Source organism: Schaalia odontolytica (assembly GCF_031191545.1).
Lineage (GTDB): Bacteria > Actinomycetota > Actinomycetes > Actinomycetales > Actinomycetaceae > Pauljensenia > Pauljensenia odontolytica.
The window spans coordinates 1,554,488-1,785,173 of record NZ_CP133472.1 but is presented as its reverse complement, the minus strand read 5'-3'; the positions used below and the strand labels follow the sequence as shown (position 1 = coordinate 1,785,173).

Annotated in this window: 215 protein-coding genes, 3 tRNA genes and 1 riboswitch (2 of these 219 cut by a window edge); of the genes, 73 read left to right on the top strand and 145 right to left on the bottom strand. The window is 64.4% G+C overall.

The features are described from left to right. Together RDV55_RS07655 and RDV55_RS07650 are read right to left on the bottom strand one after the other, a co-directional pair. A protein-coding gene (locus tag RDV55_RS07655) for a fibrinogen-like YCDxxxxGGGW domain-containing protein (RefSeq protein ID WP_111823651.1) crosses the window boundary here: on the bottom strand, positions 1–1,215 show its start. Its footprint begins 2,235 nt before the window's first position; only the first 1,215 of its 3,450 coding nucleotides appear in the window; the start codon lies at positions 1,213–1,215; its stop codon lies off the left edge, out of view. A gap of 114 nt (positions 1,216–1,329) precedes the next feature. Then, positions 1,330–2,817, bottom strand: a complete 1,488-nt coding sequence (locus tag RDV55_RS07650; RefSeq protein ID WP_111823650.1) for an oligosaccharide flippase family protein — start codon at positions 2,815–2,817, stop codon at positions 1,330–1,332. Between the two features lie 59 nt (positions 2,818–2,876). Between RDV55_RS07650 and RDV55_RS07645 the strand changes: the two genes are divergently transcribed. Then, positions 2,877–3,530, top strand: coding sequence for a hypothetical protein (locus RDV55_RS07645; RefSeq protein ID WP_111823649.1), 654 nt, complete (start codon positions 2,877–2,879; stop codon positions 3,528–3,530). Here RDV55_RS07645 and RDV55_RS07640 read toward each other — a convergent pair. The 7 genes from RDV55_RS07640 to purU form a co-directional block, all read right to left on the bottom strand. After that, positions 3,451–4,962 (bottom strand): ligase, encoded by a 1,512-nt coding sequence (locus RDV55_RS07640; protein ID WP_111823648.1) that lies wholly within the window; start codon positions 4,960–4,962, stop codon positions 3,451–3,453. The two genes, RDV55_RS07645 and RDV55_RS07640, sit on opposite strands and share 80 nt — an antisense overlap. Continuing rightward, complete coding sequence (locus tag RDV55_RS07635; RefSeq protein WP_111823647.1) at positions 4,959–6,290, bottom strand: glycosyltransferase family 2 protein; 1,332 nt, start codon at positions 6,288–6,290, stop codon at positions 4,959–4,961. The genes RDV55_RS07640 and RDV55_RS07635 overlap by 4 nt, the downstream gene beginning before the upstream one ends. Further along, positions 6,287–7,645, bottom strand: a complete 1,359-nt coding sequence (locus tag RDV55_RS07630) for a hypothetical protein (protein WP_111823646.1) — start codon at positions 7,643–7,645, stop codon at positions 6,287–6,289. Before RDV55_RS07630 ends, RDV55_RS07635 begins: the two co-directional genes overlap by 4 nt. After that, positions 7,642–8,550 carry a glycosyltransferase family 2 protein gene (locus RDV55_RS07625; RefSeq protein WP_111823645.1) on the bottom strand — a complete coding sequence of 303 codons (909 nt, stop codon included), beginning with the start codon at positions 8,548–8,550 and terminating at the stop codon, positions 7,642–7,644. Before RDV55_RS07625 ends, RDV55_RS07630 begins: the two co-directional genes overlap by 4 nt. Continuing rightward, positions 8,543–9,325, bottom strand: coding sequence for a CDP-alcohol phosphatidyltransferase family protein (locus RDV55_RS07620; protein WP_111823644.1), 783 nt, complete (start codon positions 9,323–9,325; stop codon positions 8,543–8,545). Before RDV55_RS07620 ends, RDV55_RS07625 begins: the two co-directional genes overlap by 8 nt. Next, entirely contained in the window at positions 9,322–9,819 is a 498-nt protein-coding gene (locus RDV55_RS07615) for an FAD synthase family protein (RefSeq protein WP_111823643.1), read from the bottom strand. The genes RDV55_RS07620 and RDV55_RS07615 overlap by 4 nt, the downstream gene beginning before the upstream one ends. 417 nt (positions 9,820–10,236) lie before the next feature. Further along, the gene (gene purU, locus RDV55_RS07610) at positions 10,237–11,091 is read right to left on the bottom strand and encodes a formyltetrahydrofolate deformylase (RefSeq protein WP_111823642.1); all 855 of its coding nucleotides are present in this window, start codon (positions 11,089–11,091) and stop codon (positions 10,237–10,239) included. A 560-nt stretch (positions 11,092–11,651) separates the two neighbouring features. Between purU and RDV55_RS07605 the strand changes: the two genes are divergently transcribed. Further along, positions 11,652–12,158 carry a GNAT family acetyltransferase gene (locus RDV55_RS07605; RefSeq protein ID WP_111823641.1) on the top strand — a complete coding sequence of 169 codons (507 nt, stop codon included), beginning with the start codon at positions 11,652–11,654 and terminating at the stop codon, positions 12,156–12,158. A gap of 1,538 nt (positions 12,159–13,696) precedes the next feature. On the opposite strand, the gene RDV55_RS07600 is transcribed toward RDV55_RS07605, so the two are convergent. Next, the gene (locus RDV55_RS07600) at positions 13,697–14,686 is read right to left on the bottom strand and encodes a malate dehydrogenase (RefSeq protein WP_111823640.1); all 990 of its coding nucleotides are present in this window, start codon (positions 14,684–14,686) and stop codon (positions 13,697–13,699) included. A 200-nt stretch (positions 14,687–14,886) separates the two neighbouring features. On the opposite strand from RDV55_RS07600, the gene RDV55_RS07595 reads away from it, so the two are divergent. The 6 genes from RDV55_RS07595 to RDV55_RS07570 all read left to right on the top strand — a co-directional run bounded on the left by RDV55_RS07595 (position 14,887) and on the right by RDV55_RS07570 (position 23,159). Further along, positions 14,887–15,918: a cation diffusion facilitator family transporter gene (locus RDV55_RS07595; RefSeq protein ID WP_111823639.1), complete on the top strand. Its 1,032-nt coding sequence runs from the start codon at positions 14,887–14,889 to the stop codon at positions 15,916–15,918. Between the two features lie 48 nt (positions 15,919–15,966). Further along, positions 15,967–16,344 carry a hypothetical protein gene (locus RDV55_RS07590; protein ID WP_111823638.1) on the top strand — a complete coding sequence of 126 codons (378 nt, stop codon included), beginning with the start codon at positions 15,967–15,969 and terminating at the stop codon, positions 16,342–16,344. 16 nt (positions 16,345–16,360) lie between these two features. Beyond that, complete coding sequence (locus RDV55_RS07585; protein ID WP_245907679.1) at positions 16,361–16,660, top strand: WXG100 family type VII secretion target; 300 nt, start codon at positions 16,361–16,363, stop codon at positions 16,658–16,660. A gap of 11 nt (positions 16,661–16,671) precedes the next feature. Further along, positions 16,672–17,010 (top strand): hypothetical protein, encoded by a 339-nt coding sequence (locus RDV55_RS07580; protein WP_111823637.1) that lies wholly within the window; start codon positions 16,672–16,674, stop codon positions 17,008–17,010. Positions 17,011–17,136: 126 nt separating this feature from the next. Further along, positions 17,137–22,659, top strand: coding sequence for a glycohydrolase toxin TNT-related protein (locus RDV55_RS07575; RefSeq protein WP_133256517.1), 5,523 nt, complete (start codon positions 17,137–17,139; stop codon positions 22,657–22,659). Then, positions 22,656–23,159 (top strand): Imm61 family immunity protein, encoded by a 504-nt coding sequence (locus RDV55_RS07570; protein ID WP_111823635.1) that lies wholly within the window; start codon positions 22,656–22,658, stop codon positions 23,157–23,159. The genes RDV55_RS07575 and RDV55_RS07570 overlap by 4 nt, the downstream gene beginning before the upstream one ends. A gap of 446 nt (positions 23,160–23,605) precedes the next feature. Here RDV55_RS07570 and RDV55_RS07565 read toward each other — a convergent pair whose 3' ends face one another. Continuing rightward, the gene (locus RDV55_RS07565) at positions 23,606–23,947 is read right to left on the bottom strand and encodes a transposase (protein WP_245907678.1); all 342 of its coding nucleotides are present in this window, start codon (positions 23,945–23,947) and stop codon (positions 23,606–23,608) included. A 328-nt stretch (positions 23,948–24,275) separates the two neighbouring features. On the opposite strand from RDV55_RS07565, the gene RDV55_RS07560 reads away from it, so the two are divergent. Together RDV55_RS07560 and RDV55_RS07555 are read left to right on the top strand one after the other, a co-directional pair. Beyond that, positions 24,276–24,902 (top strand): hypothetical protein, encoded by a 627-nt coding sequence (locus RDV55_RS07560; protein WP_111823634.1) that lies wholly within the window; start codon positions 24,276–24,278, stop codon positions 24,900–24,902. Next, positions 24,832–25,410 carry a hypothetical protein gene (locus RDV55_RS07555; RefSeq protein ID WP_111823633.1) on the top strand — a complete coding sequence of 193 codons (579 nt, stop codon included), beginning with the start codon at positions 24,832–24,834 and terminating at the stop codon, positions 25,408–25,410. Before RDV55_RS07560 ends, RDV55_RS07555 begins: the two co-directional genes overlap by 71 nt. A 77-nt stretch (positions 25,411–25,487) precedes the next feature. Here RDV55_RS07555 and RDV55_RS07550 read toward each other — a convergent pair whose 3' ends face one another. Both RDV55_RS07550 and RDV55_RS07545 read right to left on the bottom strand, forming a co-directional pair. Continuing rightward, on the bottom strand, positions 25,488–25,826 hold the full coding sequence (locus RDV55_RS07550; RefSeq protein ID WP_309187891.1) for an Imm61 family immunity protein: 339 nt from the start codon (positions 25,824–25,826) through the stop codon (positions 25,488–25,490). Between the two features lie 399 nt (positions 25,827–26,225). Next, entirely contained in the window at positions 26,226–26,468 is a 243-nt protein-coding gene (locus RDV55_RS07545) for a hypothetical protein (RefSeq protein ID WP_245907676.1), read from the bottom strand. A 544-nt stretch (positions 26,469–27,012) separates the two neighbouring features. Here RDV55_RS07545 and RDV55_RS07540 point away from each other — a divergent pair. The 13 genes from RDV55_RS07540 (at position 27,013) to RDV55_RS07480 (ending at position 34,856) form a co-directional block, all read left to right on the top strand. Continuing rightward, positions 27,013–27,576, top strand: a complete 564-nt coding sequence (locus tag RDV55_RS07540) for an Imm61 family immunity protein (RefSeq protein ID WP_111823632.1) — start codon at positions 27,013–27,015, stop codon at positions 27,574–27,576. A 23-nt stretch (positions 27,577–27,599) separates the two neighbouring features. After that, a complete protein-coding gene (locus tag RDV55_RS07535; RefSeq protein WP_111823631.1) occupies positions 27,600–28,064 on the top strand; it encodes a hypothetical protein in 465 nt (154 codons plus the stop codon). Between the two features lie 104 nt (positions 28,065–28,168). Beyond that, the gene (locus RDV55_RS07530; protein ID WP_111823630.1) at positions 28,169–28,708 is read left to right on the top strand and encodes a hypothetical protein; all 540 of its coding nucleotides are present in this window, start codon (positions 28,169–28,171) and stop codon (positions 28,706–28,708) included. Positions 28,709–28,711: 3 nt separating this feature from the next. Further along, positions 28,712–29,173, top strand: coding sequence for a hypothetical protein (locus RDV55_RS07525; protein WP_245907675.1), 462 nt, complete (start codon positions 28,712–28,714; stop codon positions 29,171–29,173). A gap of 45 nt (positions 29,174–29,218) precedes the next feature. After that, complete coding sequence (locus RDV55_RS07520) at positions 29,219–29,782, top strand: Imm61 family immunity protein (protein WP_111823629.1); 564 nt, start codon at positions 29,219–29,221, stop codon at positions 29,780–29,782. Positions 29,783–29,804: 22 nt separating this feature from the next. Further along, positions 29,805–30,269: a hypothetical protein gene (locus RDV55_RS07515; RefSeq protein ID WP_111823628.1), complete on the top strand. Its 465-nt coding sequence runs from the start codon at positions 29,805–29,807 to the stop codon at positions 30,267–30,269. 113 nt (positions 30,270–30,382) lie between these two features. Beyond that, positions 30,383–30,922: a hypothetical protein gene (locus tag RDV55_RS07510; RefSeq protein ID WP_165835849.1), complete on the top strand. Its 540-nt coding sequence runs from the start codon at positions 30,383–30,385 to the stop codon at positions 30,920–30,922. Between the two features lie 3 nt (positions 30,923–30,925). Beyond that, entirely contained in the window at positions 30,926–31,387 is a 462-nt protein-coding gene (locus RDV55_RS07505; RefSeq protein WP_245907674.1) for a hypothetical protein, read from the top strand. 44 nt (positions 31,388–31,431) lie between these two features. Next, positions 31,432–31,935, top strand: coding sequence for an Imm61 family immunity protein (locus RDV55_RS07500; RefSeq protein ID WP_111823627.1), 504 nt, complete (start codon positions 31,432–31,434; stop codon positions 31,933–31,935). Between the two features lie 155 nt (positions 31,936–32,090). Beyond that, a complete protein-coding gene (locus RDV55_RS07495) occupies positions 32,091–32,558 on the top strand; it encodes a hypothetical protein (RefSeq protein WP_111823626.1) in 468 nt (155 codons plus the stop codon). Between the two features lie 125 nt (positions 32,559–32,683). Further along, positions 32,684–33,184: an Imm61 family immunity protein gene (locus tag RDV55_RS07490; RefSeq protein WP_111823625.1), complete on the top strand. Its 501-nt coding sequence runs from the start codon at positions 32,684–32,686 to the stop codon at positions 33,182–33,184. Between the two features lie 655 nt (positions 33,185–33,839). Next, positions 33,840–34,325, top strand: a complete 486-nt coding sequence (locus RDV55_RS07485) for a hypothetical protein (protein WP_111823624.1) — start codon at positions 33,840–33,842, stop codon at positions 34,323–34,325. A 66-nt stretch (positions 34,326–34,391) separates the two neighbouring features. Then, positions 34,392–34,856 (top strand): hypothetical protein, encoded by a 465-nt coding sequence (locus tag RDV55_RS07480; RefSeq protein ID WP_111823623.1) that lies wholly within the window; start codon positions 34,392–34,394, stop codon positions 34,854–34,856. Between the two features lie 121 nt (positions 34,857–34,977). Here RDV55_RS07480 and RDV55_RS07475 read toward each other — a convergent pair whose 3' ends face one another. From RDV55_RS07475 to RDV55_RS07460, 4 genes are read right to left on the bottom strand one after another with little or no spacing between them, the layout of a single operon-like run. Further along, positions 34,978–35,274, bottom strand: a complete 297-nt coding sequence (locus RDV55_RS07475; RefSeq protein WP_111823622.1) for a ferredoxin family protein — start codon at positions 35,272–35,274, stop codon at positions 34,978–34,980. 26 nt (positions 35,275–35,300) lie between these two features. Continuing rightward, complete coding sequence (locus RDV55_RS07470) at positions 35,301–36,599, bottom strand: FAD-dependent oxidoreductase (protein WP_111823621.1); 1,299 nt, start codon at positions 36,597–36,599, stop codon at positions 35,301–35,303. Positions 36,600–36,614: 15 nt separating this feature from the next. Continuing rightward, positions 36,615–37,484 carry an electron transfer flavoprotein subunit alpha/FixB family protein gene (locus tag RDV55_RS07465; RefSeq protein ID WP_111823620.1) on the bottom strand — a complete coding sequence of 290 codons (870 nt, stop codon included), beginning with the start codon at positions 37,482–37,484 and terminating at the stop codon, positions 36,615–36,617. A 17-nt stretch (positions 37,485–37,501) separates the two neighbouring features. Next, entirely contained in the window at positions 37,502–38,263 is a 762-nt protein-coding gene (locus tag RDV55_RS07460) for an electron transfer flavoprotein subunit beta/FixA family protein (protein ID WP_111823804.1), read from the bottom strand. A gap of 121 nt (positions 38,264–38,384) precedes the next feature. Here RDV55_RS07460 and RDV55_RS07455 point away from each other — a divergent pair, with 121 nt between their 5' ends. After that, positions 38,385–39,017, top strand: coding sequence for a TetR/AcrR family transcriptional regulator (locus RDV55_RS07455; protein ID WP_111823619.1), 633 nt, complete (start codon positions 38,385–38,387; stop codon positions 39,015–39,017). On the opposite strand, the gene RDV55_RS07450 is transcribed toward RDV55_RS07455, so the two are convergent. The 9 genes from RDV55_RS07450 to RDV55_RS07410 form a co-directional block, all read right to left on the bottom strand. Beyond that, positions 38,981–39,652, bottom strand: coding sequence for an MBL fold metallo-hydrolase (locus RDV55_RS07450; RefSeq protein ID WP_111823618.1), 672 nt, complete (start codon positions 39,650–39,652; stop codon positions 38,981–38,983). The genes RDV55_RS07455 and RDV55_RS07450 overlap by 37 nt on opposite strands. A 1-nt stretch (position 39,653) precedes the next feature. Next, positions 39,654–40,949 carry an MFS transporter gene (locus tag RDV55_RS07445; RefSeq protein WP_373462912.1) on the bottom strand — a complete coding sequence of 432 codons (1,296 nt, stop codon included), beginning with the start codon at positions 40,947–40,949 and terminating at the stop codon, positions 39,654–39,656. Positions 40,950–41,109: 160 nt separating this feature from the next. After that, positions 41,110–41,985, bottom strand: a complete 876-nt coding sequence (locus tag RDV55_RS07440) for a MaoC/PaaZ C-terminal domain-containing protein (protein WP_111823616.1) — start codon at positions 41,983–41,985, stop codon at positions 41,110–41,112. A 28-nt stretch (positions 41,986–42,013) separates the two neighbouring features. Further along, on the bottom strand, positions 42,014–43,585 hold the full coding sequence (locus RDV55_RS07435; protein ID WP_111823615.1) for an AMP-binding protein: 1,572 nt from the start codon (positions 43,583–43,585) through the stop codon (positions 42,014–42,016). 4 nt (positions 43,586–43,589) lie between these two features. Beyond that, positions 43,590–44,810 carry an L-carnitine CoA-transferase gene (caiB, locus tag RDV55_RS07430; RefSeq protein ID WP_111823614.1) on the bottom strand — a complete coding sequence of 407 codons (1,221 nt, stop codon included), beginning with the start codon at positions 44,808–44,810 and terminating at the stop codon, positions 43,590–43,592. A gap of 33 nt (positions 44,811–44,843) precedes the next feature. Continuing rightward, positions 44,844–45,977, bottom strand: coding sequence for a crotonobetainyl-CoA dehydrogenase (gene caiA / locus RDV55_RS07425; RefSeq protein ID WP_111823613.1), 1,134 nt, complete (start codon positions 45,975–45,977; stop codon positions 44,844–44,846). Positions 45,978–46,009: 32 nt separating this feature from the next. Further along, on the bottom strand, positions 46,010–46,978 hold the full coding sequence (gene aes, locus RDV55_RS07420; RefSeq protein WP_111823612.1) for an acetyl esterase: 969 nt from the start codon (positions 46,976–46,978) through the stop codon (positions 46,010–46,012). Positions 46,979–47,008: 30 nt separating this feature from the next. Further along, positions 47,009–48,316 (bottom strand): MFS transporter, encoded by a 1,308-nt coding sequence (locus RDV55_RS07415; protein ID WP_111823803.1) that lies wholly within the window; start codon positions 48,314–48,316, stop codon positions 47,009–47,011. A gap of 753 nt (positions 48,317–49,069) precedes the next feature. Next, complete coding sequence (locus RDV55_RS07410) at positions 49,070–50,377, bottom strand: protoporphyrinogen/coproporphyrinogen oxidase (protein WP_111823611.1); 1,308 nt, start codon at positions 50,375–50,377, stop codon at positions 49,070–49,072. Between the two features lie 135 nt (positions 50,378–50,512). Between RDV55_RS07410 and RDV55_RS07405 the strand changes: the two genes are divergently transcribed. The 3 genes from RDV55_RS07405 to RDV55_RS07395 are packed head-to-tail and all read left to right on the top strand — an operon-like array spanning position 50,513 to position 53,893. After that, on the top strand, positions 50,513–51,388 hold the full coding sequence (locus RDV55_RS07405) for a MerR family transcriptional regulator (protein WP_111823609.1): 876 nt from the start codon (positions 50,513–50,515) through the stop codon (positions 51,386–51,388). After that, positions 51,381–52,295 (top strand): ABC transporter ATP-binding protein, encoded by a 915-nt coding sequence (locus RDV55_RS07400; protein WP_111823608.1) that lies wholly within the window; start codon positions 51,381–51,383, stop codon positions 52,293–52,295. Before RDV55_RS07405 ends, RDV55_RS07400 begins: the two co-directional genes overlap by 8 nt. Further along, positions 52,292–53,893: an ABC transporter permease gene (locus tag RDV55_RS07395; protein ID WP_111823607.1), complete on the top strand. Its 1,602-nt coding sequence runs from the start codon at positions 52,292–52,294 to the stop codon at positions 53,891–53,893. The genes RDV55_RS07400 and RDV55_RS07395 overlap by 4 nt, the downstream gene beginning before the upstream one ends. A gap of 27 nt (positions 53,894–53,920) precedes the next feature. On the opposite strand, the gene RDV55_RS07390 is transcribed toward RDV55_RS07395, so the two are convergent. Beyond that, entirely contained in the window at positions 53,921–54,739 is an 819-nt protein-coding gene (locus tag RDV55_RS07390; protein ID WP_245907672.1) for a YhfC family intramembrane metalloprotease, read from the bottom strand. Between the two features lie 163 nt (positions 54,740–54,902). On the opposite strand from RDV55_RS07390, the gene RDV55_RS07385 reads away from it, so the two are divergent. The 5 genes from RDV55_RS07385 to RDV55_RS07365 all read left to right on the top strand — a co-directional run bounded on the left by RDV55_RS07385 (position 54,903) and on the right by RDV55_RS07365 (position 59,085). Then, positions 54,903–56,303, top strand: a complete 1,401-nt coding sequence (locus tag RDV55_RS07385) for an endonuclease/exonuclease/phosphatase family protein (RefSeq protein WP_245907671.1) — start codon at positions 54,903–54,905, stop codon at positions 56,301–56,303. 193 nt (positions 56,304–56,496) lie between these two features. Beyond that, entirely contained in the window at positions 56,497–56,802 is a 306-nt protein-coding gene (locus RDV55_RS07380; protein WP_003795488.1) for an AbrB/MazE/SpoVT family DNA-binding domain-containing protein, read from the top strand. Positions 56,803–56,832: 30 nt separating this feature from the next. Then, positions 56,833–57,756, top strand: a complete 924-nt coding sequence (locus tag RDV55_RS07375) for an ABC transporter ATP-binding protein (protein ID WP_111823605.1) — start codon at positions 56,833–56,835, stop codon at positions 57,754–57,756. A gap of 3 nt (positions 57,757–57,759) precedes the next feature. Continuing rightward, on the top strand, positions 57,760–58,509 hold the full coding sequence (locus tag RDV55_RS07370) for an ABC transporter permease (protein WP_111823604.1): 750 nt from the start codon (positions 57,760–57,762) through the stop codon (positions 58,507–58,509). A gap of 3 nt (positions 58,510–58,512) precedes the next feature. Beyond that, positions 58,513–59,085, top strand: coding sequence for a hypothetical protein (locus RDV55_RS07365; protein ID WP_111823602.1), 573 nt, complete (start codon positions 58,513–58,515; stop codon positions 59,083–59,085). Between the two features lie 56 nt (positions 59,086–59,141). Here RDV55_RS07365 and pgi read toward each other — a convergent pair whose 3' ends face one another. The 4 genes from pgi to RDV55_RS07345 form a co-directional block, all read right to left on the bottom strand. Then, positions 59,142–60,821: a glucose-6-phosphate isomerase gene (pgi, locus tag RDV55_RS07360; RefSeq protein ID WP_111823600.1), complete on the bottom strand. Its 1,680-nt coding sequence runs from the start codon at positions 60,819–60,821 to the stop codon at positions 59,142–59,144. A 150-nt stretch (positions 60,822–60,971) separates the two neighbouring features. After that, a complete protein-coding gene (locus tag RDV55_RS07355) occupies positions 60,972–63,227 on the bottom strand; it encodes a 6-phosphofructokinase (protein ID WP_111823598.1) in 2,256 nt (751 codons plus the stop codon). Positions 63,228–63,397: 170 nt separating this feature from the next. Further along, positions 63,398–64,729 carry a dicarboxylate/amino acid:cation symporter gene (locus RDV55_RS07350; protein WP_111823597.1) on the bottom strand — a complete coding sequence of 444 codons (1,332 nt, stop codon included), beginning with the start codon at positions 64,727–64,729 and terminating at the stop codon, positions 63,398–63,400. 167 nt (positions 64,730–64,896) lie between these two features. Then, a complete protein-coding gene (locus RDV55_RS07345) occupies positions 64,897–65,166 on the bottom strand; it encodes a DUF3017 domain-containing protein (protein ID WP_111823595.1) in 270 nt (89 codons plus the stop codon). Between the two features lie 197 nt (positions 65,167–65,363). Between RDV55_RS07345 and pta the strand changes: the two genes are divergently transcribed. The 3 genes from pta (at position 65,364) to RDV55_RS07330 (ending at position 68,981) form a co-directional block, all read left to right on the top strand. Further along, positions 65,364–66,842 (top strand): phosphate acetyltransferase, encoded by a 1,479-nt coding sequence (pta, locus tag RDV55_RS07340; protein ID WP_111823594.1) that lies wholly within the window; start codon positions 65,364–65,366, stop codon positions 66,840–66,842. A gap of 95 nt (positions 66,843–66,937) precedes the next feature. Continuing rightward, on the top strand, positions 66,938–68,137 hold the full coding sequence (locus RDV55_RS07335) for an acetate/propionate family kinase (RefSeq protein ID WP_111823592.1): 1,200 nt from the start codon (positions 66,938–66,940) through the stop codon (positions 68,135–68,137). 88 nt (positions 68,138–68,225) lie between these two features. After that, complete coding sequence (locus RDV55_RS07330) at positions 68,226–68,981, top strand: NAD-dependent protein deacylase (protein WP_111823590.1); 756 nt, start codon at positions 68,226–68,228, stop codon at positions 68,979–68,981. A gap of 1,690 nt (positions 68,982–70,671) precedes the next feature. Here RDV55_RS07330 and RDV55_RS07325 read toward each other — a convergent pair. Both RDV55_RS07325 and RDV55_RS07320 read right to left on the bottom strand, forming a co-directional pair. Continuing rightward, positions 70,672–71,577 (bottom strand): NAD(+)/NADH kinase, encoded by a 906-nt coding sequence (locus RDV55_RS07325; protein ID WP_111823588.1) that lies wholly within the window; start codon positions 71,575–71,577, stop codon positions 70,672–70,674. A 2-nt stretch (positions 71,578–71,579) separates the two neighbouring features. Continuing rightward, positions 71,580–72,590 carry an SPFH domain-containing protein gene (locus RDV55_RS07320; protein ID WP_111823586.1) on the bottom strand — a complete coding sequence of 337 codons (1,011 nt, stop codon included), beginning with the start codon at positions 72,588–72,590 and terminating at the stop codon, positions 71,580–71,582. A gap of 104 nt (positions 72,591–72,694) precedes the next feature. Between RDV55_RS07320 and RDV55_RS07315 the strand changes: the two genes are divergently transcribed. From RDV55_RS07315 to RDV55_RS07285, 7 genes are all read left to right on the top strand, one after another. Further along, positions 72,695–73,450, top strand: a complete 756-nt coding sequence (locus RDV55_RS07315) for an NUDIX hydrolase (RefSeq protein WP_111823585.1) — start codon at positions 72,695–72,697, stop codon at positions 73,448–73,450. 20 nt (positions 73,451–73,470) lie between these two features. Beyond that, the gene (locus tag RDV55_RS07310) at positions 73,471–75,552 is read left to right on the top strand and encodes an NAD(+) synthase (RefSeq protein WP_111823584.1); all 2,082 of its coding nucleotides are present in this window, start codon (positions 73,471–73,473) and stop codon (positions 75,550–75,552) included. Between the two features lie 425 nt (positions 75,553–75,977). Next, positions 75,978–77,003: a siderophore ABC transporter substrate-binding protein gene (locus tag RDV55_RS07305; RefSeq protein ID WP_111823582.1), complete on the top strand. Its 1,026-nt coding sequence runs from the start codon at positions 75,978–75,980 to the stop codon at positions 77,001–77,003. 57 nt (positions 77,004–77,060) lie between these two features. After that, the gene (locus RDV55_RS07300; protein ID WP_111823581.1) at positions 77,061–78,083 is read left to right on the top strand and encodes an ABC transporter permease; all 1,023 of its coding nucleotides are present in this window, start codon (positions 77,061–77,063) and stop codon (positions 78,081–78,083) included. Next, positions 78,080–79,165 (top strand): iron chelate uptake ABC transporter family permease subunit, encoded by a 1,086-nt coding sequence (locus RDV55_RS07295; protein ID WP_111823580.1) that lies wholly within the window; start codon positions 78,080–78,082, stop codon positions 79,163–79,165. The genes RDV55_RS07300 and RDV55_RS07295 overlap by 4 nt, the downstream gene beginning before the upstream one ends. Beyond that, entirely contained in the window at positions 79,162–79,917 is a 756-nt protein-coding gene (locus RDV55_RS07290; protein WP_111823579.1) for an iron ABC transporter ATP-binding protein, read from the top strand. Before RDV55_RS07295 ends, RDV55_RS07290 begins: the two co-directional genes overlap by 4 nt. A gap of 128 nt (positions 79,918–80,045) precedes the next feature. After that, positions 80,046–80,402, top strand: a complete 357-nt coding sequence (locus RDV55_RS07285; RefSeq protein ID WP_111823577.1) for a permease — start codon at positions 80,046–80,048, stop codon at positions 80,400–80,402. 107 nt (positions 80,403–80,509) lie between these two features. Here RDV55_RS07285 and RDV55_RS07280 read toward each other — a convergent pair whose 3' ends face one another. From RDV55_RS07280 to RDV55_RS07210, 15 genes are all read right to left on the bottom strand, one after another. Continuing rightward, positions 80,510–80,881: a cupin domain-containing protein gene (locus tag RDV55_RS07280; protein ID WP_111823576.1), complete on the bottom strand. Its 372-nt coding sequence runs from the start codon at positions 80,879–80,881 to the stop codon at positions 80,510–80,512. Next, entirely contained in the window at positions 80,878–81,699 is an 822-nt protein-coding gene (locus RDV55_RS07275; RefSeq protein ID WP_111823575.1) for a class I SAM-dependent methyltransferase, read from the bottom strand. Before RDV55_RS07275 ends, RDV55_RS07280 begins: the two co-directional genes overlap by 4 nt. Before the next feature lie 81 nt (positions 81,700–81,780). Then, positions 81,781–83,454, bottom strand: coding sequence for a phospho-sugar mutase (locus RDV55_RS07270; RefSeq protein WP_111823574.1), 1,674 nt, complete (start codon positions 83,452–83,454; stop codon positions 81,781–81,783). A 4-nt stretch (positions 83,455–83,458) separates the two neighbouring features. Continuing rightward, complete coding sequence (gene deoC / locus RDV55_RS07265; RefSeq protein ID WP_111823572.1) at positions 83,459–84,112, bottom strand: deoxyribose-phosphate aldolase; 654 nt, start codon at positions 84,110–84,112, stop codon at positions 83,459–83,461. A 20-nt stretch (positions 84,113–84,132) separates the two neighbouring features. Next, positions 84,133–84,840 carry a purine-nucleoside phosphorylase gene (gene deoD, locus RDV55_RS07260; protein WP_111823570.1) on the bottom strand — a complete coding sequence of 236 codons (708 nt, stop codon included), beginning with the start codon at positions 84,838–84,840 and terminating at the stop codon, positions 84,133–84,135. 112 nt (positions 84,841–84,952) lie between these two features. Continuing rightward, on the bottom strand, positions 84,953–85,936 hold the full coding sequence (locus RDV55_RS07255) for a sugar-binding transcriptional regulator (RefSeq protein ID WP_111823568.1): 984 nt from the start codon (positions 85,934–85,936) through the stop codon (positions 84,953–84,955). 36 nt (positions 85,937–85,972) lie between these two features. Next, positions 85,973–87,259, bottom strand: coding sequence for a thymidine phosphorylase (locus RDV55_RS07250; RefSeq protein WP_111823567.1), 1,287 nt, complete (start codon positions 87,257–87,259; stop codon positions 85,973–85,975). Further along, positions 87,246–87,704: a cytidine deaminase gene (locus RDV55_RS07245; protein WP_111823565.1), complete on the bottom strand. Its 459-nt coding sequence runs from the start codon at positions 87,702–87,704 to the stop codon at positions 87,246–87,248. The genes RDV55_RS07250 and RDV55_RS07245 overlap by 14 nt, the downstream gene beginning before the upstream one ends. A gap of 8 nt (positions 87,705–87,712) precedes the next feature. Beyond that, positions 87,713–88,993 carry an ABC transporter permease gene (locus RDV55_RS07240; protein ID WP_111823564.1) on the bottom strand — a complete coding sequence of 427 codons (1,281 nt, stop codon included), beginning with the start codon at positions 88,991–88,993 and terminating at the stop codon, positions 87,713–87,715. Further along, positions 88,980–90,119, bottom strand: coding sequence for an ABC transporter permease (locus RDV55_RS07235; RefSeq protein WP_111823563.1), 1,140 nt, complete (start codon positions 90,117–90,119; stop codon positions 88,980–88,982). Before RDV55_RS07235 ends, RDV55_RS07240 begins: the two co-directional genes overlap by 14 nt. Beyond that, positions 90,116–91,681 (bottom strand): ABC transporter ATP-binding protein, encoded by a 1,566-nt coding sequence (locus RDV55_RS07230; protein ID WP_111823562.1) that lies wholly within the window; start codon positions 91,679–91,681, stop codon positions 90,116–90,118. Before RDV55_RS07230 ends, RDV55_RS07235 begins: the two co-directional genes overlap by 4 nt. 91 nt (positions 91,682–91,772) lie before the next feature. Continuing rightward, on the bottom strand, positions 91,773–92,864 hold the full coding sequence (locus RDV55_RS07225; RefSeq protein WP_111823560.1) for a BMP family lipoprotein: 1,092 nt from the start codon (positions 92,862–92,864) through the stop codon (positions 91,773–91,775). Between the two features lie 151 nt (positions 92,865–93,015). Continuing rightward, positions 93,016–95,301 (bottom strand): bifunctional metallophosphatase/5'-nucleotidase, encoded by a 2,286-nt coding sequence (locus RDV55_RS07220; RefSeq protein ID WP_111823558.1) that lies wholly within the window; start codon positions 95,299–95,301, stop codon positions 93,016–93,018. 68 nt (positions 95,302–95,369) lie between these two features. Then, positions 95,370–97,736 (bottom strand): ExeM/NucH family extracellular endonuclease, encoded by a 2,367-nt coding sequence (locus RDV55_RS07215; RefSeq protein ID WP_111823557.1) that lies wholly within the window; start codon positions 97,734–97,736, stop codon positions 95,370–95,372. A gap of 214 nt (positions 97,737–97,950) precedes the next feature. Next, entirely contained in the window at positions 97,951–99,075 is a 1,125-nt protein-coding gene (locus RDV55_RS07210) for a GuaB3 family IMP dehydrogenase-related protein (protein ID WP_111823556.1), read from the bottom strand. 80 nt (positions 99,076–99,155) lie between these two features. Between RDV55_RS07210 and RDV55_RS07205 the strand changes: the two genes are divergently transcribed. Next, complete coding sequence (locus RDV55_RS07205; protein WP_111823555.1) at positions 99,156–99,908, top strand: exonuclease domain-containing protein; 753 nt, start codon at positions 99,156–99,158, stop codon at positions 99,906–99,908. Between the two features lie 1,042 nt (positions 99,909–100,950). Here RDV55_RS07205 and RDV55_RS07200 read toward each other — a convergent pair. From RDV55_RS07200 to RDV55_RS07185, 4 genes are all read right to left on the bottom strand, one after another. Next, positions 100,951–101,640 carry a transaldolase family protein gene (locus RDV55_RS07200; protein WP_111823554.1) on the bottom strand — a complete coding sequence of 230 codons (690 nt, stop codon included), beginning with the start codon at positions 101,638–101,640 and terminating at the stop codon, positions 100,951–100,953. Between the two features lie 105 nt (positions 101,641–101,745). Further along, the gene (guaB, locus tag RDV55_RS07195) at positions 101,746–103,269 is read right to left on the bottom strand and encodes an IMP dehydrogenase (RefSeq protein ID WP_111823553.1); all 1,524 of its coding nucleotides are present in this window, start codon (positions 103,267–103,269) and stop codon (positions 101,746–101,748) included. Positions 103,270–103,365: 96 nt separating this feature from the next. Further along, entirely contained in the window at positions 103,366–104,643 is a 1,278-nt protein-coding gene (locus RDV55_RS07190) for an AGE family epimerase/isomerase (RefSeq protein ID WP_111823552.1), read from the bottom strand. A 117-nt stretch (positions 104,644–104,760) separates the two neighbouring features. After that, positions 104,761–105,684 carry a MerR family transcriptional regulator gene (locus RDV55_RS07185; protein WP_111823551.1) on the bottom strand — a complete coding sequence of 308 codons (924 nt, stop codon included), beginning with the start codon at positions 105,682–105,684 and terminating at the stop codon, positions 104,761–104,763. Positions 105,685–105,984: 300 nt separating this feature from the next. Here RDV55_RS07185 and RDV55_RS07180 point away from each other — a divergent pair, with 300 nt between their 5' ends. Next, complete coding sequence (locus RDV55_RS07180; RefSeq protein WP_003790481.1) at positions 105,985–106,281, top strand: WhiB family transcriptional regulator; 297 nt, start codon at positions 105,985–105,987, stop codon at positions 106,279–106,281. An 89-nt stretch (positions 106,282–106,370) separates the two neighbouring features. Next, complete coding sequence (locus tag RDV55_RS07175; protein WP_111823550.1) at positions 106,371–107,183, top strand: DsbA family protein; 813 nt, start codon at positions 106,371–106,373, stop codon at positions 107,181–107,183. A gap of 109 nt (positions 107,184–107,292) precedes the next feature. Here the strand turns inward: RDV55_RS07175 and groES are convergent, their stop codons facing one another. Continuing rightward, entirely contained in the window at positions 107,293–107,589 is a 297-nt protein-coding gene (gene groES, locus RDV55_RS07170) for a co-chaperone GroES (RefSeq protein WP_003790486.1), read from the bottom strand. 241 nt (positions 107,590–107,830) lie between these two features. Here groES and RDV55_RS07165 point away from each other — a divergent pair, with 241 nt between their 5' ends. The 4 genes from RDV55_RS07165 (at position 107,831) to RDV55_RS07150 (ending at position 114,685) form a co-directional block, all read left to right on the top strand. After that, positions 107,831–109,072 carry a THUMP-like domain-containing protein gene (locus RDV55_RS07165; RefSeq protein WP_111823549.1) on the top strand — a complete coding sequence of 414 codons (1,242 nt, stop codon included), beginning with the start codon at positions 107,831–107,833 and terminating at the stop codon, positions 109,070–109,072. 65 nt (positions 109,073–109,137) lie between these two features. After that, on the top strand, positions 109,138–110,307 hold the full coding sequence (locus RDV55_RS07160) for a glutamate--cysteine ligase (RefSeq protein WP_165835847.1): 1,170 nt from the start codon (positions 109,138–109,140) through the stop codon (positions 110,305–110,307). A gap of 146 nt (positions 110,308–110,453) precedes the next feature. Further along, positions 110,454–113,102: a bifunctional lysylphosphatidylglycerol flippase/synthetase MprF gene (locus tag RDV55_RS07155; RefSeq protein ID WP_111823547.1), complete on the top strand. Its 2,649-nt coding sequence runs from the start codon at positions 110,454–110,456 to the stop codon at positions 113,100–113,102. Positions 113,103–113,113: 11 nt separating this feature from the next. Further along, positions 113,114–114,685: an alpha/beta hydrolase gene (locus RDV55_RS07150; RefSeq protein WP_111823546.1), complete on the top strand. Its 1,572-nt coding sequence runs from the start codon at positions 113,114–113,116 to the stop codon at positions 114,683–114,685. 15 nt (positions 114,686–114,700) lie between these two features. Here the strand turns inward: RDV55_RS07150 and tsaD are convergent, their stop codons facing one another. From tsaD to glmS, 12 genes are all read right to left on the bottom strand, one after another. Then, complete coding sequence (gene tsaD / locus RDV55_RS07145; protein ID WP_309187883.1) at positions 114,701–115,756, bottom strand: tRNA (adenosine(37)-N6)-threonylcarbamoyltransferase complex transferase subunit TsaD; 1,056 nt, start codon at positions 115,754–115,756, stop codon at positions 114,701–114,703. A gap of 83 nt (positions 115,757–115,839) precedes the next feature. After that, entirely contained in the window at positions 115,840–116,076 is a 237-nt protein-coding gene (locus tag RDV55_RS07140; protein WP_111823817.1) for a hypothetical protein, read from the bottom strand. Positions 116,077–116,188: 112 nt separating this feature from the next. After that, positions 116,189–116,743 (bottom strand): zinc ribbon domain-containing protein, encoded by a 555-nt coding sequence (locus RDV55_RS07135; RefSeq protein WP_111823818.1) that lies wholly within the window; start codon positions 116,741–116,743, stop codon positions 116,189–116,191. Positions 116,744–116,897: 154 nt separating this feature from the next. After that, complete coding sequence (locus RDV55_RS07130; protein ID WP_111823819.1) at positions 116,898–117,641, bottom strand: succinate dehydrogenase/fumarate reductase iron-sulfur subunit; 744 nt, start codon at positions 117,639–117,641, stop codon at positions 116,898–116,900. Then, positions 117,638–119,617 carry a fumarate reductase/succinate dehydrogenase flavoprotein subunit gene (locus tag RDV55_RS07125; protein ID WP_111823820.1) on the bottom strand — a complete coding sequence of 660 codons (1,980 nt, stop codon included), beginning with the start codon at positions 119,615–119,617 and terminating at the stop codon, positions 117,638–117,640. Before RDV55_RS07125 ends, RDV55_RS07130 begins: the two co-directional genes overlap by 4 nt. 16 nt (positions 119,618–119,633) lie before the next feature. Further along, positions 119,634–120,347 (bottom strand): succinate dehydrogenase cytochrome b subunit, encoded by a 714-nt coding sequence (locus RDV55_RS07120; RefSeq protein ID WP_111823821.1) that lies wholly within the window; start codon positions 120,345–120,347, stop codon positions 119,634–119,636. A gap of 232 nt (positions 120,348–120,579) precedes the next feature. Next, on the bottom strand, positions 120,580–121,029 hold the full coding sequence (rimI, locus tag RDV55_RS07115; RefSeq protein ID WP_111823822.1) for a ribosomal protein S18-alanine N-acetyltransferase: 450 nt from the start codon (positions 121,027–121,029) through the stop codon (positions 120,580–120,582). Next, positions 121,026–121,721, bottom strand: coding sequence for a tRNA (adenosine(37)-N6)-threonylcarbamoyltransferase complex dimerization subunit type 1 TsaB (gene tsaB, locus RDV55_RS07110; protein WP_111823823.1), 696 nt, complete (start codon positions 121,719–121,721; stop codon positions 121,026–121,028). The genes rimI and tsaB overlap by 4 nt, the downstream gene beginning before the upstream one ends. A gap of 9 nt (positions 121,722–121,730) precedes the next feature. Beyond that, a complete protein-coding gene (gene tsaE, locus RDV55_RS07105) occupies positions 121,731–122,306 on the bottom strand; it encodes a tRNA (adenosine(37)-N6)-threonylcarbamoyltransferase complex ATPase subunit type 1 TsaE (protein ID WP_111823824.1) in 576 nt (191 codons plus the stop codon). Then, entirely contained in the window at positions 122,299–123,573 is a 1,275-nt protein-coding gene (gene alr / locus RDV55_RS07100) for an alanine racemase (RefSeq protein ID WP_111823825.1), read from the bottom strand. Before alr ends, tsaE begins: the two co-directional genes overlap by 8 nt. A gap of 61 nt (positions 123,574–123,634) precedes the next feature. After that, a complete protein-coding gene (locus RDV55_RS07095) occupies positions 123,635–125,425 on the bottom strand; it encodes a bifunctional ADP-dependent NAD(P)H-hydrate dehydratase/NAD(P)H-hydrate epimerase (protein ID WP_111823826.1) in 1,791 nt (596 codons plus the stop codon). Between the two features lie 55 nt (positions 125,426–125,480). Continuing rightward, positions 125,481–127,394 carry a glutamine--fructose-6-phosphate transaminase (isomerizing) gene (glmS, locus tag RDV55_RS07090; protein ID WP_111823827.1) on the bottom strand — a complete coding sequence of 638 codons (1,914 nt, stop codon included), beginning with the start codon at positions 127,392–127,394 and terminating at the stop codon, positions 125,481–125,483. Positions 127,395–127,493: 99 nt separating this feature from the next. On the opposite strand from glmS, the gene coaA reads away from it, so the two are divergent. After that, the gene (coaA, locus tag RDV55_RS07085) at positions 127,494–128,525 is read left to right on the top strand and encodes a type I pantothenate kinase (protein ID WP_245907719.1); all 1,032 of its coding nucleotides are present in this window, start codon (positions 127,494–127,496) and stop codon (positions 128,523–128,525) included. 68 nt (positions 128,526–128,593) lie between these two features. On the opposite strand, the gene RDV55_RS07080 is transcribed toward coaA, so the two are convergent. The 5 genes from RDV55_RS07080 to RDV55_RS07060 form a co-directional block, all read right to left on the bottom strand. Then, positions 128,594–132,280 carry a cadherin-like beta sandwich domain-containing protein gene (locus RDV55_RS07080; protein WP_111823828.1) on the bottom strand — a complete coding sequence of 1,229 codons (3,687 nt, stop codon included), beginning with the start codon at positions 132,278–132,280 and terminating at the stop codon, positions 128,594–128,596. Between the two features lie 158 nt (positions 132,281–132,438). After that, complete coding sequence (locus tag RDV55_RS07075; RefSeq protein ID WP_111823829.1) at positions 132,439–133,371, bottom strand: carbohydrate ABC transporter permease; 933 nt, start codon at positions 133,369–133,371, stop codon at positions 132,439–132,441. Beyond that, positions 133,368–134,279 carry a carbohydrate ABC transporter permease gene (locus tag RDV55_RS07070; protein ID WP_111823830.1) on the bottom strand — a complete coding sequence of 304 codons (912 nt, stop codon included), beginning with the start codon at positions 134,277–134,279 and terminating at the stop codon, positions 133,368–133,370. The genes RDV55_RS07075 and RDV55_RS07070 overlap by 4 nt, the downstream gene beginning before the upstream one ends. Positions 134,280–134,385: 106 nt before the next feature. Further along, entirely contained in the window at positions 134,386–135,801 is a 1,416-nt protein-coding gene (locus RDV55_RS07065; RefSeq protein WP_111823831.1) for an extracellular solute-binding protein, read from the bottom strand. 164 nt (positions 135,802–135,965) lie between these two features. Next, positions 135,966–138,788: a glycoside hydrolase family 2 TIM barrel-domain containing protein gene (locus tag RDV55_RS07060; RefSeq protein ID WP_111823832.1), complete on the bottom strand. Its 2,823-nt coding sequence runs from the start codon at positions 138,786–138,788 to the stop codon at positions 135,966–135,968. A 111-nt stretch (positions 138,789–138,899) separates the two neighbouring features. Between RDV55_RS07060 and RDV55_RS07055 the strand changes: the two genes are divergently transcribed. Further along, complete coding sequence (locus tag RDV55_RS07055) at positions 138,900–139,985, top strand: LacI family DNA-binding transcriptional regulator (RefSeq protein WP_111823833.1); 1,086 nt, start codon at positions 138,900–138,902, stop codon at positions 139,983–139,985. A 119-nt stretch (positions 139,986–140,104) separates the two neighbouring features. On the opposite strand, the gene RDV55_RS07050 is transcribed toward RDV55_RS07055, so the two are convergent. Both RDV55_RS07050 and RDV55_RS07045 read right to left on the bottom strand, forming a co-directional pair. Continuing rightward, positions 140,105–141,007, bottom strand: coding sequence for a DUF4862 family protein (locus RDV55_RS07050; protein ID WP_111823913.1), 903 nt, complete (start codon positions 141,005–141,007; stop codon positions 140,105–140,107). 5 nt (positions 141,008–141,012) lie between these two features. Next, a complete protein-coding gene (locus RDV55_RS07045; protein WP_111823834.1) occupies positions 141,013–142,488 on the bottom strand; it encodes an MFS transporter in 1,476 nt (491 codons plus the stop codon). 263 nt (positions 142,489–142,751) lie between these two features. On the opposite strand from RDV55_RS07045, the gene RDV55_RS07040 reads away from it, so the two are divergent. Continuing rightward, positions 142,752–144,989 carry a sialidase family protein gene (locus tag RDV55_RS07040; protein ID WP_111823835.1) on the top strand — a complete coding sequence of 746 codons (2,238 nt, stop codon included), beginning with the start codon at positions 142,752–142,754 and terminating at the stop codon, positions 144,987–144,989. 134 nt (positions 144,990–145,123) lie between these two features. On the opposite strand, the gene glmM is transcribed toward RDV55_RS07040, so the two are convergent. The 42 genes from glmM to RDV55_RS06830 all read right to left on the bottom strand — a co-directional run bounded on the left by glmM (position 145,124) and on the right by RDV55_RS06830 (position 174,283). Further along, positions 145,124–146,476 (bottom strand): phosphoglucosamine mutase, encoded by a 1,353-nt coding sequence (glmM, locus tag RDV55_RS07035; RefSeq protein ID WP_111823836.1) that lies wholly within the window; start codon positions 146,474–146,476, stop codon positions 145,124–145,126. 182 nt (positions 146,477–146,658) lie between these two features. Beyond that, a complete protein-coding gene (gene rpsI / locus RDV55_RS07030) occupies positions 146,659–147,150 on the bottom strand; it encodes a 30S ribosomal protein S9 (RefSeq protein ID WP_009054763.1) in 492 nt (163 codons plus the stop codon). A gap of 38 nt (positions 147,151–147,188) precedes the next feature. Further along, positions 147,189–147,632: a 50S ribosomal protein L13 gene (gene rplM, locus RDV55_RS07025; RefSeq protein WP_016460312.1), complete on the bottom strand. Its 444-nt coding sequence runs from the start codon at positions 147,630–147,632 to the stop codon at positions 147,189–147,191. Positions 147,633–147,835: 203 nt separating this feature from the next. Continuing rightward, a complete protein-coding gene (locus RDV55_RS07020; RefSeq protein WP_111823837.1) occupies positions 147,836–148,744 on the bottom strand; it encodes a tRNA pseudouridine synthase A in 909 nt (302 codons plus the stop codon). Then, positions 148,741–149,490: an ROK family protein gene (locus RDV55_RS07015; RefSeq protein WP_111823838.1), complete on the bottom strand. Its 750-nt coding sequence runs from the start codon at positions 149,488–149,490 to the stop codon at positions 148,741–148,743. Before RDV55_RS07015 ends, RDV55_RS07020 begins: the two co-directional genes overlap by 4 nt. A gap of 83 nt (positions 149,491–149,573) precedes the next feature. Then, positions 149,574–150,143 (bottom strand): 50S ribosomal protein L17, encoded by a 570-nt coding sequence (rplQ, locus tag RDV55_RS07010; RefSeq protein WP_111823839.1) that lies wholly within the window; start codon positions 150,141–150,143, stop codon positions 149,574–149,576. A gap of 43 nt (positions 150,144–150,186) precedes the next feature. Continuing rightward, the gene (locus tag RDV55_RS07005; protein ID WP_111823840.1) at positions 150,187–151,182 is read right to left on the bottom strand and encodes a DNA-directed RNA polymerase subunit alpha; all 996 of its coding nucleotides are present in this window, start codon (positions 151,180–151,182) and stop codon (positions 150,187–150,189) included. A gap of 124 nt (positions 151,183–151,306) precedes the next feature. Beyond that, entirely contained in the window at positions 151,307–151,717 is a 411-nt protein-coding gene (gene rpsK / locus RDV55_RS07000) for a 30S ribosomal protein S11 (protein WP_003790556.1), read from the bottom strand. A 61-nt stretch (positions 151,718–151,778) separates the two neighbouring features. Continuing rightward, complete coding sequence (gene rpsM / locus RDV55_RS06995; RefSeq protein WP_005872704.1) at positions 151,779–152,153, bottom strand: 30S ribosomal protein S13; 375 nt, start codon at positions 152,151–152,153, stop codon at positions 151,779–151,781. A gap of 148 nt (positions 152,154–152,301) precedes the next feature. Further along, positions 152,302–152,415, bottom strand: coding sequence for a 50S ribosomal protein L36 (gene rpmJ, locus RDV55_RS06990; RefSeq protein WP_003790577.1), 114 nt, complete (start codon positions 152,413–152,415; stop codon positions 152,302–152,304). 40 nt (positions 152,416–152,455) lie between these two features. After that, a complete protein-coding gene (gene infA / locus RDV55_RS06985) occupies positions 152,456–152,677 on the bottom strand; it encodes a translation initiation factor IF-1 (RefSeq protein WP_003790580.1) in 222 nt (73 codons plus the stop codon). A 502-nt stretch (positions 152,678–153,179) separates the two neighbouring features. Next, a complete protein-coding gene (locus tag RDV55_RS06980) occupies positions 153,180–154,088 on the bottom strand; it encodes a type I methionyl aminopeptidase (protein ID WP_111823841.1) in 909 nt (302 codons plus the stop codon). A gap of 3 nt (positions 154,089–154,091) precedes the next feature. Further along, entirely contained in the window at positions 154,092–154,670 is a 579-nt protein-coding gene (locus tag RDV55_RS06975) for an adenylate kinase (RefSeq protein ID WP_111823842.1), read from the bottom strand. Then, positions 154,667–155,959 (bottom strand): preprotein translocase subunit SecY, encoded by a 1,293-nt coding sequence (secY, locus tag RDV55_RS06970; protein WP_111823843.1) that lies wholly within the window; start codon positions 155,957–155,959, stop codon positions 154,667–154,669. Before secY ends, RDV55_RS06975 begins: the two co-directional genes overlap by 4 nt. A 256-nt stretch (positions 155,960–156,215) precedes the next feature. Continuing rightward, positions 156,216–156,680: a 50S ribosomal protein L15 gene (gene rplO / locus RDV55_RS06965; protein ID WP_111823844.1), complete on the bottom strand. Its 465-nt coding sequence runs from the start codon at positions 156,678–156,680 to the stop codon at positions 156,216–156,218. A 2-nt stretch (positions 156,681–156,682) separates the two neighbouring features. Then, positions 156,683–156,868, bottom strand: coding sequence for a 50S ribosomal protein L30 (rpmD, locus tag RDV55_RS06960; RefSeq protein WP_003790588.1), 186 nt, complete (start codon positions 156,866–156,868; stop codon positions 156,683–156,685). Next, positions 156,868–157,557, bottom strand: a complete 690-nt coding sequence (gene rpsE, locus RDV55_RS06955) for a 30S ribosomal protein S5 (RefSeq protein ID WP_009054680.1) — start codon at positions 157,555–157,557, stop codon at positions 156,868–156,870. Before rpsE ends, rpmD begins: the two co-directional genes overlap by 1 nt. Positions 157,558–157,585: 28 nt before the next feature. After that, a complete protein-coding gene (gene rplR / locus RDV55_RS06950) occupies positions 157,586–157,957 on the bottom strand; it encodes a 50S ribosomal protein L18 (protein ID WP_016460323.1) in 372 nt (123 codons plus the stop codon). Further along, positions 157,957–158,499, bottom strand: coding sequence for a 50S ribosomal protein L6 (gene rplF / locus RDV55_RS06945; RefSeq protein WP_111823845.1), 543 nt, complete (start codon positions 158,497–158,499; stop codon positions 157,957–157,959). Before rplF ends, rplR begins: the two co-directional genes overlap by 1 nt. 15 nt (positions 158,500–158,514) lie before the next feature. Next, positions 158,515–158,913: a 30S ribosomal protein S8 gene (gene rpsH, locus RDV55_RS06940; protein ID WP_009054660.1), complete on the bottom strand. Its 399-nt coding sequence runs from the start codon at positions 158,911–158,913 to the stop codon at positions 158,515–158,517. 62 nt (positions 158,914–158,975) lie between these two features. After that, on the bottom strand, positions 158,976–159,161 hold the full coding sequence (locus RDV55_RS06935; RefSeq protein ID WP_003790603.1) for a type Z 30S ribosomal protein S14: 186 nt from the start codon (positions 159,159–159,161) through the stop codon (positions 158,976–158,978). Positions 159,162–159,164: 3 nt separating this feature from the next. Next, positions 159,165–159,710, bottom strand: a complete 546-nt coding sequence (rplE, locus tag RDV55_RS06930) for a 50S ribosomal protein L5 (RefSeq protein WP_003790605.1) — start codon at positions 159,708–159,710, stop codon at positions 159,165–159,167. Between the two features lie 2 nt (positions 159,711–159,712). Next, on the bottom strand, positions 159,713–160,144 hold the full coding sequence (gene rplX, locus RDV55_RS06925) for a 50S ribosomal protein L24 (RefSeq protein ID WP_111823846.1): 432 nt from the start codon (positions 160,142–160,144) through the stop codon (positions 159,713–159,715). A 3-nt stretch (positions 160,145–160,147) separates the two neighbouring features. Beyond that, complete coding sequence (gene rplN / locus RDV55_RS06920) at positions 160,148–160,516, bottom strand: 50S ribosomal protein L14 (protein WP_003790609.1); 369 nt, start codon at positions 160,514–160,516, stop codon at positions 160,148–160,150. An 88-nt stretch (positions 160,517–160,604) separates the two neighbouring features. Further along, on the bottom strand, positions 160,605–160,871 hold the full coding sequence (rpsQ, locus tag RDV55_RS06915; protein ID WP_003790611.1) for a 30S ribosomal protein S17: 267 nt from the start codon (positions 160,869–160,871) through the stop codon (positions 160,605–160,607). 5 nt (positions 160,872–160,876) lie between these two features. Further along, positions 160,877–161,110 (bottom strand): 50S ribosomal protein L29, encoded by a 234-nt coding sequence (gene rpmC, locus RDV55_RS06910; protein ID WP_003790613.1) that lies wholly within the window; start codon positions 161,108–161,110, stop codon positions 160,877–160,879. Next, positions 161,110–161,529, bottom strand: a complete 420-nt coding sequence (gene rplP / locus RDV55_RS06905) for a 50S ribosomal protein L16 (protein WP_003790615.1) — start codon at positions 161,527–161,529, stop codon at positions 161,110–161,112. The genes rpmC and rplP overlap by 1 nt, the downstream gene beginning before the upstream one ends. Positions 161,530–161,534: 5 nt before the next feature. Next, complete coding sequence (rpsC, locus tag RDV55_RS06900; RefSeq protein WP_111823847.1) at positions 161,535–162,344, bottom strand: 30S ribosomal protein S3; 810 nt, start codon at positions 162,342–162,344, stop codon at positions 161,535–161,537. A 1-nt stretch (position 162,345) separates the two neighbouring features. Next, complete coding sequence (gene rplV / locus RDV55_RS06895; protein ID WP_111823848.1) at positions 162,346–162,717, bottom strand: 50S ribosomal protein L22; 372 nt, start codon at positions 162,715–162,717, stop codon at positions 162,346–162,348. Positions 162,718–162,746: 29 nt separating this feature from the next. Then, a complete protein-coding gene (rpsS, locus tag RDV55_RS06890; protein ID WP_003790621.1) occupies positions 162,747–163,028 on the bottom strand; it encodes a 30S ribosomal protein S19 in 282 nt (93 codons plus the stop codon). Between the two features lie 16 nt (positions 163,029–163,044). Further along, positions 163,045–163,881: a 50S ribosomal protein L2 gene (gene rplB, locus RDV55_RS06885; RefSeq protein ID WP_009058541.1), complete on the bottom strand. Its 837-nt coding sequence runs from the start codon at positions 163,879–163,881 to the stop codon at positions 163,045–163,047. A gap of 22 nt (positions 163,882–163,903) precedes the next feature. Further along, the gene (gene rplW, locus RDV55_RS06880; protein ID WP_003790626.1) at positions 163,904–164,209 is read right to left on the bottom strand and encodes a 50S ribosomal protein L23; all 306 of its coding nucleotides are present in this window, start codon (positions 164,207–164,209) and stop codon (positions 163,904–163,906) included. Beyond that, positions 164,206–164,850: a 50S ribosomal protein L4 gene (gene rplD / locus RDV55_RS06875; protein WP_009054699.1), complete on the bottom strand. Its 645-nt coding sequence runs from the start codon at positions 164,848–164,850 to the stop codon at positions 164,206–164,208. The genes rplW and rplD overlap by 4 nt, the downstream gene beginning before the upstream one ends. 2 nt (positions 164,851–164,852) lie before the next feature. After that, complete coding sequence (gene rplC / locus RDV55_RS06870) at positions 164,853–165,518, bottom strand: 50S ribosomal protein L3 (RefSeq protein WP_111823849.1); 666 nt, start codon at positions 165,516–165,518, stop codon at positions 164,853–164,855. 11 nt (positions 165,519–165,529) lie between these two features. Then, positions 165,530–165,838 carry a 30S ribosomal protein S10 gene (rpsJ, locus tag RDV55_RS06865; RefSeq protein ID WP_003790631.1) on the bottom strand — a complete coding sequence of 103 codons (309 nt, stop codon included), beginning with the start codon at positions 165,836–165,838 and terminating at the stop codon, positions 165,530–165,532. A 604-nt stretch (positions 165,839–166,442) separates the two neighbouring features. Next, positions 166,443–167,630, bottom strand: a complete 1,188-nt coding sequence (gene tuf / locus RDV55_RS06860) for an elongation factor Tu (RefSeq protein WP_111823850.1) — start codon at positions 167,628–167,630, stop codon at positions 166,443–166,445. Positions 167,631–167,777: 147 nt separating this feature from the next. Next, entirely contained in the window at positions 167,778–169,901 is a 2,124-nt protein-coding gene (gene fusA / locus RDV55_RS06855) for an elongation factor G (protein WP_111823851.1), read from the bottom strand. Between the two features lie 80 nt (positions 169,902–169,981). Further along, a complete protein-coding gene (gene rpsG / locus RDV55_RS06850) occupies positions 169,982–170,452 on the bottom strand; it encodes a 30S ribosomal protein S7 (RefSeq protein ID WP_003790637.1) in 471 nt (156 codons plus the stop codon). Beyond that, entirely contained in the window at positions 170,452–170,826 is a 375-nt protein-coding gene (rpsL, locus tag RDV55_RS06845; protein WP_111823852.1) for a 30S ribosomal protein S12, read from the bottom strand. The genes rpsG and rpsL overlap by 1 nt, the downstream gene beginning before the upstream one ends. Before the next feature lie 506 nt (positions 170,827–171,332). After that, positions 171,333–172,253 (bottom strand): glycoside hydrolase family 3 N-terminal domain-containing protein, encoded by a 921-nt coding sequence (locus RDV55_RS06840; protein ID WP_245907696.1) that lies wholly within the window; start codon positions 172,251–172,253, stop codon positions 171,333–171,335. Between the two features lie 11 nt (positions 172,254–172,264). After that, positions 172,265–173,020, bottom strand: coding sequence for a fibronectin type III-like domain-contianing protein (locus RDV55_RS06835; protein WP_245907697.1), 756 nt, complete (start codon positions 173,018–173,020; stop codon positions 172,265–172,267). Positions 173,021–173,164: 144 nt separating this feature from the next. Next, the gene (locus RDV55_RS06830; RefSeq protein WP_245907698.1) at positions 173,165–174,283 is read right to left on the bottom strand and encodes a glycoside hydrolase family 3 protein; all 1,119 of its coding nucleotides are present in this window, start codon (positions 174,281–174,283) and stop codon (positions 173,165–173,167) included. 845 nt (positions 174,284–175,128) lie between these two features. On the opposite strand from RDV55_RS06830, the gene RDV55_RS06825 reads away from it, so the two are divergent. After that, positions 175,129–176,178, top strand: coding sequence for a putative endonuclease domain-containing protein (locus RDV55_RS06825; protein ID WP_245907699.1), 1,050 nt, complete (start codon positions 175,129–175,131; stop codon positions 176,176–176,178). Between the two features lie 501 nt (positions 176,179–176,679). On the opposite strand, the gene RDV55_RS06820 is transcribed toward RDV55_RS06825, so the two are convergent. Further along, the gene (locus RDV55_RS06820; RefSeq protein ID WP_111823853.1) at positions 176,680–180,582 is read right to left on the bottom strand and encodes a DNA-directed RNA polymerase subunit beta'; all 3,903 of its coding nucleotides are present in this window, start codon (positions 180,580–180,582) and stop codon (positions 176,680–176,682) included. Between the two features lie 15 nt (positions 180,583–180,597). Continuing rightward, complete coding sequence (gene rpoB, locus RDV55_RS06815) at positions 180,598–184,074, bottom strand: DNA-directed RNA polymerase subunit beta (RefSeq protein WP_111823854.1); 3,477 nt, start codon at positions 184,072–184,074, stop codon at positions 180,598–180,600. 1,670 nt (positions 184,075–185,744) lie between these two features. Between rpoB and RDV55_RS10550 the strand changes: the two genes are divergently transcribed. The 9 genes from RDV55_RS10550 (at position 185,745) to RDV55_RS06775 (ending at position 192,788) form a co-directional block, all read left to right on the top strand. After that, positions 185,745–186,659, top strand: coding sequence for a tyrosine-type recombinase/integrase (locus tag RDV55_RS10550; protein ID WP_111823855.1), 915 nt, complete (start codon positions 185,745–185,747; stop codon positions 186,657–186,659). Positions 186,660–186,723: 64 nt separating this feature from the next. Continuing rightward, complete coding sequence (locus RDV55_RS06810) at positions 186,724–187,524, top strand: ParA family protein (RefSeq protein WP_111823856.1); 801 nt, start codon at positions 186,724–186,726, stop codon at positions 187,522–187,524. Positions 187,525–187,947: 423 nt separating this feature from the next. Continuing rightward, entirely contained in the window at positions 187,948–188,412 is a 465-nt protein-coding gene (locus tag RDV55_RS06805) for a hypothetical protein (protein ID WP_111823858.1), read from the top strand. Positions 188,413–188,890: 478 nt separating this feature from the next. Beyond that, on the top strand, positions 188,891–189,232 hold the full coding sequence (locus RDV55_RS06800) for a glutaredoxin family protein (protein ID WP_111823859.1): 342 nt from the start codon (positions 188,891–188,893) through the stop codon (positions 189,230–189,232). A 131-nt stretch (positions 189,233–189,363) separates the two neighbouring features. Further along, positions 189,364–190,233 carry a C40 family peptidase gene (locus RDV55_RS06795; RefSeq protein WP_245907700.1) on the top strand — a complete coding sequence of 290 codons (870 nt, stop codon included), beginning with the start codon at positions 189,364–189,366 and terminating at the stop codon, positions 190,231–190,233. A gap of 148 nt (positions 190,234–190,381) precedes the next feature. Further along, positions 190,382–190,891 (top strand): hypothetical protein, encoded by a 510-nt coding sequence (locus RDV55_RS06790; protein WP_111823860.1) that lies wholly within the window; start codon positions 190,382–190,384, stop codon positions 190,889–190,891. A gap of 175 nt (positions 190,892–191,066) precedes the next feature. Next, on the top strand, positions 191,067–191,276 hold the full coding sequence (locus RDV55_RS06785; protein ID WP_111823861.1) for a hypothetical protein: 210 nt from the start codon (positions 191,067–191,069) through the stop codon (positions 191,274–191,276). Continuing rightward, on the top strand, positions 191,269–192,174 hold the full coding sequence (locus tag RDV55_RS06780; protein WP_111823862.1) for a Fic/DOC family protein: 906 nt from the start codon (positions 191,269–191,271) through the stop codon (positions 192,172–192,174). Before RDV55_RS06785 ends, RDV55_RS06780 begins: the two co-directional genes overlap by 8 nt. A gap of 38 nt (positions 192,175–192,212) precedes the next feature. Beyond that, positions 192,213–192,788 carry a recombinase family protein gene (locus RDV55_RS06775; protein ID WP_111823863.1) on the top strand — a complete coding sequence of 192 codons (576 nt, stop codon included), beginning with the start codon at positions 192,213–192,215 and terminating at the stop codon, positions 192,786–192,788. Between the two features lie 59 nt (positions 192,789–192,847). Here RDV55_RS06775 and RDV55_RS06770 read toward each other — a convergent pair whose 3' ends face one another. Next, positions 192,848–193,240 carry a hypothetical protein gene (locus RDV55_RS06770; RefSeq protein ID WP_111823864.1) on the bottom strand — a complete coding sequence of 131 codons (393 nt, stop codon included), beginning with the start codon at positions 193,238–193,240 and terminating at the stop codon, positions 192,848–192,850. Between the two features lie 31 nt (positions 193,241–193,271). Next, the gene (locus RDV55_RS06765; protein ID WP_111823865.1) at positions 193,272–193,499 is read right to left on the bottom strand and encodes a hypothetical protein; all 228 of its coding nucleotides are present in this window, start codon (positions 193,497–193,499) and stop codon (positions 193,272–193,274) included. A 600-nt stretch (positions 193,500–194,099) separates the two neighbouring features. Between RDV55_RS06765 and RDV55_RS06760 the strand changes: the two genes are divergently transcribed. The 4 genes from RDV55_RS06760 to RDV55_RS06745 all read left to right on the top strand — a co-directional run bounded on the left by RDV55_RS06760 (position 194,100) and on the right by RDV55_RS06745 (position 197,808). Then, on the top strand, positions 194,100–194,507 hold the full coding sequence (locus tag RDV55_RS06760) for a plasmid mobilization protein (protein WP_309187878.1): 408 nt from the start codon (positions 194,100–194,102) through the stop codon (positions 194,505–194,507). After that, entirely contained in the window at positions 194,504–196,312 is a 1,809-nt protein-coding gene (locus tag RDV55_RS06755) for a relaxase/mobilization nuclease domain-containing protein (RefSeq protein WP_245907701.1), read from the top strand. The genes RDV55_RS06760 and RDV55_RS06755 overlap by 4 nt, the downstream gene beginning before the upstream one ends. A 90-nt stretch (positions 196,313–196,402) precedes the next feature. Beyond that, on the top strand, positions 196,403–197,335 hold the full coding sequence (locus RDV55_RS06750; protein ID WP_111823866.1) for a hypothetical protein: 933 nt from the start codon (positions 196,403–196,405) through the stop codon (positions 197,333–197,335). After that, a complete protein-coding gene (locus RDV55_RS06745; protein ID WP_245907703.1) occupies positions 197,332–197,808 on the top strand; it encodes a DUF4913 domain-containing protein in 477 nt (158 codons plus the stop codon). The genes RDV55_RS06750 and RDV55_RS06745 overlap by 4 nt, the downstream gene beginning before the upstream one ends. Positions 197,809–197,862: 54 nt before the next feature. Here RDV55_RS06745 and RDV55_RS06740 read toward each other — a convergent pair whose 3' ends face one another. The 8 genes from RDV55_RS06740 to RDV55_RS06705 are packed head-to-tail and all read right to left on the bottom strand — an operon-like array spanning position 197,863 to position 206,294. Further along, a complete protein-coding gene (locus RDV55_RS06740; RefSeq protein ID WP_111823868.1) occupies positions 197,863–198,792 on the bottom strand; it encodes a hypothetical protein in 930 nt (309 codons plus the stop codon). A 9-nt stretch (positions 198,793–198,801) separates the two neighbouring features. Further along, positions 198,802–200,448, bottom strand: coding sequence for a type IV secretory system conjugative DNA transfer family protein (locus RDV55_RS06735; RefSeq protein WP_245907705.1), 1,647 nt, complete (start codon positions 200,446–200,448; stop codon positions 198,802–198,804). Positions 200,449–200,464: 16 nt separating this feature from the next. Beyond that, positions 200,465–201,895, bottom strand: a complete 1,431-nt coding sequence (locus RDV55_RS06730; RefSeq protein ID WP_111823870.1) for a putative type IV secretion/conjugal transfer ATPase — start codon at positions 201,893–201,895, stop codon at positions 200,465–200,467. Then, a complete protein-coding gene (locus tag RDV55_RS06725) occupies positions 201,892–203,376 on the bottom strand; it encodes an SCO6880 family protein (RefSeq protein ID WP_111823871.1) in 1,485 nt (494 codons plus the stop codon). The genes RDV55_RS06730 and RDV55_RS06725 overlap by 4 nt, the downstream gene beginning before the upstream one ends. Then, positions 203,373–204,551, bottom strand: a complete 1,179-nt coding sequence (locus tag RDV55_RS06720) for a TrbL/VirB6 family protein (RefSeq protein ID WP_111823872.1) — start codon at positions 204,549–204,551, stop codon at positions 203,373–203,375. The genes RDV55_RS06725 and RDV55_RS06720 overlap by 4 nt, the downstream gene beginning before the upstream one ends. 1 nt (position 204,552) lies before the next feature. Then, a complete protein-coding gene (locus tag RDV55_RS06715) occupies positions 204,553–205,377 on the bottom strand; it encodes a DUF8175 domain-containg protein (protein WP_111823873.1) in 825 nt (274 codons plus the stop codon). Positions 205,378–205,389: 12 nt separating this feature from the next. Further along, a complete protein-coding gene (locus tag RDV55_RS06710) occupies positions 205,390–205,677 on the bottom strand; it encodes a hypothetical protein (RefSeq protein ID WP_245907707.1) in 288 nt (95 codons plus the stop codon). Then, the gene (locus tag RDV55_RS06705; protein WP_245907708.1) at positions 205,677–206,294 is read right to left on the bottom strand and encodes a DUF6668 family protein; all 618 of its coding nucleotides are present in this window, start codon (positions 206,292–206,294) and stop codon (positions 205,677–205,679) included. Before RDV55_RS06705 ends, RDV55_RS06710 begins: the two co-directional genes overlap by 1 nt. Before the next feature lie 121 nt (positions 206,295–206,415). Between RDV55_RS06705 and RDV55_RS06700 the strand changes: the two genes are divergently transcribed. Next, positions 206,416–206,733 carry a hypothetical protein gene (locus tag RDV55_RS06700; RefSeq protein WP_111823875.1) on the top strand — a complete coding sequence of 106 codons (318 nt, stop codon included), beginning with the start codon at positions 206,416–206,418 and terminating at the stop codon, positions 206,731–206,733. A 72-nt stretch (positions 206,734–206,805) separates the two neighbouring features. On the opposite strand, the gene RDV55_RS06695 is transcribed toward RDV55_RS06700, so the two are convergent. Together RDV55_RS06695 and RDV55_RS06690 are read right to left on the bottom strand one after the other, a co-directional pair. Then, the gene (locus RDV55_RS06695) at positions 206,806–207,672 is read right to left on the bottom strand and encodes a hypothetical protein (protein ID WP_245907709.1); all 867 of its coding nucleotides are present in this window, start codon (positions 207,670–207,672) and stop codon (positions 206,806–206,808) included. 211 nt (positions 207,673–207,883) lie between these two features. Next, positions 207,884–208,270 carry a hypothetical protein gene (locus tag RDV55_RS06690; RefSeq protein ID WP_133256520.1) on the bottom strand — a complete coding sequence of 129 codons (387 nt, stop codon included), beginning with the start codon at positions 208,268–208,270 and terminating at the stop codon, positions 207,884–207,886. A 1,232-nt stretch (positions 208,271–209,502) separates the two neighbouring features. Here RDV55_RS06690 and RDV55_RS06685 point away from each other — a divergent pair. Next, positions 209,503–209,835 (top strand): hypothetical protein, encoded by a 333-nt coding sequence (locus RDV55_RS06685; protein WP_133256521.1) that lies wholly within the window; start codon positions 209,503–209,505, stop codon positions 209,833–209,835. Between the two features lie 53 nt (positions 209,836–209,888). Here the strand turns inward: RDV55_RS06685 and RDV55_RS06680 are convergent, their stop codons facing one another. Together RDV55_RS06680 and RDV55_RS10545 are read right to left on the bottom strand one after the other, a co-directional pair. After that, a complete protein-coding gene (locus RDV55_RS06680) occupies positions 209,889–210,743 on the bottom strand; it encodes a hypothetical protein (RefSeq protein ID WP_111823879.1) in 855 nt (284 codons plus the stop codon). A gap of 2 nt (positions 210,744–210,745) precedes the next feature. Next, positions 210,746–211,009 carry a helix-turn-helix domain-containing protein gene (locus RDV55_RS10545; protein ID WP_082163113.1) on the bottom strand — a complete coding sequence of 88 codons (264 nt, stop codon included), beginning with the start codon at positions 211,007–211,009 and terminating at the stop codon, positions 210,746–210,748. Positions 211,010–211,090: 81 nt separating this feature from the next. On the opposite strand from RDV55_RS10545, the gene RDV55_RS10540 reads away from it, so the two are divergent. Further along, entirely contained in the window at positions 211,091–211,429 is a 339-nt protein-coding gene (locus RDV55_RS10540; protein ID WP_111823919.1) for a helix-turn-helix domain-containing protein, read from the top strand. On the opposite strand, the gene RDV55_RS06675 is transcribed toward RDV55_RS10540, so the two are convergent. Together RDV55_RS06675 and RDV55_RS06670 are read right to left on the bottom strand one after the other, a co-directional pair. After that, positions 211,386–211,462 (bottom strand) — tRNA-Ile (locus RDV55_RS06675). The two genes, RDV55_RS10540 and RDV55_RS06675, sit on opposite strands and share 44 nt — an antisense overlap. A 113-nt stretch (positions 211,463–211,575) precedes the next feature. Beyond that, on the bottom strand, positions 211,576–212,478 hold the full coding sequence (locus tag RDV55_RS06670) for a fructosamine kinase family protein (protein ID WP_111823920.1): 903 nt from the start codon (positions 212,476–212,478) through the stop codon (positions 211,576–211,578). A gap of 627 nt (positions 212,479–213,105) precedes the next feature. Here RDV55_RS06670 and RDV55_RS06665 point away from each other — a divergent pair. Then, the gene (locus RDV55_RS06665; RefSeq protein ID WP_111823880.1) at positions 213,106–213,378 is read left to right on the top strand and encodes a hypothetical protein; all 273 of its coding nucleotides are present in this window, start codon (positions 213,106–213,108) and stop codon (positions 213,376–213,378) included. 526 nt (positions 213,379–213,904) lie between these two features. On the opposite strand, the gene RDV55_RS06660 is transcribed toward RDV55_RS06665, so the two are convergent. The 5 genes from RDV55_RS06660 to RDV55_RS06640 all read right to left on the bottom strand — a co-directional run bounded on the left by RDV55_RS06660 (position 213,905) and on the right by RDV55_RS06640 (position 218,553). Beyond that, positions 213,905–213,980, bottom strand: a tRNA-Ala gene (locus RDV55_RS06660). A gap of 561 nt (positions 213,981–214,541) precedes the next feature. Continuing rightward, positions 214,542–215,510, bottom strand: a complete 969-nt coding sequence (locus RDV55_RS06655) for a hypothetical protein (RefSeq protein ID WP_111823881.1) — start codon at positions 215,508–215,510, stop codon at positions 214,542–214,544. 192 nt (positions 215,511–215,702) lie between these two features. Beyond that, positions 215,703–216,401 carry a GNAT family N-acetyltransferase gene (locus tag RDV55_RS06650; protein WP_111823882.1) on the bottom strand — a complete coding sequence of 233 codons (699 nt, stop codon included), beginning with the start codon at positions 216,399–216,401 and terminating at the stop codon, positions 215,703–215,705. Further along, positions 216,398–217,624 carry a molybdopterin molybdotransferase MoeA gene (locus RDV55_RS06645; RefSeq protein WP_111823883.1) on the bottom strand — a complete coding sequence of 409 codons (1,227 nt, stop codon included), beginning with the start codon at positions 217,622–217,624 and terminating at the stop codon, positions 216,398–216,400. Before RDV55_RS06645 ends, RDV55_RS06650 begins: the two co-directional genes overlap by 4 nt. A 5-nt stretch (positions 217,625–217,629) precedes the next feature. Next, positions 217,630–218,553, bottom strand: coding sequence for a UTP--glucose-1-phosphate uridylyltransferase (locus tag RDV55_RS06640; protein WP_174703817.1), 924 nt, complete (start codon positions 218,551–218,553; stop codon positions 217,630–217,632). Positions 218,554–218,689: 136 nt separating this feature from the next. Between RDV55_RS06640 and RDV55_RS06635 the strand changes: the two genes are divergently transcribed. Both RDV55_RS06635 and mscL read left to right on the top strand, forming a co-directional pair. After that, positions 218,690–219,238 carry a 5-formyltetrahydrofolate cyclo-ligase gene (locus tag RDV55_RS06635; RefSeq protein WP_245907710.1) on the top strand — a complete coding sequence of 183 codons (549 nt, stop codon included), beginning with the start codon at positions 218,690–218,692 and terminating at the stop codon, positions 219,236–219,238. A 284-nt stretch (positions 219,239–219,522) separates the two neighbouring features. Beyond that, on the top strand, positions 219,523–219,936 hold the full coding sequence (gene mscL / locus RDV55_RS06630) for a large conductance mechanosensitive channel protein MscL (RefSeq protein ID WP_111823886.1): 414 nt from the start codon (positions 219,523–219,525) through the stop codon (positions 219,934–219,936). A gap of 121 nt (positions 219,937–220,057) precedes the next feature. On the opposite strand, the gene RDV55_RS06625 is transcribed toward mscL, so the two are convergent. The 7 genes from RDV55_RS06625 to RDV55_RS06595 form a co-directional block, all read right to left on the bottom strand. Beyond that, positions 220,058–220,279, bottom strand: a complete 222-nt coding sequence (locus RDV55_RS06625; protein ID WP_111823887.1) for a toxin — start codon at positions 220,277–220,279, stop codon at positions 220,058–220,060. Further along, positions 220,272–224,471, bottom strand: a complete 4,200-nt coding sequence (locus RDV55_RS06620; RefSeq protein ID WP_245907711.1) for a PDDEXK-like endonuclease domain-containing protein — start codon at positions 224,469–224,471, stop codon at positions 220,272–220,274. Before RDV55_RS06620 ends, RDV55_RS06625 begins: the two co-directional genes overlap by 8 nt. Positions 224,472–224,499: 28 nt before the next feature. Beyond that, on the bottom strand, positions 224,500–225,414 hold the full coding sequence (locus RDV55_RS06615) for a DMT family transporter (RefSeq protein ID WP_111823888.1): 915 nt from the start codon (positions 225,412–225,414) through the stop codon (positions 224,500–224,502). Between the two features lie 15 nt (positions 225,415–225,429). Further along, a tRNA-Arg gene (locus RDV55_RS06610) sits at positions 225,430–225,502 on the bottom strand. Positions 225,503–225,657: 155 nt separating this feature from the next. Next, positions 225,658–226,590: a universal stress protein gene (locus tag RDV55_RS06605; RefSeq protein ID WP_111823889.1), complete on the bottom strand. Its 933-nt coding sequence runs from the start codon at positions 226,588–226,590 to the stop codon at positions 225,658–225,660. Between the two features lie 133 nt (positions 226,591–226,723). Then, on the bottom strand, positions 226,724–227,485 hold the full coding sequence (locus RDV55_RS06600; RefSeq protein ID WP_245907712.1) for a C40 family peptidase: 762 nt from the start codon (positions 227,483–227,485) through the stop codon (positions 226,724–226,726). A 2-nt stretch (positions 227,486–227,487) separates the two neighbouring features. Next, positions 227,488–227,614: riboswitch (cyclic di-AMP (ydaO/yuaA leader) on the bottom strand. 253 nt (positions 227,615–227,867) lie between these two features. Then, positions 227,868–228,545 (bottom strand): metal-dependent transcriptional regulator, encoded by a 678-nt coding sequence (locus RDV55_RS06595; RefSeq protein ID WP_111823922.1) that lies wholly within the window; start codon positions 228,543–228,545, stop codon positions 227,868–227,870. A gap of 173 nt (positions 228,546–228,718) precedes the next feature. Between RDV55_RS06595 and RDV55_RS06590 the strand changes: the two genes are divergently transcribed. Continuing rightward, positions 228,719–229,846: a phosphoserine transaminase gene (locus tag RDV55_RS06590; RefSeq protein ID WP_111823890.1), complete on the top strand. Its 1,128-nt coding sequence runs from the start codon at positions 228,719–228,721 to the stop codon at positions 229,844–229,846. Positions 229,847–229,855: 9 nt separating this feature from the next. On the opposite strand, the gene RDV55_RS06585 is transcribed toward RDV55_RS06590, so the two are convergent. After that, on the bottom strand, positions 229,856–230,686 hold the 3' portion of the coding sequence (locus RDV55_RS06585) for an MFS transporter (RefSeq protein ID WP_111823891.1). The gene runs 459 nt beyond the window's last position; the window shows 831 of its 1,290 coding nt (coding positions 460–1,290); the start codon falls outside the window, past its right edge — the gene reads right to left on this strand; the stop codon is at positions 229,856–229,858.

The following is a 230,686-nucleotide window of genomic DNA, read 5'->3' as shown; positions in this document are numbered from 1 at the left end:
GGCGGTTCCGACGTGAGTTTGTCCGTTGACCTGCGTGAAGTCACCACCGACGAGGAGTCGGCCGTCGGGCAAGGCGAGGAGCGTCTTGACCTGGCCGTTGAAGTTGAAGGTCTGGCCGGTGAAGTCGCCCGTCGCCACATCGAAGGCGGCGAGGCCGCGCGAGGAGATCTCGGCGCCCTTTTCTCCCTGCTTCACTCCGGTGAAGTTACCTCCGACGTACATGGTGGAGCCCACCTGAGCGAAGGCCTGAACCTGGATGTTCCCCTCGGCATAGGAGCCATTGATGTTTCCGGTCACGCCCCACGAGGTCTTGGCTGCGTACTGCGAGACGGCGCGAGTGACGGTGCTGGCCGGAAGCCCCTCATCGGAGATGCGGGAGAACGACGCGTCCTCGGAACTCAGGCGCGGACGCATGTAGGCCTCCGCGTAGGGGAACACTGTCTGACCAGACTTGCGCAAAAAGGAGCCAGGGGAGGTGACGTCACCGCCCCAACTGGCGGCCACGGGGCCATAGCCCCAGCCGATCTGCCAGCCGGTACGGGCCGACGGGTAGACCTGCAGGGCGTTCCATCCCTGATCGTAGCCGGAGGTGCTCCACATGATGTCGTTGATTGGGCCGCGCTTGTCCATCGAGATACTGAGGGGATGTGCCATCTTGAAAGGCCACACGAAGTCGGTCATCTTCTGGAAGCGGATATCCAACGACTGGTAGGATTGTCCGGAGGGGCTCGACGAACGCATGACGCGCATACCGTCGGCCTGATCCTTAACCGGCACGTTATTGAGCAGCTGATTCACGGTGTCATTGGAGAGCTGAACGACGTCGAAAGCGCTCGCGTCACGCCCACGGGTGGTCAGCTTCGCGGGATCTCCCTTGCCGCCACTCCAGGCCTCCCAGCCTTCACGGCCGCGGCCAATCATGACCCATCCGCCACCGTCTGTCGTCTGGTCACAGAAGAACTGTGCAGGGTGATCCATGGCGGGGGTCTGTAGCCAGTACGCTCCGTCGGAAGCGCTGGGATTGCGCTGCTTAATGTCCCAGCACGAGGCCGCAGCGGTCGCAGCGCTCAGACCATCGTGAACGACTGACTGACCGGACGTAGAGATCGCTTGACCAGCATCAGCAGCATGCGCCATCGGCGCAAGGGCGAGCGTCGCACATGCAACAATCGGCGCAGTTGCAAGGATTGTAAGGCGCGAAATCGCGGTAGCCATGACACGACCTTTCGATGGGAAGGAAACTTGTTACACAAATAATTACACAACAATCCCCCCTCCATCAACCGTTTGGTCACGCAGGCTTTCACACCCGCCTCACGCGCCCCATGACTACCCCTTCCGAGCTTTCGCGAGGGACCCAAGTCCCGCCAGGTGCAGACGTTCCCTGAACGCCCAGCATACACAAGCAAAAACGAGGATCGACAGGAGTGACCCAGCAACGGTTGCAACGAAAGAATCGCGCCCCAGCCACCACGCTATACACCCGCCGGGAATCGCGGCGGACACGGCGACAACCGCGATCGGCTTGACCACCTCGGAAAATTTCGGTGTCACACCGATAAAACGCGAGACCTGAACGGTCGCCATGGCCGCGTCAAGCACCATGCACAGTGCCCACACGATCGCCGCCGCAACCATTCCTCCACGAGGAATGAAGATGACGTTACCCACAACATTGAGGGTAAGGACCACGATCTTATTGACAGCAGCCCACCCGGAGCGGCCACTCATGATGAGCAGAGAGTGAATATTACCGGCCATGAAAGTAACGATGGAGCCGACGCACAGTACCACGAGGACGTTGGCACCCGGCGCGAATCCATCGCCAAGGATCCGCATGAGGGCCGGCGCGTAGATCGCCATGAGCGCGTAGATGGGAGCGGCGAAGAGCACGAGCCAGATCGAGGCCGTGCTGTACAGCTCACGCAACTCCTTGGTCTTGCCCTGATGCAGGAGCTTGGAGAACTGCGGTGAGACGACGACGCGCAGGGCGGTATCGACGACCATGCCAGCCTGAATGAAGCGGATTGCGCCACCGTAAATGCCCGAGGCCGCATCACCCGCGAGGAGGCCAACGAGCAGGACATCCAGCCACTGCAATGCCTGCTCAAGACCGGCGGTCAGGGTGCGAGGCAACGCGAAGGAGACGACCTGACGGCGGCGCTTGGCACTCGGCCAGCAACCCACGGAGTCGGCCGCCGAGGGCATGTGCCGCAGCAGCAGCCACCACGCGGCCACGAGGACCACGACGAAGGGCAGCGCCCAGGCCACTGATACGAAAGCCAGCGACCCGGTCAACGCTGCCGCGAGCGCGACGAGGAGCGGGCGCAGGCCGGGCAGCAGCAGGTTCTGGATGAGGACGTACTCGCGCATGTTTCCCAGCGCCCGCAGCGCAGCGGAGGCAACCAGAGTGAGGGCGCCGATGGGCACGAACCAGAGCACCGCACGGGTCGATGCGGCGACCTGCGCGTTCCAGATCGACGGAGCCAAGGCCTCGAGAATGAGGACACAGACGGTGGAGACGCCCACCGTCATGGAGGCCATGAAGGACAGGGTCGCGCGGATCTCCTCGGGCGCATCCAAGGACAGGCGGGGCATGAGGTAGATCGCGGTGGAGTCGAGGCCCACCTTAGCCAGGGCCATAACGATCGCGAAGACACCGGTCGCCTGGGTGACGATGCCCGCTCCCTGCGCCCCCAGCATGCGCGAGAGGATGATCGTGAAAGCAAAGCCCAGAACCGCCGAGGCGGCTGCTCCGACGAAGCCGACGATGCCTCCGCGCGCGAGGGAACGCCTGGCTTGATTTGCCTCACTCATGATTAACCTTCCCGCTACCGCGCGGTAGCCTTTCTCTATAACCTACCGATGGGATACACATGGACTTCATCAACTCGCTCTCCCCTGCCCGCAAAAAGAGCGTCGTGGCCGCTGCGATCGGCCTGATCATCGCGCTCGTCGTCGTTGGCTTCCTACGTCTGATGGGCTCATCCGACACCGACACGGCAGCCTCCGCAGCGACCGGCACGCAGAGCCTCGACGACAATGCGCAGTCCGACATCCCGCAGTCCGTTCCCAAGACCATCACCCCGCAGTCGGGCGGCCCCGCAAACGCGTCCGGCTCGCTGGCCACGGACGCTGAGGCCGCAGGCCAGACCACCTTCGTCATGAACACCCTGTGGGGCGCGTACGCTGATCCCGAGCAGGCCCGTGCGACCGACCTGTCCTCAGTACTCACCGACTCGGCACTCGAGGAGTTCGACGCGCAGGCACTCGAGTGGACGCGAGACGGTACCCACACCACGGGCTCACCCACCCTCGAGGACGTCCACATCCTCAGCGACGATGGGGCGGGGAACATCACGGTCTCTGCGTGCGTCGATTCTTCCAACGTCCGTGTCCTCAACGACGCGGGAACTGCGTTGACGGACGACACGACCATGATCCGCGCCCTCACATATTTTCAGTTTGTGAAGGACGGTCAGACGTGGAAGCTGTCCGGTTTCTCGTTCCCCGACGACCCGACTTGTTGAGTCGATCCAGCATCTGAGTGGCAAAAGCCCCGTCGTTCGCGGCGGGGCTTGCCCATTCCCCAAGGCGCACTGCTCGTTCCACGCGGGTCGTTCCCGCGACGCCGCGTGCGCTCTCGCCGTCCGCACGTTCGGAACCTCGAATCGGGTCGCTCTCTTCCTCGAGGTGACGCGACAGAAGTGCCACCGCGACGACGGAGAGCATGAGGCCTGTGTTCATGCCGTAGTAGAACTGCTCCACAAGGGTCGCCAAGATGATGCCGCCCAGGATCGAGCCGTACACGTCCTTGGCGAGCCAGATGCGCGGGAACATCCGCACGAAGAAGGCGATAAACAGGAAGGCTCCGACCAGTCCGTAGGAGAAAATCACCGTCCAGAACTGTCCCTGCGTCCCCAGGGAGGGCAGCCACGGGGACGCGGAGGGACGCGGGGCACCGAAACCTAAGAACGGAGACTGCTGGAGTTCGTACAGCGTTTCCAGGTAGTTCGAAGCGCGGTCTTCCGTGGACGTGGAAGCGGCCACACGCTCGAGCAGGGACTGCGAGGCGGGCGTGGCGAACCACGCGCCAATACCCACGACAACCGTCGCCACGATGCCCACGACCGTGCGCCACGCGCCGGCACGCAGGCGCTGAAGACCCACCCACAGGACGATGACGATCAAGCCGATGTACATACCGCGGTTGAGGGTGGCGGCGGCCGGGATGACCGACAGCGCGCACACGGCGGCCACGATGTAACGCCACTTGGAACGATCACGCCACAGGACGAAAGCGAAGATGAGTGCAAGCGGGAAGATCAGCGAATAGACGTTACCGTATGTGTTGGAGTAGATAAACGGAGCCGAGGGACGCGGATCGGAGAGGAACCACGACGACGGGCTCCACTGGGTCGTTCCCCGGTTCGTGAACTCCTTGACGAACTCGTTGGAGTGCAGCGCACGTGGCAACAGGTAGTACATGACAGTCTTGAAGCGCAGCGTCGGGGCTGCCATAGCGACGAAACCACCGATCGTCGTCGACAGCAGGAATCCCCACATCGTGCCCGTGATGGTGCGTACGCTTAACGACGTGCGTGCGTTGAACGCATAGACTGCGAAGACACCGGGCGAGAGCTCCAGGAGGAAACGATAGAACGCGCCGATGACCCGCCCGCCCGAGTCGAGCATCGTCATTGAGGCGAGCACCCACGCCAGGAAAAAGACCCACAGGATGGATCCCGGCGGGAAGCGCAGGCCGTGTCGACCGATCATGAACACGAGCATGATGGCAGCGAACAGCGGCCACATCAGGTCACCGGAGCCCAGAACCCACCATAGGAAGTACGCCGAATAGGCAACGATGAAGGGCCACGCGGGAAGATCCTGCGCGTCCTCTCGCAGCGGCCCAATTTGGGCGGGGGCGGGCTTGGCCCACAGTCCTCGGCGCGGGCTCACGCGTGTCCGTTCCCTTCGCCAGCGTTTTCCTGCACGGACGAGGCATGGGCCTGCGCAGCGCTGCTCGGCGCGGTCGCTCTGTGCTGCTCGGCTCGCCTCGGAACGCCAAGCTTGTTGCGCTTGCGCGAAGACAGGTACAGGAAGGGCCCCTCAAGGAAGCCCTTGATCTCGGACTTGGTCAGCGAGCCGGGCACGTCCTCGTCTGTGCCGGCCACGCGAGCGCCGCCGGGCTTGACGCGCTTGAGGACCCCAGGGATTCGGGTCGCAAGCGTGCCCAGTACGGAGGGCTTGGCGATGATCGCCTTCGTCAGGAGCGCAGCCATACCGGAGCCGTTGCCGCGGATCTGCCTGTCCAGGCCGGACTCATCAACGCGGTGACGGTGGTGCACGAGCGCGTCGGGCGTATGAACGATGATGTCACCCGTAGCCAGGATGCGGGCGAACATGTCGAGATCCTCGCCTCCGCGCGTCGAAGTGCCAGCACCCAGCGCCGGGTCGAAGGGGCCGACCTCCATGAGGACGTCCCGACGAATGGCCATGCACACACCGGCACCCACGCGGGCCGTTGTGATCGGAAAGAGGGGTCCGCCATCGCCCTTCTCACCCAAGACCTCCAGGCCCTCGGGAATGTCACCGGCGCACCACACGCGCGCAGACATGTCCTTGGGGAATCCTCCGCGCGACTCGAACCACCGCTGGGGCGCGTAACGCTGCTCCAAGGGCAAGGCGATACCCGTCGTGGCCGCCACGTACGGCGATGCCGTGAAGGGGTCGATCATCGCGGTCAGCCAGTGCGGGTCGACGATCGCGTCGTCATCAGTAAAGACGATCACCTCACCACGCGCCGCGAGCACACCTCGGTTACGGGCGCGAGACAGGCCGGAACGGGACGCAGAGACGATTCTTAGCCGCGTGTCGTCGATGCCCGCGAGCTTCTCGCGGGTCGCCCCGGTGTGCGGTGCGTTATCGACGACGACGAGCGTGAAACGCTGGTGGTCCTGGGCGAGGATCGCACGCACGGCCTCTTCAAGCATGTCGCAAGAGCCGACCGTGCAGATGACGACGGTGGCGTCAACGTCCGCGCCGCTGCCCTCTTCCCAACCGCGAGCCGGGGCAGCCTCGACCTCAAGCACTCGCGGATCGGTCTCCGGGTGGTCAGTGCCATCGATTTCGACGAACGCGCTGTTGCGTCCGTTATCGCGCACGAGCACGAGCGCTCGCGGATCCGACGGGTCACCCGAAATCAGCTGGGAAACGCGCGCGCTACGGTCAACGTGCCAGATGGATGCGGACCTGTGGTCGGTCACCATGGTCTCATCGGCACTCATCGATTGCCCTTCATCGACGGGGCCTTGCCCTTACCGTCCGTCTTCTTGGAGTCGGAGGTATTCTCCGTTTCCTTCGAAGGCACAGATTCCCAAACCTCTGAGGACGTCTCATCCTCGGGCTCGATAACCTCGGCGGCCGGAGCATGGAGTGAGGGAGAGGATGAGGGAGCGAGGACCTGGTCGCCCAGGTAGATCATGCCGTTCACCTCGCGGTTGATGATCGCCAGCTCGTCGAGGAGGGCGTGCAGCTCCTTCAGGTCGTGGCCCTTGCGCACGGCAACGAGCACGTGACGGGAGGGACGGACCTCGTCAAGGAGAGATGCGAGGGGCTGTTTGATGTCGATGAGGCGCGGCGCAGGCACGCGAGTCTCTGCCAGGGAGGCGGAGAGGACACGGTGCAGATCGCGGGCCTGCGGGTCGGCGGCGTCCACGATCAGGTCAACCCAGTGGTCGCGGTCGATCGCCATGGCGAGCATACGCGTGGGCGCCAGCCACGGTTCGGGCGCACCCTCCTCGGCACTCCACACGGGAAGCGCCGTCAGATCGGCCAGCTGCGTGGGCGAGGCGAGAGAACGCGAGCGGGTCTCTCGGATGAGCACCAGAACCAGTCCAGCGAAGATGCCGACGACCGTCGTGGTGAGCACCAGGCGAGCCTTCGAGGGCGTGATCTCGTCGCTCGAGGCGGCGGCCGAGGTGATCACGCGGCCGGCGGTGGCGTGATAGGGAGCGAGCTGCTCGGCGTCCTTCGTGAGCTTGGTGAGCTCGGTACGGATCTCAGCGGCGCGCGGGTTGGCCTTTGCGTTACCGTCCTCGTCGTACTGGGGTGCCAGGGAGGCAAGCTCCGACTCCAGGGCCTCGATCTGCGCGTTGATGCCGGAGGCGATCTCGTCGGCACGCTGCTCAACCAGGGCGGTTCGCTCCTTCAGGTAAGCGTTGGCGATCGCGTCAGCGGCGTCAATGGCCTCCTGGCGTGTAGGTGCCACGTACTCGATCTTGACGATCGTGCCGTTCGTGTCTCCGGAGACCTCCATGTTGGAACGCAGGTCGTCGGCGGTCACGCCGTTACCCAGACGCGCGGCCGCAACGTCGAGGACGGCGGCAGATTTCGCGATGCCCTGCTCGGTCACCATGTCCGTCGTGTTCGACAGGGAGGCGCGCACGGCGGGGGCCGGAGTCAGCGCCGGAGAGGTCACGGTCATTGACACGGTCGCCGAGTGCGACACCGGCACCGCGAACACGGTGCCGACGCCGACGACCAGGCCGGCCACGGTCCCCGCGACGATCGAGGACCAGCGGCGTGCCAGTGCGTGTCGAAGGATCTGCTGGCCGCCCGTGGGCGGAGGGGTCAGGATCATGACTTATCTCCTTGGAGGTGAGAGCGCACCCACGCGGCGCGCGCATTGAGCCGACGCTCGAGAGCTCGGCGGGGCGAGGCGGGTCGAGACGCGACCCCCTGAGTGTAGACCTGCACGAAGCGGTCGAGCTCACGCTCGGCCTCGTCGCGAGGAAGAGAAACGAGCGACACCAGGCGCGGCAGCTCCTGGCCGGTCAGAGACATCGAAAGATCAGCGAACGCCTGGGCCTGGTCTGGATTCTTCCACGAATCCGAGCGCCACGAGGCGTTTCCGGTGACCTGACCCGGATGAATCCGATACAGGAGGCCCCAGGGCGCTATGCGGCGGATGCGCCCACCCGCGGAGGCCACGCGCATCCACAGGTCGTAGTCTTCGGCGGGAACGCTCCGGTAGCCGCCCACGCGGTCAATGATCTCGCGGGTGGCAAGCATGGTCGGGTGGCACACGGGGTTGGTGAGCAGCAGGTGCCAGCCCATGTCCTCGGGCGTGATCTCGTAGGGCATGCGGGGCACCGGGCGGGCGCCGCGCAGCTCGATCATCTGCGTGAAGACCATGTCGTCGCCGCGTTCGATGGCGCGCATCGTGCGATTGAAACGGCCCTTAAGGGATACGTCGTCAGCGTCCATGCGTCCCACGAGGCGCGAGTCAGTGCGTTCCATCAGCTGGGTGAGGACGCGGGAGACGCCGCCCTCACCCGGGGTGATGTCCTCGATGCGCAGGCGCGGATCGACCACTCCCCCGCGCGACGCACCGCGAATGGCCTCGCCGACCGTCGAATCCGACGACGAGTCGTTGCCGACGACCAGCTCGGCGTCGCGCGGCATGGCCGCCAGTGTCGAGGCCACGGCGCGCGTGATCGTGCCCGCCGCGTTGCGCGCGGGCAGCAGGACGGACAGCTCAGGCACGGGAGTCCCCCTGCGTGGCGGCCTGCTGAGCGGCCGCATCGAGGGCGCGCAGGTCGCGGAAGCGGCGACGCAGCGAGATCGCGGAATGCGCGAGTGCGACGACGGCCAGGAACGTATAGAGGACCATGAATGGCACGCCGAAGCCCCACAGGACAAACGACCAGCACAGCACGCCTGGGTCGGTGGGCAGCAGCACGAAGGAACGCAGGTTGCCGCCGCGCGTCTGCTTGCGGCCCGCGGCACGCACGAACTGCTCGGCGAGGATCTGGCTCATGAACTGGCCGGACGTCACCCAGCCGTAGACGAGCGCAACGATGGCGAGCCACCACGAATCGGGGAGGTAGACCATGACGGCGACGGCGGTGCAGAAATGGATCGCCGGGGAGCGGAACGCGTCGGCGACGTGGTCGACCCACTCCCCCGTCTTCGAGGACGCGCCGGTCACGCGCGAGACCTGTCCGTCAGCTGAGTCGAACATGAAGCCGACCGCGAGGGCCGTACCCACGATGAGGCCCGTCCACCACGCGGGGACACCCGCAACGAGGGCGATGAGGCCAATCGTCGAGAAGCACACGGAGATGAAGCTGACGAAGTTCGGGGTCCAGCCGAAGGCCGCGCACGCGGCGGCCACGACGCGCGCAGCGCCGCGGTTGACCCAGCGCATGTAGGCGGGAACGCCCGCGCCCGGCTTCTGGGCTGCGGCGAGAGCACGACGGTAGGCGCTAAATCGGGTCCCCCACGAGGAGCCCGGCTCGAGCACGACGGGCAGACTCACTGTGCTTCCCCTTCCACCACCTGGTCCGTGTCCTGCGCCGGGGCCTCGTCGGAGAAGTCCTCGGGGGCGATGAAGCGACGCAGCTTCGTCGACGAGGTCGACGGCGTGTACGGCAGGTAGACAACGCTCGCACCAACCTCGGCCATCTCAGCCTCGAGCGCGGCGCCCTTGGGAGTGTCCTTCCAGTCGTCGCCCTTAAAGAGGACGTCGAAAGGCTGAAGGCGCCAGGCGAGGCGCTTGTCCTGGTCCAGGTCAACGACAACCGCGTCCACGAAGCGCAGCGAGGACACGAGGTCGCAGCGCTCCTTGAGCGGGATGACTGGGGCGCGGCCCTTCATACGGATGAGGGCCTCGTCCGAGGTCACGCCGACGACGAGGCGATCGCAGCGCTCACGCGCGGCGCGCAGGATGTTGAGGTGCCCCTGATGGAACATGTCAAAACCGCCGGGTACGTAGCCGGTGATGGGGGTGCGATGCTGAGTCGTTTCGTCCACGTAACCAGTGTGCCATTTATCAGGCGGTCAATGCGACACTTACCCACTAAATGACCGATAGATCACGTCTGAGTGTTCTCCACAAAGTGACAAGACTGCCCAAACGAGGCCGTCATGTCACGCAAAAATGACCAGATGGCCGTACTCAGCCCTGTTGCAGGTTGCGACACGCCATCGCGGTGTCACGAGGCCTTCGTGCCGCTCGCTCGGTCAGGCTCCGCGCGCCCGGACGCAGCGGCGATCACAATCCCACGCCCCTGCCTCGTTGTCGATCCTGCCGACTGCACCCCGGCCTCGTTGGTGATCCTGCCGACTGCACCCCGGCCTGGTTGTCGATCCTGCCGACTGCACCCCCCGTCTGGTTGGCCTTCCTGCCGACCGCACGCCGGCCTGGCCACCACTGCCCCGCGCGGGGCCTCAGCGAGAGAAGACGACCGTCCGGCTGCCGTTCATGAGGACGCGACGCTCCGCATGGAAGCGGACGGCCTGGGCGAGGACACGGCGCTCCACGTCCTGGCCGAGGGCAACCATGTCCGGCGTGGAGTCCGCGTGGGAGACGCGGGTGACGTCCTGTTCGATGATCGGGCCCTCGTCGAGGTCTGCGGTCACGTAGTGTGCGGTCGCGCCGATCAGCTTGACGCCGCGCTCGTGGGCCTGCGCGTAGGGGCGCGCACCCTTGAAGGAGGGCAGGAAGGAGTGGTGAATGTTGATGACGCGGCCTTCCATGGCGCGGCAGACCTCGTCGGAGAGGATCTGCATGTAGCGCGCCAGGACGACGAGCTCGACATCCTCGGAGGTGATGAGGTCGAGGAGCTGGCGCTCCGCCTGAGCCTTCGTGTCCCGCGTGACGGGGATGTTGAGGAAGGGGACGCCGTAGAACTGGGCGACGGGCGCCAGGTCCGGGTGGTTGCCGACGACCGCGATGACGTCGATGGGCAGGCCCTGCGTCTGCTGGCGGTACAGGAGGTCGGTCAGGCAGTGGCCCTCGCGCGAGACCATGATGATCGTGCGCAACTTGCGGCCCAGGTCATCGACGCGATAGGCGGCATTGAACTCTTCGGCGACGTGAGCCAAGCCCTCGTCGATGGGAGCCCGTCCCTTCGGGGAGTCGACCTCGACGCGCATGAAGAAGGTGCCCGTGTCGGAGTCGCCGAACTGCTGGGACTGGATGACGTTGCCGCCGGACTCGCCGATCACCCCGGTCACGGCGTGCACGATGCCGGGGCGGTCCGGGCAGGACAGGGTCACAACAAGCTGCGCGTTTTCAGTCATGGGTTTCAGTCTAACCAGGTTCATCCCCACGAACGAGGCAGGGGCACGGTTTGCGGGAGAGGCCACGGACGGGCGGGCGCAACGCTGCTGCTGCGAGCATTGCAGCCACAGTCGGAGAGCTGCGTCCCCATGACCTCGCGGCGCATCCGGCGATGCGGCGCTTAACGCTCACCATCTTCACTCGTCGATCACATCTGTTTCACGAGGGAGATAGGTGATGCCCCTTTAGGAATCACTGGGCGTCACACCCACCGACTGGCTCCACGCGTGCCACGCCACCAAAGACTCTGCGCGTGTCACCGCCCACACTCTGGATCACCCCGATGATTGAGGGCCTTATCCCCTCATTGCGCACGTTAACCCTTTAATGCGCGCGTTAACCCCTTGATACGCACGCTAACCCCTTGATACGCACGTTAACCCCTTAGTACGCACGTTAACCCCTTAGGTGACAGCCTGGGCGCGCTACCACCGCTACTACCAATCGGGTTACCACTCCGCCCATAGGGCCCAGGCCACCACCTATCGGAGGGGCCACGAACACCTCCTATCATTGGGGGATGCAGATTCGACTCGCTTCCCGCTCAGACCTCGCCTTCATCGAAGGCGCCTATGAGCACGCTCGCGCGTTCATGCGGGTGAATGGGAACGCAACCCAGTGGCCTGACTGCTACCCAGGGCGCATCGATGCGGAGGAAGACATTGCGAGCGAGCACTGTTTCCTCATCACCGACGAGGCTGGACCTCTCGCCGTCTTCACCTTCACGCCAGGTCCGGACGAAACGTACGCAGAGATCGCCGGCGCTTGGCACTCCAATGCCGACTACCACGTCATCCACCGCGTGGCTTCGGTACACGGTCATGGAGTCGCGAGGGCGATTTTCAGCTTCGCGGCCACCCGCGCCGCTTACTTGCGCTGCGACACCCACGAGAACAATGCTCCAATGCGTCGCGCATTGCGGTCCTTCGGATTCCGCGAGTGCGGCTCAATCACGGTTGCGAATGGCACGGAGCGCGTCGCATACGACTGGATCAAGGGCTGGACGAATACACCCGCCAGCAACTGAAAGGCATCTACGGAGGCGAGCCACGACGCATCTGAAACCGCTGACACCACGGCTAGTGCGAAGCAACCACCACTTGTAACCGCGGGCAGCATTGTTCTGCCCTTTCAGCATTTAATTGAAACCAACAGCACCTTTGCCGGCGAGCGTTCTTCTCCACGTGAAACCGAGGGCACCACTGATAGCACAAAACCCTCGAATAAGGGCCTTTTGCCCCCGACAGCGGTGCCACGGGTTACACGACAGCACCACAAGACCCCAACGGAGGTGCCACGGGTTACACGACAGCACCTCAAGCCCCCCCGACAGCGGTGCCACTGGTTTCACCACAGCACCTTCGCCGACAGGCATTTCTCTCGGCATGAAACCGACGACACCACCGATGGAGCAAGCCAGCTACAACATGAAACCCACGACACCACTGATGGCACAAAACCCTCGACTAACGGCCTTCTTCACCCGACAGAGGTGCCACGGGTTACACGACAGCGCCACAAGACCCCGACAGCGGTGCCACGGGTTACGCGGCAGCACCTTCGCCGACAGGCATTTCTCTCGGCCTGAAACCGACGACACCACTGATGGAGTGCGCCAGCTACAACATGAAACCCACGGCACCACTGATGGCACAAAACCCTCGACTAAGGGCCTCTTTCACCCAACGGAGGTGTCACGGGTTACACGGCAGCACCTCAAGCCTCCGACAGCGGTGCCACGGGTTACACGACAGCACCTCAAGACCCCAACGGAGGTGCCACGGGTTTCACCACAGCACCTTCGCCGACGCGCACTTCTCTCGGCATGAAACCGACGACACCACCGATGGAGCAAGCCAGCTACAACATGAAACCGACGGCACCACTGATGGCACGAAACCCTCGAATAAGGGCCTTTTGCCCCCCGACAGTGGTGCCACGGGTTTCACCACAGCGCCACAAGACCCCAACGGAGGTGCCACGGGTTTCACCACAGCGCCACAAGACCCCAACGGAGGTGCCACGGGTTTCACGACAGCACCTCAAGCCCCCGACAGTGGTGCCACGGGTTTCACGCGCGTTTCACGCATCCCGGAGGGATTGACGGCACGTACACGGGTAGGGCCCCAGTCATAGGACCAACGCGACGGATTCTAGACACGACTGAGCGACTCAATGTGCTGATAAGAAGCCGGCGGCGACAACGGTTTCGAGCCACACTCCCCCAACACGAAAGCCTCCAACCCGAGCGCACCAGACACAGTCCATGTTCGCCGCCCAGCGCCCCACACCAACAAACAGCAATCAGTGACCAGAGAACCCCAAACGGAAATCAACGCCCAGAAAACGCCCAACAGTTAACAATCAACAGCGACCAGCATTCAACCGACAACGACCAGCAATCAGCCAACCGCCAACGAGCAACACCCAACAGCCAACAGTAAGGAGCGACCAGCAATCAGCCAGCCACCCTCCAAAGCTCCCCGCACAAAAATACGGGTGCGCGCCCGGCCAATCAGCCGGGCGCACACCCTTCCCACCAACCGCCGCGAGGGCGGTCTCGCCTCACTTGATGAAGCCGAGCTCCTTGACGGCGTCGTACTCTTCCTGGAGGGCCTTGATGTTGTGGTCGATTCCGGCGCGGGTCGCGTCGGAGATCTCGAGACCATCGACGACCTGCCATTCGCCACCATCGGAGGTGACGGGGAAGCCGAAGTTCAGTCCGGCGGGGACGCCGTAGTGCGTGCCGTCGGACATGACACCGGCGGTGACCCACTCACCGGCGGGGGTGCCGTGGATCCAGGAGTACATGTGGTCGATCGCGGCGTTGGCAGCGGAGGCGGCCGAGGAGGCACCGCGCGCCTCGATGATGGCGGCGCCACGCTTGGCGACGGTGGGACGGTAGTAGCTGGACAGCCACTCTTCGTCCACGAGCTCGGTCGCGGGCTTGCCGGCAACGGTCGCGAAGGAGACGTCCGGGTACTGGTCGGCCGAGTGGTTACCCCACACAACGACGTCCTTGATGTCGGCGTTCGCGGCACCGGTCTTATGGGCGAGCTGCGCGACCGCACGGTTGTGGTCGAGGCGCATCATCGCGGTGAAGCGCGACGCGGGGACGTCCGGCGCAGCATTCTGGGCGATGGTGGCGTTGGTGTTCGCGGGGTTGCCCACGACGAGGACGCGCACGTCATCGGCGGCACCGTCGTTGATGGCCTTGCCCTGGGGGCCGAAGATGCCCGCGTTGGCCTCGAGCAGGTCGGCGCGCTCCATGCCGGCGCGACGGGGCATGGCACCCACCAGGTAAGCGACGTTGGTGCCCTGGAACGCGCGGTTCACGTCGTCGAAGATCTCAACGCCGGCCAGGGTCGGGAACGCGCAGTCGTCGAGTTCCATAGCGGTGCCCTCGGCAGCCTTCACGGCCTGGGGGATCTCCAGCAGGTGCAGCTTGACGGGCACGTCCGGGCCGAAGAGCTGGCCGGAAGCAATGCGGAACAGGAGGGCGTAGCCGATGTTGCCGGCTGCGCCAGTGACGGTGACGATACGAGGTTCTGCCATGAGTGGCGCTCCTTTACAGTCCTATGGGCGTGTGCCCTTCAGTCGCGGGGTTCCCCGCGCTCTGCCCTCTAGGATACGTCGTCCGTCACACTGTGACCCGGGCACCCAGTCCCAAGACCATCCACGCAGGCAGTGATCTATGACATACCAAGCGGTCGAGCCTCTCCTCACAGAGCCCATTCAGAACGTACAGTAGGGGCATGTCCGACAACCGTCCCCTCCCCTCCCCCGGCGCCGGATCCGCGCGAGAATCGGCCCCCGCCTCGCCCCACGTCGACGAGGCCGTGGCCCACGCCCACGATCACGTGCACTCCCCGGGAGGCGGGCACGGCGCGCACTCGCACGATCACTCCCATTCGTCGGCGTCCGCGGTGCGCCTGGGATGGGCGCTCGCGGTGACGGGTGCCGTCGTTGTCGCCGAGCTGGTTGGTGCTTTCTGGTCCGGTTCCCTATCGCTGGCGGCGGACGCGGGGCACATGGTCGTGGACGCCTCCGGCCTCGTTATCGCGCTCATCGCCGCGCACCTGACGCGCCGCCCGCGCGACGAGAAGCACACGTGGGGGTGGGCGCGCTCCGAGGTCTTGGCCGCCGCCCTACAGGCCGGCATGCTGCTGATCATTTGCGCGATCGTCGCGTGGGAGGGCGCGTGGCGACTACTCTCTCCACCCGAGGTCAAGGCCGGACCGATGCTCCTCGTCGGTGTCGTCGGCCTACTCGCGAACGTCGCAGCGCTGGCGATCCTGGCGGGCGGGCGCGAGGCGAACCTCAACATGAAGGCCGCATTCCTCGAAGTCGCGAACGATGCGCTCGGGTCTCTGGCGGTCATCGTCGCGGCCGGCGCCGAGTGGGCCCTCGGGTGGACGCGTGCCGACGCGATCGCCTCGCTCCTGATCGCAGTGCTGATGGCGCCGCGCGCGCTCGCGCTCCTGCGCCGCTCCGTCGCAATCCTCATGGAGCAGGCACCCACATCCGTCGACGTGCGACAGCTGCGCGCACACATGCTGGACGTCGACGGCGTCCTAGACGTGCACGACCTGCACGTGGCCGCCGTGTCCTCGCACCTCGTGACCGTCACCGCGCACGTGACCGTCTCCGCTGAATCCGACGGCCCCAGCCGCGACCGCATTGTCCACCAGTTGGGCGAATGCGCTTGCCACCACTTCCCCATCGCACACTCCACGTTCCAGCTCGAATGCCCACAACACCGCGAGCACGAGCACCTGGAACACTAAGCCACCGCGCCATTTGACACGCGGTCAGTCAATTTGTAGGTTGATAGCATGAGCGCAGATGTAGGTTTCACTCCGGGCAAGCTGGTTGAGGCGGCCCAGGGTATTGGGGCTGTTGTTGAGCCTTTTTCTCAGGCGGTGGGGACGATTGGTGATGATGTGACGTCCGCGTCGGAGGGGATTAACGGCCCGTTTATGGAGCCGTTGGGTAATGCGTTGACTGCGTGGGGTGATTCCCTGGGCGTGTTGTTTGATGATGTGGGTCGTTTGGCCGATGCCTTGGTGGGTGTGGAGCGGTCGTTTGGCGCGTGCGAAGAAGAGATTATGCAGTCGTTGGTTCAGGCGGCTTCCGGGTCTCAGTCGGGCGGGGATTCCTCGGGCGGTGGCTTGTACGAGGAACTGATGCAGCTGACCGAGTCGGGATCGTAATGCGGGTGGTGTGTCGGTGAGTAGTGATTCGATGCTGGTCTTTGAGGAGGCCAGTGCCACACAGATGGCTCAGGCCTTCCGTGAGAAGGTCTCGTTGGTCAAGGACTTCATTCCTGATCTCAGCGCTGACATTACGGGGGCTGTGGGTGATTGGACGGGTGAGTCTCGCAAAGCCTGCGATGCTGCGCTCAAGCGTATGGAGGAGCGCGGCGAGGAGTTGGCTGAGTTGTTGACGGCGGCGGCTGAGGCGATGGACAAGATCCTGGCGGAGGGTCAGCATGCCGAGTCTAAAGCGTTTGCGTGCATCGACAGTTAAGAGTGTGTGTTGTGAGTGATTTTAAGGTCGATGTGCAGGCCATGTCCTCGTTCGTGGAATCGTTGTCTTCCTTTGAGGAGAAGGCCAAGGAGTATGACGTGGAGGATTGGGTTCCCAACTCGGGGATGCTGGAGAATCCTGAGGTGTGGGATCGTACGAACGCGTTCCAGGATACGTGGGAAAAGGGTACGAACGACTTGCGTGAGGAGATTAAGGCTGCCTCCAGTGCGGTCAGTGGTGCTCTGGGCGCTTATAGCGAGTACATGGAGAAGGCTAAAGAGCACATGGCGGCGGTTGAGGCGGCTGCTGAGGCGCTGAGCCAGTCTCCCGTCGTTGGTTCGGGAGCGTGATCGGGCGTGGGTGTTGTTGCGCATGGTGCACCGGTTTTTAAGATCGGTGGGGATCCTGGTGGTATTTCGACGCGCGCCGCGGTGATGATGGACCGGGCCAATGAGTTCGGCAATATTCATTCCGGTTTGTCGTCCCTCAAAGCTGATGGGTGGGAAGGTCGCGCGGCGGATCATTTCCGCTCCAAGTTTGATGTGCAGATCAAGGGCTGGGTGGACGCCCAGGAGGCGTTCTCGTCGGCGTCTGAGGCCTATAACTCGTACGCGACGGCGCTGGCGTCGGCGCAGAGCCAGTGTGATGGGATTCGTTCGCGTTGGAAGGCTGGCCGCGACGCGGTCCAGCAGGCGCAGAATAATCAGGCTGATGCGCGCAGCCAGGCCGCAGCGGACGGTGGCTCGCCCGTGTTTGATGCCTCCTGTGATGAGGGTCCGGGCCGCTCGGCCATGGCGGCCGCGGTCGCTGATTTCCAGACGCTGGTCGATCAGGTCAATGAGGCCGGTGACCTGCTGATTACCGCATTGAATGCGGGTATTGCGAAGCTGCCCGAGCGCACGTGGTGGGATTCGGTCACCCGCACGGTCGGCTCGATCCTGGGCGGTGCTTTCGAGGCCGTTGTCGAACTGGTGAAGCTGGTGTGGAAGCTCAGCGGCGGCGAGGGCATGTGGGACTTCGGCCGCATGCTCATGGGTCAGATGACCTTGGATGAGTACGACATCAAGCATAGAGAGATCCCCGCCGAGACGTTGGCGGCCATGGCGAAGGCGCTGTGGAAGGATCCCGTGGGCTTTATGACGGCTGTCGGCAAGTCGCTGATCGACTGGGATACGTGGACCGACGATCCCGGGCGCGCCATTGGTCACCTCCTGCCCGACGTGATCCTCGCAGTTGCGACGATGGGTGGCAGCGCCGGCGTGTCCGCTGGCGAGAAGGCCCTGACCGGCACCGCTCGCGCTCTGCGCATCGGTAAAGAAGTCTTCAAGGCTATCCTGCCCATCAGCCCCGACGACGTCCGCTCCCTGGCCAAGCTCGGCAAGAACCTGGTCGGCAAGTTCACCGCCCGCGGTGTGAACACGGCCGCGGACCTCGCGGATCTGGCAGACACCGCACAGCGCGCGGCTAAAGCCGCCGACCACGCCCACGACGCCGCTCACGCCGCCAACGGCATGGCTGGCGCCCTGGACGGGGCCACTGACGCCGGCCGCGCCGCGAGGGCTGGCGCGGCTATCGGGGACACCAGCGGCGCCGCGCACGCAGCCGGAGGGGCAGCCGATGCTGCCGGCAACGCCAACCACGCCGCTTCCGGCGGTGGAGGTATCGCCAGCGGTGCGAGCCATGCCGCAAACGGTGCCGGAAGCGCCAGCCATGGTGTCAGCAACGCCGCCGATGCCGCAGGCAACGCCGCTCACGCTGGCGGCAACGCCGCAGATGCTGCTGGTAACGCCAGCCACGCCTCGCGCACCGCAGGCAACACAGCCGACGCTGCAGGCAACGCCAGCCACGCCTCGCACACCGCAGGCAACACAGCCGACGCTGCAGGTGACGCCAGCCACGCCTCGCACGGTGGTGCGGATGTCAAGGATTCGGCTCTTGCGCCCACGGATCCGGGCCACCGCTCCAACGGTGTGTCGAGTGCGGCTCAGCCCGCCGCGACGCCTCATGCGTCCGCAGCCGGCGATGCTGGCACCGGTACTCACACAGCGCCCCCACAGACGGCACCCAGCGCGTCTCACGGCGCTCACAACAACGCGTTCATGAATGCGGATACCGGCGGTGCCACCCACGGTGCGGGCAGCACTGCCAACGGCGCAACCGGAGCTCCTGCGACCGGCGCGGGCACACACGGCGCTCCCGGCGCAGGTACGCATAGCGCTGGCACAACCGGCGCACCTGCCACCGGTGCGCCCTCGACCGGCGCGGGCACGCATGGTGCTCCCGCGACTGGCGCTCCCGCTACCGGCACCCACGGAGCTGGCACCACCGGCGCCCCCGCGACTGGCGCTCCTGCCACCGGTGCACCCTCGACCGGCGCAGGTACGCATGGTTCTCCCGCGGCGGGCGCTCCCGCCACCGGCGCTCCCGCTACCGGGCCCCACGGAGCTGGCACCACCGGTGCCCCCGCGGCTGGCGCTCCTGCCGCCGGCGCACCCTCAACCGGTGCGGGCACGCATGGCGCTGGCACAACCGGTGCCCCCGCGGGTGGCGCTCCTGCCACCGGTGCACCCTCGACCGGCGCAGGTACGCATGGTTCTCCCGCGGCGGGCGCTCCCGCCACCGGCTCCCACGGAGCTGGCACCACTAGTGCCCCCGCGGCAGGCGCTCCCGCCACCGGCGCGCCCGCTACTGGCTCCCACGGCGGGGGCGCATCCGGTGCGCCTGCTGCCCCCGGCGCGCCCGCTACTGGCTCCCACGGCGGGGGCGCATCCGGTGCGCCTGCTGCCCCCGGCGCTCCCTCGGGTGGCTCGCATGGTGCTGCTTCTGGCGGGAAGCCTCCGCACAAGCCTGATGATTCTTACCGTGTTGGCCATGATCGTTCCATAGCACCTGACGAGGTCGGGTCGTATTCTGCCGCTGCAGCTGACGGGAAGCCTCCGCGCAAGCCCAACAATTCCTGGGACTCCGATGGCTTCTCAACGAACCGGGACGATTTCGATCGTGTCGGCACTGATCATTTCGGCACTGAGAACAGGAAGAGCTCTTCCTACCTGGATGACAGCTCGATCCACGCTAATGGTCAGACGCGCGGTGCCGATGAGCTTGTCGGCGCGGGCGTTGGCCGTCGCGAGGCCAGCGTGGGCGCTCAGGGATCCTACGAGCGCGCTGGCACCTTCGGTGGCAGCGATCCGAGCCGTGTCAGCCATGGAGCAGATGGCTTCGGCAGCACCGCCGATTTCGGAGCAAACGCAGGGCGCGGAGCTCATGGCGCGAACGGTGTCACCAATTCCTCTGATGTCGGTGGCGGCGTAGGCGACGCCTCGCGTGGTACGCACGCTACTGGCGCCCCCACGGGCCAGGGCGGCGGTCATGTTGGCGCTGATACTGGCACCCACGGTGGTTCGTCGGCCCCTGCGCAGGGGCCGCACCGTGCCGATCCGGGCATGTCCACCGGTGATACGCACGGCGTTTCGCGCGCTGATTCCACCCCCGGCCACGGCGACACCCCCCGGACAGGACAGGGTGCGGACGGCACCCCCGACGCGCCTACCACCCCCAAGAAGGACACTCCTGCCGGGGACACCCTGGGCGGCGACAAGCAGCCGCATAGCGGAAAGCATGCAGCCGACACGCCTGCCACCCACGCGGACGAGGCCGCCGACGCCAGCAAGGCTGGCCACGACTCCGGCGACGCAAATGGCTCCGGTAAGGCCGATGCCGACGCTCAGCATGGGCACGATTCCGTCGAGCGCGCGGACGCTGACCCCAAGGCGAAGGACCACTCCGCCAACGGCAAGGCCGACAACGCTGCTGATTCGGCGCGCCACGGCGACAAGACCGAGGCCGACAAGCCCACGTCGGACAAGTCCCACAAGGAAGACGACGCCGCACACCACGACGGCGACGAGCACCCCAAGGACACCAACGACAAGCACACCACCAAGAACGACGACGCTGCTGATTCGGCGCGCCACGGCGACAAGACCGAGGCCGACAAGCCCACGTCGGACAAGTCCCACAAGGAAGACGACGCCGCACACCACGACGGCGACGAGCACCCCAAGGACACCAACGACAAGCACACCACCAAGAACGACGACGCCAACTCCAAGTCCACCAAGGACGAGGCTGACGCGCACAAGTCCACCAAGGACGACGCCGCCGGCAAGTCCGACAAGGATTCCGCTGAGCGCGCGGACGCTGACCCCAAGGCGAAGGACCACTCCGCCAACGGTAAGACAGACGACGCTGCTGATTCGGCGCGCCACGGCGACAAGACCGAGGCCGACAAGCCCACGTCGGACAAGTCCCACAAGGAAGACGACGCCGCACACCACGACGGCGACGAGCACCCCAAGGACACCAACGACAAGCACACCACCAAGAACGACGACGCCAACTCCAAGTCCACCAAGGACGAGGCCGACACGCACAAGTCCGACAAGGACGACGCCGCCGGCAAGTCCGACAAGGATTCTGGCGAGCGCGCGGACGCTGACCCCAAGGCGAAGGACCACTCCGCCAACGGTAAGACAGACGATGCTGCTGATTCGGCGCGCCACGGTGACAAGACCGAGGCCGACAAGCCCACGTCGGACAAGTCCCACAAGGAAGACGACGCCGCACACCACGACGGCGACGAGCACCCCAAGGACACCGACGACAAGCACACCACCAAGAACGACGACGCCAACTCCAAGTCCACCAAGGACGAGGCCGACACGCACAAGTCCGACAAGGACAGCGACGCCAAGTCTGACAAGGACGAGGCCGACACGCACAAGTCCGACAAGGACAGCGACGCCAAGTCTGACAAGGACGAGGCCGACACGCATAAGTCCGATAAGGACGGTGACGGCAAGTCCGATAAGGACGGTGACGGCAAGTCCGACAAGGATGAGGCTGACACGCACAAGTCCGACAAGGATTCTGGCGAGCGCGCGGACGCTGACCCCAAGGCGAAGGACCACTCCGCCAACGGTAAGACAGACGATGCTGCTGATTCGGCGCGCCACGGCGACAAGACCGAGGCCGACAAGCCCACGTCGGACAAGTCCCACAAGGAAGACGACGCCGCACACCACGACGGCGACGAGCACCCCAAGGACACCGACGACAAGCACACCACCAAGGCCGACGACGCTGACACCAAGTCCACCAAGGACGAGGCCGACACGCACAAGTCCGACAAGGAGGACGCCGACGGCAAGTCCGATAAGGACGGTGACGGCAAGTCCGACAAGGACGACGCCGACGGCGAGGGTTCCGGAAGCCACGACGGAAACGAAAGCTCCGACGATGAACCAGCCTTTGCCGATGGGATCACAGCAGGCGGCCATCCTGGCCCTTACAAAGAGGCAAACGACGGTTTTATCACCGATTTTGCCGAGAAGAATGGCCACACACTCGATACGGATCACGGGCCGATCGGCGCAGACCTCGTCGACCATCGGAAGCCAATCAGTACGGACCCTGATACTGGCGAACAGATTTCTGCAGAACTGTACAAGGAACGCGCGACCGGACCTGATGGTAAAATAGACTACCCAGATGTAAAAAAGCATCCTGAGCTAGCCGACGACATGATAGATGGCGTTTACCTTCATGGAGATCCAGAAAAGGGAATTCCTCCCTTCCAAGATATGGCAGTCGACGAATTTATTAAGGAGTACCCCGGGAATCTTGATCGAATTGGAGGAGACTACGGCGAATACTTCGCTCTAGTTGGCAAAGACGGGCCGGACTCTTTCCAGAAACGATCAATTCACGCAGATTCACTCTACGCTCCATACAGCCAATTCGAGTTCCACCCGGACAGGCTACCTCCAGGAACGCGTGTAGAAACAGGAATTGTGTACCCATGGTTTGATTCACCCGGAGGATCAAGACAGGTCAGACTATGCACCGTTAACGAATTTTCCGGAGAGCGTTCTTACTTGAGCGTCCGGGAACTCCTTGAAGGCCCGAACCCTGTTCTAGTTAGAAAGACAATCAAATGAACGAAGAACTCGCCGCATACATCACTCGCCTGTGCGAACTATCCGGACACACAACCCAGATCGACGATGATTTGATCCTGGTCGAACCGGGTGAAGATTTTATCTACGACGCATTCACCAGGCGGAAGGGGTACTACGCCTACGGCCACGTTGATAGATACTTATACGGCGGGCCACGCTTCGGCTCCGCTTCCTTCGAGATCTTCAAGAAGTTCGCGATCATGCACTTCGCCGCCGACATTCGTGCAGCGCACCAGCTCCCACCCCTCAACCTCCCACCAGTGACCGACGCTCACCCCGGTTTTTCCATCGAATTCCACGAACCCACCTCGTACCTGCTGACAAGCAAAGCCTCCCCCATTCCCACGACATACACAATCTTCTCGCCCAATGCCTTGGTCTCTCTGTCGTACCTGATGGGCACGTCAAGCGAGGACCTGCTCTCCCTGGTCCTCGAACCGTCCGGGGCCGGATACGCCGCGCTGTACCAGCAGAGCTGACACCCCTCTCTCCCGCCTCGTGCTCACGGAGTATAGGACGAGAGCGTCGGTCACACCTCCTCCCCTCGTACGACGGGAGGAGGTGTGCCATTTCGCGCTCGCCCGTCACTTAGGATGTCCGCAGAGGCAACGACCCGAGGGAGTGAGTGCCCATGCTGGAAGAATTCGACGATCTCATATCCACGCTCTGCGCGAACTCTTCAATCGGGCGCAAGGAACGAGACGGCAGACTGTTCTTCACTGTCGCAGTCGCCGCTTCAGCACGCGGCACCTAGGTAGGATGGGGATAGCCTGCCTCGATGACGCAATCGGAGCAGGCCCCAACCTAGCGAAGAGAGCCAATCATGTGGGGAGAGTTTCGTAGCCTCGCACTAGTGCTCCTCGGCCAGCACTTTCCCCCGGAGCTCTTCAAAGACAACGGCGACAGCATCGTCTTTACTCGCTCTTCAGAGTTGAGTGGCGGTGGAGGTGTCTAGGCCTCCTGCGATGAGGAGCATTCGGAGTCGGTAGTTGGTGAGGTTTCGGAAGACTCTGGCGGTACGTCTGCCCATTTCGATGATGCCATTGATGGCTTCGGTGGGGCCATTGCTGGCTCCGGCCGTGTCGAAGTAGGCCATGAACGCGTCCTTCCACTTGCGCAGGGGTTCGGACCAGGCGAGCGATTTCGCGGGTGAGACACGCTGGTAGGCTCTCGACAAGACGAGCGGCCAGGAGTCGGCCTTGGGTGGGGGCGGCTTGATCGAAGAAGTCTCGCACTTGCTGGGCGCAGTGGTAGGCGACTTCGACACTGATAGCACCTCATCTGCCGTGAAGGCTGCGCGGAGTCGTTCTTGTTGACGTAGGGTGTGCCTGTGGAGGGAAGCCACTACATGCACGTCGCTTCCAAGGCCTAATCCCAGTTCAGTTGAACTGCGGAATCTCATGATTACTATCGTCTCCCTAAGACGATAGAGACAACGCGACTCACAGGTCACCAAGCATGCTAAGACTACACACTGACCCTTTGAAACGAGGCTTTAATTGGTAGACAATCCTCCTCTCCCCATTGTCGGTCGTCCGCTCGATCCCGAAACTCGTTTCTTCCCCGTACGGGCGCCAGGACCGGGCGATGCCCTCATGCATGTCTTCAGCGGGCTGGGGAGTCGCTTCCGGATCGGCAAAGATGTTGCTCTTGACCTCAAGGGCCAGTTCGCGCACGGCACGCACCCGGAGATGCGCTCGACGGCTGATTGGATGCGTTCGCAGTATTCCGTTCCGGGCAGCATTTCTCCGACATGGCGTGACGACATCGACCACGGGGCGCTTCCCCGGTCGGACCGCTACTACTCCGACAAAGAGAGCTTCATCGAGGACTTTCACATCACGGGGTTCGATCACATCGGGCACGTCGGAGCTTTTTCCCTCACCCCAATCATCGACAACGGCATCATTCCCGCAGATTGCAGGTCAGCTCCGCCCGCACAGTTGAACGAGCTGTACCACCAATATCAATTCACCGCTGCCCCGCTACCGGAGGGAGTCCTCATCGAGATTTGCCTCCTCGCCGAGGACCACGGCTCTCGTGGTTATGCGCCGCAGGTACGTTTCTTGGAGCGAGTCACGTTCAATAATCTTTCTCCGCTATCGATCGACGAGCTCGTCACGCAACACATCATTGAAGGAGTTTCTACCCATGTTGGAGACGTTAAAGCCCCTGATTGGGAAGCTCTGTTCGGGTACTTCCGTAACGCCCGAGAACTTTGAGAACGGCTACGCCTTCTCGAGTTACAACACCGACTTCTTTGCGGTCTGGACCATCGAAGACAGGTTTTGCTTCAGTTGGTCCGAACGCCACCCAAGCACCGCATTCTGCATCGACACCCAGAGCGCGACGATAGCCTCGTACATCGTTATCGCTGCGGTTGGAGCACTGCGCCGCGCGGAACTTTTCCAGGACGCCATCTCGCCTGTCATCCTCTCCGATGAGCTGCGTAGCCGGTGGGTTTCCTCCCCCACCCGCTGGCCTCGCATCGCGAACTATCAGTACATCGCGAATCCGGAGCTGTCCCTCAATTCGACGAACTGCGCCGCGCTTCGACAGCTGCAGTTTGCCGTACAGTTTTCGGTCGAGGGCTACCTCAATTCCTACCTCAACGCCGACGCGAGTCCAGCGCTCACCCCGTTCAGGACATCATTCGAGCCATATCTACGCCAGCTCAGCGACACGGGCGTCGACATCTCACGGATGATTCCCCCGACGCCCAGCCGATAGAAAGATCTCCGAGGCCGGGGCTGCGTACCGCTCAGAGCGATGCACTTTCTACACGACGCACCTGCGAAGCAATCAACTTACGCTTCTGGTAGCTGCACCCACTGCGCGACAGCCGCTCCTCCCGCAGGCTCTTTGTAAGACTCCAACAGCACATCAAAGCCAATTGGCATGACCTGAGAAAGAACATTAAGCTCGTAGTGATTTGGGAATATTGTCCGCATTTCCATAGGAACATACTCCCCCCTAATTGCAAGCCGTCCCGTAATGGGAGTTAACTGCTGAAATTCCCAGCCAGGATGAACATCCTCCAGGGCATACGGAACGTTAATACTAGGCCAACCCAATTCTCGTCTTGCGTGATCCCCGATCCGAACAATCGCCCAGCGCAGCATAATCTCACCATAGTCGGAGAGCATCGTAGGGACTCGCGGCTCTAGATACTCGGTCTCCCCATAGAGAGCCTGTGGATGCGTTCCTGCCTTATCCCAAATATGATACCAATTAGCGGCCACAATCCCACGTTATACCTACGCCGTTACCGCGCCAGATACGAATCTGCGCACCCGCATGCTCGGCGAAGTCGATCAAATCAGCCGTTACTGACATCAGCCCTGCCCCTTACCCGCAAGAATACCCAACTGCACACACTCACTGGCAGTAAGAACAAAGTCGCCCGCTAAAATCTGTACTTGCCGTGCGCCACCTGGAAGATCGAATTGGGGCACATTAATTCCTGTACGAATGAAGAAACCTTCAGGAAGATTTACGATCTCATATTGGAAGTACGGGTCATGTAAAGCGAAGATATCAAGAGCTCACGCTTCAAAAGAAAATGACTCACCGCTCACCGGAAGCTGCCACAAATACTTACCGGACGGCATTCCGATTCGATCCAGATACGGCCCATACGCCTCTCGATACTTCGACAACGAGGAAAATACCTCTATTGTCGATCGATCCATACGAGCAAGCACGGTCTCACTATCCTCAACAAAGCGCAGAATGCCCTTGTTGTCGAAGCGAGGTTTCCCCGCGCCAGCTGGCTCGGTCGCAGCCATTGAGTCCTCCTCATCCACCAGTCAACGATCGGCATGTTTCATCCACCATGATACGTAATCGTCCAGCCAGACTATCCCATCGATTCCTCGCCTTGTGAAGGCGTCTGGGTTTCGAAGCGTTTGCTGCGAGAGTTGGCGGAGCGAAACTTCTAAGCCCCGCGCGCAGGCACGAAGCTGTGAACCACCTGATTGGCCGGTGACTTTCTCTGCGTCTTGCGTGCCGCGTTGCCGGGCTATACCTGTCAGCGTATTGCCGCAGGCACGCGGCGGTGTCGCCGTAGACGCACCTAGGTCCGCACCCACAGCGACAGCATTTCCGCGTTCCCCGATTGGAACACTCCAATCTCCGAAGACCTCATCAGCACAATCGTGGGGAACGACGACCCCCTCTCCAAAGACTCCTCTTCCTGGTACCGAATCGTCCGATCTGCCGAACGCTCAACGTTTCCACTCGACGTGACGCGGCTTCGGCCCCTCCCCGGATTCACCGCGGCCGTAAAATCGAGACAGTCGATAGCGCACGCTGAGGAGGAGTAACTCTCGCATGAACGAAGAACTCGCCGCATACATCACCCGCCTGTGCGAACTATCCGGACACACAACCCAGATCGACGATGATTTGATCCTGGTCAAGCCGGGTGAAGATTTTATCTACGACGCATTCACCAGGCGGAAGGGGTACTACGCCTACGGCCACGTCGATAGATACTTATACGGCGGGCCACGCTTCGGCTCCGCTTCCTTCGAGATCTTCAAGAAGTTCGCCATCATGCACTTCGCCGCAGACATTCGCGCAGCGCACCAGCTCCCACCCCTCAACCTCCCACCAGTGACCGACGCTCACCCCGGTTTTTCCATCGAATTCCACGAACCCACCTCGTACCTGCTGACAAGCAAAGCCTCCCCCATTCCCACGACATACACATCCTTCTCGCCAGCTGCGCTGCTCTCGTTGTCATATCTGATGGGCATGTCAAGCGAAGACCTGCTCTCCCTCGTCCTCGAACCGTCCGACGCCGAATACGCCGCGCTCTTCGACCGCTCACCCATATCCACAACCACTGGCGCGAAACTCCAGAACAATAGCAACCATGTAAGCATCCTCTGATCGCTGCATAAAGGACCACCACCATGCTCGAACAGCACAACGACCTCATCGAACGCCTTTTGCGCGACTCATTGACCAGAACAAGTGAATTTAACGGGGGTTGGACTTTTACGAATGATGGCACCCTCTATTTCACTGTCTGGGATAAGGGCGGAACCACATTCTTCTCATGGTCAGAAAGACAACCATCGACGAGTCCCGGCCTTAAGACTGATTGTGATTCTGTCGCTGCCTACGTATTAACGACAGAGCTGGGATCGATGCGCGCCATGGCTCTGCCTTTCGACGTGCCGAGATTCCCCGAAAGGCTCGATCAGCTTCACCCCTCATGGGTAGCCGACAAGACCCCGTTGCCACCCGCCTTGTTCTACCACCGCATTGAGGATCCCAGTGTCTGCTTTTATTCAAGCAGCCCATTCGATGCCGTGCCCGTTACTTACGCGATGGAATACGACCTCGAAGACATCCTGAAGAAATACATGGCCTAAGCCAACGACTAACACCACGCACGCTGACGAGACCACCGGCCTCTGGGCCAGTCAGCCTCAAGCCCTCGACAAACGACTCAGGAAAGCATGAGACACTACAGACTATGACAACGATCAGCAACGACAAGTTCATTGAAGCAGTCGTTTCCGCCGCACACAGGAAAGTAATTGAACTGTCCGAAGAACACATTTTTTTCAATGGGCCAGATCCTCAAGTCATGATTCATATCTGGCGAAAGGACGGCTTTTATTTCAGCGGGACAAGCGAGCGAAGTTACAGGCCCGGAGGCGAAATTCGTGCTAACGATCTGACCACAGTCAAACAATGGCTCGTGATGGAATTGTTCGACCATCTTCGCCTTAGCCTGCACCTGGAGGATATTGGCATTGCATTCAGATGGCTCTCTCCTGCCCCACACTGGTCACAAGATCTCGAGACAGGGGAACTCCTCTACGAGGGGTCGTCCACGGGCATCATCGCGGACATATCTACACGTGCTGCCCTAAATCTGCCCTGGTTCATGAAGCACTCACCCGAGCGCCTCTTCGAGATCGCCCACATTGAAAGCACCAAGGAAGTCTGCCAGGCCCTGTTCGGCATGCCGCGCGTTCCCTTCGCTAAGCCCACGGACAGACAGGAGTAACACATGCTGTGGGAACAGTTTCGTAGCCTCGCACTCCCGCTCCTCGCCGAGCACTTTCCCCCTGAACTCATCGAAGACAACGGCGACAGCATCGTTTTCACTGATAGGCGTAGTCTGGCCAGCTTTTTCGTCACCGAGAACGCACGAGGACTTACCATCGGCCGCCACGAAGAACGCAATACCGTCGGTACGTTCTTCACGAGCCCTTCCATTGAGTTGGCGACCATAGCACTGACATTCCTCGCACGCGAGGGGCTCGGTAAGCTCGTCGATATGCACTATCCTACGGACGAACTTCTAGGCCCCGTATCAGGCACCGACTACAGCATCACGGAAGACAGATCCAGCGGATTTCACCTCACCCACAAAACCGACAGCACACTACGCGCAAAATGCGACTATTTTACATACGCCCGTGCCCTCGCCGAGGCCTCGACCCCCTCCCTGGAATCACTACAGCCGTAGAATCGAGACAGTCGATCCTGCGCCCCGAAGAGGAGCAACCATCACATGAACGAAGAACTCGCCGCCTACATCACTCGCCTGTGCGAACTCTCCGGGCACACAACGCGGATCGACGATGATGTGATCCTAGTCGAGCCGGGTGAAGACTTTATCTACGACGCATTCACCGTGCGGAAGAACTATTATGTCTACGGCCACTACAACAGATACGCTTTCAGTGGCACGCGGTTTGGGTCCGAGTCCTTCGAGATCTTCAAGAAGTTCGCGATCATGTATTTCGCTGTTGATATTCGCGCTGCGCACGACCTTCCCCCGATCACATTCCCTGTAATTTCCTTCCCTCACCCGAACTATTCCATCAAGACCGCATCAGGCAGCACGCACAAGCTGATAGATACACGCACGGTACTTCCTACAACTTTTACGACCATCACACCCGATGCCCTGGTGCCTCTGTCGTACCTGATGGGCACGCCAAGCAAAGACCTGCTCTCCCTCGTCCTCGAACCGTCCGGGGATGGATACGTTGCTCTCTTTGAGGGTCCACCCACTTCCACGCCCACTGGCGCGAAACTCCAGAACAATAGCAACCACGTAGGCATCCTCTGATCGCAGCGGAAGGACCACCACCATGCTCGAACAGCACAACGCCCTCATCGAACGCCTTTTGCGTGGCTCTTTGACCAGGACACGGGAGTTTAACCAGGCGCTGTCTTTCACGAATGACGGCACCCTCTATTTCACTGTCTGGGATAAGGACGGAACCACGTTCTTCGCACGGTCGGAACGACAGCCATCGACTAGTGCTGATCTTCAGACTGATTCTGATTCTGTCGCTGCCTACGTCTTAACGACGCAGCTGGGAGCAAAGCGCGCCATGGCACTGCATTTCGACGTCCCGAGATTCCCCAGAAAGATCGATCAACTCCCACCATCATGGGTAGCCGAGAAGACTCAGTGGCCACCCACCTTGCTCTACCACCGCATCGATGACCCGAGCGTCCGCTTTTATTCAAACACTCCATCCATTGCTGTGCCCACCACTCACGCAATGCAAGACGACCTCGAAGACCTCCTCAAGAAATACATGGCCTAAGCCAACAGTCGGAGCACTTCGGAGTTCTCTCCCTCTAGCGCACACGCATTGTCGGGCCAGTCAGCCTCAAGCCCTCGACAAACGACTCAGGAAAGCATGAGACACTACAGACTATGACAACAATCAGCGACGACGAGTTCATCAATACCTTAACTTCACTCATGAACAGGCCTGTGAAGGCACTAAGTGACGATCACGTCTACTTCCACGGTCCAGATCCTCAAATCATGATGCACGTCTGGCACGAGGACGGCTTTTATTTCGGCGGCACAAGCGAGCGCTCGTACAATCCGGGACCCGAAGTTCGCGCCAACGACCTCATCCCAGTTAAACAATGGCTCGTGATGGAATTGTTTGACTTTCTCCGAATGAGCCAGCACCTGGACGCTATCGGGATCGCATTCAGGCGCCTATCTCCCGCCCCAAGCTGGTCTCAAAATCTCGAGACAGGGGAACTATTTTACGAGGGGTCACCCACGGGGATCCTCACAGATGACTTATCACGTGCCGCCGCGAATCTTCCTTGGTTCCTCAACCACTCGCCCGAACGGCTCCTCGAGATCGCCCACATCGAAAGCACCCAGGAAGCCTGCCAAGCCCTCTTCGGCATACCACGCGTCCCCTTCGCTAAGCCCACGGACAGACAGGAGTAACACATGCTGTGGGAACAGTTTCGAAGCCACGCACTAGCGCTCCTCGGCGAGCACTTTCCCCCGAATCTCATCGAAGACAACGGTGACAGCATCGTCTTTACCGATAAGCGTAGTCTGGCAAGCTACCTCATCACAGAGAACGCACGAGGAATCACCATCGGATGGTACGGCGAGCGCGATACCATCAGCACGATCTTCACGAGTCCTTCCTTAGACCTGGCCACTGTGGGTCTTACCCTCCTCGTACGCGAGGGGCTCGACGAGCTCGTCGATATGCACTATGTTCCGGACGAGCTTCTAGGCCCTGTGCCGGGCACCGACTACAGCATCAGAAAAGACAGATCCAGAGGATTTCACCTCACCCACAAAACCGACAGCTCGCTCAGGGCAAAATGCGCATATTTTACATACGCCCGTGCTCTCGCCGAGGCCTCGACCCCCTCCCTGGATTCACTACGGCCGTAGAATCGAGACAGTCGATCCTGCGCCCGAGGAGGAGTAACTCTCGCATGAATGAAGAACTCGCTGCATACATCACTCGCCTGTGTGAGCTATCCGGGCACACAACCCGGATTGACGATGATTTGATCCTGGTCGAGCCGGGTGAAGACTTTATCTACGACGCTTTCACCATGGTTGAGGAGTACTACGCCTACGGCGAGGTCGATAAGTACTCATTCGGCGGGTCGCTCTTCGGGTCCGCGTCCTTCGAGATCTTCAAGAAGTTCGCGATTATGCATTTCGCCGCAGACATTCGTGCAGCACACCAGCTCCCGCCCCTCAACCTCCCACCAGTGACCGACGTTCACCCCAGTTTTTCCATCGAATTCCGCGAACCGATCGCGTACCTGCTGACAAGCAAAACCTCCCCCATCCCCACGACATACACATCCTTCTCGCCAGCTGCGCTGCTCTCGTTGTCATATCTGGTGGGCACGTCAAGCGAGGACCTGCTCTCCCTGGTCCTCGAACCGTCGGGAGCCGGATACGCCGCGCTGTACCAGCACGACTAAGGGTTCCCCGCTCCTGGTGCTAGCTCACGGAGCACGGGATGAGACCGTCGGTCACGCCTCCTTCCCTCGCACGAGGGGAGGTCAGGGATGCCGTTCCGCGCTCGCCCATCAGTTAGGATGTCCGCTGAGGCAACGACCCGAGGGAGTGAGCGCCCATGCTGGAAGAATTCGACGACCTGATTTCCAGGCTCTGCGCAAACTCTTCAATGACTCAAGAAGAGCACAGGGACAGGCTGTTTTTCACCGATGACGGCCTTATCTTTGACTCGTTGTGGGAATCGAACGGCTATTTTAAGTTTGCTCGTTCGGAACGCCCGTCGTTCGGTGGCGGCTATTTGTGGACGCGCAACCCAACCATCGCTCAGTATCAGCTGGTTGTCGTTCTTGGAAGTTGCATTCGTCGCCTCAACTCATGGGATCCGATAGCACTACCGTCGCAGCCAGACACTCTCGAGAACGCCTGGTCACTCACACCTGTACCGGGCACGACAGCGATTGACTGCGTTTACGTTGACGATCCGGAACATAGTTTCGGGACTTTCACCAACGACCAATGGCTTCGACTCGCGAGTCTTCTCACTATGCCCCTCGAGGACGCGATTCAGCTCTACACGACGGAATAACCCGCCGCGGAAAACGTTCGCTCGTCACCCTTCAAGGTGACGAGGCCTCGGCCCCCTTCCCGGGTTCACCGCGGCCGTAGAATCAACGTAGTCGATAGCGCACTCTGAGGAGGAGCAACCCTCACATGAACGAAGAACTCGCCGCATACATCACTCGCCTGTGCGAACTCTCCGGGCACACGACCTGGATCAAGAAAGACTTAATCCTGGTCGAGCCGGGTGAAGACTTTATCTACGACGCATTCACCATGGTCAAGGAGTACTACGCCTACGGCCACGTCGATAGATACTCATTCAGCGGGGAACGATTCGGCTCCGCGTCCTTCGAGATCTTCAAGAAGTTCGCGATCATGCACTTCGCCGCAGACATTCGCGCAGCACACCAGCTCCCACCCCTCAGTGTCCCAGCAGTGACCGACGTTCACCCCGGTTTTTCCATCGAGTTCCTCGAACCGATCGCGTATCTGCTGACAAGCAAAGCCTCCCCCATTCCCACGACGTACACATCCTTCTCGCCCAAGGCCTTGGTCTCTCTGTCGTACCTGATGGGCACATCAAGCGAAGACCTGCTCTCCCTGGTCCTCGAACCGTCCGGGGATGGATACGTTGCTCTCTTTCAGCGGTAACTCACATGCTGTCTCACCGTTACCAAACGCTTATGCCCGAAGAATGGATCTCCCAATGCTAGAACAGTTGCAATCCCTGAGGCAGAGGATCTCGCACGCAGACTTGAGCGTACAAAACATCGGAAATTGTGATTACTTACTTAATGCGCCTTACGCGCGGTACTACCGATTCCGATTCGCTGATGGATTCTACGAAGTAGGTTCATATGAGCGACACACTCCCGATAGCTTCAGTTTTCAGACGCGCAACGAAGCCATTGCCCTCTATCAATTCACACGAATCATTGGAGGATTGTACCGAAGCGCCCAGAGTTACAAACAGCTGGCCACACCGTCCGGATAGGCTGCCCTTCAGGTGGGGTGGGCTGTTGAGCGGCCAGAAGAATCATTGAGGTCTTTCGACGTCACTGCGGACAATGATCCGTCAATGCACTTTTCTACCTCTGAACCAGAATCCCACATTATTTTGACGTATTTCATGTCTTTTCCTCTCGATTCACTGATCGATATTTTCTTCGATCCATCTGGCGGCGAGCTGGGCACCGATCATAGACATATCCACGCTCTCTCCTTCTAGTGGCCACCTATCACAGACGAGCATCAGCTCAACCATCAGGGAACCGACTCCAACGACCACACGACGAAAGGACAAAGCATGGATCCCGCAGCGATTATCACAACGCTAACGAATTCTGCAGCACTCCATGCCGACATTACTTCAGGCACCTACCACATCACCTGCGAGACCGACACAACTACATCCATTCATATTGATCTGCACTCACAGAGCATCACCAGTACTTACGACGATAAACAAACCACCGTGAGCACACCAAATGTCACTGTCTTTTGTTTCGCGCTCACCTTCCGCTTAGCACCCCTGTGGCGCCAGGCACAAGGACTGAAGACGATCCGTGGAATGCACACCTTCAGTAATCTTGAAACTGAATGGACATTGCGCCGAGAAACACTGGAAGACCCCCGCTTCCTCTTCCGGAACGCCAACGATCCATCGCTCGTTTTCTCGACGACAAACCCAAACATGGACGCCGTCATCACGAAAGCAAGCTCACTAGATCTCAGCACTCTCCTCACCGCCTACACGCAGCCCGAACCATCACACGTCTACGCGCTGATGTGAGGATACCGCCGAGCACAGAGACTGGCCGACAAAAGTACCTCACAACGACCAGGAAGGACCACCACCATGCTGGAACAGCACAACGCCCTCATCGAACGCCTTTTGCGCGACTCTTTGACAAGAACAAGTGAATTTAACGGGGGTTGGACTTTTACGAATGACGGCACCCTCTATTTCTCCGTCTGGGAAGAGGATGAGAACATGTTCTTCTCATGGTCAGAGAGACAGCCATCGAAAGGTATCGTACTTGATACTGATTGCGATTCCGTCGCGGCCTACGTATTAACGACGCAGCTGGGAGCAAAGCGTGCCATGGCACTGCATTTCGACGTACCGAGATTCCCTAGAAAGATCGATCAACTCCACCCGTCATGGGTAGCCGACGAGACCCCATGGCCACTAACCTTGCTCTACCACCGCATCGACGATCCAAGTATCCGCTTTTATTCAAACACTCCGTCCCTTGCAGTATCCACCACTCACGCGATGCAATACGACCCCGAAGATCTCCTGAAGAAATACATGGCCTAAGCCATCATCCGACAGCCCGCACGCCCCGGCCTCGTCCCCACAAACAGTGAGGCGGCGGGAGCTTCACACTCCCACCACCTCACTGCAGGCGCAACCAGAGGCCGCGCCTTTAGGGTTTGAATCAGCCCTCGCGGAACATGATGCCGAAACTACCGCGCGGGTAGTGCCACTTGAGCACGCCCTTCGGCGCTACGGCCAGGCAGGTGCCGCACTCGAGGCACGCCGCGTACTCAACGCCGACGGTGCCGTCGGCCTCAACCGAGTACACCTTTGCCGGGCAGACGCGCTCGAGCAGAGCGCCAGCACCAGTGGCGCGAGCGAGTTCCTGATTGACCTCGATGTGGGATTCTTCCTCATCCAGGTAGTAGGTGTTCCCAGCCAAGCGGGCGGGGACACTCTCGATGACGAATTTAGCCATTGCTCGTCCTCCTTTCAGAAATCTCGTCATAGGGCGCGGATGCCCGCGAGGACATCGCCCATGATCTGCGTCAGCTTCAGGCCCGACGCCTTGAGGGCGTCGAGTCCGACCTTGCGGATGTGGCGCCTCGGCGTCAGGTCATGGTTGAAGATGCCGTAGAACACCTCGGCGCCAAGCTTGCCGTAGTCCTTGTACATGCGCGGGCGCTCCAGGAAGGCCGGGGCCTTCGCGTAGGTCGCCATGTCCTTGCCGACAAAGCTGCTGTCGAGCAGGGCGCGGTACTGGTCCATCGACTGCTGGCCAAAGTCCATGGTCTGGAAGGCCTTCTCGATGGCTTCGGCAGCCGCCAGCGCGGAGCCAGCCGCCAGGTCCATGCCACGGATGGTCAGGCCCGTGTTGAGGGTAAAGCCCGCGGCGTCGCCGATGATCATGAGACCCGGGCGGGTCAGATCGTGCGCCACCATGGCGGGACCGTCCTCAATCGTGAGGTGGCATCCGTACTCGAGGAGGGTTCCGTCCTCCAGGAGAGGGGCAATGGCCGGGTGGTTGAGCATGTGATCGTGGACGTCAGACGAGGCGAGCCCCGACTTCTCCAGATCGTCCAGGCGCATGACGACGCCGAGTGAGATGGACTCCTCGTTGGTGTAGAGGAAACCGCCGCCGGCGACGCCCTGCGTGCAATCGCCGACCATCGCATAGGCGACACCCTCGTTGCCGCGGACGTTGAAGCGATCCTCCAGGACCTTGCGCGGCAGTCCGATGACGGACTTGACGCCGACCGCGAGGTGCTTCTTCGGTTCCTTGGCGCGGATGCCAGCCTGCTGAGCGATGAAGGAGTTGACGCCGTCAGCGGCGACGACCACGTGTGCACGCAGTTCGTCCTCGCCGGCGGTGACGCCGACGATCTGCTGACCCTCGACGATCAGGGAATCGACCTTCACGCCAGGCATGACGGTCACTCCGGCTTCCTCGCACTGTTCCAGCAGCCACGCATCGAGCTTCGCGCGCAGAACAGTCACTGCGTTGGCGGGCTCGCTCAGACGCTTGTCCCAGTAGTCAATGTTGACAAAGGAACTCTCGTTGATGAGGCTCACGCAGTTGCGGGTGATCCGACGCTCAACGGGCGCGACGTTCACGAAGTCAGGGAACACCTGCTCCATGACGCGGCAGTAGAAGACTCCACCGGACAGGTTCTTCGAACCCGGCTCGGCGGCGCGATCGATCAGCAGGACTTCCCGGCCCTTGTTGGCGAGGGTGTAGGCGCACACCGCACCCGCCACGCCGCCACCAATGACGATGACGTCAAAGTCAACTTCCTCGGACATATTCCTCTTCTCGTTTCAGGAAAGCGCTGCGGTCAGCGCGGGAACAACCTCGTAGATGTCGCCCACTATGCCGTAGTCGGAGATCTGGAAGATCGGCGCGTTCTCGTCGTTGTTGACGGCCACGACGATCTTGGAGTCGGCCATACCGGAGGTGTGCTGCACCTGTCCGGAGATGCCCAGCGCAACGTAGATATCCGGCGAGACATGCATGCCGGAGACGCCCACGTAGCGGTCCTTGCTCAGCCAGGCGGTGCCCTCGGCGAGCGGACGCGAACAGGCAATCTCGGCGCCCAGGGCCTCGGCGAGGGCGTTGGCCATCGCGAGGTCCTCTTCGGCCTTGAAGCCGCGTCCGCAGGACACGATGCGGCGAGCCGCAGCGAGGTTGGCGGGGCCTGAGCCGGCAGCCTGGACGTTGGTGATGGTCGCGCCCATGGCACCACCCTCAGCGGTCTGGGCGGCGGGGCCGCCCTCGACGCCAGCGCCGCCCTCGAGGACGAGCACGGCACCCTGGAAGGCGACGGTCTCGTTGGTCAGACCACCGTAGCGGGCGACCTCAGCGCCGGAGCCCGACACGGAGGTGGCACCAACGACGACGGGCAGCGCCAGGGCGGCGGCTGCGGCGCCGGCGAAGGAGCGCTCGGCGGGACGGTTCGCGGCGAGGATGACGTCGCCCTTGGCGTCGGCCAGCAGTCCGGCGACGACGCCAGCGTAGGCCTCGGCGGGCACATTCTCGGCGGTGGGGACGTGGATGAGCTTGTCGACGTTGCCGACGGCGGGTGCCGTGGGGGCGACAGCGATGACGGTGGTGGTGCCACCGATAGCAGCGGCAGCCTCAACGAGGTTGGCGATGCGCTCGTCGGTCGTGAGAATCCAGGTGTTCGTCATTGTTCTGCAGTCCTTTCTCAGAGTGCGCCAGCGTTGCGCAGGGCAGCGACGAGCTGGGCGGCAGCGTCGTCACCGGTGAACGTCTCGTTGCGGCGCGCCTTCGCGACGGGCTTGGCGCGGCCGGTGACCTCGAGGGACACCTCGACGGGAGAAACCTCGGCGACGGCCACCTCGTCGAGAGGCTTCTTGCCGGCGGCAAGGATGTCCTTCATGCCGGGGACCTTGACGGCGGCGGCATCGGTGGCCACGGCGACGACGACGGGGCCGTCGACCGTGATGGTGCGGGTGCCACCGGCGGCGGACTGGGTCAGCGTCCAGCCGTTGCCCGCGGCCTCGACCGCGATAACTTCCTGGAAGCAGGGCCAGCCGAGGAAGCCGGCGATCAGGGTGGAGACCATCTTGGCGGACTCGTCGATGGAGGAGTCACCGGTCAGGACGATGTTGGCACCCTCAATCTTGCCCACGAGGCCCGCGAGGGCGGAGGCAACGGTGGTGGCGTTCCAGGTGGCGGTGGCGTCATCGGCGACGACGAGGGCGCGGTCCATACCGCGGGACAGGGCACCCTTCTTGGCCATCGACGAGGCCACGGCCTTGCCACCCACGGAGATGCCCACGACATCGGTGCCGAGGGAATCAGCAAGTGTGCGGCCCACCTGGACGGCAACGGGATCGTATTCGGAGATCGCGGCCTTGGCGCGCGACCAGTCGACGACACCGGAGGCGTCGACGGTGGTGTCTTGCGGGTTTGCTGCGTACTTGTACGCGACGATGATGCTCATCATCTGCCCTTTCTGCACGTGCGTGCTGTTGGTGGTTATGGGTGGAACAGGCTCTGCGGGATTCGAAGCGGTTCGCTTAGAATGACTCCATGTGACCCCTCTCTCGGAAGGAGTGCGCGCAGTGACGCGTCTTGCCGGTCAGAATCCCGTGAAAGCGGGCAGGCCTCGTGATCCTCAGCTGGAGGAACGCGTTTTTCGCGCCGCCCTTGATCTGTATGGGGAAGCCGGCTGGACAGGCTTCAATCTGACGAAGATTGCCGCCGAAGCCGGGGTCGGTAAGTCCAGCCTGTACTCGCGCTGGAACGACCGCAACACGCTGCTGCATGCCGCCTTCACCGCTCTCATTACGTGCCCCGGCCCCAGGGGAGATTCCCCACGGGAGATCCTCGTCAACGAGGCGGACTTCCGCCTGCGTGAGTACCTGGGCCCGAACCGATCCGCCGTGCGCCGCCTCTTTGTCGAGGCCGGCAACGCCGAAGATCCCGTCATCCGTCAGGTCTACGAGGACCTGTTCGTGACACCGCTCCTGGCCATCCATGAGCGACTCTGGGATTTCAAGCGCAACGGGGAGCTGCCCCGCAACACGTCGGTTGTTCGTCTGCTCGATGCCGTCGAAGGCAGCGTGCTGATGCGCACGTTCTGCCTGCCAGACGATTTCATCGACTGTTTCCTGATGAAGGTTCCCGCGTACGTCGCAGACCTTGTTGACGATCAGCTTCACCACCACGAGCCCTCCCGCCAGCTCGGGTTGTGAGGTGCGGCGCGCATGGCGCGCTGGACGATGAAGGCGAGCATCGGCAGCTCGGCCCGCATGGTCGTGGGTCCCCCGTGTCCGGGGTAGACGCGCAGCGCGGGGTCCAGCTCGGTCAGGCGCGCGCAAGAGCGCACCATGTCCGCGTCGTTGCCCAGCACGAAGGCCGTTGAGCCAATCGCGCCCTGGAAGAGCATGTCGCCGCTGAACATAACCTTGTGGTCCTCACAGAGCAGGCAGATACTGCCGGGGGTGTGTCCGGGAGTGTTCAGGACCGTCAGAGAGTCGCCGCCCCAGGTGACGACGTCGCCCTCTTCGAGCGCGCGATCCACGTGGTCGACCGTGTAGTCGATGCCCTCCTCGTCGAAGCCGGAGCGGTGCACGTCGGCCACGCCGTCGACGTCGCGGGCGCCGCAGGCAACCCAGCAGCCGTAGGCCTCGACAAGCTCGTTGACCGCACCGATGTGGTCGGAGTGGCAGTGCGTCAGGATGATACCGACAACCTTCTTGTCGCCGAACCAGCGCAGGATCCGCTGCGGCTCCGCCCCTGGGTCGAGGACGATGGTGCCGGCCTCGTTCGTGAGCGCGTAGCACTCGGCCTTCCACGCTCCGACGGTCATCTGTTCGATCGTAAACACGTCAACGCCCCTTGAAATCGACGGACCCGGTTTCGGCGAGGGTGTACCCGCGCGTCTCGGGGGCCCAGATGAGCGAGACGACCGTACCCAGGACGGAGATCGCCGCACCGGCGAGCATCGTCGCGCCAAAGCCGTGGGTCTCCATGAACGAGGGCAGGATGTACAGCGAGACGACGGTGCCGATGCGGCTCAGCGACATCGCGAAGCCCATGGCGGTGGCGCGCACCTCCGTCGGGAAGAGCTCGTTGGGGTAGAGCCACTCGAGGTTGCCCGGGCCGCCCGCGAGCAGGGCGTAGGCGATGAGGCACCCCATGATGAGGCCGATGCCCGCGCCCGGGAAGAAGCCGACGATGGCCAGGGCGACCGTCATGCCACCGAAGCAGCCGATGATGAGGGGCCGGCGGCCGATCCGCTCGCACAAGTACATGGCGGGGAAGGTACCGAGCATGAAGAACGTGCCGACGAGGAGCTCGACGAGGAGGGCGTCGCGCCCGTGCTCGAGGCCGATGGCGCTACCGATGATCTGCTCGCCGTAGGTGTAGAACGCGAACATGGGGATCGCCTGACACAACCAGATGACGCCGATGAAGATGATGCGCTGCAGGTAGACGCCGCGCAGGACCTTCGACACCGAGGTCTTGGCGGCCTCTTCTGCCTTGGGAAGGCGAACGTTGGCTCCCAGGGTCTTGTGGACGATCGCCTGCGCCTCCTCGGCGCGACCCTTGGAGACGAGCCAGCGCGGGGATTCGGGGATATCCCAGCGCCCCACGAGGATCAGGATGCAGGGGATCGCGGAGGAGGCCAACATGTAGCGCCAGCCATGCGCCGTGTTGTACAGGCAGAAGCCGACCAGGGCCGCGACGTTGGCACCCAGGTACCAGGCTGCGGCAATGACGCCCATGGCTCCCGCACGGTACTTGCGCGGCGAGAACTCGGCGATCATCGAGGTCGCGATCGGGTAATCCGCTCCCACGGCCACGCCCACGAGGAAGCGCAGGATGAGCAGCCAGATCGGGCTTTGGACAACCGCGCACAGGACCGACAGGACCGCGATGACGACCAGGTCGATGACGAACATCTTGCGTCGGCCGATCAGATCGGTGAGCCATCCGCCGAAGGAGGCGCCGAGGAACAGGCCGACGAGGGAGGCGACGCCGAGGAGCCCGCGCCAGTGGGCGTCCAGGACGAGGTCGTTGCCCATTGCTTGCATCGCCACGCCGATGATGGCCAGCACGTAGCCCTCCAGGAAGGGGCCGCCCGAGGAGAAGACGATAACGCGCTTGAGCAGCGGTGTCATCTCGAGGTCTTCGAGGTCGATCGCGGTGTCGTTGTGAGCCACGATGTTCTCCTTTCCGGTGAAAGCGTGTGTGCAGTCGTGTGGTGGGTGTGGCGCGGGAGAGGTGCTAGGGGCCTCTCCCGCGCCCCAGGCGCGGGGCGCCTTTACCCCACGAGGTGCATCAGCGGTATTCGATGATGCCCCAGTTCAGGTGCGGCTTGGCACCGGTCTCTTCGGCGTCAGCGTCGACCAGCATGAAGCGCAGCTCGCCCTCGGCGACCTTCCACAGCTTGGTCTTGAGTGTGGTGCCGGGGTGGACCGGCGAGGTGATGCGGGTCTTGAAGCGGGTGATGCGCTCCGGCTCGCCGGGAACGAACGCGTTGATGGCGTGACGCATGACGACGCCCGCGTAGGAGATCGCGTGCAGGATCGGGCGGGGCTCGCCGTTCTCTGCAGCGTACTCCCAGTCGATGTGCTGCGGGTGGTAGTCCCCCGACAGACGGTAGATGAGAGCCTGGTTCTCGGGGATCGTCTCGACAACCTCGACGTCGGCGTCACGCTCGGGCATCTCGACGATGTCCTTCGGAGGCTTGGGGCCGCCCCAGCCGCCGTCGTAGATCAGGCAGTCCCAGGACTCGTTGGTGAAGAGCAGGTTGCCCTCCGAGTCGTAGGTGTCGCCGATGTGCTGGGCGAGCAGGCCACGGCCCTCACCGCGGTCGTAGAGGCCCTCGAGGCGAACCTTGGTCTCGAGGTGGTCGGCCATCTTGGTGATGGGCTGGTGGAAGCGAATGTCGAAGCCCCAGTGCAGCGATCCGGCGTAGTTGTAGCCGTAGTCGATCGTGCGGGTGACCTCGGAGTCGACGATCAGCATGGCACCGAACATGGGCAGCACCTTGAGCCGGGGGGCGCGCTCGTCGTGCTCATTCAGGTACTCGAGGCCGTCCTTGCCGTCGATACCCGCGCCACAACCGAGGGCGAAGAGCTCCAGGTCGCGGAAGGTGTAGTCACGGACGAAGGGACCGAAGGTCTGTCCGACCATCTCGGTATTGATTGCCATTGTTCATTGTCCTTTCAATGGGATGGATTCAAGAGGTTGCGAGGAGTTGCTTGTTGACTTTGCCGTAGCTTCCCCGCGGGAGTTCCTCGACGAACTCCACGTAACTGGGCACTTTGAATGACGCCAGACGTTCCTCGCAGTGGTCGATGACGGCCTGGGGGTCGAGGCTGACGCCGGGTTCCGCGACGACGAAGGCCTTGACAGCCTGGCCGCGCACTCCGTCGGGCACCCCGATGACGGCGACCTCCTGCACGCCGTCGAGGCTCTCGATTGTGCATTCAACCTCGGCGGAGGACACCGATTCGCCCGAGCGCTTGATGAGGTCAACACGCCGATCCATGAAGTAGACCCAGCCATCCTCGACGTAGGCGAAGTCGTGGGTGCGGTACCAGCCGTCTTCGGAGAGAACCTCGGCGGTCGCCTCGGGGTTGTTCCAGTAGCCGGCCATGAGGCTGACTCCGGGGACGCCGTGGAGGACGAGCTCGCCGACCTCGCCCTCGGGCAGCTCGGTACCCTGGCAGTCAACGACGCGGACCTCGTAGCCGGGCCCCGCCTGGCCGATCGATGGCCAGCGACGCTCGCCTTGAGGCGGGTCCGTGACCGCTCCGATGAGACACTCGGTGGACCCATAGTTGTTGAGCAGAGTCACGCCGAAACGCTCCTCGAAGGCTTCCTTTTCCTTGGCGCTCAGGGGCAGGAAGTAGTGCATCTCGCGGACCTGGTGGTTGCGTTCCTCCGGGTCGACGGGCTGACGCAAGAGTGTCGCAACGATCATCGCCATGCCCTGCACGAGGGTCGCGCGGTGTTCGCGCGCCTCACGCCAGAAGCGCGTCGCGGAGTATCTCGACAGCATGATGAGCGTCGCGCCCATCGTCAGGACGGGTGCCAGCGCCGACAGCTGGAAGTTCACGCGGGCCGCAACCATGGAGGTCATGTAGCGGTCCTCGGGATTCATATCCAGTTCCCAGTTGACGAAGACGCCCGAAAAGACGAAGTTCGCCTGAGTGATGACGACGCCCTTGGGGGCCGAGGTCGTACCCGAGGTGAAGAGAATCGCCAACGTGTCCATGGGGTCCACGTGAGGATTCGACTCAAAGGAGTCGGAGGCGTCCGCCCGCAGGTCGGCCAGGAGCGCGACGTCCGCCCCGGCCTCGTCCCCGGGGGTGCCCTCCCCCACCGCCACGATGTCCGTCACGGACTCGGGCAGGTGGGAGAGGACCTCTGCGATGTTGTTCACGCAGGTGATCAGCATCTGAGCCCCGCACAGGCCCATGATGCGCCCCAGCTCGCAGGGTGCCGACGTGGCATCGACGGGGACCGCGATAGCCCCCATCTTGGCCAGCGCCAGCGTGCACTCCACAAACTCGACGCAATTGTCGAGGTAGAGAGCAACGCGGGTGCCGGCCCCAACGCCCCTCGCAACGAGGGCGTTGGCACACGTGTTGACGCGCGCGTCGAACTCACGGTAGGTGAAACGAGCAACCGACGAGGTATCAGCATCCTCGTACACGAGGAACTCATGGCCTCCGCGCTCCATCACCTGCCGCTGCCACAGTTGCGCAACTGTGGTGTTCTCCGGCACCCACGTCGAGCTGGTCATTCGATCAGTCCTCGTCAGCTGCCTTGACGGTGCCGGACGCGATCAGGGCCTCGATGGCCTCGTCGGCGTAACCGGCGCGCTTGAGGATGTCGCGCGTGTCCCCACCCAGAGCGGGCATCGGACGCCAGAAGGCTCCCGGGTTGCGGCGGAACTTCGGGAAGGTGTTGAGCCCCTTGATGGTCTTGCCTTCCGCGTTCTCCCACTCGATGAAGCACTCGCGCGCCTGCACGTGCTCGGCCTCGAGAATGTCACCAAACTCGTTGACAACCTGCGCGGCGATTCGGTGCGCAACAAAGTCACGCTGCACGTCGTACTTGGACTGGGTCTTCAGGTAGGCCTCCAGGGTCTCCTGGATGAGGTCCGCCTTGGGGCTGTCAAGCCACAGGGCCGAGGTGCCCTCGGGGTACTCGTCGGTGCCCCACAGCTCGCCCAGGCCGATGGTCTCGAGCAGGTACTTGTTCTGCGGTACGCCGTACAGGCACAGGCCGATGAAGCCGTCCTTGCACTCGTAGATGCCGATGCCGCACAGGTTCTGATGGCGCGCACCCGGACGCGGGTAGGAGATGCCCGCGTTCATGTAGTCCATCATGTAGTACGTGCCCACGCGCAGCAGGGTCTCGTACATCGCCATGTCGATACTCTCGCCCTCGCCGGTAACCTGCACACGGTGCAGAGCCGCCAGCGACGAGGAGATGATCATCAGGGAGTTGATGTAGTCGCCCAGGTAGGGGGAGATGTTCATCGGCTGATCGGCGGAGCCGTTCTGCGTGACGATGCCGGCGTAGGCGGCGACCGTCAGGTCGTAGGCGGCCGAGTTGATCTGCTCTTCATCGCCGTACTGGCCGAAGCCGGAGACGTGCACGATGACGAGCTTAGGGTTGATCTCCCACAGGAACTCATCCGTGATTCCCTTGCGAGCGTACATCGGTCCCTTGCCGGACTCGATGAAGATGTCAGCGTCCTTGACGATGGCGCGCAGAGCTTCCTTGCCTTCGTCGGTGAAGGGGTTCATGGAGATCGAGCGCATGTTGCGGCGCTCCATCTCCTTGACCCACGCGGTGTCGCGCATCGAGTCGCCGGTCCACACGTTCTCGATCCACGTGACGTCGGCGCCCCACTCGCCCATGATGGCCGCAGCCGTGGGGGCTGCGATCTCAACGGCGGAGTATACGACCTTGACGCCATCGAGGACGCCGAACGACGGCTTATCCGTAGGCAGTGCCATGGCTATTCGTCCTTTCGTTCTCTGGTGCGTGAATCAGCGGTAGGGGTACAGGGCGGAACGGCCGGTGGCGAGGATCATCATTTCGTCGGTGCCACCGGAGACGCGGTCCACGCGCAGGTCGCGGTAGAAACGTTGGATGCGGTGGTCGCCGGTGATGCCGACGCCGGCCAGGACCTGCAGGGCGCGATCCACAACCTCGAACGAGGCCTCGGAGCAGTAGTACTTCGCCATCGAGCAGTCGCCGCGCGAGAGCAGACAGTTGTCGTGCTTCCAGGCGATCTCGTAGAGCATGTTGCGCATGTTGGTCAGGCGCACCTTCATCTCGGCGAACTTCAGCTGGATGAGCTGGTGGCGGGCGATGGCCTGGCCGCCCTGAATACGCTGGTTGGCGTACTTGGCGGCGTCCTCGAACGCGCAGTAGGCGGTGCCATAGTTGGTCAGGGCGACGAGGAAACGCTCGAGGTCGAAGTCGACCACGCCGCGGCGGAAGCCATTGCCCTCGGTGCCGAAGAGGTCCTTCTCTTCGAGCTCAACGTTGTCGAAGTAGACGTCGCAGCAAGAATCCATGCGCAGACCGAGCTTGTCCAGCGGCTCCTTGGTGATGCCCGGCTTGGACATGTCGACGAACCACTCGGAGTAGGTCTCCATGTTGTCGGCGTCGCGGGCCATGACGACCAGGTAGGGGGCGTACAGCGAGGAGGTGATGAAGGTCTTGTGCCCGTTGAGGTAGACCTTGCCGTCCTTGCGGGTGTAGGTGGTGCGCATGTCATCCCACGAGGAACCGGCCGACGGCTCGGTCATCGCGTAGTTGAGCATCTGCTTGCCGGTGCCAACGAAGGAGAGGATCTTCTCCTTCTGTTCCTCGGTGCCCTCGCGCAGGACGGTGTCCCAGCAGGGCATCTGGTAGAGCACGTAGGTGGGGCCGCCCTCGCGGCCGAGCGCCTCGTAGGCGGCGGTCAGGGTCACCCAGTCGGCACCGAGGCCGTCGTGCTCCTCGGGTAGGAGGATGCGGTCGAAGCCGAGCTCACAGATGGCCTCGGTCCACTCGATCGGGTACTCGTGCTTCTCATCGCACTCGTGGAAGTATGCGTCCCAGTTACGCGAATGCATGACCTCGGTAAAGGCATCGACCATGAGCTGCTGATCTTCATTGAGCGAAAAATCCACGTCGGTTCACTTTCTGTTTGTGAGCGTCTAGCTCAGCGGTGGATAGGGTGTTCGGTGAAGAAGTGCGCGCCCTCAGAGAGCACATCCATGGTGTCGTCGAGCATCTTGGAGTGATGAAGGAAGCCGTGGATGACGCCCTCAACTTCGTTGTAGAGGTGAGGAACGCTGCACAGATTGAGGATGTCGGCCAGAGTACGCGAGTCATCACGCAGGGGATCCAAGCCGGCGGACACGACGTAGCAGGGCGGGATGCCCTGGCTAAAGTCGGATCCCAGGATGTTGAAGTAGCGGTCGCTCACGTCCGCCGGATCGGCAAAGTACTGGTCGAGGTAGTACTGGTAGTCGGCCTCGGTCAGGCCATCCCAGGCACCGCCCAGGAGGCGCATGGACGAGGAATCCTTGAGCCCGTAGACGCCGTAGTACAGGAGCATCGCGCGCACGGACGTGAGCGAGCCCTCGTCGCGCATCATGAGCATCGTCCCCATGGACATGTTTGCTCCGGCGGAGTCTCCGGCGAAGGACACGTCCTCGGGGTCGATCCCCCACTGGCTCGCATTCTCACGAATGTGCGCAACGACGTCGCAGCACTCGTGGATCTGGCGCGGGAAACGGGCCTCGGGGGCGAGCGTGTAGTCCACGCTCACGACCGCGGCACCGGTCAGGTGGCACAGGGTGCGGGTGATGCGGTCGTGCGTATCCACGTCGCCGATCACCCAGCCACCGCCGTGCACGTAGACGATGAGCGGACGCTGGCCTTCCCCGCTCGGGCGGTAGTGGCGCACGCGCACCTGCCCGTAGCGAGTGGGAACCATGACGTCCTCGCTCGAGAACACCTCGGGGCCACCCTCGTTCCAGAACGCGCGCTCCTTGCGGTAGGCGGCACGCATGTCGTCGAGGCTCTGTCCGGTCACGTACGCGCCCGCGGCAAGTTCATCCTGCTTGGCGACGACCTGACCCATCTGCTCGGTCCACAGGGCCGGAACGTTGTACTTGTGACCCACGAGGTGCTCCTTTGCGATGTCCGTTGCTTATCAGTTCTGCTCGGTCTTCTTCGCGCGGGCGCGAACGACCAGGAGGAGCGCGATTGCGCACAACGCTGCGAGGATCGCGGTGCCACCCAGGATCATGAAGATCTGTCGGAAGGCACCAGCCTTGTCGTCGCCGGCGGCGTCGCGGATCGAGCCGAACCAGGTGTAGGAGAAGGTGTCGGGCAGGAAGCCGATGACGGAGAGCAGGCCCGAGGCGGTGCCGAAGACCGCGGGGTTGATCTTGCCCTCGGTCAGCTGCGACGACACGATGCCGAAGACGCCGTTGGCCATGAAGGCCAGGACGATAACCAGGGCCGCTGTGACGAACGGGTTCGCACCGGAGGGCAGGAAGACAAAGACCCCGAAGAGCAAGCCAGCGATGATCGAACCGCAAGCAATGACGCGCGACGGCGAGCCGACCTTTTCAGCAACACCACCGAAGATGGGAGCGGACAGGAGGGACACGCCGTAGGTACGGACGGTCGCGACCATCGTGACGACGGCGGGAGCCAGGAACATGACGTCCTTCATGTAGCCGGTCGTCTGGTTGACGCCCGTGTAGAAGAAATACACGAAGAACAGCGTCGCGGCGGCGAGCCACACGACGGGGTTGATGAGCACCTGGCCGAGCTGCTTGACCTCGAAGCCCCCCTCGGAGGAGCCGATCTCGCCGGCGAACTTCGGGATGAAGAGGAAGGAGAGGACCGCGAGGAACATGATGATGCCGCCCAGTATGAACAGCAGGACGCGCATGGGGATGATGTCCCCCTGCGAGGCGAGGTGGGTGACAAGCCAGGAGTTGAAGAAGCCCAGGATCAGACCGGCGAGGCCGTAGAAGGCGTAGGACAGGCCGATGTTGCGCGAGTACCCGTCTTCCTCGGAGACGAGGCGGACGAGCTTGTAGCGGATGCCCCACCAGATGAGGATCGTGGAGATACCCATCGCCACGAACAGAAGGCGGATGGTGAACAGCGACGGGAACATCGCGTACCAGAAGGTCAGGAGCGCGGTGAGGCCGAAGCCAACCCAGGACAGGGTACGAACGCGAACGATGTCGGCGACAATGCCGGAGGGCAGGTAGCAAACAAGGGCCGTGATCGCGTAGGCGCTCAGGAGGGTGCCCATCACCGTCGTGACGTTGTCGGTGGTGGCACCGCCCGAGGCAATCAGCGCCTTACCCAACGGGTCCTCAAAGACGTACTGCAGGTAGACGGGGGTGTAGATGATGGAGCTGCCGATGGAGACCAGAACGAGCAGGAAGAAGCGGTGTCCACGCGACAGATCATTCGCGTGGCGCTCCTGGGTGAGCATGCTCAGCACTGCGACCACCTTTCATGAAATTGAGAGGCTGGGAAATCAGTTTGTTGACATCGCCCCGCGACTATGTCTCGTATCTTCATCATTGAATGAAAAACCAGGTATTTGTCAACGTCGAGCCACTATTCCGATCACCGTTAATCATCATGAAGCGTGGCTACCAGTAGCACTCGCGGAACTTTGTGCTGTCAATGGTATCGAGAGCGAACCAGGTCAATCCCGACCTTGGTCCCAGATTATTTCCCGCAATTCCGGACCTTACGCGTCCAAAAGTGACCTATGCCAGCAGTGACGCGGACGGTGCTAAGAGCGCGTTTATTGCGGACGATCTTGGTCCATTTGTCAGCTTGTACTGAGATGTTCATTACTCCATAAAGAGCTAGTCATCCGACACAAAAAGGTCTAACTAGTTACACGCCGATCCCACCTCGACACACTTACACTCTAATCACATAAATTGTCTGACATATTTTCATTTAGACCCAAAAGGGAAATTCAATCGACAAACATCGCAAATTATCCGACGCTTATCGTCGGTAATATCGTCACGCACGTTGAAGCCGGATTCTTCACACACGAGATGTGCGGCACTATGATCCTCCAGACGCCCCGAAAATAGCCGTCCTCATTCCACCACGGCACCTGCACCCGTTGCAGTCGACGGAAGCACCGACTGCGGTCAGCCGCCAGTTTCTGCTCAAATGCAAAGACCCATGCAGCCTCCGCACCGCGGCGACCGCGCGTCTCTCAGTCGCGCTCACCCGACGCTCGCACGCAGTTCGCCGCCCACAGGCCTGTCAAGGCCGCCGAGTCCGACCAGGGGAAGGCCAGGTAGTCGCCCGCCAGAATCACCGACCCCCTATGCTCGGCGCGATAGCGTCGAACCAAACTGGCTCGCCCAACCCTGCAGGTCGGCATTGCCGCCGGAATCCTCACAACGCTGCTTGCATGCCAGTCGACGGCGTCAGCGACAGACGGCGCGAGCTTGGATAGCGCCGCGACAGCGCTCGTGATCAGCTCAGTGTCGGACTCCCCCATGACCATCGAGCGCTGCGCAGCCTCTCCATCAAACATGACGGTGACGGCATCCACGCCCGGCGCCGCATGCCCCGCGCGGCTCGCCACACACAACGCGGCGATGGGGCCAGCCTGGCTCGGCGACGCAAGGAGACCGTACGCGCCCCCCAGCTCCCTTTCCTCAAGGCGCCGGCTACACGCGAGAACGATCAGAAGCCCGGAGCTATAGGGGGTCGACAGGAGCTGGGCTTCGAGCGGGGACGGATCCGCGAGGAGCGAAGCGGCTGCGGGTGCTGGAACAGCCAAGACGATCCGGTCCCCCTCCACCACGGTCCCGTTGTCGAGGACCAACGCAGCGCCGGCCTCATCGCGCTCGACGCGAGCAACGGGAGCCTCGTAATGGATCGACAGTCCCGAGGCCAGCGCCCGAGGAATCGCTTCGAGCCCAGGATCCGCGGTCAGCGTGACGAAGGGACGCGCGCCGTAGGAGACCATGGCGAGCGCCGCACAGGCCGAGGTGTCAGCAAGATCCTGGAAGTAGTAGCCCCGAAACGAGGATCCGATGACCGCGCGGGTGAAGGCCTCGCCAAAGCGAGCGGAACACCATTCGTCGGCGGGCACGTCGATGTCTGCCCAGTGGGTGGGATCAGCCGGGTTGGCTTTCGCGAGGCGCGGGAACTGACGGGCCAGCTGCCACCCCGCCTGTGCGGCGTCGCCCCAGCCGATCACTCCGGCGCGCACCATCGAGTACGCGGAGGGACCGTAGGTGAGCGCCGCCGAGTCAACGATGAGTCCGGCGCGTGAACGAATGGGGCGCAGCGGCACCCCGAGGCGCTTGGCTATACGGGGGATGACACGGTAGGTCGAGGACAGAAAGTTTGCACCGACCTCAACCCGACAATCGGCCACCGTAGCTGTTTCAATGCGACCGCCAGCTCGCTCGCTCGCCTCGTAAACCTCCACGTCCTGGCCGCTCCGAGCGAGCGCGTCAGCGCATGCAAGTCCCGAGATCCCTGCTCCGACCACCAAGGTTTTCATGACGCCATGCTAGCGTCACCCGGCAGCACTGCGTCGCTAATCAGATCGAATCATGGGGAACGCATCCTCAGACGACGACGTTCACGAGGCCGTTTCTCGCGTACCCTTGACAGTGACGTAGGGTCACAGTGTTCGATGGGTTCCATGAGAGTCAAAGTGATGGCCGACCTGGCGGGGACCACGACGCGGACGGTGCGCTACTACCACCGAGTGGGGCTGCTCCCCGTGCCCCCACTCGTCGCGGGGCACCGCGACTACGGAGTCGAGCACCTGGCACGCCTGCTGCGCATCCGGTGGCTGGCCGAGTCCGGGATCCCCCTGGCAAAGATCGCCCAGATGCTGCCCGACGAGCCCTCCCAGGGGCGCAGCGCCATCGAGGCGGACCTGCTCGCCACACGGGCGCAGATCGACGCGCGCATCGAGGTCCTGCACCACCAGCGGGCCCGCATCGACGGGCTCGTGGCCAGGGTGCGCTCCGGCGAGGCGCTCTCGCCCCTGCCCGTCGTCCTCGAGCGCTTCTACGACCGCATCGAGGGCCTCGTCGAGGACCCGGCCACGCTGCCCATCATCCACACGGACCGGCGCATGGTCCTGGCGCTGGCGATCTCGGGCCTCATTCCAGCCTCGCTGGGCCCGTTCATGGAGGGGCTCAGCGACGAGGACCACCGAGCGGTGGTCCGCATGTTCACCACGTTCGCCACACTCGACCGCAGCCGCTGCCCCGGTGCCTACGGCGACGAGGAGAGGGAGCGCGTCATCGAGGAGCTCGAGGAGGCCGAGTGGGCCGTTCTCGAGCGCAACAGGGCCACCGCTCTCGCGTTGCTGCGCGACCTGCCCAGTGGCGGGCCCGGGCACCTGCTGTGGAAGCGGGTGGCCCTGCTGTCCAAGATCGGCTACCCCGAGCCCGACCAGAGGCGCGTCATCGACGACCTGGTCCGCCGCTTGCAGGCGGACCCGGAGTTCGGGCCCGTGCTCGAGGAGAAAACAGGAAAGGACTGGAGCATTGTCTGATCTCATCGAGGCCGAGGGCCTCATCAAGAGTTTCGGGAGGGCCAAGGCCCTGGACGGCCTCAACCTGGGGGTCGGGAAGGGCCAGATCCACGGTTTCCTCGGCCCCAACGGCGCGGGGAAGTCCACGACGATCCGCGTTCTGCTGGGCATGTACCACACCGACGGCGGCCGTGCCCGGGTCATGGGGATGGACCCCGCCCGCGAAGCATCCGCCATCAACCGCCGCCTCGCCTACGTGCCCGGCTCGGTGAGCCTGTGGCCCAGCCTCACGGGCGGGCAGGTGCTCGACACCCTGGCGGGCCTGCGCGGCTCGCGCGACCGCGCCCGCGAGGAGGAGCTCACCGAGCGCTTCGAGCTGGACACCACCAAGAAAGTGCGGACCTACTCCAAGGGCAACGCGCAGAAGGTGGCGCTCGTGGCCGCCCTGTCCGCGCCCGTGGACCTGTTCATCCTCGACGAGCCGACATCGGGCCTGGACCCCCTCATGGAGCGGGTCTTCACGGACGTGGTCCGCGAGGCCGCGGACGGGGGCGCCACCGTTCTGCTGTCCAGCCACATCCTGGCGGAGGTGCAGGACCTGTGCTCGCACGTGACGATCATTAAGGACGGGCGCACCGTGGAGAGCGGTGACCTGTCGTATCTGCGCTCCCTGGCCGAGACCGCCATCCGCGTCGGCGTCGGGCAGTCGGACGTGCGGCGCCCCCGCCTCGTCGAGGCCCTGGCCGGGCTGGGTGCCCCCGTCCGCTCCACCGGCACCCACGTGGAGACCCGCGTCCCCTCATCCCTGGTGCCCGCAGTCCTGGGCGTGGTCGCGGAACTGGGCGCGGACGACGTCCAAGTGGAGCCCGCAAGCCTGGAGGACCTATTTATGAGCCACTACTCGGGGGACCAGGGGGCGGCGTCATGAGCGCGTTCACGGGACTGCGGCGGTGCCTGAGGCTGGCGACGCGACGCTACAGGTGGCAGGCGCTCGCGTGGATGGTGCCGCTGTGGCTGTTCCTCCTGGGCCACCCGATCGCCCTGCAGCGCACCTACCCCTCTTTCGAGGAGCGCACCTCGCTCCTGGCCCAGATGCGCGACGCGCCCAGCGTGCGCCTGCTGTTCGGCCCCCTGCCCGCCGCCGGCTCCGTGGGGGAGTTCGCCAGTTGGGAGGACGGCGGGTACCTGCTGTGGTTCGTGGCGATCATGGCGGTCATGCTCACGACCGCACTGGCCAGGCGCGACGAGCAGGACGGGCACGTCGAGGTCGTCCTCGGGGCGGGCGCAGGCGGCTGGACGCCCTTCGCCTCGGCGACCACGTGGGCGCTGGGTGCCATGGCGCTCACGGGCGTGGGCCTGGCGGCCTCGCTGATCGGCGTGAACGCCGTCGTGGGCGAGACGCCCCTGCGGGGGGCCTTGATATTCGGCGGCGTGGCCATCGCCCAGGGATGGGCTTTCACGGGCATCGCGCTGGTGGCCTCGCAGTTGGTGCGGGACACCTCGGCCGCGCGGGGACTGTGTTTCACAGTCTTCGGGGGGGCCTTCGCCATCCGCGTCCTGGCCGACGAGACGGGGGCCACGTGGCTGCGCTGGCTGAGCCCCCTGGCCTGGCGGGACGTGGCCGAGCCCTTCGGGGCGGAGCGCGTGTGGGCGTTCGCCGTTTTTGCGCTCGTCGCCACCGCGCTGGTGGCGCTGGCGGCGCTGCTCCACTCTCGCCGGGAACTACTGGGGGCGGTGCTGGCCGACCGCTCCGTGTCCGCCAGGCGGTGGCGCGTGCGCGGCCCGCTGGGCCTGACCGCGCGCCTGGGCGTTCGGCGCCTGGCTGCCTGGGCCTTCGCACTGGCGCTCACAGGGGCGCTCTTCGGCGTGATGTCGGGCGGGTTGTCCGATCTGATCGCCAACAACCCGTCGAGCGCGGCCTACATCGAGAAAATGGCTCCCGAGATGCGGCCCGTCGTCCAGTACACCACGTTACTCTCAGTCGTGATCGTGGCTCTTGTGTCCACTGCGGTCGTCCAGCGGGTGCTCGGCCTGGCGGCCTCGGAGGAGCACGGTTTGTCCGAGGCGGTCCTGGCCTGGGGTGTCCCACGCACACGCGCGTTCGTAGCTATCGTGGCCGATGCCATCGGCACCGGAGTGGTCCTGCTCGTCGTGTCGGGCACCGTGCTGTCGGCGGCCACGTCTACCCAGGTGAGCGAGGACCACGCCGCCGGCCGGGCTCTCATCTCGACACTCACCCAGCTGCCGGGAGTCGTGGCGGCGGCGGGCATTGCCGCGTTACTGGTGGGTGCAGCGCCCAGGTGTCGATCCCTCGCATGGACGGTCATTGGGTGGAGTACTTTCGTGCGCTTCTTCGGGGGCCTCATCGGCTTGCCGAAGTGGGCGCAGGATCTCAGCGTCCTCGGGCACGTGGTCGATCCTTGGGGAACGACCCACTGGCTGCCCCTTGCCGTCCAGCTCGGCGTCGGCGTGACATGTTGTGCGGGTGCCATGATCGCCTACCGAGTGCGTGACATCCCCGCGTGAGGGCACAGCCTGCCGCCCGGTGGGCGTTCACGAGGCCTGCGCGCCTCCGTGAGCAAGCGGCACCTTCGTGGAGACGTAGAGTTTCCTCACCGCGAGCACGAGGACGATGGTGACGATCAAGGCCCACCCCTGCGCCACGAACACGCTCGCCGCCCCGCTCTGGTACAGGGCCGCCCCTGCGTCTGCCAGAGCGTGGGCGAGGATCGCTCCGAGGATCCACCAGCGGCGAATCCTCCCAGTGAATGCCATCCAGACCAACACGGCGAGGGTGATGTGCAAGGCAATGGCGATGGCGCGCTCGCCGATGCTCAGCAGGTAGAACGGCGCGGGTGCGTTGATGAGCGAGTCGAACTGGCGGGCGACGGTATCTCGCTGGGCGTCGGGCAAGCCTGCGAGGAATGCCTCGCTCGCCCCCGCGTTGATGATGCTGACCGAGGTCACGAGGCTAGAGACCATCGATACTCCCACGAGAAGTATTGCCTCGATGCCTCCGTGTCCGATGCCCGACCCGAGGGCACGCCCAACGTCGTCGGGGCGCCGGTCGCTCGCTCGTAGCACGGCGAATCCGCAGACTCGACCCACCTCCTCGAACACCCCGGCTGCGAGCGCTCCATAGATCGTGTAGAGCACCGGTTTGCTGGCCAGGTTTGGGAAGGCAGAGAAGACCAGCGCGTGCACTCCACCCTCGAGGATAAGAGCGAAGACGACGAAGACCAGCGCGCCGACGGCGGCGGACCACAGGGAAAAACGCCACCTGCGCCGAGCGGCAACGAGGATGACGATCGGCAGGACGAGCGCGGCCAGAGCACTCACGCCCATGGATACCAGGGAAGCTGTTGAAACCATGGAAACCTCGATTCCTTACTCGCAGGGCTGCTTCGACTAGCAGTCGTGTCATTCAGGCTACCCGCCCTTCTCCTCCCGCTACTACCGCATCCTTGTTTGTTGCCCACCCGGGGATCTACCATCTGTCGTACACATCCCAACGGTGATGAAGGAGATTTTGGCAATGAAGCCCCTCTCGGCAGCCACCGCGGCGTGCCTTCCCCTATCCCTGTGCCTGCTGGCGGCAGCCCCCGCGCTCGCCGATCCCCCGCGGTCGTCGACGACAGATGTCCTCACGGTGGCCACCTTCAACGCTAGCCTTAACCGAGACGCCCCGGGTCAGCTTCTCGACGACCTGGCCACAGCAGACAACGCCCAGGCATCGAACGTCGCAGAGACCATCCAGCGGGTGAACCCAGACATCATTTTGATCAACGAGTTCGACTACGACGCCACCGAGGCTGCGGTTGACCTCTTTCGCACGAACTACCTCGAAGTCCCACACAACGGTGCCCAGCCCGTGTCCTACCCCTACTCGTGGTCGGGTTCGGTAAACACGGGCATCCCCAGCGGCTTCGACCTGGACGGGGACGGAAGCACCTCCGGCCCCTCCGACGCCTGGGGATTCGGCAAGTTCCCAGGCCAGTACGGATTCGTCGTCTACTCCAAGTACCCGATCAAGGACGAGCAGGTTCGCACCTTCCAGCACTTCCTATGGAAGGATATGCCGGGCGCTCTCCTGCCCACCAACAGCGACGGCACCGGCTGGTACTCCAACGAGGTACTCGACAGATTCCCCCTGTCTTCGAAGACTCACGCGGACCTGCCGGTCGATGTTGATGGCACGACAATCCACGTGCTGGCGGCGCACCCAACGCCACCGTCATTCGACGGTGCCGAGCAGCGTAACAAGAAGCGGAACTTCGACGAGATCCGGCTGTGGGCGGACTACGTCTCGAACCAAGCCGACTACCTGTACGACGACAACGGAGTGCGGGGAGGCCTGAGCGCAGATGCCAACTTCGTGATCCTCGGGGACTACAACTCGGACCCCCTTGACGGGGACTCCTACCCGGGTGCCATCGATCAGCTGCTAACAAACTCCCGAGTGGTGGACACGGTGCCGACCTCACTGGGAGGCCAGCTCGAAGCCGAGCTTCAGGGAGGCGCAAACCTGACGCACAGGACGGAGCCCAAGTACGATACCGGCGACTTTAACGACACTCCACGGCCAGGGAACCTGCGCATTGACTACGTCCTACCAAACACCGGGACCCAGGTCGAGGACGCGGGGGTGTTCTGGCCGACGCGCGAGGACGAGGCTTTCCGTTTGACCGGTCTGTATCCGTTTCCGACCTCGGACCACCGCTTGGTGTGGTCCAAGCTGCGTTTTCCGCGCTCTTTTGCACCGAGTGAGCCGAGCCCAAGGGCGAGCCACCCCGAGACGCCTCCCCCTTCGAGCGAGGGTCCCAGGCTCGCGAACTCGGGGGCACACTCGGGTCTTCTTGGCCTCGTCGTGGCTGCGGGAGTGGGAGGGGCCCTTCTCCTGGCCAGGCACCGTGCCTACCTGAGAAGCCGGGTATAGTCCGCGCTTACTGACGCCTTGGGACAACGGTTAGTGCCCCAAGGCGTCAGCTGTATGCCCAGAGAACTCATTCAATCAACAGAATTCGTGTTCTAAATCACGCTTCAATGCTCACACGAACACATCTCCGAGGCAGATAATACATGCATACATGTTTTGCATGTTATATCTGACTTAACAGAGAGGCACGCACATGACACCACGCAACCCCGCGCACTACGGACCCGGAGGGCGCGGATTCTTCGGAACCGTCACCGTGGGAACTCGAGGACAGGTCTCGATCCCCGCCCAGGCTCGCAAGTCCCTCGGACTCGAACCCGGCGACCAGCTGGTCGTCCTCACCGACCCATCCCAAGGCCTCGCCCTCATCCCACTATCGGTTCTCGTCTCCCAACACGCGGACACGAACCCCATCGCGGCTCTCGTACGCAACACCATGGCGGGCACCATGCCCCCCGAGGCGGACAGCGGCCCCGCAGACGCAGCCCCCGCCTCGTGACACCTGTCAACAGCATCTTCAGGAGAAGTCATGACAACCCCAGCTATCCGCGCGACGGATGTCACCAAGCGCTACGGCGACCTCACCGCCGTAAACGGCGTATCACTGGAGGTCCACCCCGGCGAGATCTTCGGAATCATCGGCCCCAACGGGGCAGGCAAGACGACGTTCATGGAATGCCTTGAGGGCCTACGCCGCCCCACGAGCGGTACCATCGACGTCCTGGGTGAGGATCCCTCCCGCCCCTCCACACGATGGCGAGAAAGGATCGGCGTCCAGCTACAGACAGCAGCCCTGCCCCCCAAGATCACCGTCAACGAGGCGATGGCACTCTTCGCCTCCATGTACTCCGACCCCGCCGACCCGGCTCAACTCCTTAACGAGCTCGGCATCGCAGCCAAGGGGCGTTCCTACGTGGACAAGCTCTCGGGCGGACAGCGCCAACGAGTCTTCATCGCTCTCGCCCTCTTGGGCAAGCCCGAGGTCGTGTTCCTCGACGAGCTGACCACAGCCCTCGACCCGCAGGCGAGACTGGCCATGTGGGATGTCGTACGCTGCATCCGACAGGGCGGAGCCACCGTGGTCATGACCACCCACTACATGGAAGAGGCTGAGGCCCTGTGCGACCGTGTCGCCGTCATCGATGCCGGCCGCCTCATCGCACTCGACACCGTGCCCGGCCTCATCGCCTCCATCGCGAAGGGCACGAAGGTGCAGCTGCGCACCTCCCAGCAGCTCACCCGCGGCATCGTCGACGAGATCGACGGCATCAGCGACGTGATGATCGCCGGGACCTCCGTCTCGATGCTGTGGTCGGGCAGCGGCATCCCCCAGGCTGCCATCGCAGCCATCGAGGCCACCGGCCTCACCGTGACAGACATCCGTACCAGCTCCCCCGGCCTCGAGGACGTGTTCCTCGCACTCACCGGCCGCAACATGCGTCAGGAGGCGTGAGCCATGCGCACCTTCATTCAACTGTGTCGCGTCACCGCGATGCGCGCACTGCGAGAACCCGTCACCGTCATCTTCGCGCTTCTGTTCGCCCCCGCCTTCATCGGGTGCATGGGCCTCATCTTCGGCAACAACCCGGTACCCGAGTTCGGAGGAAAAGGATTCCTCGAGGCAAACTTCACCGCTTTCCCCGGGATCGTCATCGCGATCAGCGCGCTCATCATCGTCCCCGTCGACCTCGTGACCCAGCGGGGGGCGGGCGTACTGCGCCGCTTTCGCGCCACCCCACTCAACCCGGCCCTCTACCTGGCCGCCGACGTTGTCTCCCGTTTGACGCTCGGCCTCGTGTCCTTCGCTGCCATGTACGCCATCGCCGTGCTCGGCTTCGGGGTACGCCCCGCATCAGCCGGAGCCTTCATCTCCGCACTCGCAGCTACTATGCTCGGCCTGGCGGCTTTCCTGGCAGCGGGCTACCTCATCGCCGGGAGATTCCGTAACGTCGGCGCCGCCCAGGGGCTGGGAAACATCCTGATGTACCCACTCATCTTCACCTCGGGCGCCGCGGTTCCCCTGGCGATGCTCCCTCCCAGTATCCTCTCCATCGCGAAGTACTCGCCGATGACGCAACTCACCTATCTCACACGAGGCCTGTGGGATGGCGAGGGATGGGCGCAGCACTGGGTGGCAGCGCTTGTCCTCATTGTCTTTGGCGGAGTCTGTGCCACCGCAGCCGCTCGTTTCTTCCGCTGGGAATAACGCATGGGTTCTCAGTCGCACCGAGGCAACACGAGGGGCACCGACCCGGCCGCTCAACCGGAAGTCCGAGCGAGCGGCTGGGCACGCGTAGCCTGCTGGACAGCCTTCATCAGCGCCCTCCTACCGGTGGCATGGAGGATCGCGATGCTCTGCGGGGCCGACCTCGGTTTCTCCCAGGCAGATTTCTTCAGGTCCAACGCCTCGGCCATCACCTACGTCCTGGGCCTCGAGGCCATCCAGGCCCTCGCTGGAACCCTGTGCCTCGGACTCATCTACCCCTGGGGCGAGCGCGTTCCCCGATGGTGTCCCCTTCTCGGCGGGAGAAAGATCCCCACGTTGTTGCCCCTCGTCCTCGGAGGGGTCGGAAACGCCCTTCTGTACCGTATCAGCGCCACCCTGATCATCAGGTTCGGCTCCATCTGGCTGGGCCTTGCCGACGGTTGGACCCCCGCGGACGGCATGAACGGCTGGCAGGTGGCCATCCTGGTCGCTGCCTACGCCCCGATGCTGCTCCTGTGGGCTCCAGCCCTCACGATCGGCCTGATCGGCTACTGGCGTCGGCGCACAACCCGATAACACAGAGGGGGCCGTGCCAGAAGCGGCACGGCCCCCCGAGTATCGCTCAGGCGAGACTACTTCGTGCGGTTCGCACGGTAGTACTCGATGAGAGCGCGAGTCGACTGATCCTGCGCATCCAGGGCCTCGGACGAGCCCTCGATCGCCGGCAGGATCTGCTTGGCCAGGACCTTGCCCAGCTCGACGCCCCACTGATCAAAGGAGTCGATACCCCACACCGCGCCCTCGACGAAGGTGATGTGCTCGTACAGGGCGATCAGCTGGCCCAGGACCGACGGCGTCAGGGACGGGGCCATGATCGAGGTCGTGGGACGGTTGCCGGTGAACACGCGGGCAGAGACGATGGCCTCCGGCGTTCCCTCGGCGCGAACCTCCTCGCTGGTCTTTCCAAACGCCAGGGCCTTCGTCTGCGCGAAGAAGTTCGACAGGAACAGCTCGTGCATGTCGGCGTCGCCATCGCCCAGCGCCCACGTCGGGTTAGCAAAGGCGATGAAGTCGGCGGGAACCATGCGGGTGCCCTGGTGAATCAGCTGGTAGAAGGCGTGCTGGCCGTTGGTGCCCGGCTCGCCCCAGAAGACCTCTCCGGTCTCGTAGGTGACGGGGCTGCCGTCGCGGCGCACGGACTTGCCGTTGGACTCCATGGTCAGCTGCTGCAGGTACGCGGGGAAGCGGTGCAGGTACTGCGAGTACGGAAGAACGGCGTGCGTGTCGGCACCCAGGAAGTTCGAGTACCACACGTTGAGCAGGCCCATCAGCAGGGGCACGTTCTTCTCGGGCGCAGCCTCGGCAAAGTGGCGGTCCATCGCGTTAAAGCCTGCGAGGAAGTCAGCGAAGCCCTCAGGGCCAATCGCGACGGCCAGGGAGGTGCCGACGGCAGAGTCCACGGAGTAGCGGCCGCCCACCCAGCTCCAGAAGCCGAAGGCGTTGGCGGGGTCGATGCCGAACTCGGCGACCTTGTCCAGGGCGGTGGACACGGCCACGAAGTGCTTGGCGATCGCTTCCTTCTCGGAAGCCTCGTCGGAGACGATACCGCGCTCACGCAGCGCATCGAGCAGCCAGGCGCGCACGACCTTGGCGTTCGTAATGGTCTCAAGCGTCGTGAAGGTCTTGGAGGCAACGATCACGAGGGTCGTCTCGGGGTCCAGGTCCTTCGTCGTCTCGCCCGCGTCGGTGGGGTCGATGTTGGAGATGAAGCGGCATTCCAGGCCCTCCTGCACGAAGGGCTTGAGGGCCTCATAGGCCATGACGGGGCCCAGGTCGGAGCCGCCGATACCGACGTTAACAACGGTCTTGACGGGCTTACCGGTGATGCCGACCCACTCGCCGGAGCGGACGCGGCGGGCGAAGGCGTAGACCTGCTCCAGCACCTCGTGTACGTCAGCGATAGCGTCCTGGCCATCCACCGTCAGGGAGTCGGTCGCGGGGCGACGCAGCGCGGTGTGCAGGACAGCACGGTCCTCGGTGACGTTGATGTGCTCGCCCGCATACATGCGGTCGCGCAGCTCCAAGACGCCCGTCTGCTCGGCGAGGGCGAGGAGGTGGCCCACCAGCGTGGGGCATACGAGGTTCTTCGACAGGTCGACGTGCAGGTCGGCCGCATCGAAAGTGAACGTCTGGGTACGGGTGGGGTCGTCCGCGAACAGCTTGCGCAGGTCTGGATCGAAGTTGTCGGCCAGCTGGTCGAGCGTGTCCCACGCGGGGGTCATCGTCGGGTCGATCACGGGGATATCACTCATGGGGTCTCCTGACAGTAGAGATTGCTTCGGATCCAGTTTAGCGGGGTCTGCGCCCCGGGTCACCCTTGTTCAGCTCTCCTGAAACAACGAGGCCGTGGACCGTGCACACTCACGGAACCACGGCCTCGTACGCCGATCACAATCCGGGGTTCAGGCGACCGGATCGTCGATGCGGATGGGGGTCGCCTCGATGCCCGGGTTCTGCAGCGACACGATGCGCTGGACGGGGATAAGGTCACGCCACCACTGGACGAAGGGACGACGATTCTCGATGTCGAGGTCGTCGAACATGTTCTTGACCGGGCGGGCCTCGACGGCGCTTCCAACCTGGCCGATGTAGTAGGCTCCGCGGTCGCCGCGCTCGAACTGGTCCACGAGCTGCCCAAACGCGCGCGCCACCAGGCGCGTGGCGAGCAGGCGGTCGTAGGGCGAGGGCGAGCCGCCCTGCTGCATGTGCCCAAGAGCCATGTGCCGCACGTCGTAGATCCCCTCGGACTCGGCGTTGAACACGTCGGCCAAGAACTCGCGGTCGTAGTACTGGGACGCCGACTCATTGACGAGGGTCAGGAAGAGGCGACGGCCCGACTTGAAGGAACTCACCATCCGATCGGCGTCCGCTGCGATCTGTTCGAGGGAAGGGGACTCCTCGTTGATGTACATGTACTCCGCGCCGCTGGACAGCGCACTCATGAGCGTCAGGTAGCCGCAGCGTCGCCCCATCGTCTCGGCGATAAAGCAGCGCTTGGAGGCCGCCGCGCTCTCCTTAATGCGGTCGATCGCCCACGTCGCGTTGTTGATCGCAGTGTCCGTGCCGATCGCGAGCTCGCAGCCGGGCAGATTGTTGTCAATCGAAGCTGGGATGAGCAGCATCGGGATCTGGAACGCCGGGTAGCGGTCCTTCTCCGAGGTGATTGCGTGAACACCCAGGTAGGCGTTCATACCGCCGATGACGAGGAGGGCATCGATATCGTTGCGTTCGATGGCGCGGCCCAGCGCGTAGAACTGCTCAACCGGTGGAATGTCACGCTTGGTACCGAGCTCAGCGCCGCCCTTGAAGGCCCAGCCTTCAACGTCCGACCAGCTCAGTTCGCGCACGCGGTCATCCGCGAGGCCGGACCACGATCCGTCGACTCCGAGCATCTTCCACCCTCGCGCGATACCCAGACGCACGGCAACGCGAGCCGCCGTGTTCATGCCGGGAGCCAGGCCGCCCGCGTGCAGGATGGCGACGCGCTTGATCTCGCCGGTCGGCTCGGGGGTGAGCTGCGGGGGCGTGGACAGGATCTGATTGATACCTACCATCGACGAGAAGGATGAGCCGCGCGAGGCCTGGGCCGCCGCGTAGTCGCCGGCCGCGATCAGGTCCTTCACCGCACGCGTGTCATGAACGGCCTTCATCAGGGGAATACGGGTGATGCGGTTACGGCGCACGCCCAGGATGACGGGCGCGTCCTCGGCCGTGGACTCCAGGATCTCCTGGACGGCCGCGTAGCCGAGCAGCGTTGACATCCAGCGATCGTAGGCCGATGGGGCGCCACCTCGCTGCACGTGGCCAAGGATCGTCACGCGGGCATCCTCGCCAGTACGTTCCTGGATCGTGTCGGCGATCAACTGCGTCGACAGCTCGTTTCCGTCGCGGTCGTAAGCCCCTTCAGCCACCAGGACGATGGACTCGCGCCGCCCCGCCTCGCGACCCAGTCGCAGGTGTTCGGCCAGGTCATCCTGCCAGCCCGGGCCCGCCGGATCCTCGGGCGTGAACACGTAGTCGGCACCGCCCGCGACGGCGGCCATGAGGGGCAGATAACCGCAGTGACGTCCCATGACCTCGACGACGAACGTGCGCTGGTGCGAGGCGGCTGTACTGGTCAGCTGGTCGATGGCGTCCAGGATGCGGTGCAGAGCGGTGTCGGCACCGATCGTCATGTCCGTGCCCACCATGTCGTTGTCGATCGAGCCGACGATGCCGACGATGATGAGGGCCGGGTGTGCAGCAGCGGTCTCAGGCGAGATGATGCCCTCGGCAGCCAGCTCGGCGACATGCTGCGCCCACTCGCCACGGAACTCGTTCGTGCCCGACAGGGAACCATCGCCACCAATCACGACGAGGTGATCGATGCCGTGCTCGAGCAGGTTCGCGGCAGCGCGGTGACGCCCCTCGTATGTGCGGAAGTCGGCGCTGCGGGCCGTACCGATCACCGTGCCACCTTCGGCCAGGATCGAGGAGACGTCCGACCACTCCATCCTCTTGATGGAATCGCCACCCATGCAGGCCCCCTGCCAACCTTCATAGATCGCATAGGGCTGCGCGCCACGCGCCAGCGCCGTGCGCACAACTGCGCGAACGGCCGCATTCATTCCCTGGGCGTCACCGCCCGACGTGAGGACACCAATACGAACTGTGCTCATGGTTCTGCCATCTTTCGTTGACGGAGCGGGCGCGAAGCCCGATGTGCCTATCATCCCCTATTCTACGTCGCCCGCGCCTCCACTACTAGGGCCTAACTCCCATATACCGAGCAAACGACAAGCGCGCGCCCGCCTCTTTGGCGGACGCGCGCTGACGCAGTGTCGAGAGACTAGGCGACGGTTTCGGCACCGTTGCGTGCCGCGGACTCAGCCAGCTCCTCGGGGCTCACAACACCCTCAACGGAGACACGGTCCAGGTAGGCCATGCCGTCAAAGGCCAGCTCGCGAGCGTTCTCCGGGTCGCCCTCGTTGCCAATCGACCCGTGGGCCAGACGGTCCACGACGAGTGCAATCGCGCCGTCACCGGTCACGTTCGTGGCCGTGCCGAAGGAGTCCAGGGCGATGTAGGTGGCGATCATGAGCGCAACCTGCGCGTCGTTGAAGCCCAGCATGGAGCTCAGCAGACCCGTGGCGGCCATGATGGCACCACCGGGGACGCCGGGGGCAGCGACCATCGTGATGCCGAGCATGAAGATGAAGCCCACCCACTGCAGGGACGAGACGGTCAGCCCCTGGGTCAGGACGATCGCAAAAGCGAAGGAGAAGATCTTCGAGGTCGACCCAGCCAGGTGAATCGTCGCACACAGCGGGACCGTGAAGGAAGCAACCGCGTCGGACACACCGTTCTTCTTCGTCTGACGCAGCGTCACCGGGATCGTCGCAGCGGAAGAAGAAGTGCCCAGAGCCGTCAGGTAGGCCGGGGTCATAGTGAGCAGGGCCTTGATGGGGTTACGGCCCGCGACGAGGCCAGCGAAGCAGAACTGGGTCAGCAGGATGACGACCTCAAGCAGGATCACCACGACGACGACGCGCAGCAGAGTGCGGATAACCGAGGCAGCCTCACCCGTGTAGGTCAGGTTCAGGAAGATGCCGAAGATGTGCAGCGGCAGCAGAGGAATAATGATCGTCTCGATCAGGCGCGTGATGATGGCGCGAAACTCGATGAAGCCCTTACGCAGCACGCCGCGAGGAACCATCGACAGGCCCAGGCCCACCACGAAGGACAGGAGCAGCGCCGTCATGACCTGAAGCGGTGCCGGCATCTCGATGGTGAAGTAGGACTCCAGAGCACTCCCCGGCTCGTCGACCGAGCTCAGCCGCGTGGAGGCGAGGAGTCGCGGGAACAGCATGGCGCACACCAGGTAGGTGAGGAAGCCCGAGAACAGCGTCGACGCGTAGGCGATCGCAGTCGTAATGCCCAGCCACTTGCCCGCGCCTCGGCCCAGGTCGGCGATAGCAGGGGTGACAAGACCGATGATGATCAGCGGGATCGAGAAGGACAGGAACTGGCTGAAGATCGCCGAGAAGGTCGCAAAGATACGGCCAACCTCGACGGGAATCACGTGGTCGCCGCCAATGCGGACGGATCCAAGGACTGTCGCGAGGATGATCGCAGCGATCACCCAAACGAGGATTCCGGATTTACGCAGGAACTCGCGCATATGTTTCACCTTGAAACTAGGGATGATGGGTCGCACATAGCATGCCTGAACATTACGAAATCTTGAGCCGATGGCCATGATTCGGGATAGATGCGGCAAAAATCACGCGATTGATAAAGCGTCACGATGAGGGCATTAGCCCCTCGCGGGCGGCGTCCACCGGGGATTTAGCGCACAGCAAGCGTCGACACGTACGGCGCGAACCACCAAATAATCGCGGCGAGGATCAGGTAGACCGAGGCATCCATGAGACGAGCGCGCGAGGCGAACCAGGGGCGTCCCGGCGTCCACAGACGCAGCGCCGCCATACCGACGAGGACGAGGACCATCAGGATGACCGCGCGGTGGCGATGATCCGTCACGGCCAGCGCAATCACACCGAGAACACCGCCCGCGCTGAGGGCAGCGCCGAGCCAGCCGCCCAGTCGCGCGCGCACCGTTCTTTCCTCGCTATTCACGCCCCTACCCTACCGCACGAGCGCGCACTATCAGACGACCGTCCTATCCTCCCCCACCAAGGCGACCATGCCCTCGTCCCGGCAAAGGAATGGGAATATGGTGGCAAGCGGGTTTAGTATGGGTCCAAAGGTCCGTGAGACCAGGAACATATTTCTCGCACCAAAGGAGCATTCGAGTGTCCCGTTTTATTGTCGTCGCCCCCGGTTCGTCGGAGGCAGCCGCCCTCGCCACTGACGAGTTGGCCCGTGTTCTCGGCACCACTACTGCCGATGCCCTGGCCGGCACGACCGTCACGGACGCCGCCCTGCGCCCCGCCGTCGCATTGCCCGCCGCGGTCGAAGCCGTCCGCGCCGCCGGAGACGATGTGCTCATCACCCCCGCGCGCGAGGCCTCGAACCGCTCCTTCGACCACGTCGCCTGGAACCTCAGCCTCGCCGCCTCCACGCGCGCCGGCGTCATCCTTGCCTTCGACGCCGAGGGCACCAGCGCCGAGCTTCTTACCGAAGAGATCGCCGCCGCCCGCCTGCGCGCCGAAGCAGCCGCAGCCTCCGTCATCGCCATCGTCCTGACCGGTGGCGCCCCCGCAATCGAGGCCGACGTGCCCGTCCTGCCCCTGCCGCTGGCCGAGGACGCCGCCGCCACGCTACGCGCAACCGCCGCCCCCACTGCCGTGACCCCGCTGGCCTTCCAGGCCGACCTTATCGAGCGCGCTCGCGCCGACCGCAAGCGCATCGTCCTGCCTGAGCCCGACGACGACCGCGTTCTGCAGGCCGCCGCCCAGGTCCTCGCAGCCGGCATCGCCGACATCACTTTCGTGGGCGACGCCGATTACGTCGCCAAGCGCGCCGGCGAACTCGGCCTCGACCTGAGCGCCGCCCAGGTCGTCTCCGTTAACGATCCCGCGTACCTCGAGCGCTACGCCGAGGAGTTCGCGCGCCTGCGCGCCAAGAAGGGGGTCACCCTCGAGCAGGCTCGCGCGAAGGTCACCGACGTGTCCTACTTCGGCACCATGATGGTCCACATGGGCGATGCCGACGGCATGGTCTCGGGCGCTGCCCACACGACCGCGCACACGATCGTCCCCTCCTTCCAGATCATCAAGACCGCACCCGGCGTCTCCGTGGTCTCTTCCATCTTCCTCATGGCGATGAAGGACCGCGTGTGGGCGTTCGGCGACTGCGCCGTCAACCCCAACCCCACCGCCGAGCAGCTGGCCGACATCGCCGTGACCTCCGCGCGCACCGCCGCCCAGTTCGGCGTCACCCCGCGCGTCGCAATGCTGTCCTACTCGACCGGCACCTCCGGGGCCGGCCCGGACGTTGACGTCGTCGTCGAGGCCACGCGCCTCGCCCGTGAGAAGGACCCCGAGCTGGCCATCGAAGGCCCCATCCAGTTCGACGCAGCCGTCGACGAGGCCGTCGCCTCCAAGAAGCTGCCCGGCTCCCAGGTCGCAGGCAAGGCCACCGTCTTCATCTTCCCCTCGCTGGAAGCCGGGAACATCGGTTACAAGGCGGTCCAGCGCTCCTCCGGTGCGGTCGCCGTCGGCCCCGTCCTCCAGGGCCTCAACAAGCCCGTCAACGACCTGTCGCGCGGTGCACTCGTCGAAGACATCGTCAACACCGTCGCCCTGACCGCCGTCCAGGCCCAGGGCTGAACGGGACCGAGGTCCCGGGGTCCGGTTACCATTAACGCAACCGGGCCCCGGCCTCGTACTTTTCTTTTCCATCCCCCAACACGAAAGGCGAACACGTGTCCTCGACCTCCGTTCTCGTCATTAACTCCGGCTCATCCTCCATCAAGTACCAGCTCGTCGACCCCGATACCGGCGACGCAATCGCCAAGGGCCTCGTCGAGCGCATCGGCGACTCCATGGGCCTCATCAAGCACGTCCACGGCGACGCCGTCACCGAAGAAGAGCTCCCCGTTCCCGACCACACCGTCGGCATGCGCGAGGTCCTGCGCCTCTTCGACACGGAGGGCCCGACCCTGGCCGAGGCGGGCATCCTCGCCGTCGGCCACCGCGTCGTTCAGGGCGGCCGCCACTTCGACGGCCCGGCGCTCATCACCAACGAGGTTCGCGACCTGATCGAAGAGCTGTGCCCGCTGGCTCCCCTGCACAATCCCGCCCACCTCAAGGGCATCGACGTGGCGCGTGAACTCATGCCCGACGTTCCCCACGTCGCGGTCTTCGACACCGCGTTCTTCCAGCAGCTGCCCGCCCGCTCGGCCCTGTACGCCCTCGAGACCGAGACCGCCGAGAAGTACTCCGTGCGCCGCTACGGGGCCCACGGCACCTCCCACCAGTTCGTGTCCCAGGAGATCGCGAAGCTGGAAGGCCGCGACGACCTCAAGCAGATCGTCATGCACCTGGGCAACGGTGCGTCCGTGTCCGCCGTCAAGAACGGCCACCCGATCGACACCTCCATGGGCCTGACCCCCCTCGAGGGTCTCATGATGGGCACCCGCACCGGCGACATCGACCCCGCCGTCGTGTTCCACCTGCAGCGCGTCGCCGGCATGAGCATCGACGAGGTCGACACGCTCTTCAACAAGAAGTCCGGCATGAAGGGCATGACGGGCGAGTCCGACATGCGCTCCGTGTGGGCGATGATCCACAACGACGAAGATCCCGAGACCCAGCAGCGCGCCCGCACCGCGATGGACGTGTACATCAACCGCCTGCTGAAGTACGTAGGCTCCTACACCGCTGAGCTGGGCGGACTGGACGTCATCACCTTCACCGCCGGTATCGGCGAGAACGACATCGACGTGCGCCGCGAGCTGGCCGAGGCCCTCTCCCCCTTTGGCGTCAAGATCGACGTCGAGGCGAACAAGGTCCGCTCCGGCGAGCCGCGCGTCGTCTCCGCTCCCGACTCAACCGTGAAGATCTACGTCTTCCCGACCAACGAGGAGCTGGCGATCGCCCGCCAGGCGCTGACCTTCGCCTGATTATCAGGTTTGTTCGAGGCCGGGGTTCCCGCGTGGAGCCCCGGCCTGACGCGTATCCTGAGAGAGTAGCGCGAGCGAGGAGGCCCTCATGAACGACGACGTGTCGACCCTGGCGGAGTGGATCGCTTCTTCCGCGTCCACCGTGTTTTTTGGCGGCGCGGGCGTGTCCACCGAGTCGGGAATCCCCGATTTTCGCGGGGCGAACGGCTTCTATTTTCAAGAGCGCGATATTCCCTTGGAGACGGTGCTCAGCATCGACTTTTTCAACCGGCATCCGCAGGCATATTGGGAGTGGTTCCACGAGATCTATCGCCCGGTGGAGCCCAACGGCGCGCATAAGGCCCTGGCATCCCTGGAGGCCGCGGGTCGTCTGGACGCGGTGATCACGCAGAACATCGACGGATTGCACCAGCGGGCCGGGTCGCGCGCCGTGTGGGAGCTTCACGGCAACTGGGAGCGCCTCGTGTGCACAGGTTGCGGGGCCATCGCCGCGCTCGGGGATGCCACCTGGCTCGACGGAGATCACGTGCCCGCGTGCCCCTCGTGCGCCTCGCAAATGCGCCCGGACATCGTCATGTACGGCGAGGCCCTCGATCAGGGCGTCATCGAGGCCGCCGTGTCTGCCATCGCGCGGGCGTCCACGCTGATCGTGGCAGGAACGTCCCTCGTGGTGTATCCGGCGGCGGGCCTCATCAACTATTTCTCCGGGGATCACCTGGTGCTTATGAACGCCACCCCGACCTCGGCCGACGCGCACGCGGATCTGATCGTCCGCGAGCCGGTCGCCCGCACCTTCGGCGAGGTCATGGACGAGCTACGCACACGGGGCACCGTGTCTGCGTAGGGCTTGCGGCGCACGGGCATTCACACGCGGAACTCCGCTCTTTCCGAGCAATACCCTTTCGCTGGCACGCTCCGCCCCTCTATGCGCACGTTAACCCTTGAACTGGTGGGCTTATGTGCATGTCGTTGACGGTTTGTTTACATGGCTGTTGTCCAGGCCACTTGGTGTAGTTCGTTTTCGATGTGGGATTTGCCGCCGAGACTGGCATGGATGCGGAGATCTTTCCTATTTGGCGGGCTACAGGCGGGATCTGCAACCAATGACACCTCTGTTGGTTGGTTGTGTGCGGTCTTTGAAACCGGTGACGCCTCTGTTGAGCGAAAAATGGCTGAAATGATGTGTTGAGGGCCGACAGTGGTGCCGGTGGTTGCATGAGTGCACGGTGCCGACCCGACAGTGGTGCCGGCGGTTGCGTGAGTGCTCGGTGCCGACCCAACAGTGGTGCCGGCGGTTGCATGAGTGCACGGTGCCGACCCGGCGGTCTTACTAATTTGGCGGGCTACAGGCGGGATCTGCAACCAATGACACCTCTGTTGGTTGGTTGTGTGCGTTCTTTGAAACCGGTGACGCCTCTGTTGAGCGAAAAATCGCTGAAATGATGTGTTGAGGGCCGACAGTGGTGCCGGCGGTTGCATAAGTGCACGGTGCCGACCCAACAGTGGTGCCGGCGGTTGCATAAGTGCTCGGTGCCGACCCAACAGTGGTGCCGGCGGTTGCATAAGTGCACGGTGCCGACCCAACAGTGGTGCCGGCGGTTGCATAAGTGCACGGTGCCGACCCGACAGTGGTGCCGGTGGTTGCATGAGTGCACGGTGCCGACCCGACAGTGGTGCCAGTGGTTGCATGAGTGCACGGTGCCGACCCGACAGTGGTGCCGGCGGTTGCATGAGTGCACGGTGCCGACCCGGCGGTCTTACTTATTTGGCGGGCTACAGGCGGGATCTGCAACCAATGACACCTCTGTTGGTTGGTTGTGTGCGGTCTTTGAAACCGGTGACGCCTCTGTTGAGCGAAAAATCGCTGAAATGGGGTGTTGTGGGCCGACAGTGGTGCCGGCGGTTGCATGAGTGCTCGGTGGCGACCCGACAGTGGTGCCAACGCTTGCGTGGGTGGGCCTGTGGGCATGTTGTTGACGGTGTCGAGTCCAGGGTTTCGTGTAGGGGCATCCAGACCGCTTGGTGTAGTTCTCATTCGATGGGGACTTTGCCGCCGAGGATGGTGCGGATGCGGCGGTGGTTGTAGAAGTCTTCGATCCAGCTGGTGACCCGGTGTAGACGTGGTCGCGGGTGGTGAAGGTACGCCGGTAGTAGTACTCGGTTGTGAGGGTGGCTCACAAGGAATCGGTCATGGTGTTATCGCAGCGCACTTGGGCCCGCCCCATCGACATGGTTCCTTGGACGGCTCGCATGTAGGCTGCCACCTATCTGGCCCAGCCGTGCATTGAAGGGTTAAGTCCATCAACAATCGGGCATACCTGCTTGGAGCCGTTCCTGGGTACGGCGTCCCCACACCATACCCATCGTTGTCACCCTCCTCGGCGCACACGCGGATAGCTTGTGCGCTTACGGATAGGTTGTACGCATACGGATAGCTTATTTTCCTATCCGTATCTTCATAACCTATCCACATGTTCGTCACCTATCCGCCTCTCTGTTTCCTATCCAGAAGCTCTCGGTACCAACCCGCAGGATCAGCCCTCGCCCAGGCCGGCGGGATCGACGAGGGACAGGGCGCGCGGGGCGCGCGAAATCCGCACGCTTTGGCCCCACGTGAGGGTCAAGCGGTCGGACTCCATGCCATCGCCGAACAGCACGAGGGATTCGGAGGCCACGACGAGGCCGAGGTCTTCGCCCTCATCCAGGATGCCCTCGGTGTACTCGACGCCGGTGAAGGGTGAGGGCCACGCCTCGCGCACGAACCACGCGAGCGAGCGCGAGGTCGGCGCGGGCAACTCCCCCATGTGGCGTCCGCGTTTGAGGGAGGCTCCCCACCCGGTCGCCCCGGTCCCGGTCGAGACAACGAGGCCCGAGGAGGACTGTCGCTCGACGGCGGCACCAAGGGCCAGCTCGTAGCGGGCGCTCTGGTGGCTCGGATGCCCGATGAACACTTCATTCAGTGCGGTGAGGGTGCGCGAGTCGTCGGCGGTTGCCCGGACCATCGTCAGCTGGTCCACCCGCAGGCCGGCGCCCGCGTCGATACGACCGAGGGCCGCGACCCCCTGGTCGGGAGTGCATCGCACGAGCACGCCGGCATTCGACTGAGGCACCGAGTTGACGCCGACCACGGCCTGGTCGCCCGCGTACTTGGCGACGTTGGCGACCAGGCCGTCGGGTCCCACGACGACGATGACGTCCTCAGGGGCGAAGAGGAAGCGCGAGAGGGAGTCACGCTCCACGTCGGCACTCGCCCACCCGTCCGGTATTCCTGCCCGCACGCGAGCCAGGGCGGCCCCGTGAGACTCGTGTGCACGCTCGACGGAGGCGAGGGTGCGCCCGCGGCGGCGCAGGACGAATTCGACCTGGCCGCGCGTGGAATAGCGGTCCATGAGGTCATCGAACTCAGTGGGGCGTCGGACGATGACGGCGCGGCGGCGCATGTCTACTGCCCCGCCTTCGCGGAGCCGGTGAAGGCCGCGACGAGGTCGCTGAGCACGTCGGCGGTGATGGTGATGTTCCCAAAGGACGGCATGTTCTTCGCCATTTCCTTGAGGGCGAGGGCACGCGCCACTTCGGGCCCGGCTGCCGCGAGCGCCTGGATGTATGCGGCGTCGTTCGCGATCCGAGCGCGGCCAGCGGTGTTCCAGTCAGCCTCGTACGCCTTGCCTTTTTCGACAATGCGGCGAACCTCGGCTTCCACCTCAATCGCGTCTGCTGCGGCCTTCTCTTCAGCCTCACGCCGGGCGTTGTGTCCTTCCTGATCGACCAGGTCGGCACGCTTGCGGGCCAGGTCGAGCTTGGACTGCATCTCGTTTTCGGAGATCTGAGATTCGCGTTCGACGGCGAGAGCCCGGCGCTCGTAGAGGGCGCGGTCGGCCTCGGCCTGAAGCTGCTCGAGGAGAGGGGCACGCAGGGAGGATTCAACCCCTTCGTCCGGGCGCAGGCTCAGCAGGCGGGCATCAACGACCGCGACGCCTGTGGTGCGCAGCTGATCATCCGCCTTGAAGGCCTGGGCGAGCACGTCACCTACTTTTTCGAGGGAACCGCTAATTGCATCTGTGAGTGTCATCTCTCCGATTGCCGAGGCCAGGGCGGAGAAGGCGATGCGGGTGACGGTCTCGTCGATCTGCCACAGCCCCTGAGCGTCCCCTCCAGCTTCGCGCGGGTATAGGCCGAAGTCGTAGTGCACGGCGGCAGCCTCGGCGTCTTCGATGTGGTAGGTGATCGAAACCTGCGCGTTGATGTTCTGCTGGTCGGCGGTGGTCGTCTGGACGAGGAAGCTGTGGGCGCGGTTGGAGGTGGGGACCTCCGCGAGCGCGCAGCGTCCGGCTCGCAGCCAGAAGGACTGTCCGACGCCGGATCGGACGGTGCGTCCGGCGCGGATCTGGACGACGTGATCGCCGGCACCTCCCTGGTAGCGGATGAGGAATGGGTGGTGGTGCAGGGTTCCCATGATGACTCCTTGGTTGGGTGGCGAACCACTTGTTTGTGTCAGGATGACGATAACTCCTCAATGGACTTAATGTCAACTCGACACAAATAAGCTAGGCTTGCACCATGACCTCTCCCCTCACCATCCCCGTCGCGGTCGACATCGTCGCTCTGACCGTCATTGACCACGCGCTCCACGCTCTCGTCGTGCGGCGCGGAATTGAGCCTTTCAAGGATCACTTGGCACTCCCCGGCGGCTTTCTACGCGAGAGCGAGCAGACCGAGGAGGCGGCAGCGCGCGAACTCGAGGAGGAAACCGGCATTACTCCGCCAGGACATCTCGAACAGCTGCGTTCCTACGGACCGGAAGGCCGCGACCCGCGCGGGCCCGTTCTCTCCGTCGCCTACCTCCTCCTCGCCCCCTCGTTCTCACCAACCCGCTCGGGCGGCGACGCCGCGGGAGCCCTCTGGCACCCCGTCGACGCACTCCTTGCGCCCACCTCACCCCTCGCCTTCGATCACGCGGAAATCCTCGCAGACGGAGTAGAGCGCGCCCGCTCCAAGATCGAATACTCACCCCTAGCCACGTCCTTCTGCGGCCCCGAGTTCACAATCACACAACTGCGCACGACCTACGAAGCCATCTGGGGATCGGCGCTCGACCCGCGCAACTTCCACCGCAAAGCGACAAAAACCGCATCATTTATCGAGCCGACGGGAGGCACGGTGCGCGAGGGTGCCGGGCGCCCGGCAGCCCTCTACCGCCTCATCCCGGGCGTCGACGATACGGCCTTTGTCCTCGACCCGCCCCTGCGCCGACCGCCCACCCCGACCCCAGCCTCGTCAATGAAGAGCGCGAGCGCACCGAGTGCGCAAGAATAGCCCAGTACCGAAGGAGAACCATGAACTTTCATTCCCTCTACGATCAGGGTTTTGCCCGTGTTGCTGCCGTTACGCTGCCCGTACACCCCGCTCGCCCGTTCGAAAACGCGCGCGAGATCATCGACGCCGCCCGCGAGCTTGATACGCGCGGCGTCGCGATGGCCGTCTTCCCCGAGCTGTGCGTCTCCGGCTACGCCATCGACGACCTCTTCCTGCAGGACGTGCTGCTCGATAACGTCGAGAAGGCCCTCGCCGACATCGTCGAAGCCAGCGCCGACCTGCTGCCCCTCCTCATCGTGGGCGCACCCCTGCGCAAAGACAACGCCCTGTACAACTGCGCCGTCGCCATCCACCGCGGCCGCGTGCTGGGAATCGTCCCCAAGTCGCACCTGCCCAACTACCGCGAGTTCTACGAGAAGCGCCACTTCGTCACCATGCCCCCGCGCGCATGCGAGCGCATCGAGGTGCCGTGGGGCGGCATCGAGGAGTTTTCCGGTGGCCCCGTGTGGGTTCCCTTCGGCCAGGTCCTCCTGTCCGCCGACGACGTGCCCGGCCTGACCATCGGCATCGAGATCTGCGAGGACATGTGGGTGCCCGTCACCCCGGCCACAGAGCTGGCGCTCGCGGGCGCGACCGTCCTGGCGAACCTGTCGGCCTCCCCCATCACCGTGGGACGCGGCGCAGACCGCGAGCTCATGGTGCGCTCAGTATCCGCACGTTGCTCGGCCGCCTACGTGTACACGGCGGCCGGCATGGGCGAGTCCAGCACGGACCTCGCCTGGGACGGCGAGGCCATGATTTACGAGGCCGGGGACCGCCTGGCGATTGGCGAACGCTTCCAGGAGGGTGCGCACATCACGATCGCCGACGTGGACCTGGAGCGCCTGCGCACCGAGCGCAAGCGCCAGAACTCGTTCACGGACAACGCCCAGCGCTACTTCGCGGGCGACGAGCGCATGGCCCCGCAGGAGGTCGAGTTCACGCTCGATCCGCCGCGCACCGACCTGGGCCTGGAGCGCCCGGTCAACCGCTTCCCCTTCGTCCCCAACGACCCCACGCGCCTGGAGCAGGACTGCTACGAGGCCTACAACATTCAGGTGGCCGGCCTGGTCCAGCGCCTGCGCGCGATCGGCAACCCGAAGATCGTCATCGGTGTCTCGGGTGGCCTGGATTCCACGCACGCGCTGGTCGTGGCCTCCCGCGCGATGGATCTGCTGGGCCGTCCGCGCACGGACATCCTGTGCTACACGCTGCCCGGCTTCGCCACCTCCGAGCGCACGAAGAAGAACGCAACCCTGCTGTGCCAGTACCTGGGCACATCCTTCGAGGAGATCGACATCCGTCCGGCCGCCACGCAGATGCTGGCCGACATCGGCCACCCCTACGGCGAGGGAGAGGCCACCTACGACGTGACCTTCGAGAACGTCCAGGCGGGCCTGCGCACCGACTACCTGTTCCGCCTGGCCAACCACCTGGGCGGCATCGTGCTGGGCACGGGCGACCTGTCCGAGCTGGCGCTGGGCTGGTGCACGTACGGCGTGGGCGACCAGATGAGCCACTACGCGGTCAACACGGGCGTGCCCAAGACCCTCATGCAGCACTTGATCCGCTGGGTCGTGGCCTCCAAGCAGTTCGACGACCACGTCGGCGAGGTGCTCCTGTCGATCCTGCACACGGAGATCTCCCCCGAGCTGGTTCCCGCCAAGCCGGGCGAGAAGATGCAGTCCACACAGGACAAGATCGGCCCCTACAACCTGCAGGACTTCACGCTGTACCACGTGCTGCGTCGTGGAGCGCGCCCCTCGAAGATCGCGTTCCTGGCGGAGAAGGCCTGGTCGGATGCCTCGGCCGGCTCGTGGCCGGTCGGCTTCCCCGAGGAGGACAAGGTCGCGTACTCGCTCGAGGAGATCGTCAAGTGGGAGCGCCTGTTCCTGTGGCGTTTCTTCAGCCAGCAGTTCAAGCGCAGCGCCTTGCCCAACGGCCCGAAGGTCATGGCCGGCGGCTCGCTGTCCCCGCGCGGAGATTGGCGCATGCCCGCCGACGTGTCGGGTGCGGATTGGGTTACCGAACTCGACGAGGCCGTGAAGGGCTTGGTCGACTGAGCTGACGCTCGCTCGGCAAGCCGGGCCGTTTCCCGAGGGGCGGTGCTCGCGTGAGCACCGCCCCTCGACTTACTCACCGCGACCAGCGACGTGTTGCACACCTAGCTTCACATGCAATTCTCCCAGGACGTCACGAGGACTCAAAGCAAAAACATTGGAAACAAGCCACGTTCCAGCAAGACTACTAGTGTTAGAAACACCATATTTCCTGCGAGTTTGATGGGACTGGTGAGTGTGACAAGCGAGCGAGAGTAGCAGGAGCGTGTGGCCGACGGAGGCGAACGCAAACACGGGCCCACCCCTCGAAACTATGCGCGCATTCACACACACACGAGACTCAAAACAACTGTAAGGTTAGTTTCGCAAATTAGGTAAGCCTTGGTTTTCCTAATGAAGCCCCCACACAGCTAACTCACGGAGAAATAATGTCTCGCACGACCACCTCGCTGGCCGCTCTCGCCGCCGTCGCCGCCCTCGGCCTGGCCGCATGCTCTTCCGGTGCCACCACCTCATCCTCTCAGTCTTCCTCCGAGCCCTCCGCTACCGCGAGCGAGACCATGCAGGCCACCCAGCCCTCGTCCGTGACGGTCGAAGCGAACGACGGCACGGTCGAGATCAAGCTGCCCGTCACCCGCGCAGCCTCCCTCGACAACCGCACCTTCGAGGTGCTGCAGCAGTGGGATGTGCCCCTCGTCGCCGCCCCCAAGATGCTGATTCCCACCACCATCACCGCATTCAACGGCGAGGACGTTGCCGACGTGGGCATGCACCGTGACCCCAACCTGGAGGCCCTGGTCGCCGCCGAACCCGACCTCATCATCTCCGGTCAGCGCTTCTCCAAGTACGACGCGCAGATCAAGGAGCTCGCGCCCGACGTCCCGCTCATCAACCTCGAGCCGCGCGATGGTAAGCCCTTCAACGAGGAACTCATCCGCGAGGTCACCACCCTCGGCGAGATCTTCGGCAAGCAGGACGAGGCCAAGAAGCTCGTCGACGACTTCAACGCCTCGATCGAGCGCGCGAAGAAGGCCTACGACGGCTCCTCGACCGTCATGGCGGTCGACGTCTCCGGCGGCAACATCGGCTACGTGGCACCCGGCAAGGGCCGCACCTGGGGCCCGGTCTTCGACCTGCTCGGCCTGAAGCCGGCCCTCGAGGTCGAGGGCTCGACCGACTCGCACACGGGCGATGACATCTCCGTCGAGGCCATCGCCGAGGCCAACCCGGCGTGGATCTTCGTCCTCGACCGCGACGCCGCCATCACCAAGGACGGCTCGAACACCCCGGCCGAGACTGTCATCAACGGTAACGCTGCGCTGCAGAACGTCGCCGCGCTGCAGAACAAGCACGTCGTGTACGCGCCCAACGACACGTACACCAACGAGTCCATCATCACCTACACGGAGATCTTCAACTCCATCGCGGACGCCTTCGAAGCCGCGAAGAAGTGACCCTCTGACACCGTGCGGGTGCCGCCCCTTGGGGCGGCACCCGCACCCCGCTATCTTATGACGCACTCTCCCACCACCACACCCGCGGAAGCCGCACTCAAGCGTGAGGCCGCCCCGGCCTCGTCGAAGCGCCATCCCCTGGCGCTCGCCCTGGCCGCGCTCGCCGTGGCTGCGCTCCTCGTCCTATCCCTGTCGACCGGCGAGTACTCGATTCTCTCCCAGGACGACGGGTGGCAAATTTTCCTCGCCGTGCGCGTCCCGCGCACGATCGCGCTCGTCCTGTCGGGCGCCGCGATGTCGATGAGCGGCCTCGTCATGCAGCTGGTCACCCAGAACCGATTCGCCGAGCCCTCAACGACGGGCACGACCGAGTGGGCGGGTCTGGGCCTGCTCGTCATCATGATCGTGTGGCCCGGCGCCCCGATCCTGGTGCGCATGACCTGCGCGATCGTCTTCGCGTTCGTGGGCACGATGGTGTTCTTCGCGCTGCTGCGCCGCGTCTCCCTGCGCTCCTCACTGCTCGTGCCGATTATGGGCATGATGCTCGGCGCGGTCGTCTCCGCGATCTCGACGTTCCTGGCACTCGAGACGAACACCCTGCAGAGCGTGTCCGTCTGGTTCCAGGGATCCTTCACGTCGGTCTACGAGGGCCAATACGAGGTCCTGTGGATCGTCACCGTCGTCGTGGCGATCGTGTTCATCATGGCGGACCGGCTGACGGCCGTGTCCCTCGGCGAGGACATCGCCATCTCCCTCGGCGTCAACTACCACCGCATGGTCCTCATCGCGACGGGGCTCGTAGCCGTGGCGACCGGCGTCGTCACCGTCGTCGTCGGATCCCTGCCGTTCCTCGGTCTGATCGTCCCCAACCTCGTGTCCATGTCGATGGGTGACAACCTGCGCACGAACCTCCCCTGGGTATGCCTGGCGGGCATCGCCCTCGTGACGGTCACGGACCTGCTGGCACGCACGATCATCTCCCCCTTCGAGATGCCCGTGTCTGTCATCCTGGGCGTCCTCGGAGCTTTCGTCTTTATCGCGCTCGTGCTGCGCCAGGCCAAGAAGGGAGCCGTGCTATGAGCATCCTGTCTTCCCCCACGCAACGCGAGACCTCTTCCCCGGTCCCCGCCCCGGCCTCGTCCGCACGCACGAAGCGACCGACTCGGCGCACCGGCGCCTTCACGTCCCCGGCCGCCCGTCGACGCTGGTGGATCCTCTTCGGAGCCGTGTGCGCGGTCGCGATCCTCGCCTGCATCGGCCTCATCGCCTGGAAGAATCCCGCGGAGTTTGGAAGCCCAGTCTTCTGGAGGCTCGCCCGTCGGCGCGCCTTCGCGGTCCTCGCGATCGCCATTGTCTCGGTGTGCCAGGGCATGGCGACGGTCGCCTTCCAGACGGTGGCTAACAACCGCATCATCACGCCCTCGATCCTTGGTTTCGAGTCCCTGTACCGGGCGATCCACACCTCCACGATCTTTTTCCTGGGCGTCGCCGGCCTCAACGCGTCGGCGACGGTTGGCAACTTTGTCGGGCAGCTCGCCCTCATGATCGCCCTGACCCTCGCGCTCTACTCGTGGCTGCTCACCTCACAGCGGGCCTCGATGCACGCGATGCTCCTCATCGGCGTCATGCTGGGCGCGGGCCTCGGCTCGATCTCCACCTTCATGCAGAGGCTACTCACACCCTCGGAGTTCGACGTGCTCACCGCGCGCCTCTTCGGGTCGATCGCCAACGCCCAGAAGGAGTATTTCCCGATCGCGGTGCCGCTCGTCGCAGTCACGGCGCTCGCGCTCGTGTTGCTCACGCGCCAGCTCTCGGTGCTATCGCTCGGCCGCGAGACGGCCACCAACCTGGGCCTGAACCATCGCCACACCTCGGTGCTCATCCTCGTCCTGGTGTCGATCCTCATGGCCACGTCGACCGCTCTCGTAGGTCCCATGACGTTCCTCGGGTTCCTCGTGGCGACGCTGGCCTACCAGTTCTCGGACACGCACGATCACCGATACATCTTCGCGATGTCCGTCGCACTGGGTGCCGCAATCCTGGCCAGCGCGTACTTCGTCATGAATCACGTGTTCAACACGCAGGGCGTCGTCTCCATCATCATCGAGTTCGTCGGCGGACTCGCGTTCATCGTCACTATTTTGCGGAAAGGCCGCCTGTGATCTCCATCGATTCCGTCGTCAAGCAGTACTCGCCGTCAGTGCGCATCGGCGAGGTCTCCCTCGACATCCCCACGGGCGGCATCACGGCGCTCGTGGGCCCCAACGGCGCGGGCAAGTCGACGCTGCTCACTATGATCGGACGTCTCCTCGGCATCGACGAGGGCACGATCGAGGTCGGCGGCCTCAACGTGGCCACGACGAAGTCCTCCGAGCTGGCACGCACCCTGTCGATCCTGCGCCAGGAGAACCACTTCATTTCGCGCCTCACGGTGCGCCAGCTGGTGGGTTTCGGACGCTTCCCCCACTCGAAGGGACGCCTGAGCGCGGAAGATGAGGCGATCATCGACCGCTACATCGGTTTCCTCGACCTGGAGGAGCTCGAAGGGCGCTACCTGGACCAGCTCTCGGGCGGCCAGCGTCAGCGCGCTTACGTTGCCATGGTGCTCGCCCAGGAAACGGAGTACGTCCTGCTGGACGAGCCCCTCAACAACCTGGACATCGCGCGCAGCGTCGAGATGATGCGGATGCTGGAACGCGCGGCGCGCGAGTTTTCGCGCACGATCGTCATCGTCCTGCACGACATCAACTTCGCGGCCCGCTACGCCTCACAGGTCTGTGCTCTGAAGGACGGGAGCGTGGCCTTCATGGGCACACCCGAGGAGATCATGCGCGACGAGGTCCTGACCGACGTCTTCGATACCCCCGTCACCGTCGTACCGGGGCCGAAGGGGCCGATCGCCTGCTACTTCTGAGCGACGGTGGTTCGCGCACCCACGCGCCACTTGCGCACGCTATCGAAGTGAGGAGGCCGGTGCCGGGTAGAATGGTCGCGCGGCCCGCGTGAAACGGCCGTGAAACGCTTGTCTGTCTGGGGGTCCCCGTGCACGTCGGACTGATCGTCCTCTTCCTACTTCTCGCCGCAGCTCTCATCGCGGGCGGCCTCTACCTCTTCGCGTCGGGGCTGACGGCGCGATCCGGCGTGTGTCGTCCTCCGCTGGGGCTTCGCTTGCACGGCCTCGAAGCCGGCTCCGAGGCCTGGGAGCGCGCGCATCGCGCCGCGTGGCCCATCCTCTTCGGCGGAGGCGTCCTGGGCACCGCCCACGGCATCGCCCTGGCTGCCACCACCCTCATGGACGCGCGCGTTTCCGTGCCCATCGTCTTCGTGGTCTCCGGAATCATCGTCGAGGCCGGCCTCTGGCTGGTCGCGACAGGCGCAGGAAAGGCATCGCTGGAGTAACGCCGCGCGGGGCACCGCAGCTCCGCCAAGCTGGCGAGGATAGGACAAACGGGCCCCATCCTCGCTCATCACCTCACGAGGACGGGGCCCGCTACGCAGTGTCGGAGTCAGGCCTTGGGGCGTTCGCGTCGGTCCAGCATGTACAGCGCCATCTTCGAGGGCTCGAGCGCGCGCACGGCGTGCGGCAGTCGCGTGCCGAAGTGGATGACGTCGCCAGGCTTGAGGACGACCGTGCGCCCGTCCGCCTCGATCTCGAGGGCACCCTCAAGGGTGTGGAGGATGGCGGGCATCGCGGCGGTGTGCTCGCTGAGGACCTCGCCCGTATCGAAGCTGAAGAGGACCAGGCGGACGCCTTCGGCGTGCATGACGGTGCGCGACACCGTGGCTTCCTCGTTGATCTGGATCATCGAGGCGATGTCTTGCAGGTCCGTCATGACGGGCGTGGGGACCTCGGTGTTCGATTCGGGTGACAGGCTCATTGGTTCTCCTTGGGTTTGCGCGCGACGATGGCGACGCCGCACAGGTGTCGATCATATTTCTTAAACGTGCGCGCCATGGTCGTGACGCGTTCGCGCAGGTCCTTGTCCCGCACGACGTTGCGCATGATGCGCAGCGCACCGATCACGCCCTCGTCAGCGATCACGCGGCCGGGCTTGAGCAGGGCCATGGGTGCCGTGCGGGTCTCATCGACGATGAGGCCGACCTCCTCGAGCGAGCGCCGCCAGTCGGCGACCGTGAGAGGCCTGGCGTTGACGTTGATGGCGCGTGCGAGGGCGCGGCGGATCTCGGTGGCGGGCTCCTCCTCGATCCTGTCGGGACGCATCGCCAGTTCGTGAATGACGTAGCGGCCGCCGGGGCGCAGGATGCGCGCTGCCTCGCTCATGATGGCGCGCTTGGCCTTCTCTCCCTGCATGGAGAGCATGGCTTCGCCGACGACGACGTCCGCGCTCTCATCGGGCAGGCCGGTCTGCGCGGCGTCTGCGTTCACGCAGCGCCCCACGCCCGAGGCGATGGCGTCCACGCGCGCGGAAGCATTCGGATCGCGTTCCACGCCCACGTAGGACGCGGGGCCTACCCTGATGATCGCCGAGGCCGTCACGCCCAGGCCGGGCGCAAACTCGACGACGTCGGCACCGGGTAGAACGGCACGCTTGAGTGCCCAGGTGCTGAGGGCGAGCCCCCCGGGGCGCAGCACCGTTTTTCCGGCGCGCGCGAGCACCCAGTGGCCGGGCGCTTTCTCGACGGGCCGGTCAGCGAAGGGGAGGGTCTCCGCCAGCAATTCACTGCGAGTGTCCATATACGCAAGTATAGCGTTATCTATTTCCTTACGCAGGGCTTTACCCACAGAAAATACGCTGACGGAGTCCCCGTGTTCCTCCTACAGGCCGATGATCTCGGCGAAAGCACCCTTAATTGCATCGAGACGCTCACGCGCCTGCTCCCAGGGCAGCGACTCCCCGTCAGCGACAGGCAGGATCACCTCGAGGTAGCACTTGAGCTTGGGCTCGGTGCCGGAGGGACGCGCGATGACACGGTCCCCCGCCTCGGTCAGGACGAGGACGCCGTCCGTGGGCGGCAGCCCCCGGTAGCCCAGCGATAAGTCCGAGACCTCAACGACGGATGACCCCGCGAGGACCGCCGGGGGCTGAGCACGCAGGCGAGCCATACCGCTGCCAATCTGGGCGATCTCTTCGACACGGAAGGTCAGCGGCGAGCTCACGTGCAGGCCATGCAGGCGAGCCAAGCGCTCCAGTTCGTCCCACACGCTGCGCCCCTGCGCCTTGAGCGCTGCGACAAGGGAGGCTGCGACAACCGAGGTCGCGATGCCGTCCTTGTCGTGCACATGGGACGGGTCGGGGCAAAAACCGATGGCCTCTTCGTAACCAAATCCAAGACCGGGGGCGCGGGCGATCCACTTGAAGCCCGTGAGCGTCGTGTGGTGTTCCAGCCCGTGGGCGCGGGCGATACGCGAGAGCAGGCGCGAGGACACGATCGAGTTCGCCAGCGAGCCCGTCATGCCGCGCGAGGCCAAGAACTCACCCAGGAGGGAACCGGTCTGGTCGCCGCTGAGCGGGGTCCATCCGGTCTCTGAGGCCGGGTCGGGCACCGCGAGCGCGCAGCGGTCCGCATCGGGATCAACCGCGATGATGAGGTCGGCCCCCTGCTCGCGCGCCTGCTCGATCGCCATGTCGAGTGCGCCTGCCTCCTCCGGGTTCGGGAAGGGCACGGTCGGGAAATCCGGGTCGGGCTGAGCCTGCGCCTCCACGAGCGAGACGTTGACGAACCCGGCTTCGGACAGGACGCGCGAGGTGATCGCGGCACCCACGCCGTGCATGGCGGTCAGAACGATGCGCAGGTTCTCTCGCGCCGATGCCTCACCCGAGGCCAGGGCGCAGGCACAAGCCACGTAGTCATCGCGGGGATCCACGGCCTCGATGAGGTCGTCGCTCATCGGGACCTCGTCGGCGGGCGGGGCCGCCTCGATGGCGGCTGCGATTTCGGCGTCGAAGGGCGGCACGATCTGGACGCCGCGCCCGTCGCCCTGCGCGACGGTGCCGCCCAGGTAGACCTTGTAGCCATTGTCCGGAGCGGGGTTGTGGGAGGCGGTTACCATGACGCCCGCGTCCGCGTCGAAGTGCAGCATCGAGAAGGCGGTGAGCGGGGTCGGGTTGGCCTGCGGCAGCGCGAGGACGCGCACACCCGCGGCCGAAGCGACGCGGCAGGCCGCCGTGGCGAACTCGGAGGATCCGTAGCGGGCATCGCAGCCGACGACGAGCGTGGGGGTGCCCGTCGCGTGGCGCTTAACGACCTCGCACAGGCCGGCGGTCGCGCGGATGACGACGGCGAGGTTCATGCGGGACTCCCCCGGCCCGACGACGCCGCGCAGGCCGGCGGTGCCGAACTGGAGGGGACCGTTCATGGCCGCGCCCACGCGGGCCGCAGCCTTCTCGTCGCCGCGCTCCGCAGCCTCAATGTCAGCGCTCAGGGACGAGGCCGTGGCGGGGTCCGGGTCGTGCTTGGCCCACTGACGGGCGCGCTCGAGCAGATCCATTGTTTCAGTCCTCCAGTCCTGCCAGGATGGCGGTGGTTGCGGACACTCCCAGGCGCGAGGCTCCGGCCTCAATCATGGTTAGGGCGGTCTGCGCGTCTCGGATACCGCCCGAGGCCTTCACTCCGAGGGCGTCACCGACCGTGGCGCGCATGAGCGCAACAGCGTGGGTCGAGGCACCGCCCGCGGGGTGGAATCCCGTCGATGTCTTGACGAAGTCTGCTCCTGCGGCCATCGAGGCCGTGCAGGCGGCGACGATCTCGTCATCCGTCAGGGCGGCGGACTCGATGATCACCTTGAGGACGCGGGGGGCCGGGACGACCCGTCGAACGGCCGCGATCTCCTCCTCCAGCTCGCTCAGCCGACCGTCCTTCACCAACTCAATGTTGATGACCATGTCGATCTCGTCCGCGCCGTCGGCGACGGCCTGGGCCGCCTCGAAGGCCTTGACCTGGGGCTTGACCGCGCCCGAGGGGAAGCCGACCACGCAGGCGACCTTGAGGCCCTCGGGCACGTGGAGGGGCAGCATGGACGGCGATACGCACACGGAGTAGGTGCCGGCGGCGGCCCCCTCCTCGACGATGCGCTCCACGTCGGCCTTGCTGGCCTCGGGCTTGAGGATTGTGTGGTCGATCATCGCGGCCACGTCGTGTTTGTTCATGGAACTACTTTCTTATCGCATCACAGCTGGGCCAGAGGCAGGGCCAGCTCCATCATGGTGGTAAAGGACGTCTGGCGCGCCTGAGCGTCAGTTGCCTCGCCCGTGACCAGGGAGTCCGAGACGGTGAAGATACCGACGGCCTCGACACCCGCGTGGGCGGCGGTCGCGTACAGGCCTGCGGACTCCATCTCGACCGCCAGCACGCCCATGCGCTGCCAGGCCTCGTTGAAGGTCGGGTTCGCGTTATAGAACGTGTCGGAGGACAAGATGTTGCCCACGTGGATCGGAACGTCGGCTTCACGGGCGCGGCGCACCACGTCGTCAATGAGGCGGAAGGAACCGATCGGCGCGTATGAGCCGGGAATCTGGTACTGGTCCAGGAACGCGGAGTTCGAGCACGCCGCCTGGGCAACCACGACGTCGTAAAGGTTGACGCTACTTTGCAGAGCACCGCACGTGCCCACGCGCACGAGGCGCGTGCAGCCGAACTCGTGGATCAGCTCGTGGGCGTACAGCGAGATCGAGGGAATACCCATGCCCGAACCCATGACGGACACCGGTGTGCCGCGATAGGTGCCGGTGTAGCCCAGCATGTTGCGCACGGCGTTGAACTGCTGCGCGTCCTCCAGGTAGGTCTCGGCGATGAACTTCGCGCGCAGCGGATCTCCGGGCAGGAGAATCGTGGGAGCGATGGGGGCGGTGGGGTTGATGTGCGGTGTCGAGCGCATGTTTCCTCCTGTGTTGTCGAGGAGCCAGGGGCTCCATCGAGGCTTCATTACCCTTGTCGCAAGGCTATGCCGTGCAATTGATATATGTCAACGAATTGTTTGACAAATGTTCTCATCCGACCGGGGCGCCGTCGAGCGCCCCGCTCGGGGTTGCCCTACCCTGCCGTTCCAGCAGCGCGAGGGCCAGGTCCTGATCGACCACGAGGTGCGTAGCCAATCCCATGTGCAGCGCAGTCTGAAGCGCTTGAGCCTTCAGTCGTCCTCCGGCAACCAATAGCCTCACGGGGCGAGCACGCAGCTCATCGAGTGTGATACCGACCGTGCGACGGTCGACCGAGGCCAGCGCGATATCTCCTTCGCGCGTATAGAAACGCGAGCACGCATCCCCCGCGGCGTCGCGCAGCAACGCATCTACCTCATCGTCTTCGAGCTGACCGAGGTTCAGCGACAGGGCCTCGCGCCCCAGCGCACCGACGGTAAACACCGCCATGTCCACGCAGCTCCCCTCCTCCAAGATTCGCTCAATAGCCCGGTCCCGGCGCACGATCGAGAGCATTGCCGTGTCCTGGAAGATCACGGGCAGCGGCAGGTAGCGCGGCTCGGCATCGAAGGCCTCGCAGAAGGAACGCATGATCTCGAAGTCATGCGTCGCCCTCTCAGAAAACGACGTCCCACCCTTGAGCTGGACAACGCGCACACCCACGCGGGGGGCGCGGGTCAGGTGGGCCGCGAGCGCGCTCATCGTGCGCCCCCAGGAAATACCCACGCTCATGCCGTCACGCACGAGCTGGGCAGCCACCTGCGCGCCAACTCGACCGACCTGCTCGATGGCCTCGTCCTCGGCCATGTCATGTCCGTGAGCGACGCGCGCGCAGACCAGGCCGAAGCGCTGCTCCAGCCGCTGGGCAATCTCCGAGGCGTCCTCGCGCGGATCATGGATCTCGATGGTCACGAAGCCGCGATCGCGGCCGTGGGCAAGAAGCTTGGCAACCGTGGGGCGCGACAGACCCATACGGGAGGCAACCTCGGCCTGGCTCAAGCCCTGCTGGTAGTAGAGCTTGACGGCCTCGATCGCCTGTTCGTCACGCCGTTCCACGGTGCCTTCTCCCTTCGGTGCGCACGCGTCCGTGTCTTACGACACCGTCTCCAGGACGACGCTGCGAGGCTCAGCGCTGCCCCCGTCAGCGATCTCGATGGCACCGGACAGGGACTGAAGGGCACGCTCGATACGCCACTCATCGTCGGTGTGGAGCGTGAGAAGGGGCTGACCCGCCACAACAGCTTCGCCAGGCTTGGCATGAATCTCGATACCGGCACCAGCCTGGACCGGGTCCTCCTTGACGGCACGACCCGCGCCGAGCCTCCACGAAGCCACGCCCACGGACAGGGCGTCCATCCCGACGACGGTTCCCCCGGCTTCGGCGAGGAGCTGGTGGGTGTGCGTGGCGCGTGGCAGCGGCGCATCCGGGTCGCCGCCCTGCTCGCCGATCATCGCACGCCAGCGATCCATCGCGCGGCCGTCCGCCAGGGCTGCTTCCACGTCGGCGTCGTGCACCCCCGCGAGGTCGAGCATGTTGCGCGCCAGTTCGCAGGTCAGCTCGACGACATCGGAGGGGCCGCCTCCCGCGAGAACCTCGATGGATTCCTCCACCTCAAGGGCGTTCCCGATCTTTCGTCCCAGCGGTACGGACATGTCGGTGAGGAGGGCGCGCGTGGCGACCCCCGCGTCACGGCCAAGGTCCACCATCGTGCGGGCAAGCTCGCGCGCGGCGTCCAGGTCCTTCATGAAAGCACCCGACCCTACCTTCACATCCAGGACGAGGGCGCCCGTGCCCTCGGCGATCTTCTTGCTCATGATCGAGCTGGCGATGAGCGCAATCGACTCCACCGTCGAAGTAATATCACGCAGGGCGTAGAGCCTCTTGTCAGCGGGTGCCAGGCCCGAGCCCGCCGCGCAGATGACCGCGCCACAGCCGGAGCCCAGCTGTGCCATGATCTCGTCGTTACTCAGCTGCGCACGCCACCCGGGAATGGCCTCGAGCTTGTCGAGGGTGCCGCCCGTGTGCCCCAGGCCTCGACCGGATAGCTGGGGAACGGCCACGCCGAAGCACGCGACGAGCGGGGCGAGCGGCAGCGTGATCTTGTCCCCCACACCGCCCGTGGAGTGCTTGTCTGCCGTTGGCTTGCCAATGCCCGAGAAGTCCATGCGCGCACCCGAGCGGATCATCGCGTCCGTCCAGCGGGCAATCTCACCGCGGTCCATTCCGCGCAGGAAAATCGCCATGGCCAGCGCAGCCATCTGCTCGTCCTTGATGACGCCCTTGGTGTAGGCGTCGATCGTCCAGTCGATCTGGTCGGGGGTCAGCGCCCCCCCGTCGCGCTTGACGCGAATGATGTCAACGGCATCAAAGAGAGCCATCGTGTCCTTCTTTCTTGTTCGACGAGGCCTGGGTGGGGCCCGCTGCAACGTCGGCCAGGTCGTGGGGCCCAAAAGCGCCGGGAAGCACCTCGGTCATGGGCGCGACGCCGTCGGGCATGAGGACCATGCACGAGGGGCCGCCGTGCTCGTAGATGAGCTGGCGGCAGCGCCCACACGGTGCCACCGGTTCCTCGTTGCCGTTGACGGCGACGACCGCGACGAGCGCGCCCCCTCCAGATCGGATCAGGTCGGAGACCATTCCGCACTCGGCGCACAGGGTGACGCCGTAGCCAGCGTTTTCGACGTTGCAGCCGCTGACGAGCCAGCCGTCCGCGGTCAGGCCCGCGGCCCCCACGGGGAAGTTCGAGTACGGGCAATACGCGTGGCGCATGGCATCGATGGCCTCGCTCAGCAGCGCGTCCCAGTCGATGTCTGTCGGATCCATACGGGTTCTCACTTCACGTAGGGGATGTTCTCTGCGGCGGGTGCCCGCGACTTTCCGACGAATCCCGCGACGGCCACGATCGTGACCACGTAGGGAATCATCGACACGAGGTCAGCGGGGATCGCGGGCTCAATGTTGGGCAGCATGCGGGCCAGCGCCTGCGCGAAGCCGAACATGACGGCTGCGCCCATGGCACCCAGCGGGTTCCACTTGCCCAGGATCATGGCGGCCAGGGCGATGTAGCCGTTGCCGGCAGAGATGTTGTCCGTGAATGCCAGCCCCGAACCAATCGTGAAGAACGCGCCACCCAGACCCGCGAAAGACGAGCCGAGGATCGTGTTGAGGGTGCGCGTGCGCCCCACGTTGATACCGACGGTATCGGCGGCGCGCGGGTGCTCACCGCAGGCCCGCAGCCGCAGGCCCCAGCGCGAGCGGAACAGGAAGAACGCCAGGGCGATGACGGCCGCGTACATCAGGTATACGAGGATCGACTGGTTGAACAGGACCGGGCCGACGATCGGGATCTCCGACAGCACGGGGATCTTGATGTCAGACAACGAGAACTGGTTGGTGTTCAGACTACCCGGAGCATCCTTCATGATCGTCCCGTAGAAGAACGTCGTCAGGCCCAGGGCCAGGACGTTCAGGACGACACCGACGATGATCTGATCCACCCCGTACTTCACGGAGAAGAGGGCGAGGAGGGACCCCAGGGCAGCTCCCGCGAGTGGGGCCGCGACGAGGCCCGCGTAGGGGGTCTGGAAGTACGAGGCCGCCATGACGCCCGCGAACGCTCCGACCAGGAGATCGCCCTCGATCGCGATGTTGACGACGCCCACCCGCTCCGAGACGACACCCGAGAGAGAGCCGAAGATGAGCGGCGTCGAGATGGCCACCGTCGACACGAGGGTCGAGGTAAGGGTGACGACACCCGTCGACCCCGAGCCCGCGTAGAACAGGAAGCCCAGGATCGTGGACAGCCCGACGACAGCCATTGCGCCGACGCGCGCCCACGCGGGCTGCGTCATGCGCCGCAGGGTCACCACGACCGTCCACGCTGTGATCGCAATCCCGATGGCGGCAAGCACCCACACGATGGGCGCACCTGCAGTCACAATGTCGGGGATCGAATAGGACTGCGATTTGTCATTGAGGCGCAGCGTCATGTCCCCTCGCGAGGCAGCCGCGAAGATCACGAGCAACACGCAGGCAGCCACGTAGATGCCGGGAATCTTCCAGGAGCGTTTGGCCTCGACCTGGGTGACCACGACAGGCTCACTTGTGCTCATCAGCGTTCCCCTTTCGCGTGAGTGCGCTCGCAGCGCGAGCATCGGGAAGACGGAACAGCCAACGCACGAGCGCGGGCGCAGCGATCAGCAGGACGATGACCGACTGCAGGATCAGGATCATGTCGATCGGCACGCCCTTGGCCTGCATCGTGTAGCCACCCGCCTTGAAAGCACCGAAGAGCAGGCCCGCACCGAACGTTCCCCACGTCCTGTTGCGTCCCAGCAGGGCCACCGTAATCGCGTCGAAACCGATCGAACCGGACACGTCACGGGAGACGTAGCCGATGGTTCCCAGGGCCTCGTTCGCGCCGGCCAAGCCGAGGAATGCGCCCGAGATCACCATCGTGATCGCCGTGATCTTCTCGACCGAGATACCGGCAGTGCGTGCCGCTGCCGCATTCGCTCCGACCGCGCGGATCTGGAAGCCCAGCGTGGAGCGCTCAATCAGCCACCAGAACGCGATAAGGGCGACGATGGCGACCAGGAACCCGACATGCAGCTTGAAGGGAGCCGGAAGCAGACGCCCGAGCGCGGCGGTGTCGGCGACCTTGGGAGTCACCGGCTGATTCGTTCCGGGCACCTGCCACGCCTTTTGCGTGAGCGTGTAGCCCAGGCCCAGCGTCGCGATCGAGTTCAGCATGATCGTCACGATCACCTCATTCGCGCCCGTCTTCGCTTTCAGGACACCCGCGATGCCGCCATAGAGGCCACCCGCGACAACCGCGACGAAGAGGGCCACCAGCGCGTGCAGGACCGGCGGCAGGCTCACCGCGAAGCCCACCCACACGGCGGCGAGGGCTCCGACGATGATCTGGCCCTTACCGCCGATGTTGAACAGCCCAGCTCGGAAGCCGAGCGCCAGGCCCAAACCCGAAATGATCAACGGGATCGAATAGAACAAGGAGTCCGTCAGCGGCTTGATCATACGAACAGGGTTCGCCGCGTTCACGTCCACGATGGAGCCACGGAACATCGCGTAGTAGGCATCGACCACGGACGCCCCAGACAGGGCGATGAGGACCGCTCCAATCGCGAACGCGATGAGGACGGCCAACACCGACACAAACCACTGCGCCCCAAAGACCCGGGTCCCGATGCCCGGACGGTTACTCGTACGCGTACTCATTGTTCCTCCTTTCGAGACGCCCCGGTCTGCCCGGCTGATCCCGAGGAGGCAGCCACGGCCTCGTCTAAGGGCACGCCGGCCATCATGAGGCCCAGGACATCACGCCCCGTGTCCGCTGGGACAATGCCAACGATGCGGCCGCGGTACATGACTGCGATGCGATCCGCCAGCGAGACGACCTCGTCAAGCTCCGAGGAAATGAGCAACACCGCGCAGCCCTGATCGCGCACGTCCACGATCCGACGGTGAATGAACTCGATCGAGCCGACATCCACGCCTCGCGTCGGCTGATTCGCGACCAGCAGTGTCAGATCGCGCGACATCTCGCGGGCGACGACCACCTTCTGCTGGTTACCACCCGACAGGGAGGACACCGGGTCCTCAATCGCCGTCAGGCGGATGTCGTATTCTTCTTCCTTGTCGCGGGCGTTGCGCATAATCGCACCGCGCTTGAGAGAGCCCAGCGACGAGAAGGACGAGGAGCGGAACTGGTCCAAAACCAGGTTGTCGGCGATCGAGAATGAAGCGATGATGCCGTCCGTGGAACGGTCCTCGGGAATGAAGCCCACTCCCGCATCCAGGGACTCGCGCGGCTTCGCGCGCGTGATATCGGCGTCCTCGAGGCGGATAGCCCCGCTGTCGGGAGTGCGCAGTCCCAGGATTGCCTCAGCGAGCTCCGTCTGTCCGTTGCCCTGCACGCCTGCGACAGCGAGGATCTCGCCGCGGGGAACGTCGAAGGACACGTGGTCGAGCAGAGGAACACCGCCCGCGCCCAGCAACGACACGTCCTCGAAGGACAGGCCACCGCCCGCAGGGCGCGCGGGTTCCTTCTCCACGCGCATCAGCACCTCGCGCCCCACCATGTGCGTGGCGAGCGAGGCCTCGGAATCCGTCGGGGAGGCGTGCCCCACGACCCGACCGCGGCGAATCACCGTAATATCATCGGCCACCGCACGCACCTCGCGCAGCTTGTGGGTGATGAACACGATCGAGGTTCCCGCGTCGGCGAGCTGACGCATGATCGTCATCAGCTCGTCCGTCTCCTGCGGGGTGAGCACGGCGGTCGGCTCGTCCAGGATGAGAACCTTCGCCTGACGAGATAGCGCCTTGACAATCTCCACGCGCTGCTGCGCGCCCACCGGCAGATCCTCGATGAGGGCGTCGGGGTCCAGGTCGAAGCCGAAACGCGCCGAGACCTCGCGCACCGTCTGCCGGGCACGCTCGCGGCTGATGATCCCCGCCGGACCGGTCGGCTCGAATCCCAGGGCGATCGACTCGGCGACCGTGAAGACAGGGATGAGCATGAAGTGCTGGTGCACCATGCCGATGCCCGCCGCGACCGCGTCACCGGGTCCCTTGAACGTGACGGGCTCGCCGTCGATGAGGATCTGCCCCTCATCGGGGGCATGCATCCCGTACAGGACGTTCATGAGCGTGGACTTGCCCGCGCCGTTCTCTCCAAGCAGCGCGTGAATATGCCCCTCCTCGATCGTCAAGTCGATCGAGTCGTTGGCGATGAGGGGGCCAAACCTCTTCGTGATCCCCCGCAGTTCTAATTTCATTCCTTCGGCCTTCCCCAGCAGGTGGACGTCCCCCGCCCGATGCCCGCGTGGGGCTGGCAGCGTCACCGCCACCAGCCCCACGCGCATCGCATCACTTCGGGGCGTTCTGCGATTCGACCACGAGCTTCCCGGACTTGATGTCCTCCGTGAGCTTGGTCAGATCTGCCTTGATCTCGTCGGACACCTTGTCATCGAAGTCGTGGAACGGGGCGATGGAGACGCCACCGTTGGCCAGCGTGCCCACGTACGGGGTAGAGCTGAACTTGCCGTCCACCGAGTCCTGAATCGCCTGCTCGACCGAGGCACCGATCTCCTTCATGACCGACGTCAGAACGATCGACGAGTAGTCGGGGTTGGCCTCGTACCAGTCGGAGTCGACGCCGATGATCCAGGTGTTACCGTCCGCCTTGGCGGCTGCCGCCGCACCCAGGCCGACCGGTCCCGCGACGGGCATGATAATGTCCGCACCCTGCGAGATGAACTGCTGTGCCTGTTCCTTGCCGAGCGTCTGATCATCGAAGGACTGCGTAAAGGAACCGTTCTGCGCGGCCTTATCCCAGCCGAGCAGCTGCACGTTCGTGCCCTTGGCCTTGTTGTAGGCCGCGACACCGTCAGCGAAGCCATCCATGAACACCGTCACCGAAGGGATCTGGATACCGCCGAAGGTAGCAACCTTGCCGGTCTTCGTCATGCCTGCGGCCACGTAGCCCGCCAGGTAGGCGGCCTCAGCCGTGTTGAACAGCAACGGACGGCCGTTATCCAGCGTCACCGTGTTGTTGTTGCCGTCGTTGAAGCTGGAGTCGATGAGGGCGTAGTGCACATCCTTGTTCTCCTCGGCGGAGGCGTGAACGGCCTTCTCCAAGTTGAAGCCAACGCCAATGATCAGATTGCAGCCGTCGGAGACCATGGACTCCACGTTCGGATTGAAGTCCGCGTCGGAGTTCGACTCAGCGGTGTTGATCTGGATGCCGAGCTTCTCCTGGGACGACTTCAGGCCGTCGTATGCGGACTCGTTAAAGGACTTGTCGTCCCAGCCGCCGGCGTCGGAGACCGCGCAGGCCTTGAACGAGCTGGCGTCCTTCGCTCCACCGGACTGGCTGGTGGCGGTTCCTCCGCCACCACAGCCTGCCAAGGCGAGCGTTGCAACTCCCGCCGCAGCGAGGAGCTTCGTGAGGTGCTTCATGAGTGTTTTCCTCCGTTGATGTGGATTCTTCCTTGAAACGGTGGCAGCGCGGGCCGCGGATCATGTCCGCACGACCAGCGCGCGAACATTTGTCAGAATCGACTTTTACGTCTGATACGAGTCTCCCGCGCCACCCCCGCTCTGTCAAGGGCTACTTGTTCTCACTTCGATAACGATTGAAGCGGCATCGGGCAAACACCGCGACAACGCCGATCGCTCCAGCAAACATCGCCCCGGTCAATCCATCCGAAGCCGCACCCGTGCGGGCCAGGGCACCTCTCGGTTCCTTCGTGCGCTTGGTCTGCATCGGCGGCACCTGTCCACCGGGCTGTGGATCGCCCGCGGGTGCCGCCGAGGGGCTCGGGTCGGGGGCCGCCGCGCCCGCGCAGGTCACGGGGATCGTCAGGCCATCCGCGGCCTCGACGACCGTCGCAAAGTCGGTGGCGACCGTGACGGGCGCGTTCACGACTTCTCCGGCAACCTTGCCCTCGCAGGCACCAACGACCGTCACGTCCACGCTCGCCCGTCCCGCACCGTCAGTCGTAATCACCGAGGCAGCGTCGGAGGCGTGCGCATCCACGAGGGAGTTGTCAACCTCGGCCACCGCCTGCGCACCACCGGCGCTCACGCGGACCTTGGACGTGATCGAGGGGCCCTCGGAGAAGGACAAACCACGCAGCGGGATCGTCACCGTCGAGCCGTCGGCCACCGCTTCGGTGGGCAGGGTCAGGCCGATGGAGGACTTGGCCTCGCGCGGGCTCAGCCCTCCCTCAGCCTGGACCGAACGGGCCCGGCCTCCCGAGTGCGCGCCCAGATAGGCGTTGAAGGAATCGCGGTCCAGGTTGCCGTTCGTCGTGGCAGCTCCCCCGCGGGTCAGGGCCTCGAAGGAGTCGCCACCCGCCAGCAGGAAGGACACGGAGCCGACCGTGTACGTCGCGTCGGCCTTGAGGGGCTCGCCATTGATCGTCACCGACGTGATGCGCTGGCCATAGGGTTTGGCTGGGTCGTAGGTATAGCGCACGTTCGAGGAGAGGCCCAGCTTGAGCATCGGCCTGGAGTTCTGTGAGTTCAGGTCCGTCTTCCACTGCTGCTCAAGCGCGTCCTTGACGTCCGATCCCTTCAGGGTGACGTATCCCAGCTCATCGGAGAAAGGCTCGACCTCGTAAGTCTGCGCGTAGGTGATCGTGCCGTCCTCGTTCGGCACCAGGTCGGCACGCAGGCCGCCCGCCATGATCATGCCAATGTCGACGGTCTTTCCATCCGGGGTCAGGATCGTTTCGCGCAGGGAATCCGCCACCAGGTCGCCCAGGGAGGATTCGATGCCTCGGTTCGATCCGGGGTCCGTGGACCCATCGGGCGTCGTAAAGACGCCGCGCCTGAAGGCCTCCGTGTAGCCCGTGGCGACGACGCGCTTGCCGGCTTCCTTCGAGTCGGACTCAGCTTGGTCGACGATCGCCTGGGTGTCGGGGTCCGAGCCGCACTGGGCGACCTCGGCAGCCGGAATGAGGATCGAGTCAGCACTCGTGACCTGGCGCGTCGCGGGATCGATCGTCAGACGGATGAGTCCCAGATTGTCCGTGTAGGAGCCCGATGCGATGCCCGCCAGCCGGGGGTTGGCGGACTCGAAGGACTCCGCAGAGTTGACGTGGTCGAACTCGTAGGGCACGTGCGTATCCCCGCCCATCAGACCGTCGACGTCCTTGCCGACCTTCGTGTAGTTGTTCTTCACGTCGTCGTCGAGCATGGCGATGACGACGTCGGCCTTCCCACTGCCCTTGAGCTCGGCTGCCAGGTCATTGATGCGCTTGATGGGGTCCGTGAAGGTCAGGCCGGCCGTCGTTCCAGGACTGAGTTTGTAGGGAACGTCCTGAGCGATCGCACCGATGAAAGCTACCTTCATGCCCGACGGTGACGTCCACAGCTTGTAGTCCCCGAGGTAGGGCGTGCCGTCCCCGTAGGTACCCATGCCCTCGATGTTGGCTCCCAGGTACGGGAAGGTGGCCTGCACGAACTCGCCCGGGTTGGACCCGTCGACGCGCTGTTTGAAGACGGCCTGCCCCATGTCCAGCTCGTGGTTGCCGATTGTCGAGGCCAGGGGGTTCATCGTGTTGAGGGCCGCGATGGTCGGGTTGTCCTTGAGGGAGCCGGAGATGTAGGGGGATGCGCCAATGTTGTCTCCCAGCAGCGTGAACGAGGAGTTCGGGTTCGCCTGGCGCGCTTTGTTCAGGTAGCAGTTCATCGCGGGCAGCCCCGCCTCGCGCACTGTGCCCTTCTTGGCGACCTGCTGGATGTGTCCGTGCACGTCCGTGAGGTTGTAGAGGTCCAGGGTGATCGGCGCGTCGGCACCTGGCGGAGCCGCGAGCGCGGCAGCCGGCAGGGAAGCCAGGGTCAGGGCTGCCGCCGAAGCGAGGGCGAGGCGTGTCCATGGTCTGCGCATGGGTGTGTTCCTTTCATCGGTGCGGTGTCGGTGCCGCATCCTGGGTGGTGGGTTTGACGTGCCCGGTGTCAGCCGCGGCGACGGGTACGGCGCGAGAGAACGATAAGTCCACCTCCCGCCGCGGCGAGGATGATTCCGAGGCCGATCGCCCGGTCGGTGTCCGAGCCGGTGCGCGCAAGGCCGCGCTGGGGACGCCTCGCACGCGCGGGTGCCCCGTGGGAGAAGACCGGGTCCATCTGGGCGGTGCCGGGCCGGGGTGCGGGTGAGGGGGTTTCGGAGGGGGCAGGGGTCTCAGGCCCGGTGGGCGAAGGCGCGGTGTCATCGCCGCGAAGGAGCGTAAGGCCGATGATCTCGGGGTTGTGGTCCGAGGAGCGGTAGGGGTTGTCAGCCTCGATGGTCAGGTGGGCGTTCATCCCTGCCCTCGAGTATTCGAAGGCGATGGATTCTTGGGCGTTTATGGCCCAGCTGGTGACTCCGACGAGGAGGGGCTTCGCTGCCGCATTCGAGAAGACGTGGTCGAGGGAGCCGGAGCGCCCGGCGTAGACGTAGGAGCTCTCGCCCGCTCCAGACACGCGCGCCCAGCCCGAGGCCTCGAGGGCCTTGATTGGGTCCTCCTGCGAGTAGGAGTTGAAGTCGCCGACGAGGAGGGTCGGTTTGTCCGCGAAGCGGGCGGCGAAGGAGGCGAGCGACGTGGCCTGGGCGACGCGGATCGCGTTCGCATTGCCCTGCCCATCCCCGTTGTCGACGTTGCCGGGAGGCGCGCCCTCGGGCACGGACCCCTTGGACTTGAAGTGGTTGCCGACGACGATGAAGGTGGCGGGGGCGGCTCTCTGCCCGCTGACGCGCGCGAACTCCTGGGCCAGGGGCTGTCGCGCCAGTCCCGTGAATGCCGGGTCGTCGTGGATGAGCGAGGGGCCGACGGGGGCGATGGTCGCGGGCTTGTAGATGAACGCGATACGGATGACATCTTCGCCCTGGGGGACGGAAGGCGGCGAGGGCACGTACGCCCACGTTCCGTCGCCCGCTGCCTTGTTGAGGGCCTCGACGAGGCGCGCGAGGGTGGCGTCTCGGTCCGTTCCCACGCCCACCGCGACGGGGTTTTCGATCTCCTCGAGGGCGACCACATCGGCACCCAGAGCGTTGATCGCGCTGACGATCTTGGCCTCCTGGTTGGCGAAGGCCTCGCGCGAGAATGCGCCGCGCACCTTGCACTTCTTAGCCGTCACGAAGGCGCCCGTTCGGTCGGGGTATCCCGCGCATCCGGCCTCATCAACGCCCAGGTCTGAGAAGTAGTTGAGAACGTTGAACGTAGCCACGCGGGTGTCCCCACCGACCGTGGGGACACCCGGCCTGTTCCCCGTGATCGTCACGGGGCTGTGATCGGGGTGTGCGGCGACCATCGCGGTCGGCTGGAAGACGGTGGTCCCGTGTCGGGTTTCGAGAACGACGGGAGCGTCGAAGGCGACGTGGTAGCCGACGCGGGCCGGTGCCCCGTTCGCCAGGTAGGCGTATGCGACCTCGGTCGCATTTCCCTTGAGCAGGTTGGTGTTGGTGCCGTCGTCCAGTGTGATTGCTCGAGCGGCGTTGGCCGCCTCGTAGTCGCGCGCGGCCTGGCCGGGTGCCACCACGTCGGTGGCAGAGCGTAGCGGGGTATGCCCGGGGGTCAGGGTCAGGCTTCCATACTGATGTGCCCAGTAGTTGTCGGTAATGGTCCACGTGCCCTGGGGCGCGAGCAGCATGGATTCGTAAGCCTCGGCCTCGCTCGGCGAGGGCACCTGGGTGAGCGGGGTGGGGGTCGGTGCCGCACAGCCTTCCACCGTATTCACGACGGTCGCGGCCAGCTGCGTGAGGCTCGACGGGTTCTCCTTCGCGGTCGTCGCGGGGAATTCGCCGACCACTCCGGTCACGCGCACACACGTGCCCGGGGCAGGGATCTGGCCTTTCTTTCCGGCGTACACGAAGAGCCCGTCGGAGCGGGAGCGTCCCGGCTCCCACGTTCCGCCCGAGCCGGGGGTCTGGATCGTGTATCCGTCAATCGTCGCGCCCAGCCCCGACTCGTTGGCGGGGTATGCGGCGGTCACGACGCCGACCGTCGTCACGGTGGCCCCCACCATCGCGGAATCGTCCCCGCCGCCTACGGCCTGAATGTCGGGGATCTCAGTATCGACGAGGCCTGCGCTGGGCTCTGCGGACTGCGCGGATCCCTCGGGGAGGGAAGTCTCCGCCGGCTGCGTCGGTTGAACGGGCTGCGCAGCGGCCGACTGGGGTTGCGCCGCATCAGCCTGCGACACTCCCGGCCCTCCCGACTGCGTTACCTGACCGGACTGCGCAGAATCCGACCGGTGCGCATCGACCGCCCACGACGCGGGTACAAGCCCCGCCGCGGACAGCGCAAGCGCGCCGAACACAGCTAGTGTTCGTGTCCCGTACCTCATCGGGATATCCTCTCAACCTCGCCTCACCGTGAGGGGCCGACGAGCCCCGTACCGTAGGCGTCTTTACCAACGGCAACACGAGTTATGACAAGTGTAACGTCGTGCACATACGTGCGGAAGCGATTGAGAACATTCCCTGAAATACAAGCCTTCGTCGGGAGCACACATACGAGCGCACGGCCGCCCCGACCTCGTTACACTCGGCGAGCGTGAGTCAGGACGCCGAGTACGGGGAGACGACCACCTGAGCGCGCTGCAGGTCCTTGACCTCCGAGTACCCCGTCGAGGCCATGGTTCGCTTGAGCGCTCCCACGAAGTTCAGGGAGCCGTCCGCGCGCGTCGAAGGGCCGTAGAGGATCTGCTCGAGCGTGCCCGTCGTACCGACGTGGACACGCTGGCCGCGAGGCATGTCCGGGTGGGTCGCCTCCGAGCCCCAGTGCCACCCTCGCCCCGGAGCCTCCTCCGCGCGGGCGATGGCCGCACCCAGCATGACGGCGTCCGCGCCGCACGCGATCGCGCGCGACAGGTCACCGCTGCGACCGATCCCGCCGTCAGCGATGACGTGCACGTACCGACCACCGGACTCGTCCATGTAGTCGCGACGAGCAGCGGCAACATCGGCGATCGCTGTCGCCATCGGCGCGTGCACGCCCAGGGACTGGCGCGTCGAATGGGCCGCTCCCCCACCGAAACCGACGAGGACACCAGCCGCGCCCGTGCGCATCAGGTGCAGGGCCGCCGTGTCCGTACAGACGCCACCCACGATGACGGGAACGTCCAGCTCGTAGATGAAGCGCTTGAGGTTGAGGGGCTCGCGGCGCGACGACACGTGCTCGGCGGACACCGTCGAACCGCGGATGATGAACAGGTCAACGCCCGCGTCCACGACCGCCCGCCAGTATTGCTGTACGCGCTGGGGAGAAAGCTTGCCTGCGACGACCACGCCGGCCTCGCTCAGCTGCTTGAGGCGCGCGGTGATCAGCGAGGGCTTGATCGGCTCGGAGTAGACGCGCTGGAGGGTCGCGATCGACTCCTCCTCGCCCAGGTGAGCGATACCGTCGAGGATCGGGGTGGGATCCTCGTAGCGGGTCCACAGCCCATCCAGGTCGAGTACGCCGATGCCACCGAGGCGGCCGAAGGCGATCGCAGTCTCCGGGCTCATCACCGAGTCCATCGGGGCCGCCATCAGGGGAATGTCGACGTGGTAGGCGTCAATCTGCCAGCCGACGTTGACGTCCTCGGGATCGCGAGTGCGCCGCGAGGGCACGAGGGCGATATCGTCCAGCGTGTAGGCGCGCCGCGCGCGCTTGCCACGGCCGATTTCCACTTCGTCGCTCATGACCCGATTCTACTGCCTCCGGGACGCAGATGTGCCCACCCTCTGCCACACTGGAGTCACCGGCAAGGCTAGGAGCAATCATGAGCTGGATCGACGACCCGTGGATGGGTTTTGACACCGAGACGACGGGCGTGCGCGCGCTCAAGGACCGCCTCGTCACGGCCGCACTGGTGCTGCGCATCGACGGCGCATCCTACCGCTCGGGCGTCAGCGCCCCCGACCAGGTGGCTACCTGGCTGACCGATCCGGGCATCGAGATCCCCGAGCAGGCCACGGCCGTCCACGGCATCACGACCGAGCAGGCTCGCCGCGACGGTCGCCCCATCGAGGAGGTCCTCCACGAGCTGGCCGGTTCCATCGTCGAGCACTGGCTGCGCGGCTACCCGGTCGTCGCCTTCAACGCGACCTACGACATCACGCTCGTCAACCAGGAGCTGCGCCGCCACCGCCTGGGCTCCTTCGAGGAGCGCCTGGAGGGTGCTCCCATGCTGGTCGTCGACCCACTCGTCCTGGACCGCAAGCTCGACCGGTTCCGCAAGGGAAAGAAGACACTGACGGAGATGGCCCCCGTCTACGGGGCGGCGGCCTCCCCCGACGCCCACACGGCCGAGGTTGACGTGGCTATGACGCTCGACGTGCTCGCCGGCATGGTGGACAAGTACCCGCAGCTGGCGTCCATGAGCGCCTTGGAGCTCACGGACTATCAGCGCCAGGCTCACCAGGATTGGGCCGAGGACTTCGAGAAGTACCTGCGCAAGCAGGGCAAGGACGCGAACATCGACCGCGAATGGCCACAGATCACGCCGCGGGGCCGCGGCGACGATCAGGAGTAGGGACGCGACAGGCGGGGGTCGGCAGATGCTGGCCCCCGTTTCGTTGCCTCTCGGATGCCACCAGCGTGGAGGGCGCCGGCGGGGCCGCAGGGTCTGGCAGGGCTTCGAGCCGACAACGCAGCCACCCAATCAGCGACGAGTACCGCTGGGTGACATTGCGGCTGGATCCTGCAGGTCATACACCAGTTAGGGAGCATTACACCACCTCCGAAGTGGTGTAATACCCACCTAAGTGGTGTAACACCACTTAGCAACAAGCCCAAATGCGGACTCGTCCGGGAAAAGGGAGCCGAGGTCCCACGGATGCCATCACATCCGGATAGGTAACGAACATGCGGATAGCTTAATAACCTATCCGGATGCGCATAACCTATCCAGATGTGCACAACCTATCCCGATAGGCCCAGGCAGAGGTCATGACAGGGCCCGGGGAAACAGATGCTGCACCCGCGGCAGTAGAAGGACATGGCCGGGCACCACGCACCACACCTCACCAGCGTGGAGGGCACCGGCAGACAGCTAGGCCTCCCCCAAATGTCGCATGCAATTCGATTGGGCGAAGATTCAACCAAGGCAGAAAACGTTGCAATTCCAACGCTCATCTTTCAATACATGAAAGGTTGACAGGGAAATTGCATGCGAAATTGGTTGAGTGCCCAGCAATTGAGGCGTGCGAGGGCTGCAGGTGAAGTGGGCCTGACCAATCAACGCGCACCACGAGCCACCAGAGTGGGGGGCGCCGGCGGGGCCGCAGGGCCTGGCCGGGCTTCGAACCGACGCGCCGAGCGAAGCTCGCGGCGCGGACGGTGAGCGGGCGGGCGGGTCCGACGGCACCCGGAACACCGGTGGCACAGCCAGCAGAAACACCGGCAGTAGAACCGACGAGCGGGCGGGCCCGACGGCGCCCGGAACACCGGTGCCGCAGCCAGCAAGAACACCGGTGCCGCAGCCAGCAAGAACACCGGCGACGCAACCAGCAAGAAGACCGGTAGCACGAAAAAGCCCGGAGGCAGAACTCCGCCTCCGGGCCTCTACGCAAGGCTCACTTTTCCTTGATGAGATCCAGCCACGTGCGGCGCTCGCCCACAAGGAAACCAAAGTCGCGGTTCTGGTCCGCAATCGCGGCGTCGGTCGCAGGGTTCTTGATGAGCGCAGCCAGGACGTCGGGGGCGGCGGTAATGGCACCCACGCCCTGGCGGACCAGCTCAAGAACCTGCTCGGAGTTCTTGAAGGACGCAGCCAGGACATCGGCCTTCATCTCATAGGAACGCAGAGTGCGATGGATTTCGGAGGCGACGCGCACGCCGTCGATGCCGTAGTTGTCCATGCGGTTGACGTAGGGGGCGACGTAGCGAGCGCCCGCCTTGGCGGCCATGAAACCCTGCATGGAGGAGTGGATACCCGTCGCGGTCACCTGCATGCCTTCACGCACGATGCGCGGGATGGCCGCGAAGCCCTCGCGCGTGACGGGAAGCTTGATGAACAGGTTGCCGCCGATCTCGCCGCGCAGAGCGCGGGCCTCAGCGACCATGTCGTCGGCGCGCTGGGAGACAATCTGGACGTGCAGCTGAGCGCCGTCAGGCAGAAGCCGCTTGATGGAATGCAGGACGTCGAGGGGTTCCTTGCCCTCTCGGTAAAGGATCGTCGGGTTCGTAGTCACACCGTCGATGGGGAGGTATTCCAAGGTCTTTGCGATGGAATCGACGTTCGCGTGATCAATGAGGATGAGCATGTGTGCAGCTCCTTTGCGCAGTCGTGAAATTTCGCTCTCCTAGGATAGCGCGGGCGGGAGCAGCCCACCGACTGCTCCCGCCCATTACGAACACTCTGCCTGCGATTACCTCGCCGAGGATGAGTGATAGTTCGGCGCTTCCGTCGTCATCTGCACGTCGTGCGGGTGCGACTCGCGCAGGCCGGCGCTGGTGATGCGTACGAAGCGGCCATTCGCCTTGACCTGGGAGATCGTGGAGGCACCCAGGTAGAACATGGTCTGGTGCAGACCGCCGACGAGCTGGTAGATGACCTGGGCGAGGGAGCCGGTGTAAGGCACCTGACCCTCGATGCCCTCGGGGACGATCTTGTCGTCGGAGGTGACGTCGGCCTGGAAGTAACGGTCCTTGGAGTAGGACTTGCGGCCGCGCGAGCTCATCGCACCGAGCGAACCCATGCCGCGGTAGCGCTTGAACTGCTTGCCGTTGGTGAAGACGACCTCGCCCGGGGACTCCTCACAGCCAGCCAGCAGGGAGCCAAGCATGACGGTGTCAGCCCCGGCCACGAGGGCCTTGCCGATGTCGCCGGAGTACTGCAGGCCACCGTCCGCGATGAGCGGGACTCCGGCGGGGCCGCAGGCCTTGGCGGCAAGGTGGATCGCGGTGATCTGGGGGACACCCACGCCTGCAACGACGCGGGTCGTGCAGATCGAGCCGGGGCCCACGCCGACCTTGACGGCGTCGACGCCCGCGTCGATGAGCGCCTGGGCGCCCTCGGTGGTGGCGACGTTACCGCCGATGATGTCAATGCCGGCGAAGGTCGGATCGGCCTTGATGCGGCGAATCATGTCGAGAGCAAGCTGGGCACCGCCGTTGGCCGTGTCGACGACGAGAACATCCACGCCGGCCTCGGCCAGTGCGGTGGCGCGCTCCCACGTGTCGCCCCAGTAGCCGACGGCCGCACCCACGACGAGGCGTCCGCGCGAGTCCTTGGTGGCGTTGGGGTACTGCTCGGTCTTGACGAAGTCCTTGACCGTGATGAGACCGGTCAGGTGGTCGTTGTCGTCGACGATGGGCAGCTTCTCGACACGGTGCTCAGCCAGCAGGTGCTTGGCGTGCTCGCGGGAGATGCCGACCTGGCCGACGACCAGCTGGTCGCGCGGGGTCATGCAATCGCGCACGCGCAGGGTGGACCACTCGTCCTGGGGGACGAAGCGCAGGTCGCGGTTCGTGATGATGCCCAGGAGGGTGCCGTCCTCGGTCACGACGGGCAGGCCGGAGACGCGGTAGTGTCCGCAGAGGCTGTCGAGTTCGTCGATGGTCGCGTCGGGGCCGACGGTCACCGGGTCCTCGACCATGCCGGATTCGCTGCGTTTGACCTGGCGGACCTGCGCGGCCTGTTCCTCGATCGAAAGGTTGCGGTGGAGGATGCCGATGCCGCCCTGGCGGGCCATGGCGATGGCCATGCGCGCCTCGGTGACGGTGTCCATCGCGGCGGACAGGAGCGGGATGCGCAGCGAGATGTTCTTCGTCAGGCGGCTGGACGTGTCAACGGATGAAGGGACGACGTCCGTGAGCTCGGGAAGGAGCAGGACGTCGTCGTAGGTGAGGCCGGTCAGGCCGAAAGGATCATGTGTAGCGAGTTCTCCCATGGGCCAATTGTAGGCAGTCGGTGGCCCTTTCGCGCAGTCGCTTTCGCGCACGCCACGAAGCCGAGTACCGAGGGACGAGACCGGTCCCCTGACAGATCATCGGCAGGAGGCACTCGCGCTGGCCTGGGAGGCGTAGCGGGCAGCAGTCGCGCCGGTGACTGTGAGATGAATCGGCGCGGAGCCTCGCGCCAGCATGCGGGCGGCGGTGAGGGCATCGGGGCGTCCCTCCCACACCAGCATGGAGACGGAACCGTCGGCGGCAACCTCGTGGATCCAACGACCAATTCCGGCGCGGGCATGGGAGTCGGCCCATGCCACGGCACGGGCATAGTCGACGGCGAGGTCGTCGGCTCGAGTTGGATCCACGACCTCGGCAAGGACGCGCGCTGCGCTGGCGGCCTCACAGACGACCCAGTGCATGCGCTGGGGGGCCGCGATGACTCCGGCGGGATCGAGGGTGTAGACGATGCCGCCGACGCCCTCATCGGTCCAGCCGTCGGCGAGCGCACGGTCGTAGAGCGCAGTGGCGGTATCGATCATCCAGGGGCCGGGTTCTTCGCCCATGTGGACGAGAAGCGCATAAACCTGTCCCATGAGGCGCGCGGCCTTGAATCCGAGACCGGGCAAGGTGTCGCCGGGGCGGATGAGTTCGACGGGGTCCTGGTCGGCGGAGGCGGGCAGGGGCCGCCATTCCTCGTCGTAGAGGTCGGGCAGCGCGAAACCGCAGCGCGCGGCGATCTCACCGACCAGGCGCAGGATCGAGCGGGCACGGTCGAACCAGACGTGGTCTGAGGTGGCTTCCCACGCGGCCAGGTAGGCCTGCGCGGTGTCGAGGTTGGTGGACAGGCGGCGCAGCGGCAGTCGGGAACCGCTGGAGGCATCGATCTCCTCGCGCACGGCTCCGGCGCACGGATCCCACCAGCGCTGATCCTGGTCTTTTTCGAGATCGACGAGCAGGTCGCGCGCCTCCTCGTGTCCGGCCATGGCGGCAGCAGCTGCCGCCCCGATGATCGCAGATTGGGCACGCTGAGACAGAACTGCATGCGGTACGGGGGTGGCGCTGCGCTCCGAGGTGGGAACCACCTCGGCGTACCAGGACCCATTCGGGGAGCGCAGGGGGCCGGCAAGGGCGGCGAGGCCATGACTGACGAGGTGCGCTGCACCTTCTATTCCCCGCATCTGTGCGAGGGCAAAGACGTGCGTCATGCGCGCGCTGATGCGAGCGTCGAGCGGACGACCGAGGTCCACCTGACCGTCGGCGCGCAGGAAGGCGAAACCGACTCGCGCCTTCGACCGGGAAGCGAAGGCGACGAGCGCGTCAAAATCAGCGTCGAAAGCACGGCGCAGGTCTACGTTGTTCCAGGGGGCGTTCATGACTGTTCTCCTGCCTGTACGTGTCTTCACGGTAGCATCTGACAAGGCGCTGCGGGCGGCGGTGAGCGCCACGAGTGCGCAGTTGAGCGGACGATTGGTCTCGGTCCGTCACACGCGTTAGGAGCGGCCGACCAACTGCAGATCCGCCTGGGGTGCCAGCAGCGCGAGGACTTCTTCGACGCAGGCGCTGATCGTTCGCACGCGCTGGACGTGGGGCGAGAGGACGTCGGGAGAGTCTGCGCCCACCATGATCACGGGGACGCCGTAGCGGGCGACAAGGCTTTCGACGGTCTTCTCGCAGGAGGATCCACAGCCCAGAACGACGGTGAGCGCGGGTACGCCGGCGCGCACGTAATCGCGGAAGCGCTCGGTGGTACTGACGCCGCCGTAGTTTTCGCTGGAAAGCACGCGCACCTCGCACCCGTACCAGGCCAAGGCCACGCCCACGACCTGGGCAGGAGTCTCGTGCAGGGCATCGGTGATGATCGCGATACGGTCACCGCCAACGAGGGCGCGCGTGGGGCGCGACCGGTAGACGGATCGACAGACGCGTTGGAAGGCGTTGGCGAGCATGATCGCAGGAGTAGTGCCGACCGGGTCCGCACCGGGCGTGGTTCGCAGGGACTTCAGAGCGGGGTCAACGAAGCGCGACCACGTGTGGACGAGGCCGTGGCTGGCTACCGCCGCTTCGAGCACCTCCTCGAGGCGGTCGTAGTCGTCGGAGAGGACGACGGTGCGAAGCTGCGCTGCGTTATCGGGGCAGGTGGAGTGAGACAGTCGCGATCGTTCGGACAGCGCACGCTTGGCGGCCTCAGCGGCAGGCATTCCGGCCCGCACATGATGGATCATGGTGCGCAGCCGCTCGATGTCTTCGGGCAGGTAACGGCGGCGCGCTCCCGCTTCTCGCCGGGCCGGGCCGAGGCCGTAGCGACGTTCCCAGGTGCGCAGCGTGGACGCCGACACTCCGAGTTCGTCGGAGACTGAGGAGACTGTACGGGAGCGGTCTCCCAGAGCCGACTGCTCGATGAGCGCTCGCGGCATTTCCTTTCCTCTCCTTGACACATCCGGGCTGATCCGGTACCCCGATTGTTGCGTGTTAGGCGCTGCCACGCCACAGGAAAGTCATCTCACCAGCCACCCTAAGTTGTTCATAAAGTTATTCATTGCTCATTCAATGCGCACAACGTAGCTTTTTCCGGGTTTTAACAGCACAGATCCCCGCTCCTTGAGAAGTGGATCATAATTCAAGAAAGATCCTTGAATAACTACCGCACAAGTGTCTATTCTTGCCGACATCGTGTGCCGAAAATGTCGGCACGACAGACATGAAGGAGGCACCCAATGACTGACGTCTCCCGTCTGCCCGGACCCATGATCGACGCGTGGGAATGGCAGTACGAAGCGGCGTGCCGAGACCTGGACACCGAGCTGTTCTTCCACCCCGAGGGTGAGCGCGGTTCCACGCGTAGGCGCCGCGCAGCAAACGCCAAGGCGATCTGCGCGACCTGCCCGGTGATCGAGCAGTGCCGGTCCTACGCACTAGCCGCCCAGGAGCCCTACGGCATCTGGGGTGGAATGACCGAAGAAGAACGACGCGAAGAGATCCGCTCCTCCGGGCGCGGCCGCCGCGTCTCCTAACGCGCATCCATCGCTCGGTGCGGCATCGCCACCGCGGTGCCGCACCTTTTTACTGCCCAGCTATTCGCCGACAGCACCCTGGAGTTCACATGACCAGCAACGACGCCAAGGCCTCGCACAAGAAGGCCGAGGACGCCCCCACCACCCCATACAAGACCCTGTTCTTCATCACCGCGCCGATCACCGCGATCCTCGCGGGCGTCTGCGTGTGGATGGGCATTCAGCTCTCCTCTACCTCTCCGGCGAGCCAGGCGACCCCCGCGGCGACGCAGACCGAGGCCGCACAGATGCCGCAGAACAAGGAGACGGCAGCCCCCAGCCAGACGAACGCCCAGAACCTGGCGATCATGAACTCTTTCGTGCGTCACCAGGCTGATGACCCGAAGGCCAAGGGCGACATTAACGCCCCCGTCACCATGGTCATCTTCTCCGATTTCGCTTGCCCCTACTGCACGAAGTACGCCCAGGAGGTCGATCCCGCGCTGGCAGACCTCGTCGCTGATGGCACCCTGCGCGTCGAGTGGTACGACCTGGCTCAGATCACCGAGACGTCGCCCCTGGCCGCGCAGGCGGGCATCGCCGCTGGCGAGCAGGGAAAGTTCTGGGAGTTCCACGACGCCATCTACGCGGCGGCTGACCCGAGCGGGCACCCCCAGTACTCCGAACAGGCCCTCGTCGACCTCGCAGCCAAGGCGGGGGTGCCCGACCTGGACAAGTTCCGCGAGACGATGCTCGCCGACCACACCGCCTCCACGGTGAAGGCAGCCAAGGAACAGGCACACCAGGCCGGCATCACGGGTACGCCCACGATGTTTATCAACAAGGCGTTCATCAGCGGCTACCGCGACGCCTCGTACATCCGCAACACCATTGTCGAACAGGCCGCGCAGTCCGCGTCCTGATGCGAGGCCCGCAGAGGAATCACCCTCACCACGGGCACGGAGCATATGAAGGGGCGGCCCGGAAGGATTTCTTCCGGGCCGCCCCCTTATGCGTCAGCGTGCGAAGCGCTCAGCGCTCCACGACCGCCAGCACGTCACGCGAGGACAGGATCTGGAACTCCTGGCCGTCGTACTTGACCTCGGTGCCGCCGTAGCGCGAGTAGATCACCACGTCGCCGACCTTGACGTCGACGGGGATACGGTTGCCGTTGTCATCCACGCGGCCGGGGCCCACGGCGATAACTTCGCCTTCCTGCGGCTTCTCCTTGGCGGTGTCCGGGATGACCAGGCCGGAGGCGGTGGTCTGCTCGGCCTCAACCTGACGGATGACGATGCGGTCCTCGAGGGGCTTGATGGAGATCGACATTGTCGCTCCCTTTCTTCTTTGTCACGAAGGTGCTCGTCCTTTCCCTGCCGTCGCGGGGGCCAGGTGCAGGACCGGTCGCGGGTTTTCCCGCGCTTCCTCCACGAGTGTAGGCACGCTCCTGGCACTCGAGCAAGCTGAGTGCCAGGAGCGTTCACCCTCGGCGATGCTTTCTCCCCGCATCCCGAGACGGCCGCGCGCCGCCTAGGGGGCTTCCCCCTCGCGAAGATGGGACAATGGGCAGGTGAGCACCCTAACCCCCATCCTTTCCTCCCCCGGCTGGGAGCTGCTGGAGTCCCTGCAGGCCAAGCAGGCACAAAATCCCATCCCGCTCTCCGAGCTTGGATCCGCCCTGCGCGCCTCCGGCCTCAACGCGGAGCTGGTGGCCGCCGTCCTCACGCAGCTGGCACTGCGCCAGGCGGCACGCGCAAAGTTCGGACCTTTCGCCTCCCAGATGGTGTTCACGCGCGACGGCCTCGAGCAGGCGACACGCCTCGTCGTAGCTGCACGTCACGCCCAGCGCTTCAGGGACTGCGGGGCGACGCGCGTCGCAGACCTGGGCTGCGGTATCGGGTCGGACGCACTGGCGATCGCTGGCCTCGGAATGAACGTGCTGGCCGTCGACATCGACCCGGACGCTGCGGGAGCCGCGGCCGCGAACCTGCGTGCTTTTGAGAGCGCCGAGGTCCGCCTGGGAGATGTCACCGACCTCGACATGGGAGAGCTTGCCGCCGAGGGCGTCGACGCGATCTTCGCGGACCCCGCCCGCCGCACGGGTGCCTCGCGCGGGTCGGCGCGCATCACGGACCCACAGCAGTGGTCTCCTCCCCTCTCCCTCGCCCTGGGCTGGGCGTCGACGATCGAGCGCGTCGGCATCAAGGTGGCCCCCGGCATCGCCTACGAGCACATCCCGTCATCCTGGCACGCGCAGTGGGTGAGCGTGGGCGGCGACCTCGTCGAGGCATCGCTGTGGTCCCCCGCTCTGTCCCCCGAGGGCCGAGGACGCTCGTGCCTCCTTGTGGACGAGGCCGGGGCAGCACACTCGCTGTCCACCCCCGAGGGGTATGCGCCCAACGCACCCGCGCCTCGCGTGGATGTCGCCCCCCTGGGCACAATGATCGCCGAGCCGGACAGCGCAGTCATCCGATCGGGGCTCCTGGGACGCCTCGCGGAGGATGTCAGCGCAGGCATCGTGTCCGACAGGATCGCCTACCTGACCGCCGATAGCCTGCCGGATTCCCCGTTCTACGACCGCTTCGAAGTCCTCGCGGTGACCAATCTGCGGGCGAAGGCAATTTCCGCCGAGCTGCGCTCGCGGGGCGCAGGAAGCGTCGAGATCAAGAAGCGCGGAGCAGACATCAACCCCGACGACTTGCGCAAATCATTGAAACTGGGCGGCGGAGGCGAGCAGCTGACCGTCATCGCGACGCGCGTGGACGGACGCCACCGCGCGATCATCTGCCGGCGGTTGGCAAACAACCTGTAAGAAAGCTCTCCGCCGACACCGCGCGCCGCCCTGCCACAATGGAGGCAGTCAGCGAAAGGATCGTCATGTCTTTGCCCTTCGGATCTTCCCAACGCTCCACGATCGGCGTCGAGTGGGAGCTCCAGCTCGTCGACCGTGACTCCCACGACCTGCGTCAGAGCGCGGACGCGATCATCGACCGCGCGACAACCGACGGGAAGCTCTACCCGGGCGTCCACCGCGAGATGCTGCTCAACACGATCGAGGTGGTTTCCAAGCCTCGCGCGACCGTAGCAGAGTGCCTCGCCGACCTCACGGACTGCGTCGACTACCTGACTCCCCTGGCCTCGGACCTGCGCATCGACTTGGCGACCGCGGGCACGCACCCCTTCGCGCGCCCAGGACGCCAGCGCGTGACGGATTCAGAGCGCTACGCGCAGCTGGTCGAGCGCACCGCCTACTGGGGCCACCAGATGCTCCTGTACGGCGTCCACGTCCACGTCGGCGTCGAAGACCGCGCGAAGATCCTCCCGATCCAGGCCGCCCTCACCGCACACCTGGGCCACCTGCAGGCCATCTCCGCGTCCTCCCCCTTCTGGGCGGGCGAGGACACCGGCTACGCGTCCAACCGCTCGATGGTCTTCCAACAGCTCCCCACCGCCGGCATCCCACGCCAGTTCGACACGTGGGAAGACCTGGAGGCCTACACGAACGACATGATCCGCACGGGCGTCATCGAGAGCTTCGACGAGGTCCGCTGGGACATCCGTCCCTCCCCCGCCTTCGGCACGATCGAAAACCGCGTGTACGACGCGGCGACCAACGCGACCGAAGTTGGCACCTTCGCGGCCGTCACCCACGTCCTCGTCGAACACTTCTCGCGCCTCTACGACGCGGGCGAGCCGCTTCCTTCCCTGCCGGACTGGTTCGTCGCGGAGAACAAGTGGCGATCGGCCCGCTACGGCATGGACGCGACCCTCATCGTCTCGCGTGACGGCACGACCGAGAGTGCCCGCGACGGTATCGCTCGCTTGAAGGAGGAGCTGGCTCCCGTGGCCGCTGACCTTGGTTGCGCACGCGAGTTCGCCGGCCTCGAAACGATCCTGACGCTCGGCGCCTCCTACGAGCGCCAACGCGCCGTCGCGGCGGCTGCGCGCCCCGGCCAGGGCCTCGACGCGGTCGTGGACCTCATGCGCGCCGAGATGAGCGCGGGTCGTCCTCTGGCCCTCGCCGAGTTCGCTACCCTGCGCGCTTAAACGTCCTTGCTTCGTTGCCCCGCGCCGCTACGCGACGCGGGGCAACTTCTTCTGGCTCCCATCTCCGTGACAATTCTCAGGTGACTCTCAGCGCACGGTATTATCGTTGATGCGGCAGGAACCAGAGATCTGAAAGGTAGTCCCGCGTGGAACAGGAAGCTGTTGGCACCCCAGAGGCTCAAAGCGCGCCATCCACCCTGGTCAGGATCACTTCCCGCATCGGTGTCACTGCGAAGACCCTCTGGCTCCTTCCTTCCTCGTTGGCGCTCCTCACCATCCGTTGGCTCTCGCGCTGCCCCGGCACGGCCATCCTCACCATCGCCTTAACGGTCATGTCGGCGACATACTGGGTGTGGCGCGACCAGTTCACCGCACTCGAGGCTTCTCCCTCAGCTCCCCACTGGTGGTCGATCCTCTCCTCCGTCGGCGCGGTTCCCGGTAACTTCCTCGCCACCGCCGTGCTCGGCATCGTCACCATGATCATCGCGGGCGGCGCAGCCGAGAGACACCTGGGAACGCGCGCGTGGATTGCCGTGGCCGTAGCCGGCCAGGTCGCCGGCGTTACGGCCACGTGGCTGACTCTCCCGGCACTCACGACGGTTTTTTCCATGTGGGGACTAAGCATCGACGAGGGAAGTCTGTGGGGCACGAGCCTGATTCTCGTTGCGCTCGCGGGCGCTGCCGCTCAATCACTGGCCTCTCACTGGCGCTGGCGTGCGCGTTTCCTCCTCATCGGAATCCTCATCCTGTCGGCGGCAATCCTGGGATCGGCGCTCTCGTACGCGAGGGTGTGGGCCCTCCTCGCGGGCATGGCGGCCGCTCGCCTCGCGGGTGTGCGCGGAGCGCACAGCGGCTCCGGGGACGAGATCACGATCGGACGCCAGCTCGCTTCTGTCGCCGCTTTGTGTTGGGCCTGTGCGGCTGCTCTGACCGTCGTCTCCTCTGCACCCGAGGGTCCGCTCGCACAGATGCGCTGGTCCCTGGGGCCCGCCTGGTGGCTCGAGGGCCGAACGGGTGTCATCACGACTCTCCTGTGCCTTGCCCCCATCACGCTGCAGCTGATCTTCGCCTACGGGCTGCGCAAGGGCAGGCGCGCCGCATACTACGGAACTCTCGTCCTCCAGGGCGTTCTCGGCCTGTCGACCGTCGCGTCGACGGCCGTGGCACTGGCGCAGGGCACCGACGAGAAGGGCATGGCAAGGCCCGAGCTCATGACCACCGCATCGTTCCTCCTGGTCCCGGTCATCCTCAACGTCGCGCTATGCGTCATCGCCTGGTGGGTACGCCGTTCCTTCACGATCCATGCTGAGCCCTCCACAACCTCGACCCTGCTGCGCCGTTGGATCCTTCTAATGGTGGGCTGCGCGGGCGCGGTCCTCATTCTCGGTTTTCTCACCAGCGACTCGTTCGTGCCTCTCGCTGCTCTCACCTCCGGCGACGAACTCGCCGTCACGGACTATGCGACTGTGTTTCAGGTCCTCCACGACTACACGCTCGCGTTGCTCCCCACGGCGACGGCCTCAATCTTCGAGCCCTCCCTGGTTCCGATGACTCTCTTCGCCGAGGCCCCGGTCCTGTGGGTGCCTCTCGTCGCCTGGGTCGGTACCCTCGCGATCATCCTCAGTGCGCTGCTCGCCCGGCCTCGCATCCCCCTGTCCTCCCCGCTCGACGCTCTCACGCCGCTCCTGCGCTCCCACGGCGCGGGCACCCTCGGGTGGATGCAGACCTGGGAGGGCAGCCAGGTGTGGGTCTCGCCTTCCGCCGAGGCAGGGGTCGCCTATCGCGGGTCGGGCGGCGTCGCGCTGACGGTCACAGACCTGGCCTACAGGCCGGGCGCGGCATCCGAGGCGATTGCGCAGTTCTCTTCCTTCGCCTCCGCCTCGGGCCTGACCCCCGCTCTCTACTCGATCCACGAGGAGCTCGCGCAGGCCGCGCGTGAGGCGGGCTGGACGATCATGCAGGTCGCCGAAGAGTCCCTGCTGGATCTACCCGGCCTCGCCTTCAAGGGAAAGGCCTACCAGGACGTGCGCACCGCCATGAACCACGCGACACGCGAGGGCGTCGAGGCCGTGTGGACCACCTGGGAGGAGTGCCCGGCGGGCTGGCGCGACCAGATCACCGTCATCTCCAATTCGTGGAGTGCTGACAAGGCGCTGCCCGAGATGAGTTTTACGCTGGGAGGCGTGCGCGAGCTCGCGGTTCCCGAAACACGCATCCTGGTCGCCATCGACGGGGAATCCACGATCCACGCCGTCACCTCGTGGCTGCCCATCTACCGCGACGGACAGATCGTCGGCCTGACCCTGGACGTCATGCGCCGACGCACAGACGGGTGGCGTCCAGCGATCGAGTTCCTCATAGGAAAGGCCGCCCTGGACGCGCAGGAGGAGGGCCTGAAGGTCCTCTCGCTCTCCGGTGCTCCCCTGTCGCGCTCAGCGGAGGATACATCGGCCTTCGGGCCGCTCACCGACGCGCTGGCCGCCATCATGGAGCCGCTTTACGGCTTTACCTCACTACACGCGTTCAAGCGAAAGTTCAAGCCGCGCACGCAGTCCCTGTACCTGGCGGTGCCGGATCCGGCGTCCCTCGCGACCGTCGGCCTGGCAATCTCGCACGCCTACGTCCCCCACGTCTCCCCCGCGCAGACCCTCACGCTCGTCGCCTCGGTCGCCAGTGGCCTCACCAAGCTCGCGGCCAAGGGTGTGGGCGACCTGCGCTCCACGCGCACTGCCTCGCGCGGCAGCGCCTCCTCCCACGCGCATGAGCCCTCCGAGGCCTCTCACGCCAGTTCCTGAAAGCATCACCAATGAGCATCATTGCTTCCATCCCGCTCACATCGATGAAGACCCTCGTGGTCGTGACCATCCTCGCGGGTGTTTCCCTCCTCACGGGGGCCGCGCTCCTCACACGCTCGGCACCGGCGCGCAGCTCTGGGCGCACGGCACGCTGGCTCGGCCGTACGGTTATCGTCCTTGTTCCTACGCTGCTCGTTGCCTCCGCGAGCGCCCTCGTATTCAACCGTTCACTTGGCCTCGTCAAGACCAGCGGAGACCTCGGCAAACTCCTTGCCTCCGCCGTCGTGGGGCCACAGCCATCCACGGGGGGCGAGGCCACCATCGATGCCCAGTCGGCCGCCACGTCCGATCTCGATGCGACATTCACGCGCACCGAGGACGGCATGCTCACGACCACATGGACCGGCCCCACGAGCGGCATCACGCTACCTGTCTTCGTCATCACTCCTCGCGACTACTCCCCCAACGATGGTAAGACCTACGCGGTCATTGAACTTCTCCACGGGTACCCGGGCGAGGCCGACGGCACCACGCAGGGCGCGCAGGTGCAGCAAGCCCTCGACGAGGCCGTCGACGCAGGTATCATTCCCCCGACAATCGTCGTAGCTCCATCCCTGAGCGTCGACGAAAACGCCCACGATTGCGCTGATATCGAGGGACGGCCTGCTGTCTACACGTGGGCTGCACACGAAATTCCCGAGATGATCCGCCACAACTTCCCCAACACGACCGACAACCGCGACGCCTGGATGATCGGCGGCTTCTCAGCGGGTGCCTACTGCGCGATCTGGACTGCGCTGCGTACGCCCGAGACCTTCGGTGCTGCTGCCTCTCTGTCCGGATACGACACGCAGATCGAGGGGCAGATGACCAACCAGGGCGAGCAGTACCTGGCGGATAACACGCTCTCGACGATGCTGGCGAATCGCACTGCCGACGGAATGCGCATCTACGCGATGGCGGCCGGCGACGATGCGGTTGGCGGTGCCTACACCGCCCTGAAAATGGCCGCGGCTGTCAAGGAGCCCGACACCGTGACGACGGATATCCCACCGACCGGTGGACACGCGGGACCGCTGTGGCGCGAACACATTCCAACGATGCTGGCCTGGTGGGGGTCCTCCGACCGCGTTGCCCACGCTGTGGGGGCCGCTTCGACTTCCGCCACAGCGCAGTCGTCCGAGGCGAGCACCTCGATTGTGCCAGCGACGACCACGACCCCAACGACGCACCCCACGGCTCCAAACAGCTACCTGGTACTGGCGGCCACTATCGTAAGCGCATTCGTCTCGCTTCTGCTTGTGTGGTGCTGGGCACCGCGATGGTACGTCCAACGCCACGAGGAAGATGCCGAGCGCTCCGAAAGCCGTAGCCACGCGCGTCACCGCGCGGGTCGCGCGGCCGCTCTCGATTCTCTCCCTCGTCCGCTTCGCTCCACGCTCGCCTACCTGGCTCGGCTCACTTCCCTAGGCGCGGCAACTGCTAGCGCCGCGATGCTCATCGGCATCGCGGGAAACATGGTGGCTGGTTTCTATACCTCGTGGGGGTCGGTCGCACAGAGCTTCATGGATGGCCTGCGCTAGCCACACCCCGCGCTCTTAGGCACGCGGCGCGAGGTACGTCGTCGTGAGTTCCATGCTCGAATCCGGGGAGAAGTCCCAGTCCGAGGGGGCCAGGCCAGCCGCGACCAGTTCCGATCCGATCGCAGCAATCTGAGCGCCGTTGTCCGTGCAGAAACGCAGCGGAGGCATGCGCACGCTCACCCCCACTGCCTCGGCACGCTGCGCCAGTAGCGTACGCAGGCGCGAGTTCGCTGAGAAACCTCCCCCGACAACAATCGTGCGACAGCCGGTATCCAGAGCGGCACGAACGGCCTTTGCACTCAGAGAGTCGTTGACGGCCTCTGAAAAAGCCGCACACACGTTTTCCTTGCTGACGACCTCGCCTCGAGCATTCGCGCCCTCAAGGTAGCGCGCGACGGCGGTCTTCAAACCCGAGAAGGAGAAGTCATACTTGTGGCGTTCCTTGTCCTTGCCGGCGGCCAGGCCACGCGGGAAGCGGATCGCCTCGCGGTCCCCCTGCTGGGACAGGCGATCCACGTGCGGGCCACCCGGGTAGGGCAGGTCGAGGAGGCGCCCCACCTTGTCAAAGGCCTCACCAGCCGCGTCGTCCAGCGTGCCCCCGAGTTCGACGACATCCGTCGCGATGTTACGGATGTCGAGGATGTTCGAGTGACCGCCGGAGACGACCAGGCCGATGAAGTGCTCGGGAAGCGGACCGTCTGCGAGCTTGTCAACCGCCAGGTGACCGATCACGTGATTCACGCCGTACAGGGGTTTGCCCAGCGACGACGCCAGGGCCTTGGCAGCGCAGATACCGACAGTCAGCGAACCGACGAGTCCAGGGCCTGCCGCGACCGCGATCGCGTCAACGTCAGCGAGGGTCACCCCGGCCTCGTCCACGGCAGCGTTGAGCGTGGGTAGGAAAGACTCCAGGTGAGCGCGCGAGGCAATCTCCGGGATGATGCCACCGTAGCGGGCGTACTCATCCATCGACGTGGCCGTACGGTCGGCCAGAAGCTGCGTTCCGCGCACGAGGCCGACGCCGGTCTCGTCACACGTTGACTCGATACCAAGGACCAGGGGTTCACTCACGTCCCCTAGTTTAAGCCGCAGCGTACGTCGCCGCCGCACACGGCGGCAACGAGGACCAATAAGGCTCAGCAGGCGGCGTAGGCCTAGGTGCGCTGGCGCACGTTCGCGACGAACATCGCACCACCGGCGATCGCGAGCACCACCAGAGACCACGGGAAAAGCGAATCTGCGATGGGACGGATCGCGGGCGATCCGAGGACGACGCCCAGAACAAGCAGGATGGAGAGGATCGCGAAGACGAGCATTGCTCCAATACCGATCGTCGCGCTCACCCAGTAACGCCGCGTATGCGTGTTCGGGCCGGTCTCATCGAATTGCATGGCAGAACTCCTCTCTGAGCCCTCGATGCATTCATGATACGCCTCGGCGGGTCCGTGCATGTGGATCCGAGCCGCGACTCTCGCAGATCGTCGGCCAATCCGGTTGCGGCTCTCAGGAGGGAAACATTGACGCCCCGCACCCGGAGCAGAACCTGGCGTCCTCGGTCTCCAGGTATCCACAGGAGGAGCAGCGAACCCTGATCTGCGTTTCCCCACCGGCGCCGCACGCGACGGCATCGCGGATGATCGGTACCTCTTCGAGGGCATCCTGCAACTGGGCACCCTTGGAGCGTTGCCACGGCTCGGCATCGCGTGCCTCGCCCTCGGGGGAGAGGACAACGCCCGAACCGGCTAGCCCCTGACGCCCCACCGCACGAAGACTCTGCCCCGCCAGGATGAGGAAAAAGCCCACGAACCCCACGGGAAAAGCCCGAAAGGCTGCGAAGAAACCGGGGCCGGGACCGCCTGGCCCCGGGGCAAACGTACTAAGGAAAGAGAAGACGGCAAGAAAAGGGACGAAGAACAGGATGAAGCCAATGGCGACTAGGACAGCGCCCCCGTAGTACGCGGCCTTGCGCCAGGGTTGGACGTCGTAGCGACGCTCCTCCTGCGACTCGTATGGAGAGCGCTCGGCCCCCTGTCGGCTCGATCTCTGATGCGCACTCATGCTGGCCTCCCCCTACTGGTGTCTAACAGATCAGTGTATCCGACCAGCGCCTGCTCGCTGAGACCGGCTCCGAGTGGTTCACCCTCACGGGGATAAGCGCGGGAGGGCCCGACGCATACGCGCCGGGCCCTCCCGCGAGGCCACTACAGGTCGATCAGACGCCCTTGAAGGCGGCCTTGCCGAGCTGGCGGTTGAGGTTTGCGATCACGTCGAGCGGGATCTGCTTGGGGCACACCGCAGCACACTCGCCGATGTTGGAGCAGGAGCCGAAGCCCTCCTCGTCCATCTGGTTGAGCATGCCCACCACGCGCTTGTAGTTCTCGGGCTTGCCCTGCGGGAGCAGGCCGAGGTGCGTGACCTTCGCGGAGGTGAAGAGCATCGCGGAGGCGTTCGGGCAGGCTGCCACGCACGCACCACAACCGATGCACGCGGCAGCTTCGAACGCGCGATCCGCGTCCTGCTTCGGGACCGGGGTCGCGTGGGCGTCGGGAGCTGCACCCGTGTTCACGGAGATGTAGCCACCGGCCTGGATGATGCGATCCAGGGCGCTGCGGTTGACCACGAGGTCCTTGATGATCGGGAAGCCGGATGCACGCCACGGCTCGATCGTGATGACGTCGCCATCGTTAAAGGAACGCATGTGCAGCTGGCAGGTCGTGGTGACCTCCGGGCCGTGAGCGATGCCGTTGATGACGATGCCGCACTGACCGCAGATGCCTTCGCGGCAGTCGGAGTCGAAGGCGATGGGTTCCTCGCCTCGTGCGAAGAGCTCTTCGTTCAAGACGTCGAGCATCTCCAGGAACGAGGACTCTTCCGAGATTCCCTTCACCTGGTATTCATGAATTGCGCCCTTGTCTTCGGGACCGTTTTGGCGCCAGATCCTCAGTGTCAGGTTCACTTGTAGCTCCGCTGCTTCAGCTCGATGTCGTTGTAAATCAGGTCTTCCTTGTGGAGGATCGGGGGCTCGTCTTCACCAGCGAACTCCCATGCCGCCACGTACAGGAACTTGTCGTCGTGACGCAGTGCCTCACCCTCGGGAGTCTGCGACTCCGCGCGGAAGTGGCCACCACACGACTCTTCGCGGTGTAGCGCGTCGATGCACATGAGCTCGCCCAGCTCCATGAAGTCGGCGACGCGGCCGGCCTTCTCGAGGGACTGGTTGAGTTCGCCGATCGACTTGCCGGGAACGCGAACGTTCTTCCAGTAGTCGGCGCGCAGCTCGCGGATCATACGGATGGCCTTCTTGAGGCCTTCCTCCGTGCGCTCCATGCCGCAGTACTCCCACATGATCTTGCCCAGCTCCTTGTGGAACGAGTCCACGGATCGGGTGCCGCCCACCGACATGAGGGTGTCGATGCGTCCCTGAGCCGAGTCGAGGGCCTCCTTGACGGAGGGCGAGTTCTCGTCCAGCTTGGGCAGGTGGAAGCAGTGCGCCAGGTAGTCGTTGATCGTGTTGGGCAGGACGAAGTAGCCGTCCGACAGGCCCTGCATGAGCGCAGAGGCACCCAGACGGTTCGCGCCATGATCGGAGAAGTTCGCCTCGCCGGTCACATACAGACCGGGCAGGTTCGACTCGAGGTCGTAGTCAACCCACAGGCCACCCATGGTGTAGTGGACGGCCGGGTAGATGCGCATCGGCACCTCGTAGGGGTTGTCGCCCGTGATCCGCTCGTACATGTCGAAGAGGTTGCCGTACTTGGCAGACACGGCGTCCAGGCCCATGCGGTTGATCGCGTCGGAGAAGTCGAGGTAGACGCCGCGGGCGACACCGTCGATCTTCGGGCCGACGCCACGGCCCTCGTCACACATGTTCTTGGCCTGACGCGACGCGATGTCGCGGGGAACGAGGTTACCGAAGGAGGGGTAGATGCGCTCCAGGTAGTAGTCGCGATCCTCTTCCGGGATCTGGCGCGGGTCCTTCTCGCAGTCCTCGGCACGCTTGGGAACCCAGATACGACCGTCGTTACGCAGCGACTCCGACATGAGGGTCAGCTTTGACTGCTGGTCGCCGTGCTGGGGGATGCACGTGGGGTGGATCTGCGTGAAGCAGGGGTTGCCGAAGTAGGCACCCTTGCGGTACGCACGCCAAATGGCGGTCGCGTTGCAGCCCATCGCGTTGGTGGACAGGAAGAACACGTTGCCATAGCCGCCGGTGGCCAGGACCACCGCGTCGGCGATGAAGGTCTCGAGCTTGCCGGTGGACATGTCGCGAGCGATGATGCCGCGCGCCTTGCCCTCATCCACGATGAGCTCAACCATCTCGTGGCGGGAGTATTCCTTGACCGTGCCGGCCGCAACCTGACGCTCGAGCGCCTGGTAGGCGCCGATCAGGAGCTGCTGCCCCGTCTGTCCGCGCGCGTAGAACGTACGGGAGACCTGCACGCCACCGAAGGAGCGGTTGTCGAGGAGGCCGCCGTACTCGCGGGCGAAGGGGACTCCCTGCGCGACACACTGGTCGATGATGTTCGCGCTGACCTCGGCGAGGCGGTAGACGTTGTCCTCGCGGGCGCGGTAGTCGCCGCCCTTGACCGTGTCGTAGAAGAGACGGTAGACGGAGTCGTTGTCGTTGCGGTAGTTCTTCGCGGCGTTAATGCCACCCTGCGCGGCGATGGAGTGCGCGCGACGGGCGGAGTCTTGGTAGAAGAAGCAGTCGACGTTGTAGCCCATTTCGCCGAGCGAAGCCGCGGCGGCGCCGCCCGCGAGGCCGGAGCCGACGATGATGACGCGCAGCTTACGGCGGTTAGCGGGGTTGACCAGCGCGGCGGAGAACTTGCGCTGTTCCCAACGCTGCGCGATCGGAACGTTGTGGGGAGCCTTCGCGTCGGCGATCTTCTCGCCTTCACGGTACAGGCCGTGGATGAGTGTATCGGTCATGATGACGTGCCCTTCCTCAGTGGATCAAGCCGGTGACGATGGCGACGGGCGGGGCCATGAACATCACGAAGATGACCAGACCGACCAGGCCCGAGAGGAGAACCAGAGGCTTGCGGGTCGCGGGACGCACCCAACCGAGCGACTGGAACATGGACCAGAAGCCGTGGGAGACGTGGATGCAGGCGCAGCCGACGAACACGGCGTACAGGATCACGAGGACCGGCGACTGGAACGAAGCAACCATGCGGTCGTAGGGCGTGGTGACGTCAGCGCCAAAGTTCGAAAGCCTCGCGGGCAGGGTGACCGTGGTGAAGTGCGCGATGTGGAAGATCAGGATCAGCAGGACGATGACACCGCTCATGCGCATGGTGCGCGCCGCGTAGGAGTCCGTGACGGACTTCTTCACGACGTAGCGGGTGGAGCGAGCGCGGCGCGAACGCTTCCAGGTGTAGGCGGCGGCCCACAGGTGAATGACGAGCATCAGCGCCATGGCGGCGCGGAAGACCCAGATGAATCCGCCGTGCGGGAAGATCGGCACGAAAGCCTCTTCATGCAGCCAGTGCGCGTAGTCGTTGTAGACCTGCGCGCCCAGGAACATCTTGAGGTTGCCGTAGGAGTGGAACAGCAAGAAGAAAACGAAAACGAAGCCCGAGACGGCCATCAGCTGCTTAATGAAGACGCTGGTGGTCCACGCGCGGCGCTTCTTCGTTGCGACATTTTGAGTGGCCATGACGTGAGCATATCGACGCTTTTCGTCCGCTTCGTAGGACCATGGAACGAAGGCGCGCGCACCGCTTGCCGACGCACTGTCATTTTCCGCTATTTCTCGCGGTTCTCGCACACCCCTTGGGCCACCCCCGGAAAGGAAAACACGTGGGACGATCGATCCCACAAATGGGGACCAATAGACAGGAATATTGATACACCGACCGCACCTATTTAGTGGCCGCCGTCGCATCAACTCAGCGCAGGGGCACCCTCATCTCCACAGCCTCTTCGACGGGGTTGCGAAAGTAGCGCGGTCGGCGGCCAATTTCGACGAATCCCCGCGACTCGTACAGGCGGATGGCGCTGTCGTTCGAGGGCCGCACGTCGAGGAAGATCTCGCGCGCTCCGGCCTCGCGAGACCAGTCCAGGAGGGCATCCAGAATTGCCGCTCCGACGCCTTGGCCGCGGGCGTGGGCTCGCACCCCGATGGTCATGACGTCAGCCTGGTCCCCGCCGACTTTGGCACCGCCGTATCCGACGACGTCTCCGGAGACATCCGCGGCGATCCAGTACCGCGAGGCCGGGGAGGCCAGCTCCTCGGCGATCATGTAGGGGGTCCAGGGGTCTTCGGCGAATACCTCGGCCTCGAGCATGGCGAAGAGCTCAAGGTCGGCGGCACTGGCGATGCGCAGCGTCGCGTTCACAGGCGCTCGGCGGGCTGGCCGTGGATGTCTGGGCGGCGCAGATACAGGGGTTCGGTGTTCAGAGCGCCTTCCTCGCCGCGCGACAGACGCGTGGCGACGATGCGGCTCATGACCGCGGGGTCGAGACTCACCTGCGGGCCGAGGTCCACGTGCGCAAGCGCATCGGCGCTATGCGCGGGGATTGGGGCGCCTGCGACGACGAGGCCGGGGGCGCTTCGCATGTCACCCAGGAGCGCATTCACTTCTCCCACCTCGAGACCCCCCTCGAGGGACACGTCGTCGGGTCCGGCGGCAACGTAGGCACCCCAGTAGAGTTCACGGCGGCGAGCGTCGGCGATCGCGTAGACGCGCGCGTCGGGGGCGAGGAGGTCGAGTCCCTGACGGGCAATGACGTCGAGGGCGCAGACTCCGTAGACGGGCACGCCCGCGACGGCGGCGAGGACGCGAGCCGAGACGAGGCCCGCACGCAACCCGGTGAAGGGGGCGGGGCCGGTGCCTACAAGGACGCGATCGATACCTGCGTCCGCGAGCTGCGCGGGCAGTCCGGCACGCTCGAGTGCGTCGCGCACGAGCGGGGTAATCGATTCGGCGTGGTGGCGCCCGGAATCGTTGTGGGCGCGGGCGATGACGCAGCCGTCGTCGATGATCGCGACCGCGGTGGCTGCTTGGGTGTCCAGGGCTATCTCTCGCACGGTGTGATCCTACTCGTCGGTGCCAGCATCGTCGATGCGTGTGCCGCCGTGGGCGGCGACGACACCGTCAAGCACCCCATCCCAGCGGTGGCCGTGGGCACGCAGGACGATGAAGCGCGTCCCGTCGTCCATGTGTTCCAGGTCGATAACGTCGCCGTCACGGTCGGCCTCGCCGCCCGACGCGCGGCGCACCTCAATGGAGAGGCGCTCGGCGCTCATGGCCTCGGTCTTGCCTTCGCCCCACTCGACGACGGTGACCGCCTCGTCGAGGGATGAGTCCAGGTCAAGCGTCTCCAGGTCGCTGAGGTCCGTGATGCGGTAGGCGTCGGCGTGGATGAGGTCGGGGCCGCCATGAAGCGACGGGTGGACGCGGGCGACGATGAAGGTCGGCGAGGCGACACGTCCGCGCACGCCCATACCCACCCCGATGCCCTGGGTGAGGGTGGTCTTGCCCGCGCCGAGTCCGCCCGACAGCATGATGAGGTCGCCGGCTGCAAGGATACGGCCGAGGTCTTCTCCGAAGGCGCGCGTCTGGTCCGCGTCCCTTGTTGCTACCTCAAACGTGGCGGTGATCGTCTCACTCATGCGGGTTCCTCTCCTGCGTGGGCACTGGGCGCTCCCCGTAAACGCGGGGAATGTGGGTGCCCAGGTGCGTAACGATTTCGTAGTTGATGGTAGACGCCGCCTCGGCCCACTCGTCGGCCAGGGCCTCGCCGCCCGCACCCGAACCGAAGAGAGTCGCGATGTCACCCGGACAAGCGGGGGGCTCCCCGCTGCGGGCACTCGGCGCATCGGGGCTTCCCTGCGCGGGACCCAGGTCGACCATGAATTGATCCATGCACACGCGCCCAACGAGGGGCGCGTTGAGAGGTCCAGCGTCACTGTGGACGACGACGCGCGCCCGGTTGGAGACCGCGCGCAGGATACCGTCGCCGTAGCCGAGAGGGACGAGACCGATCCAGCGGCGGGTGGGCGCGACCCAGGTCCCCCCGTAGGAGGCCGGGGTGCCTGCTTCAACGACCTTGACGGAGGTCAGCGGCGCGCGCAGCTCGAGGGCGGGGATGAGCCCGAGCTCGCGGGACGAGGCGACCGAGGGGTCGGGGCTCAGTCCGTACAGGCCGATACCGGCGCGGACCATGTCGTAGTGGGCCTCGGGATGCCACAGGATGCCCGAGGTGGCAGAGAGGTGGCGGATGCGCGGCGTAATACCGGCTTCCGCCAGGATCGCCAGGCCTTCCTCGAAGATACGCACGTGGCTCGCGGTCGAGGCCTGCCCCTCTTCGCTGGGGTCGTCGGCGCGGGACATGTGGCTCCACGCTCCCACGACGTCGACGAGTCCGTCGTCGGCGGCCATGCGCAGAGCCGAGGCCAGGGCGGGCAGGTCGGCCAGCGTCGAACCCGCGCGCGACATGCCGGTGTCGATTTTGACGTGGACGCGCGCGGGGCGACCGAGCGCTCGGGCGGCGGCGCAGATGTCGGCGAGAACCCAGGTCCATGAGACGGACAGGTCGATGTCAGCTTCGATGGCGGCCGCGAAGTCGGAGGAAGAGGTGGAGATCCACGCGAGGAGGGGCGCGTCGGCTCGGGGCACCCCCGCCTCGTCGAGGCCGCGGCGCAGCGCGAAGGCCTCTGCCAGCTGAGCGACGCCCAGCCAGTCGGCTCCTCCCTCCAGGGCCGCGACCGCTACAGGGACGAGCCCGTGCCCGTAGGCGTTCGCCTTGACGGTGGCGAGCTGGAGGGCACCCGGGGCAGCGGCCCGCAGGACACTGAGGTTGTGCTTGATGGCGGCCAGGTCAACGGCCGCGCACGACGGGTATCCCCGTCCCTCGCTTTGAATGTCTGTGACAGTCACTCCCCTAGTATCTCACGCGGCGCCGGCGGCGCGGCGCGCGCGGGTCGACGCAGGGCGCGTGTCACTGTGCGATGCTGGCCAGGACTGAGGAGATTTCGTCGGCGATATCACGCGCCTGGATGGGAGCTCTTCCCTGGCGTCGCATCGCCGCGGTCTGCGCAGCGCTGGCGTGCAGGAAGACGGCCGCCGACAGGCGCGCCGACGTCACGAGTAGCCGACGTGCCCCCTCGGGGGAGCTCGCGGTGTCTTGTCCGGCGGGGCGGGCGAGGACGCCGGCGATGAGGCCGGCCAAGACATCACCGCTGCCGGCGACTCCGGCCCAGGAGGTAGTGACACGAGCGACCGTGGGCTCGTAGACCCGGGTGAGGCCGGGGCGCTCACCTGCGCGTGTGTCGGCGTACCTGCGCGCGTTCTCACCGTCGGCCTCCGCGCGGCGGGAGAGGGGCACGTCCTCGAAGGAGTAGACGATCGTGACCGGTCCCTTGAGGACGACGTGGCAGCCCGTGGCCTCATGCAGGGCGCGGGCGCAGCGCAGGGGCGAGGATGCGACCTGCTCCCTCGTCGTCGGATGTCCGAGGGCACTCAGCAGGCGCGCGGCTTCCCCGTAGTGCGGGGTGAGGACGGTCGCGTCGGGGGAGATGGTGCCCACCAGCTCGGGCACAAGGTCTAGCGCCCACGCGTCGATGACGAGCGGCATGCCCGACTGCCCGCAGAACTGCGCGAGCTCGAGCGCGTCCTCGCGCCGGTCCTCGTCGAGGCCGGGGCCGATGAGGGCGGACTGGATGCGCCCGCCCACCATGACGACACCCGGCTCGGCGGCGAGCACGAGGTCCTGGACGCGCCTCGTGGAGTTCAGGCGCACCATGCCCACGCCCGAAGCCAGGGACCCGCGCGTGGCGAGCAGGCCGGCACCCGGGTAGGTATCGGATCCCGCGACGAGGCCGACGACGCCTCGTGCGTATTTGTCGTCGGCGAAGGCGGGGATGGGAACGGCGGCCGCGGCACGCTCATCGCTGTCGTAGTAGTAAAGGTCGCCCGCGCCGATTCTCCCCTCAGCGTCGGGGGTCGTGTCCGTGTGCGCCCCACTCCAGTACATGCCTATCATGCGCAGCTGGCCGCAGTATTCGACGGCGGGAGGCAGGATCTGGGCGCGCTTGTAGGCACCCACCGCGAGTGTGTGGGTGGCGCGCAGGATCGGTCCAGCGACGTTGCCGTCGTCGTCGGTCAGGCCGGAGGGCACGTCGATTGCGATGACCTTCTTGGGGTGGGCGCGCAGCTCCTCGTTCAGGCACGTCACCGTCTCCGCGAGCTCGCCCGTGAGGGGGCCATGAGCGCCGATGCCGACGATCCCGTCGATCCATACGCGCGCCCCGCAGATGGTGTTCCATTCGGGGGTCCCTTCAAGGGAACGCAGGGAGCGGCCCGACAGCTCGACGATGCCGACGCCGGCTTCCCGGGCTGCCTCCAGGGCCCGCGCGTGAGCGTTGGGCTTGAGCAGGAAGGCAGTGACGACCTTTCCCCTCTCCGCCAGCATCGCACAGGTGTAGAGGGCATCCCCGCCGTTGTCACCACCACCGACGAAGGCGACGAGGCAGGCATCCATGTCTTCGATGTGGGCGGCCGCCTCGTCGATGCCAAGGCCCTCCCCCAGCCGGGTGACAGCCGTCGTGGCCGGCAGATCCCGCGGCCACGCCGCAGGTTCGCAGAGGTAACGGACCTGGTCGGCTACTTTCTCAGCGACTTGGCGCATGTAGCGGTCGGGATCCCCCTGCGCCGTCGCGGCCTCAACGTGCGCGCATTCAGTGGCGCGCGCTTTAGCAAATGACAGGGCTCGACCGTCGAAAATAAGCATGACACAATTCTGGCACGCCGCCTCGGCCGCTGAAGGCGCGAGGCGGCGCGGTCATCTACTCCACGGTGACGGACTTGGCGAGGTTGCGCGGCTGGTCCACGTCCAGCCCCTTGACGGCCGCGAGCTCGCAGGCGAAGATCTGCAGCGGCACGACCGTCAGAAGAGGCGCGTACAGGGTCGGAACGGCGGGCACTCGGAACACGACCTCGGCGAACTCGTCGACGCTCGCGTCCCCCTCCTCGGCGATGATAATCGTGCGGGCACCGCGGGCGCGGACCTCGGCGATGTTGGCCAGGACCTTGCCGTGCAGCTCTGGGCGGCGAGGGGTCGGCACGATGACGATGACCGGCTGACCCTCGTCCACGAGCGCGATGGGACCGTGCTTGAGCTCGCCGGCGGCGAAGCCCTCCGCGTGGATGTAGCAGATTTCCTTGAGCTTGAGCGCTCCTTCGAGGGCGACGGGGAACCCGACGTGGCGTCCCAGGTAGATCACCGACGTCGCGTCCTGCATAGTACGAGCGAACTGACGCACGCTCTCGCCGCTGTCGAGGACGCGCGAGATCGCGTCGGGGATGGTGCCGAGCTTGTCCATGTAGTCGGCGATCTCATCGGCGTACTTGTTGCCGCGCACCTGCGCCAGGTACAGGCCCAGGATGTAGCAGGCCGTGACCTGCGCGGTGAACGCCTTGGTGGAGGCGACAGCGATCTCGGGGCCGGCGTGCGTGAGGATCACGGCGTCGGACTCGCGCGAAATGGTCGAACCGGGCGTATTCACGATGGCGACGACCTTCGCCCCCTGCTCGCGGGCGTGGCGGATTGCCTGGATGGTGTCCATGGTCTCGCCGCTCTGAGAGATGGCCACGACCAGCGTCTTCTCGCCCACGACGGGGTCGCGGTAGCGGAACTCGCTGGAGAGCTCGACCTCAACGGGGATGCGACACCAGTGCTCGATGGCGTAGCGGGCAACCTGGCCGGCGTAGGAGGCGGTGCCGCATCCGATCATGATGACCTTGTCGACTGAGCGCAGGACGTGCTCGGGGATGCGCACCTCGTCCAGGGCCAGGTGGCCGTGGGAGTCGATACGGTGCGCCAGCGTGGCACCCACGGCATCGGGTTGCTCGTGGATTTCCTTCTCCATGAAGGTCGGCCAGCCGTTCTTGGTGGCGCGGTCGGAGGAGAAGTCGACCTCGTATTCCTCACGCTCGACGGGCTTACCGTTCGGGTCGATAACGGTCACGCCGGTCGCGGAGACGACCGCGACCTCGTCCTGATCGACCTCGACGGCTCGGTTCGTGTGCTCAACGAACGCTAGGACGTCGGAACCCAGGAAGTTCTCGCCCTCGCCCAGGCCGATGACGAGCGGGGAGGAGCGGCGGGCGGCGATGATAACGTTCGGGGACTGGGTGCTCAGGACCAGGAGGGTGAAGGTGCCGTGCAGCTGTTCGGTTACGGCGCGCATAGCGACGACCAGTCGGCGTGCCACCTCCGCGTCCGTGCCGGTCAGTCCGGCGACGGGACCCGTGTACGAGGCCGGATCGGCCCGGTCGTAGGCGCGCGCCAGCAGGTGGACGACCACCTCGGTGTCGGTCTCCGAGGCGAAGGCCTCACCGTCGGCAACCAGGGCGGCGCGCAGGGCGTCCGCATTCTCGATGATGCCGTTGTGGACGAGGGAAAAACGGCCGTCCGGGCTGGAGTGAGGGTGAGCGTTCGCGACCGTGGGGCGCCCGTGCGTCGCCCAGCGGGTGTGCCCAATGCCCGCGTTCGCGTCAACGGGAGGCTGCGCGTCAAGTTCCTCGGCGAGGTTGACGAGCTTGCCGAGCGCGCGGCGAACGTCGAGGTGATCCGGGGACGCCAGGGCGATGCCCGCCGAGTCGTACCCACGATATTCGAGACGCGCTAGGCCGCCGAGGACAACCTCGCGACTACGCTGGGACGCCTTGCATGCAATATGTCCAACAATTCCGCACATAGCACCCATTGCAACACACCCAACCCCTCCATCGGTCAGTAACGTGTGTCGCTTCACGCGGTGAACTCAGCACACACGGGCATCGACATGTGGGGCACAATGGGGGACGTGAGCACCACCGAGAGCCCCTCGCCCATCCCATCCACGGCCTCGCCGACCGTCTCGCCTGACGAGCAAAACCCGGTTGCCGTGCGCAACGCGCCCAACCCGTACGCGCGCTTCGACCGCCGCGAGTGGGACCGCCTCGCCGATCGCACTCCCCTGCCGCTCACGCAGGAGGACATTGACCGCATCGCATCGCTGGGCGACCCCATCGACATGACCGAGGTCGACACGATTTACCGCCCCCTGAGCGCACTGCTGCAGCTCTACATCGACGGGCGACGCCGCACAGCCGCCGAGCGGCACGCCTTCCTGGGCGAGCCCGAGGCCCACTCCACCCCCTTCGTCATCGGTATCGCCGGATCGGTCGCCGTCGGCAAGTCCACGGTCGCGCGCCTCCTCCAGCTGCTGCTCTCACGCTGGGACTCCACCCCGCGCGTGGACCTGGTAACAACGGACGGTTTCCTCTATCCGAACCGGATCCTGCAGGAACGTTCCCTCATCGCCCGCAAGGGTTTCCCCGAGTCCTACGACCGTTCGGCCCTCATCTCGTTCCTGGCTTCGGTCAAGGCGGGCAACCCGCACGCGAAGGCACCGGTGTACTCCCACGTCACCTACGACATCGTGCCGGACGCCTACGTCGACGTGGACCGCCCCGACATCCTCATCGTCGAGGGCCTCAACGTGCTACAGCCGCCGCGCTCGGCCCCCGGTTCTGTGTCGGTGGCCGTTTCGGACTACTTCGACTTCTCGATCTACGTCGACGCCGACGAGAAACAGATTGAGCAGTGGTACGTCGACCGTTTCCTCAAGCTGCGGGCGACCGCGTTTTCTCGCGAGGATTCCTACTTCAAGACCTACGCCTCCCTGACCGACGCCGAGGCCGCATCGACCGCGCACGTCGTGTGGAGCGCGATCAACCTGCCGAACCTTCGCGAGAACATTCGCCCCACCCGCGAGCGCGCGACCCTCATCTTCACGAAGGGCCACGACCACCGCGTCGAGTCGCTCTCCATCCGCAAGGAATGACCCTTTTCGCACGCGAACGAGGCCGCAGCCGGAAAACCCGGCCACGGCCTCGTCCTGCGTGGAGCTAACTACTCAATCCACGCGCCCGAGGGCGCGAAGTGGTACCAGGTCCATCCGATCATTTCCCAACCGGTGGCCATCGAGCCATTGCCGTGCAGGTAGAACCACGAGGGTCCATCCTTGAGCCAGCCCGTGGTCATCGCACCGTTGGTGCCCAGGTGGTACCAGGAGCCATCCAGGTGCTGCCAGCCCGTGGCCATCGAGCCGGAGGGCGACAGGTAGTACCAGGCAACGCCGTCCTTCACCCATCCGGTTCGCATCGCTCCGGAGGGCGACAGGTAGAACCAAGATGCACCGATCTGGGCCCAGCCGGTCGCCATCACGCCGTTTGCCGGGTCGAGGTAGTACCAGTTACCGCGGTCCATGACCCAGCCGGTCTGCTGGGCGCCGCTGGAGGCGTGGTAGTACCAGTGTCCGCCCTCGTAGACCCAGCCCGTCTTCATGTAGCCGCGCGCATCGAAGCGGTACGTCTGTCCGTCGATGACCAGGGTTTCGTTGGCGGCGTAGGTGCCGTCAGAGTAGCTGTACCACCATCCGAAGGTGCCGGACTTCCACTGCCCGGTCCGAGGCGCGGGCTGGGGATCCGGGTTGGGCTGCGGATCCGGGTTGGGCTGCGGATCCGGGTTGGGCTGCGGATCCGGGTTCGGCTGGGGGTCCGGGTTCGGCTGCGGGTCCGGGTTGTCGACCGTGACCCAGTACAGGAAGCGCGAGTCGCCGCCGCCGACGGCCTTGAGGACAACCTGCGAGGTCTCGCCATCGCCAAGCTCGACTTCCTGCGTCGTCTTGTCTGCGGGGTTGACGAGCATCAGGTGGGCATCGGCACTGGGCTTCTTGACGGTCAGCGTGATGTCCTGGGCAGTCTCGGCCAGCGAGCCGTTATCGGTGCGCGGGTCGAGAAGGTAGGACGGGTAGCGCGTCTGGCCGGTCAGAGCGTTCACAACCATGAAGCCCTTGGGAGCGGTCGTGGAGTCACCGAAGATTTCGGCGGACTTGGCGCTCTCCAGTCCGTTCAGCTGCTCGAAGTAGCCGACGACGACGTCGCCGGGCAGGCCGTCGTTGACGGAGCCGACGTTGGTCACCGACATGTCCACCAGGCCGACGCCCGCGTTGGCAGCCTTGGCCTCGTCGCCGGAGGCGAAGTCACCGTACTTGTATCCGGTGAGCGAGGGGGCAGAGCCGCGAGCCGCGTATTGGCCGGGCTTGTAGGCAACGAACGTGGAGTTCATGGCCTTCGTGTAGTTACCGATGTAGGAAACGTTACCGAAGATGTTGGAGAACTCGTAGAACGAACGCGTCGGCGCACCATCGTGGTCGATGATGGAGGAGCGATCGTAGCCGTTGTACTCCATGCGGAACAGGCCGAACCACTTCTGTCCGGTTGCCAGGCCCAGCGAGGGCACGATCGACTTCTCGGAGGCCGACACATTGGCGTCCCAGTTGTAGTCCAGGTACTGGCCGTACAGGATCGGGCTGGAGCCGTCACCCGTGAGGCCCTTGAGGCCGTATTCGCGCTGCTTCTTCCAGGTGTTGGTGTTGAGCAGGTTCATGACGACGTTGCTCGGGGCGGGGCCGCCGTTGGCGCCCCAGTAGTACTTGTCCCAGCTGAGCAGGTCGGGCTTCGCATTGGAGACGTAGTAGCTCAGGTTCTCGTCGCGGTACCAGGACGGATCGTCCCAGGAGTTCGCGTGAACGACGGCACCGGGAATGTTCTGCTTGGACCAGGAGAACCAGTTCTTGAAGCACTCGGACTCGCCTCGGTTAAAGCCTCCTTCATCGCCGTACTGGATGTCGACGAGCGTGTTCGCGTAGGGCTTCATGTATTCGTTCATGAAGTCGCGGGGCTCGCCAGCGTTGCACATGCTGTTCTTGCCGGTGGGGGCCTTAGCGAGTGCCCACGGCGCGCCCTTGCCCAGGGACTCCATCATCGGGGTGTTGAACATGGGCAGGTCGTAGAACATGGGGAAGGCGCCGCCCGTGAGGTCGCGCTCGTTCGCGTCGAATCCGCCTCGTCCGTAGCCTTCGGAGGGCACCCACGCGGGCATCATGACGCCATACTGCAGCGCGAGGGCCTGGGCACGGTTGACGCCCCACTTGCCCTCGCCGGGGTCGAATCCGGCGTAGCGCTCGTACATGGAGTTGTCGACGGTGGGGGCGACGGGGGTCTTGCCGGCGGGCAGGCCCCACACCTCAACATCGTTGAAGGTCACACCGGTGGCGATGTTGCGGGGGGTCTGAGGCTCGGTCTCGTCGTTCATCCAGATCCGGATATTCTTGGCGAGGTGGTAGCTGTTGAAGTCCCAGTACCACAGGCCGCGCGCGTCGCGAGTGAGCGAGCCGTGGGTGACGATGGTCTTCCATTCGCCCCCGTCGGCTTCCTGGACAGCGATGGCCACGGAGTTCCCACCGTGCCACCCCTGCACGCCGGCGGGCAGCTTCGGGGAGCCCCAGCCGTTGACGCGGTGAACGTAGCGAGCCTCGCCCAGGTGCAGCTCGATGCCGGTGACGCCCTCGGACCAGTCGCTGGCGCGAACGAGCGGATCGGAGGTCCACGTCGTGGTGGGGTCAAGGTCGGTCAGTGCCGCGTTATCGGCCTCGGTGCCACCGTTGGCCTTCGCGCTCACGGGCACCATGACGTTGCCGCGGAAGTCGGTCTCGACTTTGGTGATGTTGACGACGTAGGTGGCTTCCTTGCCGTCCTTGGCCACCGTTGCCGTGATGACGTTCAGGCCGGTTTCGAGGTCGAGGTTGGACACGCGTCCGTCGGCGTCGGGGGTCGCGCCGTTGATGGTGACGGAGGCGCCGTCGACCGCGCGGATGCGCGCCGAGACGGTCTTGGCGTGGTAGTAGCCGGTGGCCGTGTAGGTGTGGGTGCCGGGGGCGAAGTCGACGGGCTTGCCGGGTTCGCCGTAGGGCAGCTGGTCGATCACGAAGTCAACGACGAGGTCGCTCGAACCCGATCCCTGTGCGGGAGCGTCGGGGTGCGGCACGACGGGCCGCACCCCAGCGTTGTTGTCGCCGTTATCGTCGCTGCCGTAGGACGTGATGGCATTGCCGTCGCCGTCGCAGGGCAGGAGCTTGATGTCGGACAGCGCCATGTCAGACTTACCCGGAGCGAGGGAGCGCAGGCCGGTGAGGGTGAAGACGCGCTTCGTGGTCGCGGGGAAGGTGACGTATTGTTCCTTGTTGCCAAACTGTAGGTCACTGCCGTGCTTGAGCTCGGTGCCGCCATCCCAAGTACCTGCGGCGACCTTAGTCTTCCACTCGCCGAAGGAGGCCTCGGAAGCAGGGTTTCCGGGATCTTCATCGAAGGCAAAGACGCGGTACTCCCCCGGGAACTGGTCGTTTCCGAGCGTGGAATCGTAGGTCGGGCGCGGGGTCAGGCCGAGGCCGCAGACCTGCGTTCCGGGAGTGGGGTTCTGGACGGCGAGGGCGTGGGGGTAGGTGTCGAGCCCTCCCTTCCATTTGGTGGTCCAGAAGGTCTTGGTCGCGTCGGTGCGACCGCTGTCGTCGTCGGTGAGGGCTGCGATGGTGCCGTTGGGTGCTCCTTCGCCGACCTTCTCTTCGGAGGTCGCCCACAGGACGTTCGGGTGATACGGGGTTTCGGGGGCCGCGACGGCCGCGGCGGGCGTAAGGCCAAGCATGGTGGCCGCAAGAATCGGGGCTCCGAGTGCACCGATGATGGGTCTAGTCCCCATGAGTTTAACTCCTTCGTCAGGATGGGGGTGATGGCAGGAATCCACCGTTAGACGGTTGAGAATCCACAATACCTAACACGTGTTAGCTTTTGGTGAAAGCACCTCCTTTTGATAGAGGAGGTCCCCGCGGGTGCCAGGCGCACCCGCGGGGACGAGGATCAGAACTTCAGTCCGCCGTCTTCGATACCGCGGAAGAAGAACTTCTGACTGAAGGCGAAGACCAGCACGACGGGCACCATTGCGACAACGGCACCGGCCAGCACGAGCTGGTAGGTAACACCCTGCGGCGAGTTCTGGATGGCCGTCAGCGTCAACATCAGGGTCTGCTTGTTCGGATCGGGCAGCATAAGCAGCGGGAAGATGAAGTCGGACCACGCGCCGATGAAGGATGTCAGACCAACGACCGTCAGCGTGCCACGCACCTGGGGCAGGAAGATGGACCAGAAGCGACGCAGCTCCCCCGCTCCGTCGATGAGAGCCGCATCCTCGATCTCGTCGGGGATGCCCATAAAGGCGGCGCGCATCATGAGGATCTGGAAGGGGCCGATCATGGCAACCATCCACACGCCGGGAAGCGTGTTGTACAGGTCCAGCTGCACCATCATCTTGAACAGCGACAGCATGATCGACTCGAAGGGGAAGATCATGGCGGACAGGACAACGAAGTACATGACGTTGCGGCCGGTCCACCCCCGCCTCGAAAGCATGTAGCCGCCAATGCACGAAAGAACGACGTTGGAGGTGACCGTCAGCGCGGCGATGATAGCCGAGTTTCGGATAGACCCGAGGATATTCGTGCGTTCAAACAGGACGACGAACGAGTCGAGCGACCAGGTCTGGGGCAGGATCGTTGCCCCCTGACCAAAGACGGATTCGCCGGGCGCCTTAAAGGCCGCCATCAGGGGCAGGACGAGCGGGCCGACCAGGACGATCGCGACAACGACGAGGAGAACATAGCGGGCGACAAGGGCGCCGCCGCGCATCTGACGCGACGCAACGTTGCGGCTCTGGCGCTCGAGGCGGCGCTCCTTGCGCCAGCTGGCGAAGCGCTCGCCCGCGCTTGCGGGTGCGGTCTGAGGTGCGGTGCTCATGAGTCTTCAGCCTTCCTCTGCAGGCTCTGCGAAGCGATGATGAAGCCGAAGGTGATGAGGAACAGACACACCGAGGCGGCGTCTCCCTGCCCCAGGGACCCGAAGGTCGGGTCAACGATTCGGTCTCGGATGTACATCGTGAGTGTCTTTGTGGGCGAGGCGGCCCCACCCAGGAGGTAGACCTCGGTAAAGATCTTCAGGCAGCCGATTGTCGTCAGTGTGGCGACGAGGAACATCATCACCTTCACGCCAGGAACGGTGACAGTCAGGAAGCGACGGATCGGACCCGCACCGTCGAGTTCGGCCGCCTCGTACAGGGACTTATCGACGTTTGCGAGGGCGGACAAGTACAGGATCATGTAGTAAGGCAGTCCCTGCCACAGGGTGATGATCATCGCGCAGAAGAGAATCAGCCACTGGTTGGACAGGAAGGGAATGGGATCGACACCCCACGAAGCCAGCATGTTGTTGACCGGACCTCGCTGATCCAGGAGGTAACGCCAGGCCAGCGAGATGACGACCAGAGAAGAGATGGCAGGCAGGTAATACAGGGCGCGGAAGAAACCAATCCCGGGCACGTGCGACTTGACGAGGAGCGCTAGCAGGAGGGGCAGGAGCACCATCAGGGGAACGACGCACAGCGCATAGATGACGGAGTTGCCCAGGGACTGCCAGAACTCACCGTCACCCAGAACGGTTACAAAGTTGTCGAAGCCAACGAATCGGCCGATCTTGCCAGTCGGCTTCGTCTTCGTGAACGACACGTAGACGGTCGTGATGAAGGGGTAGATGTAGAAGGAGATAACCGCGAGGACCGGGAGGGTCACCCACAGCCAGGGAACCCAGCCCGGACGGAATCGGGCGGCACCATTGAGTGAGCGCGTCTGTGCGCTCTTACGTGTCGGCATACCAAAGTCCTTTTTCAGGGGTGCGCTGGGTCGTGAGCCGTCGGCCCGACGCTGGGCGAGGAATGCGTCGGGGGCCGAGGCCAAGCCTCGGCCCCCGAGCGGTCAATCAGTCTTCGAGAGCCTTAAGCTTCTCGTTCATCTGATCCTGAGCGGTCTTGAGGGCGGTCTTGGGATCGACCTCTCCGCGGATGGCCTTGTTGACGTTTTCGATGAGGGCGTCCTTCACAGCACCGGTCGCGTAGAAGACATCGGTGTAGGCCTCGGCGTCCTTAGCTGCCTTTGCGGCTTCCTCGTAGGCGGCCTTGAAGACGGGATCGTCGGCAATCTCCGGCGGGTTGTTAACAAGCTTGTCGAGGGCCTCGGTGGCGGCCGGGAAGATGATGGCACCGCCGTCGTGCGTCCAGGCGTACTCGTTCTCAGCGTTGGTGATCCACTCGGCGAACTTCATAGCCAGGGGGGCGTTCTGCGTGGTGACGGAGACGCCGATGTACTGACCTTCGAAGACCGGCTTGATGCCGGGGTTGGTCGGGAAGGCACCGACGCCGGTGTTCTGGTAGACCGTTTCGTTGTTGTTCTTCACGGACTTGAGGAACGAGGCGTTGGGGGTACCGAAGGCAAGGTTGCCATCCGTGTAGGCCTTGCCGGGGTCAGGCTCACCGGTCAGGGAATCCTTCGGGATAGCGCCGGAAGCGTAGAGCTCGGAGAGCTTGGTGACGTAGCGAATCGCGGCCTCGTTGTCGGCGAAGTTGAAGGCCGTCTTGTCGTCGTTGAGCAGGTTGACGCCCATGCCGTGCAGCTGGGCAACCATGTACCACTCGGGCGAGCCGTAGATGCCGTAATCACCCTGCCCGTCGGCTCCGACCTTGGCGGCAGCGTCGAAGAGCTCATCCATGGTCTTGGGCGGCTTGTTCTCATCGAGACCAGCGCGCTTGAAGACCTCCTTGTTGTAGGTGGTGATGTAGGGGCCGAAGTACCAGGGCAGAGCCGTGTGGTGACCGTTGGCTCCCAGAGCGGTGGAGTCCCAAATTGACTTCACGTACTTATCGCCAATCCCGGGGGCCTTGACGTCGTAGTCCATGAGGAGGTTGGACTTGGACAGCGCCAGGATGGTCGAGGAGGGAACGTTGACAACGTCGGCCATCTTGCAGTTCGAGGCCTGCGCGGTCACGGTCTGATCGAACTCGGCACCGCCACCCTGGTCGGTCCAGTTGATCTTGACGCCGGGGTTGGCGTCCTCAAATTCCTTGATCTTGGCCTTGAAGAAGTCACCGAAGTCGTTCTGCAGACCCTGGGTCTGGAAGGTGATCTCGCCTTCGACCTTCGAGGTGTCGATCTTCGAGTCGTCGAGGTTGCCCGCAGGGATGTCGCAGGCGACATCGGGCTCGGGGATGGAACCCGTAGCGGCGGAACCGCCACCCGAGCTGGTGGTGGAGCCTGAGCCGCCATCGTTGCAGGCAGCCAGGCCAAGGGTGCTGAACATGGCGAGGGCGACAACGCCTGCGGCCATCTTCTTCTTCAACATGCGAAACCTCCATTGGTCCGTTTTTGCTGGTCGATCGATGGGATCGAGTCACTAACTATCTCGTGTTAGTTGATACATGAATCATAGCGACCTGTTGCGAAGCTCGCATCATTTGCCAGCAACTTTGCGCATCGTTATCAAGCCGCAACATAACAGTTCGTCTCCTAATCGCCCCCAACCTGGGTAATCACGAATGCCATGGTCGTATCGCGCATTCTTCCGGCGAACTCGGGACGAGAGTCAGGCCCGCACGAACGAGTGCCGATGCCGTCCTGGAAGGCGTCAAGCCACAGGAACAGGCGCTCGCTATCAGGAAGATCCTCCCAGTGCGCGGCCTGAGCCAGCTCACGCTCGCTCCACGGCGACACGCTCCACCCCAGGGGCGAGGCAGGGAGAATGAGGAACTCCCCAGCCTCGCCTCGCAGGGACAGCACTTCAAGATCGAGTCGCTGGCCGCCCTCCTGGGGGCGCACGCACACGTCCCACAGCTTCGAGGCCTCGGCGCGCCCACACCCACGGGTGCCAGGCACGCGCATGTCGGAGTAGCCAATGAGCGTGTCGCCCAGCCAGGAGGCCTCCCAGGAGGAGCCGCCCAGCTCGATGCGCACACCCAGGCGCGGCACCCGCTCGGGCCAGGCCCCGTAGGGCACAACGCTCGCCGAGACCGAGAGCGCAGAGATGTCGCCCACACGAACCGGTCGGAACTCCCACTCGAGGGTCGCACCGAACTGCGCAGCCGGTGGCGACCAACGCTCAACGACGCGCTGACACTGTTCATCCCCCTCGATAGACACGAGGCGCCGACGCAGCAAGTGCAGGCGCGAGAGCTCCCAGCGCATCGCGTGAGATGTTCCATGCTCACCCCGTCCAACGCCCAGGGACCCCAGATTCTCCTCGTCAACACCCCAGTAGTCGACAGGTCCACGGCCGCGGTCATTGTCGGTGGGCGCGCGGAAGACGCTCAGTTCGACGGACACGGGCAGATCCCCAACCCGCACCAGTCGACCACGCGAGTCGAGCGCGTAGGCACGGTCGGCCTCGTCGATGGGGCGCACGGGCACGACGGGAGACGAGACGAGGGAGCGCAGGCGAACATCGTCGCGTCCGCTGCCCGCACTGTCGAGGACACGTGCAAGGGCCGGGGCGTCGGGGGCCATGGCGGCGACCCACGCCCAAGTACCCGCGTAGGGCCGCGACAGCGCGTCGACGAGGCCATCGCACACGAAGCTACCGTCATGCACTTCCTCGCCGAAGTCGCCGCCGTAGGACAGGGCGCGACGCCCATCTGGGAGGGTGCGCCACAGCGCGTGGTCACGCCACTCCCACACAAAACCTCCCGCGTGGCGGGGGTGGCTCATCTGCGCAGCGTAGCCGGCTGCGTTTCCGGGGCCGGTTCCCATCGCGTGCAGGTATTCGCACATGAGATAGGGGGCCTGGCGGATGCGCTCGCGTGCCGCATCGTCAACCCGCGCTGCGACGTGGGTAGGCACGGCCACCTCGGCGCGGGGATCGCTGTCGTCAAGGACGGACGCGACTTCCTCGAGGGTGGGGTACATGCGAGAGTAGATGTCCGTGTACTCCAGGGCGTGGTCACCTTCGTAGTGGACGATCGCACGGTGATCAGTACGCTCGTGGATCCAACGCGCACAGGCGACCAGGTTCGCGCCGTTTCCCGACTCGTTGCCCAGGCTCCAGCTCATGATCGAAGGATGATTCTTGTCGCGTTCGAAGGCACGGACCGTGCGATCCAGGTATGCGTCGGCCCAGCGAGGATCGTCGGAGGGGTTGTCGATCCACTCCCCCGTTCCCTCGAATCCGTGGGTCTCGATGTCTCCTTCGAGCATAACCCACAGGCCGATCTCGTCGGCCAGGGCGAGCACACCGGGGTGCGGCGGATAGTGGGAGGTGCGAATCGCGTTGACCCCCATGGATTTCATAAGAGATAGGTCGTCGTGCACCCACTGCTCGTCAAAAACGCGCCCCTCGTCGGCACGCACCTCGTGGCGGTTGACCCCGTTGATAGTCAGGGGTTCGCCGTTCGCCGTCAGCACTCCGTCCTCGATAGACACGCGACGGAAGCCGATGCGCAGGGAGCGAGCACCACCAGTACTCCCCTCATCCCCCTCAACGCTGACGCGCGCGTCGTAGAGCGCGGGATCGGTAGCGCTCCACGGGTGGACGTTGCCGACCTCGATAGGGGCGCTGCGATAGACGCCCTCATCCACTCGCTCGAGGGAGTAGGCGAAGGACCACAGGCCATCGATCTCCAGGTGACCGGAGAGGGAGGCACTGGCGCTCCCACGCACCCGGGCCTCGACGGTCGCGTAGCCAACCCCGGCCTCGTAGTCAGTATCGATCCACAGGTCATCGATTCCACCTGCGGCAAGGTGGCGCACGCTCACCGAGCGGAAGATACCCGGAAGCCACCACTGATCCTGATCCTCCAGATAGGAGCCGGGGCTGAACTGATGGACGCGCACGGTGATCGTGTTGACGCCGGGGCGCACGAGCCCGGTCACGTCGAACTCGTGGGCAAGGCGGGAACCACGAGCCATACCCACCCACTCGCCGTTGACCCACACGCTGGCCTGACTTTCGACGCCATCGAAGCGCAGCGCAACAATGCCGCCCTGCCATTCGCCCGGAAGTTCGAAGGTGCGCCGGTAGTCGCCGACCGGGTTATCGTCAGGAGGGAAGGGCGGATCAACCGGGAACGGGAAGTCGACGTTCGTATAGGCGGGAAGCCCGTAGGCGCCCTCGCCTTGCAGAACCCAGTGGCTGGGCACAGCGATAGTGTCCGCGTCGTCACCGACTAAGGGTTCAGCCCACGGCTGCTCAACGTTCGCAAAGGGGGTCGGATCAGTGCGATGGTAGACGAAGGACCAGGTGCCGTCGAGGCTCAAAAAGCCGTGATCATCGGCCAGATGAGACCTCGGCGGGAGAAGAGCTCCCGCACCGGGAGCGTAGGAAGGTAGTATCGATATCACGTCTGTGTGCCTTTCGGATGTCGTCGTCGAAACTCCGATCGTCAGACTCAAGACTAACACGTTATAGTTGTTGTGTTTCAACAGAACGCACCGAGCGTTGGGAGCTTATGCATGGAGCGCGCAACCCGGGCCGACGTTGCCCGCGCGGCGGGCGTCGCACCGTCGACCGTGTCGCTCGTCCTCAACGGACGAGGCCGAGACGTCAAGATCGCGCCCGCCACCATCGATCGCGTCAAGGCGGCTGCACGCGAACTCAACTACATCCCCAACGCGGCCGCCCGCTCACTGCGACGCGGCAAGTCCCACCTCATCGCCCTTCTGATGGCCGAGCTTCCGGACGACCCCTTCGTACCCGTCGTCCACACGGTCCTCACAACCGCGATGATCGATATCCAGCGACGAGGCTACCTCCTCCTCCCCCTCTTCCAGTCCGGCGACGGCGCCTCCGACGCGGAGGTGATCCGTGGGGTCCTGGGCGACACCCAGCTGGCCGGCATTATCCGCGAGACCACGTCGGCCGAGGCATTCACCTCGCGCCTGCTGGCAAACCTCGGAATCCCCGTCGTCGCCATGTCGATGATTGAGGCCGAGCCGACCGGATCGGAGTCTTCCCTCATTCGCATCGACGAGGGTGCCGGCGTTCACGATGTCCTCGCAGACTGCGCGCTCGTGGACCCATCGACCGGCGCGGGCAACGGGCGCGCTGTGTTCCTGGCGGGCCCAAACACGAACCACGCGCGTCAGAACCCGATCGCGCGGATGTTTGGCACGAGATTCACGATGTACTCGCTGCCCGACTGGGAGCCAACGACGGCCTACCAGGCGGCGTTGCGTCTGCTCGACGAGGACCCGTCGATTTCATTGATCGCCCTGGCCGACGACTCGCAGGCGCCCGGCGTCTTCCAGGCGGCCGCAGACCTGGACCTGTCGGTGCCCCACGAACTGTCGATCCTCGGCTTTGGCAACCAGGACCACCGCAGCGCCTCTACGCTCGGCCTGACGACGGTCGAGTGGCCGTTGAAGGACATGACCGAGGCCGCCGTCGCATCAATCGTCAACGTGATCGAGGGCCGCTCCCCCATGGCCGATATTCACCCGCAGGCCTCCATCGACGACGAGGCGTCGGGCTGGACCCCGATAGCAACGATACCGACGCGCCCCGTGTGGCGGTCCTCGGTGGCCAGGCGCAGGCCGTGACAGCGTAGCGGGAGGGGTGGATGCCTCAAGGCATCCACCCCTCCCGTCTATTGTTGCTTCGCGCCGAACGCCTCCCGCACCCTCGCGCGATGCGAGTGCCGCGCCCCGCGACGATGCCGTTACTCGCCGACGCCGCAGGCCAGGTAGATGTTGGTCAGCATGGCCAGACGCTGCTCGAGGGACGCATCCTTGGGGACGCAGACCTTCGCGCCGAGGTAGTTGGCTCCGCCGTCGACGCTCGCCTGGGCGCAACGGGCGATCTCGGCCTCGTCCATGAGCGAGGTCGGCTCGTCGGCCTGCGCGGGCAGGTGACCGTCGATCCAGGAGTAGCCATACTGGGTTTCCTCCGGGCCTGCGCCCGAGAAGATAATGCCGTCCAGGACGCCGCGCTTGCCAGCCTCGAGCACGTGCTCGTAGGCGGTGTCCGCACTGCGGCCCTCCACGGCGGAGCGGCCCCAGTTGAGGTGGATGCCGATGCCCGCCTCGGAGACGATGTCGATCTCGGATTCGAGGGAGAGGAAGCCCTTTTCGGGGTTCTGCTCGGGGATGTACTTGTCGCAGTGCTCAATCACGAGCGTGGCCCCGCACCAGTCCCAGGCGTCCACCTCGGCGAGCGAACGCTTGAAGGCGTCCACCTGCGCCAGGCGCGTGGGTGCCGAGTGCAGCTGCACGCGGGCGACCAGCGCGCGGCCCGCTCGCTCACACAGGGCGGCGAGGTCGTCGCGCAGCGCGCGGGTGAAGTCGAGAGCAGCGGCGCGTCCAGCCTCATCGGGCGAGGCAAGGCCGAAGTTCTCGTTCTTCCACACATTCTGCATGGTGCCGGGGATCGCGGTGATCGTGTTGAAGGCCCAGTGGGCGGCCAGGTGGCCGGCCAGCACGTCGCCCTGGGAGGCGAGCTGCCCCGGGTAGGGGATCTCAACGCCGCTCACCCACGGCTGATCCGCGAGGAGTCGGTAGTAGTCTGCCTCCAGCTCCGGTGCCGGATGCGACGCGTACGCGCCGATAACGAACGGAAGTGTCATGGTGGTCATCCTTCTGCGATGATTTCGTCGTTTCCATCTTCAGGACGAACATACTCCGGTCCCACCATCTTCTGCAGCAGACGCGGAATGTTCGCGCCGATGGAGACCATGACGATCGCCGCGAAGCCGAAGGACAGAATCGCAAGGGCCATACCCAAGCCGAGCTGGTCGGCAATCGCCGCACCCAGGACGGGGCCGACCGCACCACCGAGGGCGCCGACGTTGTAGCAGAAGCCGAGGCCGGCGGCACGTTTGTCGACCGGGAAGTAGGAGGATACCCACTTGGGCAGCAGTCCGGAGACACCCTGGCCGAACATCTGCTGGAAGAAGAGGAGACCCGCCACGAGAGCAACGTACTGACCGTCCTGCATGAACAGTGGGAAGACGATGACCTGCGAGAGCAGCAGGGAGATGGCGTACCAGCGACGCATACCGAAGCGGTCACCGGCGAAACCCGCGATGACGTAGCCCACAGCGTTGCCAAGGCCAGCGAAGGACACAACGTTGGCAACGACCTTCTGGTCCATGCCAACACCGTGCAGGTACGTCGGCAGGAGGCCCTGGATCGGCCAGGTGTACATGAAGGACGCGAAGATTGTCAGCATGATCGCGATGCCGATGATCCAGCGATTCGAATCGAACTGAATGATCAGGTAGATGAAGACGATCGCGCACACGACTCCGACCAGGCTGACCGCAATGATGCCCCCCACCTGCTGGGTGAAGATCAGCAGCAGGCCAACGAAGGCGACCACAACGACGATGTAGTTAAGGATCTTGCGTTCCCCACCGAAGAGCACGGCGAGCATGTCGTTCTTTTCGACGTGCCCCTTCTCCTTGGCTTCACTCCAGTCCGCTGCTTCAGGCAGAGTGCGTCGCATGTAGATCGCGACGAGGATCGGGACGATGCCCGTCAGGAACAGGGCGCGCCAGCCCCAACCGGGGTGCACCGAGTCAACCCAGGTCACGAAGTACTTGTCGACCTGCGCGGCGGCGATAACACCGAAGGCGTAGCCGGAGAGAAGGAAACCCGAGGCCTTGTTGCGCATGTGCTTGGGCCACGACTCGATCACGTACGCTGCGGACGCCGAGTATTCGCCGGCCATTGCAAAGCCGATGACGAGGCGCAGGATGAAGAGAATCCAGAAGTTAGGAGCGAGAGCGCAGGCGATAGAGCCGAAGGCGAACATGAAGATCGACAGGATCATCGCGGGCTTACGTCCGTAGCGATCGCCAATAGCTCCGAGCACGAGGCCACCGATCCACCGGCTAATAAAGGCGGCCGATATCAGGGATGCACTCTCGACGAGCGTCAGGTTGAATGCCTCCTTGATCGCGGGGAGCGCGAAGGAGATGAGAACGAAGTCGTAGCCGTCCAGCAGGACGCCGATCCATGCGGCGAAGAAGGCCTTGCGATCTTCTTTGGTCAGGTATTGATACCAGGGCTTTTTCGGAAGCACCTGTGCGGGGGTCGTACTCATGATGAGGGCCTTCCTGAAGTTTCATCGTCGAATAACGAGGGGCTGTGAGTCCAGATGTCTAACTAGCAAGTTGTCAGACAACTTGCGGCAATGTTAGCCCTCTCTCATTCTGGAGTCAATGCGAAATGTCAGGGAAATCTGCATATTGCCAACAAATCACCACAGTGCTAATCTGTCTGACAACTTCAGCATTGTGACTGATCACACGCTCAGCTTCGCAATGACGCGAGGCGACATTAACAACGAACAGAAAGGTGTCAAACATGACTATTCGCGCAGGTCACCCGGAGTTTTCCTGGACCTTACAGTTCCGAGCACGCATAGACGGATCACTGATCAAGCTCCGCAGCACGGATGACACAGGGTGGCACCTGTTCATCCGTTCCAGCGCCCTCTTCCTTGAGGGATCAACAAACGCAATGTCCTTCGCCCTGGACATGGAAGACACCGCCTCCGTCACGGACGGAACCTGGCACTCTCTCGCTATCACAGCCACCAGCGCGGGCTCGAAGATCTTCCTCGACGGCTACCAGTGCTTCTCCACCACCGCAGACCTCACCCCCACTGCCAGCGGCCCCGAGGCTGCACTCGAGCTCACGCCGGGAGCAGGCATCGACATTCGATCCTTCGCTGAGCACGACCGCGTTCTATCCGCCGGCGAGATCCTTGCTCTCTCTGACGCCCCCACTCCGCTCATCGAGTTTGCCGCCGCACACCTGTCGGATTACGACGTCGCCGAACTCGCCGAGCTCACCGCCGGCACAATCTTTGCCCGTTACCGCGTGCGCGGACCCGGCCAGCACGGAACGATCCTCGCGGCCGGCGGTGGTGGCACCGAGCAGCTCAATCTGTCCGTCACGGAGGAAGGCATCGAGTACAAGGTCCTGGGCCGCAGAGGTCAGTGGCGTACGTTCACCGCCCACGGCCACTGGGATCAAGGACATTGGCACGACGTCGTCGTCCGCGTCGGGCACGGCGCGGTACAGATCTACGTGGACGGCTATCTCGAGGCGCACCTGCCCGGCCAGGCATTCTTCGCGTCCGTCGACTCCCTCGACGAGGTCGTCATCGGCCAGGACACCTCCGGATCTCGCCTCTTCGGCGAGGTCCGTAACGCGGCGCTCTACTCGTCGATCCTCAACGATTCGCAGATCAAGAAACTCTCCTCAGTGCCCCCGGTCGACACACAGTGCCTGTTCGATGCCGGGTTTCACGACTCGATCAGCTACCGTATCCCCTCGCTGATCACCCTGGAATCCGGGGTCGTCGTCGCGGGCGCCGACCAGCGCGAGACCATCGCGAACGACTCCCCCAATTCGATCAACTTCACGGTCCGCCGATCCTTCGACGGAGGACACACCTGGGGTGATCTCCAGACGGTCATCACCTACCCAGGTCACGGGGCCAAAGGCGCATCCGTCATCGACTCGTGCGTCGTGCAGGACCGCCGCAACGGACGCCTCGTTATCCTCATCGACCACTTCCCGGGCGGCATCGGCCAGCCAAACGCAGAGGCCGGCCTCGGCGTCGACGAAGAGGGCCGGTACATCCTACATGACGCCAACGGCGCCACCTACACCTGGAACCAGGATGGAAGCGTCACGGACGCAGACGGCAACACCACTGCGTTCACGGTCTCCGAGCGCGGCGACGTCACCGTCACGGAAGGCGGACAGGAATCGCCCGGCGGCAACGTATTCCTCGCCGATGGCGTCGATCCCCGCCAGACGCTGTTGACGGCCCGCACCTGCTTCCTGCAAATGATCTACTCCGACGACGACGGCGAGACCTGGTCCGGCCCATTCAACCTCAACCAAGACGTGAAGGAAGAATGGATGTCCTTCTGCGGCACCTCCCCGGGCACGGGCGTGCAGCTACGCAGCGGACGCCTCGTCATCCCGATCTACTACAACGGGGACCACAAGCGTCACTTCTCGGCGTCCGTCGTCTTCTCCGATGACGGCGGCGCAACATGGAAGCGCGGCAAGTCACCTAACGACGGCCGCATCTTCGAGGGCCGCGAGATCGACTCACGCACACTCGACACCGAAGCGGCCGCTACGCACGAGGCCACGCTCATCGAGCGCGCCGACGGCTCACTCCTCATGCTCATGCGCAACCAGCACCCCAGCGGAAAGGTCGCAGCAACCGTCAGCACCGACGGAGGTGAGACCTGGAGCGACGTGTTCTTCGCCGAGGAGATCACCGAGATCTTCTGCCAGCCCAACGCAGTTCCCTGGCCGACGGAGGATTGCCCCGAGCGCGTGGTGTTCGCGAATGCCTCGCAGATGCGCCCCTACCGCGGCCGCGGTGTCCTGCGTCTATCCGAAGACGGCGGGCGCACGTGGATCGCATCTCGCACATTCAACCCGGCCCACTACGTCTACCAGTGCATGACGATCCTCCCCGACGGGGCTCTGGGCCTGCTGTGGGAACGCGAGATGCAGGGCCTGTACTTCAGCCGTATCCCGCTTGAGTGGATCGAGGCAGCCAAGATCTGACGGTCATACCCCGCTCAAGGCCGCCTGTCGTGCCCTCTCCACGAGCGGCCGCAGGCGGCCTGCGACGTCAACAACATAGACGCAGGGGGCGGGCACCGGCCGGTGCCCGCCCCCTGCGTCCGTCAGTCAAACGCTTACAGCGCCAGGTGTTCCTTGACGACGTCCGCCAGGGAGCCGGCGACCGCGTCGGCCTCTTCCTGCGTGGCGGCCTCGACCATGACGCGCACGAGCGGCTCCGTGCCCGAGGGACGCAGGAGCACGCGGCCGGTCTCTCCCAGACGGGCCTGAGCGCCCGCGACGGCCTCGGCAACAGCCTCGTTCGTCGAGGCACCAGCGCGATCCACGCCGCCTACGTTAATCAGTGTCTGCGGCAGGTGCTGGATGAAGGAGGTCAGGTCCGCCAGGGAGCGGCCCGACTCCTTCACCATGCGGGAGATGAGCAGCGAGGACAGGATGCCGTCGCCGGTGGTCGCATGGTCGCGGGCAATGATGTGTCCAGACTGCTCACCGCCGAGCGAGTAGCCCGACGCCAGCATCTCTTCGAGAACGTAGCGGTCGCCCACGCCGGTCTGCACGGTCTTGATACCGGCCTCCCGCATGGCGATCAGCAAGCCCAGGTTGCTCATGACGGTGACGACCAGCGTGTCCTTCGCGAGCGTGCCACGCTCGAGCGCGTTCACGGCCAGCGATCCCATGATCTTGTCGCCATCGATGAGAATGCCCTCGTGGTCGACAGCCAGGCAGCGATCCGCGTCGCCGTCGTAGGCGACGCCGAAGTCGCAGCCGGCCTCAACGACGGCAGCCTGGAGGGACTCAGGGTGCGTCGAACCCGCGTTCAGGTTGATGTTGCGCCCGTCGGGAAACGCGTTAATGACGGTGATATCCGCTCCGAGCTCACGGAACACGGCAGGACCAAGCTCGGAAGCCGCACCGTTGGCACAGTCGATAGCGATCTTCATGCCGCGCAGGTCGGTGCCGATAGCCTCGACGAGGTGCGCGATGTAGGAGTCCTTGGCCCACGCGTGGTCTGCGTTGATCTCGCCGACGGCATCACCGGTGGGTCGATCCCACTCGGTGTTGACGAGGGCCTCGATCTGGTCCTCGACCGAGTCAGCCAGCTTGTAGCCGCCGTGCGCGAAGAACTTGATGCCGTTGTCGGGCATGGGGTTGTGCGACGCGGAGATCATGACGCCCAGATCCACGGTGTCCTCCGTGGCCGTCAGGTGAGCGACGGTCGGGGTAGAGACCACTCCGATGCGGGTCACGTCCATGCCGGCACTGGCCAGGCCTGCAGCGAGAGCGTGGTCGAGGAACTCGCCCGAGATACGGGTGTCGCGGCCGATGATTGCGCGGGGCTTCGAGCCATCCGCACGCAGCGAGCCGCCGAACTGGCGGGCTGCCGCCTCGCCGAGCTGAAGCGCAAGGTCCGCGGTGATGTCAACATTCGCCAGTCCTCGCACGCCATCCGTGCCGAACATCCTGGGCATAGTCTCTCCATTCAGTGGGTCATTCGACTGGATTAAGCGTACCGCGCGAACGCCTTCTCCTCGGTACGAGGCCGGGTCACGGACAGCGTTCACCCTCACATCCTGGGCGGGTCGGGGTGGGTAAACGAAGGCCGCGCCCCGCAAGAGCGGGGCGCGGCCGACAGAAAATGTGCTGAGCGAAATCAGCGCTTCGAGAACTGCGAAGCCTTGCGGGCCTTCTTGAGGCCTGCCTTCTTACGCTCGGTGGCGCGGGCATCGCGAGTCAGGAAGCCGGCCTTCTTGAGGGCCGGACGGTTCGCGTCGCGGTCAATCTCGTTGAGGGCGCGCGACACGCCGAGGCGCAGGGCACCGGCCTGGCCGGAGACGCCGCCGCCGTTAATGCGGGCGATAACGTCGAAGCGGCCGTCAATGTCGAGCAGCACAAAGGGGGACTTCACCAGCTGCTGGTGCAGCTTGTTGGGGAAGTAGTCCTCAAGGGTGCGACCGTTGATGGTCCACTTGCCGGAGCCGGGGACGAGGCGAACGCGGGCAACGGCCTCCTTGCGGCGGCCCAGGCCCGCGCCGGGCGCGGTGATGGACTGACCGGCGCCGGCGGGAGCCGACTCGGTCTCGGACGTGTAGGAGCTGGGGACGACTTCCTCGTCCAGCTCAGCGGAAACGATGGTCTCAGCCACGGTTCTCCTCAGTGTAAAAGGCGTTCAGTGACCGCAGGTCACTGAGCCACCTGGGTCAGTTCGTAGGGAACCGGCGACTGGCCGGCGTGGGGGTGCTCCGGGCCAGCGTAAACGTGCAGCTTCTTGAACTGCGCGCGGCCGAGGGAGTTGTGAGGAAGCATGCCCTTGACGGCCTTCTCGACGGCGCGCTCAGGCGTCGCGGCGAGGAGGTCGCGGTAAGCGGTCGCGGTCAGGCCACCGGGACGACCGGAGTGACGGTAGGCCATCTTCTGGTCGAGCTTCTTGCCGGTCAGAGCGACCTTGTCCGCGTTGATGATGATGACGTTGTCGCCCATGTCCATGTGAGGGGCGAACGTCGGCTTGTGCTTCCCACGGAGGAGGGCAGCGGTCTGGGCTGCCAGGCGACCGAGGACGACGTCGGTGGCGTCAATGACGTACCACTTCTTGTCCGCGTCCCCAGGCTTGGGTGAATAGGTGCGCACGGGCGTAACCTTCAATTCTTGTCGGTCATGGGACGCCGCGCCGGTTTTTCCGGGGGCATCCGCGATGAAACGGTTCGCGCGAGGCGTCGGCGAGCGCTCCTAGCGAGTGGGAGACACTAGGTACTCTGCTGACGCACAGCACTAGCCATATTATCGGGGCGTGGCCCGGCGGTCAAAGCGCGACGAATACTGTGTCACATACCTCAGCTACCGTCACTGCAGCAGGCATCGCGCCTGGCCCTGGCCTGGCGCGCCCTCGCGCCCCACTCGGCCGGATCGGGATAGTCGACGCCTTCGAGCGTCAGGCCGTGGGCGGGAGCGATCGGCGCGGCCTCGGAACGCGAACGCGCCCGCAGGATGCGTGCCGGGTAGTCGGTGTCGCGCGCGCCCGAACCCACCAGGAGCAGCGCCCCCACCAATGAGCGGACCATCGAGTGACAGAACGCGTCGGCTTCGACCCGAAAGACAAGGGTTCCATCGGAGTCGCGTTCGGCGCGCAACTTCCGCAGCGTCCGAATCGTCGTCGCACCCTCGCGCGGGCGGCAGTATCCAAGGAAGTCGTGTTCTCCGAGGAGGCCAGCCCCGGCCTCGTTCATAGCCGCCTCATCGAGAGGCTCGTCGACCCAGAGACGATCCCAGCGCCCCAGCGGCTCGGGGCGATCCGAGACCCGATAGGCGTAGGAGCGTCCGAGGGCGGAGAAACGCGCGTCGAAACTGGGGTCAACAACGGCGGCGGAGTATATGCGCACGTCGCAGGTGCCGCGCGCAGCGGGCAGATCACGGCCACGCGCACGCTCGCCGTAGCGTCCGGACAGGATCTTGTTCAGACGGCGCACGATGGTGGCCGCCGTGGTCTCGTCACCGGACTCCCCTCCCCTGGGAGTCAGGCGCTCCCACGCCGTCTCGGAGATGTCGACGTGACAGACCTGGTGGCGGGCATGCACGCCAGCGTCTGTGCGTCCGGCTACCGTCGCCGCCATCTCCTCGCGCGAGGCCATGGCCAGCGCCGCCTCGATCTCCCCCTGGACGGTTCGCAGACCGGGCTGGGCTGCCCACCCACGAAAGTCCGTGCCGTCGTACCCCAGGTCGAGGCGCAGGCGCCGCACGCTCACAGCTCCCACGCTCGCACGCCGCCGATGATGCCCGCATCGTTGGGAACGACGATCACGTCGTCGCCCATGAGTCTCAGGTTCGAGGCCGTGATGCGCTTGGAGTTCCCGCCCCCCAGGTAGAGGCGATCCCACATGTACATGGGGCGCAGACCGTCGACGACGCGGCGGACTCGTCGCGACCAGTGAACGTCGCCCAGGCGCAGACGCTCGTGCTCACCGATGTAATCGTCGTAGGTCAGTCCCCAACGAACGGGTCCCTGGGAGACCTCGACGTGAGGTGCCAGCTGCCCACCGTCGAACACGGCGTTACCCAGGCCCGTGCCCAGGGTGATAATCATTTCGAGGCCGCGACCCGTAATCGCACCCGCGCCTGCGACCTCCGCGTCATTGAGCACCTTGGTCGGCAGACCGAGAGCCTGCTCGATCCCGCGGCCCATGTCGAAGCGTTCCCAGCGCTCCACGAGCTCGGGAACCACGCGCGAGCGCGGCCCGTCCCGGGTGATGTAGTGAGGGGTCGCAATGACGACGCCGTGTCGGATCATCCCGGGCATTCCCATGGTGACCCGCGTAGCCGCGGGAAGTTCACGCGCGAGGCCCACGACGGTGTCCACAAGAAGCTCGGGAGGCAGCGGATAGGGAGTCGGAACCCTGCGGGGCGGAGCCATCATGGTGCCGCGCTCATCCACGACGGAGCCCTTGATGCCACCGCCGCCGCAGTCTATCGCCAACGTCATCTCACGAGTCATGACCTCAGGCTACCGGATACGGCAAGGGCCGGACACCCCTTGCGGGATGCCCGGCCCTGGTCAGCCAGTTCAGTGACTCCTCGTCACTTCTCCTCAGCAACCTGCTCGGCCGCATCTGCTGCCTCGCCGGCCTCAGCAGCGACCTCCTCGGCCTCGTTGGCCTTCGCGAGATCGCCTTCCTCACGAGCCTCCTCGGCACGCTCGGCGGCTTCCTCGGCCTCAGCGGCGATCTGAGACGCGGCGGCATTCTCAGCCGTCTTCTCAGCAGCCTTCACGACGGCCTTCTTCTCGACCTTCTCCATGACGAGCTCGATGCGCATCAGGGGAGCGTTGTCGCCCTTGCGGTTGCCGACGCGGATGAGGCGGGTGTAGCCGCCGGCGCGCTCGGAATCCATCGCGGGAACGAGCTCCTCGAAGAGGATCGCGACGATACCCTTGTTCGGGATCTTCTTCATGACCGTGCGGCGGGCATGCTGGTCGCCACGCTTGGCCTTGGTGATGAGCTTCTCTACATAGGGTCGCAGGACCTTGGCCTTGGCCTCGGTCGTCGTGATCGCGCGGTGTTCGATGAGCTGAGCTGCCAGGTTCGACAGGATCAGCTTCTGGTGTGCCGGGCTACCGCCCAGACGAGCACCCTTCTTGGGGGTGGGCATGAGTTTCTCCTACGGATTCAATGCGTCCATCGGACGCACGGGGTCAGATGGACTGGTCGTCCGAAAAGATCGCGGCGGACTCCGAGTCTCCGAAGCTCGGCATGACCGAGTCCTTCAGCGTCATACCGAGAGACGCCAGGGACTCCTTGATCTCTTCGATCGACTTGGTGCCGAAGTTGCGGATGTCGAGCAAGTCGGCCTCCGAGTGAGCAACCAGCTCGCCGACGGTCAGAATGCCGCGGCGACGCAGCGCGTTGTAGGAACGCGACTGCAGGTTGAGGTTCTCGATCGGGAGAGCCAGATCGGCTGCGAGGGTGGCGTCGGTGGTGGACGGGCCCACCTCGATGCCTTCCGCTTCCTCGTTCAGTTCACGCATGAGGCCGAACAGCTCCACCAGCGTCTTGCCGGCCGAGGCCAGGGCATCGCGCGGGGTAATCGCCGGCTTGGTCTCCACGTCGATGACGAGGCGATCGAAGTCGGTGCGCTGCTCAACACGAGTCGCCTCGACCTTGTAGGTCACCTTGACGACGGGCGAGTAGATCGAATCAATCGGAATGCGAGAGATCTCGGCCTGCGGATCCTTGTTCTGAGCAGCCGACACGTAGCCGCGGCCACGCTCGACGGTCAGCTCGATCTCCAGCTTGCCCTTCTCGTTAAGGGTGGCAAGGTGCAGATCGGGGTTGTGAATCTCCACGCCGGCGGGAGGCGTGATGTCTCCGGCGAGAACCTCGCCGGGGCCAGCCTTCCGCAGGTACATGACGACAGGCTCGTCGTTCTCGCTGGACAGGACGATCTGCTTGATGTTCAGGATAATCTCGGCGACATCTTCCTTCACACCCTCGATCGTGCGGAACTCGTGGGGGACGCCATCAATACGGATGGACGTCACCGCGGCACCCGGGATCGAGGACAGGAGGGTACGACGCAGGGAGTTACCCAGCGTGTAGCCGAACCCGGGCTCGAGGGGCTCCAGGGTGAAACGGGAGCGCAGGTCGCTGACCTTTTCTTCGGTCAGGATGGGTCGCTCTGCAATGAGCACGTCTATTCCTTTCTGGCCGGTGCCCGCTATATGACACCGGATATGGGAACCTGCTGAAGCAGGCTAAGGGAGTAAGAACCCGAAGGTTCAGACGTGGGGAGGGCAGCGCCCTCCCGTCCACAAGTCAGCCGCGGCGGCGCTTCGGCGGGCGGGTGCCGTTGAAGGCCTGAGGCGTGACGTCCTGGATCGAACCGATCTCGAGGCCGGCGGCCTGGAGGGAACGGATCGCGGTCTCACGGCCGGAGCCGGGACCCTTCACAAAAACGTCAACCTTCTTCATGCCGTGCTCCTGGGCGCGACGAGCCGCAGCCTCGGCCGCGAGCTGCGCGGCGAAGGGGGTGGACTTACGCGAACCCTTGAAGCCAACCTGGCCGGAGGACGCCCAGGCGACAACCGCGCCCGTGGGGTCCGTCAGGGAAACGATGGTGTTGTTGAACGTCGACTTGATGTAGGCGTGGCCGTTGGTGACGTTCTTCGAAATCTTGCGACGCGGCTTGCGGGCACCGCCCGAGCGCGAGGTCTTTGCTGCTGCCATTTCTGGTTCAGTTCCTTCTTGTCGCGGAAAGCTACCCCGAGGGGATGCGCTCTCCTAGGCCTTACTTGGCCTTCTTCTTGCCTGCAACGGTGCGCTTGGGGCCCTTACGGGTACGCGCGTTGGTCTTGGTGCGCTGACCGTGGACCGGCAGGCCACGACGGTGGCGAAGGCCCTGGTACGAACCGATTTCGATCTTGCGACGAATGTCGGCCTGAACCTCACGGCGGAGGTCACCCTCAACCTTGAAGTTTGCCTCAATGTAGTCACGAAGCTTGACGAGTTCCTCTTCCGTCGCGTCCTTCACGCGAGTGTCCGGGCTGACGCCGGTGGCGGCGAGGGTCTCTGCCGCGCGGGTGCGGCCGACTCCGTAAATGTATGTGAGCGCGATCTCGAGCCGCTTCTCGCGGGGGAGGTCGACGCCGGCAATACGTGCCATGGTGATGTTGCTCCAGTTGTTCATCGGAGGTCGTCATCGCTCAGTCCGGGCGAGCAGCCCGGCCTCGGCCTCCGAACCGAGGGTCACCCGCGTGCGGGTGCTTAGAGTGATGCTGTGGGGCTTGGCGCCCCGCGGGTCGCAGCGGGCCTCAGCCCTGGCGCTGCTTGTGCCTGGGGTTGTCGCAGATGACCATGACGTTGCCGTGGCGACGAATCACCTTGCACTTGTCACAGATCTTCTTGACACTCGGCTTGACCTTCATGGTTGTTACCTCCACTGCCCGTCGGGCAGTTTGTGTCGGGTCACTTGTAGCGGTAGACGATGCGACCTCGGGAGAGGTCGTAGGGGCTCAGCTCGACGACAACTCGATCCTCGGGCAGGATGCGGATGTAGTGCTGGCGCATCTTTCCCGCAATGTGGCCGAGAACCACGTGGCCATTCTTCAGTTCCACTCGGAACATCGCGTTAGGCAGGGCCTCAACGACCGTGCCTTCCATTTCAATGACGCCGTCTTTCTTCGCCATATCCTCCGTTTATCCTCTACATGTCTCGGATAGGTTGCGGCGGATGCCGCTAGGCATAGCGCAGCGACGAATGCCGGATGCAGATACGCCCAAGGAACTACTCTACGGCATTGATACCCGTCGGCGATAGTCTGGGTCCCTGTCGGTTCGCTCACGTTCAATGCGTCACATTTCATTGAATCGCCGGTTCCGGTTGCCAGTGGTCGCGATGCCGACGCTGGTAGCGCGGCTTCTCTTCGCGCACGCTAACCCTCGAGGCGGGAACCTCCGTCCTGCAATGCGTACCTTAACCCTCGCGGCGGCGGCGCGGGCCGGCCGCTACCCCACCACCTCGGCGGTTCAGCCGAAAGATCAGGACGTTGGGGGTGACTCGTCGGGCCGATCCGCCACCGTCACAGTCAACCCACACTCGCGCCTGACAGCGTTCACGGAACAGGCCTCGTCCCAAAAAACTCGGGCCGGGTACCTACGCGAGGTACCAGGCCCGAAGCCGCCTGTCGCGTCAGTCGAGCGACACCGGGTTGACGCCGTAGGGTGCCAGGCCGGCCGCTCCCCCGTCGCGCGCCGTCAGGATGGACACACCATCCTCAGTGATGGCGATCGAGTGCTCCCAATGGGCTGCATCGCGCCCGTCGACCGTTCGCACCGTCCATTCGTCGTCATCCGTGCGCGAGGCAATCTCGCCGCGCGTGAGCATCGGCTCGACCGCCAGGACCATGCCCGGCTTGAGGCGAGCCTGAATGCCACGAACGTTGTAGTTGAGCACGTCCGGCGGCATGTGCATCTTGGTACCGATACCGTGGCCGACGAACTCCTCGATAATGCCGGCTTCCCAGCCATGGATGAGAGCATTGTCCGCAACGACAGTTTCAACTGCCTTGCCGACCGCGCTGATTCGCTTGCCGGAAGCCAGGCCAGCGAGGGCAGCCCACAGAGACTCGCGAGTGACGGCGTCGAGCTGGCGACGCTCACACAGCAGATCCTCCTCCACCCCGGCGATTGCGCCGGTGGCCCGTTGCCCCGCTGCGAAGTCCACGTCGGACACGAAGGAATCGCCAACGATAACGCTGAACGCAGCGTCTCCATGCCACTGACGACCACCACGCTCAACGTAAGCACCGCAGTCGAAAGAGACAATGTCGCCGGAAGCCAGCTCGTAGTCACCGGGAATACCGTGGACGATCACGTCGTTCACCGAGATGCATACCGTGGCGGGGTATCCGTAGTAGCCCTTGAAGTTTGAGGTCGCTCCCCCGTCAGTAATCGCCTGGGCGCTGACCTCGTCCAACTCGCGCGTCGTGATGCCGGGACGAATGGCTCCGCGCAGGGCCTCGTGGATCGAGGCGACGACCAGACCGGCCTCGCGCATCCATCGAAGCTCCTGCGCAGACTTCAGTTCAATGCGAGGCATCGGCTAGTTCTTTGCCACCGAGTCGAGGATCGCGAAAATGCGAGCCGTGACCTCGTCGATCGAGCCGCTACCGTCGACGACCTCGAGGAGATCCTGATCCACGTAATACGTGGCGACGGGCAACGTCTGCTGGTGGTAGACCTCCAGGCGGTGACGCATGACGGGCTCGGTATCGTCAGTGCGGTGCTGTTCCTGTGCGCGCTTGAGCATGCGCGCTACGACCTCATCCTCGTCCACCTGGATCTCCAGGACGACGTCGATCGGCTTACCCAGGTCGAGCAGCATGTCGCGCAGGACGTGCGCCTGCTCCACGGAGCGCGGGTAGCCATCAAGGAGAAAACCGCCCGCAGCGTCCGGAGCGGCCAGGCGAGCCTTCACCATGGCGTTCGTGACCGAATCCGGGACGAACTCACCACGGTCCATGTAGGCCTGCGCCTGCTTGCCGATCTCCGTACCTTCCGCCATATTGGCGCGGAAGATGTCGCCCGTCGAAATAGCCGGGATACCGAGGCGCTCAGCGATGCGCGAGGCCTGGGTGCCCTTGCCAGCTCCGGGAGGGCCGAGGAGGATGACGACTGTCATTTCAGGAATCCTTCGTAGTGATGCTGCTGCAGCTGCGTGTTGATTTCCTTCACCGTCTGCAGGCCGACGCCGATGATGATGAGCAGCGTGGTGCCACCGAAGGGCATCTGCGAGCTCGACAGCTTCAGCGGGATGATCGCGAGAGACGGCAGGAGCGCGATGATCACGAGGTAGAGGGCACCGGCTGAGGTGATCCTGTTGATCACGTAGCGCAGGTACTCAGCCGTGGGGCGACCCGCACGGTAGCCGGGGATGAAGCCTCCGTACTTCTTCATGTTGTCCGCGACCTCATCGGGGTTGAACGTGATAGCGGTGTAGAAGAAGGTGAAGAACAGAGTCATGAGACCGTAGATCGTCAGGTAGAACGAGCTACCCTGCGTGAAGTGCTCGGAGATCCACTGGACCCACTTGTCATCCGGCTTGCCGAACTGCGCCACCATCGGGGGCAGGGCGAGAATCGACGACGCGAAGATAACGGGGATAACGCCCGACATGTTGATCTTCAGCGGGATGTAGGTGGTGGTACCGCCGTACTGGCGACGACCGATCATGCGCTTGGCGTACTGGACGGGAATGCGACGCTGCGCCTGCTCGACGTAAACGACCGCGATGGCAACGAGGAGGAGCAGCGCGACGATAGCTGCGACCGAGCCCCACTTGCCAGCCTGCCCGATGGAGAGCAGCTGCTCGGGTAGACGAGCGGCGATCGACGTGAAGATCAGCAGCGACATGCCATTGCCGATACCGCGCTCGGTGATGAGCTCGCCCAGCCACATGATGACGCCGGTGCCTGCCATCATGACGATGATCATCATGATGAAGGTAAGAACCGAACGATCCTTAATGATCTCGTACTGGCAAGACTGGAAGAGCTGGCCGCTACGCGCCAGAGAGATCGTCGTGGTCGCCTGCAGGACGCCCAGGAAGATCGTCAGGTAACGCGTGTACTGCGTGAGCTTCGCCTGGCCGGACTGCCCCTCCTTGTGGAGGTCGTCAAAGCGAGGAATGACGACCCTCAGCAGCTGAATGATAATCGACGCGGTGATGTAGGGCATGATGCCCAGCGCGAAGATCGACAGCTGGAGGAGCGCTCCACCCGAAAACAGGTTGACGAGGTCGAGCAGCGACGCCTGCGACTCCTGCGCCATACAGCGCTGGACGGCCTGCGAGTCCACGCCGGGCGTCGGAATGAACGAACCCAGCCGGAACGCGGCCATGATGAACAGGGTAAAGAGCAGCTTCCGACGCAGGTCGGGGGTACGGAACGCCTGGGCGAATGCACCGAGCAAGGCTTCCTCCTACGGGTGATGAGCAAACGGGGCGAAGCCCCTAGACTGATCCAGCTTACCCGACACGGGTAGCGGTTGGCGATATCCAATCATTAAAAAAGCGCATTGCCGTGTATTTAACGAAACACGGAGCACGTGGTCCCCGATGCGGGGATCAGTCGTTTTCGCGAGCACACGGCGATTTGACAGCCTTTCGCCCGCGATACAACAGACACGTAACGGGGGTGGTCCTGCGAAGGACCACCCCCGTTCACCGTCAGCGAGCCGAGATGGACCCGCCGGCAGCCGTGATCTTAGCCTCGGCGGAGGACGACCAGGAGTCGACCTCGACCTCGAGCTTCACGCTCAGGTCGCCGGTACCGAGCACCTTGACGGGCGCGGAATCGCGGACGGCGTGCTTGGCGATGAGGTCCTCGACCGTGACCTTGCCACCCTCGGGGAACAGCTCCCCGAGCTTGCCAACGTTCACGACCTGGTACTCAACGCGGAAGGGGTTCTTGAAGCCGCGGAGCTTCGGCAGACGCATGTGGATCGGCATCTGGCCACCCTCGAAGCCGGCAGCAACCTGGTAACGGGCCTTGGTGCCCTTGGTGCCACGGCCGGCGGTCTTACCCTTCGAACCCTCACCGCGACCCACGCGGGTCTTCGCGGTCTTGGCTCCGGGGGCAGGACGCAGGTGATGCAGCTTAACGATCTGCGTCTTGTTCGTGGAGTCCGCCATTGTCAGTCGACCTCCTCAGCGGTCACCAGGTGACGCACGGTGCGAACGGCGCCAAGGACGACGTCCGTCTGCTCACGCACGACACTCTGGCCGATCTTGCGCAGCCCGAGGGTGCGCAGCGTGTCCTTCATGTTCTGCTTCGCGTGAGCAGAGGACTTGACCAGCGTGATCTTGATGTTCTTCGCCATCACTTAGCCTCCCCTGCAGCGGCCTTATCGGCCTCGGCGGCCTCGGCAGCCGCGCGCTTCTCAGCCTCGCCCTCTGCGCGAGCGCGCAGCATGGAAGCGGGAGCAACGCGCTCGAGGGGCAGGCCGCGACGAGCGGCGACAGCCTCGGGCTGCTCGAGCTGCTTGAGTGCGTCAACCGTCGCGTGGACGATGTTGATCGCGTTGGACGAGCCCAGCGACTTGGTGAGCACGTCGTGGACGCCCGCGGCCTCCAGGACGGCGCGCACCGGGCCACCGGCGATAACGCCGGTACCGGGGGCGGCCGGACGGAGCAGGACGATACCGGCGGTATCGCGGCCCTGCACCACGTGCGTGATCGTGCGGCGGATCATCGGGACGCGGAAGAAGTTCTTCTTCGCCTCCTCGACACCCTTGGAAATAGCCTGAGGAACTTCCTTGGCCTTTCCGTAGCCGACGCCCACCGTGCCTTCGCCGTCACCCACGACAACCAGGGCGGTGAAGGAGAAACGACGTCCACCCTTCACGACCTTGGAGACGCGGTTGATCGTAACGACGCGCTCGATGTACTCGTTCTTGTTCTCGTTGTTCCGGCGGTTATCGCGATCGTTGCCGCGGCCGGAGCGGCGCTCACGGCGATCGTTGTTCTCGCCCGCGCCCGAACCGTTCCTGTCTCGCTGCTGTGCAGCCATCAGATGATCTCTCTTTCTTTCGGCTCGTTCACAGCTCGAGTCCGCCCTCACGGGCGGCCTCGGCAACGGCCGCAACGCGACCTGCGTACTTGTTACCACCACGGTCGAAGACGACAGCGGAGATACCGGCAGCCTTCGCACGCTCGGCGATCAGTGCGCCGACCTTGCGAGCCTTGTCGGTCTTCGTGCCCTCGGAACCAGCGAGCTCGGTCTCGATGTCGGAGGCCGACACCAGGGTGTGGCCGACCGTATCGTCGATGACCTGAGCCACCATGTGGCGGTTCGAACGGGTGACGACCAGACGGGGACGCTCGGGCGTGCCGTTGATCTTCTTGCGGAGGCGGAGGTGACGGCGCTTGCGAGCGACGAACTTGCCCTTGCCCTTGATCGAGTAAGCCATCACTTACCAGCCTTTCCGACCTTGCGACGGATGGTCTCGCCCACGTAGTGGATGCCCTTGCCCTTGTAGGGCTCCGGCTTCTTCAGCTTGCGGATGCGAGCAGCGGTCTCACCGACGAGCTGCTTGTCAATTCCGGACACCGAGAACAGCGTCTGGGACTTCGGAGCGATCGTGAACTCGATGCCCTCGGGCGGGGTGATGGTGATCGTGTGGGAGAAGCCCAGGGAGAACTCAAGGTCCTTGCCCTTGGCGACCACGCGGTAACCGGTGCCCGTGATCTCGAGATCCTTCTTGTAGCCTTCGGTCACGCCGACAATCATGTTGGCGATCAGCGTACGGGACAGTCCGTGGAGCGAACGCGAGGTGCGCTCGTCGTTGGGACGCTCGACGACAACCTGGCCGTCCTCGATCTTCGCGACGATGGGCTCGGCGACGACGTGAGAAAGGGTACCCTTCGGGCCCTTCACGGTCACGTTCTGGCCGTCGATCGTCACGTCGACGCCGGCGGGGATAGCGATGGGGTTCTTACCAATTCGCGACATTGTTCAGCCTCCTCATCACCAGATGTAGGCGAGGACTTCCCCACCCACACCCTTCTCGGCTGCCTGACGGTCGGTGAGCAGGCCGGAGGACGTGGACAGGATCGCCACGCCGAGGCCGCCGCGGACCTTGGGCAGGTTGGTGGACTTGGCGTACACGCGCAGACCGGGCTTGGACACGCGCTTGAGCCCCTGGATGGCGGCTTCGCGGTGCGAGCCGTACTTCAGGTTGATCGTCAGGGTCTTGCCCACGCGGGCATCCTCGACGGAGGTCGAGGCGATGTAGCCTTCCTCGACCAGGATGTTCGCAATCGCGTTCTTGAGCTTCGAGTACGGCATGGAAACCGCATCGTGGTGCGCACGATTCGCGTTGCGCAGACGCGTCAGCATATCTGCAATCGGGTCTGTCATTGTCATGGGGGTTTATTCCCCTTCCTCGTCGCGGTTTCTCCGGTTACCCGGGACCTGCGACGTTCGTTTTACCAGCTGCTCTTAGTGACACCGGGGAGCTCGCCACGGTGGGCAAGCTCGCGCAGGCACACGCGGCACAGTCCGAACTTGCGGTACACCGAGTGCGGACGACCGCAACGGTTGCACCGGGTGTAGGCACGCACGCCGAACTTCGGCTTGCGGGCAGCCTTGACCTTCAGGGATGTCTTGGCCATGGGTCAGTCCTCCTTGAACGGGAAGCCGAGGTGACGGAGAAGGGCGCGACCCTCTTCGTCGGTGGTGGCCGAGGTGACAACCGTGATGTCCATGCCGCGCACTCGGTCGATCGAGTCCTGGTCGATCTCGTGGAACATCGACTGTTCCGTGAGACCGAAGGTGTAGTTACCGTGACCATCGAACTGCTTGGGGGACAGTCCGCGGAAGTCACGGATGCGGGGAAGCGCCGTCGAGAGGAGGCGGTCCAGGAACTCCCACATGCGGTCGCCGCGAAGCGTGACGTGCGCACCGATCGCCTGGCCCTCACGCAGCTTGAACTGTGCGATGGACTTCTTGGCGCGGGTGGTCACGGGCTTCTGGCCGGTGATCGCGGTGAGGTCGCGGAGCGCGCCCTCGAGTGCCTTCGAGTCGCGAGCGGCCTCGCCGACACCCATGTTGACGACAATCTTCGTCAGTCCGCCGACCTGCATGACGTTCTCGTGCTTGAACTCCGCACGGAGCGCCTCACGGATCTCGGAGACGTACTTTTCCTTCAGACGCGGGGCCATGCTCAGATCTCCTTGCCCTGCTCAACGCCGCGCTGCGCGCCGCCGCGAGCCACGCGGACTCGAACGGTGCGGGTGCGGCCGCCGCGCTCAACGGTATCCTCGCGGAAACCGACGCGAACGCGCTTCTTGGTCTCGGGGTCGACCAGAGCGACCTTCGACAGGGCGATGGGGGCTTCGATGGTCTCGATGCCGCCGGCGCTGCCCTGCTGGCCCTGGCGCACGTGGCGCGTCTTCAGGTTGATGCCCTCGACGAGGACCTTGCCCTCGGCCGGGAACACCTGGATGACGCGGCCCTGCTTGCCCTTGTCGCCGGGCTTCAAGGGCTCGAGTCCCTCTTCAGCGCGACGGGCGTTGCGCTTGGCCAGCGCCTTCTCGTCGGACGTGCGTCCGCGAACGACCTCGACGAGGTCATTCTTACGAATCTTGGCTGCCATGGATCAGATCACCTCCGGAGCGAGGGAGACGATACGCATGAACTTCTTGTCGCGCAGCTCGCGGCCCACGGGGCCGAAGATACGCGTGCCACGCGGCTCGCCATTGTTGTTGATGATGACGGCCGCATTCTCGTCGAAACGAATGTAGGAACCGTCGGGGCGGCGGGTTTCCTTACGCGTGCGAACGATCACTGCCTTGACGACTTCGCCCTTCTTGACGTTGCCGCCGGGGATGGCGTCCTTCACGGTAGCGACAATGGTGTCGCCGATACCCGCGTAGCGCCGACCCGAGCCACCGAGAACACGGATGGTCAGGATCTCCTTGGCCCCTGTGTTATCGGCGACCTTCAGTCGCGACTCCTGCTGGATCATTTTCTATTGACTCCTGTCGTCGTGCCGGTTCTCTTCCGGATTGTCCCGGTCGAGCCTTGCCGAACGGATTTCGGTCTGTGAGCGAAGGTCACTTCGCCTTTTCGAGGATCTCCACAACGCGCCAGCGCTTGGTGGCCGACAGCGGGCGGGTCTCCATGATGAGGACGAGATCGCCGACGCCGCACTCGTTGTGCTCGTCGTGAACCTTGACCTTCTTGTTCTTGCGCATGACCTTGCCGTAGAGGGCGTGCTTGACGCGGTCCTCGATCTGGACGACAACGGTCTTGTCCATCTTGTCGCTGACGACGTAGCCGCGACGGACCTTGCGCTCGTTACGAGCGGTGGTTTCTGCCATCAGGCTCACTCCTCAGTGCTCGGGGCGGTGCGGTAGCCAAGCTCCCGCTCACGCGCGATGGTGTAGATCCGGGCAATGTCGCGACGCACGGTCTTCATGCGACCGTGATCCTCGAGGTTGCCAACGGCCTGCGCGAATCGCAGGTTGAACAGCTCGGCCTTAGCCTTCTCGAGCTCCTTGGACAGCTGGGAGTTGTCCATGGCGTCGAGCTGCTCGGTGGTCAGACCCTTATCTGCCATCAGATGTCACCACCCTCTCGGACCACGAAGCGGGTCTTGATAGGAAGCTTGTGCTGGGCACGGCTGAGGGCCTCGCGAGCGAGCTCCTCGGGGACGCCTGCCAGCTCGAACATGACACGTCCGGGCTTGACGGGAGCAACCCACCACTCCGGAGCACCCTTACCGGAACCCATTCGGGTTTCGGCGGGCTTCTTGGTCAGCGGGCGGTCCGGGAAGATGTTGATCCAGACCTTACCGCCACGCTTGATGTGACGGGTCACGGCAATACGAGCCGCCTCAATCTGACGGTTGGTGATGTACGCAGCCTCGAGAGCCTGGATGCCGTAGTCGCCGAACGCCAGTTCGGTACCACCGGAGGCGAAGCCAGTGCGGTGAGGACGGTGCTGCTTGCGGTACTTAGTCCGACGGGGAATGAGCATTGGGCTCAGGCCTCCGTTCCGGTCGTGGGCACAGCGGCCTCGGAGGCAGAAGCCTCACGGGGAGCCTGCTGCGCAGCGGTCTCCTGGTTGGGGCGTCCACCGCGGCGGGGGCCACGGCGTCCATCGCGACGGCCGCCACGCTGGGCCTGCTCGGCCTGCTGGCGGGCGAACTCGCGCTCAGTAATGTCACCCTTGTAGATCCACACCTTGACGCCGATGCGACCGAAGGTCGTACGAGCCTCGTGGAATCCGTAGTCGATGTTCGCGCGGAGGGTGTGCAGCGGCACGCGGCCCTCACGGTAGAACTCGGAGCGGGACATTTCAGCGCCACCCAGACGGCCGGACACCTGGACACGAATGCCCTTGGCGCCAGCGCGCTGCGCGGACTGAATGCCCTTACGCATCGCACGACGGAAGGACACGCGGGCAGCAAGCTGCTCGGCGATGCCCTGCGCAACGAGCTGCGCTTCGAGATCGGGGTTCTTCACCTCGAGGATGTTGAGCTGAACCTGCTTGCCCGTCAGCTTCTCGAGCTGCACGCGCAGGCGGTCGGCCTCGGCACCACGACGACCGATGACGATGCCCGGACGCGCGGTGTGCAGGTCGACGCGGACGCGGTCACGCGTACGCTCGATGCTCACCTCGGCGATGCCGGCGCGCTCAAGGTTGTCGGTCAGGAACTTGCGGATCGCGACGTCTTCCGCCACGTAATCCGCGTAGCGCTGTCCCTTGGTGGTGGAGTCGGAGAACCAGCGAGACCGGTGGTCAGTGGTGATTCCCAGACGGAACCCGCGGGGGTTGACCTTCTGACCCATATCAGCGGTCTCCCTTCTTCTTGTCTTCCTTGGTCCCCACCACGATGGTGATGTGGGAGGTGCGCTTCAGGATACGACCGGCGCGCCCCTGTGCACGGGGACGAATGCGCTTCATGGTCGGACCCTCGTCCACGTATGCCTCCAGGACGAGCAGGTCGGCCTCGTTGAAGGTCTCTCCGGCGTTCTGCGCCTTGACCTTCGAGTTGGCGACGGCGCTCAGGAGCACCTTGCGGACATCGGTGGCGACGGCCTGCGGGGCGAACCGCAGAATGTCGGCGGCCTCCAGAACACGCTTGCCGCGAACCTCGTTCACAACACGGCGGGACTTCTGGGGCGTGACGCGGATGAATCGCGCCTGCGCCTTGGCTTCCATGTATCTGCCTCTTCTTCCGTGGGGCCGGCTCAGCGCCGACGTCCCTTACGATCGTCCTTGTCGTGGCTGCGGAAAGTACGCGTGGGAGCGAACTCGCCGAGCTTGTGGCCCACCATCGACTCGGTGACGAAAACGGGCACATGCTTACGTCCGTCATGGACGGCGATGGTCAGACCCAGGAAGTCCGGGGTGATGACCGAGCGACGCGACCAGGTCTTGATGACGTTCTTAGAGCCGGATTCGTTCGCGGCGTCGACCTTCTTGAGCAGGTGATCGTCGACGAACGGGCCCTTCTTCAAACTACGCGGCATTTCAATCGACTCCTACTCAGCGGTTCTTGCCGGTCTTGCGACGGCGGACGATCAGACGATCGGACGCCTTCTTCGGACGACGCGTACGGCCCTCGGGCTTGCCCCAAGGCGACACGGGGTGACGACCACCGGACGTGCGGCCTTCACCACCGCCGTGCGGGTGATCAACCGGGTTCATAACGACACCACGGACGTGCGGGCGCTTGCCCTTCCAGCGCATACGGCCGGCCTTGCCCCAGTTGATGTTCGACTGCTCGGCGTTGCCGACCTCGCCGATGGTGGCGCGGCAGGTGGCCTCAACGTTGCGGATCTCGCCGGAGGGCATACGCAGCTGGGCGAAGCGGCCTTCCTTAGCGACGAGCTGCACGGAGGTGCCAGCGGAACGAGCGATCTTAGCGCCGCCACCCGGGTAGAGCTCGACAGCGTGCACAACGGTACCCAGGGGGATGTTGCGCAGCTGCAGCGAGTTGCCGGGCTTGATGTCGGCGCCAACGCCAGCCTCGATGTGATCGCCCTGCTTCAGGCCGGTCGGAGCGAGGATGTAGCGCTTCTCGCCATCCGCGTAGTGCAGGAGAGCAATGCGTGCCGTGCGGTTGGGGTCGTACTCGATGTGAGCGACCGTTGCCGGGACGCCGTCCTTGTCGTGACGACGGAAGTCGATCACACGGTACTGACGCTTGTGGCCTCCGCCGCGGTGGCGGGAGGTGACACGGCCGTTGTTGTTACGGCCACCGGTCTTGTGCAGCGGGCGAAGCAGCGACTTCTCGGGGGTGTCGCGGGTGATCTCGACGAAGTCAGAGACGGACGAGAAGCGACGGCCCGGGGTCGTGGGCTTGTACTTGCGAATTCCCATTGTTCAAATGTCCCTTCGGTCCTCAGGCCTGATCGCCGAAGATGTCGATGGTGCCCTCACGCACGGTGACGATGGCACGCTTGACGTCCTTGCGCTTACCGATCCCGTTGCGGGTGCGGTAGGTCTTGCCCTTGCGGTTCTGGGTCGCGATGGAACCGATCTTGACGCCGAAGATACGCTCCAGGGCAATCTTGATCTCGGTCTTGTTCGCGCGGGGGTCAACCTCGAAGGTGTACTTGCCCAGGTCCATGAGGGCGAGCGACTTCTCGGTGGTGACCGGCTTCAGGATGATGTCGCGGGGGTTCTTGCCCGCTTCAATCGTGCTCACTTGGTCTCCTCCTTGGTACCGAGGAAGGACTCAAGGGCGGCCTGCGTGAAGACGATGTCATCGGCGTCCAGGACGTCGTACGTGTTCAGCTGGTCGGCCCACAGGACGTGAACCTCGGGAACGTTGCGCAGGGACAGCGCGGTCAGTTCGTTGCCACGCTCGAGGACGACGAGAGCCTGACGGTCCTCGACGATCGCGCGCAGCGCGGCGAGAGCAGCCTTGGTCGAGGGCTTGTCGCCTTCGAACAGGGCGGTGACAACGTGGATGCGGTCAGCGCGCGCACGATCGGACAGAGCGGAACGCAGAGCGCCCTGCTTCATCTTCTTGGGGGTGCGCTGGTCGTAGTCACGCGGCTGAGGGCCGTGGACGATGCCGCCACCGGTGAAGTGAGGCGCACGGATGGAACCCTGGCGAGCGTTACCGGTGCCCTTCTGACGGAACGGCTTCTTGCCGCCGCCGGCGACCTCACCACGGGTCTTCGTCGCATGCGTGCCCTGACGGGCGGCCGCGAGCTGAGCGACGACAACCTGGTGCATCAGCGGAATGTTGGTGGGAACGTCAAAGATGGAGCCGGGGAGAACGACGGAACCCGCCTTCTTGCCCTTGAGGTCGATGACGTCGACGTTACGATCGTCAGCCATGATCACGCACCCTTCACGGAGGAGCGAACCAGGACAACGCCGTTCTTCGGGCCGGGGATGGCACCGCTGATGAGCAGCAGGCCCTTCTCGGTGTCGACGGCCTGGATCGTCAGGTTCTCAACAGTACGACGGTTGCCACCCATGCGGCCGGCCATGCGCAGGCCCTTGAAGATGCGACCGGGCGTCGCGCAGGCGCCGATCGAACCGGGCTTGCGGTGGTTGCGGTGCGCACCGTGGGAGGCGGAAACGCCAGCGAAGCCGTGACGCTTCATAACGCCGGCAAAGCCCTTGCCCTTGGTGGTGCCGGAGACGTCGACGGCCTGGCCAGCCTCGAAGGTGGCGGCGTCGAGCTCCTGGCCGAGCTCGTAGGAGTCGTGCTCGGAGGTACGGACCTCAACGAGGTGACGGCGCGGAGCAACTCCGGCCTTCTCGAAGTGGCCCTGCAGGGGCTTGGTGACCTTACGGGAGTCAATCTCACCGAAGCCAAGCTGGATAGCGGAGTAGCCGTCAACCTCGTCGGTACGAACCTGGGTGACGACGTTGGTGCCGACCTGCACGACAGTCAGGGGCACGAGGTGGCCGTCGGCATCCCAAACCTGGGTCATGCCGATCTTGCGGCCGAGCAGCGCCTTAATGGGCGCGGCAGCGTGCTGCTTCTTGTTAGTCATTGCAGATGTCCTCAGAGCTTGATCTCGATGTTGACGTCCGCAGGCAGGTCGAGGCGCATGAGCGAGTCGACGGCCTTGGGGGTCGGGTCGATGATGTCGATGAGCCGCTTGTGCGTACGCATTTCAAAGTGCTCGCGGCTGTCCTTGTACTTGTGGGGCGACCGAATAACGACGAAAACGTTCTTCTCGGTCGGCAGCGGCACCGGGCCCACGACCGTGGCGCCCGCACGCTGTACGGTGTCCACGATCTTGCGCGCGGAGCTGTCGATGACCTCGTGGTCATACGACTTGAGCCGGATGCGGATCTTCTGTCCCGCCATGCCGTCTTACCTCTTCTCGTACAGATTCGCCGCCGGTCCCCGCACTCGGGCGTGTCGCAGCCGTTGTGCGCGCAATTGCTCGCGCTGGACCGACGTCTTGTCCAAAGATCTTGGGCATATTGCCCGATCCACACGTGATGGCACGCATGGACCACCCCAGAGACGCTGGGGCAACCGTGCCATTCTGTCAGAGTTCCACCCGCGAGCACAAACCCGGAAGGGGATTCTCGCATGTGAAACCACCGACAGAGTGGCATCGATAACGGCCTGAGACGCGATAGGCAGCCCAGACCGTCACCAAGCAACTACCGTACCCCGCACTCGGGCGTGTCGCAAGCGGTGATCGGTCACAATCACGTAGCCGAGTCCCGAACGGCAACGGAGTAGCGCGTCATATGGCTGGACAACACGGGACACGCTCCTCAGTTTCGCAACAAACGTCACAGCAGCTTACGAGCCTCGTGCCGCGAATTGCCCTCGCGCGGCGAACACGGTTACGCGCAGCGACCCCGACAGCGAAGGGCCCCGCCTCCTTGGGGAGGCGGGGCCCTCAATGCCGCTGGATCAGCAGCGAATCAGATCTGAGAAAAACTCAGAGCGTGATTCACTTGCGGATCTCGGTGACACGACCGGAACCAACGGTGCGGCCACCCTCACGGATGGCGAAGCCGAGGCCGGGCTCCATAGCGATGGGCTGGATCAGCTCAACGGAGATCTCGGTGGTGTCGCCAGGCATGACCATGTCGGTGCCCTCGGGGAGCGTGATGACGCCGGTCACGTCCGTGGTACGGAAGTAGAACTGCGGGCGGTAGTTGGAGAAGAACGGGTTGTGACGGCCGCCCTCTTCCTTCTTGAGGATGTAGACCTGGCCACCGAACTCGGTGTGAGGCGTGATGGAGCCGGGGACGGCCACAACCTGGCCACGCTCGACCTCGTCGCGCTTGGTGCCACGGAGCAGCAGACCACAGTTCTCGCCTGCCCAGGCCTCGTCCATCGACTTGTGGAACATCTCGATACCGGTAACCGTGGTCTTCTGGGGCTCACGGATACCGAGGATCTCGACCTCGGAGTTGATGGGCAGCTTGCCACGCTCAACACGACCGGTGACGACCGTGCCACGACCGGTGATCGTGAAGACGTCCTCGATCGGCATGAGGAAGGGCTTGTCCATGTCGCGCTCGGGGGTGGGGATGTAGGAATCCACAGCCTCCATGAGCTCCTCGACCTTGGCAACCCACTCCGGGTCGCCCTCGAGGGCCTTCAGAGCGGACACCTGGATGATCGGAGCATCGCGATCGAAGTCCTGGGACTCGAGCAGGTCGCGGCACTCTTCCTCAACCAGCTCCAGCATCTCCTCGTCGTCGACCATGTCGGACTTGTTGAGGGCGATGAGGATGGTGGGAACGCCGACCTGACGGGCGAGCAGAACGTGCTCGCGGGTCTGGGCCATGGGGCCGTCGGTGGCGGCGACCACGAGGATAGCGCCGTCCATCTGGGCCGCGCCGGTGATCATGTTCTTGACGTAGTCGGCGTGGCCGGGGGCGTCAACGTGCGCGTAGTGACGCGCCTCGGTCTGGTACTCGACGTGGGAGACGTTGATCGTGATACCACGATCGCGCTCTTCGGGAGCGTTGTCGACCTGATCGAAGGGGGTGAACTCGTTGAGTTCGGGGTACTTGTCGTGCAGCACCTTGGTGATAGCTGCCGTCAGCGTCGTCTTGCCGTGGTCAACGTGACCAATCGTGCCGATGTTGACGTGCGGCTTGGTGCGCTCAAACTTGGCCTTCGCCACTTGTGTCCTCCTGGACTCGGGTAGATATTCTCAGCCTACGGCTAGGTGCCACTTTAACACCCCTGGGGCTTGAGACCTACTGGGTTTACTTGTGTGTGAGGCGGCTCGCAGGGCAGGTCACCCTGCCCCACGAGCCCCCGGTGGGACTCAGTTGCCCCGAGACTTGCCGACGATCTCGTCCGCGACGGCGCGCGGAACCTCGGCGTAGCTGTCGAACTCCATGGAGTACACAGCGCGACCCTGCGTCTTGGAGCGCAGGTCGCCGACGTATCCGAACATCTCGGACAGCGGAACCTGAGCCTTGACGACGCGCACGCCGTGCTGCTCGTCCATCGACGAGATCTGGCCACGACGAGAGTTGAGGTCACCGATGACGTCGCCCATGTACTCCTCGGGAGTACGAACCTCGACGGCCATGATCGGCTCGAGGAGGACGGGACTAGCCTTCTTGGCGGCTTCCTTCAGCGCCATCGAGCCAGCAACCTTGAACGCCATTTCGGAGGAGTCGACCTCGTGGTAGGCGCCGTCGAGGAGCGTGGCCTTGATGTCCACCATCGGGTAGCCGGCGAGAACGCCAGACTGCATGGCATCCTTGATGCCCGCGTCGACCGACGGAATGTACTCGCGCGGAACTCGGCCACCGGTGACCTTGTCCTCGAACATGTACTCTTCCTCGGAGTCGGCCGGAAGGGGCTCAAGGGCGATGATGACGCGCGCGAACTGACCGGAACCACCGGTCTGCTTCTTGTGCGTGTACTCGTACTTCTCGACCGTCTTGCGGATGGTCTCGCGGTAGGCAACCATCGGGTTACCCACGTTGGCCTCGACCTTGAACTCGCGACGCATACGGTCGACGATGATGTCGAGGTGAAGCTCACCCATACCACCGATGATGGTCTGGCCGGTCTCGGCGTCGAGCTCGACGGTGAACGTCGGGTCCTCTTCCGCCAGCTTCTGAATGGCGACGCCCATCTTCTCCTGGTCGGCCTTCGACTTGGGCTCGACGGCAACCTGGATAACGGGGGCGGGGAAGGTCATCGACTCCAGAACGATCGGCTTGTCCAACGCGCACAGCGTGTCGCCGGTCGTCGTGTCCTTGAGACCGATCACCGCGTAGATGTGGCCAGCGTGCGCCACGTCGACGGGATTCTCCTTGTTCGAGTGCATCTGGAAGATCTTGCCGATGCGCTCCTTCTTGCCCTTGGTCGAGTTGAGGACCTGGGCACCGGACTCGACCTTACCGGAGTACACGCGGATGAAGGTGAGCTTGCCGTAGAAGGGGTGAGCAGCGATCTTGAACGCCAGAGCGGAGAAGGGCTCATTCTCGTCGGGCTGACGCGTCTCGGTCTCTTCCTCGGTCTCAGAGCCGGGGAGGAAGCCGCGAACGTTGCCGATGTCGAGCGGGGAGGGCAGGAAGTCAACGACGGCGTCGAGGACGGGCTGCACGCCCATGTTGCGCAGAGCGGTACCGCAGTAGACGGGGAACGCCCGCGAGGAGATGGTCAGGAGGCGGATGCCTTCCTTGATCTGCTCGAGCGAGAGCTCGCCGTTCTCCAGGTAGGCCTCGGTCAGCTCGTCCGAGCCTTCCGCGGCAGCCTCAACGAGAGCCTCACGGTACTCTTCAGCCTTCTCCTGGTACTCGGCCGGGATCGGGCCGCGCTCGACGATGGAGCCGAACGTGTCATTGCCCTTGTCATCCTTAGCCGGGTAGGTCAGGGCCTCCATGGTCAGCAGGTCGATGTTGCCGACGAAGTCGTTTTCGGCACCCATCGGGATCTGCATGACGATGGGGGTCGCGTGCAGGCGGTCGCGGATGGTGCCCACCGAGAAGTAGAAGTCGGCACCCATCTTGTCCATCTTGTTGATGAAGCAGATACGCGGAACGTCGTACTTGTCGGCCTGACGCCACACGGTCTCGGACTGGGGCTCAACGCCCTCCTTGCCGTCGAACACGGCGACAGCGCCGTCGAGGACGCGCAGGGAGCGCTCAACCTCAACGGTGAAGTCAACGTGACCGGGGGTGTCAATAACGTTGATCTGGTTACCGTTCCAGAAAGAGGTAACGGCGGCGGACGTAATCGTGATGCCGCGTTCCTTTTCCTGTTCCATCCAGTCGGTGGTCGAGGCACCGTCGTGCGTCTCGCCCAGCTTGTAGTTGATGCCCGTGTAGAACAGGATTCGTTCCGTCACGGTCGTCTTGCCGGCATCGATGTGAGCCATGATGCCAATGTTGCGGACCTTGTTGAGATCCGTCAGCACCTCTAGTGCCACGAGTGTGGTTCCTTCGTTCGAAGTAATGGGTGTTATTGCTGCGTGAGACGAGGCCCGGTTGCCCAGGCCTCGTCTTTACATCACCAGCGGTAGTGCGCGAAGGCGCGGTTGGACTCAGCCATCTTGTGCATGTCCTCACGGCGCTTCACAGCGGCACCGAGGCCGTTGGAGGCGTCGAGGATCTCGTTGGCGAGACGCTCGGTCATGGTCTTCTCGCGACGCTGACGCGAGAAGTCGACCAGCCAGCGCAGGGCAAGCGTCGTGGCGCGCGCGGGGCGGACCTCGACGGGGACCTGGTAGGTCGCGCCGCCGACTCGGCGGGAGCGGACCTCAAGGGCCGGACGAATGTTCTCGAGAGCGCGCTTGAGCACGGAGACGGGCTCCTGCTCCGTGCGCTCACGAACGGTTTCAAGCGCGCCGTAAACGATGCGCTCGGCGACGGTCTTCTTGCCATCGAGGAGAACGCGGTTGACCAGCTGGGTCACGACCTTGGAGCCGTAGACCGGGTCATCGACGAGGGGGCGACGGGGAGCGGGGCCCTTACGAGGCATTACTTCTTCTCCTTCTTCGCGCCGTAACGAGAACGAGCCTGCTGACGGCCGCGGACACCCTGGGTATCGAGCGAGCCGCGGACGATGCGGTAACGCACGCCCGGCAGGTCCTTCACACGACCACCGCGCACGAGCACGATCGAGTGCTCCTGCAGATTGTGGCCCTCACCGGGAATGTAGGCGGTGACTTCGATGCCCGACGAAAGGCGCACACGAGCGACCTTTCGCAGAGCCGAGTTCGGCTTCTTCGGCGTGGTGGTGTACACACGGGTGCACACGCCGCGACGCTGGGGGGAGCCCTTCAGCGCGGGGGTCTTCACCTTTCCGCGCTTCGAGACACGTCCCTTGCGGACGAGCTGCTGAATGGTAGGCACTGGGTCTCCAGTTTCTTTCCGTCGGCGGCCTCCCCTTGCTTCAAGGAGTGGCCCTGATTGTCAGTCTTCCGCGACTGCGTTTACCCCCGTGTGGGCACACGTGTCCGTCTGGGGGCCGGCGCGCCATGATAACCACGAGGGTCAGAGAATGACGCCCGGAGCTCCGACGGACGGAGCCCGCTCCCGGTTTCCCGGGCACAGAGGTTCCACAGAAGCGGGAACCGCTCTCAAGGATAGTGCGAAACGTCGCCGTTCGTCAAAGGGGGTACATTGTGGTTCCCCCCTCATCGTCGAGGCACGGGTCGCGTATTGTCCCTGCGTGTCCTCCTGCGCATCTGCCGTTGCGCGCGGCTCCTTGACTCACGCGAGCCCCAACTGTGCCCACCCTCGCGCCTTCCGGGAATGCGGAGAGGCCCGCAAGGCGTGTGCCTGCGGGCCCCTCCCCCACGGGCGTGATTCTCAGTCACACCCGATCACTGTGGACGATCCGATTGATCGCGGAGGTATCAGTCCTCCGCCTTATCAGCCCCGGCCTCGTCAATCGAGGCGGCCGGCTCGACGGTCATCACGGCCGCGGCCTTGCGGGCGCGGTAGCGTCGGATCGCCACCACCTCAAGGCCTGCGAGCGCCAGGATCGCTGCCGCCGCTGCCACCCAGGAGATGTACTCCCACGCGTTGCGGGTGACCTCGGGTTGGCCGTTCTCGTACATCCACGAGTTCGCGACCGTGTACAGGATGTTGTGCGAGGCACCCCGCAGCGCCGTCACGCCGCCGGCATCCTGGACGTTGACAGTGGCGATCGGCATGTCGATCGTCGCGAGCATCATGTCGCCGCCGTTACGGGTGATCTGATCCGCGTTCTGGTAGCCGTAGCCGGCGAAGTAGTCGGTCAGAACCATGCCGCGGAAGCCCCACTCGTCGCGCAGGACACCCTGCAGCAGAGAGGAACCTGCACCCGCGTACTCTGGGCCGATGTAGTTGAAGGCACTCATGATTGCGTGCGCGCCGCCGTCCTTAACGCCGATCTCGAAGGAGCGCAGGTAGATCTCGCGCATCGCCTGCTCATTCGTCCAGGTCGCCAGCATGTGCGTGCGGTTGGTTTCTTGATCGTTGAGCGCGAAGTGCTTGAGGAAGGCATACACGCCCTTGGCTTGAGCGCCCTTGATCTCCTCGGCGACCTGCGTGCCAGCCAGGACCGGATCCTCCGAGAAGTACTCGAAGTTACGGCCCGCGTAGGCGTAGCGGTAGGTGTTCGTGGCGGGTGCGTACCAACCTGAGACCTGCATGTCGTGCGCCATCGTGCCGATCGCATCACCGAAGGAACGAGCAAGTTCCTTGTTGAAGGTCGCGGCCACGGACACTGCGGAAGGCAGGCCGATCGAGCCGACCCCCGTGAAGTTGTTGTTCAGCGAGGCTGGGCCGTCCACGTCAGAGACCCTCAGCTTACCGATCGAGAATATCGCCGGGGAGCCGTAGCCGCCTTGGAGATAAGGGTGTTCATTTCCTTGACGGTCAGCTGGTCGAGGAGCTGGTCCCACTTGGGGTCGTCGTAGTCTAGGCCCGCAAGGTCTCCCAGGACGAGGCCGTTCGTGGCGCCCGTGGTCGGCATCGTCGCACCCTTGACCGCCTCGTCCGAGGCCGCGTCGTAGTTCGACGTCGCGAGGAACTTCGCCTTGTTGGCCTCGCTCATCTCGAAGTTCGTGGGGGCGGCGGTCGCCTCCGCGAGGTTGGCGAAGCGGCCGGCGCGCGACACGTAGGTGACATCGCCCCTGGCATCGTCGAAGCGGTTGGTGGCCACGACCTTGTCGCCGTCGTGCGTGTTGTCGGCGGTGTTGAAGGTTTGGGTCACTCCCACCGTGAACGTCTTCTCATCGATGACGTCATGCGAGTTGGAGCGCGCGGAAATCTTATAGTCGCCGGCCTCGAGCACGTAGGCCTTGGCATTCGTCGCATCGTAGGAGGCGAGCGCGTCGCGGTTCCACGTGACGGTCAGCGTCTGGGACTCGCCGGGCTCCAGCAGCTTCGTCTTCTCGTACGACAGCAGGTTCGCGGCAGCCTTCTCGATACCGCCATCCGTGTAGGGCGGGTTGTCATAGATCTGAACGACGTCCTTACCGGCAACCTGGCCGGTATTCGTGACGGTCACGTCCACGGACATCGCGCCCGTGGCCTCGTTGACAGAGATATCGCTCATCGATTGAGAGAACGTCGTGTAGGACAGGCCAAAGCCGAAGGGGTAGACGACCTCGGAGGCGTAGTCGATGACTCCCTCAGCAGCGGCAGTCTCGTACCAGCGGTAGCCGACGTAGATCGAGTCGTTGTAATTGACGAAGGACGGCTACGTCTGAGTGCCCTTGTTGAAGGGGTCATCCTGGGCGAAATCCGTCATGTTTGTGTACTGGAAGTCGCCGAAATTGTTGGCAGCGGGGCCGGCCTTGATGTCACGCGGGAACGTGTCGGGTGTCTTGGCCGAAGGGTTGACCTCGCCGTCCAGGATACGTCCCAGCGCGTTGAAGCCAACCTGGCCGCCCGGGATCGCCCACACGATCGCGTCGATCTCCGGGTCGTCCTGGAGATCGCCCAGCTGGAAAGCGTTGGCCGCATTGATGACGACGGCCGTCTTGTCCGACGTCTTCTTCGCCAGCTCAATCATGTCCTTCTCGGGACGCGTCAGTTCGAGGTAGCCCTGACCATCCTCGAAGTCCGCGACCTCCTCGGAGTTGTTCGTGTAGCTGAAGTACGGGTTGTCAGCCATCTCCCGGTTGACGTCCCGGGGCAGGTCGAAGCCCTCGCCGCCCGAGCGGGCGATCGTCACGACGGCGGTGTCACCGAATGCGGCGGCGTTGGAAAGGACTGACTCGGAATACTTGTCCTGTGTGGGCTCGGGCAGAGACCAGTCGGCCTTAAACATGCCGACCTCGGGGCGCTCAGCGCGGTAGGAGGTGTACAGGCTCGTCAGTTCATCGTTCGTGGTGAAGCCTGCGTTGTGGAGGCCGTCGAGGAGGGTCGTCGTCGGATTGTCCTTCGACAGCGAGCCGGAACCGGTGCCGCCGTAGATCGGATTCGTCGAGCCCCAGCCCCACACGTTGAACGCGCTTCCCTTGGCCAGAGGCAGGGCGCCGCCCTGGTTCTTCAGGAGGACCATACCCTCGTCAGATATGTCGTTGCCCAGGTCTTCGACCTGAGCCTTCGACTCGTCAGTGAGCGCACCGGTCCCGGCCGCGAGGTCGAGCACCGTCTTGAAGCCTCCGTACAGCATCGACACGACGGCCACGACCACTGCGACGAAAGCTACAACCCAGGCGGTTGAGCGCGCGAGCTTACGGGCAGGCTTGCCCATCTTGAAAACAGCGAGGGAGACGATGATGGCGAGCGCCAGCGCCACGCCAACGACGACCAAGGGGACCTTGATCGACTCAACCATCTTCCACACATCAGACCAGTTGATGGAAAGCATTGTTGATGTCTTCTTTCAGTTCCAAAACCCTGCATCCCAGAGCCAGATCAGCCCCCTTTCCATCCCCGCATATGTCGTCATTAACGTGGGTCGCCGCAGACCAGAGGGCAGATGGGAACCGATACCACCCATTCAACCGCATGGTCGGCTCCTTGAGGTGCGACCTCGTTCGTTCTGTCGGATTGGGCGCACAATCTGTCGCGGGGCGGGTCGGGACAACGGCGTGGCACTGTCCGCATTCATTCTTCGGCGACCTGGGCGTACACCGGCAGACACCAACGTTGCTGCGAGCACATCATGTCAGGCGAGACACCGCTCGGATTGAGGCATGTTCGGACCATGAGCTCACAACACCCACGACCAGGTCCGTCACACTGCTCCAGCACTGTTGAAGACCAACGTCTCACGCGCGAAGGCGAGTGTTCGCAGTTGAAGAACCCCAGCCTCGTCAATGCCCAACGCACAGCGAGAACCCGCACCGTACCCAGGTATCACTTCGACTCACACGTCGACCCGATAACCTGCACGTGAACCCCTTCATACGCACGCAAACCCGATAACCTGCACGTGAACCCCTTCATACGCACGCAAACCCGATAACCTGCGCGTGGGCAGGGTCGCCCACGCGCACATCTAGGGGTTAACGTGCGGATCAAGAGACCCACGCGCATATCTAGGGGTTGACGTGCGCTTCTCAGCGCATCTATCGCGAACACAGACTCTCCAACGGTCATCGAGTCGCTGGGGAAACCGTCTGTACACAGGCAACGTGGCTCCGCAACGGTTATCCACAGGTAACCACATTCTGCTTGCACTCTAGTTCTTCTGGGATCTACACAGGGCACATGATCACTATCGAGACCTTCAGAACTCACCGGCACAGTCGTTCCAGCATCGTCAACAACCCGGACGTCCTGGTGATTCGTCGTGGCTACCGTGTACGTCTGCACGGTGACCGCAATGCTCAACCGTGGGAGATCTGGCGGAGCATCAACATCGCTCGTCTCCACGCACTCGACTACCAGTCCACACAGCGTGTGGTTTTCACAGGACATAGCGCTCTCTTGCTTCACGGAATCCCAACATGGTCGACGAATTCTTGCGTCGAGGCATGGCCGAGCAAGACGGTTCTCCATCTTCGCCCGTTCCCCGCGGTACACCACCAAAAAACGGTCGTGCCGGGCACCGCGGTCATCAGTCGGAGTATGCCACCGCGTAGCATCGTCCATATTGGCGGCCTCGAAGCAGAATCTCCCATTGATGCCAGCGTTCGTCTCGCCCTCAACGAGCAACCTCGTGAGGCGTTCATTGCTGCATGCATGGTGATGCATACCCTCGCGCATTTCGACAGATTTACTCTCAATGAATCGCGACATAGGTGTGAGCAGACTCGGCGCATGATGCTCGATGAACTCTCGCGTTTCTCCGGCCACCACGGTTACCTGCGTGCTCAGGCAGTCGTCGAAGCAGCCGATGGAGGTTGCGATAACGTTTTCGAGGCCACGGTACTGTGGATCGTCAAAAGCCTGTACGCGGGGCGCGTACTCACACAGTTCCCGATCACTATCGACGACCGCACCTATTTCGGGGATATTGTTCTTCCGGATCTGAAGGTCATCGTCGAACCTGACGGACGCACGAAGTTCGGCGACAATGAGCAGGAAGTACGGGACAACACCGGCAAGTGGCTCACTCGCCAACACGATCTGACGAACGCTGGATGGAGGGTCGTACGTGTCCGCTGGCAGGATACGGAGAATCTTGTCGCCTTCCGAACAGGCATCGCGGCGCAGCTGAGGATCGAGCACCTGGCGATGACGCAGCAGTCACTTCGCCTGTGGGCAGAGCCTCGACAACCGCATGCACCCCGCAGCAAACAAAGAACTCACAGGTAGTAGCCGTTCCGTACTGATATGTGCCTGTCGGTAGACGCGCCACATCGATGCAGCAGGACGATTCACCCTGTCGCGCGTAGCGCGAACACTCCCGTGCTGGCAGAAACCCATCCACTTCCAGAATGGCATTGTGGCTTGGTTCGTTTCATGACGAGTAGGTTCCCAACACACACAAACCCGATTACTCGCACGCTAACCCCTTCATACGCACGCAAACCCGATAACCTGCACGTGGGCAGGGTCGCCCACGCGCACATCTAGGGGTTAACGTGCGGATTAGGAGGCCCACGCGCATATCTAGGGGTTAACGTGCGGATCAAGAGGCCCACGCGCGCCACGACGAGGCCGGGGCTGGCATCTGCCCACCATCGCCTCACACCGGACGAGACCCGGGTACTCCCCCGCAGTGCGCACTAACAGCGCCGGGGCGCACACAAAGAACCCCGGCCTCGTCGCGTTGTCACGGACGAGGCCGGGGTCCTCACGGGTGGACGATGCCGATTACTCGCGGAAGTTCATGCCGAAGTCGATGGCGCCCAACGCGTCGAGGAAGTCCTCGGACACGGAGCCGTCACCGAAGTCTGCCTCGGAGTAGTTCGAGTTCGCCATGGCCTCAGCCGTCGGCTCAACGATGACGTCGTTGTAGCGCGACAGGCCGGTGCCGGCCGGGATGAGCTTACCGAGGATGACGTTCTCCTTGAGACCAACCAGGGAGTCCGACTTGCCGTTCATGGCGGCCTCGGTCAGGACCTTGGTGGTCTCCTGGAAGGACGCAGCCGACAGCCACGAATCCGTGGCCAGCGACGCCTTCGTGATGCCCATCAGCATCTGGCGGCCGGAGGCGGGCTGGCCGCCCTCGGCTGCGACGCGACGGTTCTGCGTCAGGTACGCCATGCGGTCGACGAGCTCACCGGGCATGAACGTCGTGTCGCCGGGTTCCAGGATGGTGACGCGGCGCAGCATCTGACGGACGATAACCTCGATGTGCTTGGCGTGAATGCCCACGCCCTGGTCGCGGTAGACCTTCTGGACCTCGTCCACGAGCATCTTCTGGGACACGTTGCGACCCATGATGCGCAGGATTTCCTTGGGATCCAGCTGGCCCTCCGTCAGGGGGGTGCCGGCCTCGATGTGCTGGCCCTCGGAGACGAGGAGCTTCTGGCGACGCGAGACCTCGATGACCAGGTCTTCCTTGCCGTCGTCACGGGTGATGACGACCTTACGCGCGCTCGGGTCTTCGTCGTCAATGTGGACGCGGCCGGCGGCCTCGTTCATCTTCGCCTCGACCTTCGGGCTACGGGCCTCGAAGAGTTCCTGAACACGGGGCAGACCCTGAGTAATATCCGCAGCGGAGGCGGCACCACCGGTGTGGAACGTACGCATCGTCAGCTGCGTGCCGGGCTCACCGATCGACTGGGCGGCGATGATGCCGACGGCCTCGCCGATGTCGACCTGCTTGCCGGTGGCCAGCGAGCGACCGTAGCAGGCCGCGCAGGTGCCAACCTGCGACTCACAGGTGAGGACGGAACGGCAGACGATCTGCTCGACGCCGGCGGCAACAAGCTCGGCGAGCTGGTCATCACCCAGGTCGGTGCCCGCGGGCATGACGACCTCTCCGGCCTCGTTCACCGCGTCGCGGGCGAGGTTACGGGCGTAGGCGGTCGTCTCGATGGTCTCGGACGCCTCCCACTCACCAAACTCGTTCTTGTGCGCGATGTCGACCTTCAGGCCGGCGCGAGTGCCACAGTCGGCCTCACGGACGATCACGTCCTGCGAAACATCAACCAGACGACGGGTCAGGTAGCCCGACTCGGCGGTACGCAGAGCCGTATCGACCAGACCCTTACGGGCACCGTGCGTGGCGATGAAGTACTCGAGAACCGTCAGGCCCTCGCGGTAGTTCGCCTTAATGGGCTGCTCGATCAGCTTCTGCTTCGGGTCGGACACGAGGCCACGCATACCGGCGATCTGCTGGACCTGCGACCAGTTACCACGGGCACCGGAGCTCACCATGCGGTACACGGTGTTGCGCTCGTCGAAGTTCGCGCGCATGTCGTCGGCGACCTCTTCGGTGCACTGCAGCCACAGCTTCACGAGCTCCTCGTAGCGGGTCTCCTCGAGGATGATACCCGTCTCGAACTGCTCGACGATCTCGGCGGCCTTGGCCTCGTAGCGGGCCAGGATCTCGCGCTTACGCGGCGAGGCCTGAATGTCGGAGAAGGCAATCGTGATACCCGACCAGGTCGACCAGTGGAAGCCGGCCGACTTGAGCGCGTCGAGGCAGTCCGCCACGAGAACGTTCGGGTAACGCTGGGTCAGCGTGTTCACGATGTTGCCGAGCTGCTTCTTGCCGACGACCTCGTTGACGAACGGGTAGTCGGTGGGCAGCTGCTCGTTGAAGATCGCGCGGCCGAGGCTGGTCTCGAGGATCAGCTCGTCGCCGCTCTCCCACCCCTCGGGGGCTTCCCAGCCCTCGGGAGGCACGGTGCCGTCGGCGAAACGGATGCGCGCGGTCGCGTTCAGGTGGAGGTTGCCGGCGTCGAACGCCATCTGGGCCTCCGCCTGACTGGAGAAGTACGGAATCACGGGGTTTCCGTCTTCGTCCTTCTCGACGGGCACCGACGGGTCGGGAGTCGAGGTCAGGTGGAACAGACCGATGATCATGTCCTGCGACGGCATGGCCACGGGGCGTCCGTCGGAGGGCTTGAGGATGTTGTTCGTCGACAGCATGAGGATGCGGGCCTCGGCCTGTGCCTCAGCGCCCAGCGGCAGGTGGACAGCCATCTGGTCGCCGTCGAAGTCAGCGTTGAAGGCGCCACAGGCGAGGGGGTGCAGCTGGATGGCCTTACCCTCAATCAGCTGGGGCTCGAACGCCTGGATGCCGAGGCGGTGCAGCGTAGGTGCGCGGTTGAGCAGCACCGGGTGCTCGCGGATGACGTCGTCGAGGACGTCCCACACCTCGGGGCGCTGACGCTCGACCTTGCGCTTGGCGGCCTTGACGTTTTGCGCGTAGTTCTTTTCGACCAGGCGCTTCATGACGAAGGGCTTAAACAGCTCCAGGGCCATCTGCTTGGGCAGACCACACTGGTGCAGCTGCAGCTGCGGGCCGACGACGATAACGGAACGACCCGAGTAGTCGACGCGCTTACCGAGCAGGTTCTGACGGAAACGACCCTGCTTACCCTTGAGCATGTCCGAGATCGACTTCAGCGGACGGTTGCCCGGGCCCGCGACGGGGCGGCCACGGCGGCCGTTGTCGAAGAGGGCGTCAACGGACTCCTGAAGCATGCGCTTCTCGTTGTTGACGATGATCTCGGGGGCACCCAGCTCGAGCAGACGCTTGAGTCGGGTGTTGCGGTTGATGACGCGACGGTACAGGTCGTTGAGGTCGGAGGTCGCGAAGCGGCCACCGTCGAGCTGAACCATGGGGCGCAGGTCCGGCGGGATCACGGGGATCTTGGTGAGGACCATCGAGGCCGGCGAGTTGCCGGTCGCAACGAAGGCGTTGATGACCTTCAGGCGCTTGATGGCGCGGGCCTTACGCGGGCCGGAGTCGGAGGCGATGGTCTGACGCAGTGCTGCGACCTCGCCTTCCAGGTCGAAGGTCTCCAGGCGCTTCTGGATGGCGGCAGCGCCCATGTCGCCCTTGAAGTAGGTGCCGTAGCGAGCCACCATCGCACGGTAGAGGCGCTCGTCGCCCTCGAGGTCGCCGACCTTGAGGTCCTTGAAGCGCTCCCACACGGCCTCGAGGCCGTCGATGTCGCCGTCGAAGCGGCGACGAATCTTGGCCATCTCGCGCTCGCCCTGCTTGCGGGCGCGCTCGCGCTCGGCCTGCGAGGCACCGTCCTTTTCCAGGGCGGCCATGTCGGACTCGAGCTGCTCCGCGAAGTCGTTGATCGTCGCGTCGCGGTTGTTCTCCATCTGCTTCTTCTGCACCTCGAGTTCGGCGCGCAGTTCAGCCAGATCCTCGTGGCGACCCTTTTCGTCGACCTCGGTGATCATGTAGGCAGCGAAGTAGATGACCTTCTCGAGGTCCTTAGGCGCGAGGTTGAGCACGTAGCCCAGGCGCGAGGGAACACCCTTGAAGTACCAGATGTGCGTGACGGGCGCAGCGAGGTCGATATGACCCATGCGCTCACGGCGGACGCGGGAGCGAGTGACCTCAACTCCACACTTCTCGCAGATGATGCCCTTGTAGCGCACGCGCTTGTACTTGCCACACGCGCACTCCCAGTCGCGGGTGGGGCCGAAGATCTGCTCACCGAACAGGCCGTCGCGCTCGGGCTTGAGCGTACGGTAGTTGATGGTCTCCGGCTTCTTAACCTCACCGTGGCTCCAGACGGCGATGTCGTCGCCGGTGGCCAGGGTGATCTTCAGGCTGTCGAACGTTTTGGCGTCCAGCAAAGTTATCTCTCCCTATCAGATCGCATCGATGGTCGCCGCAGCGTTCGGACGGGCATCAAGGGTGATGCCCAGGTCCTCACGCGCATTGAAGTCTTCGTCCTGCTCACGCAGGTCAATAACGTTGCCGGCCGCGTCGAGAGCTTCGACGTTCAGGCACAGCGAGCGCATTTCCTGGATGAGGACTCGGAAGGACTCGGGGATGCCGGGCTCGGGGATGTCCTCGCCCTTGACGATGGCCTCGTACACCTTGACGCGGCCGGTGGTGTCGTCCGACTTGATGGTCAGCAGCTCCTGGAGGGCGTAGGCGGCACCGTAGGCTTCCAGGGCCCACACCTCCATCTCGCCGAAGCGCTGGCCGCCGAACTGGGCCTTACCGCCCAGCGGCTGCTGCGTGATCATCGAGTACGGGCCCGTGGAGCGGGCGTGGATCTTGTCGTCGACCAGGTGGTGAAGCTTGAGCATGTAGGTGTAGCCCACCGAGATCGGGTACGGGAACGGCTCGCCGGAGCGGCCGTCGAACAGGCGCGCCTTGCCCTCGTAGTTAGTGAGGACGTCGCCGTCGCGGTTCGGGTTCACGTTGCGCAGCAGGCCCGCGAGCTCGTCGGCCTCGAGGCCGTCGAACACGGGGGTGGAGACGTGAGTGCCGGGCTCGGTCGTGATGCCGTCGGCGGGCAGGTGCGCTGCCCACTCTTCGCCGGCCTTGACCGCGGACGAGGCGTCCCAGCCCTGGTGGGCGAGCCAACCGAGGTGGTACTCGAGCACCTGGCCGACGTTCATTCGGCCGGGGACGCCCAGCGGGTTGAGGATGATGTCGACGGGCGTGCCGTCGGCGAGGAAGGGCATGTCCTCGACCGGGAGGATCTTGGACACGACGCCCTTGTTGCCGTGGCGGCCGGCCATCTTGTCGCCGATCGTGATCTTGCGTCGCTGGGCGACGTAGACGCGCACGGTCTGGCGGACGCCGGGGTTGAGGTCGTCTTCGTCGTCGTTGAATTCGCGCACCCCGATGACGATGCCTTCTTCGCCGTGGGGGACGCGCAGGGAGGTGTCGCGCACCTCGCGGGCCTTCTCACCGAAGATGGCGCGCAGGAGGCGCTCTTCGGAGGTCAGCTCGGTCTCGCCCTTGGGGGTGACCTTACCGACGAGGATATCACCGGCAGTGACCTCGGCACCGATGCGGATGATGCCGCGCTCGTCCAGGTCGGCGAGGGATTCCTCGGAGACGTTGGGGATGTCGCGGGTGATCTCTTCCTCACCGAGCTTGGTCTCGCGGGCGTCGACCTCGTATTCCTCGATGTGGATCGAGGTCAGGATGTCTTCTTCCACGACGCGGCGGCTCAGGATGATGGCGTCCTCGTAGTTGAGGCCTTCCCACGACATGTAGGCGACGAGGAGGTTCTTGCCGAGCGCGACCTCGCCGTTGGAGGTGGCGGGGCCGTCGGCCAGGACGTCGCCGGCCTCGACGCGGTCGCCCTCGTCCACGATAACGCGCTGGTTGGTGCAGTTACCGGGGTTGGAGCGCTCGAACTTCTCGAGGCGGTAGGAGTCGCGGCCGCCCTCGTCCGTGGAGACGACGATCAGGTCCGCGGAGACCTCGGAAACGACGCCGGAGTGCGCAGCGAGGATCATTTCGCCGGAGTCGTGCGCGGCGCGCATCTCCATGCCGGTGCCGACCAGCGGGGCTTCCGTGGTGAGCAGCGGCACGGCCTGACGCTGCATGTTCGCGCCCATGAGGGCTCGGTTAGCGTCGTCGTGCTCGAGGAAGGGAATGAAGGCCGCGGCGACCGATACCATCTGACGCGCGGAGACGTCCATGTAGTCGACGCGATCGCGGGCGATCAGGGTCGGGTCCTCGCCGGCAACACGGCACAGGACGTCGTTCTCGGCGAAGGAGCCGTCGGCGTTGAGGGGCGACGAGGCCTGGGCGATGTAGTGGCCCTTCTCGTCGTCCGCGGTGAGGTAGCGGATCTCGTCGGTGACCTTGCCGTCCTTGACGACGCGGTAGGGCGTCTCAATGAAGCCGAAGGGGTTGATGCGCGCGAAAGTCGCGAGCGAGCCGATGAGGCCGATGTTCGGACCTTCGGGGGACTCGATCGGGCACATACGGCCGTAGTGCGAGGGGTGGACGTCTCGAACCTCCATGCCCGCGCGGTCACGAGACAGGCCGCCGGGGCCGAGGGCCGACAGACGGCGCTTGTGGGTCAGGCCGGCGAGGGGGTTGTTCTGGTCCATGAACTGGCTGAGCTGGGAGGTTCCGAAGAACTCCTTGATCGCGGCCACGACGGGGCGGATGTTGATCAGCGTCTGGGGCGTGATCGAGTCCGTCTCCTGGGTGGTCATGCGTTCGCGCACGGTGCGTTCCATGCGGGCAAGGCCGGTGCGGACCTGGCCCTGGATGAGCTCGCCGACGGCGCGGATGCGACGGTTGGCGAAGTTGTCGATGTCGTCGACCTCGACGCGGACCTCGACGGCCTCACCATTGCGGGTGCCGGCGAAGGTCTTGTCGCCCTGGTGCAGGGCGAGGAGGTACTTGACGGTCGCGACGATGTCCTCGAGGGACAGGGTCGAGGCCTTGGGGTCTGCTTCGATGGCCAGCTTCTTGTTGATCTTGTAGCGGCCGACCTTGGCGAGGTCGTAGCGACGAGAGTCGAAGTAGAAGTTGTTGAGCAGGGTCTGGGCGGCGTCGACGTTCGCGGGCTCGCCGGGGCGCAGCTTGCGGTAGATGTCGAGCAGGGCTTCTTCCTGCGTGGCGACAGTGTCCTTCTCGAGGGTTTCGAGCAGGACGGGGTAGGCGGCGAAGGTGTCGCGAATCTCGGATTCGGTCATGCCGATGGCCTTAAGGAAGTGGGTCACCGACTGCTTACGCTTGCGGTCGATGCGCACGCCAACAGAGTCGCGCTTGTCGATCTCGAACTCGAGCCATGCGCCGCGCGAGGGGATGATCTTCGCGCCGAAGGTTTCCTTGTCCGACGAGCGGTCCGAGAGTTTCTCGAAGTACACGCCGGGGGAACGCACGAGCTGGGAGACGACGACACGCTCGGTGCCGTTGATGATGAAGGTACCGCGGGGGGTCATGAGCGGGAAGTCGCCCATGAACACGGTCTGGGACTTGATTTCGCCGGTCTCGTAGTTCATGAACTCGGCGGTCACGTACATCGGTGCGGAGTACGTGTAGTCCTTCGCCTTGGCTTCCTCCATGGAGTACTTGGGGGATTCGAGGCGGTGGTCGTGGAACGACAGGCTCATGGTGCCTGCGACGTCCTCGATGGGGGAAATCTCGTGGAAGATTTCTTCGAGGCCGGAGACGTCGGGAACGTCGTTACGGCCGGATGCCTGTGCGGCTTCGACGCGGGCCTTCCACGCGTCGTTGCCCAGCAGCCAGTCGAAGCTCTCGACCTGCAGGCCCAGCAGATTGGGGGCCTGGAGGGGTTCACGAAGCTTGGCGAACGAGATGCGGTGCTTGGGCTGTTTGGCGGTGCTGTTGGCAGCCAAAGGGGATCCTTCCCTGCATTAACGGTGCGCACGCTGCCTTATCACCCATTATCTGACGCGTCCTGGTCCGTCAAGCGCCTGTTACGACGGCTGGATACGGGTCACCTCGGGCATGATAAGGCGCAACTACTCAGCTTACCGTGAGTCGCATCGCGAGTCAAGGCTCCGTGTGATATGTGCACGGTTTCACGGCCGAGGCCGTGGCCGTATCTCCCGTCGGGGATAACGGACCTGTCTGCCAGGTCTGAGCATTCGCAGCACTAGCATCCAGCTGTTTTGGGCATACATCGATTCACAGAGCAGCGGCCGCGCACTCCCAAAAGCGACACCTCACTCATGACCGCCATCATCGCCTATCTCGCCGACAAACCGATAAAAGATCGAGATAGCCATGATTGCAATGAGTTTGCCAGGACTCAGTGTCGCACCCACACACGATACCCGGAACGCGTCGGACGCAAATGAGCATGGGGGCCTTGATGATCCTTCTGGGACTACATCGCCCGAAGATTGCCACCTAGCAGTGACCGATTGGAGAGTAGACGCATGTTGATAGCAAGAAACCCGCTCGATAACACTTACATTAGCGCTTTCGATTTCAAACGTACGCCTCCCCAAGCCCGTCCCAATGACTTGTTATGCCCAGGACTAAGCCCCGATGGATCACCGTGTTCAGCATCCGTCAGACCAGCAGCGTTGGAATCAGGCCATAAACACCCGTATTTCCGTGTGCGCCGAGTGAACGACCACGTCGACGAATGCACGGAGAGTTCGACTCGTGTCAATCCAGCAGATAAGAACGTAGACAGGAGAGGAGTCAAGGGGAAAGAAGCACCACGCGGACCCGAAAGACGTGTTCAGATCGAACTCCGTCATCCGGAAGCTTCTGCTGCACGGGCTGTGCGCAGCGCGACCACAACGATCACGGGGCGTATCGGCCACCACCGCGCACCCGCGCAGAGGGACCACACACGCCCTATGACGCTTCAGTGCGGAATCCGTAAGGCAGCGTTGGACTACGCGCGCGACATCATCAGCGATACAGATACCGTTTCGCTGGGAGGCAAAAAAGGGCCAGCACGGCAATTCATTTACCCGGCTGAGCAACTGCTGCACGCACCCTATAACGGCCATGCGATCATAGCTTTCGGACAGCTGCACAGCATCAGTCAAGGAACAGCACTGAACACCTATTTCGTTCGACTACGCCGGCCAAACGGCGGCCCCACTAAAGTCTCAATCATGATTGGCTCTGAGCACTACGCATCACTACGGTTGCGGGTACAGCTAGCCAGAATAGAACCAAGCATGTGGACACTCATTGCGTGCGGGACAATCACAGGAAAAACGGAGGCCAAGAGATATCTTCGGCCGTTCGACGGGCTTTCGCTGTATCTACAGAGGACATCGATATCCGACTTTGGCAGCATACCCCACTCACGCACGGCGGGTACATGTAGCGATGGTGCCCCAAGTCGGGCTTGAACCGACGACCCACGGATATATCTCGAGTTTCCGCGGGCTTTACTTACTGGCAGCCCTGGTCATCCTCGATGCTCTTGCTCATTTGCCAGCATTGCCGCTTGTGCCAGCGTTACTGACACTGCCAGCTACGCCAGCATTGCCGCTATTGTCAGCGGCGGATGATGGGTCCCGTCATTTCCACGTAGATGGAAACGTTGGAGACCATGAGCACTCATCATCATGTCTTGGAACTACCGACCCCTCTCATGTGGGAGGGCCACGTTGACAACTTCATCGTCTTCCTGCGCTCTCAGGGACTCGTTGCGACTTCAATCCACACTAAGCGCAACCATGTACTCCAACTGGCCCGCGCGTTCCCCGATATTCCTCCCACAGAACTCGATCCCGGCTCCCTGGTTGAGTGGTGCGGCCTGCGAACCTGGGCAAACGAAACGAGACATGCCTACTACAGCACGTTCCGGAAGTTCTTCGGGTGGCTCGACTCCACACACCACTGCGGCAATATTTCCACGGTACTCCCCCGCATCCGCCGCCCCTCAGGAGTTCCACGCCCCATACCTGACTCCATCCTGGCGCACTGCGTCGATAACGCAAGTCCACGTGACGCTCTCATTTTGCGGTTGGCCGCCGAGGCTGGCCTGCGGTGCGTGGAGATCGCTCAAGTCGAGGCCGACGATGTCTACGAGGATGCCGACGGGTGGAGCCTTTTCGTCCGAGGAAAGGGAGGTCGCACGCGAACTGTGCCGATCACGACCGACCTGGCCCAGGCAATCATCACCTGCTGCGCAACAACTGGACAGTACGCGTTTCCTGGACGTTGTAGCGGCCATATGGCCGCCAACTCCGTCTCGCAAATCGGACGCCGGGTTTTGCCCGGCACCTGGACACTGCACAAGTTGCGCCATCGGTATGCAACGAAGGCGTACTCGGCCGAGCACGAACTGCTCATTGTTCGTGAGCTCCTCGGACACGCGTCGCTCCAGACGACCGTCCGCTATATCGCGCCATCCCCTCGAGCTCGCGACGCGGTTCTCGCAGCAACACGCATCCAATCGCCAGCATCTCCAAATAGCCCGGCATTGCCAGCGTCGCCAGATTAACCGGCACGGCTGGCAATGCCAGCCGCTAGCAATCCCAACGATTTCAGAGAAAAGAGAAACCATCATGCACGTCATCGCGATCGCCAATCAGAAGGGCGGGGTCGGCAAGACAGCGACTGCCTTCCACCTCGCTAACGCCCTGGCCCACGACGGCCACCGCGTCCTGGTTGTCGACCTGGATCCCCAGGCCAACGCCAGCTCGCTTCTGGCTTCCCCTCCGCTGGTTGAGAATCAGGCAGGAGTGGCCAACGCCTTGTCGGCGCACTCTGATCTCTCGCTCCCCGACATCATTACGACCACCATGTGGGACCGCGTATTCCTGGCCCCGTCGGGAGGGGAGGCCTTGGCAGCTGTGCGCGATGAGCTAGTCATCGCTGGCCCTGGCCGCGAAGCGCGGCTCGCTGAACAACTCGCGCTTGTCGAAGAGGACTTCGACGTGGTTCTGATCGACTGTGCACCGGCCCTGGACCTACTGACCTCGAATGCGCTGACCGCGGCCGACGGTGTACTCATCGTTACTCAGTCGAAGCTATTGTCGACAACGGGATTGGCGCACCTGCTCGACACTGTGGGTGTCGTTCGCCATTACCTCAACTCGGCCCTCAGCGTCGTTGGGGTCCTGGTAAACATGCATGAGGCGGGTACCGTTGCTGGCTCTCATTGGCTTGATGACGTGCGAGACGCCTGCAACTCGAAGGGGCTTCCTCTGTTCGAGCCTCCGATTCCTCGGCGCGTGGTGATCTCCGATGCTGCGGAGGCCCAAATGGGCCTCGACGAGTACCCCGGCGCCCCCGCCGAGTTGTCGGAGATGTACGCCCACCACAGTGCAACGATGCTCACCAACCTTGAGGAGAACGGCCGATGACTCCGCGTAGGCCAACGCCGATCAGGTCAGACCTCAGCACGGGTCCCGCCGCAGTTATCGCACCCCCACGGGAGACGACATCTACCAGCCGTGCCACACGTGCCAGAAAAGCCGCCAACTCCGGCAATGCTGGCAATGCCAGCGATACGGACGAGCGAATCGTCAAGGTGACCGCGCGAGTGAGCGCCGACATTGCTGGCCGGTGTCGCGCGGCGTATATCGACGGCGTGCTCGAGGGGGGACCTGCTTCTTTCGAGGCGTGGATCGTCGAGGCAATGACTGCCGCACTCGCTCGGGCAGAAAAGAAGCGGGGGCGCAGGTATGAGCCGCTTGCCGCGGACAGGATCCCTAAGGGGCGACGGTAGGATTAGTTTTCAAGCAACGTGCTTTCCATCGAAGGACCTCAATGGGAAGGAAGAGAGGGTGAACATGGATTTTCAAGGGTGCCTTAGTCTACTGGGAGTCATAGGTGGCCTTGTCTCTGCCGTCTGTGCCGTTATTTCGGTGTTTCAGGCGCGCAAGTCAAAGGAGGAAAGAGAGGCGGCTGAGAAGGTGGGCCGGTCTCTGGAGGTGCTGGCAGATGCCGTCGCAAGGCAGCAGCAAGCGCCACCGTGGGATCTACGTTGGGCCAGCGGCAATCGTTACCTACTGGTGAACACGGGTGCGGAGACCGTCGACGGTGTCGATATTGAATGCCTCGCGGAAAATGTTGCCTTTGGCGTCGAGGCTGAATCAATGCCAACTAGTATCGACTCTCACGCCTCTCTTTCCTTCATATACGAAGAGTCTATTGCGGCAGATGGGCACCGGGCTATCCGCGTGCACTGGATGCGGTCTGATGGGACAGCGGCCACGTGGGAGTCTCCAATTCCCCCGAAAGGCAGTTGACGTGGCCTACACAGATGGATTCAACACCCCAAGTTGAATGCCAGCAATGCCGGTATTTCCAGCACTGCCAGCAATGGGATGCAGCGTTAGTGCTGTTGATGTGTGTGCGTGAGAGAATTGGGGGGCCTCCGCGGCGTCGACCCCGGACCAGCAGTATTCCTGCCGGGGAGTTGACACCGACGAGAGGAGGTGACTGGGTGATGACGAAAGGCCATCGGCCGTCTCGAGTGAGGCGGCTGGGTCTGGATGGGAAGCAGAAAGCCCAGATCGCTGTAGCAGTGGTAACGACACTGCCGCAGCTGATCTGGGCGATTGCATTCCTGCTCAGCGCTCTCATCGGGCGCTGAGACCAGCCCGGATACCCGGGGAGTCGGACAGGTGACTCTGTTCGGCTCCCCTTCAGTATGCCACATTGGCGTGGCCACGCGGAAGGGGGCGTGTGCGTTCACGCGGCCACGGGGAGGGTGAAGGAGGAATCATGATGAACCCTACCCCGGATACCCCGATGCTTACGATCTACACGACACCGAACTGCCCGTCGTGTCGTCTCACGCGCCAGGCGTTGGATCGCGCTGGGCTCACCTATGAGGTGATTGACCTCAGTGGGCGCCCGGATCTCGTTGAGCAGCTGCGCAGTGAAGGGCTGTTGCAGGCTCCGGTCATAGATGACGGGACCTCGAGGAGCGCGGGTTTTCGCCCTGATCGGATTCGGGCGATTGTTGATGCCGCTACGCCGACGCGACTGACTGCTCGAGGAGCTCAGGTCCATGTGTCTGCTCCGGCTGCCGAGGCGCAGGCTCATCGAGGCAGGGTACTGTGAAGAAGGGCCTGGGAGTCTTTATTGTCGCGCTCTTTGTGCTTCCTGGCGCGGCTCTGATGCCTCTTGCGATGCTCAGTGAGTCGAGAACGCCAGCTGGGAACGCTCGAGGTGGGAGCGGACGAGTGTCGGGCGTGCCTGAGGAATATCAGGACGCTGTCTGGCGTGCGGGCCAAGCGTGCGACGTTGTGTCGCCGTCGCTGATTGCTGCGCAGGCGGATCATGAGTCGGCACACACATGGGATCCGCGGATTACGAGCCCGGCCGGCGCGACGGGCATCAGCCAGTTCATGCCGGCCACGTGGGCAACGCATGGCCGCGACGGCGACGGCGACGGCCGCGCCGACATCACCAGCGGGTCTGATTCGATCTATTCGCAGGGCCTGTACATGTGCGAGCTCGCTCAGAGTATTGACTCCTGGCTTGCCTCCGGCCTCGTCTCAGGGGACCGCGTCGACCTGACTCTCGCGGCATATAACGCGGGGCCGGGCGCGGTGAGGTCTTGGGGCGGGATCCCTCCGTATAAGGAGACACAGGGGTATGTGAAGAGTATTCGTGAGGCGCAGGCTAGTTTCGTCGAGACAGTGACATCGGAGCCCTCGAGCGACGGAACTCTCCTTGCGCAGGCGCGTACCCACTTGGGTACTCCCTACGTGTGGGGTGGGGAAACAGGCGCTGGTTTGGACTGCTCGGGACTCATTGTGCTGTCTTATGCTGAGCTCGGTCACCCGTTCCCAGCATCGGTGCGCACGGCCGATCAGATCACCAAGTACTCTGATGCGGCACCGATTGCCCGCGACCAGCTCACACCCGGTGACATCATTGGCTTCTCGAACGTGCCGGGAGGCCACGTGCACCACATCGGAGTCTATGCCGGCACAGACGCGGCTGGGCACCCGATCATGGTGCATGCACCCGACGTCGGGGGCGTCGTTGAAGAGACGCGCCTCGACACGCCGTATTGGCAGGGTATGGCGTGGTGGCCGGTCCGCAGGCCGGCGTGAGGTGGACGCACATGTGGGCCTGGTGGGGGATGATTGAGGCATGAGTGTCAACGATGAGCCTCACCGCACACCGAGCCCGCCTGGTGCCCCCTGGAGTTCCGGCGAGCCGTCAGTTCCGCGCGCCTTGTCGATCGACGAGGAGTGGGCGATGATGATGGCCCTCGAGGAGGAACGCGGCCGCGGCCGTACGTCGGAACCACCACCGGTAGCTGCGCCGGCGGCCGCGCATGAGGATCTGTCCTACCTCGAGCCGATCGTTTATCCACCCTCGAGCACCCCGGTCAACCCGTGGCGTGCGCCTGCTGCTAGGCCTGTGTCGGCGAGGGATCGGTGGCGTTGGAGGTGGTGGCGCTTGTGTGCCCTGCCGAGTCTGGCGTTTCTTGCCGCCATCAGCGTTGTCGTTGTGCGGCTCTATGGGCTTGCGGTCGACCGTGGTGATCCCAAGTCGTTGATCATGCCGTTCCTGTTTCTGGGGACACTGTGGTGGAACTGCATCATCCATACCTTGTATGTCGCGTGCGTCAGGCGCATGAATCCGTCCATCGGCTTTCATGTTGGCGCGGCGATCGCCACTTTCGTGGCGTCCTCAGTGCTCTCGTTTGTGTGCGTGTGGGTGTTCGTGACGGCCGTGAATCTTGGCGTGGTGTCGGGTGCGTAAACGGCCGATATCGCACCCGCCACGCAACAGCCCTGACAGCAACCGAAAGTCGCCAGAAAATGGGTGCAGAAACCAGGTGCAAAACCAACGGCGCACAATGACGACGGTTGACCGTTTATGCACCTCATCGTACGCTGGAGGACTAAGGCGGTGTTGCCAGTCGAGGGAGAACGTTATGGCTAACGATCAGATCCGCACCGATGAGGAAGCACGAGCGTCGATCGCTTTCGCAGACGCTGCGCTCAATCTTGCTGGGCACGTTGTTACTGACGCTCATCTTCGTGACCTTCAGTGGAAGACGGCCACGGGCGAGCTCACGGTCGAAGAAGCGGGCAGCGAGGGAGAAAGGTACCTGTACGAGAAGTTCGGGTATTCGCATGAGTGAGGATCCGAGTTGGGATGAGTATTTCATCCCGGGAACCCAGGTACTGCGCAACAAGTTCACCGGCGGCGGCGAGTTGCCATACGGGGTTGATTCTGAACGCGCGTTGCGAGCGTTGGAGGAACACTGGGCGAGCTTGCGCCTTATTGAGCTCCGAGACAATCCGATCCTGGGGTTGTTTGATTACGACCACATGAAGGCCATTCACCAGCATATCTTCCAGGACGTTTACGAGTGGGCAGGCGTTGAGCGCACGACCCCGATGCTGGGTCCCTTAGTCAAGTATGGACCCGATGTGTCCGGATTCCCCGATTACGATCCAACGGATCGCTCCGTTCCACATGAGTACCACCGTGCCGGTCCTGAGCTGAGGCGAGCGGCCGAGCGCGAGTACGACGCAATTCGTCATACCGACTACCTGCGCGGCCTGGACATCGATGATTTCGTCGACGCGCTAGCGCAACGATGGGCCGCCATCAACCAGATTCATTCGTTTCGCGAGGGCAACACACGCAGCCAGTTCGTGTTCTTCTCAGAGCTCGCTCATCATGCAGGCTATTACGTGGATGCCGATGCCTTCGCTCCTGTGTCCCAGGCACAGATCCTCGCAGGAGTGACCAACCCGCTGCGCGATGGGCTGGTGGCTGCGCGCTTCTACTACCAGGACCGCCATGATGCTGGTCCTATGGCAGAGGTGTTGTCCTACGCGGTTCGTCCCCTCACCAAGGCGGAGGAGGCGCGTCGGCCGATTGTGCCCGTTGAGGCGCGCAGAGCTCGTGCCGTTACGTCGGCCGCGTTTCCGGTCGGGGTGGTATCACCTGGCCGCGCACCTGTTGGGGGTGTGGATAAACTGCCCGCACGGCCGTATACGCCGGGGCAGCATGACGGGTACACGCGTTGAGGCGTGCGGTGCCTAGGTTGGGGTTATAGGAGGCTGGTGTGGCGACCATTGGGTATGCGCGAGTGTCGACGCGAGAGCAGGCCACGGACGCGCAGGAAGCGGAGTTGCGGGCGGCCGGCGCGCAGCGGGTGTTCATTGACCACGGTGTGAGTTCTCGGCTCGAGCATCGGCCCGCGTGGGACGCGTGTGTGGAGTATCTGCGTGAGGGCGACATTCTTGTTGTACGCGCACTAGACCGGCTGGCTGGCTCGGAGAGAATCGCGATCGACGTGATCCGTGATCTGGGCAAGCGTGGGGTCCGGCTCCGGTCCCTGACCGAGCCGTTCCTGGACGTCGACACGTCCACGCCGATGGGTGAAGCAATCATTGGGATCATGGCCGTGCTGGCCCAACTACGGGTGGCGACGATTCGCGAGAATACGCGCAGAGGTCTCGCTCATGCGCGGGCTGAGGGGCGTGTTGGTGGGCGGCGGCCGCGGGTGACTGGGGATCGCCTGGAGGCGGCCGCGGCAATGTTTCAGGCGGGAATGACACATAAGCAGATTGCGGCCGCCTTAGGCGTGCATCGGTCAACGGTGACACGAGCACTCGCCAAGCATCGTGATAGATCCTAGTGGTGCATCCACTTGGGTGGTGGGGTGGTAGCCCAGTGGGCTACCACCCCACCGTGTTGTTATGGGAGGGTTGGACCGCTGATGAAGAGGGCGAGCCCGAGAATAACGACGGTGAGGGTGTTTGTTCCGATGATTCGGCGCGTGCCTCGTGTGGTCATGATGCGCATGCAGGCGACGATGACGAGTAGGGCGCCGGTGACGCATGTGAGTGACCTGTATGCGCTGTCGTCGGGATTGTGGGCGGCGAGATAGGTTGCGCCGGCGTAGATCACTGCAGCTACTGCGAGGACAATCCCGATCCCGACGACCTGATAGATCATGGTGGGAAGGCCGCGCCGCGGTACGGATCCCGGCCCGTGGCCGGGGCGCATCGCTGGCAATGGGATGATCGAGTATCCGGTGAAGGCAATGACGATGCCGCACGCGATGTGAAAGAGAATGACGCTGTTCATTGATGTGTCCTTTCAGGGGTTGAGTGAGTCGTCAGGCTTCGGCGTCGGGGGTTCGGGTGGACGCTTTGGGGAGGCGGATTGGGTCGGGGAAGCCGGCCTTGGTGAGGTCGGCTTTGGGCCAGCCGATTGTGGTGGCGGTTTTGAACGCAAGACGGTAGTTCGCGATGGCGTCGTCGAGGGCGGTATGTGCGCTGCCGAGTGCGCGGAGCATGGTTTCTCTGTGCTCGTCTTTCTTGAGGAGTTTGTCGACCGGGTTCATGGGCGTGTGCCTTTCGTTGGTGGTGCCACCGGGTGTGGCGCCTGGTGTTTGTTCCGTGTTGGTGTGCACGCACACGCTATGCGAGGGCGAACGGCAGCCTCCGCAAGCGGAACGGATAAGCGGCGTGGAGCGGCAGTCGTGCCCCCTCCATTGGGGGCACGACCCACCCCTAACCAAACCAAAACGACGGGAACACCGAAGCTGATCGTTTAATCCCAAGGCAGCGTCCTTTCCCCATGCGCCGGTGACGATCACGGGTGCGACTGTGCAACAGGATTCACCGCCAAAGTGTGTGCGCGATCGGGTCGAGAGAGCGTGAGGAAGTGGGCGTCGGAAGCCCGGACGAACCACTGTCGTGGTCCGCCCGGAACGAAAATCTTGGCTGAGTTTTCGGGTGCGAACGTTCAGGTTATGTCGTTGCGTTGTCATGCGCGGTCTGCGCTGTATCCCACTACCTGAGATTCGCGTAGCAAGCTGTATAATACCGATATCGGTATTAAGCTTGTGGCGTGACGCATATGGCGTCGCGTGGCACACTGGAAGTGTGGTCCGGTGGATCGCTGCGCTGGCTTGAAGAACGTGTGAGGAGGGCCGGGTCAGATGCGTAGTGAAGCGGTGTCGCATTCTCGGACGGCTCGCCGGGCGCGGCGGTCAGTGCGTGGGGTTCAGCGGTCTCGGTTTCTTGTGTCGTTGACGGCGTCGGAGCGTGCTCTCATTGAGGAGGGTGCTCGTCTTCGTGGCGTGTCGATGTCGCGGTTTGTGGTGGAGGCAGCGCTTCACCCGGTGACTGCCTCGGATGGGGTTGCTGGGGCAGCTCATGTGGAAGAGTTGATTGAGTTGCTTCGTGTCTATCGGCGTCAGCTTGAGGGCGCGATGACGAATCTGAATCAGATCGCGCATCATGCGAACACGGTGCACGAGGTTCCTGAGGATTTTGCGTCTGTCGTGTCGAGCGTGGCAGATACGATCGAAGACATCAACGCTCGCCTCGATGGGGTTCGGCGATGATTCCTAACATCGTCACTGGCGGCGACACCGGCGGGCTCATGTGCTACTTGGTGGGACCGGGGCGCGCCAATGAGCACGAGAATCCGCACGTGATCGCGGGCTCGCGTGACATCGTGCGCAAGTGGGGTGACTGGGAGACGATCAGTGTCTCGCAGGCCGGCGAGATCGCGACGCGCCTTGACGCGTATATGCACGAGACAGGTACCTTCCCCACAGGCAAGGTGCGCCGCTTCAACCCGGCCACCGGAGCGGTGGAGTGGAATGGAGAGATCGAGGCCAACCATGTCTGGCATTGCTCCCTCTCCCTGTCGCCAGAGGAAGCGGCTCTCGGGGACGAGATCTGGGGACGGATCGCCTCGGACTTCATGGACACGATGGGCTTCACGGGGTCAGACGGGAAGGCACCGTGCCGGTGGGTCGCGATCCATCACGGGAGTGCGAAAAACGGCGGCGACCACATTCACATCGCGGCGAACGTTGTGCGTGAGGATGGCACGAAGTGGAGTCCGTGGTACGACCAGCGGCGAGCTCAGAAGGCATGCAACATGCTCGAGCACCGATACGGACTCCTCGTCGTGGAGTCACGCGAGCATGGTCGCGGCTCACGGTGCGACAGCGCGGCCGCGCAGAACGCCGCGAAGCGCGCAGGGGCGTCGCGCACAGATCGCGCTGTCCTCGAGGAACGTTTGCGCGCAGCCGCGACGGCCGCAGCGAGTGAAGCTGATTTCGTGCGGCGAGCACGACGCCTCGGGGTGCGTCTGCACCCCAGGTTCGCGCGCGGCCGCACTGACATTGTGGTCGGATATTCCGCTGCGCTACGCACCGAGGACGGACAGCAGACACGCTGGTGGGGCGGCGGGCGGATTGCCCGCGACCTGACATTGACTCAACTGCGCACACGGTGGGCAGACACCCCGACGAGCGCCCTTGAGGCTGTGGAAGCATGGAAAGGCCACTACCCAAAGAAGAAGCCTTACGATGGGCCGCTGTGGGAGGACCGGATCCGCGCCCTCGAGCACTTCCGTGTGCACCTCGAGCAGTTGTCCCCCACGGATCGCGTGGGGATCGCAAACGCTTCCGCCGACATCGCGGGACTCCTGCACACCCAGGCGATTACGGCTCGCACGTCGGGCGGGCGGGACATGCTCGAGCGCGCCGCCGTCCAGGTGGGCAGGTGCGCGCAGCTCAAAACACGGCCGGCCGACAAGCGCCTGGTCGACGTGGGCGCACGCATGGCCTCAGATCTGGCACTGTCGATCGCCGCCACGTCAAGCCCCCACATGGCGGCCGTCGCTCTCGCACACGCGACCGTCGATCTCGTACAGGTGATCGCGGATCTGCATGAGGCTGCAGGCCAGGCGGCAACCGCCGCAGCGATTGAGCGCGACGCCCAGGCGATGTTTGATCGCGTGAACACCTACCCACGGTTCGACGTCGACGCTCTCACGTCAGCTTATGAGCGTCTTGAGCGCACCTCCGTGCCCGCACAGCGCGAGGCTGTACCGCCTCCTCCCCCGCCGCCGGCACCCAGGGAGGACAGCGCGATCGCCCGCAACGCCCAGGCCCTCGCCGACGCGTCGGCTGATGGTGCTCTTCACCGTGTCCGCACGGTACTAGACGCGGCCGGCATACCGCTCGCGTCTTCTCAGCCTCGAGATGCTGGGCCGGGTATTCCGCGCGACGTTCTGGGTGGCCAGCCGCGCACGTTCAAGCCCGCGGCGATAAGCACGGATGAGGCCCAGCGGCTCGCAGCCGAGGCCGCCCAGCGGGCACAACACCACAAGGACAACGGCCCAACCAGGTAAGCCCCTCTGCTGTGCGCGCACGTGTCCACGATGAGTGGTGAGAGGTGCCCACCACGGGTGCCTTCGTACCGCAAAATTGGAGGGACTCGTATGAACGCGATCGACGCCGGCCGCAATGAGCTTGCACGCCTCGGACTGCACCCGGGGGCGCGGCATCCAAATGTCGTTGATTCAGCACCGTTCCAGTATGAGGATTCTACGGTCTTCTACGACTACTGGACATTCGGCAACCCAACCGTCATCAAAACGAGCGAGACCGGCCGCCTCCTCGAAGCAACCGTATACACGTCCGCAACCAATGGTGACGAGCAGGCGATCCCCATCGTTGGTGAGGCGGCGTGTCAGGAGTATGTTCGCCAGGCTGTTGCCTGGGAAAGCGAGGACGCAGATCGTTATCGCCAGGAAACTGCGCACGGGCAGATTATGGCGCGCATTAGGCAATTGGCGGAGGACAATCCACCCATCGCCACATGGGCGCTCGCACACGCTCCCGTCGTCGACATCGACACCGAGGATCTCACCCTCACTCTCACCGATCTCGGCGGCAACCCGATGATCGACCTTCACACATCCAGTATCGCTGGTGGTGGATGGGCACGCCTCCCCGGACATGCACTCGATGAACTCGACAACATCATCGCCAGTCCAGATTTCTCCCGTCTCCCCCACATGATGGGAATGCAGCGCGAGAATCTCACAACGTTTCTCACCGCGCTCTCCGACGACTTGGATAAGGTTCACACCGACGCTATGAGAGCACCGGGGGTTCCCACCCTCACCCAAGCAATCGAAGCAGCCAAGCGAGCATCCACCGTTGAAGCAGGCCCGCAGGACAACGCCCACGTTGGTGACGCTACTGAAGCAGCTCAAAAGTCTACTGCCGTAGCTAGTCGCCGTTCGTCTATTCCCCCTGAAATGCTCGGAAAGAACGCTCCACATATCGGCACTCAGTCATTCACGACGACACCAATGCGATGGGTCCCCACACCAACCATTCACCAAGCCGAAGGGCGATCGCTGTGAATGAGCATGACCCGTACGAGGGTGTCCCTCCGATCGACGTCGAGCCGCCCGGCGACCTCGAGGACGTAGCGCCCGCAGATCCCTCGAAGGACGAACCGAAGCTGTACTACTCGAGTGTGTACACGTTCGTCGAAGAATTCTTGACACAGATTTACGATCGGTCCCTCGGAACTGGTCTCACCTGGTGCAGTGAATGGTGGAAGCACACCGAGGCGGTCTTCTATCTCACTGCCCTGTGGCACTCATGGGAGGGCCTGCGAGCATCCGGCGAGCTCACGGCAATGGCCACCTGGTCCGTGCAGTATCTGTACCCGATCATGGATCGGGTCCTTGCTGAGAACGGGCCTTTCAAGGGGTGCCAGCCCGACGAGAGGCACCGAAAGGGCGAACACAAAGACGAGTCCGCACCTCACCCGGGTCGCGTGCTACCAACGACGACGCCGCCGCCCGGGCTCGTCGACGAGCGCCCGTAGTCGGATACCAACGGGGGGCAGCCATCGCTGGCTGCCCCCCGTTGGTTTTATCTGTCAGAGGTGGCGTGCTTGCGTCTGCTCGAGGGGCGCGGCCGCCGCTCGGCCGGCCGGCACACTCACCGACGTCGCAAGCATCTCCTGTGTGGGCGCAGGCTGGGCTTGCGAGGCCACCGTGAACGCCTTCACCCCGTCTGCGTCGATGCCGGCATCGAGCAGATGCTGTGCCCAGGCCTTCCGCGCCTCGGCGCTATCCCACGCGGGTACGTTCACGCTCATTTCCGGACTGTCGAGATCGCTCACGGACATCGGTTCGTCCGGCTGAGTCGTCATCAGTCCGTAGACGGTTAATGGATCTAGCTTCTTGTCCCCCGGTTTGGGTGCGTCCACAGCCACCTCCTCTGCCAGTGAATCCGACAGCTGTGTGGTGGTCGCTTGTGGATCGGTGCGAATCTCCTTGAGGATTTCCTCGAGGGATTGCTCGAGCTTTTCCCCGTCGACGAGGGGAGCGGCAGCGGCCAGCTCTGCCACAGAGACGAGCGTCATGTCAACGAACTCATCCTTGCGCTGGTCTCGGAATGATCGTGGGTTGCGGGATTCCTCGCGAGCTCGCGCCTCAGCAGCCTCTCGGGCACGGGCCTCTGCCTCCAGGCGCCGGTGTGCCTCGGCCGCGACTGCTCGAGCATCCTCGTCGACGTGCGCGAAACGCTCGGCAAGGCCAACTGCTCGAGCTCTCTCCTCCCGACTAATCTTCGGGTCGTCCCACCAGTCCTCACGGCGAGCAGCCCGATACAGTGGTGCCGCGAGGCGGCGCTGCTGCTCGGTCACGGCACGCAGGGCGCGCGCGTGCTCGAGGGAGGCGCGCGCGGCCACGCGCCGCGCTTGGGCCTCGCGTGCAGCGAATGCTCGAGCAATCATGATTGCTGCGCGCATGAGCTGCGCGGCCTGCATGGACAGCTGTTGTTCGATCTGAGCGGCGTCGCTCATGGTTCGCTCCTAATCTCGTTTCTTGGTTTCCCAGTAGGGCACTGTGCGCACGTAAACAGCGGGGGCTCCCGAGGCAAACACCCACGCGCGGTTGGGTGGCATGGCCATGAGCTCCGACACTGGGGCGATTGGGCGCTGCGCGGCCCCCACGGAAACGCTCCGGGAGGTCCCCTGCCGACTTGAGGATGTTTGGACCTGGTCGACGTACTCCACGCCAATCAGCGTCGACAGGGATTGTAGGAATTTGTCCTCTGAGACGCCGCCGCCATACGCCTTGACGTTGGCGGCGCTCCAGAGTTTGTTCATGCCCGGTTCGCCCCAGACACTCACGCCCTGGCTCCAGGACTGTAGGAGCGTGTCGACGACGATGCCCCGAGAACCAAAATGGCTATAGAGATCAGGCAACTCCCTCCACCGGCACACGTTTGCCGCCTCATCGAGGGCGACAAAGAGCGGTAGAGCGAGCCTGCCACCGGTCTGGGTTTTTGCGTGCTCGAGGGCACCCTCAATGACCGCGACAGTCAGTGCCGTCACGATCGGGGACGCGCTGCCGCGGCCCTCCTGCGACAGGCAAAACAGCGTATCGGTTGATGCCACAAAGTCGTTGGGGTGAAACTCCATCATGTCGCTCTCGCCGTCCTTCACTGTCGGGGGCAGGACCCAGCGCAGCGCCTCATCGTTGAGTAGGAATGACATCGTTTGGGAGGCGCCGCCGTACACGCCGCCTCGGGTTTCTGCCGGCAGGTTCATCATCCCGCGCAGCGACTGTGCGGTCATCATCTGCCCGGCGAGCTCCAAGATCCGCACCGGCTCATCATCGAGAGGCCGCGTCAGCCACTCATGCACCATCCGAATGTCTCGGCCACCGAGGGCGGCTGCCAATACAAGCGCAGCAACCAGGTCTTTCGATGCCCCATCGAAGTACGCATCCTTGGTGGCACCTGGATCGCGCTGAGAATCGATGAAGACTTCCGCTAGCGAAATGGCGTCAACGGGGGTCTTCACCCCCGCCAGGATGTTCCACCACCACGATTGGTCTTCCCCCGCAATCCCCTGCGGGTCAAAAACCCACGTCTTCCCACTCTGAGAACGCTGTTCTCGAGTGATATCAACGATGTCACGTTTGTTCGAGGTCGCGAGGACTGCGCCGGGCGCTACGAGAATCCGCGGGACCAGCCACGCGGTGGTTTTACCTGTCCTCGGGCCTGCAATCATCAGGCACACGAACTCCCAGGACGAAAACAACCACGCGTTTCCTCGCACCATACGCCCGATCGGCAAACCAGGAGAATCGGCCACGACACCCAGCCGGGATGCCTGCGATACCACCGCCCGCTCCCCCAGAACGGCCACCTCACGCCGTGCGGCAGCCTTGCGAGCGACTTGATCTCCGCGCTTGCGTCGACGCGGACCGCGGTGCCGCCACCTGGCGATACCGACCAGGCACGCGACGCCGGTCAGGAGAATGAGGAGAGCGAGAACGGCGACCGCGCGCGGCTGCTGGCCCCGGATCATCCCGGTCGTCAAGTCCAGGAGGTTCGTGGGCAGGGGTATCCCTGTCCACCAGGTGTACAGGGCGCGCGCGCCGTACAGGCATGCTCCACCGACCCCGAGTGTGATGAGAAGGAGCCAGATGCCTCGTCCGCTATCACTCATGGAATCCCACATGGTGTCACCACCTCTTGTTCGTGTTCGACAGCTCGTATTCCACCGGCGTGAAGTCGACCTGGAACGGGTACGCCGGTGCGTCCGACGTTTTAAGAAGGAACTTCCCACGGCCGATGGGGGCCGCACTACCCCCCGTAATCGGGTCATACTCCCCAGGGGCGTTCCACGATGACACGAGGGCTTCCTCACGGCGTGAGAACGCCATGACCGACCGGAGCTCGCGTACCTCTTTGGGGGGAACACCACCAATGAAAAGCATCTTTGATCGCTCGATAAACCCTTGGGCTTTCTGTCGATCAGAGACCGACGGTAAGGCCTGGAAATCGGCAACGGAGTGGGTGATCATGATTTGGCCCACTCCCACAGTCCTGTTGAGGCGGGTGAGCGCATCGACGCGCTCGACCATGCCGGGAGAGGACCGAAGGATACGCCAGAGTTCATCCATGATGAGCTGATAGCGCTGACGCGCGATCAGCCCCGTGTCGGCGAGAACCTGGGTGACCTCGACAGTGGCAAAACCGTATGACCAGCATGACAGTAGGACCGCTGCTTGCAGGTCCTCGTCGGCGTACATGAGCGAGGAGACATCGAAAACAACGGAAGCATCCATGCGCATGGATACGGTTTTCTTCGCTGCGAACAGCGAGCCGAAGCGGCCCATGAGCAGCGCCTGGAGTGAGGCCTCGAGGTCATTGGTCAACCGCTCATATTCCCCAGGTTTTCCTTTGTCGAGGGCGGCCGCATGGAGCGGCTCAGGACCCTCTTGGACGACCCGCAGAACATCGGCGAGAGTCGGCGTACCCAGATATGTCTCCTCGAGGACACGGATAGCGGCATCAACAATCGTCTCCTCACGATCAGTGGGTGCCTGCCGCCGAATAATCTGGATCAGCGAACACACCAGCTGTTTCTTGCGCTCGTGAGCCGCTTCCGTCACTTCCTGGGCCTCGCGGACGTACCCAGCTGCCCGCAACATCTCCGCTGCTTCGTCGGCATTACCACCGTCCAATGGGTTCAGGCCTGTCTTCCCGTGTCCAATCGCGATGATTTGCCCACCCAGTGCGTCGATGACGTCGGCGTATTCACCTTTGACGTCTCCGACAACCATGGAGTGGATGCCGAATGCTTCGGCCCCCAGGACCATTCTCCGAATCAGCGAGGATTTTCCCAAGCCGTTTAGTCCCAGGACCATGGCAGATGGGGCGGAGATCAGTCCTTTCTGAAACCAGCTGATAGGGTCGGCGCACACCGCGCCCGTCCCGTCCGTCGCCCGCCCAAGTGGTACACCAACAGGTGGCGGGGTCCCACCCGCGACAAATGGGTACAGGCCGCACACCTGGACGCTCGTGCCGCGATAGTCGTGAATGCGGGGAAGTGGCGTGACACCGCCAGCACCAGGTCGATTGAGATCTGCGATTGTTATGTTCGTGCTCATATCGACCACACCTTTTGCCACGACGGAACGACACCCAGCGGTAGACTGAGGGCGAACGCTGAGTCCTGCGCCCCGTAGGCGGGCCGCATGCGCAACTTCGATGCGGACGCCAGCGACGCGACGGCCGCAGCTGTGTCGTCGAGGTCATCCCCCGTCACTGTTGCAGTAACCAGGACTGTGAAGTCCACGAGGCCCGCGCCGGAGGCCTCTTCTTGCGCGTTTTTCCTGGCGATTGCCACCTCGCGCGCGGCGCGCGCCGTGACTTTCTTCGACATGCCGGCCGCCGCGGCCGCTGTCGTCATATCGCGTTCGACGATGTCACCCGTCATGGCGGCGTCGATGGGCCGCAGCAGAAGGGTGACGCGCTTGCGCTCAACGTCCCGCGAGATTGACACCAGTTTCGATAGGACACCCGACTGCACGACTCCTGTCGGCGCCTTAGTCAGTACCCACGTGCGCGACAGGCCCGAATCATGACGGAACGAATCGAAGAAAGCGTGGGCTCCAATGGGGCCAGCGTCCTCCCAGTCCATGTCCATCTCCTGGCCAGCGGCCGTTGCTTCTTCGAAGAGCGGTTCGGATGCCGGGTCGTATGCCACACGTACCAGACGCGTGACGTCTGCGGCTGTGAGGAGGTGGGCAGGCCCCGTCCCGGCCGCTTCCAGCGAGTGCGTCAAGTAGGGCAGGCGCGTCCCGATCTCACGGGCCACCTGGTCGGTCGAGCGCTTCTTCACGCTCATGCGCTTCGTATCGAAGGTGAGGGTCACTGTGCAGCGCAGTTGCGCTGCACCCGCGCGATACTGTGAAACAGCGTCGCGCACCACGCTCAGAGCGATCGCCGGAGCATTTGCGTCGAGGCGAGCGTTCACCTGGCGCTCGAGGGAGCCACCCGTATCGGGCACCGTCTCCACGCAGACACTGGCCTGAACGATGCCGATTTCACTTCCCAGGTCGGCAAGCCAGGCACCCCAGTGTGCGACCTGTTGGTCGATACGCTCCTGATCAACGAGCGCGATACCTGCAGGCGCGACCCCCATGATGACGCTCACGTGAGTGTTGCCGTGGTGGATGAGGGCAAACGGGCGATCGTACGAATCAACATGTTCGCTGATTCGAGACCCTGAGAGCAGGCCGGGAAGGCGCGCCCGCCCACCCGGGATGGTGCCAATCGGGCCGGACCTGTACACGGTGCGTCGAGCTCGACGACGCCGAGCAAACGACGCACGCTCCACCCCTCGGTTCCAGATGCTCACGCCGTGAGCATCCCTGATTTCCATTGCCCCGAGTACCGACAGCCCCGACACCAGCAGGACCGCTGCACGCGCGAGACCAAACGATCCATACACGAGGATCGACACAATGAGCAGTGCCAGCAGCGCCATCGTCTGGGCGAAGCTCAGCTTTCCCAGGCCCGCCAACCTGGGGTGACGCCAGTTCCCGTACGTGCGTATCTTTGTTTCTGTTGCACCGATCGTGCTCATGCGAGTGCTCCTTCCGCACTGGTCTCAACCAAGTCGCTGATGCCTTGTTGCGCTTGTGAAGCGCCCTCTGCGACGGCCTGCGCGACGAGGGTCGCCCCGCCTGTAGCAGCCCCAGCAGCTGCGCTACCGGCAGCGGCCCCACCTTCGGCCGCCCCGCTAGCCGCTCCGCCGGCAGCGCTGTTACCTGCGCCGACGGCACCGCTCGAGCCCACTGCTCCCGCGTCGGGGGCGGTTGTTGCTCCTGACGGCGCCCCAGATCCCGTCCCGCCACCACCGGATGGTGACGACGGTGCGGAGTCTGCAGCGACACTCCCCCTGTGCACCACATCGACCGCGCCCGAGGCGATCGATGCTGCCCCCGCGGCCACAGCGCCACCCCCGCCTCCCATCGAGGATGCGATCATCGCTCCCGTGGGCATAAGCAGCCCCACAAGCGCAAACGGACACACGGCCGCAAACACCATGAGCATGACGCCGACGAGAAACGACACAAATCCTTCCAGGCCATTCTCCGATGTCAGGAAGAGGATTGTTGTCGCGTAAATGACCGATACGGCCAACTTGTAGAGGACAAGTCCTGAGAAGAAGCCCAGGATCTTTCCTGCCCAGGCGCGACCCCAGGATGTTCCAATCGTCGAAGCAATGATGGGCGCCAGCCCCATAATCACCATAAGTAGAATGGATCGAATCCAGATCATCGCCATCTGGATAACGTTGGCGAGGATCCCCGCCAGTGCGAGCAGGAGAACTGAGACTGTGCCACCCGGAATACGGGTACTCTCCCACAAGGCCGGAATGATTCGTTTTCCAAAGGTTTCGGCGCTTTCTTCCGTGACCGTATCCAAGAGCCACACCGCCGTCTCGTCAAAGATACTAATGAGAGCGGATGCCAACGTGAGCCCAGCTCCCGAAATGACGACGACTGTGACAAGGGATTGCGCGACGTGGCGCAGTGATTCACCACGACCGTCAATGACGACTCGGATGCCCGCGACTATCAGCGATGCAATCATCACGGCGGCCAGGAGAAAGCGCAGGTAGTCCTGCAGCCGGTAGGCTGGTGACGTCGTAACGAAGAGCGAGGGAACAGGTGCCTTCACCCACCACGTTCCCAAGTTGAGGATGATCTCCCCCAGTGACTTGGTTACTTCGCTGACAAAGGAATCGAGTCCCACGTTAGTTCACACTCCACGGAGTGATTCGAGTTTTTGCTTCACCCGTGAGCTCGCCGATCCCCCAGGCGTCAGGGGTTTCTGGGTAGACGACTTTCCAGTCTGTCACCCATGTCATGCGCACTGGAATGGTGAGCGTCTTTGGATCGTCTCCGAGGGTGAAGGTATAGACGACAAGCACATTGTTCTCATCACGGATTTCGTAGTAGTAGCCCGTGATATGTGCCTGCCGCATGGAGTAGACCCCAGAGTGAGAGCGACTCGAGTCAAAAACCTTACCCGCGAGTGTCCCATCAGAGTTATCCGCAAGATCCATCGCGATCGAATCGCGATGGTCAACATCCCATGTTGAATGCAGGAGGAAGTTCGCCCCAGAGGTAATCGCACCCTCCACCGTATGGGAGTAGCAATACGAAAGATTCGATCGATCCATCGCGGCAAAGGGGCCCGCCTTGGATGCAACCTCAACCGACCGGCCACCCTGGACAGTGCTCACGCGCGTTGCTCGAGGAGTTTGTCCCAACGGCAACATGTTGACCTCGTCGACGTAGCATGGCTGAGATACATAGTCCATTCCGAGTACCCCCTCCGTGGGGGTCGGGGAGGGCATGAGCGACGGCGATGCGCTCGGCGATGGCGTGAGCACCGTCGGAGTTCCGGTCGGCAGGCCTGACTGACCGGACGGCTGCGTCGCTGTAGAGCCGCGCATCGCCAGCCCCACTCCCAGCCCAATCCCCATCGCCACAACGACAATGACAATCAGACCGGAGGCAATCACCCATGGGGATGCGAATGGACTCCGTTCTCTTACCTCACCGCTATCGCTCATGACCTCGCTCCTTTAGACAAACTGCCTGATGATAATCGGTGCCGACACGACGATGAGGACACCAGCAATAACCCACCCGACCTTCTCGGCGACTTCGCCACCAGCTCCAGGCCCTTGCCGGTTGTGAAGGGCAATCATCCCGCCTGCGATAATCAAGCCGAGCACACCGCAGATAATGCCAATCCACATGGCATTGCCCAAAAGATCATTGATCTTGTCCATCAGGCCTTCAATCGCCTTCGGTGACGGGTTCGGAACCACATCGGTCCCAAGTAGTGCAGAAATGCGCGATGCAACCATCAGGCTGTCCTTTCGGTCCACGCCGCCACGGTGGCGGCGATTTTGTTGATACGGCGTGAAAGATTGGTATTCACGTCGTTTTCCGTGTCCCGGGCGAAGCGCCACTGCGCCTGCCACGGAACGAAAATGCAGTGGGGGAATGCTCCCGACGTGATCTGCAGCTGATCGCGGAGCTCACGAGGGAGACGTCCAGGGGCATCAGCACCCACGACGAGGCCAACGAGCTGCCCCGGCAGCGCTCCGGCCGCCCACTCGATAGCCACATCCTGCGCGGCTCGCAGACCTGCCACTGTTGATCGACAGCAGACCACGACGCTCAACGCGCGCGTTGGGTTGACGTGCTGCGGCCAGGATGCGCCAGCATCACCGACACCGAGGATGTGTGCCCACGTCGAGGTTCCGGCACCGCCGTGTGCGCCCACGGTCCACAGGAGAGGCGCGCCGTCGACGGTCGATCGCCGGATACGACGCCGAACCGTGAGTCCATCAACGCCCGGAGCCCACGTGCGTGCTGCGGCCACAGCAGGAGGCGGCGGAATCGGCACCGACGGACCACTAGGAGCAAGCCAGTGATTCTCCGTGGGCGCAGGGGATTGTCCCCGAAACAGAGTCGGCATGTGCGCTCCTTTCTCTACGCCCTATCCGTCAGCACGTACACGCACACCCCCTCCACCCCAGTAACCTCGCCAAGATGGCATCATTGTTGAAGACCGTTTGACACCTCCAGGAGCTCCCCTCATGAACCACGACTCCCAGCCTGAACGCCTCCAGTACTGGGCCGTCACCTTCGACGGCCGCCCTCCCGGCGCCGGCGGCCAACTCAACACCGCCGGCTGGCCTTCAGATGATCGCGACTACGCGATCGCGCAAGCCGTCGACAAAGCGATGCGCCACGGAATCGACATGTCCCGCATGCGCGTCTTCCAGCGCCTCGAAATCACCGTCAAGAGCGAATGGGTCGAAGACGACACCACCATCGACGACCAAGAACTCATCGACGACATCATCAAAGACATTCGCAACATCGACGGCTACACATTTCCCGACAAACCATAAAAGCCTAGATAATCCAAGGAAAACGGAGCAACCTGACATTCCCGTCAGTCAGCCCAACCCTCCCAATGTGATCTATGCGATAAGCGCGGTGTTGCGCCATGCCTCTGCCACGACCGAGGCCTGTTCACTCAGCGATTTCTGATCGGCGTGGAGAGCGTTCGCGACCGTTCCACGCCGCGACCCAACCAGGAGCGTCATCCACGCGCGGGCAGCAGCAGGACTCACCCCAAGAGAGGCGAGCGTAGCGTCGCGCGCGGCCATCGTGTGAGAATTCGCGACCGAGACATGAGCCGCGATCTGTGCGACACGGACACTGCCCGCCCACGCGAGAGTCGACGGCACACCCGCGTCACGCAACGCATCAACCACCCGCACAAACGGTCCTGTCAGCTCATCAATTCCCACATACAGCTCCCCCGCCCCGCCAGCGAGGGGCGAACCCCCTTCAGGGACAACGCCCGTAGTGGTCACTGCGCCCCGGTCCTCCAGGCTTGCCAGCGACTCCTCCGCAACCGCGCACTCCACGGCCCGCGACCACACTGCCCACGGGCGCCGGGCGCGGATCATCGACGCGGCGGACGCCCGCGCTTCCAGCCACGCCAACGTCAAGACATCAGCCAAAGCGTTCGATACCGTTTCTCCCTCAAAACGTGCCTGGCGAACCGCGAGACGCCCGAACTGCTTGGGACCATGCTCCAGTAACGTGACAGCCAAACGGCTCGCACCTTGCCCAACCCAGCCCGCCTGACAGGCCTCAACGAGGACTGCGCGCAACCCCTCATTGTCATCCGAGCCAACCGCGCCCCCGGTGAAGACGTCGACGACGACGCCCAGGCTCTGAATCCGCTCGCGGGTTCGCTCCACAGCAACTGCGGGGTCACGGACCAGCTGGAATCGTGACGGCGCGCGATGCCCCGCCTCTCTGCGCTCCTCACGCACGATCAGAGCACGATCCTCCAACTCAGCCAGCCCCCGCCAAACGGTCCGCTGACAACGGTCTGTTGCGTCAGCCAGCCAGTCGATCTCCACAATCGCGGCCCCCCGATCATCCGCCAAGGAAGCTAGCTCACGCAAACACGCACGGGCCGAAGCCCCCAAGCCTCTCTGAGCTCGCGCCCAAGCAGGCCAAGACAGAAGAACGTCCACCATCTCAGGCAACCCCCTCATCAACATGCTCAGCAATCACCCGAGCCGCGAGCACCTCACCAGATGCCGCGAGCACCTCCAGCAGCGCCGACGCCGACGACTTCCCACCCCCGGGGTTCTCCCGACGCCATGCATCCGCGAGAGCCTGCTGCACCGCCAGCTCAACGACCGCGCACCGAGCACGCGACAAACCCGGAGCGAGCTCCGTCACCAGGTCGTGAATCCGCATGTGCAACAACGACGGAGCCGTCTGTGCCACACGCTCATCCTCGGCAGCAGCTCGCTCAGCCGCAAGGCGCTCACGCTCACGCTCGGCCGCCGCAACCTGAGCCCGAGGAGACTCCCCCACAGCCACCAAACGCTCCAAACGCTTAGCAACAAACCGGGACATGAACTTCACACCTTCCGCCGGCGGCGGTGAATCCAGCAAACGCTTAATCTCCGCTGGCCTCCAGCCAGCGTCAAGCCGTTCACGCAGCAAACCAACCACGACCGCGAGCCCACATGCGTCCATCACCCGAAACTGCTCGGGCACACACGCCGCCAAAACCGCTAGATCACCGTCTGAGGCACTTCCAGCACCCCGACCACCCTCAGGCATAGCCGCAGGGTCTTTCGCGCCTCCAGGGTGCCTCTGAGGGCCTCTACGGCACTTCCGGGGCGCTGACGTCGCCACCGGCGACGCAGCCTCCCTCTCAGCAACCGCCTCATCGCCAGAGTCGATCCCCGACCCAACCGAACCCTGCCCCTCACCCGGCGAGGTCGGACTGGTCGACCTCTGGGGCGGGTGGGGGTGGGGTTGGGTTAGGTCTTCTTTAGAAGACTTGGTATCCCGTAGGGATAGTGCCGCGCTCGACCGTGCTACGGTGGAGCGCTGCACGGTGCGACCAGGACTTTTACCCTGTTTTCCCTGGTCAGACCGTGCGGCACCTGTTGCCGCACGGTGAGAGGCGCGTCCATCCGACCGTGCGGCACCTGTTGCCGCACGGTGCGACCTGCGCAAACGCTCCTCCTCACCAGCAAGCTCCGGATCCGGGGACGCCGCCCCCTCCATCAGGTAATCCCCCCGCGACTGTTCGAGGGCCACCACTCGCGCTTGCTGCGGGCTCATCGGCTCGTCGGAGAAGATCGTGAGCGTACGCACCCGCCCCGACGACTTGCGCAACGTGAAACGGAACCTGTAACCCACCGACTCCAACTCCCGCATCGCCGCCCGAACCGCCTTCTCACCCAGCCCCCGGCCAACGAACGCCCGATACCCCAAGTTCGCGCCCTCCGGCGACGCCAACGCGCGCGCCAGGATCCCCAGCGCCGCATACGAGATCCGCTCATCAAAAACGACCTCATTACGCAACGCGGTCGCCCCACGCCGCACGACGAAGTACTCGCTCATCACTGCTCCCCTCCACGAGGACCCGCGCACGCTCTACTCAGACGCGCGCGGGCGGGTTTACGGTGGTACCGGGGCAGTGCCAGCCGCCCCCAGCCCCACACACGGCCGCGACACGCGACCCAAGTACGACGGGGAGCGCAGGCGGATACCCGTCCGCCTCTCACAACTCCAACGTGCGGAGAAGATCCCCGCACCCCCTCCCAACACGTAAGGAGAAGGGAAGAATGATCATGGCCTGGAACATCCCCAACGACGACCTGCAAGCCCTGCGCAAAGCGATTGAGGACGGCCTCAGCCTTGAACGCGTCCTCAAAGTCGAACGCGTTGACGACGACAGCACGGGCATCAGCATCGCGGACGACGATTACCCCTACGAGGTCGCAACTCGCGTCAAAGGCGCAGAGCTGTTCATGATGCTGCCACTCAGCTTCAACCGCGACGACGCAACGAAAATCAGTCGCGCGATCCAAGTCGGCTTGGACTGGTCCACCCTCTTGTTCATCACCCGCAACGACGAACCTGGACACCCCAACACATGGATCCTGAGCAACCGGAGGTTCTGAGGTCTCCTCCTGCCAGATCACAATCAAGGACCCCACCAACGTGAAGGCCAGCATCAGCACTCACCCCCACACTGAGCGCTGGGGGCCGCCGCTGCGTTGCCTTCGTTAGGCAAAACACCAAAGCGAGCCCCGTCCAGGTCCGGGCCAGTGACGATGCTGCGCCCCACATCCCAGGCGACAGAGCCATCGTTATGAGCGGTACGGGTGAACACAACCTCCCGTCGGGGCATAGCCTCCCACGCGGCCCGCAACTCCTCAACCGCCTCACGGGCGAGAACCTGGAGATCCGGCACAGCTCCCTCGGACGCGGCAACGAGGCGGTCCACGGACACGCCAGCGGTAGCCACATGCTCGCGCGCGACCTCAACAGAAGAGATCAGGTCCGCCAGCGCCGCACCCAGCCCGTCCGCGTCGTCGTCGCCCAACTCCCCGTCGTCCCCGTCCTCGACGGGCTCCAAATGATCCAGCGCCCACAAGTGCGATACCAGATCATCCTCAGTGGGTTCAGGGAACTGAGCCTCAGCGTCGGCCAGGTCCCCCGCAAGGGCGGCCGCCAAAGCCTCCAGGCCTTTCCCGCACGCCGCGCTGTCCCCGCGCGCGAGCGCGGCCCGCGCCCGTGCGAGCGCTGCGATGCGCTCACGTAAATCGTCGCGGGCGTAAAATGCCTCGCCCTCGTACATCCCCTGGTAGTACTCATACTCGGCGACCTGGCGGCGGAGCCGCTTCGCCCTGCACTCGGCCTGTGCGCTCGCGCGCTCGGCCTCAGCCAGCATCCCGCGCACCGCGCCCAGCGCGGCGCCCGCATTCGAGCCCTCCAACCCCAGGGCCTCCATGATCTCGGCGAGCTCGCGGTCGGCGCGCTTAGCAAGCACTCCCGCCGACAGGCTCGTGAACCGCTCCACGGCCACGACTACCTCCCAGCCCTGCCCAAGCCAGGCAGCGGAACATCCGACAATGACCGAGCCCTAGGCTTGCCCGCAGATTCTGCGTTTAGTTCACGCATTGCTGCCTCGACGGCCCGAGCTGAGAAACGCAACTGCCCAGAAGGCAGTTGGGTCGCCGGGAGCCTTCCCGCGGCGACCCAACGGCGCACTGTACTTGCGGCCACACTGTAGCGCTGAGCAACTTCACCAGTTTTAAGCAACTCATCTGGTTGCACTGAATGCGACTTCATGAGTGTAATGATCTACCACAATGCGGTTGCTGTCAATGGATACAGTTGCACTAGTTGCACCAAATCGATACAGTTGCAGATATGGCAGCCCAAGAACTTGGAACGATGAGCGCGGACAGGGCAATTGGCCTGGCCGTCAACCAGCAGATCTTCGCGCGCGGAATGCAGGCGCAGGAACTCGCAACGCCTCTCGGGCTGACAAAATCGTCGGTGAGCCGGAAGTTGCGAGGCAATGTCTCATGGTCAGCTGACGAGGTGCTGCGCACCGCCATGTTTTTTGGCATCGAGCCCGCCGACCTCATGCCCACCCCCGACGGAATGGGCGGGTGGATCCCCGCGCCTTTCAAACCTGCCGGGCGCCGAGATGTCGACGCGTTGGTGCCCCAAGTCGGGCTTGAACCGACGACCCACGGATTATGAGTCCGCTGCTCTAACCGACTGAGCTATTGGGGCGGTGCCATCCTACCGGATGAGGGCTCCTTTGCTCCACCCGCCGCCCCGGCCTCGTCCGCGAAGGCGAGCGCCACCCGGCGCGGCCGCTGACAGGTGCCGAGCCGAGCCGCGACTCAGGCGTACCTGCGCGCGATGGCGACGGCCTCGGGAACGTAGGAGCGCCCAAAAACCGCGCAGTGAATCATGATGATGTGCGCCTGGTGCAAGGCAACGCGCTCGCGCCAGCCATCCTCCAGGGGCGAGGCCTCGTCGTAGGCGGCGAGGATCCGCTCGTAGTGCGGGCATCCGAAGACGGCAAGGGCCGCGAGGTCCTCCTCGGCGTGTCCGCCTTGGGCGGCGGGGTCGATAAGGACGGCACCCTCCGGCGTCCACATGACGTTGCCGCTCCACAGGTCGCCGTGGGTGCGGGCGGCGCCCACGTCCCTTTGCGCGGCGATCGCGTCGGCGACGAGGCGGGGCTGGCCATGGTCGAGCACGCCCGACTCGAGGCGCTCGCAGAGTTTTTCGATGAGAGCACGTTCAGCGGCCGCGAAGGTGCGGTCGTCGAGGTAGGGGGCGATGCGCTCACGCGCGTAGAACGCGCCCCAGGATTCCGCCGAGGTCAGGGTACGTTTCTGCGCCGCCTCGCCGTTCGCGGATCGCTCGGGATGAGCGCTATCACTGGGCACGCCTCCCCCCATTTGAGGTACGACGCCATTGCTGGCTTTCTTGGGACCACCAGGCAGGGACAGGCAAGCCTCCCCCATCCAGCCGTCGCCCTCGAAGCCGCGCGGCGGCGCACCCAGGTGGCTGGCTCCGGCGGCGTGCGTATGGGCGAGGGCGCGGCCAAAGTCCTCGGCGGCTCGCGGGGTTGGCGCGACAGAGACCAGGCGAGGCTCCTCGAGCCACGTCGCGCCGTGATCGAGGACGGGCACGACGGCTGCGCCAGGGTCCGAGGCCTCGGCGAGCCAAGCAAGCCCCGCGACCTCGTAGGCGATCCGTCCGCGGCGGCTATCCGCTTTCCTGATGGTGTCCATCATGTGTGGCCTCCTATCTGCGGTGAAGCTCCAGCGCTCCCCGCCGTCGACGCCTCTGAGCGACGAGTCAACGATATCAATGGTAGTGAGGGGCATCGGCAACTCCTCCAACCCGCGCCATCGTTGCAGGTCGGCCAGCCAACAGCGCAGGTTAGCGCTCAAAGTAGCGGGTTCACGCGCGAACAACGCACCCGATCAGCTACCGATTTGCCCAAAGTGCAGACCACCTCACCTACAAGAGCCCATTGTCAACGTTTCTCACCGAGGTGGTCTGCGTTTTGGGCACCAACCCTCGTGAGTCATGGCCTGCACGCCGTTAATCGGGGGGAATTGCATCATTAGAGATCCGACACGCCGGCGACACGCCGAGAGCCAGCTCCTAATGGTGCAAAACCCCCCACGACCGGCGGCGCGGCGACCGTGCGAGGACCACACCTTGGCCTATGTGGATAGGTTGTCATGATGCGGATAGGTTATCGGCACGCGGATAGGTTAATAAGCTATCCGCATGCTCATAACCTATCCGTATCGCAATTACCTATCCGCGTAGGCGGCCGGTTTCATCGGTCTGGAGGGCAGGCATGCACGGAACGGCCTGGCCACAGTACCGATGGAGGGCTTCGGGACATGATTAAGGTGCCGGCGAGCGCCAAAATTCGCCCAACAGACACCCACCCGACCACACTCGCGACAGAACTCGCCCAGCACGCTATGAAACCTCTATTTTGTGCCATCTTGCCTGCGCTGGGCGAATATCTTCACGCTATCGTCATTGACCTGCTGCTCTGTGCGAACTTTGTCGTGCCCATGCTGCTTACGTCGCCACGAGATGTAACCGTCAGCACCAATGCGGGAACCTCAGGACGCCTGTATGAAACCCACGACGCCTTTGCTCGATGAAATAGCAGCAAAAACAGGTGTATCCGGCTTGCAATGGTGTCGTCGGTTTCACCGGAGACAGAGCACACGCCGGCAAAGGCGATGACGGTTTCACGTGAGTCGCCAGCCATACCGGTGAGCGACAGCAGTCTGCTGTGGAGGACGCCGGCGGGACCGCAGGGCGCAAGAGGACCTGGCTGCGGTGCCCGTGGGCGGTGGCGAGGCCTGGCCGGGCTTCGAAACGACGCACCAAGCCACACATCAGCAACCAAGCGTCGCCGGTGCGGAGGGCGCCGGAGGGACCGCAGGGCGCAAGAGAGCCAGGCTGCGGTGCCCGTGGGCGGTGGCGAGGCCTGGCCGGGCTTCGAGGCGACGCGCCGAGCGAAGCTCGCGGCGCGGACGGCTCGCGGGCGGGCCGCCACCCACGGCGCAGCCCGGCCCAGCAGGTGCCCGGAACACCAGCGGTGCCAAGCAACACGGCAACAGGCATAACACCAACGCGCACAGGCATATAAAAAACCGACATCCGCGATCGGATGTCGGCCTGTGGTGGAGCTAGGGGGATTCGAACCCCCGACCTTCTCATTGCGAACGAGACGCGCTACCAACTGCGCCATAGCCCCAAGGACTCGAACAGCTTAGCACCATGGCGATCAGCGACGCAAGCCGACCACGACCACGTGCGGGACACCACGGATAGGAAGAAACGCAGCGATTCGCCGGTCTACGCCACGCCGTTACCCAACACTACGCCACGCCGTTACCCAACACTGCGGAACGCGCATGAGGTTCGATGAATGGGCAGCGCCAGCACAGCGTCCAGACGCTACGTATTACGCAGGAACGTGCTCGCGTACGACGCACCGGACTGGGAACGCTCCGGACCAATAGACGACGATGAAGCTGGCAACCGCGAGGACTCACGCCCTTGTCGGCGACAACCGTTTTTCAGCGCCCGCATGCAACCCCGCCATCAGCCCCCGAAAGCAACCCCACCATCAGCCCCGGTATGCAACCCTTCCATCAGCCCCGCATGCAACTGTTCTCGGTCGAGGCTATCTAGGTGGGCCCGCACGCAACCCCGCCATCAACCCTCCTGTATGCAACCCCGCCATCAGCCCCGGCATACGACCGCGCCGCGAGCCCGAAGGCCCGCGGCGCGGCATCAGCAGCTGAGAGGTCCCCTATTGGGCGCGTCGCGCGTCCAGGACGGCATCGAGGTCCAGGGCGACGGCCTGGTCGGCGACGACCTCGGCGGTGGAACGGGCCCCCACCTGAGCGGTCTGGGCGATCGGGCGCGCCGGCACGGCGGCGCCGATGCGCGGAATGCCGCGCAGGTCGGTGTCGGCGTGGACGATGCGTCCGCGGACGCGCTCGCGCGACGCGTATGTCGGAGCGGGGACGGGGACGACGGTCCACGCGCGGGCCGGGGTGTCAGCAACCTCGACGACCTCGGGGACGTCGACGTTGAACACGAGGGAAGGCACGGAGCCAGTCTCGGGTGCTGCAGCCTCGTCCGCCGTCGCTTCGACGACCTCTTCGGAAGGCGAAGCAGGACGCTCGGCCGGCACAGCTGCTGTCGGACGACCGGCACCACGCACGTCGCCACGGAGCTTCGTGAGGAGTTCGAGTTCGCGTTCGGAGGCCTGCTGGGAGCGGACGGCCGCAACGCGAGAGGCGGCGAGGGAAGCCACGAGCGCGGCGGCAGGGATCGCGATCCACGCCCACGCGAGGGAGGTGGCGGCGATGACGATGCCAAGAGCAACGGTCGCGAGAGCGCAGACGCCGGTGATGACCATGCGGCGGCGTCCGGCGGCGCTTTCGGCGGCGAGGCGGGCGGCTCGGCGGGCACGCAGCTTCGCAATGTCGCGGACCGCCTTGTTGTTGCGTCGGTCGATAACGGGGCGGCTACGCCCCGTGGTGCCCTGGTGCATGCTGCCTCCGCTCGTGAGTGCGCGCTGGGCCAGAATGGTTCCGCTGGCGTTGTCGCACGTGTCTAATTCTGTCTTAGTCGTGTGGATGATGCGCAGTTTCGGCGAGAACCGGTCAATTTCGCGAGACTGGACGATCGCTGTCCGGCGTGCAACGAGCGACGGTACGGTCGCAAACAGTGCGACGAATACCGCGACGATGACGAGTCCACCTATCTCCACCCCCTCAACGTACGGGCGTTTGAGGTGCTGCGCGTTGTGCGATGGGCGCGTGTCGGACTCTCAAACCTTTCGGTAAAAAGACAAGATTCCCCACCTGTCACACGTGTAACATTTGTATCATACGCACCACTTTTCATGGTCGTCCCAGTTCACACGGGCACGTCACCCCAGGACACAAGCGGACAACGACGCTTAGTCGATCGCGGAGCGACCCCAGCGACGCTGCACGAGCCCGCCCTGCGGCAGGGACTCAGTATCAATAGAGAATGCAATATGATCCGCCCACTGCCCTCCGATGTGCATGAAGCGGGGACGCAGGCCCTCCTCGACCAGGCCGAGGCCTCGGCACACACCCAGGGAACGCTCGTTCTCCGGGCGCACGCACACCTCGATGCGATGCAGCCCGAGTTCACCTACCACCAGATCGAGGACGAGACCCGCGACCAGGGATCCAAGGCCTCGACCCGCCCATTGCGAGACGATCCAGTAGCCGAGCATCCCCGAGGACATCGCACCCCAGTGCACGTTCGAGATCGAAAACTGACCAACATAGCGCCCATCGATCTGGACGCCGAAAACTAGGCCGGTTCCCTCGCGATGATCCCGATCCGCGCGACGCACATACTGCGAAAAAGTGGGAATGTGCTCCAGGGTCTCGGGCGGCAGGGTAGCCTCCCACGGGCGCAGCCAGTGTCCGTCGGTGCGGCGCACGGTATCGAGGGCACGGTGCTCGTCGCCGCACACGGGACGCACGACGAGCTCACGCGGATTGGCGACGCCATCGGGGCCGGGACGCAGGAACCCGCGGCCGACGGGGTCAACCACCCGCAGCGTGAGCATGTCGATGTCGCGCCCCCACACGCGCGGGGAGCGACGGAACAGATACCTCATTCGAGGACCAGGCACTGAAGGGTGTCACCCGCGCGCACCGTCGTCACATCCTCGGGCACGACCGCCAGCGCGTTCGAGTCCGCGAGCGCGGACAGGAGCAACGAGGCCGGGGTGCCCATGACGGCAGCGTTGTATCCGGAACGCGGAGAGCCGGTCAGGCGCACACGCACGAACTCACGGCGGCCACGCGGGGAGTACCAGGAGCGGTCGATCGCGGCACGCACGACGGGGCGATTGACGGCGGTCCAGCCCTGCATGTGGCGCAGCGCGGGGCGGACGAAGACCTCGAAGCACACCTGGGCGGACACGGGGTCACCGGGCAGGCAGACGATGGGCGTGCCGGGACGGCCGTCTTCACCGCCGACGGTGCCCACACCCATGATGTGGCCGGGCCATGCGGCAACATTGTCGAAGCGAACCGTGCCAAGTGTACCCAGGACCTCGCGGACGGTGTCGCCGCTGCCGTAGGAGATGCCGCCGGTCGTCAGAATCAGGTCGGCGCGCACCAGCTGGTCCTCGATGGTCTCACGTAGGCGGGCTCGCTCGTCCGGGACGGCGGCGACGCGGAAAGTCTGCGCCCCCGCGTCGGCGACGGCGGTCGACAGGGCGTGACCGTTGGCATCGAAGACGGTGCCGGGACGCGCCTCCCCTCCGGGCTCGACGATCTCGTCGCCGATAGAGATGATGACGACGCGCGGGCGCGGGTGTACCAGCACGCGGTCGCGTCCCACGCCGGCGAGGAGCGCCATCTGGCGGGCACCGATACGAGTACCCGAACGCAGGACGGTGTCGCCCTGGGCGACATCCTCCGCGCGGCGGCGAATGTTCTCGCCGCTGGCGGGGGCCGTGCGCAGGGCAACCTGGGCGATGCCGTGGTCCGTGAACTCGAGGGAGACCACGGCCTCGGCCCCCGTGGGCATGGGCGCGCCGGACGCGATGCGGATCGCTGTGCCGGGGACGAGCGCTGCCGGGTCGACGGCACCGGCGCGGATCTCCTCGGTGACTGGAAGCGTCACCGGCTTCTCCAGGGTGGCTCCCTCGCAGTCGCGGATGCGGACGGCGTATCCGTCGCACGCCGACAGGTCGGCAACCGGGAGGTTAAAGGGTGCCTGTACGTCCTCTGCGAGCACGCAGCTGACCGCGTCAGCGAGCTGAACGTCAAGCGGCGGCAGCGCGTGGGCAACGGCCATGCAGTCCTGGTAGAAGTCGGCAACGCTTCGCATAGTTGTCAGTCCTCGAGCTTGGAGCGCAGGAACTCCTTGAGTTCCGCTCCAAGCGCCGGGTCCTCAAGGGCGAGCGTAACGTTGGCTTCGAGGTAGCCGAGTTTGTCCCCGGTGTCGAAGCGTCGCTCGTCGATGACTACACCGTACAACCCTCCACCCTCTTCTTCGGGGAGGTCGATCATGCGCGCGTACCCATCTGTGAGCTGATACTCACCACCGACACCCGGTTCGATACTCTCGAGGGCCGTGAAGACAGCCGGGTCGAGCAGGTAGCGGCCGACGACCGCGTACTCGGACTTGACCTCTTCGAGCGGGGGCTTCTCGGTGACGTCGGTGATGCGCATGAGCTGACCTTCTTCGAGGTCGACGCCCTCGGGGATCGGCAGGACCTCGACGGCGGTCGACGCGTAGGCGGTGGCCTGCTCGGGGGTGACCTTCAGAAGGGCGACGACGGTGCCGCCCAGGGCGGAGCGCACCTGGATCATCTTGCGCAGCAGCTGCGATCCGGGCTCCATGAGATCGTCCGGCAGCAGGACGGCGCAGGGGGCGTCGCCCACGTGGGACTTGGCCTGCAGGATCGCGTGGCCCAGGCCCAGGGGGTGTCCCTGACGCACGGAGTGGACGCGCGCGTACTTCTTGTACTCGTTGACGTACTCGAGGGCCGCTTTCTTGCCCGCCTTCTCGAGGTCGGCCTCGAGGCCGGGTTCTGCGTCGAAGTAGTCTTCAATCGACTGCTTGCCGGCGCGGGTGACGAAGAGGATGTCTTCGATGCCGGCATCCGTGGCCTCTCGCACGATGTACTCGATCGAGGGACGGTCGACGACGGGCAACATTTCCTTGGGCACGGACTTCGTGATGGGCAGGAAGCGGGTTCCGCGACCGGCCGAGGGGACGACGGCGTGCACTACGGGCTGGTTTTTATCTGACATACTTCACAGCGTAGCGAAGATACGGCCCGAAAGGGAGACGATGCCCACAAAAACAACCCTCCGCGCGCAAGTGCGTAGCAGGCGTCGCGTTCGGCGCGCCGAGAACACCACGCCCAAGGCATTGCTGTCGCCGCCCGTGAGCCGCTCCCCCATCCCTGTGCGCAACCGCGGGGAAGCGGAGGGCATCGCTCGTCAGATCCGCGCCGTGGCCTCGTCAATGGGAGGAATCTCGATGCCCGCCCTCTTCGTTCCGACCCCTCTTGAGCCGGACATGTCCCTCGCCTTTGATCTTTTTGATCGCGCTCTGCTACCCATCCTCCTCGACGAGGCCGGGACTCCCCTGGCTGCAACCTGTTGGGGCGTGTGGGAAGCGGGGCAGGCTTTGGCGACGCTCGGGCGCCCTCCCGCTCAGCCGGCTGGCATTGCACTCGGAGCGGAGTCCCTCGGGGAAGCGGACCTCATCGTCATTCCGGCGTTGGCGGCGTCCCGCGATGGCTCTCGTCTGGGTCAGGGTGGTGGCTGGTACGACCGGGCACTCTTACACCGCGCGCCCACTGCGCAGATCGCCGCGGTGGTCTTTGATGACGAGGTTATGGAGAACGGGGAGATTGCCACGGAATCGCACGACATCCCAGTCGACTCGATCATCACGCCGAGGCGTACGATAGTCACCGACGCTCGATAGCTTTCCACGATTATCCCTGTTACGAGCCAGGACTCACCCATTTATCACATACGTCTCACGCGGGACTTTTCGGCCCAAAATCGCTCATCTCTGACCGTATTGCAAAAAATGCGATGAAGATTACCCCCTAAGCACTGTCGCACGACCTTAGTCCACACTAGGGTGAGGGTCTGTGAAGGAGCGCCAGCAGGGAGCGCGCTCCCCGGCGGCACCGAACCGCCACGCCGAAATACTTCGGCACTTCAGACTTGCCGGCTCACCCGGCCACTCTCACAGGAGACAACATGATCCAGGGATTCAAGGAATTCATCTCTCGCGGTAACGTCGTCGAGCTCGCCGTCGGTGTCATCATCGGTGCCGCCTTCAAGAACATCGTCGACGCCCTCGTCGACGGCATCATCAACCCCCTCATCGCCGCCGTCATCGGCAAGCCCGACTTCTCGGACGCCTTCATCCTCACCCTCAACGGCACCGACGTGAAGTTCGGCGTCCTGATCACCGCAATCATCAACTTCCTGCTCATGGCCATCGCGCTCTACCTGTGCATCATTGTCCCGATGAACGCCCTCAACGAGCGCATGAAGAAGCAGGCCGCCGCGGATGAGGCCGAGGCCGAGGCCAACAAGGAAGAGAGCGACGAGGTCAAGCTCCTCACCGAGATCCGCGACGCCCTCGCCCAGGGCACGCCGCGCCACTGAGCTTCCTGACACTCCTCGCGAGGGATCAAGGCGGGGCCGATGCGACACGCATCGGCCCCGCCTTCTTTAGCTGGCGGCCGCCACCATCCGTGATGGCGGCGGCCCCGTCGCTATCTCACGGCTACGCCCTGGCCTGCGCGTGCGGCGGCACGTTCTCGAGCAGCCGCGCATCGTTGGAGCCCTCCCCCCGATCGGGGGCATCAGCCATGGAACCGGGGCGCGTGTCCTCGGGGCGCACGCGGTCCTCCCAGGAGGGCGGCAGGCCCTCCTGGATGAGGCGGCGATCCACGTCGGACACGAAGCGCGCGACGCGGCGACGTTTACGCGGGGCAGGCTCACTCATCGGCAGGCTGTTCGATGGTTGAGGCCTGCGCCAAGGCCTCGCCGTCGTTCCGGTCGGCAGTGTGCACGGTGCCCGCAGGCTTCGTGCGGCGCACGACGTTGCCCAGGACCGCGTCGGACTGGAAGCCGCGGCGCGTGATTCCCAGGGCTTCACGTAGCTCTTCAGCAGCCTCCAGGTCCGTGCGCTCGACACCATCGGAACGCACCCAGGCGGCCATCTCGTCGAGCTGGTCGTCGGAGTAGGCGGCCAGGGGCAGGCCCTTGGCGATGGCGGGGCGAGGCCCACGATTCTCCTCCGAGCCACGTTCCTTGCGCTTGATGGCCAACAGCATGCCGGTCGTATCCTCGTCGGCTTTCTTGCGCCGTTTGGATTCCTCGTCGAGGCCGTCGTCGAGCATCGGCATGCGCGGGGCGGCAAGGGTCTCGCTGTCGTCCTCTGCCCCATCCGAGGCACCGTCCTGTGAAGCGGCCTCTTCAACTCGTTCTTCGACGGACTCGTCGTCAACGCGCTCCGGAACGACCACGACGGGCTCCTCCTCGACGGCGCGCAGCTTATCGAGTGCGTCCAGGACGGCGTCCACGATCGCGGAGGCTTCCTTCTCCGGGTCGATGAACAGGGCCATCGACAGGGCCGTGTACACGGCCCATCCCTGCTCCTCGAGCCAGCGGGGACGGGCGCGGTCGCGCACGCGCTGGCTGGGTTCGGACAGGTACTCCTCGTCATCGGTGAGAACGGCCAGCAGCAGGCGTCCGGGCGAATCGGGGTGTCCGATTGCCAGCGGCACGCGCATGCCGCCGGGGATTCCCACGTTGGCGACGACCTCGAGGCCGCGCGAGTACAGGTGTTCGGCAAGGTCGACCAGCAGGCGGTCCGGTTCACCGGCCAGGACCGGCCAGGCATCCATGCCCTCTCCCGCGTGCCCCTCGGCGATCTCGATGAGGTCCACGAGCATCCGCGAGCCTTCGTGCCCGAGTCGTTCTCGGTCGATCTGGGCACTGTGGAGCGCGCACACGAGCGTCAGGTCGCCGCGTACCGCGCGCAGGATTTCGGCGAGAGTGTCGGCGCCGCTCTCGGTTGAGAGGACACCGAAGTCGTGGATGACACGCCCGTGCGGCGTCTTAGCAAAGCCCACGGACACGATGAGCGACTCGCGCGTGAGGCCGACGGCCTCGGAGGGGCCGACAACAACGAAGGGCTCGGGGGTCGCCGGGTCGAAGAACGAGGCCAGGCCCGGTTCCTCAGCGCGCACGGTCTCCAGTGCGTCGCGGATGCGCCCGGCGTGACGATCGGAGAGGGCGACGACGGCGAGGGAACGCTCGGGGGACTCCACCGCATGCTCGATGACGGCGTCGACGACGGCGCGCACCTCGGCGGCCGTCGATTCGATCGCGTGAGCGCCCGGGGCCGGCATGCCCGTCGCCTCGACCCAGCGGGCCGACACGGGCGCATTCGCGGCTGTCCACGGCACGGGAATACCCGCGTGCTCGTAGCCGTAGCGCGCCAGCAGGAGCGCGACCTGGTCGTTGAGACGACGCGGGCCGGGCTCGACGTGCAGGACCGGCAGGACACCGGCGAGTTCGCGGGTCGCGCCGCCCTCGGTGGCCGCCGCCAGATCGTCGATGACGACCAGCTGGTGACCGCGCGCGATGATCGGCGTGAGCTCGGCCAGGGACAGCCCGTCAGCACCGTCCAGTACGACGACATCGACGGTTCGTCCCGTCGGTGCCAGGGTGGGCACCATCGAGGGAACCGTCATCAGGACGGGCAGGAGATGCCGCACGAGCGGGTAGGACACGAGCAGGTCCAGGTCGGAGGGCTGCGTGCCATCGGCCAAGAGGGAGCGCAGCTCCTCGTACTGGCTCGGACGCGCCGCGAGGGCATTCGTCCGGATGCGGCGCACGCCCGTGATGGCCTGCGGCACAAGGGAGGCCACCTGCTCCTCGTCCAGCTCGCGCCCCTCGCGAGCGAGCTCCTCAAGCGCGGCGGGATCGACGCCGCCGAGCGCGGGCTGCGAGGAGAGCATGGCGCGCAGCAGCGAAGCCCACCACGCGAGGTCAAGCTCGGCATCGATGGCGCTGTCGTCGACGCCGCGACCCGCGAGGTCCTGGGCCAGCTTGTCGAGGCCGCGCTCGGCGAGGCGCGCGTGCATCGCCAGGCGGGCCGGGACCTCGCGCGCTGCCGAGGTATCGCCCGCCCACCGCTCGATAAGAGTGGTCAGGCGCTGCAGGTGGGTGCCCACCAGGTCCGCTTCCTCGGCGACGAACACGGGAGCGATCGCATCAAGGTCGTCGCGCACTGCGTCGGTCAGGGCCGAAATCTCGCCGATCTTTGCCGGGAGGATCGGCCAGGAGTCCTCACCGCACACGGCGCACCACGCGTCACGGCGCTCCTGGACCCGAATGAGGGCGCGATGCAGGTCGGGCACGTGCACCCCGGGACGCACGAGGTCCTGGGCCTGCTTGACGAGGCGGTTGCGCTCCGAACGCCCCATCGAAATATCGTGTTCCTTGCGCCACTGCTTGGGGGCCGTCGCGATCACCATGTCGGCCGCGCTGCGCTCGAACACACGGGGCTGGAAGACGTCGAGGACGTCCGCGATGCCGTCGAACATAGCGAGCTGGCGGTCCCACTGGGCCAGAGTTCCGGCGGGCTTAATGCCAGCCTCGCCTGCGACAGAGGCGATGTGGACGCGCAGTTCAGGCAGCGACTTGGAGAGGCGATCAACGCGCAGCAACACATCGGAGGTCTGCTCGTCGGAGGTCAGGACCGCGTTGCCCCATGCGGAGGACGAGGCACCCGAGAGCGTGCCCGAGGCGATGGCCTCACGCAGGAGTGCCCGAGCGCTCTCACCCTGGTCCACCGCGATGTCGTAGAGGGCCTGTTCGGAGAGGCGAACGCGCGTCGTGGGTGCATCCTCACCGCTGGTCAGGTCCGTCAGGGCACGCAGGGCATCGGCAGCGCACACGCCGAAGCGGCCGTAGGGTTCGTGCAGGGCGACAGCGTAGGAGGACAGCGCAGAGCGAACCTGGCGCAGGCGGGCACGCATCTCGTCGACGCGGGCCTGATCGACGACGGGCGAGGTGTCCTCCATTGCTGCGCTCGCCCGCGCTGCGAGGGTCTTCCGGGCGTCGGAATAGCCGTCGATGTTTGCAACGACATCGGTCAATCCAAGGTCAGACAGACGCGTGTACGCGGCGATCGAGCGCGACGGCGAGGTCGACACGTGCAGGACGGAACGACCTGTCGCCGCGGCATCCGCAAGAATTGCTGCGACGACGGAAGCATCGTCGCTGTGGGCGGGAATATCGACGAAGACGCTGTGCCCCTCGGAGACCGCTTCCACGGCGTCCTGCTGGACGGGAATGAGGTCGCCAACACCCTTTTCCGCCCACGGATCACGATCGCAGGGGTTGGGTTCGTGCGCGTCGACGCGCAGGTCGTTGCGCGCGTCCTGGTCGCCCGCGAGTGCACGAATGACCGCGGAGTCCTCGAATGCGGTCACGTCCTGCCGAAGGCTGGCCGCGAGCGCGTCGGCAGGGTGACAGAACAGGCCGATGACGAGCTCGTCGTGGATGTCGAAGCGCGGCAGCGCGGAACAGAGCTCGCGCAGGGCGCTCATCGCCTGCGAAGAGGAGAAACCGTGGGTTCCACTAGCCTTGGCCAGCACGGTCTCTCCATCCACGTCGACCCCGTGCTCGTGTAAGGCGTCGGTGAGCTCGGGGGCGAGTGTAGCTCCCCGACCCAGGGCGATGAGAACGTCGTCGTCGCGGCGCACGAGACGCACCGGGCGCAGTAACGCGGGAACGGTCACCGCATCGATTCCCGCGCCCCACGAAGCGGTACCGATCCCCAGGTGGATGGGGCCGGTGCCGTGCGCGTTCGCTCGCTGTTCGGATCGAGCGATGAGCGCTCGCGCGCGATCGAGGGCGCGTCCCAGGGCGATGGGCTCGCGGATGAGCAGGCTCAGCCGGACGGGGTGTTCGGTGTACAGCTGAGCGAGGCCTCCGGGGTGCGCGCCCGACAGAGACAGAGTCGGTAGAGACACACTGTCGGCGGCGATGTCCTGGTCGAGGCGTGAGCGCCACGACTCGCGCGCCTGACCGACAAGAGTGGTCGGGTGCGTCGACGTAGACGAGACCTCGGTAGCCTCGGGCTCGGGTGCTGGACGGCGCGAAAAGATACTGGGAACCACGATTTAACCCTACGGCAGCACCGGCCTGTTAAGTGACGCGGCGCGCCCGGAGGAGGTCGACGACGGAAATGGTCACAACCGCTCCCACGATGAGGACCATGCCCACAATGTCGATGCCCGTGTATGAGGTTCCCATCATGAGAGCGGAAAAGGTGGCGGCAGCGATGGGTTCGAGGCTTCCGATGAGAGAGGCTTTGACGGGGCCGATACGGTCCACTCCCCACAGGTAGGCCGTGAAGGCGACGGCGGTGCCGAGTGCGACCGTGATCGCCATGGCGAGGACGACGTCTGGCGTCCATGTGATCGTGAAGCGCCAGACCCGGCCGACGAGGCCGACGCCGAGGCCGGCGATCAGCAGGCCGTATCCCACGACGAGGTCCGCGCCGTAGGATGCGATGAGCCTGGCCGGCAGCAGGGTGTAGGTCGCCAGCGTGAGCGCGGCGACGGCTCCCCACGCGAGTGTCGTGGGCGTGAGGACGAGGGAGTCCAGCGACCCGTGTGTACACAGCAGGAAGGTGCCGACAACGGCGAGGCCAATGGCGATCACCTCGGATGGCCGCGGCCATCGCCCGTGGGTGAGGCACACCCAGACGACAATGAGGATGAGGCCCAGGTATTCGAGAACGGTGCCGGTGCCCGCGTTCGATGCGCGGATGACTCCCATGTAGCTGAGCTGGCAGGCCGCCAAGCCAAGGATCGCGAAGAGGACGAGGCCTCGCCAGTTGCGAGGCGCGGACACCAGTTCCCGGTGCTTGGGCGAAACTCCTCGCGAGCAGGCCAGGACGTAGGCGAGTGTCAGAAGCCCACCGACGGTCATGCGGAAGAAACTGATGAGAGTGAGCTCGACGCCGTGGCGGCTCATGAGATACTCGGCGGAGACGCCGGAGGCCCCCCAGCACAGGGTGGCCACGACGGTCACGAGATACCCTCGAGCGTTGCGCACGGCGTCCTTCATTTGTGCCCCCGAGACGATTCGAACGTCCGACACCCGCTTTAGGAGAGCGGTGCTCTATCCCCTGAGCTACGAGGGCGTGACAAGTTGTCCGCGCCCACTGTAGCAAAGTGCGCGCAGCGCCGCCCCCTCACCCACCCTGCGGACGCGGGGTTCACACGATGCGATACGCGCGGTAGCGACGGACGAGGCCGAGGCCCCACCTGGTAACCTCGGCCTCGCTTGACGTAACAATCAGCGGCGCTCCCAAGCGGTGTGGACCGCAGCATCAGCTTCGCCCAGGTGGGCGGAGGGAACGATCATGACCGGGCAGGTCGAATGTCCGAGCACGGTCTGAGAGGTCGAGCCAAGCAAGACACCGGCGAGGCCCCCACGGCCTCGGGTGCCCACGACGATCAGGTCGACGGCGGTCGAGAACTCGATGAGCAGCGAAGCGGCGGAGCCGTCGAGGGCGTGGCGTGCGACGTGCACGTCGGCACCGTCAAGGGCCGCCTTGATCGCCTGGTCCATGCCCTCACGCACCTGCGCAAGAAGGGCCGAGTGGTCGACACCGGTGGGCGTCCAGGTCATGACGGAGGGGCCGACCGCGATCGGAACTGCCGACACCGCTGTGACGCGCGCGTCCCACAGGCGAGCCTCGGAGATCGCGCGTTTGAGGGCGCAGGAGGGCTGATCGGTTCCGTCCACGCCGACGACGATGCGCACGACCGGGGTGAACTTCTTACCAGAGGTGTGACGCGGGACCACAACGACCGGGCACTTCGAGTGCGCGGGTAGAGCCGACGAGACGGTACCGAGAAGACGGTCGGCAAAACCGCCGCCCCCGCGCGAACCGACGACAATCAGGTCAACCTCGGCGGAGAAGTCAATGAGTACACCCGCCGGATCTCCGGGTTCGGTAGAGCCGGACACATGCGCCGCGCCGCGCTCGCGCGCCAATGCCTTGGCCTCCTCGACGACCTGTTCGGCCCCGGCCTTCAGAGCCTCATCATCGAGCACGGCGTAACCGCCATCGAGGGCGGCAGCTGAGTAGGAGGCCAGCGCGTAGGTACACAGGCAATGGATACGCGCTCCGGTGCGCGCGCCGCGATCGGCGGCCCATTTGACGGCGGCAAGGCTCTCCGTCGAGCCATCGACACCGACCAGAATGACTTCGGTAGAACTCATGATGTCCTCCTCGTGGTGGCAGTCACTTATATTGTGCCGTATTTTGACGACCAGCGAAAGCCCAACCTGGCGACAGACAACGATCCCCGCAGCCCGTTGGGGCTGCGGGGATCATCAGCTGTCTATCGCAGGCTCAGTAGCGCACGTAGGTAGCGCCGCCGCGGACCGGCGAAATCTGGGAGAGACGGCCGGGCACGGTGGCCTCGACCATCTGGCCGCCGCCGATGTAGATGGCGACGTGGCCGGGGTAGGACACGATGTCACCGGGCTGCGGGTCGGAGACGATGGTGCCGCCGGCGGCCTGAGCGGACGAGGAGTGCGGCAGGTTGATGCCAGCAGCCGCGTACGCGTACTTGACCAGGCCGGAGCAGTCGAGGCCCGCGAGGCTCTCGCCACCGTAGACGTAGGGGATGCCGGTCAGGCCAAGCGCGACGGAGACAATGTCGGAGCCCGCGGCGTTCAGGGCGGCCTGGCGAGCGGAGGTGTTGCTCGTGGCGGCGTCGGAGCGAGACTCCGAACGGGAAGCAGCGGACGAGTCGGAGGACTGCTCAGCAGCGGCCGGGGTCGCGGCGACGGGGGCCGGCGCGGGTGCCTCGGCGGTAACGGACTCGGCGGCATCCTCTTCGGCGGTCCACGCGATGTCCGGGACCTCAACCGTCGTCACGTCATCGACGGCAACGGTCGTGGTGTTCAGGTCCGCGCTCTGCGGCTCAGACTGGGGGGTTGCCGGGGCGGCGTTTGCAACGCCGGCGGCAATCGCGGTCAGCGCAACACCGGCTGCCGACGCGAAGGCGATCGGACGAGCTGCGGCGGAGGCGTTGAGGCCCTCGACCATGGTGTCGGTCAGCGGGCGACGAGCCAGGCGGTGACGCGGAGCAGGCTTAGTAGTCTTCACTCATATTCTCCCTGTTTCCCTGCGAGGTTAGCTGTCGGGTTCGGACGGGAGGTCCGGCTCGGCTTACGAGCTTCACCCCTAGGCGCTGAAGAGCCACGGTTGGGTTCCCCGCGTGAGACGATTTTTCCGCTCCATCCGTCGTCTCACTTCGGGCACCGGACGGGCGGGTGGTCTGATGACCGCTAGCAACTATACCCTCGCCAACTGATCAATGTCACGTTCTGGTAACATTCAATTCCCTCATCGTTACCATTCCGTGACATTCGCATCCCGCCATACCGGGAAAAACTCGCCCCATGCGCACGTTTTGCGATTCGAGACACACCCTTCGGAGACGACAAAAGCCGGGGCTTAACGCCCCGACTTCGTCACCCGTCGACCCTTACTCACCCCGCACGAAGAGGTGCGCAGCAAGAGCCATGGGAATCGTCAGGTAACCGCGAACCTCCCCGGCCTCGTCAAGGGCCGCCACGCGCACGACGGCACCGTGGCTGGACAGACCCACGCGAGCGCCCGGGCGCAGACCGAGTTCGTCGAAAGACGCCAGCAGCTCCGCCTCCGCCTGAATCGGCTCGCCAATGCGCGCCAGCGTCAGGGCTCCCACCTCGGGGGAACGCACCACCAGCTCAGCCGAATGAGTCCCCTCCAGCTGCTCGCAGCCGGGCATGGGGTTGCCATAGGGGTCCACGCACGTGTTACTCAGCAACTCCTCTAGCCGCGCCTCGACCGCATCGCTCATCACGTGTTCCCAGCGGCAGGCCTCATCGTGCACCTGGGCCCACTCCATGCCGATCACGTCGAGGAGGAGACGCTCAGCCAGGCGATGCTTGCGCAGCACCTCAGTGGCGTGCGCGCGGCCGACCTCGGTGAGTTCGAGGCGGCGATCGCCCATCACATGCAACAACCCGTCGCGCTCCATGCGTGCGACCGTCTGCGAGACCGTGGGGCCGGAATGCCCCAGGCGGTCGACGATACGCGCGCGCAGGGGGGTGACCCCGTCCTCCTCAAGCTCAAGGATGGTCTTGAGATACATCTCGGTCGTGTCGATCAGGTCTGCCACGGCGGCCTCCTTCTTCAAGCATGCAATATACACAGAATAGGGTCACCTTCCTTCTCGCAAGCGCAACGTGGCATTACTGCGGAAAAACGCGAGTGTCGACGCGTGCACACTCACGACAATTCGATTAACGAGCGTGATGGAAATACTCCATTCCTGGGGACTAGTCTGTTGCCATGGTGACTTTTCCCGATATCCCCCAGGCTCTTGCGCCCGCAGACGGGCGCTTCGGCTCCGGCCCCTCCAAGGTGCGTGCCGCCCAGCTCGAGGCACTCTCCTCTCCCCTCCTCATGGGCACCTCGCACCGCGCCAGGCCCGTGCGAGAGGTCGTCGCCTCATTAAAGAACGGCTTGCGTAGCCTTCTCACGATCCCCGACGACTATGAGGTCGTCCTGGGCAACGGCGGCGCCTCCGCGTTCTGGGACGTCGCCTGCGCGAGCCTCATCTCCTCGCGCGCGGCATTCGGCTCCTGGGGAGCCTTCGGTGCCAAGTTTGCTTCCGAGGCCGCTCATGCCCCGCACCTGGACACTCCCCTCATCGACGAGGCCACGTACGGTTCTCTCGCCACGGTGTCCCCCCGCGGGGCTGAGGAGGGCATCGACGTCTACGCCTACCCCCACAACGAGACCTCGACGGGCGTCGTCTCCCCCGTCTACCGAGTCGAGGTGCCGGGCGCGCTCACCATCGTCGACGGCACGTCGATCGCGGGGGCTACGCCGGTGGACCTCACACAGGTCGACGCCTACTACTTCTCCCTCCAGAAGTCCCTCGGATCCGACGGCGGTCTGTGGGCGGCCATCCTCTCCCCCGCCGCGATCGAGCGCGCGCGCCACATCGAGGCAACACCCGCGGGCAGGTGGATCCCACAGTTCCTCTCTCTGACCGGCGCGGTTCTCAACTCCGCCAAGGACCAGACGCTCAACACTCCCGCGCTCGCGACGATCATCATGGCTGAGTGCCAGGTTCGCTGGCTCCTCGACCGCGGCGGGATGAGTGCGGTGAGCGCCCACTGCGCCCACGCCTCGTCCCTCGTGTACGAGTGGGCAGAGACCAACCTGGCCGCCCGCCCCTTCGTCGAAAACCCAGCGTGGCGCTCCCCCGTGACCGCGACGATCGAGATCGACGAGGCCGTGGCCGTCTCCGAACTCATCGCACACCTGCGCTCACACGGGATTGTCGACATCGGCGCTTACCGAGGCGTGGGCGCGAACCAGCTCCGCATCGGCACGTGGCCGAGTGTGGCAATCGAGGACGTGGAGGCGCTCCTGGCGTGCATCGACTACTGCCTGGAGCGGGTGCTGTAGAACGCCCCCTCAGCTCGGGTCAACCGAGCGGCGCGGCGCGTCAACGGACGAATCCGCTTCGACGCCCACCCACGGGAACGTCCGGCTTCGCACGAGGCGCCCCTTCCAGTGGATCATCGCCCACGCTCCGCAGATGAGCGCGATACCGAGCGAGGCGATGCCGCCGACCAGGATCGACCAGCGCGCGCCAAACGTCGTGCCCACCCACCCGATGAGTGGCGAGCCGATCGGCGTCGCTCCCAGGAACACGAGCGAGTACAGGGCCATGACGCGCCCTCGCTTGTCTGGGTCGGTGCGTGTCTGCACGAGAGCGCTCGCGCTCGTGTTCATCGTCAGCATGCCAAAGCCCGTGGGGATCGACAGAAGCGCGAAGCACCAGTAGGAGGGTGCCAAGCCCAGGAGGATTTCGGCGATCCCATAGAAGGTGGCTCCCAGGAGGATCGTGCGCAGACGGGGAGCGCGGCGCGCAGCGCCCGTGGATCCGAGAATCGAACCGAAGGCCATGAAGGTCGAGAGGATGCCGAAGGAGCCGGCGGCTTTTCCGAAGACCGTCGTCGCCATGAGGGCGCTCGTCATCTGGAAATTCATGCCCAGGGCACTCACGACGAAGATCAACGCAAGGACGATGCGGATGTCGGTGCGACTATGCACGTAGGCGACGGACTCGCGCAGCTGACCCGGCATTCTGGGCACGAGGGTGCGCGGGTAGAGCTGGTCTACGCGCATGAGCGCCAGTGCGATCACGGGGGCCATGAACATGACCGCGTCGATGAGAAACACGGGTCCGATGCCCCACCAGTCGATGAAGAAGCCCGCCGAGGCCGGTCCGATGAGTCGCGC

What these genes read in the sequence shown, in the direction of transcription:
- RDV55_RS07300 (WP_111823581.1), top strand. Translation starts at nt 77,061, where the DNA reads ATGACGCACTCTCCCACCACCACACCCGCGGAAGCCGCACTCAAGCGT.
- RDV55_RS10550 (WP_111823855.1), top strand. Translation starts at nt 185,745, where the DNA reads ATGGAAACGTTGGAGACCATGAGCACTCATCATCATGTCTTGGAACTA.
- RDV55_RS07040 (WP_111823835.1), top strand. Translation starts at nt 142,752, where the DNA reads ATGACTATTCGCGCAGGTCACCCGGAGTTTTCCTGGACCTTACAGTTC.
- RDV55_RS07180 (WP_003790481.1), top strand. Translation starts at nt 105,985, where the DNA reads ATGACTGACGTCTCCCGTCTGCCCGGACCCATGATCGACGCGTGGGAA.
- RDV55_RS07570 (WP_111823635.1), top strand. Translation starts at nt 22,656, where the DNA reads ATGAACGAAGAACTCGCCGCATACATCACTCGCCTGTGCGAACTATCC.
- RDV55_RS07480 (WP_111823623.1), top strand. Translation starts at nt 34,392, where the DNA reads ATGCTGGAACAGCACAACGCCCTCATCGAACGCCTTTTGCGCGACTCT.
- RDV55_RS06710 (WP_245907707.1), bottom strand. Translation starts at nt 205,677, where the DNA reads ATGGTTGCATCGCGCATTTCTGCACTACTTGGGACCGATGTGGTTCCG.
- RDV55_RS07200 (WP_111823554.1), bottom strand. Translation starts at nt 101,640, where the DNA reads ATGCTCATCCTCATTGATCACGCGAACGTCGATTCCATCGCAAAGACC.
- RDV55_RS07465 (WP_111823620.1), bottom strand. Translation starts at nt 37,484, where the DNA reads ATGACGAACACCTGGATTCTCACGACCGACGAGCGCATCGCCAACCTC.
- rplB (WP_009058541.1), bottom strand. Translation starts at nt 163,881, where the DNA reads ATGGGAATTCGCAAGTACAAGCCCACGACCCCGGGCCGTCGCTTCTCG.
- RDV55_RS06750 (WP_111823866.1), top strand. Translation starts at nt 196,403, where the DNA reads ATGAACGCGATCGACGCCGGCCGCAATGAGCTTGCACGCCTCGGACTG.
- RDV55_RS07530 (WP_111823630.1), top strand. Translation starts at nt 28,169, where the DNA reads ATGACAACGATCAGCAACGACAAGTTCATTGAAGCAGTCGTTTCCGCC.
- RDV55_RS07325 (WP_111823588.1), bottom strand. Translation starts at nt 71,577, where the DNA reads ATGCGCCGCCGCGCCGTCATCGTCCGACGCCCCACTGAGTTCGATGAC.
- RDV55_RS07240 (WP_111823564.1), bottom strand. Translation starts at nt 88,993, where the DNA reads ATGAGCACAAGTGAGCCTGTCGTGGTCACCCAGGTCGAGGCCAAACGC.
- RDV55_RS07070 (WP_111823830.1), bottom strand. Translation starts at nt 134,279, where the DNA reads ATGCCGACACGTAAGAGCGCACAGACGCGCTCACTCAATGGTGCCGCC.
- RDV55_RS06690 (WP_133256520.1), bottom strand. Translation starts at nt 208,270, where the DNA reads ATGTCCCGGTTTGTTGCTAAGCGTTTGGAGCGTTTGGTGGCTGTGGGG.
- RDV55_RS07475 (WP_111823622.1), bottom strand. Translation starts at nt 35,274, where the DNA reads ATGGCTAAATTCGTCATCGAGAGTGTCCCCGCCCGCTTGGCTGGGAAC.
- RDV55_RS07055 (WP_111823833.1), top strand. Translation starts at nt 138,900, where the DNA reads ATGGAGCGCGCAACCCGGGCCGACGTTGCCCGCGCGGCGGGCGTCGCA.
- RDV55_RS10540 (WP_111823919.1), top strand. Translation starts at nt 211,091, where the DNA reads ATGGCAGCCCAAGAACTTGGAACGATGAGCGCGGACAGGGCAATTGGC.
- RDV55_RS07605 (WP_111823641.1), top strand. Translation starts at nt 11,652, where the DNA reads ATGCAGATTCGACTCGCTTCCCGCTCAGACCTCGCCTTCATCGAAGGC.
- infA (WP_003790580.1), bottom strand. Translation starts at nt 152,677, where the DNA reads ATGGCGAAGAAAGACGGCGTCATTGAAATGGAAGGCACGGTCGTTGAG.
- RDV55_RS07275 (WP_111823575.1), bottom strand. Translation starts at nt 81,699, where the DNA reads ATGGACACTCGCAGTGAATTGCTGGCGGAGACCCTCCCCTTCGCTGAC.
- RDV55_RS06760 (WP_309187878.1), top strand. Translation starts at nt 194,100, where the DNA reads ATGCGTAGTGAAGCGGTGTCGCATTCTCGGACGGCTCGCCGGGCGCGG.
- RDV55_RS07310 (WP_111823584.1), top strand. Translation starts at nt 73,471, where the DNA reads ATGAACTTTCATTCCCTCTACGATCAGGGTTTTGCCCGTGTTGCTGCC.
- RDV55_RS06980 (WP_111823841.1), bottom strand. Translation starts at nt 154,088, where the DNA reads ATGCCTCGCATTGAACTGAAGTCTGCGCAGGAGCTTCGATGGATGCGC.
- RDV55_RS07375 (WP_111823605.1), top strand. Translation starts at nt 56,833, where the DNA reads ATGACAACCCCAGCTATCCGCGCGACGGATGTCACCAAGCGCTACGGC.
- RDV55_RS06755 (WP_245907701.1), top strand. Translation starts at nt 194,504, where the DNA reads ATGATTCCTAACATCGTCACTGGCGGCGACACCGGCGGGCTCATGTGC.
- rpsC (WP_111823847.1), bottom strand. Translation starts at nt 162,344, where the DNA reads ATGGGTCAGAAGGTCAACCCCCGCGGGTTCCGTCTGGGAATCACCACT.
- RDV55_RS06625 (WP_111823887.1), bottom strand. Translation starts at nt 220,279, where the DNA reads ATGAGTGAGCCTGCCCCGCGTAAACGTCGCCGCGTCGCGCGCTTCGTG.
- RDV55_RS07440 (WP_111823616.1), bottom strand. Translation starts at nt 41,985, where the DNA reads ATGGCAATCAATACCGAGATGGTCGGACAGACCTTCGGTCCCTTCGTC.
- RDV55_RS06735 (WP_245907705.1), bottom strand. Translation starts at nt 200,448, where the DNA reads ATGAGTGATAGCGGACGAGGCATCTGGCTCCTTCTCATCACACTCGGG.
- RDV55_RS07410 (WP_111823611.1), bottom strand. Translation starts at nt 50,377, where the DNA reads ATGAAAACCTTGGTGGTCGGAGCAGGGATCTCGGGACTTGCATGCGCT.
- RDV55_RS07390 (WP_245907672.1), bottom strand. Translation starts at nt 54,739, where the DNA reads ATGGTTTCAACAGCTTCCCTGGTATCCATGGGCGTGAGTGCTCTGGCC.
- RDV55_RS07385 (WP_245907671.1), top strand. Translation starts at nt 54,903, where the DNA reads ATGAAGCCCCTCTCGGCAGCCACCGCGGCGTGCCTTCCCCTATCCCTG.
- RDV55_RS06725 (WP_111823871.1), bottom strand. Translation starts at nt 203,376, where the DNA reads ATGAGCACGATCGGTGCAACAGAAACAAAGATACGCACGTACGGGAAC.
- rpsM (WP_005872704.1), bottom strand. Translation starts at nt 152,153, where the DNA reads ATGGCACGTATTGCCGGCGTCGACCTCCCCCGCGAGAAGCGGCTCGAG.
- RDV55_RS07505 (WP_245907674.1), top strand. Translation starts at nt 30,926, where the DNA reads ATGCTGTGGGAACAGTTTCGAAGCCACGCACTAGCGCTCCTCGGCGAG.
- RDV55_RS07370 (WP_111823604.1), top strand. Translation starts at nt 57,760, where the DNA reads ATGCGCACCTTCATTCAACTGTGTCGCGTCACCGCGATGCGCGCACTG.
- purU (WP_111823642.1), bottom strand. Translation starts at nt 11,091, where the DNA reads ATGACTGAAAACGCGCAGCTTGTTGTGACCCTGTCCTGCCCGGACCGC.
- RDV55_RS07120 (WP_111823821.1), bottom strand. Translation starts at nt 120,347, where the DNA reads ATGGCCACTCAAAATGTCGCAACGAAGAAGCGCCGCGCGTGGACCACC.
- RDV55_RS07560 (WP_111823634.1), top strand. Translation starts at nt 24,276, where the DNA reads ATGCATGTCTTCAGCGGGCTGGGGAGTCGCTTCCGGATCGGCAAAGAT.
- RDV55_RS07220 (WP_111823558.1), bottom strand. Translation starts at nt 95,301, where the DNA reads ATGCGCAGACCATGGACACGCCTCGCCCTCGCTTCGGCGGCAGCCCTG.
- RDV55_RS06935 (WP_003790603.1), bottom strand. Translation starts at nt 159,161, where the DNA reads ATGGCCAAGACATCCCTGAAGGTCAAGGCTGCCCGCAAGCCGAAGTTC.
- rplV (WP_111823848.1), bottom strand. Translation starts at nt 162,717, where the DNA reads ATGGAAGCCAAGGCGCAGGCGCGATTCATCCGCGTCACGCCCCAGAAG.
- RDV55_RS06730 (WP_111823870.1), bottom strand. Translation starts at nt 201,895, where the DNA reads ATGAGCACGAACATAACAATCGCAGATCTCAATCGACCTGGTGCTGGC.
- RDV55_RS07305 (WP_111823582.1), top strand. Translation starts at nt 75,978, where the DNA reads ATGTCTCGCACGACCACCTCGCTGGCCGCTCTCGCCGCCGTCGCCGCC.
- RDV55_RS07135 (WP_111823818.1), bottom strand. Translation starts at nt 116,743, where the DNA reads ATGAGTGCGCATCAGAGATCGAGCCGACAGGGGGCCGAGCGCTCTCCA.
- pgi (WP_111823600.1), bottom strand. Translation starts at nt 60,821, where the DNA reads ATGAGTGATATCCCCGTGATCGACCCGACGATGACCCCCGCGTGGGAC.
- RDV55_RS07470 (WP_111823621.1), bottom strand. Translation starts at nt 36,599, where the DNA reads ATGTCCGAGGAAGTTGACTTTGACGTCATCGTCATTGGTGGCGGCGTG.
- RDV55_RS06685 (WP_133256521.1), top strand. Translation starts at nt 209,503, where the DNA reads ATGGCCTGGAACATCCCCAACGACGACCTGCAAGCCCTGCGCAAAGCG.
- RDV55_RS07185 (WP_111823551.1), bottom strand. Translation starts at nt 105,684, where the DNA reads ATGCCGCGAGCGCTCATCGAGCAGTCGGCTCTGGGAGACCGCTCCCGT.
- RDV55_RS06705 (WP_245907708.1), bottom strand. Translation starts at nt 206,294, where the DNA reads ATGCCGACTCTGTTTCGGGGACAATCCCCTGCGCCCACGGAGAATCAC.
- RDV55_RS07050 (WP_111823913.1), bottom strand. Translation starts at nt 141,007, where the DNA reads ATGACACTTCCGTTCGTTATCGGCGCGTACGCGTCGCATCCGGCACCG.
- rpsS (WP_003790621.1), bottom strand. Translation starts at nt 163,028, where the DNA reads ATGCCGCGTAGTTTGAAGAAGGGCCCGTTCGTCGACGATCACCTGCTC.
- RDV55_RS07315 (WP_111823585.1), top strand. Translation starts at nt 72,695, where the DNA reads ATGACCTCTCCCCTCACCATCCCCGTCGCGGTCGACATCGTCGCTCTG.
- RDV55_RS07175 (WP_111823550.1), top strand. Translation starts at nt 106,371, where the DNA reads ATGACCAGCAACGACGCCAAGGCCTCGCACAAGAAGGCCGAGGACGCC.
- RDV55_RS06715 (WP_111823873.1), bottom strand. Translation starts at nt 205,377, where the DNA reads ATGAGCGATAGCGGTGAGGTAAGAGAACGGAGTCCATTCGCATCCCCA.
- RDV55_RS07415 (WP_111823803.1), bottom strand. Translation starts at nt 48,316, where the DNA reads ATGCTCACCCAGGAGCGCCACGCGAATGATCTGTCGCGTGGACACCGC.
- RDV55_RS06790 (WP_111823860.1), top strand. Translation starts at nt 190,382, where the DNA reads ATGATGATGGCCCTCGAGGAGGAACGCGGCCGCGGCCGTACGTCGGAA.
- guaB (WP_111823553.1), bottom strand. Translation starts at nt 103,269, where the DNA reads ATGGGAGAACTCGCTACACATGATCCTTTCGGCCTGACCGGCCTCACC.
- tsaE (WP_111823824.1), bottom strand. Translation starts at nt 122,306, where the DNA reads ATGAGTGAGACGATCACCGCCACGTTTGAGGTAGCAACAAGGGACGCG.
- RDV55_RS06770 (WP_111823864.1), bottom strand. Translation starts at nt 193,240, where the DNA reads ATGAACAGCGTCATTCTCTTTCACATCGCGTGCGGCATCGTCATTGCC.
- RDV55_RS06645 (WP_111823883.1), bottom strand. Translation starts at nt 217,624, where the DNA reads ATGCGAAGCGTTGCCGACTTCTACCAGGACTGCATGGCCGTTGCCCAC.
- RDV55_RS07140 (WP_111823817.1), bottom strand. Translation starts at nt 116,076, where the DNA reads ATGCAATTCGATGAGACCGGCCCGAACACGCATACGCGGCGTTACTGG.
- RDV55_RS07510 (WP_165835849.1), top strand. Translation starts at nt 30,383, where the DNA reads ATGACAACAATCAGCGACGACGAGTTCATCAATACCTTAACTTCACTC.
- RDV55_RS07490 (WP_111823625.1), top strand. Translation starts at nt 32,684, where the DNA reads ATGAACGAAGAACTCGCCGCATACATCACTCGCCTGTGCGAACTCTCC.
- RDV55_RS07125 (WP_111823820.1), bottom strand. Translation starts at nt 119,617, where the DNA reads ATGACCGATACACTCATCCACGGCCTGTACCGTGAAGGCGAGAAGATC.
- RDV55_RS07545 (WP_245907676.1), bottom strand. Translation starts at nt 26,468, where the DNA reads ATGGCTGCGACCGAGCCAGCTGGCGCGGGGAAACCTCGCTTCGACAAC.
- rpmD (WP_003790588.1), bottom strand. Translation starts at nt 156,868, where the DNA reads ATGGCGAAGAACATCAAGATCACGCTGGTCAAGTCCTCTGCTCACGCG.
- RDV55_RS07520 (WP_111823629.1), top strand. Translation starts at nt 29,219, where the DNA reads ATGAACGAAGAACTCGCCGCCTACATCACTCGCCTGTGCGAACTCTCC.
- RDV55_RS07485 (WP_111823624.1), top strand. Translation starts at nt 33,840, where the DNA reads ATGGATCCCGCAGCGATTATCACAACGCTAACGAATTCTGCAGCACTC.
- rplD (WP_009054699.1), bottom strand. Translation starts at nt 164,850, where the DNA reads ATGGCTGACGATCGTAACGTCGACGTCATCGACCTCAAGGGCAAGAAG.
- RDV55_RS07525 (WP_245907675.1), top strand. Translation starts at nt 28,712, where the DNA reads ATGCTGTGGGAACAGTTTCGTAGCCTCGCACTCCCGCTCCTCGCCGAG.
- rpmC (WP_003790613.1), bottom strand. Translation starts at nt 161,110, where the DNA reads ATGGCAGATAAGGGTCTGACCACCGAGCAGCTCGACGCCATGGACAAC.
- groES (WP_003790486.1), bottom strand. Translation starts at nt 107,589, where the DNA reads ATGTCGATCTCCATCAAGCCCCTCGAGGACCGCATCGTCATCCGTCAG.
- RDV55_RS07595 (WP_111823639.1), top strand. Translation starts at nt 14,887, where the DNA reads ATGTCCGACAACCGTCCCCTCCCCTCCCCCGGCGCCGGATCCGCGCGA.
- RDV55_RS07645 (WP_111823649.1), top strand. Translation starts at nt 2,877, where the DNA reads ATGGACTTCATCAACTCGCTCTCCCCTGCCCGCAAAAAGAGCGTCGTG.
- RDV55_RS07630 (WP_111823646.1), bottom strand. Translation starts at nt 7,645, where the DNA reads ATGATCCTGACCCCTCCGCCCACGGGCGGCCAGCAGATCCTTCGACAC.
- RDV55_RS07500 (WP_111823627.1), top strand. Translation starts at nt 31,432, where the DNA reads ATGAATGAAGAACTCGCTGCATACATCACTCGCCTGTGTGAGCTATCC.
- rplC (WP_111823849.1), bottom strand. Translation starts at nt 165,518, where the DNA reads ATGACTAACAAGAAGCAGCACGCTGCCGCGCCCATTAAGGCGCTGCTC.
- RDV55_RS06670 (WP_111823920.1), bottom strand. Translation starts at nt 212,478, where the DNA reads ATGGACACCATCAGGAAAGCGGATAGCCGCCGCGGACGGATCGCCTAC.
- rpsK (WP_003790556.1), bottom strand. Translation starts at nt 151,717, where the DNA reads ATGGCAGCAGCAAAGACCTCGCGCTCGGGCGGTGCCCGCAAGCCGCGT.
- RDV55_RS07590 (WP_111823638.1), top strand. Translation starts at nt 15,967, where the DNA reads ATGAGCGCAGATGTAGGTTTCACTCCGGGCAAGCTGGTTGAGGCGGCC.
- rplP (WP_003790615.1), bottom strand. Translation starts at nt 161,529, where the DNA reads ATGCTCATTCCCCGTCGGACTAAGTACCGCAAGCAGCACCGTCCTCAC.
- RDV55_RS06665 (WP_111823880.1), top strand. Translation starts at nt 213,106, where the DNA reads ATGATTAAGGTGCCGGCGAGCGCCAAAATTCGCCCAACAGACACCCAC.
- RDV55_RS06765 (WP_111823865.1), bottom strand. Translation starts at nt 193,499, where the DNA reads ATGAACCCGGTCGACAAACTCCTCAAGAAAGACGAGCACAGAGAAACC.
- RDV55_RS07295 (WP_111823580.1), top strand. Translation starts at nt 78,080, where the DNA reads ATGAGCATCCTGTCTTCCCCCACGCAACGCGAGACCTCTTCCCCGGTC.
- RDV55_RS07540 (WP_111823632.1), top strand. Translation starts at nt 27,013, where the DNA reads ATGAACGAAGAACTCGCCGCATACATCACCCGCCTGTGCGAACTATCC.
- RDV55_RS07650 (WP_111823650.1), bottom strand. Translation starts at nt 2,817, where the DNA reads ATGAGTGAGGCAAATCAAGCCAGGCGTTCCCTCGCGCGCGGAGGCATC.
- RDV55_RS07095 (WP_111823826.1), bottom strand. Translation starts at nt 125,425, where the DNA reads ATGCTTATTTTCGACGGTCGAGCCCTGTCATTTGCTAAAGCGCGCGCC.
- RDV55_RS06785 (WP_111823861.1), top strand. Translation starts at nt 191,067, where the DNA reads ATGGCTAACGATCAGATCCGCACCGATGAGGAAGCACGAGCGTCGATC.
- RDV55_RS07225 (WP_111823560.1), bottom strand. Translation starts at nt 92,864, where the DNA reads ATGAAGCACCTCACGAAGCTCCTCGCTGCGGCGGGAGTTGCAACGCTC.
- RDV55_RS07600 (WP_111823640.1), bottom strand. Translation starts at nt 14,686, where the DNA reads ATGGCAGAACCTCGTATCGTCACCGTCACTGGCGCAGCCGGCAACATC.
- RDV55_RS07250 (WP_111823567.1), bottom strand. Translation starts at nt 87,259, where the DNA reads ATGGCTCTCTTTGATGCCGTTGACATCATTCGCGTCAAGCGCGACGGG.
- RDV55_RS07210 (WP_111823556.1), bottom strand. Translation starts at nt 99,075, where the DNA reads ATGAGCGACGAAGTGGAAATCGGCCGTGGCAAGCGCGCGCGGCGCGCC.
- RDV55_RS07080 (WP_111823828.1), bottom strand. Translation starts at nt 132,280, where the DNA reads ATGGGGACTAGACCCATCATCGGTGCACTCGGAGCCCCGATTCTTGCG.
- deoD (WP_111823570.1), bottom strand. Translation starts at nt 84,840, where the DNA reads ATGCGCTCGACACCGCACATCAACCCCACCGCCCCCATCGCTCCCACG.
- rplQ (WP_111823839.1), bottom strand. Translation starts at nt 150,143, where the DNA reads ATGCCCACCCCCAAGAAGGGTGCTCGTCTGGGCGGTAGCCCGGCACAC.
- RDV55_RS07215 (WP_111823557.1), bottom strand. Translation starts at nt 97,736, where the DNA reads ATGAGGTACGGGACACGAACACTAGCTGTGTTCGGCGCGCTTGCGCTG.
- RDV55_RS07380 (WP_003795488.1), top strand. Translation starts at nt 56,497, where the DNA reads ATGACACCACGCAACCCCGCGCACTACGGACCCGGAGGGCGCGGATTC.
- rplE (WP_003790605.1), bottom strand. Translation starts at nt 159,710, where the DNA reads ATGGCCCCGCGTCTGAAGGAAAAGTACGTCTCCGAGATCCGTGAGGCG.
- RDV55_RS06975 (WP_111823842.1), bottom strand. Translation starts at nt 154,670, where the DNA reads ATGACAGTCGTCATCCTCCTCGGCCCTCCCGGAGCTGGCAAGGGCACC.
- RDV55_RS06810 (WP_111823856.1), top strand. Translation starts at nt 186,724, where the DNA reads ATGCACGTCATCGCGATCGCCAATCAGAAGGGCGGGGTCGGCAAGACA.
- rpsQ (WP_003790611.1), bottom strand. Translation starts at nt 160,871, where the DNA reads ATGGCAGAAACCACCGCTCGTAACGAGCGCAAGGTCCGTCGCGGCTAC.
- RDV55_RS06605 (WP_111823889.1), bottom strand. Translation starts at nt 226,590, where the DNA reads ATGAGTTCTACCGAAGTCATTCTGGTCGGTGTCGATGGCTCGACGGAG.
- RDV55_RS07395 (WP_111823607.1), top strand. Translation starts at nt 52,292, where the DNA reads ATGAGCGCGTTCACGGGACTGCGGCGGTGCCTGAGGCTGGCGACGCGA.
- RDV55_RS07555 (WP_111823633.1), top strand. Translation starts at nt 24,832, where the DNA reads ATGTTGGAGACGTTAAAGCCCCTGATTGGGAAGCTCTGTTCGGGTACT.
- rpsG (WP_003790637.1), bottom strand. Translation starts at nt 170,452, where the DNA reads ATGCCTCGTAAGGGCCCCGCTCCCCGTCGCCCCCTCGTCGATGACCCG.
- glmS (WP_111823827.1), bottom strand. Translation starts at nt 127,394, where the DNA reads ATGTGCGGAATTGTTGGACATATTGCATGCAAGGCGTCCCAGCGTAGT.
- RDV55_RS07350 (WP_111823597.1), bottom strand. Translation starts at nt 64,729, where the DNA reads ATGCGCGAGTTCCTGCGTAAATCCGGAATCCTCGTTTGGGTGATCGCT.
- glmM (WP_111823836.1), bottom strand. Translation starts at nt 146,476, where the DNA reads ATGCCCAGGATGTTCGGCACGGATGGCGTGCGAGGACTGGCGAATGTT.
- RDV55_RS07205 (WP_111823555.1), top strand. Translation starts at nt 99,156, where the DNA reads ATGAGCTGGATCGACGACCCGTGGATGGGTTTTGACACCGAGACGACG.
- rplX (WP_111823846.1), bottom strand. Translation starts at nt 160,144, where the DNA reads ATGGCAGCCAAGATTCGTAAGAATGACCTCGTCGAGGTCGTTCGCGGA.
- RDV55_RS07515 (WP_111823628.1), top strand. Translation starts at nt 29,805, where the DNA reads ATGCTCGAACAGCACAACGCCCTCATCGAACGCCTTTTGCGTGGCTCT.
- RDV55_RS06640 (WP_174703817.1), bottom strand. Translation starts at nt 218,553, where the DNA reads ATGTCAGATAAAAACCAGCCCGTAGTGCACGCCGTCGTCCCCTCGGCC.
- caiB (WP_111823614.1), bottom strand. Translation starts at nt 44,810, where the DNA reads ATGGCACTGCCTACGGATAAGCCGTCGTTCGGCGTCCTCGATGGCGTC.
- mscL (WP_111823886.1), top strand. Translation starts at nt 219,523, where the DNA reads ATGATCCAGGGATTCAAGGAATTCATCTCTCGCGGTAACGTCGTCGAG.
- RDV55_RS06650 (WP_111823882.1), bottom strand. Translation starts at nt 216,401, where the DNA reads ATGAGGTATCTGTTCCGTCGCTCCCCGCGCGTGTGGGGGCGCGACATC.
- RDV55_RS06835 (WP_245907697.1), bottom strand. Translation starts at nt 173,020, where the DNA reads ATGAGCGATATCTCTGTCAACGAGGCCACGGGCGCGATGTCCGTGGAC.
- RDV55_RS07355 (WP_111823598.1), bottom strand. Translation starts at nt 63,227, where the DNA reads ATGAGCACAGTTCGTATTGGTGTCCTCACGTCGGGCGGTGACGCCCAG.
- RDV55_RS06825 (WP_245907699.1), top strand. Translation starts at nt 175,129, where the DNA reads ATGATCACTATCGAGACCTTCAGAACTCACCGGCACAGTCGTTCCAGC.
- deoC (WP_111823572.1), bottom strand. Translation starts at nt 84,112, where the DNA reads ATGAACAAACACGACGTGGCCGCGATGATCGACCACACAATCCTCAAG.
- RDV55_RS06800 (WP_111823859.1), top strand. Translation starts at nt 188,891, where the DNA reads ATGATGAACCCTACCCCGGATACCCCGATGCTTACGATCTACACGACA.
- RDV55_RS06740 (WP_111823868.1), bottom strand. Translation starts at nt 198,792, where the DNA reads ATGAGCGACGCCGCTCAGATCGAACAACAGCTGTCCATGCAGGCCGCG.
- RDV55_RS07280 (WP_111823576.1), bottom strand. Translation starts at nt 80,881, where the DNA reads ATGAGCCTGTCACCCGAATCGAACACCGAGGTCCCCACGCCCGTCATG.
- rplN (WP_003790609.1), bottom strand. Translation starts at nt 160,516, where the DNA reads ATGATCCAGCAGGAGTCGCGACTGAAGGTCGCCGATAACACAGGGGCC.
- RDV55_RS07550 (WP_309187891.1), bottom strand. Translation starts at nt 25,826, where the DNA reads ATGCTCTCCGACTATGGTGAGATTATGCTGCGCTGGGCGATTGTTCGG.
- rplO (WP_111823844.1), bottom strand. Translation starts at nt 156,680, where the DNA reads ATGGCGGACTCCACGAACAAGACGCAGATCGTTAAGCTGCATCACCTG.
- rpsE (WP_009054680.1), bottom strand. Translation starts at nt 157,557, where the DNA reads ATGGCTGCACAGCAGCGAGACAGGAACGGTTCGGGCGCGGGCGAGAAC.
- RDV55_RS07230 (WP_111823562.1), bottom strand. Translation starts at nt 91,681, where the DNA reads ATGAAATTAGAACTGCGGGGGATCACGAAGAGGTTTGGCCCCCTCATC.
- RDV55_RS07495 (WP_111823626.1), top strand. Translation starts at nt 32,091, where the DNA reads ATGCTGGAAGAATTCGACGACCTGATTTCCAGGCTCTGCGCAAACTCT.
- RDV55_RS07245 (WP_111823565.1), bottom strand. Translation starts at nt 87,704, where the DNA reads ATGGATCCGACAGACATCGACTGGGACGCGCTGCTGAGCGAGGCCATC.
- RDV55_RS07235 (WP_111823563.1), bottom strand. Translation starts at nt 90,119, where the DNA reads ATGAGTACGCGTACGAGTAACCGTCCGGGCATCGGGACCCGGGTCTTT.
- RDV55_RS07330 (WP_111823590.1), top strand. Translation starts at nt 68,226, where the DNA reads ATGAACGACGACGTGTCGACCCTGGCGGAGTGGATCGCTTCTTCCGCG.
- rpsH (WP_009054660.1), bottom strand. Translation starts at nt 158,913, where the DNA reads ATGACAATGACAGACCCGATTGCAGATATGCTGACGCGTCTGCGCAAC.
- RDV55_RS07045 (WP_111823834.1), bottom strand. Translation starts at nt 142,488, where the DNA reads ATGAGTACGACCCCCGCACAGGTGCTTCCGAAAAAGCCCTGGTATCAA.
- RDV55_RS07460 (WP_111823804.1), bottom strand. Translation starts at nt 38,263, where the DNA reads ATGAGCATCATCGTCGCGTACAAGTACGCAGCAAACCCGCAAGACACC.
- RDV55_RS07075 (WP_111823829.1), bottom strand. Translation starts at nt 133,371, where the DNA reads ATGAGCACCGCACCTCAGACCGCACCCGCAAGCGCGGGCGAGCGCTTC.
- rpmJ (WP_003790577.1), bottom strand. Translation starts at nt 152,415, where the DNA reads ATGAAGGTCAAGCCGAGTGTCAAGAAGATCTGTGACAAGTGCAAGGTG.
- rplF (WP_111823845.1), bottom strand. Translation starts at nt 158,499, where the DNA reads ATGTCGCGAATTGGTAAGAACCCCATCGCTATCCCCGCCGGCGTCGAC.
- RDV55_RS07445 (WP_373462912.1), bottom strand. Translation starts at nt 40,949, where the DNA reads ATGACACCGCTGCTCAAGCGCGTTATCGTCTTCTCCTCGGGCGGCCCC.
- rpsJ (WP_003790631.1), bottom strand. Translation starts at nt 165,838, where the DNA reads ATGGCGGGACAGAAGATCCGCATCCGGCTCAAGTCGTATGACCACGAG.
- RDV55_RS07150 (WP_111823546.1), top strand. Translation starts at nt 113,114, where the DNA reads ATGAGCATCATTGCTTCCATCCCGCTCACATCGATGAAGACCCTCGTG.
- RDV55_RS07190 (WP_111823552.1), bottom strand. Translation starts at nt 104,643, where the DNA reads ATGAACGCCCCCTGGAACAACGTAGACCTGCGCCGTGCTTTCGACGCT.
- RDV55_RS06780 (WP_111823862.1), top strand. Translation starts at nt 191,269, where the DNA reads ATGAGTGAGGATCCGAGTTGGGATGAGTATTTCATCCCGGGAACCCAG.
- RDV55_RS06830 (WP_245907698.1), bottom strand. Translation starts at nt 174,283, where the DNA reads ATGCTTTCCATCAACTGGTCTGATGTGTGGAAGATGGTTGAGTCGATC.
- RDV55_RS07015 (WP_111823838.1), bottom strand. Translation starts at nt 149,490, where the DNA reads ATGACTCGTGAGATGACGTTGGCGATAGACTGCGGCGGCGGTGGCATC.
- RDV55_RS07435 (WP_111823615.1), bottom strand. Translation starts at nt 43,585, where the DNA reads ATGACCAGCTCGACGTGGGTGCCGGAGAACACCACAGTTGCGCAACTG.
- RDV55_RS07320 (WP_111823586.1), bottom strand. Translation starts at nt 72,590, where the DNA reads ATGGGAACCCTGCACCACCACCCATTCCTCATCCGCTACCAGGGAGGT.
- RDV55_RS07065 (WP_111823831.1), bottom strand. Translation starts at nt 135,801, where the DNA reads ATGTTGAAGAAGAAGATGGCCGCAGGCGTTGTCGCCCTCGCCATGTTC.
- RDV55_RS10545 (WP_082163113.1), bottom strand. Translation starts at nt 211,009, where the DNA reads ATGAAGTCGCATTCAGTGCAACCAGATGAGTTGCTTAAAACTGGTGAA.
- RDV55_RS07160 (WP_165835847.1), top strand. Translation starts at nt 109,138, where the DNA reads ATGTCTTTGCCCTTCGGATCTTCCCAACGCTCCACGATCGGCGTCGAG.
- RDV55_RS06590 (WP_111823890.1), top strand. Translation starts at nt 228,719, where the DNA reads ATGGTGACTTTTCCCGATATCCCCCAGGCTCTTGCGCCCGCAGACGGG.
- RDV55_RS07405 (WP_111823609.1), top strand. Translation starts at nt 50,513, where the DNA reads ATGGGTTCCATGAGAGTCAAAGTGATGGCCGACCTGGCGGGGACCACG.
- RDV55_RS07365 (WP_111823602.1), top strand. Translation starts at nt 58,513, where the DNA reads ATGGGTTCTCAGTCGCACCGAGGCAACACGAGGGGCACCGACCCGGCC.
- rplR (WP_016460323.1), bottom strand. Translation starts at nt 157,957, where the DNA reads ATGGCTTACTCGATCAAGGGCAAGGGCAAGTTCGTCGCTCGCAAGCGC.
- coaA (WP_245907719.1), top strand. Translation starts at nt 127,494, where the DNA reads ATGGGGGACGTGAGCACCACCGAGAGCCCCTCGCCCATCCCATCCACG.
- RDV55_RS07635 (WP_111823647.1), bottom strand. Translation starts at nt 6,290, where the DNA reads ATGAGTGCCGATGAGACCATGGTGACCGACCACAGGTCCGCATCCATC.
- RDV55_RS06700 (WP_111823875.1), top strand. Translation starts at nt 206,416, where the DNA reads ATGAACCACGACTCCCAGCCTGAACGCCTCCAGTACTGGGCCGTCACC.
- RDV55_RS07270 (WP_111823574.1), bottom strand. Translation starts at nt 83,454, where the DNA reads ATGGATCTGCTCGAGCGCGCCCGTCAGTGGGCCAAGCACGACCCGGAC.
- RDV55_RS07535 (WP_111823631.1), top strand. Translation starts at nt 27,600, where the DNA reads ATGCTCGAACAGCACAACGACCTCATCGAACGCCTTTTGCGCGACTCA.